At 69.5% G+C, this 230,686-nt stretch carries 185 protein-coding genes, 4 pseudogenes and 1 riboswitch (2 of these 190 only partly in view); of the genes and pseudogenes, 76 read left to right on the top strand and 113 right to left on the bottom strand.

Annotation, left to right across the window (positions count from 1 at the left end; all coding sequences use genetic code 11):
• The 3 genes in view from FHR32_RS06525 to FHR32_RS06535 are tightly spaced (at most 52 nt apart) and all read left to right on the top strand, a layout consistent with a single transcriptional unit that may run on beyond the window.
• Positions 1 to 293, top strand: partial view of a DUF6286 domain-containing protein gene (locus FHR32_RS06525; RefSeq protein ID WP_184753464.1) — the 3' portion only. It extends 388 nt beyond the left edge of the window; only the last 293 of its 681 coding nucleotides appear in the window; its start codon lies beyond the left edge, outside the window; its stop codon occupies positions 291 to 293.
• 5 nt (positions 294 to 298) lie between these two features.
• The gene (locus tag FHR32_RS06530; protein ID WP_184753465.1) at positions 299 to 883 is read left to right on the top strand and encodes a hypothetical protein; all 585 of its coding nucleotides are present in this window, start codon (positions 299 to 301) and stop codon (positions 881 to 883) included.
• A gap of 52 nt (positions 884 to 935) precedes the next feature.
• Positions 936 to 1,319, top strand: coding sequence for an antibiotic biosynthesis monooxygenase family protein (locus FHR32_RS06535; RefSeq protein ID WP_312882073.1), 384 nt, complete (start codon positions 936 to 938; stop codon positions 1,317 to 1,319).
• 67 nt (positions 1,320 to 1,386) lie between these two features.
• Here FHR32_RS06535 and FHR32_RS06540 read toward each other — a convergent pair whose 3' ends face one another.
• The gene (locus tag FHR32_RS06540) at positions 1,387 to 1,626 is read right to left on the bottom strand and encodes a hypothetical protein (protein ID WP_184753466.1); all 240 of its coding nucleotides are present in this window, start codon (positions 1,624 to 1,626) and stop codon (positions 1,387 to 1,389) included.
• A gap of 125 nt (positions 1,627 to 1,751) precedes the next feature.
• Here FHR32_RS06540 and FHR32_RS06545 point away from each other — a divergent pair, with 125 nt between their 5' ends.
• A complete protein-coding gene (locus FHR32_RS06545) occupies positions 1,752 to 3,437 on the top strand; it encodes a heparinase II/III domain-containing protein (protein ID WP_184753467.1) in 1,686 nt (561 codons plus the stop codon).
• 86 nt (positions 3,438 to 3,523) lie between these two features.
• Here the strand turns inward: FHR32_RS06545 and cimA are convergent, their stop codons facing one another.
• The gene (cimA, locus tag FHR32_RS06550) at positions 3,524 to 5,101 is read right to left on the bottom strand and encodes a citramalate synthase (protein ID WP_184753468.1); all 1,578 of its coding nucleotides are present in this window, start codon (positions 5,099 to 5,101) and stop codon (positions 3,524 to 3,526) included.
• 310 nt (positions 5,102 to 5,411) lie between these two features.
• Between cimA and FHR32_RS06555 the strand changes: the two genes are divergently transcribed.
• Entirely contained in the window at positions 5,412 to 6,065 is a 654-nt protein-coding gene (locus tag FHR32_RS06555; RefSeq protein ID WP_184753469.1) for an O-methyltransferase, read from the top strand.
• Positions 6,066 to 6,203: 138 nt separating this feature from the next.
• Entirely contained in the window at positions 6,204 to 6,647 is a 444-nt protein-coding gene (locus FHR32_RS06560) for a PDDEXK family nuclease (protein ID WP_184753470.1), read from the top strand.
• 57 nt (positions 6,648 to 6,704) lie between these two features.
• Here FHR32_RS06560 and FHR32_RS06565 read toward each other — a convergent pair whose 3' ends face one another.
• Both FHR32_RS06565 and FHR32_RS06570 read right to left on the bottom strand, forming a co-directional pair.
• Positions 6,705 to 7,799, bottom strand: coding sequence for a branched-chain amino acid aminotransferase (locus FHR32_RS06565; RefSeq protein WP_184753471.1), 1,095 nt, complete (start codon positions 7,797 to 7,799; stop codon positions 6,705 to 6,707).
• A 172-nt stretch (positions 7,800 to 7,971) separates the two neighbouring features.
• Positions 7,972 to 9,018, bottom strand: coding sequence for a 3-isopropylmalate dehydrogenase (locus tag FHR32_RS06570; protein WP_184753472.1), 1,047 nt, complete (start codon positions 9,016 to 9,018; stop codon positions 7,972 to 7,974).
• 142 nt (positions 9,019 to 9,160) lie between these two features.
• Positions 9,161 to 9,392, top strand: a riboswitch (cyclic di-AMP (ydaO/yuaA leader).
• Positions 9,393 to 9,394: 2 nt separating this feature from the next.
• Here FHR32_RS06570 and FHR32_RS06575 point away from each other — a divergent pair.
• From FHR32_RS06575 to FHR32_RS06595, 5 genes are all read left to right on the top strand, one after another.
• Positions 9,395 to 10,051 carry a C40 family peptidase gene (locus FHR32_RS06575; protein ID WP_184753473.1) on the top strand — a complete coding sequence of 219 codons (657 nt, stop codon included), beginning with the start codon at positions 9,395 to 9,397 and terminating at the stop codon, positions 10,049 to 10,051.
• 211 nt (positions 10,052 to 10,262) lie between these two features.
• Positions 10,263 to 11,306 carry a sigma-70 family RNA polymerase sigma factor gene (locus tag FHR32_RS06580; RefSeq protein ID WP_184756390.1) on the top strand — a complete coding sequence of 348 codons (1,044 nt, stop codon included), beginning with the start codon at positions 10,263 to 10,265 and terminating at the stop codon, positions 11,304 to 11,306.
• A gap of 170 nt (positions 11,307 to 11,476) precedes the next feature.
• A complete protein-coding gene (locus FHR32_RS06585; protein WP_184753474.1) occupies positions 11,477 to 12,610 on the top strand; it encodes a serine hydrolase domain-containing protein in 1,134 nt (377 codons plus the stop codon).
• Positions 12,611 to 12,821: 211 nt separating this feature from the next.
• Positions 12,822 to 13,673 carry a helix-turn-helix domain-containing protein gene (locus FHR32_RS06590; RefSeq protein WP_184753475.1) on the top strand — a complete coding sequence of 284 codons (852 nt, stop codon included), beginning with the start codon at positions 12,822 to 12,824 and terminating at the stop codon, positions 13,671 to 13,673.
• A gap of 126 nt (positions 13,674 to 13,799) precedes the next feature.
• Entirely contained in the window at positions 13,800 to 14,066 is a 267-nt protein-coding gene (locus FHR32_RS06595; protein WP_184753476.1) for a hypothetical protein, read from the top strand.
• A 129-nt stretch (positions 14,067 to 14,195) separates the two neighbouring features.
• On the opposite strand, the gene FHR32_RS45785 is transcribed toward FHR32_RS06595, so the two are convergent.
• On the bottom strand, positions 14,196 to 14,318 hold the full coding sequence (locus tag FHR32_RS45785) for a hypothetical protein (RefSeq protein WP_281390841.1): 123 nt from the start codon (positions 14,316 to 14,318) through the stop codon (positions 14,196 to 14,198).
• A 311-nt stretch (positions 14,319 to 14,629) separates the two neighbouring features.
• Positions 14,630 to 16,219 (bottom strand): phosphoglycerate dehydrogenase, encoded by a 1,590-nt coding sequence (serA, locus tag FHR32_RS06600; protein WP_184753477.1) that lies wholly within the window; start codon positions 16,217 to 16,219, stop codon positions 14,630 to 14,632.
• Between the two features lie 208 nt (positions 16,220 to 16,427).
• Here serA and FHR32_RS06605 point away from each other — a divergent pair, with 208 nt between their 5' ends.
• On the top strand, positions 16,428 to 17,345 hold the full coding sequence (locus FHR32_RS06605; RefSeq protein ID WP_184753478.1) for a hypothetical protein: 918 nt from the start codon (positions 16,428 to 16,430) through the stop codon (positions 17,343 to 17,345).
• A 48-nt stretch (positions 17,346 to 17,393) separates the two neighbouring features.
• On the opposite strand, the gene FHR32_RS06610 is transcribed toward FHR32_RS06605, so the two are convergent.
• The 5 genes from FHR32_RS06610 to FHR32_RS06630 all read right to left on the bottom strand — a co-directional run bounded on the left by FHR32_RS06610 (position 17,394) and on the right by FHR32_RS06630 (position 22,132).
• Complete coding sequence (locus FHR32_RS06610; protein ID WP_184753479.1) at positions 17,394 to 17,885, bottom strand: HAD family hydrolase; 492 nt, start codon at positions 17,883 to 17,885, stop codon at positions 17,394 to 17,396.
• A 142-nt stretch (positions 17,886 to 18,027) separates the two neighbouring features.
• The gene (locus FHR32_RS06615; RefSeq protein ID WP_184753480.1) at positions 18,028 to 18,189 is read right to left on the bottom strand and encodes a hypothetical protein; all 162 of its coding nucleotides are present in this window, start codon (positions 18,187 to 18,189) and stop codon (positions 18,028 to 18,030) included.
• Between the two features lie 123 nt (positions 18,190 to 18,312).
• Positions 18,313 to 20,904, bottom strand: coding sequence for an FtsX-like permease family protein (locus FHR32_RS06620; protein ID WP_184753481.1), 2,592 nt, complete (start codon positions 20,902 to 20,904; stop codon positions 18,313 to 18,315).
• Entirely contained in the window at positions 20,901 to 21,608 is a 708-nt protein-coding gene (locus FHR32_RS06625) for an ABC transporter ATP-binding protein (protein ID WP_184753482.1), read from the bottom strand. The genes FHR32_RS06620 and FHR32_RS06625 overlap by 4 nt, the downstream gene beginning before the upstream one ends.
• Positions 21,605 to 22,132, bottom strand: coding sequence for a PadR family transcriptional regulator (locus FHR32_RS06630; RefSeq protein ID WP_184753483.1), 528 nt, complete (start codon positions 22,130 to 22,132; stop codon positions 21,605 to 21,607). The genes FHR32_RS06625 and FHR32_RS06630 overlap by 4 nt, the downstream gene beginning before the upstream one ends.
• Before the next feature lie 88 nt (positions 22,133 to 22,220).
• Here FHR32_RS06630 and FHR32_RS06635 point away from each other — a divergent pair, with 88 nt between their 5' ends.
• The 6 genes from FHR32_RS06635 (at position 22,221) to FHR32_RS06660 (ending at position 30,316) form a co-directional block, all read left to right on the top strand.
• The gene (locus tag FHR32_RS06635; protein WP_184753484.1) at positions 22,221 to 22,766 is read left to right on the top strand and encodes an FHA domain-containing protein; all 546 of its coding nucleotides are present in this window, start codon (positions 22,221 to 22,223) and stop codon (positions 22,764 to 22,766) included.
• A 221-nt stretch (positions 22,767 to 22,987) separates the two neighbouring features.
• Complete coding sequence (gene dacB, locus FHR32_RS06640) at positions 22,988 to 24,538, top strand: D-alanyl-D-alanine carboxypeptidase/D-alanyl-D-alanine endopeptidase (protein WP_184753485.1); 1,551 nt, start codon at positions 22,988 to 22,990, stop codon at positions 24,536 to 24,538.
• Between the two features lie 290 nt (positions 24,539 to 24,828).
• Positions 24,829 to 26,568, top strand: a complete 1,740-nt coding sequence (locus FHR32_RS06645) for an NAD-dependent malic enzyme (protein WP_184753486.1) — start codon at positions 24,829 to 24,831, stop codon at positions 26,566 to 26,568.
• Between the two features lie 2 nt (positions 26,569 to 26,570).
• Entirely contained in the window at positions 26,571 to 28,055 is a 1,485-nt protein-coding gene (gene fumC, locus FHR32_RS06650; protein WP_184753487.1) for a class II fumarate hydratase, read from the top strand.
• A gap of 127 nt (positions 28,056 to 28,182) precedes the next feature.
• Positions 28,183 to 29,565 (top strand): sensor histidine kinase, encoded by a 1,383-nt coding sequence (locus tag FHR32_RS06655; protein ID WP_184753488.1) that lies wholly within the window; start codon positions 28,183 to 28,185, stop codon positions 29,563 to 29,565.
• A gap of 85 nt (positions 29,566 to 29,650) precedes the next feature.
• Positions 29,651 to 30,316 (top strand): CAP domain-containing protein, encoded by a 666-nt coding sequence (locus FHR32_RS06660; protein ID WP_221465285.1) that lies wholly within the window; start codon positions 29,651 to 29,653, stop codon positions 30,314 to 30,316.
• Positions 30,317 to 30,438: 122 nt separating this feature from the next.
• Here the strand turns inward: FHR32_RS06660 and ilvC are convergent, their stop codons facing one another.
• The 5 genes from ilvC to FHR32_RS06685 all read right to left on the bottom strand — a co-directional run bounded on the left by ilvC (position 30,439) and on the right by FHR32_RS06685 (position 37,859).
• On the bottom strand, positions 30,439 to 31,428 hold the full coding sequence (gene ilvC, locus FHR32_RS06665; RefSeq protein WP_512700844.1) for a ketol-acid reductoisomerase: 990 nt from the start codon (positions 31,426 to 31,428) through the stop codon (positions 30,439 to 30,441).
• A 30-nt stretch (positions 31,429 to 31,458) separates the two neighbouring features.
• Positions 31,459 to 31,983, bottom strand: coding sequence for an acetolactate synthase small subunit (gene ilvN, locus FHR32_RS06670; protein ID WP_184753489.1), 525 nt, complete (start codon positions 31,981 to 31,983; stop codon positions 31,459 to 31,461).
• A gap of 52 nt (positions 31,984 to 32,035) precedes the next feature.
• Positions 32,036 to 33,805 carry an acetolactate synthase large subunit gene (locus FHR32_RS06675; RefSeq protein ID WP_184753490.1) on the bottom strand — a complete coding sequence of 590 codons (1,770 nt, stop codon included), beginning with the start codon at positions 33,803 to 33,805 and terminating at the stop codon, positions 32,036 to 32,038.
• Positions 33,806 to 34,022: 217 nt separating this feature from the next.
• Positions 34,023 to 36,635 (bottom strand): putative bifunctional diguanylate cyclase/phosphodiesterase, encoded by a 2,613-nt coding sequence (locus FHR32_RS06680; protein ID WP_184753491.1) that lies wholly within the window; start codon positions 36,633 to 36,635, stop codon positions 34,023 to 34,025.
• 315 nt (positions 36,636 to 36,950) lie between these two features.
• A complete protein-coding gene (locus FHR32_RS06685; protein WP_184753492.1) occupies positions 36,951 to 37,859 on the bottom strand; it encodes a 2-hydroxyacid dehydrogenase in 909 nt (302 codons plus the stop codon).
• Between the two features lie 81 nt (positions 37,860 to 37,940).
• Here FHR32_RS06685 and FHR32_RS06690 point away from each other — a divergent pair, with 81 nt between their 5' ends.
• Positions 37,941 to 39,020, top strand: a complete 1,080-nt coding sequence (locus FHR32_RS06690) for a PQQ-dependent sugar dehydrogenase (protein WP_246466019.1) — start codon at positions 37,941 to 37,943, stop codon at positions 39,018 to 39,020.
• A 376-nt stretch (positions 39,021 to 39,396) separates the two neighbouring features.
• On the opposite strand, the gene FHR32_RS06695 is transcribed toward FHR32_RS06690, so the two are convergent.
• A complete protein-coding gene (locus tag FHR32_RS06695) occupies positions 39,397 to 40,248 on the bottom strand; it encodes a glycerophosphodiester phosphodiesterase family protein (protein WP_221465286.1) in 852 nt (283 codons plus the stop codon).
• A 492-nt stretch (positions 40,249 to 40,740) separates the two neighbouring features.
• On the opposite strand from FHR32_RS06695, the pseudogene FHR32_RS06700 reads away from it, so the two are divergent.
• Positions 40,741 to 41,004, top strand: a pseudogene (locus FHR32_RS06700) (transposase); the annotation flags it as partial.
• A 181-nt stretch (positions 41,005 to 41,185) separates the two neighbouring features.
• Here the strand turns inward: FHR32_RS06700 and FHR32_RS46590 are convergent.
• The 3 genes from FHR32_RS46590 to FHR32_RS06715 all read right to left on the bottom strand — a co-directional run bounded on the left by FHR32_RS46590 (position 41,186) and on the right by FHR32_RS06715 (position 44,762).
• Positions 41,186 to 42,355, bottom strand: a complete 1,170-nt coding sequence (locus tag FHR32_RS46590; RefSeq protein WP_184753494.1) for an ATP-binding cassette domain-containing protein — start codon at positions 42,353 to 42,355, stop codon at positions 41,186 to 41,188.
• 45 nt (positions 42,356 to 42,400) lie between these two features.
• On the bottom strand, positions 42,401 to 42,880 hold the full coding sequence (locus FHR32_RS06710) for a hypothetical protein (RefSeq protein ID WP_184753495.1): 480 nt from the start codon (positions 42,878 to 42,880) through the stop codon (positions 42,401 to 42,403).
• 484 nt (positions 42,881 to 43,364) lie between these two features.
• On the bottom strand, positions 43,365 to 44,762 hold the full coding sequence (locus tag FHR32_RS06715; protein WP_184751892.1) for an IS1380 family transposase: 1,398 nt from the start codon (positions 44,760 to 44,762) through the stop codon (positions 43,365 to 43,367).
• A gap of 460 nt (positions 44,763 to 45,222) precedes the next feature.
• Between FHR32_RS06715 and FHR32_RS06720 the strand changes: the two genes are divergently transcribed.
• Complete coding sequence (locus tag FHR32_RS06720) at positions 45,223 to 45,522, top strand: hypothetical protein (protein WP_184753496.1); 300 nt, start codon at positions 45,223 to 45,225, stop codon at positions 45,520 to 45,522.
• Positions 45,523 to 46,020: 498 nt separating this feature from the next.
• Here FHR32_RS06720 and ltrA read toward each other — a convergent pair whose 3' ends face one another.
• Positions 46,021 to 47,418, bottom strand: coding sequence for a group II intron reverse transcriptase/maturase (gene ltrA, locus FHR32_RS06725; RefSeq protein ID WP_184753497.1), 1,398 nt, complete (start codon positions 47,416 to 47,418; stop codon positions 46,021 to 46,023).
• A 722-nt stretch (positions 47,419 to 48,140) separates the two neighbouring features.
• Here ltrA and FHR32_RS06730 point away from each other — a divergent pair.
• Positions 48,141 to 49,307, top strand: a complete 1,167-nt coding sequence (locus FHR32_RS06730) for an FAD binding domain-containing protein (RefSeq protein WP_184753498.1) — start codon at positions 48,141 to 48,143, stop codon at positions 49,305 to 49,307.
• A 309-nt stretch (positions 49,308 to 49,616) separates the two neighbouring features.
• Here FHR32_RS06730 and FHR32_RS06735 read toward each other — a convergent pair whose 3' ends face one another.
• The 8 genes from FHR32_RS06735 to FHR32_RS06770 form a co-directional block, all read right to left on the bottom strand.
• On the bottom strand, positions 49,617 to 50,102 hold the full coding sequence (locus tag FHR32_RS06735) for a (2Fe-2S)-binding protein (protein WP_184753499.1): 486 nt from the start codon (positions 50,100 to 50,102) through the stop codon (positions 49,617 to 49,619).
• Complete coding sequence (locus FHR32_RS06740; RefSeq protein ID WP_184753500.1) at positions 50,099 to 51,001, bottom strand: FAD binding domain-containing protein; 903 nt, start codon at positions 50,999 to 51,001, stop codon at positions 50,099 to 50,101. The genes FHR32_RS06735 and FHR32_RS06740 overlap by 4 nt, the downstream gene beginning before the upstream one ends.
• On the bottom strand, positions 50,998 to 53,313 hold the full coding sequence (locus FHR32_RS06745) for a xanthine dehydrogenase family protein molybdopterin-binding subunit (RefSeq protein WP_184753501.1): 2,316 nt from the start codon (positions 53,311 to 53,313) through the stop codon (positions 50,998 to 51,000). Before FHR32_RS06745 ends, FHR32_RS06740 begins: the two co-directional genes overlap by 4 nt.
• Positions 53,314 to 53,771: 458 nt before the next feature.
• Positions 53,772 to 54,128 (bottom strand): UBP-type zinc finger domain-containing protein, encoded by a 357-nt coding sequence (locus FHR32_RS06750; protein ID WP_184753502.1) that lies wholly within the window; start codon positions 54,126 to 54,128, stop codon positions 53,772 to 53,774.
• Positions 54,125 to 55,582 (bottom strand): ATP-binding protein, encoded by a 1,458-nt coding sequence (locus FHR32_RS45790; RefSeq protein ID WP_184753503.1) that lies wholly within the window; start codon positions 55,580 to 55,582, stop codon positions 54,125 to 54,127. The genes FHR32_RS06750 and FHR32_RS45790 overlap by 4 nt, the downstream gene beginning before the upstream one ends.
• Complete coding sequence (locus FHR32_RS06760; RefSeq protein ID WP_184753504.1) at positions 55,579 to 57,255, bottom strand: NAD(P)/FAD-dependent oxidoreductase; 1,677 nt, start codon at positions 57,253 to 57,255, stop codon at positions 55,579 to 55,581. Before FHR32_RS06760 ends, FHR32_RS45790 begins: the two co-directional genes overlap by 4 nt.
• Positions 57,256 to 57,589: 334 nt before the next feature.
• Positions 57,590 to 58,930 (bottom strand): 2-oxo acid dehydrogenase subunit E2, encoded by a 1,341-nt coding sequence (locus FHR32_RS06765; RefSeq protein WP_184753505.1) that lies wholly within the window; start codon positions 58,928 to 58,930, stop codon positions 57,590 to 57,592.
• A 3-nt stretch (positions 58,931 to 58,933) separates the two neighbouring features.
• Positions 58,934 to 61,093, bottom strand: coding sequence for an alpha-ketoacid dehydrogenase subunit alpha/beta (locus FHR32_RS06770; protein ID WP_184753506.1), 2,160 nt, complete (start codon positions 61,091 to 61,093; stop codon positions 58,934 to 58,936).
• Between the two features lie 121 nt (positions 61,094 to 61,214).
• Here FHR32_RS06770 and FHR32_RS06775 point away from each other — a divergent pair, with 121 nt between their 5' ends.
• Together FHR32_RS06775 and FHR32_RS06780 are read left to right on the top strand one after the other, a co-directional pair.
• Complete coding sequence (locus FHR32_RS06775; protein ID WP_184753507.1) at positions 61,215 to 61,700, top strand: VOC family protein; 486 nt, start codon at positions 61,215 to 61,217, stop codon at positions 61,698 to 61,700.
• Complete coding sequence (locus tag FHR32_RS06780; RefSeq protein WP_184753508.1) at positions 61,697 to 62,341, top strand: GntR family transcriptional regulator; 645 nt, start codon at positions 61,697 to 61,699, stop codon at positions 62,339 to 62,341. The genes FHR32_RS06775 and FHR32_RS06780 overlap by 4 nt, the downstream gene beginning before the upstream one ends.
• Here FHR32_RS06780 and FHR32_RS06785 read toward each other — a convergent pair.
• The 7 genes from FHR32_RS06785 to FHR32_RS06815 are packed head-to-tail and all read right to left on the bottom strand — an operon-like array spanning position 62,331 to position 70,484.
• Positions 62,331 to 63,746, bottom strand: a complete 1,416-nt coding sequence (locus FHR32_RS06785; protein WP_184753509.1) for an NAD-dependent succinate-semialdehyde dehydrogenase — start codon at positions 63,744 to 63,746, stop codon at positions 62,331 to 62,333. The genes FHR32_RS06780 and FHR32_RS06785 overlap by 11 nt on opposite strands.
• A 10-nt stretch (positions 63,747 to 63,756) precedes the next feature.
• Positions 63,757 to 64,995, bottom strand: coding sequence for a M24 family metallopeptidase (locus tag FHR32_RS46595; protein ID WP_221465288.1), 1,239 nt, complete (start codon positions 64,993 to 64,995; stop codon positions 63,757 to 63,759).
• Positions 64,992 to 65,924, bottom strand: coding sequence for an NAD(P)-dependent oxidoreductase (locus FHR32_RS06795; protein ID WP_184753510.1), 933 nt, complete (start codon positions 65,922 to 65,924; stop codon positions 64,992 to 64,994). Before FHR32_RS06795 ends, FHR32_RS46595 begins: the two co-directional genes overlap by 4 nt.
• The gene (locus FHR32_RS06800; protein ID WP_184753511.1) at positions 65,921 to 66,640 is read right to left on the bottom strand and encodes an ABC transporter ATP-binding protein; all 720 of its coding nucleotides are present in this window, start codon (positions 66,638 to 66,640) and stop codon (positions 65,921 to 65,923) included. Before FHR32_RS06800 ends, FHR32_RS06795 begins: the two co-directional genes overlap by 4 nt.
• Positions 66,641 to 68,398, bottom strand: coding sequence for a branched-chain amino acid ABC transporter ATP-binding protein/permease (locus FHR32_RS06805; protein ID WP_184753512.1), 1,758 nt, complete (start codon positions 68,396 to 68,398; stop codon positions 66,641 to 66,643).
• On the bottom strand, positions 68,395 to 69,273 hold the full coding sequence (locus FHR32_RS06810) for a branched-chain amino acid ABC transporter permease (protein WP_184753513.1): 879 nt from the start codon (positions 69,271 to 69,273) through the stop codon (positions 68,395 to 68,397). The genes FHR32_RS06805 and FHR32_RS06810 overlap by 4 nt, the downstream gene beginning before the upstream one ends.
• Positions 69,270 to 70,484: an amino acid ABC transporter substrate-binding protein gene (locus tag FHR32_RS06815; protein ID WP_184753514.1), complete on the bottom strand. Its 1,215-nt coding sequence runs from the start codon at positions 70,482 to 70,484 to the stop codon at positions 69,270 to 69,272. Before FHR32_RS06815 ends, FHR32_RS06810 begins: the two co-directional genes overlap by 4 nt.
• A 206-nt stretch (positions 70,485 to 70,690) precedes the next feature.
• Between FHR32_RS06815 and FHR32_RS06820 the strand changes: the two genes are divergently transcribed.
• The 5 genes from FHR32_RS06820 (at position 70,691) to FHR32_RS06840 (ending at position 75,387) form a co-directional block, all read left to right on the top strand.
• Complete coding sequence (locus FHR32_RS06820) at positions 70,691 to 71,743, top strand: LacI family DNA-binding transcriptional regulator (protein WP_184753515.1); 1,053 nt, start codon at positions 70,691 to 70,693, stop codon at positions 71,741 to 71,743.
• Positions 71,744 to 72,122: 379 nt separating this feature from the next.
• Positions 72,123 to 73,220 carry an LLM class flavin-dependent oxidoreductase gene (locus FHR32_RS06825; RefSeq protein ID WP_184753516.1) on the top strand — a complete coding sequence of 366 codons (1,098 nt, stop codon included), beginning with the start codon at positions 72,123 to 72,125 and terminating at the stop codon, positions 73,218 to 73,220.
• A complete protein-coding gene (locus tag FHR32_RS06830; RefSeq protein ID WP_184753517.1) occupies positions 73,217 to 73,831 on the top strand; it encodes an FMN reductase in 615 nt (204 codons plus the stop codon). The genes FHR32_RS06825 and FHR32_RS06830 overlap by 4 nt, the downstream gene beginning before the upstream one ends.
• A gap of 261 nt (positions 73,832 to 74,092) precedes the next feature.
• Positions 74,093 to 75,076 (top strand): pirin family protein, encoded by a 984-nt coding sequence (locus FHR32_RS06835; RefSeq protein WP_184753518.1) that lies wholly within the window; start codon positions 74,093 to 74,095, stop codon positions 75,074 to 75,076.
• Entirely contained in the window at positions 75,073 to 75,387 is a 315-nt protein-coding gene (locus tag FHR32_RS06840; protein ID WP_184753519.1) for a tetratricopeptide repeat protein, read from the top strand. Before FHR32_RS06835 ends, FHR32_RS06840 begins: the two co-directional genes overlap by 4 nt.
• Positions 75,388 to 75,522: 135 nt before the next feature.
• Here FHR32_RS06840 and FHR32_RS06845 read toward each other — a convergent pair whose 3' ends face one another.
• The 6 genes from FHR32_RS06845 to FHR32_RS06865 all read right to left on the bottom strand — a co-directional run bounded on the left by FHR32_RS06845 (position 75,523) and on the right by FHR32_RS06865 (position 82,126).
• The gene (locus tag FHR32_RS06845) at positions 75,523 to 76,242 is read right to left on the bottom strand and encodes an alpha/beta fold hydrolase (RefSeq protein ID WP_184753520.1); all 720 of its coding nucleotides are present in this window, start codon (positions 76,240 to 76,242) and stop codon (positions 75,523 to 75,525) included.
• 21 nt (positions 76,243 to 76,263) lie between these two features.
• A complete protein-coding gene (locus FHR32_RS06850; protein ID WP_184753521.1) occupies positions 76,264 to 77,235 on the bottom strand; it encodes an alpha/beta hydrolase in 972 nt (323 codons plus the stop codon).
• A gap of 143 nt (positions 77,236 to 77,378) precedes the next feature.
• Positions 77,379 to 78,389: an AraC-like ligand-binding domain-containing protein gene (locus tag FHR32_RS06855; protein WP_184753522.1), complete on the bottom strand. Its 1,011-nt coding sequence runs from the start codon at positions 78,387 to 78,389 to the stop codon at positions 77,379 to 77,381.
• A gap of 73 nt (positions 78,390 to 78,462) precedes the next feature.
• A complete protein-coding gene (locus tag FHR32_RS06860) occupies positions 78,463 to 79,452 on the bottom strand; it encodes an alpha/beta hydrolase (protein WP_184753523.1) in 990 nt (329 codons plus the stop codon).
• A gap of 66 nt (positions 79,453 to 79,518) precedes the next feature.
• Positions 79,519 to 79,665, bottom strand: coding sequence for a response regulator transcription factor (locus FHR32_RS47165; RefSeq protein ID WP_221465289.1), 147 nt, complete (start codon positions 79,663 to 79,665; stop codon positions 79,519 to 79,521).
• Positions 79,637 to 82,126 carry an ATP-binding protein gene (locus FHR32_RS06865; RefSeq protein ID WP_221465290.1) on the bottom strand — a complete coding sequence of 830 codons (2,490 nt, stop codon included), beginning with the start codon at positions 82,124 to 82,126 and terminating at the stop codon, positions 79,637 to 79,639. The genes FHR32_RS47165 and FHR32_RS06865 overlap by 29 nt, the downstream gene beginning before the upstream one ends.
• A 169-nt stretch (positions 82,127 to 82,295) precedes the next feature.
• On the opposite strand from FHR32_RS06865, the gene FHR32_RS06870 reads away from it, so the two are divergent.
• Positions 82,296 to 85,061, top strand: a complete 2,766-nt coding sequence (locus FHR32_RS06870; RefSeq protein ID WP_221465291.1) for a helix-turn-helix transcriptional regulator — start codon at positions 82,296 to 82,298, stop codon at positions 85,059 to 85,061.
• A gap of 288 nt (positions 85,062 to 85,349) precedes the next feature.
• Here FHR32_RS06870 and FHR32_RS06875 read toward each other — a convergent pair whose 3' ends face one another.
• Positions 85,350 to 86,534, bottom strand: a complete 1,185-nt coding sequence (locus tag FHR32_RS06875; RefSeq protein WP_184753524.1) for a low temperature requirement protein A — start codon at positions 86,532 to 86,534, stop codon at positions 85,350 to 85,352.
• 378 nt (positions 86,535 to 86,912) lie between these two features.
• Here FHR32_RS06875 and FHR32_RS45795 point away from each other — a divergent pair, with 378 nt between their 5' ends.
• Both FHR32_RS45795 and FHR32_RS06890 read left to right on the top strand, forming a co-directional pair.
• On the top strand, positions 86,913 to 87,218 hold the full coding sequence (locus FHR32_RS45795; RefSeq protein WP_221465292.1) for an alpha/beta hydrolase fold domain-containing protein: 306 nt from the start codon (positions 86,913 to 86,915) through the stop codon (positions 87,216 to 87,218).
• Positions 87,219 to 87,362: 144 nt separating this feature from the next.
• Positions 87,363 to 88,082 carry a GPR1/FUN34/YaaH family transporter gene (locus FHR32_RS06890; protein WP_184753525.1) on the top strand — a complete coding sequence of 240 codons (720 nt, stop codon included), beginning with the start codon at positions 87,363 to 87,365 and terminating at the stop codon, positions 88,080 to 88,082.
• 322 nt (positions 88,083 to 88,404) lie between these two features.
• Here the strand turns inward: FHR32_RS06890 and FHR32_RS06895 are convergent, their stop codons facing one another.
• Positions 88,405 to 89,643, bottom strand: a complete 1,239-nt coding sequence (locus FHR32_RS06895) for an IS701 family transposase (RefSeq protein ID WP_425584242.1) — start codon at positions 89,641 to 89,643, stop codon at positions 88,405 to 88,407.
• A 211-nt stretch (positions 89,644 to 89,854) separates the two neighbouring features.
• On the opposite strand from FHR32_RS06895, the gene FHR32_RS06900 reads away from it, so the two are divergent.
• Positions 89,855 to 90,214 (top strand): winged helix-turn-helix transcriptional regulator, encoded by a 360-nt coding sequence (locus tag FHR32_RS06900; protein ID WP_312882642.1) that lies wholly within the window; start codon positions 89,855 to 89,857, stop codon positions 90,212 to 90,214.
• On the opposite strand, the gene FHR32_RS06905 is transcribed toward FHR32_RS06900, so the two are convergent.
• The 6 genes from FHR32_RS06905 to FHR32_RS42875 form a co-directional block, all read right to left on the bottom strand.
• Complete coding sequence (locus FHR32_RS06905; protein ID WP_184753527.1) at positions 90,183 to 90,638, bottom strand: cupin domain-containing protein; 456 nt, start codon at positions 90,636 to 90,638, stop codon at positions 90,183 to 90,185. The genes FHR32_RS06900 and FHR32_RS06905 overlap by 32 nt on opposite strands.
• Positions 90,639 to 90,771: 133 nt before the next feature.
• Complete coding sequence (locus tag FHR32_RS06910; protein WP_184756396.1) at positions 90,772 to 91,335, bottom strand: TIGR03620 family F420-dependent LLM class oxidoreductase; 564 nt, start codon at positions 91,333 to 91,335, stop codon at positions 90,772 to 90,774.
• Between the two features lie 2 nt (positions 91,336 to 91,337).
• Positions 91,338 to 92,921, bottom strand: a complete 1,584-nt coding sequence (locus FHR32_RS06915; protein WP_184753528.1) for a site-specific integrase — start codon at positions 92,919 to 92,921, stop codon at positions 91,338 to 91,340.
• Positions 92,918 to 93,250: a helix-turn-helix domain-containing protein gene (locus FHR32_RS06920; protein WP_184753529.1), complete on the bottom strand. Its 333-nt coding sequence runs from the start codon at positions 93,248 to 93,250 to the stop codon at positions 92,918 to 92,920. The genes FHR32_RS06915 and FHR32_RS06920 overlap by 4 nt, the downstream gene beginning before the upstream one ends.
• Positions 93,247 to 93,672, bottom strand: a complete 426-nt coding sequence (locus FHR32_RS42870; RefSeq protein WP_221465293.1) for a tyrosine-type recombinase/integrase — start codon at positions 93,670 to 93,672, stop codon at positions 93,247 to 93,249. Before FHR32_RS42870 ends, FHR32_RS06920 begins: the two co-directional genes overlap by 4 nt.
• On the bottom strand, positions 93,669 to 94,238 hold the full coding sequence (locus FHR32_RS42875) for a hypothetical protein (RefSeq protein ID WP_221465294.1): 570 nt from the start codon (positions 94,236 to 94,238) through the stop codon (positions 93,669 to 93,671). The genes FHR32_RS42870 and FHR32_RS42875 overlap by 4 nt, the downstream gene beginning before the upstream one ends.
• Positions 94,239 to 94,519: 281 nt before the next feature.
• Here FHR32_RS42875 and FHR32_RS06930 point away from each other — a divergent pair, with 281 nt between their 5' ends.
• On the top strand, positions 94,520 to 94,744 hold the full coding sequence (locus tag FHR32_RS06930) for a hypothetical protein (RefSeq protein WP_184753530.1): 225 nt from the start codon (positions 94,520 to 94,522) through the stop codon (positions 94,742 to 94,744).
• A gap of 172 nt (positions 94,745 to 94,916) precedes the next feature.
• Positions 94,917 to 95,840, top strand: a complete 924-nt coding sequence (locus FHR32_RS06935; RefSeq protein WP_221465295.1) for a tyrosine-type recombinase/integrase — start codon at positions 94,917 to 94,919, stop codon at positions 95,838 to 95,840.
• Positions 95,841 to 95,924: 84 nt separating this feature from the next.
• On the opposite strand, the gene FHR32_RS06940 is transcribed toward FHR32_RS06935, so the two are convergent.
• The 7 genes and pseudogenes from FHR32_RS06940 to FHR32_RS06970 form a co-directional block, all read right to left on the bottom strand.
• Entirely contained in the window at positions 95,925 to 96,854 is a 930-nt protein-coding gene (locus FHR32_RS06940) for a CU044_5270 family protein (RefSeq protein WP_184753532.1), read from the bottom strand.
• On the bottom strand, positions 96,851 to 97,429 hold the full coding sequence (locus FHR32_RS06945; protein ID WP_184753533.1) for an RNA polymerase sigma factor: 579 nt from the start codon (positions 97,427 to 97,429) through the stop codon (positions 96,851 to 96,853). Before FHR32_RS06945 ends, FHR32_RS06940 begins: the two co-directional genes overlap by 4 nt.
• A gap of 271 nt (positions 97,430 to 97,700) precedes the next feature.
• Positions 97,701 to 98,594 (bottom strand): annotated as a pseudogene (locus FHR32_RS06950) (Tn3 family transposase); the annotation flags it as partial.
• A 20-nt stretch (positions 98,595 to 98,614) separates the two neighbouring features.
• Positions 98,615 to 99,323, bottom strand: a pseudogene (locus tag FHR32_RS06955) (transposase family protein).
• A gap of 532 nt (positions 99,324 to 99,855) precedes the next feature.
• On the bottom strand, positions 99,856 to 101,919 hold the full coding sequence (locus tag FHR32_RS06960; protein ID WP_184753534.1) for a VanW family protein: 2,064 nt from the start codon (positions 101,917 to 101,919) through the stop codon (positions 99,856 to 99,858).
• An 88-nt stretch (positions 101,920 to 102,007) separates the two neighbouring features.
• Positions 102,008 to 102,679: a response regulator gene (locus FHR32_RS06965; protein WP_184753535.1), complete on the bottom strand. Its 672-nt coding sequence runs from the start codon at positions 102,677 to 102,679 to the stop codon at positions 102,008 to 102,010.
• The gene (locus tag FHR32_RS06970; protein WP_312882092.1) at positions 102,676 to 104,307 is read right to left on the bottom strand and encodes an ATP-binding protein; all 1,632 of its coding nucleotides are present in this window, start codon (positions 104,305 to 104,307) and stop codon (positions 102,676 to 102,678) included. The genes FHR32_RS06965 and FHR32_RS06970 overlap by 4 nt, the downstream gene beginning before the upstream one ends.
• A gap of 181 nt (positions 104,308 to 104,488) precedes the next feature.
• Here FHR32_RS06970 and FHR32_RS06975 point away from each other — a divergent pair, with 181 nt between their 5' ends.
• The 3 genes from FHR32_RS06975 to FHR32_RS06985 are packed head-to-tail and all read left to right on the top strand — an operon-like array spanning position 104,489 to position 107,520.
• Positions 104,489 to 105,460 carry a Bug family tripartite tricarboxylate transporter substrate binding protein gene (locus tag FHR32_RS06975; protein ID WP_184753536.1) on the top strand — a complete coding sequence of 324 codons (972 nt, stop codon included), beginning with the start codon at positions 104,489 to 104,491 and terminating at the stop codon, positions 105,458 to 105,460.
• Entirely contained in the window at positions 105,460 to 105,996 is a 537-nt protein-coding gene (locus FHR32_RS06980; protein ID WP_184753537.1) for a tripartite tricarboxylate transporter TctB family protein, read from the top strand. The genes FHR32_RS06975 and FHR32_RS06980 overlap by 1 nt, the downstream gene beginning before the upstream one ends.
• Positions 105,997 to 107,520, top strand: coding sequence for a tripartite tricarboxylate transporter permease (locus FHR32_RS06985; RefSeq protein ID WP_184753538.1), 1,524 nt, complete (start codon positions 105,997 to 105,999; stop codon positions 107,518 to 107,520). It begins immediately after the preceding gene.
• A gap of 188 nt (positions 107,521 to 107,708) precedes the next feature.
• On the opposite strand, the gene gatB is transcribed toward FHR32_RS06985, so the two are convergent.
• From gatB to FHR32_RS07025, 8 genes are all read right to left on the bottom strand, one after another.
• On the bottom strand, positions 107,709 to 109,217 hold the full coding sequence (gatB, locus tag FHR32_RS06990; RefSeq protein WP_312882094.1) for an Asp-tRNA(Asn)/Glu-tRNA(Gln) amidotransferase subunit GatB: 1,509 nt from the start codon (positions 109,215 to 109,217) through the stop codon (positions 107,709 to 107,711).
• Positions 109,214 to 109,792 (bottom strand): hypothetical protein, encoded by a 579-nt coding sequence (locus FHR32_RS06995; protein WP_184753539.1) that lies wholly within the window; start codon positions 109,790 to 109,792, stop codon positions 109,214 to 109,216. Before FHR32_RS06995 ends, gatB begins: the two co-directional genes overlap by 4 nt.
• Positions 109,789 to 110,877 (bottom strand): AAA family ATPase, encoded by a 1,089-nt coding sequence (locus FHR32_RS07000; RefSeq protein ID WP_184753540.1) that lies wholly within the window; start codon positions 110,875 to 110,877, stop codon positions 109,789 to 109,791. Before FHR32_RS07000 ends, FHR32_RS06995 begins: the two co-directional genes overlap by 4 nt.
• 39 nt (positions 110,878 to 110,916) lie before the next feature.
• Complete coding sequence (gatA, locus tag FHR32_RS07005; protein ID WP_184753541.1) at positions 110,917 to 112,407, bottom strand: Asp-tRNA(Asn)/Glu-tRNA(Gln) amidotransferase subunit GatA; 1,491 nt, start codon at positions 112,405 to 112,407, stop codon at positions 110,917 to 110,919.
• The gene (gene gatC, locus FHR32_RS07010; protein ID WP_184753542.1) at positions 112,404 to 112,703 is read right to left on the bottom strand and encodes an Asp-tRNA(Asn)/Glu-tRNA(Gln) amidotransferase subunit GatC; all 300 of its coding nucleotides are present in this window, start codon (positions 112,701 to 112,703) and stop codon (positions 112,404 to 112,406) included. The genes gatA and gatC overlap by 4 nt, the downstream gene beginning before the upstream one ends.
• 217 nt (positions 112,704 to 112,920) lie before the next feature.
• Positions 112,921 to 115,002 (bottom strand): putative bifunctional diguanylate cyclase/phosphodiesterase, encoded by a 2,082-nt coding sequence (locus FHR32_RS07015; RefSeq protein ID WP_184753543.1) that lies wholly within the window; start codon positions 115,000 to 115,002, stop codon positions 112,921 to 112,923.
• 128 nt (positions 115,003 to 115,130) lie between these two features.
• Entirely contained in the window at positions 115,131 to 117,320 is a 2,190-nt protein-coding gene (gene ligA / locus FHR32_RS07020; protein WP_184753544.1) for an NAD-dependent DNA ligase LigA, read from the bottom strand.
• 133 nt (positions 117,321 to 117,453) lie between these two features.
• Complete coding sequence (locus FHR32_RS07025) at positions 117,454 to 118,458, bottom strand: methionine synthase (protein ID WP_184753545.1); 1,005 nt, start codon at positions 118,456 to 118,458, stop codon at positions 117,454 to 117,456.
• Between the two features lie 197 nt (positions 118,459 to 118,655).
• Between FHR32_RS07025 and mycP the strand changes: the two genes are divergently transcribed.
• The 4 genes from mycP to eccB all read left to right on the top strand — a co-directional run bounded on the left by mycP (position 118,656) and on the right by eccB (position 126,134).
• Positions 118,656 to 119,807, top strand: coding sequence for a type VII secretion-associated serine protease mycosin (gene mycP, locus FHR32_RS07030; RefSeq protein WP_184753546.1), 1,152 nt, complete (start codon positions 118,656 to 118,658; stop codon positions 119,805 to 119,807).
• Between the two features lie 194 nt (positions 119,808 to 120,001).
• On the top strand, positions 120,002 to 122,098 hold the full coding sequence (locus FHR32_RS07035) for a protein kinase domain-containing protein (protein ID WP_312882096.1): 2,097 nt from the start codon (positions 120,002 to 120,004) through the stop codon (positions 122,096 to 122,098).
• Positions 122,099 to 122,439: 341 nt separating this feature from the next.
• Entirely contained in the window at positions 122,440 to 124,545 is a 2,106-nt protein-coding gene (locus FHR32_RS07040) for a serine/threonine protein kinase (RefSeq protein ID WP_312882097.1), read from the top strand.
• Between the two features lie 143 nt (positions 124,546 to 124,688).
• Positions 124,689 to 126,134: a type VII secretion protein EccB gene (gene eccB / locus FHR32_RS07045; protein ID WP_184753549.1), complete on the top strand. Its 1,446-nt coding sequence runs from the start codon at positions 124,689 to 124,691 to the stop codon at positions 126,132 to 126,134.
• Positions 126,135 to 126,252: 118 nt separating this feature from the next.
• On the opposite strand, the gene FHR32_RS07050 is transcribed toward eccB, so the two are convergent.
• The 6 genes from FHR32_RS07050 to FHR32_RS07075 all read right to left on the bottom strand — a co-directional run bounded on the left by FHR32_RS07050 (position 126,253) and on the right by FHR32_RS07075 (position 131,026).
• The gene (locus FHR32_RS07050; RefSeq protein ID WP_184753550.1) at positions 126,253 to 126,960 is read right to left on the bottom strand and encodes a WXG100 family type VII secretion target; all 708 of its coding nucleotides are present in this window, start codon (positions 126,958 to 126,960) and stop codon (positions 126,253 to 126,255) included.
• A 33-nt stretch (positions 126,961 to 126,993) separates the two neighbouring features.
• Entirely contained in the window at positions 126,994 to 128,109 is a 1,116-nt protein-coding gene (locus FHR32_RS07055; protein WP_184753551.1) for a hypothetical protein, read from the bottom strand.
• Positions 128,110 to 128,294: 185 nt separating this feature from the next.
• Complete coding sequence (locus FHR32_RS07060; RefSeq protein ID WP_184753552.1) at positions 128,295 to 129,656, bottom strand: WXG100 family type VII secretion target; 1,362 nt, start codon at positions 129,654 to 129,656, stop codon at positions 128,295 to 128,297.
• Between the two features lie 11 nt (positions 129,657 to 129,667).
• Positions 129,668 to 130,105 (bottom strand): hypothetical protein, encoded by a 438-nt coding sequence (locus tag FHR32_RS07065; protein ID WP_184753553.1) that lies wholly within the window; start codon positions 130,103 to 130,105, stop codon positions 129,668 to 129,670.
• 198 nt (positions 130,106 to 130,303) lie between these two features.
• Complete coding sequence (locus tag FHR32_RS07070; protein ID WP_184753554.1) at positions 130,304 to 130,612, bottom strand: WXG100 family type VII secretion target; 309 nt, start codon at positions 130,610 to 130,612, stop codon at positions 130,304 to 130,306.
• Between the two features lie 33 nt (positions 130,613 to 130,645).
• The gene (locus FHR32_RS07075; RefSeq protein ID WP_184753555.1) at positions 130,646 to 131,026 is read right to left on the bottom strand and encodes a WXG100 family type VII secretion target; all 381 of its coding nucleotides are present in this window, start codon (positions 131,024 to 131,026) and stop codon (positions 130,646 to 130,648) included.
• A gap of 336 nt (positions 131,027 to 131,362) precedes the next feature.
• Here FHR32_RS07075 and FHR32_RS07080 point away from each other — a divergent pair, with 336 nt between their 5' ends.
• Both FHR32_RS07080 and FHR32_RS07085 read left to right on the top strand, forming a co-directional pair.
• Entirely contained in the window at positions 131,363 to 132,817 is a 1,455-nt protein-coding gene (locus tag FHR32_RS07080) for a hypothetical protein (protein WP_184753556.1), read from the top strand.
• A 5-nt stretch (positions 132,818 to 132,822) separates the two neighbouring features.
• A complete protein-coding gene (locus FHR32_RS07085) occupies positions 132,823 to 133,578 on the top strand; it encodes a hypothetical protein (RefSeq protein ID WP_184753557.1) in 756 nt (251 codons plus the stop codon).
• 77 nt (positions 133,579 to 133,655) lie between these two features.
• On the opposite strand, the gene FHR32_RS07090 is transcribed toward FHR32_RS07085, so the two are convergent.
• The 3 genes from FHR32_RS07090 to FHR32_RS07100 all read right to left on the bottom strand — a co-directional run bounded on the left by FHR32_RS07090 (position 133,656) and on the right by FHR32_RS07100 (position 135,420).
• Positions 133,656 to 134,102, bottom strand: coding sequence for a YbaB/EbfC family nucleoid-associated protein (locus FHR32_RS07090; RefSeq protein WP_184753558.1), 447 nt, complete (start codon positions 134,100 to 134,102; stop codon positions 133,656 to 133,658).
• A 104-nt stretch (positions 134,103 to 134,206) separates the two neighbouring features.
• Entirely contained in the window at positions 134,207 to 135,064 is an 858-nt protein-coding gene (locus FHR32_RS07095) for a hypothetical protein (RefSeq protein ID WP_184753559.1), read from the bottom strand.
• Positions 135,064 to 135,420, bottom strand: coding sequence for a hypothetical protein (locus tag FHR32_RS07100; protein WP_184753560.1), 357 nt, complete (start codon positions 135,418 to 135,420; stop codon positions 135,064 to 135,066). Before FHR32_RS07100 ends, FHR32_RS07095 begins: the two co-directional genes overlap by 1 nt.
• A gap of 123 nt (positions 135,421 to 135,543) precedes the next feature.
• Here FHR32_RS07100 and FHR32_RS07105 point away from each other — a divergent pair, with 123 nt between their 5' ends.
• Complete coding sequence (locus FHR32_RS07105; RefSeq protein WP_184753561.1) at positions 135,544 to 135,978, top strand: YbaB/EbfC family nucleoid-associated protein; 435 nt, start codon at positions 135,544 to 135,546, stop codon at positions 135,976 to 135,978.
• A gap of 39 nt (positions 135,979 to 136,017) precedes the next feature.
• Here the strand turns inward: FHR32_RS07105 and eccD are convergent, their stop codons facing one another.
• Positions 136,018 to 137,463 carry a type VII secretion integral membrane protein EccD gene (gene eccD, locus FHR32_RS07110; protein WP_184753562.1) on the bottom strand — a complete coding sequence of 482 codons (1,446 nt, stop codon included), beginning with the start codon at positions 137,461 to 137,463 and terminating at the stop codon, positions 136,018 to 136,020.
• A 147-nt stretch (positions 137,464 to 137,610) separates the two neighbouring features.
• Between eccD and eccCa the strand changes: the two genes are divergently transcribed.
• Entirely contained in the window at positions 137,611 to 141,612 is a 4,002-nt protein-coding gene (gene eccCa, locus FHR32_RS07115; protein WP_184753563.1) for a type VII secretion protein EccCa, read from the top strand.
• A gap of 93 nt (positions 141,613 to 141,705) precedes the next feature.
• Here the strand turns inward: eccCa and FHR32_RS07120 are convergent, their stop codons facing one another.
• The 5 genes from FHR32_RS07120 to FHR32_RS07140 all read right to left on the bottom strand — a co-directional run bounded on the left by FHR32_RS07120 (position 141,706) and on the right by FHR32_RS07140 (position 148,666).
• On the bottom strand, positions 141,706 to 141,852 hold the full coding sequence (locus FHR32_RS07120) for a hypothetical protein (RefSeq protein ID WP_184753564.1): 147 nt from the start codon (positions 141,850 to 141,852) through the stop codon (positions 141,706 to 141,708).
• A gap of 7 nt (positions 141,853 to 141,859) precedes the next feature.
• A complete protein-coding gene (locus tag FHR32_RS07125) occupies positions 141,860 to 147,634 on the bottom strand; it encodes a DUF8616 domain-containing protein (RefSeq protein WP_184753565.1) in 5,775 nt (1,924 codons plus the stop codon).
• A gap of 6 nt (positions 147,635 to 147,640) precedes the next feature.
• On the bottom strand, positions 147,641 to 147,964 hold the full coding sequence (locus tag FHR32_RS07130; RefSeq protein ID WP_184753566.1) for a hypothetical protein: 324 nt from the start codon (positions 147,962 to 147,964) through the stop codon (positions 147,641 to 147,643).
• Entirely contained in the window at positions 147,961 to 148,365 is a 405-nt protein-coding gene (locus FHR32_RS07135; protein WP_184753567.1) for a YbaB/EbfC family nucleoid-associated protein, read from the bottom strand. Before FHR32_RS07135 ends, FHR32_RS07130 begins: the two co-directional genes overlap by 4 nt.
• A 106-nt stretch (positions 148,366 to 148,471) precedes the next feature.
• Positions 148,472 to 148,666: a hypothetical protein gene (locus FHR32_RS07140; protein ID WP_184753568.1), complete on the bottom strand. Its 195-nt coding sequence runs from the start codon at positions 148,664 to 148,666 to the stop codon at positions 148,472 to 148,474.
• A gap of 217 nt (positions 148,667 to 148,883) precedes the next feature.
• Here FHR32_RS07140 and FHR32_RS07145 point away from each other — a divergent pair, with 217 nt between their 5' ends.
• From FHR32_RS07145 to FHR32_RS07155, 3 genes are read left to right on the top strand one after another with little or no spacing between them, the layout of a single operon-like run.
• On the top strand, positions 148,884 to 149,186 hold the full coding sequence (locus FHR32_RS07145; RefSeq protein ID WP_184753569.1) for a hypothetical protein: 303 nt from the start codon (positions 148,884 to 148,886) through the stop codon (positions 149,184 to 149,186).
• A complete protein-coding gene (locus FHR32_RS07150; RefSeq protein WP_184753570.1) occupies positions 149,183 to 150,349 on the top strand; it encodes a WXG100 family type VII secretion target in 1,167 nt (388 codons plus the stop codon). Before FHR32_RS07145 ends, FHR32_RS07150 begins: the two co-directional genes overlap by 4 nt.
• A 43-nt stretch (positions 150,350 to 150,392) precedes the next feature.
• On the top strand, positions 150,393 to 151,034 hold the full coding sequence (locus FHR32_RS07155; protein ID WP_184753571.1) for an MBL fold metallo-hydrolase: 642 nt from the start codon (positions 150,393 to 150,395) through the stop codon (positions 151,032 to 151,034).
• A 57-nt stretch (positions 151,035 to 151,091) separates the two neighbouring features.
• Here the strand turns inward: FHR32_RS07155 and mnmA are convergent, their stop codons facing one another.
• Together mnmA and FHR32_RS07165 are read right to left on the bottom strand one after the other, a co-directional pair.
• The gene (gene mnmA, locus FHR32_RS07160; RefSeq protein WP_184753572.1) at positions 151,092 to 152,162 is read right to left on the bottom strand and encodes a tRNA 2-thiouridine(34) synthase MnmA; all 1,071 of its coding nucleotides are present in this window, start codon (positions 152,160 to 152,162) and stop codon (positions 151,092 to 151,094) included.
• A gap of 137 nt (positions 152,163 to 152,299) precedes the next feature.
• Positions 152,300 to 153,463, bottom strand: a complete 1,164-nt coding sequence (locus FHR32_RS07165) for a cysteine desulfurase family protein (protein WP_184753573.1) — start codon at positions 153,461 to 153,463, stop codon at positions 152,300 to 152,302.
• A gap of 113 nt (positions 153,464 to 153,576) precedes the next feature.
• On the opposite strand from FHR32_RS07165, the gene FHR32_RS07170 reads away from it, so the two are divergent.
• From FHR32_RS07170 to FHR32_RS07180, 3 genes are all read left to right on the top strand, one after another.
• Positions 153,577 to 154,083, top strand: a complete 507-nt coding sequence (locus FHR32_RS07170; RefSeq protein WP_184753574.1) for a TetR/AcrR family transcriptional regulator — start codon at positions 153,577 to 153,579, stop codon at positions 154,081 to 154,083.
• A 111-nt stretch (positions 154,084 to 154,194) separates the two neighbouring features.
• The gene (locus FHR32_RS07175) at positions 154,195 to 155,388 is read left to right on the top strand and encodes an MFS transporter (RefSeq protein ID WP_184753575.1); all 1,194 of its coding nucleotides are present in this window, start codon (positions 154,195 to 154,197) and stop codon (positions 155,386 to 155,388) included.
• Between the two features lie 92 nt (positions 155,389 to 155,480).
• Positions 155,481 to 156,677 carry an MFS transporter gene (locus FHR32_RS07180; protein WP_184753576.1) on the top strand — a complete coding sequence of 399 codons (1,197 nt, stop codon included), beginning with the start codon at positions 155,481 to 155,483 and terminating at the stop codon, positions 156,675 to 156,677.
• Between the two features lie 140 nt (positions 156,678 to 156,817).
• Here FHR32_RS07180 and FHR32_RS07185 read toward each other — a convergent pair whose 3' ends face one another.
• The 13 genes from FHR32_RS07185 to FHR32_RS07245 form a co-directional block, all read right to left on the bottom strand.
• Positions 156,818 to 157,771 carry an electron transfer flavoprotein subunit alpha/FixB family protein gene (locus FHR32_RS07185; RefSeq protein ID WP_184753577.1) on the bottom strand — a complete coding sequence of 318 codons (954 nt, stop codon included), beginning with the start codon at positions 157,769 to 157,771 and terminating at the stop codon, positions 156,818 to 156,820.
• An 18-nt stretch (positions 157,772 to 157,789) separates the two neighbouring features.
• Positions 157,790 to 158,569, bottom strand: a complete 780-nt coding sequence (locus FHR32_RS07190) for an electron transfer flavoprotein subunit beta/FixA family protein (protein WP_184753578.1) — start codon at positions 158,567 to 158,569, stop codon at positions 157,790 to 157,792.
• A 343-nt stretch (positions 158,570 to 158,912) separates the two neighbouring features.
• Positions 158,913 to 160,238 carry a serine/threonine-protein kinase gene (locus FHR32_RS07195; RefSeq protein WP_184753579.1) on the bottom strand — a complete coding sequence of 442 codons (1,326 nt, stop codon included), beginning with the start codon at positions 160,236 to 160,238 and terminating at the stop codon, positions 158,913 to 158,915.
• A gap of 57 nt (positions 160,239 to 160,295) precedes the next feature.
• Positions 160,296 to 162,284 carry a serine/threonine-protein kinase gene (locus tag FHR32_RS07200; protein ID WP_184753580.1) on the bottom strand — a complete coding sequence of 663 codons (1,989 nt, stop codon included), beginning with the start codon at positions 162,282 to 162,284 and terminating at the stop codon, positions 160,296 to 160,298.
• Positions 162,281 to 164,272, bottom strand: coding sequence for a serine/threonine-protein kinase (locus tag FHR32_RS42880; RefSeq protein ID WP_221465298.1), 1,992 nt, complete (start codon positions 164,270 to 164,272; stop codon positions 162,281 to 162,283). The genes FHR32_RS07200 and FHR32_RS42880 overlap by 4 nt, the downstream gene beginning before the upstream one ends.
• Positions 164,273 to 164,403: 131 nt before the next feature.
• Positions 164,404 to 164,925, bottom strand: a complete 522-nt coding sequence (locus tag FHR32_RS07210) for a YbaK/EbsC family protein (RefSeq protein ID WP_184753581.1) — start codon at positions 164,923 to 164,925, stop codon at positions 164,404 to 164,406.
• 55 nt (positions 164,926 to 164,980) lie between these two features.
• The gene (locus tag FHR32_RS07215) at positions 164,981 to 166,543 is read right to left on the bottom strand and encodes a flavin monoamine oxidase family protein (protein WP_184753582.1); all 1,563 of its coding nucleotides are present in this window, start codon (positions 166,541 to 166,543) and stop codon (positions 164,981 to 164,983) included.
• Between the two features lie 6 nt (positions 166,544 to 166,549).
• Positions 166,550 to 167,392, bottom strand: coding sequence for a M55 family metallopeptidase (locus FHR32_RS07220; protein ID WP_184753583.1), 843 nt, complete (start codon positions 167,390 to 167,392; stop codon positions 166,550 to 166,552).
• Positions 167,389 to 168,612, bottom strand: coding sequence for a DUF6395 domain-containing protein (locus FHR32_RS07225; protein WP_184753584.1), 1,224 nt, complete (start codon positions 168,610 to 168,612; stop codon positions 167,389 to 167,391). Before FHR32_RS07225 ends, FHR32_RS07220 begins: the two co-directional genes overlap by 4 nt.
• Positions 168,609 to 169,004: a nucleotide exchange factor GrpE gene (locus FHR32_RS07230; protein WP_312882106.1), complete on the bottom strand. Its 396-nt coding sequence runs from the start codon at positions 169,002 to 169,004 to the stop codon at positions 168,609 to 168,611. Before FHR32_RS07230 ends, FHR32_RS07225 begins: the two co-directional genes overlap by 4 nt.
• Positions 169,005 to 169,098: 94 nt before the next feature.
• Entirely contained in the window at positions 169,099 to 169,872 is a 774-nt protein-coding gene (locus FHR32_RS07235; protein WP_184753585.1) for an enoyl-CoA hydratase/isomerase family protein, read from the bottom strand.
• Between the two features lie 48 nt (positions 169,873 to 169,920).
• Entirely contained in the window at positions 169,921 to 171,030 is a 1,110-nt protein-coding gene (locus FHR32_RS07240; RefSeq protein ID WP_312882108.1) for a glycosyltransferase family 4 protein, read from the bottom strand.
• A gap of 45 nt (positions 171,031 to 171,075) precedes the next feature.
• On the bottom strand, positions 171,076 to 173,211 hold the full coding sequence (locus tag FHR32_RS07245) for an amylo-alpha-1,6-glucosidase (RefSeq protein ID WP_184753586.1): 2,136 nt from the start codon (positions 173,209 to 173,211) through the stop codon (positions 171,076 to 171,078).
• Positions 173,212 to 173,710: 499 nt separating this feature from the next.
• On the opposite strand from FHR32_RS07245, the gene FHR32_RS07250 reads away from it, so the two are divergent.
• Complete coding sequence (locus FHR32_RS07250; protein ID WP_184753587.1) at positions 173,711 to 175,645, top strand: N-acetylmuramoyl-L-alanine amidase; 1,935 nt, start codon at positions 173,711 to 173,713, stop codon at positions 175,643 to 175,645.
• Positions 175,646 to 175,793: 148 nt separating this feature from the next.
• Here FHR32_RS07250 and glgP read toward each other — a convergent pair whose 3' ends face one another.
• Positions 175,794 to 178,376 carry an alpha-glucan family phosphorylase gene (gene glgP, locus FHR32_RS07255; protein ID WP_184753588.1) on the bottom strand — a complete coding sequence of 861 codons (2,583 nt, stop codon included), beginning with the start codon at positions 178,374 to 178,376 and terminating at the stop codon, positions 175,794 to 175,796.
• A gap of 353 nt (positions 178,377 to 178,729) precedes the next feature.
• Between glgP and FHR32_RS07260 the strand changes: the two genes are divergently transcribed.
• Genes FHR32_RS07260 through FHR32_RS07270 form a run of 3 tightly spaced genes read left to right on the top strand, consistent with a single transcriptional unit; the run spans position 178,730 to position 183,980 of the window.
• Positions 178,730 to 180,913 carry an alpha-1,4-glucan--maltose-1-phosphate maltosyltransferase gene (locus FHR32_RS07260; RefSeq protein ID WP_184753589.1) on the top strand — a complete coding sequence of 728 codons (2,184 nt, stop codon included), beginning with the start codon at positions 178,730 to 178,732 and terminating at the stop codon, positions 180,911 to 180,913.
• 45 nt (positions 180,914 to 180,958) lie between these two features.
• Positions 180,959 to 182,662 carry a maltose alpha-D-glucosyltransferase gene (gene treS, locus FHR32_RS07265; protein WP_184753590.1) on the top strand — a complete coding sequence of 568 codons (1,704 nt, stop codon included), beginning with the start codon at positions 180,959 to 180,961 and terminating at the stop codon, positions 182,660 to 182,662.
• A 4-nt stretch (positions 182,663 to 182,666) separates the two neighbouring features.
• The gene (locus FHR32_RS07270) at positions 182,667 to 183,980 is read left to right on the top strand and encodes a maltokinase N-terminal cap-like domain-containing protein (protein ID WP_184753591.1); all 1,314 of its coding nucleotides are present in this window, start codon (positions 182,667 to 182,669) and stop codon (positions 183,978 to 183,980) included.
• A 234-nt stretch (positions 183,981 to 184,214) separates the two neighbouring features.
• On the opposite strand, the gene FHR32_RS07275 is transcribed toward FHR32_RS07270, so the two are convergent.
• Positions 184,215 to 185,120 (bottom strand): helix-turn-helix domain-containing protein, encoded by a 906-nt coding sequence (locus FHR32_RS07275; RefSeq protein ID WP_184753592.1) that lies wholly within the window; start codon positions 185,118 to 185,120, stop codon positions 184,215 to 184,217.
• Positions 185,121 to 185,280: 160 nt separating this feature from the next.
• Between FHR32_RS07275 and FHR32_RS07280 the strand changes: the two genes are divergently transcribed.
• Positions 185,281 to 186,489 carry an acyltransferase family protein gene (locus FHR32_RS07280; RefSeq protein WP_184753593.1) on the top strand — a complete coding sequence of 403 codons (1,209 nt, stop codon included), beginning with the start codon at positions 185,281 to 185,283 and terminating at the stop codon, positions 186,487 to 186,489.
• 37 nt (positions 186,490 to 186,526) lie between these two features.
• Here the strand turns inward: FHR32_RS07280 and FHR32_RS07285 are convergent, their stop codons facing one another.
• Complete coding sequence (locus tag FHR32_RS07285) at positions 186,527 to 188,263, bottom strand: serine/threonine-protein kinase (protein WP_184753594.1); 1,737 nt, start codon at positions 188,261 to 188,263, stop codon at positions 186,527 to 186,529.
• 390 nt (positions 188,264 to 188,653) lie between these two features.
• Between FHR32_RS07285 and FHR32_RS07290 the strand changes: the two genes are divergently transcribed.
• The 4 genes and pseudogenes from FHR32_RS07290 to FHR32_RS42890 all read left to right on the top strand — a co-directional run bounded on the left by FHR32_RS07290 (position 188,654) and on the right by FHR32_RS42890 (position 193,273).
• A complete protein-coding gene (locus FHR32_RS07290) occupies positions 188,654 to 190,228 on the top strand; it encodes an amidohydrolase family protein (RefSeq protein WP_184753595.1) in 1,575 nt (524 codons plus the stop codon).
• A 71-nt stretch (positions 190,229 to 190,299) separates the two neighbouring features.
• Positions 190,300 to 191,373, top strand: coding sequence for a hypothetical protein (locus tag FHR32_RS44130; RefSeq protein ID WP_184753596.1), 1,074 nt, complete (start codon positions 190,300 to 190,302; stop codon positions 191,371 to 191,373).
• Positions 191,374 to 191,681: 308 nt separating this feature from the next.
• Positions 191,682 to 192,446, top strand: a pseudogene (locus FHR32_RS47170) (alpha/beta fold hydrolase); the annotation flags it as partial.
• Positions 192,447 to 192,493: 47 nt separating this feature from the next.
• Positions 192,494 to 193,273, top strand: a complete 780-nt coding sequence (locus FHR32_RS42890; RefSeq protein ID WP_221465300.1) for an alpha/beta hydrolase — start codon at positions 192,494 to 192,496, stop codon at positions 193,271 to 193,273.
• Between the two features lie 543 nt (positions 193,274 to 193,816).
• On the opposite strand, the gene FHR32_RS07305 is transcribed toward FHR32_RS42890, so the two are convergent.
• Both FHR32_RS07305 and FHR32_RS07310 read right to left on the bottom strand, forming a co-directional pair.
• Positions 193,817 to 194,449: an RloB family protein gene (locus tag FHR32_RS07305; protein WP_184753598.1), complete on the bottom strand. Its 633-nt coding sequence runs from the start codon at positions 194,447 to 194,449 to the stop codon at positions 193,817 to 193,819.
• Positions 194,409 to 195,701 carry an AAA family ATPase gene (locus tag FHR32_RS07310; protein ID WP_184753599.1) on the bottom strand — a complete coding sequence of 431 codons (1,293 nt, stop codon included), beginning with the start codon at positions 195,699 to 195,701 and terminating at the stop codon, positions 194,409 to 194,411. Before FHR32_RS07310 ends, FHR32_RS07305 begins: the two co-directional genes overlap by 41 nt.
• Before the next feature lie 345 nt (positions 195,702 to 196,046).
• On the opposite strand from FHR32_RS07310, the gene FHR32_RS07315 reads away from it, so the two are divergent.
• Positions 196,047 to 196,229, top strand: a complete 183-nt coding sequence (locus tag FHR32_RS07315) for a hypothetical protein (protein WP_184753600.1) — start codon at positions 196,047 to 196,049, stop codon at positions 196,227 to 196,229.
• 26 nt (positions 196,230 to 196,255) lie between these two features.
• Here FHR32_RS07315 and FHR32_RS07320 read toward each other — a convergent pair whose 3' ends face one another.
• The 3 genes from FHR32_RS07320 to FHR32_RS07330 all read right to left on the bottom strand — a co-directional run bounded on the left by FHR32_RS07320 (position 196,256) and on the right by FHR32_RS07330 (position 199,720).
• Positions 196,256 to 197,842, bottom strand: coding sequence for an OmpA family protein (locus tag FHR32_RS07320; RefSeq protein ID WP_184753601.1), 1,587 nt, complete (start codon positions 197,840 to 197,842; stop codon positions 196,256 to 196,258).
• A 226-nt stretch (positions 197,843 to 198,068) separates the two neighbouring features.
• Positions 198,069 to 199,010, bottom strand: a complete 942-nt coding sequence (locus tag FHR32_RS07325) for a DUF11 domain-containing protein (RefSeq protein WP_184753602.1) — start codon at positions 199,008 to 199,010, stop codon at positions 198,069 to 198,071.
• A gap of 266 nt (positions 199,011 to 199,276) precedes the next feature.
• Complete coding sequence (locus FHR32_RS07330; RefSeq protein ID WP_184753603.1) at positions 199,277 to 199,720, bottom strand: MarR family winged helix-turn-helix transcriptional regulator; 444 nt, start codon at positions 199,718 to 199,720, stop codon at positions 199,277 to 199,279.
• Between the two features lie 116 nt (positions 199,721 to 199,836).
• Between FHR32_RS07330 and FHR32_RS07335 the strand changes: the two genes are divergently transcribed.
• The 6 genes from FHR32_RS07335 (at position 199,837) to FHR32_RS07360 (ending at position 205,005) form a co-directional block, all read left to right on the top strand.
• On the top strand, positions 199,837 to 200,682 hold the full coding sequence (locus tag FHR32_RS07335) for an NAD-dependent epimerase/dehydratase family protein (protein WP_184753604.1): 846 nt from the start codon (positions 199,837 to 199,839) through the stop codon (positions 200,680 to 200,682).
• Positions 200,683 to 200,788: 106 nt separating this feature from the next.
• Positions 200,789 to 201,496, top strand: coding sequence for a DUF899 domain-containing protein (locus FHR32_RS07340; protein ID WP_184753605.1), 708 nt, complete (start codon positions 200,789 to 200,791; stop codon positions 201,494 to 201,496).
• A 53-nt stretch (positions 201,497 to 201,549) separates the two neighbouring features.
• Entirely contained in the window at positions 201,550 to 202,455 is a 906-nt protein-coding gene (locus tag FHR32_RS07345) for a sigma-70 family RNA polymerase sigma factor (RefSeq protein ID WP_184753606.1), read from the top strand.
• Between the two features lie 37 nt (positions 202,456 to 202,492).
• Positions 202,493 to 202,849 (top strand): Rossmann-fold NAD(P)-binding domain-containing protein, encoded by a 357-nt coding sequence (locus FHR32_RS45800; RefSeq protein WP_312882115.1) that lies wholly within the window; start codon positions 202,493 to 202,495, stop codon positions 202,847 to 202,849.
• A 171-nt stretch (positions 202,850 to 203,020) separates the two neighbouring features.
• Positions 203,021 to 203,692, top strand: a complete 672-nt coding sequence (locus tag FHR32_RS07355) for a Tat pathway signal sequence domain protein (protein WP_184753608.1) — start codon at positions 203,021 to 203,023, stop codon at positions 203,690 to 203,692.
• A complete protein-coding gene (locus FHR32_RS07360) occupies positions 203,689 to 205,005 on the top strand; it encodes a copper amine oxidase (protein WP_312882118.1) in 1,317 nt (438 codons plus the stop codon). The genes FHR32_RS07355 and FHR32_RS07360 overlap by 4 nt, the downstream gene beginning before the upstream one ends.
• Here FHR32_RS07360 and FHR32_RS07365 read toward each other — a convergent pair.
• The gene (locus tag FHR32_RS07365) at positions 204,983 to 205,624 is read right to left on the bottom strand and encodes a DUF4328 domain-containing protein (protein ID WP_184753610.1); all 642 of its coding nucleotides are present in this window, start codon (positions 205,622 to 205,624) and stop codon (positions 204,983 to 204,985) included. The genes FHR32_RS07360 and FHR32_RS07365 overlap by 23 nt on opposite strands.
• Before the next feature lie 225 nt (positions 205,625 to 205,849).
• On the opposite strand from FHR32_RS07365, the gene glgB reads away from it, so the two are divergent.
• The 4 genes from glgB to sppA all read left to right on the top strand — a co-directional run bounded on the left by glgB (position 205,850) and on the right by sppA (position 213,810).
• Positions 205,850 to 208,141, top strand: a complete 2,292-nt coding sequence (gene glgB / locus FHR32_RS07370) for a 1,4-alpha-glucan branching protein GlgB (RefSeq protein ID WP_246466025.1) — start codon at positions 205,850 to 205,852, stop codon at positions 208,139 to 208,141.
• 241 nt (positions 208,142 to 208,382) lie between these two features.
• Positions 208,383 to 209,978 carry a glycosyl hydrolase family 18 protein gene (locus FHR32_RS07375; protein ID WP_246466027.1) on the top strand — a complete coding sequence of 532 codons (1,596 nt, stop codon included), beginning with the start codon at positions 208,383 to 208,385 and terminating at the stop codon, positions 209,976 to 209,978.
• 151 nt (positions 209,979 to 210,129) lie between these two features.
• The gene (locus FHR32_RS07380) at positions 210,130 to 212,079 is read left to right on the top strand and encodes a S8 family peptidase (protein WP_184753611.1); all 1,950 of its coding nucleotides are present in this window, start codon (positions 210,130 to 210,132) and stop codon (positions 212,077 to 212,079) included.
• 30 nt (positions 212,080 to 212,109) lie between these two features.
• On the top strand, positions 212,110 to 213,810 hold the full coding sequence (gene sppA / locus FHR32_RS07385; RefSeq protein WP_184753612.1) for a signal peptide peptidase SppA: 1,701 nt from the start codon (positions 212,110 to 212,112) through the stop codon (positions 213,808 to 213,810).
• Positions 213,811 to 213,840: 30 nt separating this feature from the next.
• Here the strand turns inward: sppA and FHR32_RS47175 are convergent, their stop codons facing one another.
• The 7 genes from FHR32_RS47175 to FHR32_RS07420 all read right to left on the bottom strand — a co-directional run bounded on the left by FHR32_RS47175 (position 213,841) and on the right by FHR32_RS07420 (position 220,771).
• Positions 213,841 to 214,176 carry an SDR family oxidoreductase gene (locus FHR32_RS47175; protein WP_184756400.1) on the bottom strand — a complete coding sequence of 112 codons (336 nt, stop codon included), beginning with the start codon at positions 214,174 to 214,176 and terminating at the stop codon, positions 213,841 to 213,843.
• A gap of 71 nt (positions 214,177 to 214,247) precedes the next feature.
• Entirely contained in the window at positions 214,248 to 214,727 is a 480-nt protein-coding gene (locus FHR32_RS07395) for a flavin reductase family protein (protein ID WP_184753613.1), read from the bottom strand.
• Positions 214,728 to 214,825: 98 nt separating this feature from the next.
• The gene (locus FHR32_RS07400) at positions 214,826 to 217,105 is read right to left on the bottom strand and encodes a transglycosylase domain-containing protein (RefSeq protein ID WP_246466029.1); all 2,280 of its coding nucleotides are present in this window, start codon (positions 217,103 to 217,105) and stop codon (positions 214,826 to 214,828) included.
• A gap of 281 nt (positions 217,106 to 217,386) precedes the next feature.
• Positions 217,387 to 218,307 carry an ABC transporter substrate-binding protein gene (locus tag FHR32_RS07405; protein WP_184753614.1) on the bottom strand — a complete coding sequence of 307 codons (921 nt, stop codon included), beginning with the start codon at positions 218,305 to 218,307 and terminating at the stop codon, positions 217,387 to 217,389.
• Between the two features lie 37 nt (positions 218,308 to 218,344).
• Positions 218,345 to 219,016 (bottom strand): ABC transporter permease, encoded by a 672-nt coding sequence (locus tag FHR32_RS07410; RefSeq protein WP_184753615.1) that lies wholly within the window; start codon positions 219,014 to 219,016, stop codon positions 218,345 to 218,347.
• A complete protein-coding gene (locus tag FHR32_RS07415; protein ID WP_184753616.1) occupies positions 219,013 to 219,675 on the bottom strand; it encodes an ABC transporter permease in 663 nt (220 codons plus the stop codon). The genes FHR32_RS07410 and FHR32_RS07415 overlap by 4 nt, the downstream gene beginning before the upstream one ends.
• The gene (locus tag FHR32_RS07420; RefSeq protein WP_184753617.1) at positions 219,668 to 220,771 is read right to left on the bottom strand and encodes an ABC transporter ATP-binding protein; all 1,104 of its coding nucleotides are present in this window, start codon (positions 220,769 to 220,771) and stop codon (positions 219,668 to 219,670) included. The genes FHR32_RS07415 and FHR32_RS07420 overlap by 8 nt, the downstream gene beginning before the upstream one ends.
• A gap of 293 nt (positions 220,772 to 221,064) precedes the next feature.
• On the opposite strand from FHR32_RS07420, the gene FHR32_RS07425 reads away from it, so the two are divergent.
• Both FHR32_RS07425 and FHR32_RS07430 read left to right on the top strand, forming a co-directional pair.
• Complete coding sequence (locus FHR32_RS07425) at positions 221,065 to 222,681, top strand: hypothetical protein (RefSeq protein ID WP_184753618.1); 1,617 nt, start codon at positions 221,065 to 221,067, stop codon at positions 222,679 to 222,681.
• A gap of 170 nt (positions 222,682 to 222,851) precedes the next feature.
• Complete coding sequence (locus FHR32_RS07430) at positions 222,852 to 226,586, top strand: S8 family peptidase (protein ID WP_184753619.1); 3,735 nt, start codon at positions 222,852 to 222,854, stop codon at positions 226,584 to 226,586.
• Positions 226,587 to 226,792: 206 nt separating this feature from the next.
• On the opposite strand, the gene FHR32_RS07435 is transcribed toward FHR32_RS07430, so the two are convergent.
• On the bottom strand, positions 226,793 to 227,791 hold the full coding sequence (locus FHR32_RS07435) for a helix-turn-helix domain-containing protein (RefSeq protein ID WP_184753620.1): 999 nt from the start codon (positions 227,789 to 227,791) through the stop codon (positions 226,793 to 226,795).
• Positions 227,792 to 228,064: 273 nt separating this feature from the next.
• Between FHR32_RS07435 and FHR32_RS07440 the strand changes: the two genes are divergently transcribed.
• Both FHR32_RS07440 and FHR32_RS07445 read left to right on the top strand, forming a co-directional pair.
• A complete protein-coding gene (locus tag FHR32_RS07440) occupies positions 228,065 to 228,625 on the top strand; it encodes an RNA polymerase sigma factor (protein WP_184753621.1) in 561 nt (186 codons plus the stop codon).
• A complete protein-coding gene (locus FHR32_RS07445; protein WP_184753622.1) occupies positions 228,622 to 229,575 on the top strand; it encodes a hypothetical protein in 954 nt (317 codons plus the stop codon). Before FHR32_RS07440 ends, FHR32_RS07445 begins: the two co-directional genes overlap by 4 nt.
• A gap of 213 nt (positions 229,576 to 229,788) precedes the next feature.
• Here FHR32_RS07445 and FHR32_RS07450 read toward each other — a convergent pair whose 3' ends face one another.
• Positions 229,789 to 230,686, bottom strand: the 3' portion of a protein-coding gene (locus FHR32_RS07450; protein ID WP_184753623.1) for an MFS transporter. It continues 374 nt past the right edge of the window; the window shows 898 of its 1,272 coding nt (coding positions 375–1,272); its start codon lies off the right edge, out of view; it ends in the stop codon at positions 229,789 to 229,791.

Below are 230,686 nucleotides of genomic sequence, written 5' to 3' on the forward strand. Positions count from 1 at the left end.
TCGTTCCGGGGCAGCCCCGGCTCATCCCGGCCAGGACCGGCGACCCCGACCTGATCATCGGTATGCAACGCCGGGGCTTCACCCGCTCCCTGGCGCACGCCGCCCGGCAGGTGCAGGGGATCGACCGCGCCCGGGTGAGACTGCACGGCAGGACCGCGCAGGTGACGGCGGACAGTTCCCTGCGGGACACCACCGGGCTGGCCGAGGCCGTCCGGCAGGCCGTCACCGACCGGATCACCGCACTCGCTCCGGTCGACGACCATCCCGTGCGCGTGAACCTGCGAGGAAAGTGATCGCCATGGACAGGAAGACCCCGAGGGGCAACCGGCTGGGGCTGCTGATCGTGGGGCTGCTGCTGACGGTCCTCGGCTGCCTCACCATCGCCCGCGGCATGGGGGCGCTCTCACGGATCTGGGGGCCGGCCGGGCAGCCGCTCGTCAACGGTCCGGTGCGCGAGGCGTTCACCCGCTCCCCAGCGCTGTGGTGGGCGGTCGCCGGTGCCGGGATCGTGCTGGCCCTGCTCGGCCTGCGCTGGCTGCTGGTCCAGGGGCGACACTCCAAGCTGGGCGGCATGCGCCTGGCGAGCGGGCCCGGCGGGGTCACCGACGTCCGTACCGGCGGCGTGGCCGCCGCGATGGCCGCCGACGTCAGCGCGCACCCCGCGATCCTCGGCGCCAGCGCCGCGATGGTCGGGACGGACGCGCATCCGGCGGTACGGCTGCACGTGGTGGCCGACGAGACCCTCCCCATGGAGGCGATCCGCGAGCAGCTGGACGGGGTGGCCATCCCGCGCATGCGCCGGGCGCTGGAGACCGAGCACATCCCGGCCGTCGCCCAGGTGAGCCTGGAGGAACCGCCACGACATCGCAGGACCGTCGTCTGACGGAGCGTCGACCGTAGAGTGGTCGGCGGAACCAACACTTCGAGGAGACGATGTGCCTTCGGTCGTGAAGATAAATGTGCTGACGGTGTCGGCGGAGATGCGCCAGGAGCTGGAGCGCCGGTTCTCCGGGCGCGCCGGGATCGTGGAGTCGGCGGACGGGTTCGAGTGGTTCGAGCTGCTCCGCCCGGTGGACGGCACCGACCGATACCTGGTCTACACCCGCTGGCGGTCCGAGGAGGACTTCAAGCGCTGGACCGACAGCCAGGCCTTCCAGAAGGGCCACGCCCAGGCCGGCGGGCAGGCGGAGCACGGGCACGGTCACGGCCAGGCCTCCCCCGGGCAGGGGCACGGTCACGGCCAGGGGCCCGCTGCCGGCGGCGCCGAACTCTGGTCGTTCGAGGTCGTCCAGAGCACCGGCCCCGCGTCCACGTCCTGACCGTCGTCGACGGCCACAAGCATGGAGGGCAAGGCCGCACCCACCCCGTCTCCGGCCTTGTCCCCTCTCAGCGGTCCAGCGCGTTCGCCTCGATGCGGCCGGCGAGGCCGTTGCGGACGAACGTCGCGGCCAGGCTGTCCGGCTTACGCCCCGCCTGGTCCCTGAAGCACGCGATGAGCTCCTCGCCGAGCCCCAGCCGGGGGTTGCGCTCCAGCACCTCGGCCCGGAGCCGGGCGGGGAAGTCCTCCGGCCGCCGGCCGCGAGACCTTCGGCGGACCCGCCACGGCGGGCGGACGCGTCGAATCATGGTTAAACGCCGGGCGCGCATCTAGTTGCTAACGATGTGCTGAAAGAGGTCCGTCCAGCTTGACCGGTTTGATCGGATTCGGACAGCATGATCCGCCCTCTTCGTTCAGCCCGGAAGGAACTGGCGTGCGCCGCCGCACCGAAGCACTCATCCTCTCGCTCATTCTCCTCGTGACCTGCGGCGCGGCGACCGGCACGGCGGAGGCCGCGGCACGGGTCAAACGCACGGCCGAGTGTCAGGGCGACTGGTTACCGGCGACCCCGACGTCTCCGGACATCATGAACGGCGAGCTGGAGTTCCTGGGCCTCTCCCCGGTGAAGGTGGGCAAGGACGTCAACTGGCGTACCGACCCCTACCACAACCGCTCGTGGAGCATGGTGTTCCACTCCCTGCGCTGGATGGGCCGCCTGGTCGCCGACTACGAGACCACCGGGGAGGCGGCCTACCTGACCCGTGCCACCGAGATCGCCAAGGACTGGGTGACGGACAACCCCCGGCGCGGGGGCCCCAAGGCCAGCTCCTACGCCTGGCAGGAGCACCCGATCGCGCTGCGCGCCCCCGCCCTGGTCTGCCTCAGCAAGCACGTCAACGCGTCCTGGCTGTCCAGGAGCCTGGCCGAGCACGCCACGATGCTGTCCAACCCGAACCTGTACGAGAAGGGCCACAACCACGGCATCGACCAGGACATCGCGCTGCTCGGCATCGGCTGCCGGTACGGCAACAGCACGTGGTCCGGTCTCGCCGTCAAGCGGCTGACCGAGACGGTGAAACTCGACGTCGACTCCCAGGGTGTGCTCCGTGAGCAGGCCCCGCGCTATGCGATCTACGTGCACGAGCGGCTCAAGGTCGCGATCGACCGGATCGAGGAGTGCGGCCGGAAGGTGCCCGGCGAGATCACCCGGCGCTGGGAGTCGCTGGAGGACTTCATCTCCCACTCCACCCAGCCCAACGGCTTCATGGTCCCGATCGGGGACGGCGGCGCGGATGTGCGGCCGGTCGGCTACGATCACCCGAAGCAGACCGTGCGGGTGTTCGGCAACGGCTACGTCTACGGGCGCACCGCCTGGGACAAGCCCGAGTCGGCGTTCTACTCCATCCGCTTCGGTCCCGGCCTGAAGTACCACGGCCACGAGGACCACCTCGGCGTGACCTACTACGCCCAGGGCCGCGACGTCCTGGTCGACGTGGGCTTCCACTCCTACGAGAACACCGGCTACCGCCGCTGGACGATGTCCACCGAGGCGCACAACACGCCCTCCGTCGCCGGCGCCGCGTTCCGGGGCGGCACGGCCACCACGCTGAGCAGGTCCTCGATCAAGGACGACCGGCAGAGCTACCGGCTGACCGACAGGGCCTACGGCGTGCCCAGGACCCGCTCGGTGCTGGTCAACCACGGGCAGGACGTGATGGCCGTGCTGGACACGGTCCCCAAGGGTTCCAAGGTCGGCAACCTCTGGCACCTCGCCCCCGAACTGTCGGTCGTGTCCGACAGCGCCGGCCGGGTCGTGGTCAAGGACAAGACCGGCTGGAAGGCGACGCTGGTCCAGGTGTCGATGCCCTCCTGCAAGCCCGTCAGCGGGCTGAAGGTGGTCCGTGGCCGGTCGGCTCCCTACCAGGGCTGGGTCTCCCCCGCCTACCTGAAGAAGCAGCCCGCCCCCACGGTCGTCTCCCCCGCCTCCGCGGGCCCGCTGCTCACCATCGTGGTGCCCGGCACCGACAAGCCCTCGGTCTCCTGTTCCGGCGGCAAGGTGAACCTGGAGACCTCCACCGGCCCGGTCGGCTTCCGGGTCGGCGGCGCGGACCTCTCCTGACCCCTCCCTGACGGTTCGAGCGGGGTACGGCCCGGCCTTCAGGAGCCTCGCGGCGTACGGCCGGGCCGTATGCCGCGAGGACCGGATCAGCCCGCGGGGTGGCCCGCCTTGAGCAGGCCGTAGGTGACGGCCTGCTCAAGGGCCTGCCAGGAGGCCTCGATGATGTTCTCGTCGACGCCGACGGTGGCCCACTCGCCGGTCGCGTCGCTGGAGGTGAGGAGCACCCGGGTGACCGCGTCGGTGCCGTGGGCGCCCTCCAGGATCCGCACCTTGAAGTCGATCAGCTCGACCTCCGCGAGCTCGGGGTAGAGCTTCTCCAGTCCCAGCCGGACGGCCCTGTCCAGGGCGTTGACCGGGCCGTTTCCCTCGCCGGTGGCCACGATGCGCTCGCCCTTGGCGTGCAGCTTGACGGTGGCCTCGCTGACCAGCTCGCCGTCGCGGGTGCGCTCGACGATCACCCGCCAGGACTCCACCTCGAAGTGGCGCCGGCGCTCGCCCGCAACGGTGTCGCGCAGCAGCAGTTCGAAGGAGGCGTCGGCCGCCTCGAAGGTGTGGCCCCGGGACTCCAGGTCCTTGACCCTGTCCACCAGCTCGCGCGACATCTCCGAAGACAGCTCGTAGCCCAGCTCGCGGCCCTTGAGCTCGACGGAGGCGCGGCCGGCCATGTCGGAGACGAGCATGCGCATGTCGTTGCCGACCTCGGCCGGGTCGATGTGCTGGTAGAGGTTGGGATCCACCTTGATGGCACTGGCGTGCAGCCCCGCCTTGTGCGCGAAGGCGGAGACGCCCACGTAGGGGGCGTGGGAGTTCGGGGTGACGTTGGTGACCTCGGTGATCGCGTGCGCGATCCGGGTCATGTCGGCCAGCGCCTCCCGCGGGACGAGGTCGAAGCCCCGCTTGAGCTGGAGGTTGGCCACGACGGTGAACAGGTTGGCGTTGCCGGACCGCTCGCCGTACCCGTTGGCGCAGCCCTGCACGTGGGTGGCGCCCGCCTTGACCGCGGCCAGGGTGTTGGCCACCGCGCAGCCGGTGTCGTCGTGGCAGTGGATGCCGACCCGGGCGGAGGTCTGCACGGCCGCGTGGACGACCTCGGCCAGCTCGTCGGGGAGCATGCCGCCGTTGGTGTCGCACAGGGCGATGACCGAGGCGCCCGCTTCGGCGGCGGTGCGCAGGACCTCCAGCGCGTAGGCTGGATTGGACGTGTAGCCGTCGAAGAAGTGCTCGGCGTCGAGGAAGACCCGCTGTCCCTCCGCGCGGAGGTGGGAGACCGTGTCGCGGATCATCGCGAGGTTCTCCCGGAGAGTCGTGCGGAGGGCCAGCTCCACGTGCCGGTCGTGGCTCTTGGCGACAAGGGTCACGACCGGCGCGCCGGATTCGCGCAGGGCGGCCACCAACGGGTCGTCGGCTGCCTTCACTCCGGCTCGGCGGGTCGCGCCGAACGCGGCGAGCTGCGCATGCTTCAGGTCGAGCTCTGTTTGAGCCCGTCTGAAGAACTCGGTGTCCTTCGGATTGGCGCCGGGCCAGCCACCCTCGATGAAACCGACGCCGAGGCCGTCCAGGTGGCGTGCGACGGCCAGCTTGTCCGCCACCGTGAGGTTGAGGCCCTCCTGCTGGGCACCGTCACGCAGCGTGGTGTCGTACACGTGGAAGCGGTCGTCGGCCATGTCAGTCTCCTTCGCGGGTTCGATGATTCGCCGCGCGCTCATCCGGCTCTGAGAAACAAAAAAACCCCTCACGGACGTGAGAGGTCTGCGCGCTGGCGGTGTCCCTTTTCAGCCAGCGCGCCTGCCGATAATGAGCAGACCGTAGAACATGATGCTTCGGAGTCTGCCACACGCAGACAGCATTTGACACATCGATCTCAGGATCCGAGATGTACGGCCCGCCGGCACGACGGCGGGCCGCCCCTCCCGGCCGCCGACACGGGGGCGGATTCCCGCCCCGGGCCGGCGATCGGCGAGGAGAATGGCGGGCATGAAGGCGACTTATCTCGACCCGGCCATCGGGCAGTACCTCATCGCACACACCACCCCGCCCGACAACGTCCTCGACGCGCTCGCCCTGGAGACCCGCGAGGCCACCGGCGAGAGCGCGGGCATGCAGATCTCCCCCGACCAGGGGCGGTTCCTGACCATGATCACCCAGCTCGGCCGCGCGAGGAACGTGGTGGAGGTGGGCACCTTCACCGGCTACTCCTCCATCTGCATCGCCCGGGGACTGGCCCCCGGCGGCAGGCTGAGCTGCTTCGACGTCAGCGAGGAGTGGACGGCGATCGCCCGGCGCTACTGGGAGAAGGCGGGGGTCGCCGACCGCATCGAGTTGCGGGTCGGCCCCGCCGCCGAACGCCTGAAGGAACTCCCTCCCGAGCAGACCGTGGACCTGGCGTTCATCGACGCCGACAAGATCGGCTATCCCGTCTACTACGAGGCCTTGCTGCCCCGCCTCGCCCCGGGCGGCCTGATCCTCGTCGACAACACCCTGTGGAGCGGGCGCGTCGCCGACCCCACCGCCGGCGACGACAGCACCCGGGCCATCCGCGAGTTCAACGACATGGTCATGGCCGACGGCCGGGTGACCTCACTGATCCTGCCCATCGCCGACGGGCTCACCATGATTCGAAAGCACTGACGAGAACTTCCCCGAACGCCGGGCGGGCGGGAATCTTTACGATTACTTTTAGTTGCGTGTCAAACACGTTGCGCCCACCCGCCTGGAGGGGATGACGGAGCCATGCCCAAGACTCTGCACCGTCGCGAGGCGAAGCACATGTCAGATCGAGAAGAACTCGACCAGCGCTACCAGGACGAGTGTGACCGGTGGCCGGGCCGCAAGGTCGAGATCATCAACGGTCGGATCGTGGTGAGAGAGTCGGCCACCTTCGACCACGCCAAGGTCATCTACTGGCTCCTCCTCCAACTCATCCCCTCGATGACGGAACGGGAGTGGCTGCCGGTATGGGATCTCAAACTCTTCCTCGGCGTCCAGAAAGACCGCTACAAACCCGACCACGTCGTCAAGCCGAGAAACTGCGCCGCAGCGGATGTTCCGTTGTATCTGGTGATCGACGCGTTCAAGAACCAGGTGAGATTGCTCAGCAGACCGAGCGAGACCGGCTACGCCCACGAGACCCTCGTGAAACTCGGTGACCCCCTCGATCTCCCGGCACCGTGGAATCTCACGATCGACACCGGCAAGCTGATCGAGGAGTAGGCCGTACGCACAGGGAGGCCCGGCCGGGTGGGAGGCCGGGCTTCCCTCATGTGCGGGTCAGCAGATCTTGTGGACCCAGCTGTGCGCGTCGGGGCGGGAACCATACTGGATGCCGACCAGCTCCTCGCGGATCCGGGCGGTGACGGGGCCCTGGCTGCCGTCGCCGACCGTCCAGGCGCGGTCGGCGCCCTTGACCGAGCCGACGGGGGTCACGACCGCCGCCGTGCCGCAGGCGAAGACCTCGGTGAGCTCGCCGGACTCGCAGCCCGCCTGCCACTCCTCGATCGACAGGCGTCCCTCCTCGGCGGTCAGGCCCAGGTCGGAGGCGAGGGTGAGGATCGAGTCGCGGGTGATGCCGGGCAGGAGCGTGCCGGTGAGGGCCGGGGTGAGCAGGCGGTCGCCGTAGACGAAGAACAGGTTCATCCCGCCCATCTCCTCGACGTAGCGGTGCTCGCCCGCGTCGAGCCAGACCACCTGGTCGCAGCCCTGCTCGACGGCCTGGCGCTGGGCCACGAAGGCGGCCGCGTAGTTGCCGCCGCACTTGGCGAAGCCGGTGCCACCGGGCGCGGCCCGGGTGTATTCGGTGGACAGCCAGACCGAGACGGCGTTGCCCCCTCCGAAGTAGGCGGCCGCCGGGGAGGCGATCACCATGTAGCGGTAGTTCCTGGAGGGGTAGTTGACCCCCAGCGCGGGCTGCGTAGCGATCATGAAGGGGCGGAGATAGAGGCTGTGGCCCGGGGTGGTGGGGACCCACTCGCGATCGGTCTGGACGAGGAGCTCCAGCGACTCGACGAACGTCTCCTCAGGCAGCTCCGGCATGGCCATCCGCGCCGCCGACAGGTTGAAGCGGGCGGCGTTGGCGTACGGCCGGAAGGACGCGATCGCGCCGCTCTCCTGGCGGTAGGCCTTCAGACCCTCGAAGAACTCCTGGGCGTAGTGGAAGACCGCGGTCGCCGGGTCCAGGGTCAGCGGGCCGTACGGCATGAGCCGTGCGTCGCGCCAGCCCTCACCTTCGGTGTAGTCGATCGAGATCATGTGATCGGTGAAGGTCTGCCCGAATCCGGGGCTCGCCAATACCTGCTCGCGCTCGGCTGCGGTGCGCGCGTGGTCGGAGAGCTGCACGTCGAAGCTGAGCTTCTGAGCGGTGGTCATGACGGAGATCCTTCTCTTTGTGGCGGTCTGCCCTTGGGTCCATTCTGCAATGGACCGGGTAACGGGAAACTACTGCATTGATGTCGCATACCGGCAGTGCCGGGACAGACGAAGACGCGCCTGGCGGCTCGTGAGCCGCCAGGCGCGTCTGAGGTGAAAGAAGGCGGCTCTCTCAGCCGGCTACTCGGGCGGTGATGTCGTCGCCGATCTCGTGGGTGGTCCGCCCGGCCCAGCCGGCCAGCCGCTCGACCAGGTCCTCGGCCACCGCCTGCTCGACCCGGGCGGCCTCGCCGGACAGACCGAGGTGGTCCAGGAGCATGGCGACGGACAGGATGGTCGCGGTCGGGTCGGCCTTGCCCTGGCCCGCGATGTCGGGGGCGCTGCCGTGGACGGGCTCGAACATGCTCGGCGCGGTGCGGTCGGGGTTGACGTTGCCGCTGGCCGCCAGGCCGATGCCCCCGGCGATGGCGGCGCCGATGTCGGTGAGGATGTCGCCGAACAGGTTGTCGGTGACGATCACGTCGAACCGCTCCGGCTGGCTGACGAAGAACATCGAGGCCGCGTCGACGTGGCAGTAGTCGGTCTCGACGTCGGGATACTCCAGGCTGACCCGGTCGAATGTGCGGGCCCAGAGGTCACCGGCGTAGGCGAGCACGTTGGTCTTGTGGACCAGCGTCAGCTTCCTGCGCGTCCTGCCGAGCGCCTTGTCGAAGGCGTAGCGGACGACCCGCTCGACGCCGAACGCGGTGTTCACCGACTCCTGGGTGGCGATCTCGTGCGGCGTGCCCCGGCGCAGCACGCCGCCGGCCCCGGCATACGGTCCCTCGGTGCCCTCGCGGACGACGATCATGTCGACGTCCTCGGGGCGGGCCTTGCCCAGCGGGGACTCGACCCCGGGGAAGAGCTTGACCGGGCGGAGATTGACGTAGTGGTCGAGCTCGAAGCGGATCTTGAGCAGCAGGTCGCGCTCCAGGATGCCGGGGGGCACGCTGGGGTCGCCGATCGCGCCGAGCAGGATCGCGTCGTATCCCCGCAGCTCGTCCAGGACCGTCTCGGAAAGGATCTCACCGGTCTTGTGGTAGCGCTTGGCGCCAAGATCGTAAGTGGTGGTCTCCACCTTCGCGCCGACCGCTTCGAGGACCTTCAGACCCTCGGTGACGACCTCGACTCCGATCCCGTCTCCGGGGATGACTGCCAGGCGAATGTTACGCGCGTCCATGCAGGCACCTTACCGGCCCGTCTCGGTAATCGAACACTGATCTCACCCATCGGACGTTTCGCACCCCTGGACACCCCTGATCGTTTTGTCCAGTTTTGTGCAGTCTTGACCCTTTCGTGAAGTTTCGTTATGGTCCTCTGCATTCGAACCGATGCCTAATCCGTGCAGGCCGTTCCCCCTTTTCGGCCTGAGCGGAGCCGGGGAACCACTTCCGGGATCCACGGCCGTCCAGGACGTTTCGCTCCGTCAGTCGGAGCCATGTCCCGGGCCGCCTGCACGGGATCCCTTGGGGCGAATCAGCGCTTCTCGCGCCGTAGGGCGGCCTCCACGCCCGAGCCCGACAGCTAACCCGGCCGGCCTTATGGAAGGAACCATCTTGTCCGGCAAGATCTATCCCCGCGTCCTGCCCCTGCTCGTCGCCGGCGCCGCCGTGCTCGCGACCCCCTCCCTCGCCCTGGCGGACACCCCCACCCCCTCTCCCACCCCCACTCCCCCCGCCGCCGAAGCCCCGGCTCCCACCTCCCCCACGCCCGCCGCCGAGGTCCCGACGCTCACCGGCCCCAAGCTGAAGGCGGCCCTCGCCGCCAAGGCTCCGGTACCCGCCTGGAAGAAGGCCGTGAAGTGGGCCATGTCCAAGCGCGGCACGCCGTACGTCTGGGGCGGCACCGGCAACGGCGGCTTCGACTGCTCCGGCCTGATGCTCCGCGCCTACGGTGCCGCCGGGATCAAGCTGCCCCGCGTGACCTACGACCAGTACGCGGAGTTCCACAAGAAGGTCGCCTGGAAGGACCTCAGGCCCGGTGACCTGATCTTCTTCCACGGCCTCGGCCATGTCGGCATGATCAGCAGGCCCGGCTACATGGTCCACGCCCCGCAGACCGGGGACGTGGTCAAGGAGGAGAAGCTCACCTCCTGGCGCCGCAGCAGCTTCGCCGGCGCCGTCCGCCCCGACCGCAAGGGTGTCAAGCTCTCCATCGAGCAGGCCAAGCTCGCCGCCGCCCCCGCTCCCACGATGCTCCAGGCCACCTCCTGAGCAGCTGAGGTGCCGCGGGCCGGCCCGGCCCGCGGCACCTGCCCCGGCCCTGGCGCCGGCGCCAGGGTGTCCTGGCGTCTCATCCCCCTCTCGTCGGGCCCTTCTCCCCGGGACGCGCTGTCGGCCGGTCGCGATAGCTTTTCCGCCTGTCCACGGTCGCGACGGCCGCCGGCCACGGCGGGCGGACCGGCACACGAGGGGAAGGGTGATCATGGTCAGTGCGGAGACCCCACCGATCAGGGGCGAGGAGGACTCGCTCGCGGCCACGGCGCGGACGGCCGATGAGTCGTCGTTCACCGAACTCGTCGAACACCACCGGCATGAGCTGCGGGTGCACTGCTACCGGATGCTCGGCTCGTTCGAGGAGTCGGAGGATCTGGTGCAGGAGACGTTCCTGCGCGCGTGGCGCGGACGGGAGGGCTTTCAGGGCCGATCCACGTTCCGCGCGTGGCTGTACCGGATCGCGACGAACGCCTGTCTCGACTTCCTCGACCGCTTCCCCCGCCACCCGCGACCGCGCCAGGAGCCGATGATGGCCGATCCGGCCATGGCCGTGCCCCCGGCCGAGGTCTCGTGGCTGCAGCCCTACCCCGACCGGCTGCTGGATCCGATCACCCCGGACGACGCAGGACCGGCCACCGCGCTGATCGCCAAGGAGACGATCGAGCTGGCGTTCCTGGCCGCCATCCAGCATCTGCCGCCCAGGCAGCGGGCGGTGCTGATCCTGCGCGACGTGCTCGGCTGGTCGGCACCGGAGACCGCGGCGCTGCTGGAGGTGAGCGTCGCCTCGGTCAAGAGCACGCTGCAGCGGGCCCGGCCGGTGATGAGGGAGCACCTGCCCCCGCGCCGGCTGGAGTGGGCGCCGTCGGCCGACCCCAGCGGTGCCGAACGCGCGCTGCTTCAGCGCTACATCGACGCCGTCGAGCAGGCCGATCCCTCCATCCTGGCCGCGCTGCTCCGCGAGGACGCCTGGCAGACGATGCCGCCGGCGCCGATCTGGCTGGCAGGGCGCGAGGCGATCGTCGCGGCCTGGACACCCGCCATGATCGGTCCAGAGGCATGGGGCGACTGGCGGCTCCTGCCCACTTGGGCGAACCGGCAGCCTGCGGCCGCGGCCTACCTCCGGCGGCCGGGAGAGCCCGCCTACCTGCCTTCCTGGCTCGCGGTTCTGCGGGTCGAGGGCGACCTGGTGGCGGAGATCACGACCTACGGTCACGGGCTGTTCCCGGCGTTCGGCCTGCCGCCCGCGCTGTGACGGACGGCGGCGATTCCTTTCCCGCGGCTCCGCCGTCTCAATGGTGAGCACCTGACGGGCTGCGACGGCGCGACGGACACGTCCGGCGCTCCCGCGGCCCGGTGCTCCGACCATCGAGGAGCCGTCCGGGCCGCGCCGCCCGGCGATCCGCCTTCGGGAAGGAAACCCCTGTGAGCGATCTGCAGAAGCACGTCCAGGAAGCCGTTGACCAGCTGGTCGAGTCCGGAGCCGAGAGGGGCGTGCAGGTCGCCGTGTACCGGCACGGTGAGCTGGCCGTCGACGCCGTGGCGGGCGTGGCCGACCCGGGGACCGGGCGTCCGGTCACCTCCGGCACCCCGTTCTACAGCACCTCGACCGGCAAGGGGGTGACCGCGACCGTGGTGCACGTGCTCGCCGAGCGCGGCGCCCTGAGCTACGACACCCCGATCGCCGAGCTGTGGCCGGAGTTCGGCGCCCACGGCAAGGAGGCCGCGACCGTGCGGCACGCCCTGACCCACTCGACCGGCGTGCCGGGCCTGCCCGTCGACGTCACGCCGGAGGACTTCCGCGACTGGGACCGGATGTGCGCGCTGATCGCCGACGCCGCCCCCTGGTGGGAGCCGGGCACCAGAACCGGCTACCACGCGCAGACGTTCGGGTGGATCATCGGTGAGATCGTCCGCCGGGCCACCGGCAGGCCCATCTCGCAGATCCTCCGCGAGGAGGTGGCCGGCCCCCTGGGGGTCGCCGACGAGCTCTTCTTCGGCGTCCCGGAATCCGAACTGGGCAGACTGGCCCGGCTGGAGGACGCGCCGAGCGACGTCGAGATGTCCCCCGAGATGCTCGCGGAGATCCCCTTCTTCAGGGTCGTCCACGGTTACACGGCTGGTCCCCTGGCGGTGCTTCCCGACGCGGCCTTCGGCAACCGGGCGGACATGCTCACCACCGACATCCCGGCGGGAGGCACCATGTCCGCCCGTGCCGTGGCCCGGATGTACGCCGCGCTGCTGGGCGAGGTGGACGGCGTGCGGCTGGTCTCCCCGGAACGGCTGCGCGAGATCACCGCCGTGGCGGTCACCGGTGTCGACGAGCTCTTCGGGGGCCCGGTCACCCGGGCGTTGGGATACGACGTCAGCCTCCCCTGGCCGACCGCGGAGCACTCTCCGGCCGGATTCGGGATGTCGGGCAGTGGCGGAACCGCCGCATACGCCGACACCGCGACCGGGACGACCTTCGCGCTGACCAAGAACATCTCCTCCGCCGGTGACTTCAGCACCGTCGAACGGATCGGCGGGATCGTCGCGGAGGCGGTCTCCGGCGGCTGACCGGCGGCGGCATGGCGCGGGCCCGGGTCCGCGCCATGCCGCCGGTCCCGTCATGGATGCGTCGCGGACCGTGGTGGAAAGGCCTCGGAGGCGGGTCGTTGCGTCACGCCGCCAGTCGATATGGCGCAATGATTCGCAACATACTGAGATATTTCACAACTTCGGGCGTACTGTCGCAGCCAACACCCTCCGACAGCGACGGAGTGGCTCGATGGCAACCTCCACACGCATCGACGAGGCAAAAGGCATCCTCGCGGCGCGCCTGCGCGCGCTCCGCTCGGACGCCGGCCTGACCGGGCGGGCACTGGCCGCGCGGACCGGCATGGACCACACGAAGATATCCAAGATCGAGAACGCCGTTCAGATGCCGAACCAGACCGACATCCGGGCGTGGTGCAAGGCGTGCAGCGCCGATGAGCAGGTGGTCGACCTGATCGCGGCGGCCCAGAACATCGACGCCATGTACACGGAGTGGCGACGTCTGGAGGAGACGGGACTCGGGCGCGTGCAGCGTTCGTTCCAGCCCCTGTACGAGAAGACCCGCCGGTTCCGCGTGTGGCAGCACTCCGCGATCCCCGGCCTGCTCCAGACCTCCGGGTACGCGCGGGGACATCTACGGACCGTCATCGACTTCCGGAACATCCCGGACGACATCGACGCCGCGGTGGCCGCGCGGCTACGGCAGCAGGGCGTGCTGCGCGACGGCACCAAGCGGTTCGCGTTCATCGTCGGTGAGCAGGCGCTCCGCACACCGCTGGTCGGGCCGGCGGAGATGGCCGCCCAGCTGGACCGGCTCACCGAACTGACGGACGGCGTCGCGAACCTGTCATTCGGCATCATTCCGGCAAGGGCGAAGCCGTCGATGATGCCGCCGGAGAACTTCTGGATCTACGATGCCGCCCGGGTGCGCGTCGACACGGTGCCCGGCCAGATCCAGCACAAGGCGCCTTCGGACGTCGCCGTATACGAGAAGGCGTTCGAGGCGCTGCACACCGTCGCGGTGTACGGCCAGGCCGCCCGCGAGGTGCTGCGGACCGTGACGGGCGAGTTTCGCGCAACATAACGCAACATCGTTGCTGCGGGCACACCGGCTATCTAACGTCGCTAGTGTGCCCTCGCTCCCCTTTTCCCTGACGGATCCGTCCCAGGACGGGATCACCCGAGACGGCCCACCGGATCCCGGTCCCCCATGACTGCCGGGTATGACACCGAGAAGATAGAAGCGGCCGCCAAGGTCCAGGCGGACGCGCCGGGCTGGCTTGTCATGTGGCGGCCGTGGCGGCGGTGCTTCACCGCGTTCGAATGCCGCGACCCGCGACGGGTCCGGATCGTCGAAGCCGGGACCGCCGACGAACTACGCGATCTCATGCAGCACGTCGAAGTCGAACTCTGGCAGACCCTGTCTCCGGCCGAGTCGCCCCCCACGTGCGACCTGCCGCTGAGGTCTGCCAGGTAACAGCCCTGTGGCCCCGGGGCGAGGACTCGTTCTCGGAGGGGTGCTTTTCAGGGAGAGGGGAGCCTCCCGGGGCCACAGGTGCCACCACCGTCCCGCCGGGTCACGGGCGGGAAGCCCCCCTCCTGAGGGTCATCGGGTGGGAACGCCCCCGTTGTCGCGGCGGTCCAGAGCGGTCTGGAGGGCGTCGGCGGCCTCGTCCTCGGTCTCTTCGGGACGGTTCCAGGGATACATGTCGTACATGGCGATTCTCATCTCGGTCGCATGCGAGCAGGGAGATGGCCCGGACTCCGGTCGGAGCCCGACCGGGCCTGGATGTCGCGGATCCGGGTCGCGGACCGGCGACGAGGCGCGGAACCGGCGAGCGCCGTAACACCGCGGCGGGCCGCCGGCCTGTCCTGTCAGACCCCGCCGCGGCAGGTAATGAGTACGAGAACCTGGCGCATTTCCCACCACGGTACCCGCTCACGGACATACGGTCTCGCCCACCGTACGTATTTCTCACATGCTGAGATGCCGTACGGCTGCCGCCCCAGCCTGCGGGCGGCAGCCGTACGGAGCGGGACCTAGTCGGCCAGGTCGACCGAGCGGCCGCTGTCGGCGCCGATCTCGGCGCCGATCTGGTCGATCACGTTGGCCGGGATGCCGGTGTCGACGGTCAGCGCGATGAGGGCCTTGCCGCCCTTGGCGTCGCGGGCCACCTGCATCGAGGCGATGTTGATGCTGTGGTCGCCGAGGATGCGGCCGACGACGCCGACGATGCCGGGGCGGTCGGTGTAGGTGAAGAACGACAGGTGGTCGGTCGGCTCGATCTCCATCTGGTAGCCGTTGACCTCGACGATCTTCGTGATCTGGCGCGGGCCCGACAGGGTGCCGGAGACCGAGACCGTACGGCCGTCGGCGAGGACACCGCGGACGGTGACGACGTTTCGCCAGTCGGGGCTGTCGGAGCTGGTGACCAGCTCGACGGTCACGCCGCGGTCCTTGGCCAGGAGCGGGGCGTTGACATAGGTGACGGAGTCCTCGACCACGTCGGTGAAAATGCCCTTGAGCGCGGCCAGCTCCAGCACGCGGACGTCCTGGGAGGCGATCTCGCCGCGGACCTCGACGTCGAGCCTGGTGGCGACCTCGCCGGCGAGTGCGGTGAAGACCCGGCCGAGCTTCTCGGCCAGCGGCAGGCCGGGCTTGACCTCCTCGGCGACGGCGCCGCCCTGGACGTTGACCGCGTCCGGCACGAACTCGCCGGCGAGGGCGAGCTTCACGCTCCGCGCGACCTGGGTGCCGGCCTTCTCCTGGGCCTCGTGGGTGGAGGCGCCCAGGTGCGGGGTGACGACGACCTGGTCCAGCTCGAACAGCGGGCTGTCGGTGACGGGCTCCTTGGGGAAGACGTCGATGCCGGCGCCGGCGACGCGGCCTTCCTTGATCGCCGAGTAGAGCGCGTTCTCGTCGATGATGCCGCCGCGGGCGACGTTGATCAGGCGCACCGACGGCTTGACCGTGTGGAGCTCCCTGTCGCCGATGAGCCCGATGGTCTCTTTGGACTTGGGCAGGTGAACGGTGATGAAGTCGGCCTCACGCAGGGCCTCCTCCAGCGACACCAGGCGGACGCCCATCTGCGCGGCGCGGGCCGGCTGCAGGTAGGGGTCGTAGGCGATCAGCTCGACGCCGAACGGCTGCAGGCGCTGGGCGACCAGCTGCCCGATCTTGCCGAGGCCGAGGATGGCGACGACCTTCTCGTCGAGCTCGACGCCGGTGTACTTCGAGCGCTTCCACTCGCCGCCCTTGAGCGCGGAGTGCGCCTGGGCGACGTTGCGCGCGGAGGCGAGGATCAGCGCGACGGTGTGCTCGGCGGCGCTGGTGATGTTGGAGGTGGGCGCGTTGACGACCATGACGCCGGCCTTGGTGGCGGCCTCCACGTCCACGTTGTCCAGGCCGACGCCGGCGCGGGCGACGACCCGGAGCTTCGGCGCGGCGGCGATGGCCTCGGCGTCCACCTGCGTGGCGCTGCGCACGATGAGCGCGTCCACATCGGCGAGAGCGGGCAGGAACTGGGCGCGGTCGGCGCCATCGGCGTGGCGGACTTCGAAGTCCGCGCCCAGGACCGCGAGACCGGCTTCGGAGAGTTCCTCTGCGACCAGTACGACGGGCTTGTTCACAGGCTGGATCCTTTGAGACGTGGAGGCTGCTGCACGGACCTCACGTAGTCTATCGGCGCTTGTGAACGCGTTCACGAGTGTCCCGCGATCCGAGACGGTTACCCGCCCCAGTCACATTTCATACGTAGAAAATTCAACTTGGTATTGATCCGGAGAAAACTTCACGATTACCCTCATAAGCCGTGGTCCCCTACCTATCGTTCCTCATATGAGCATCGGGAACCCCGCTCTCGGCGACGCGCTCGCGCAGCATGACGGCCCGCACCGGCTGCTGGCGGCACTTGCCGACTGGGGACTCCTGGTTGCCGTGCGACCGGATCGCTCCGTCGTGCTGGGCACGACGCAGAGCGGTGATCGGGTGCTGCTCGGATACACCTCGGCGAGCACCTACGCACGGCACCGTGGCAGCCACTCGTTGTCGGCCTGCGACGCCGACACCATCCTCGACATCCAGCGCGTCACCGGTGTGCGGGAAATCGTGATCGACGCCGCGGGCCCGGCGGCCGCCGCCGTGCCCATCGAGGATCTCCAGCGCTATCTGCGCTCGACCCGCACCGGCCCCACGCCGGCGCTGTCGAGCACGACTCCGACGGCGTACGCGACCGGGGCCATGGCCACGGTCTCGCGCTCCCCGGCCCCCCCGGTGGCGCGTCCCCCGGCTCCCCCCGTGGCGCGCCCCCCGAGGACCCCGGACCCGGCCCCGGTGGCTCGGCGGAACTCGGTGCCGGCGGCGCCCGCCCAGCCGTGGATCCCCTCGCCCCGGCCCCATCTGTCGGGGCCGATGCAGATGGTGGACCCCGGCTACCGGCGGTGCGAGCACCCGATCCTGCCCGCGCTGCGCGTCGCGATCTCGCACCTGCTCGCCGACTACCCGCTCGTCCACCACGTGTGGATCTCCGAGTCCCGGACCTCCTCCGGCGCCCCGGGCATCATGCTGCACGTCAAGGTGCACATGTCGGCGGCCGAGGACGTGGTCAGGGACATCCACCGCGGGGTGCGCGCCCGGCTGCCGCAGCTCGCCTCCAGCGAGGCGCCGATCCTGATGGCCCGGGTCGCCGACGCGCACAGCGAGCAGCGGATGGTCGAGCTGGGCGCCCACGTGGTCTGTGCCGACGTCACCGACTGAGGACATCACCGGCCCGGGGTCGTCGTCCGCCGGACGACGACCCCGGGCTTATTTGATCAAGGTGTTCGCGACGACGATGGCCAGGCCCAGCAGCATGTCGACGCACCCCACCTTCCAGGCGGCCGGCCAGGAGCCGCCGGAGGCCCTGGTGGCCCATATCCCCCAGCCGAACAGCGTGACCGCGTTGAACACCAGGACGACGCTGACGGCGGTGTACGGATTCCACCACCCCGCGTGGGCCACGAGGAGCACGCCCGCGGTCGGCAGGGTGGCCGCCACCAGCGGCCACTCGGTCAGCACCGAGCGCGCCGCGTGAACAAGGGGCTTGTCGCCGGTCACGGTGTGGTGGGCGAGCGCGTGCGCGTACCCGTGGGCGACGGCCGCCACCAGCCCGGAGATCAGCACCCACAACGCGTCGTATCCGGGATTGGCAGGGGCCTGGTCCAGGGCGGCTGCCAAGCTGCTGGCCAGAACGGTGCCGTAGACGGCGCCGAACAGCAGCCTCTCGGACGGCTCGCGCCGCCGGATCCGGCCCAGCATGCCCGAGCGCCTGGGGGATCTGAGATGTTCGGTGCTGTCGGCCATCGTCTCGCTAGCTGCCGTGAACTGGGACACCACCACACCTACCAGCTCTCCCGCCCGGCCCGGCGTACCCTCGCCGTCGCCCGGCCGGAAGCTTCGCCTACCCCATCCGGCGGGTCAGCGTGGTCCTGGTCCTGGCGAACGCCATCGCGATCAGTGCCGCCGCCAACGGCAGGCCGATCCCACGGCTGAGCGCGCTGCGCGCCCTGGCTCGCCCGATTCCGCGCCGGGAGATGCGCAGCGCTGCGAGGAGGGCGCTCATCGGACGCTCTCCGGGGTGGAGGTGGAACCAGAGGTGGGCAGGTCGAAACTCATTGTTGTGTCTCCTGCGTTCGGGGAGGCTGCCGGCGGGCTCACCGCTTCCTCGCGGGGCCGTGAACCGAGATCAGGTGCGGCGGCGGGTGAGCAGCACTTTCGTCCGGACGCACAGCGCCGCCATCAGCGCCGCAAGCAGAGGCAGGCCGACCAGCACACTCGCCAGCGCGAGCCACGGCACGTCGACCTCGGAGGCGAACGAGCCGACCGGCCCACTGTTCACCCACACTCCCTCGACCCGACCTCCGGAGAACATGCTGAGGTAGCCCACCACGCCGAAGACCAGCCCGATGAGCATCCCTCCCGCCACACCCAGACCGGAGACGAACGCGGCCTGACCCGCGACGAGGAGACGCTGGACGCGGCCCGTCGCCCCCACAGCCGCCAGAGTGGCCCTGTCGGGGCGGCCCTCCGCCGCGGCCAGCCCGGTCGCGGCGAACGTTCCTCCGAGAACCAGGACGGCCGCACCGAGGGCGAGGGCGAGCAGCATCGTGGCGCTGCCGTCCTGGAAACCCCGCTCGGTCCTGACATAGGCCGAGCGGCTGAGGGTCCGCACGGCGGCGTCCAGCCGCGTCTCCTGCTCCGGCGTCACACGCGGCGCGGCCGGATCGGCGATGAGAGTGTCGTACCCGACGGTGAGGCCAAGCCTGGCCGCCAGCGAGACGGGCAGTATCGCGCTCACCAGCGGCTCACCCTGAGGGCGCCGGACGACGGCGGGCACCGAGTGCGAGGTGCGCTTCTGCAGCTCGGCCGTGAAGACAAGCATCCCGTCGCGCAGCACCCGCGGGTCGAACACGACCGCCTTGCCGGCCGCGAGGGCGGCCTCCGCAGCGGGGTCGGGGCCGCGCAGGAAATAGCGGGCCAGGTCGGCCCCGCCCACGAGCGGCTCCCGGAACCACGCGAAGGGTGTCGGGCAATCTCTCGTGCAGCCGGGTTGAACCACGATATTGACATGCGAGAAGCCGGGCTTGGCGAGCTCTCCCGCCTCGATCAGCGGCACTCCTGGCAGGGCGGAGGCGGTGGCTCGTTTGATCTCGCGCCAGATCGCGGGGTTAGACCCGTTGGAGGTCACGACCGTGCTCCCCATCAGATACTGAGGCTCATACCTCGTCCCCCTCTGAGCGCTCTGACTGGAAATCACCACCGCCACGCCGGCGAAGACCGCGGTCGCGGCGAGCACCGCGGCCACGGCGGGGGCCGTGCGGCCCCGGTTACGCGCGGCGTCCCTGACTGCCATCCGGAACGGCAGCGGCAGCCGCGTCGCCAGGCGCGCGGCGGCGCCGACCAGCCACGGCGTCAGCAGGACCAGCCCGAGTTGCCCGAGCACCGCGCCCGCCAGCAGGCTGACCTGGTACAGCCCGAAGCCCATACCCCACCTCGGCAGGACGGGGCCGATGACGATGATCGCTATCGCTCCCGACAGCAGCACCAGGCCCAGCACCGGCAGGCCCCGGCGTTCCCTGGCCCGGCCCCGGCGACCGGCCAGCACCTCCGCCACGTCCGCCCTCGATGCCTGGACCGCAGGGACGACCGCCGCGAGCAGGGCGCTCACCACCCCCAGGAGCACGACGATCGCGATCCGGCCGACGGGCACCTCGAAGGGGCCGTGCAGGGCGAGCGGCGTGACGGCCGCGCCGATCCCGATCCCGCCCGCGGCTCCGAGCAGGGAGGCCGCGAACCCGAGGGTGAGTCCGTCGGCGAGGACGACGCCGCGCAGGTGGCGGGGCGAACCGCCCTGCGCGGCGATCAGCGCGAGCTCGCGCCGGCGGCGCCGGATGCCGACGGCGAACGCCGGTCCGGCCAGAAGGACGACCTCCAGCCCGATGATGACGGCGCCCAGGGCCACCATCATGATGTCGGAACCGCCCACCGTCCCTTGGGGGACGGGGTCCTCCGGGCCGTTCCCCGAGGGGGGAGCATCGACCACCTCTCGCGAGAGGACCGCGACGCCGTGCCGGTTCATCTCGCGAACCCGCTGCCAGGAGACGGGGGCGGGAGTATCGATGAGCCAGTTCGTGCTGACCTTCCTGCTCCCGTCGAACACGGTTCCCGGAAGCGCGACGATCTCCGGACGTCCGGGATCGCGCTGGGGCTCGACGACGCCGACCACGGTGACGGCGGCGCCCGTACCACTCACCGTGACGGTGCTTCCCTCCCGCAGCTCCGCGCCGGGACTCGCCGCGACCTCCCCCGCGGCCCGCGGCAGGCGCCCGGACAGGAGCTTGTACATGCCCTTGGTGATCGGGTCGCGCAGGTCGATCTCCCGGAAGTCGTGCTCCCGGTAGCCCTTCGCCCCCTGGTAACCGGTCCAGGCGAGGCGCAAAGGGACAGCCCGGCTGCCCGGTCCGAAGAGGGTGAGGACCTCCTGCTCCGTCAGATTCCTGTACTGGACACCACGGCCTCTCGCGTCGATCCGGATAGACCCGTTGGCGCTCTGCCTCACCGGTTTGCTGGAGGCCCTCTCCTGGACGTGGGCGTCGGCCGCGCCGATGTTCCAGTCCAGCCCCTCCCTGGTGGTGACGTCCCCGGTGGCCTGCCATGTCACGCCGACAGTGAGCAGGAGCACCGGCAGACCGATCATGACCATGATGAGCGCGCTGCGCGCTCTGGCCTGCCCGATCCCCCGGCGAGAGATCCGAAGCGCGGCGAGGAGAGCGTTCATCGGGCGCTCTCCAGGGGGACGGCGGTGGAGTCGGCGATCTCGCCGTCGCGCAGGAAGACCACCCGGTCGGCCCAGGCGGCGTAGCGGGGTTCGTGGGTGACGAGCAGCACGGTGGCCCCCGCGTCGCAGCGGGCGCGCAGGAGCTGGAGGACGTCGTCGCCGGTCGGGGTGTCGAGGGCGCCGGTGGGCTCGTCGGCCAGGATCAGCCGCCGCTCCCCGACCAGGGCGCGGGCGATCGCGACCCGCTGGCGCTGGCCGCCGGAGATCTCGTCGGGGAAGCGGCCGGCGACGTCGGCCAGGCCGATCTCGCCGAGGGCGTCCATCGCCTCGCGGCGCGCCTGCCCCGTCCTGACGCCGTCCAGCTCGCGCGGGAGCATGACGTTCTCCGCGGCGGTCAGCGAGGGGATCAGGTTGAGGTCCTGGAAGACGTAGCCGACGTGGCGGCGGCGGAGCCCGGCGAGTTCCCCCGCCGACATGCCCGACAGCGGTGTGCCCTCCACCACGACCTCACCCGAGGTGGGCCGGTCCAGCCCGCCGGCGAGGTTGAGCAGGGTGGACTTGCCCGACCCCGAAGGGCCCATCACCGCGACCAGCTCTCCGGCGGCGACGTCCAGGCTCACCTCCCGCAGTGCCGGTACGGCCTGCGGCCCGTCTCCGTGCACGCGGCTCACGTCCGCGAGCCGTACGACCGGATCGAAACTCATCGTTGCTTCTCCTGCGTCTGGGGGGAGGCCGTGAGCACGGCCTCGCAGTGGTCGAGCCAGCGCTGTTCGGCCTCGGCCTGGAAGATCATCGAGTCGAGCACCAGCCGTTGCGCGGGGCCGTCCGTGTTCGCCCGCTTGGCGCGGGTCAGCTCCTGCAGCGTGCGCATGGTCGTGGTGCGCTGGGCCTGGATGACGGGCCGCACGTCCGCGGACGCGGTGACCGCCAGCGCGAGCTTGATGACCAGTTCGTCCCGGGGCCGGTCGGCCTGGGCGACGGGGGTGCGAAACCATCGCTCCAACTCGGCCCGACCGGCCTCGGTGATCGTGTAGACGACCCGGCCCTGCTCGTCCTGCTCGCCCGGGGCCACCAGGCCGTCACGTTCCAGGCGGGAGAGCGTCGTGTAGACCTGGCCGATGTTGAGCGGCCAGGTCGCCCCTGTGGACGCCTCGAACTCGGCCCGTAACTGGTAGCCGTAGCGGGGCCCCTGACTCAGCAGAGCGAGAAGCCCTTGTCGGATCGCCATGGATACTGAGTATGCATACGCAGTATGCTCTCGGCAAGAGATCCGCATATTCTGGACAGGTTCTGCCCCGGGGGCAGATACTCGGGGGATGAGCTCGCCCCCTCCCCCGTCCCGCGCGTCCGATGGGGACCGCGATCGTGCGATCAACGAGCTCCGCGACCGCGCCGTGGAGGGCCGGCTCTCGCATGACACGTTCCTCGGCCGCGTCGACATGGCGCTGCGCGCGCGCAGCCAGGGCGAGCTCGACGACCTGATCGCCGATCTGCCGCCCCGGGGCCGGTTCCGCCGCGTGGTGACCGAGATCGTCTCCTCGGCCTCCGACTTCACCAAACGGGTGGAGTCCGCCTGGCGGCGTCCCCGGCTGCCCCGGCTCGCCCTGCCCGGGGACAGCCGGACCCGCTACGTGGTCGGCCGCGGTTCGGCCTGCGACCTGGTCCTGGCCGACCTGACCGTGTCACGGGTGCACGCCGAGCTCCGGCGCGACGAGGACGGGTGGATCGTCGTCGACCTCGGCTCGCTCAACGGCACCCGGCTGAACGACTGGCGCCTGGTCGGACCGGCGAAGGTCCGTCCGGGTGACGTCCTCTCCTTCGGAGACTGCATGTTCCTGGTGATCACTGCCCAGCTGATCTGAGCGTCTCGGCGGTCAGGGTGTAGCGCATCGTCAGCAGCACGCCCCCGATGACCAGGCCCATGAGCCGGCAGCCGGCGGGAGCGGGCTCCGATGTGACCATGCGCATATCAATCGCAGCAAGCGACCGCTCGGCAGGCCCGAAAGATACGAATATTTCCGTATTGTCGCCAAGCCTGCGATTCCTCATGATCTCCGCAGACACCTAGGCACAGGGAGAAACCGTGCGGCCCTCGCGACGAACCACCATCTCTGTAACCGCCCTCCTCCTCGCCGGTCTCGCCTGGGGCTCGGCCCCGGCGAGCGCGCTCGAACCCACCTCCGGCGTCACCGACCTGGTCAAGGACATCGACCAGATCCTCAGCGACGCCCGGCTGGCCCCCGGCCGGACGGGAGTGGTGGTCAAGAGCGCCACCTCCGGCGAGAAGCTCTACGCCCAGGATCCGGACAAGATCCTCACCCCCGCCTCCAACGCCAAGCTGGTGACCTCGGCAGCCGCGGTCGACGCCCTCGGCCTGGACTACCGCTTCACCACGAGCGTGCTGTCCACCGGCCGGCGCGCCGGCTCGGTCCTCACCGGGAACCTGTACCTGCGGGGCACCGGAGACCCGACCATGCTCGGCGCCGACTACGACGCGCTGGCCGCCCGGGTGGCCGCCACCGGGGTCAAGGTGGTCACGGGCAAGCTCGTCGCCGACGACACCTGGTTCGACTCGGTGCCCCTGGGCACCGACTGGGCCTGGGACGACGAGCCGTACTACTACTCGGCGCAGATCTCCGCGCTGACCGCCTCGCCCGACACCGACTACGACGCCGGGACCGCCATCGTCTCGGTCGCCCCAGGTGACGCCCCGGGCAAGCCCGTCACGGTCTCCACCACCCCGGAGACCACCTATCTGAAGATCGACAACCGGGCGACGACCGGGGCCGAGACCAATGTGACGATCGAGCGGCAGCACAGCACCAACACCGTGCTGATCACCGGTACCGTCGCGGAGAAGTACGACGACTGGGTCACCGTCGACGACCCCACCGGATACGCCGCCTCACTCTTCCGCAAGGCCCTGTCCAAGCACGGCGTGCGGGTGCTGGGATCCACGGGCCGCGAGGCCACCCCGGCGGGGGCGGCCACCGTGGCCTCGCACGAGTCGATGCCGCTGAGCGAGCTGCTCATCCCGTTCATGAAGCTCAGCAACAACATGCACGCCGAGATCCTGACCAAGGCGATCGGACGCAAGGTCTCCGGAGCGGGGACCTGGAGCGCCGGGCTCGCCGCCGTCACCTCCTTCGGCAAGGCCAACGGCATGCCGACGCTGCGCATGCGGGACGGCTCCGGCCTGTCCCGGGTGGACGGCCTCACCCCTGACGGCATCACGGGCCTGCTGATCGCGCTGCGTTCCAAGCCCTGGTTCTCCACCTGGTACGGCTCGCTGCCGATCGCCGGAGAGCCCGACCGGATGGTGGGCGGCACGCTGCGGAGCCGGATGCGCGGCACCCCCGCCGCCGGGAACGTCCACGGCAAGACCGGATCGCTGACCGGCGTCACCTCCCTGTCCGGCTACGTGACCAGCGCGGACAACGAGCCCCTGGTCTTCTCCGTGATGCTCAACCAGTTCCTGTCCGGCTCCCCCAAGGACATCGAGGACAAGATCGCCATCCGTCTCGCCCAGTTCAGCCGGACCGCACCGGCCGACGTCGCGAACGTCCAGCTCCGCCAGGTCCAGCAGGACTCCGCCGACGTCGAGTGCTCCTGGCTGAAGCCCGCCCAGTGCTGAACCGCTGAATCCCTCCCCGCCGCCATGCGGCGGGGAGCCGGGAGTGGTCCCAGCCAACCCCGGGACCACTCCGATTTAGTTCGGCCCGCGGGACGGGCTGTCTCAACTCCCGGCACGCCGGTTACCGAACGACAAAAATCGGCGTATCCGAGTAAATGCATCTTTTTCACCCCTTTGGCGTGCGCAGATCGCGTAGTGGGGAGGCCCTGCGGGGACGGACCGTCTTCTGATCTTCTGAGAAGCGGTCCGCGCGGCACGTGAACTGTGCCATGAGATGCCAGGAGATGGAGATGGCGACGAAATCCGACAAGAGCGAACGGTCGAAGAGCCCCCACCGCGACTTTACGGAGAACCCCGCCGGGGGCTACGTCACCGCGTTGCGCGGTCTGGAAATACTGAACAACTCACTGCTGAACAAGGGAGCGGCGTTCAATGGGCAGGAGCGGACGGAACTGGGCCTGGAGGGACTGATCCCACCGGCGGTCGAGACACTCGGCGAACAGGCGCGCCGCGCCTACACCCAGTACCGCGCACAACCGACCGACCTGCTCAAGAACGTCTACCTGTCAGCGCTGCAGGACCGCAACGAAGTGCTCTTCTACCGGCTCCTGGCCGATCACCTGCGGGAGATGCTGCCGATCGTGTATGACCCGACGGTCGCGCAGGCGATCAAGACCTACAGCCACGAGTACCGCCGGCCTCGGGGCGCATACCTGTCCGTCGACGACGTGGACGGCATCGAGCAGGCTTTCCGGAACCTCGGGCTGGGGCCCGACGACGTCGACCTGATCGTCGCCTCCGACGCGGAGGAGATCCTGGGCATCGGGGACTGGGGAGTGGGCGGCGGCGCCGGCATCGCCGCCGGCAAGCTGGCCGTCTATACCGCCGCCGCCGGGATCGATCCCGCCCGGGTCATCCCCGTCGCCCTTGATGTCGGCACAGACAACGAGGGGTTGCTCAACGACCCCCTCTACGTCGGCAACCGGCACACGCGGGTGCGCGGAGGGCGCTACGACGACTTCATCGACGCCTACGTCTCGACGGCCACCCGCCTGTTCCCCAACGCGATGCTGCACTGGGAGGACTTCGGCCCGTCCAATGCCCGGCGCATCCTGGAGAAGTACACCGGCCAGATCCCCACCTTCAACGACGACATGCAGGGCACCGGCGCGATCGTGCTCGCGGCGATGATGGGCGCCGCCCGCGTTTCCGGTACGCCGATGCGTGACCAGCGGATCGTCATCTTCGGCGCCGGTACGGCCGGCATCGGGATCGCCGACCAGTTGCGTGACGCGATGGTCCGCGACGGCCTGGACCGCCAGACGGCCACGCGCCGGATCTGGCCGGTCGACAAGCAGGGCCTGCTGATCGACGACATGTCGGACCTGCGCGACTTCCAGGTTCCCTATGCCCGGCCGGCCGCAGAGGTCGCCGACTGGAGCGGAGAGGGGGACGAGATCGACCTCGGCGAGGTCGTCGACCGCGTCAAGCCGACCATGCTGCTCGGCACCTCCACCATGCACGGCGCCTTCACCGAGAAGATCGTTCGGGCGATGGCCGCCGGTGTCGACCGGCCGATCATCTTCCCCATCTCCAACCCGACCGAACGGATCGAGGCGATGCCGGCCGACCTGATCCGGTGGACCGACGGCCGTGCCCTGATCGCCACCGGCATTCCGGTCGCGCCCATCACTCACAACGGTGTCACCTACGCCATCGCCCAGGCCAACAACGCCCTGCTGTACCCGGGGCTGGGGCTGGGCGCGGTCGTGTCACGAGCCCGGCGGGTCAGCGACGGCATGCTCCAGGCCGCCGCCGAGGCGGTCGGCGGCCTGGTGGATGTCTCGGCCCCGGGCGCGTCGCTGCTGCCCCAGGTGGACAACCTCAGAGAGGTCTCGGCCACGGTCGCGGTCGCGGTCGCCGAGCAGGCGGCCAAGGAGAACCTGGCCCGCGTCGACCTGAAGGAGACCATCCAGCAGGTCCAGGACGCGATGTGGCAACCTGAGTACCGGCCGGTCCGGGGGGCATGACAATGGCCGTTCAGCACCGGGAACGCGAAGCCGCGCCGCGGATCCTGGATCTGCCGATCGGGCTGGAGGCCTCCGGCACCCGTACCGAGAGCGACTCGATCGGCGAGATCCAGGTGCCGGCCGACCACTACTGGGGCGCGCAGACCCAGCGGTCGCTGATCCACTTCGACATCGGCGACGACCGGATGCCGAAGGCCGTCTACCACGCCTACGGCTTCATCAAGAAGGCCGCGGCGATCGTCAACGGCCGGGCCGGCCGCCTGCCGCGGTGGAAGGCCGACCTGATCAGCCGGGTCGCCGACGAGGTCATCGGCGGCGACCTGAACAGCGAGTTCCCGCTGTATGTCTGGCAGACCGGATCCGGCACGCAGTCAAATATGAACGTCAACGAAGTGATCTCCAACCGGGCACTCCAGCTCATCGGCGGCCGGCTCGGCAGCAAGGACCCCGTACATCCCAACGACCACGTGAACATGGGGCAGTCGTCCAACGACACGTTCGTCACCGCCATGCACATCGCCGCGGTGCAGGCGATCGACAGCCGGTTGCTGCCGTCGCTGAAGCGGCTGCGCGACGCCACCGCGGACAAGAGCCGCGAGTGGGAGCACGTGGTCAAGATCGGCCGCACCCACCTGGAGGACGCCACCCCGCTGACCGTCGGCCAGGAGTGGTCGGGCTACCTCGCCCAACTCCAGGACGCCACCGATCATCTGGAGCACACCCTCACCGGGCTGTACCGGCTGGCGATCGGCGGCACGGCGGTCGGCACCGGACTGAACGCGCCACCGGGGTTCGGGGACGAGGTCGCCGGTGAGATCGCCGATCTCACCGGGCAGCCCTTCGTCAGTGCGCCCAACAAGTTCGCCGCCCAGGCCTCGTGCGACGCGCTGGTCCGTGTCTCGGCGGCGGTGCGCACCCTGGCGGTGTCGCTGTTCAAGTTCGCCAACGACATGCGCTGGCTGGGGTCGGGGCCCCGCACCGGCCTGCACGAGCTGATCCTGCCGTCCAACGAACCGGGGTCCTCGATCATGCCGGGCAAGGTCAATCCGACCCAGGCGGAGGCGATGCTGATGGTCGCCATCCAGGTGGTCGGCAACGACAGCGCGGTATCGATGGCAGGCGCGGAGGGCAACTTCGAGCTCAACGCCTTCCGCCCGGTCATCATCAACAACGTCCTGCACTCGGTGCGGATCCTGTCGGACGTGATGGACCATTTCCGCATCTACCTCATCGAGGGCGCCCGGCTCGACACCACCAGGCTGAAGGACGACGTCGACCGGTCCATCATGATGGTGACCGCGCTCAGCCCTGTCATCGGCTACGACAAGGCCTCGCGGATCGCCCACCGCGCGCTGGATGAGGACCTCACGCTCAAGGAGGCCGCTCTCAAGTCCGGCGTCAGCCAGGCCCTCTACGACAAGGTCGTCGACCCCGAACGCCTCACCCAGCCCGGCGTGGCCGTCTCAGGTGACGGCGCCGAGCACTGAAGCGGCACGCCTGCCGTGGCCAGTGATGTCGTGGATGATCTGGTGCGCGTCACGCGATCGAACGGCTGGGAGAGGGTCACAGCCGGGACGTCGCGACGTGAACGTCTAGATGTGTCGTTAGGTAATCATGAGGTTTGCGGATAGATGGTCAGTCAGAACCCGCCTGACGCTGTTCACCAGCGCGGCGGTGGGGGCGCTCTGCCTCGCGTTCTCCATCGCCCTGTTGTTGACCATGCGCCAGATGGCCACTCAGGACCTCACTGAAGAGGTGACCGCGACGGGAGAGCTGACCGCTTACTACGTCGATCGCGGAGAGATCGACAACACGCTCCCCCCCATTCCGAACAACCTGATCCGCCCCATCCAAGTAGTTGATCCTCAAGGAAGGGTGGTTGCGGCGACCAGCGATTTCCAGAACAAGCCGGCCATGACCCATTTTGCTCCACGGCCGCCGCACCGAGTGGCCAGCACCGTCGTCTGTGATTCCGTCTTCGGGCCGGGCCGTTGCGACATCGTGGTCGCGCAGCAGGCGTACCACAACGGCGACTGGACTGTTTACACCGCCGCGCCGACACTCCCCTTCTATGTTTATCCGGCCTTGGCGGCCTTCTTGATCGCGGGAACGGTCGTCTTCACGATCGCCGTGGCCTACGGCGCGCGGCGCATCATCACCACCTCGCTCAAGCCCGTGGACGAGATCCGGGCACAGCTCGATGAAATCCACAGCACCGACCTGGGCCGTCGCGTCCCGGTTCCCACGCCCAATGATGAGATTTGCAAGCTGGCCCAGAGCACCAACTTCACCCTGGACCGGTTGGAAGGTGCGCTGGAGCAACAGCGCCGGTTCAGCTCCGACGCCTCTCATGAGCTGCGTACCCCCATCACGGCCATCCGCGCGCAGGTGGAGGACGCGCTCATGGCGCCGGAGGACACCGACATACCCACGCTGTGCCATGCCGTGCTGCCGAGCCTGGATCGTCTGCAGTCGCTCGCATCGGACCTGCTGGCCCTCACCCACCTCGACGCCGGCTCGTCGGGTGAGCCCCAGCGCCTCGATCTGAGTGAACTCGTCGCCGCAGAGCTGGACAACCGTCGTCCGACCAAGAAGATCATCCGTAACCTGGCGCCCGAGGTGATCGTCAAGGGTGACCGGTCCCGGCTGAGCCAACTGATCACTGAGCTGGTCGATAACGCAGAGCGCCACGCCTCATCCACCATCACGCTTACCGTACGGCGGCAAGACAGCCACTCGGCGCACAGCGCGCGGTTCCCCGCCGGTGCCGCGGTGTTGGAAGTGCTCGACGACGGCGGGGGGATCCCCCAGGACCAGCGCGCGGCGATCTTCCAGCGGTTTGCCCGGCTCGACACCGCCCGCAGCAGGCACGCCGGAGGCATCGGCCTCGGCCTTCCCCTCGCCCAGCAGATCGCCAAGAACCACGGTGGCACGCTGACCATTCAAGACAGTGACCGTGGCGCACAGTTCGTCGTCCGCCTTCCGCTCTCCACGTAGCCCTCTTGACCCCCCGGCTTCGGCGGTCCCAGACGCCCCTGGAGTCCCTCTGGTTTACCTGGAACCCAAAATTAATGTCCGAAATTTGCTGACAAAGAGCATCTGTCCCCGATGCGACGTGTACGCGACCGCTCCCTACGTCACATCCGCAGGAAAGATCCAGGCATCCGCCGCCCGGCTCGGCTGTAAGGACACCGCCCTGGTCCGCGTCCGGATCAAGCGCGCCGAGGCCGGTCCCGATCCGGTCGTCAGGAGCGGGGCCAAGAGGGGGAACAACGGGCGGGTCACCGTCACGCTGCGGTGTACCCCCGGCGTCTACTACACGGTCGTCACCGACTACCGCGGCCACTCCGGCACGTCCAAGGCGGCTCGGCTGTCCTGCGCCCCGGCGGGAACCCCCTCCCCCACACCCACCGCCACACCCACCGCGGCCCCCACCACGACGGCCACCCCCACGCCGACCCCCACCGCGACGGCCAAGCCCACGGCGCCTCCGCCCGCCGGCACGGTCGGCACCGCCGACGAGAACGAGGTCCTGCGGCTGGTCAACGTGGAGCGGGCGAAGGGCGGGTGCCAGCCGCTCAAGCACGACGCGCAGCTCCGCAAGGCCGCCTACGACCACTCGGCCGACATGGCGGCCCAGAACTACTTCAGCCACACCTCCCAGGACGGCCGCAGCTTCATGGACCGCATCCGGGGAGCCGGCTTCACCGGCGGATCGGGCTGGGCGGAGAACATCGCCGCCAGGTAGGCCCCCTCCCCCGATGACAGCGGGGAGAACGGCGACGCCCCCACGACGGATGACCGTCGCGGGGGCGTCGCCGTACGAGGCGGCCCGTCGCCCCGGGAGCCATCCCGGGGGCGGGCTCGCCGCTACTTGAGCCAGCTCATCATCGGGCGCAGCTTGGCACCGGTCTTCTCGATCGGGTGCTTGGCCAGCTCCTCGCGGTAGGCGGTGAACTTCTTCTGACCGCTGTCGAACTCGTCCACGAGCTCCTTGGCGAACTCGCCGGACTGGATCTCGGCGAGGATGCGCTGCATCTCCTTCTTGGTCTCCTGCGTCACGACGCGCGGACCACGGGAGTAGCCGCCGTACTCGGCGGTGTCGGAGACCGACCAGTACATCTTGGAGATGCCGCCCTCGTACATCAGGTCGACGATCAGCTTCATCTCGTGAAGGCACTCGAAGTAGGCGACCTCGGGCTGGTAACCGGCCTCGACCAGGGTCTCGAAGCCGACCTTGATCAGCTCGGACACGCCGCCGCAGAGAACGGCCTGCTCGCCGAAGAGGTCCGTCTCGGTCTCCTCGGTGAAGGTCGTCTTCAGCGCGCCGGCGCGGGTGCCGCCGATGCCCTTGGCATAGGACAGCGCGAGGTCCCAGGCCGTGCCACTGGCGTCCTTCTCGACGGCGACGAGACACGGCACGCCGCGGCCCGCGGTGTACTGGCGGCGGACGAGGTGACCGGGGCCCTTCGGAGCGACCATGGCCACGTCCACGCCCTCGGGGGCTTCGATGAGGCCGTAGCGGATGTTGAGGCCGTGGCCGAAGAAGAGGGCGTCACCCTCGACGAGGTTCGGGGCCACATGCTCGGCGTAGAGGTGACGCTGGATGTGGTCCGGCGCCAGGATCATCGTCAGGTCGGCCTCTTCGACGGCCTCGGCGGGGGTGACCACCCGCAGACCGTCGGCCTCGGCCTTCTCGCGGCTCTTGGAGCCCTCGGGCAGACCGACCCGGACGTCCACGCCGGAGTCACGCAGGGACAGGGCGTGGGCGTGCCCCTGGCTGCCGTATCCCAGAACGGCCACATGCCGGCCCTGGATGATCGACAGGTCGGCCTGGTCGTCGTAGAAGATCTCAGTCACTTGCTTAACCTTTCAGGTTTCTCTTACGGCTTACGCAGTCCGGTCCAGGGCCCGGAGAGAACGGTCGGTGATGGAACGGGCACCGCGGCCGATGGCCACCATGCCCGACTGGACCAGCTCCTTGATGCCGAACGGCTCCAGGAGCTTGATGAAGGCCTGTAGCTTGTCGGGCGTCCCGGTGACCTCTATGGTCACCGCGTCAGGAGCGACGTCAACGCAGCGCGCGCGGAAGAGGTTGACCAGTTCCAGCACGCTGGAGCGGTTGTCGGCGTCGGCACGCACCTTGATCAGAGTGAGCTCGCGCTGCACGGCCTGCGCCGGGTCGAGCTCCACGATCTTGAGTACGTTGACCAGTTTGTTGAGCTGCTTGGTGACCTGCTCAAGGGGCAGCTCCTCGACGTTGACCACGATGGTCATCCGCGAGATGTCCTCGTGCTCGGTCGGCCCGACCGCCAGCGAGTCGATGTTGAACCCCCGGCGGCTGAACAGCGACGCGACGCGCGCGAGCACGCCGGGCTTGTTCTCCACCAGCACGGAGAGCGTGTGCCTGCTCATGCCTTCCTCCTCGCCTGGCGGCCGTGCTCGCCCGCCCACCCGCTTCGATCACTCACAGCTGGTCCTCGCCGTCCCAGACCGGCGCCATGTCGCGCGCGAACTTGATTTCGTCGTTGCTGGTCCCGGCCGCGACCATCGGCCAGACCATGGCGTCCTGATGGACCACGAAGTCGATCACGACGGGCACGTCGTTGATCTCCATCGCCTTCTTGATGGTCGCGTCCACGTCCTCGGGGCGCTCGCACCGCAGGCCGACGCAGCCGTACGCCTCGGCCAGCTTCACGAAGTCCGGGATCCGGCGGACCGTCTGCAGGTCGGTGTTGGAGTAACGCTGGTTGTAGAACAGCGTCTGCCACTGCCGGACCATGCCGAGGTTGCCGTTGTTGATGATGGCGACCTTGATCGGCACACCCTCGATGGTGCAGGTGGCGAGCTCCTGGTTGGTCATCTGGAAGCAGCCGTCGCCGTCGATGGCCCAGACCGTGGTGTCGGGGCGGCCCATCTTGGCGCCCATGGCGGCCGGGAGCGCGAAGCCCATCGTGCCGGCCCCGCCGGAGTTGATGAAGCTGCCGGGGTTCTCGTAGCCGATGAACTGGGCGGCCCACATCTGGTGCTGGCCGACGCCCGCGGTGTAGACGGCGTCCGGCCCGACGATCGCGCTCAGCCGCTCCATGACGTACTGGGGGGCGAGGGAGCCGTCCTCGAACTCGTCGTAGCCCAGCGGGTAGGTCGTCCGGTAGGCGTCGAGCTGGGTCCACCACTCGCTGTAGTCGCCCTTGCGGTCCTCGTTGCGCACCGCGGTGATCAGCTCGGAGATGACCTCCTTGCAGTCGCCCACGATCGGGACGTCGGCCTGCCGGTTCTTGGAGATCTCCGCCGGGTCGATGTCGGCATGGACGATCTTGGCGTGCGGGGCGAAGGTGGACAGCTGCCCGGTGACGCGGTCGTCGAACCGGACGCCGAGACCGATGATCAGATCGGCGCGCTGCAACGCCCCGACCGCCGGCACCGAGCCGTGCATGCCCGGCATACCCAGGTGCTGGCGGTGGCTGTCGGGGAAGGTGCCGCGCGCCATCAGCGTGGTGACCACGGGGATGCCGGTCAGCTCGGCGAACTCCAGCAGCTCCGCCGCGGCCCCGGCCTTGTGCACGCCTCCGCCGACGTAGAGCACGGGCCGCCTGGCCTCGGCGATCAGCTTGGCCGCCTCCCGGATCTGCTTGGAGTGCGGCCGGGTCACCGGACGGTAGCCCGGCAGCTGCATGACGACCGGCCACTGGAAGGTCATCTTCGCCTGGAGCGCGTCCTTGGCGATGTCGACCAGCACCGGCCCCGGACGCCCGGTCGAGGCGATGTGGAAGGCCTCCACGATCGTCCTGGGGATGTCGTTCGGATCGGTGACCAGGAAGTTGTGCTTCGTGATCGGCATGGTGATGCCGGAGATGTCGGCTTCCTGGAACGCGTCGGTGCCGATGGCGTCGCTGGTCACCTGGCCGGTGATAGCGACGATCGGGACCGAGTCCATGTAGGCGTCGGCGATCGGGGTGACCAGGTTGGTCGCGCCCGGACCGCTGGTGGCCATGCAGACCCCGACCCTGCCTGTGGCCTGCGCGTAGCCCTGGGCCGCGTGCCCGGCGCCCTGCTCGTGCCGTACGAGCACGTGCCGGACCTTGGCCGAGTCGTAAAGAGGATCGTAGGCGGGGAGGATCGCACCGCCCGGGATCCCGAACACCGTGTCGACCCCGACGTGCTCCAGCGCTCTCACGAGGGCCTGGGCACCTGTCATCTGTTCGGTCATCGGCTCGTTCCTTGTGTGGCTCAGCATGTTTGGCGGCATAAAAAATGCCCCATTCCGCCAGGGAGGGCGGATCTGGGGCGGCGCGCAGGTCGTAGTGCTTCGCTATCGGCCTGCGCGCCGGCGAAGTACTACGAGAATCCCACTGTTATGCATGACTCCACCATGGCCGACAGACCGTGTCCGCGTCAAATTCATGGGACAGGTGTCTCAAAATCCGAGACGGCAGCCAGGATCACGGACTTTTTCAGACACCACTGTGCAGATCGGAGAGGCTGGTGCGCATGAGAGAGTCGACCCCGCGAGCGGCCATCGGCCGCGCCACGAGAAACCCCTGACCTCGGGTGCAGCCCATCTCGCGCAGCAGTTCGAGCTGCTCCGGGCGCTCGATGCCCTCGGCGACCACGACCAGCCCCAGGTCGTGGCCGAGCCGCACGATCGTGCGGGTCAGCAACGTGAGCGTCTCGTCGCGGCCGAGCCCGGACACGAACGACGGATCAATCTTGATCATGTCCACCGGGAGCTGCCGCAGGAACGCCAGCGAGGCGTAGCCGGTGCCGAAGTCGTCGATCGCCAGCCGTACTCCGAGCCTGCGCAGCTCCGAGAGCCGCGTGATGGTCTCGTCGGCGTCCTCGACGAGCATCTCCTCGATGACCTCAAGGGTCAGCGCGCTGGGCGGCAGGCCGCTCTCGGTGAGCGCCGACTCGACGGTCTCCACGAAGCGCGGCGCCATGATCTGCCGGGCCGACAGGTTGAGCGACAGCCCGATGTCCCAGGAGGACGCGCGCCACGCGGCCACCTCCCGGCAGGACTCACGCAGGATCCACTCACTCAGCGGGACGATCAGACCGGTGTCCTCGGCTGGGCCGAGGAACTGCTCGGGCGGTACGAACGCGCTCCCCCGCCACCAGCGCACCAGCGCCTCGACGGCGGTGACGCGCGAGGTGGCCAGATCCACCACCGGCTGGTACTCGATGGCGAACTGGTTCTCCAGCAGGGCCCGTTGCAGGTCCGCGGCGAGCTCCAGGCGGCGGACCACGTCGGCGTGCATGTGCGCGGCGAACACCTCGACCCGCCGTCCCCCGAGGTCCTTCGCCCTGGCCATCGCCACGTCCGCGTTACGGATCAGATCCGCGGAGGACACGTCGTCCTCGGCGAAGGCCACCCCGACGCTCGCGGTCAGCGCGATGTCGCGGTCGGCCACCCGGAACGGCTCGGACGAGACCGTACGGACCAGCCACTCGGCCAGGTCCACCGCCGTCTGGGCGTCCACCCCGGCCTCCAGCAGCACCGCGAACTCGTCGCCACCCCAGCGGGCCAGGGTGTCGTCGGCCCGTACGGCGGCGCGGAGCCTGCGGGCGGCCTGGCCGAGCAGGTAGTCACCGCTGGCGTGACCGACCGAGTCGTTGACCGCGGTGAAGCCGTCGAGGTCCAGGAACACCACGACGGCGCTGCTCGCGCCGGGACGGGCCAGCACCTCGCGGGTGCGCTCCTCGAAGTAGGCCCGGTTGGGCAGGCCGGTGATGCCGTCGTGGAAGGTCAGGTGGGCGACCTGGTTGCGCAGTGCCTCCTGGTCGCTGACGTCGCGGGTGGTGACCAGGAGAAGTTCTTCCCCGCGCGCGTGGCGGGTGGCGACCGACTCGGTGGGCCGCCAGGTGCCGTCGGACGCCCGGACCCGGCAGGCGATCATGCAGGTGCCGGGCACCTCGGCCGGCGCCTCGTCCGGGCTCATCGCACGGAGCGCCACCTGGATGCCCGGCGCGTCCTCGGGATGGATGTAGTCGAAGATCGTTCCGCCGACCAGCTCGTCGGGACGGTACCCGTACGTGATCTCGACGCCCTCGCCGATCTCCCGCACCACACCGTCGTAGTCACACAGGAAGACCACGTCACCGGTGCTCTCCGCCAGATCCTGCAACTGCCGCTCGCCGAGGTCCACCAGGCGCCGCATCCGGCCCGACTCCATCAGCATCACGAACAGGCGGACCACGAGGACGCCGACGACCGAGGCCGAGACGAGCGCCAGGGCGGCGACCGGTCCCTGCACCTTGCCGCCGATCACCCGGAAGAGCACGACGGCGGTGGCCACGACGACGAGGATCAGCGGCACGGCCGCGATCAGCGAGGAGGCGGCGTGGCCGACGGACGGCTCCCCCTCTTCACCGGGGTCCTGTGAGCGTGCCGTACGTGACCACCACGGGACCGCCGCGAGCGCCAGGAAGGCCAGCGGGGCCGGCCACATCCCGATCAGTGACGGCGTGTCACCGCCGCTCACCCGGGCCAGCGCGGTGACCGTCTCGGCCACCGTGATGGCGGCCAGCACGGCCAGCGCCGCCAGGCCCGTCGGCCAGGCGGACCGCCGGACGGGCACCACCGCCGGGCCTATGGCGCACGCAAGGATCAGGCAGAGCAGCGGAGGGACGATGGTGACCGCGAAGGTGCCCGCGTCGTCGGCCTGACGATAGGCCGGCCCGAGCAGGAGAACCCAGCCGATCACGAAGATCGAGGCGGCGCACACGTACGAGTCGGCGAGATCACGCAGCAGCGCCCGCCTCCGGGCGGGCCGGGTGGCCGACAGGCCGGTGCCCACGGTGAGCATCGCCGTACCGACGAGAACCACCAGGTCGGCAAAGGTCACCACGAAGGGCGTGCCGTCCGCGAGCGGCCGCACACCGACCCCGACCAACCAGGTGATCGAGCCACCCGCCAGCCAGCGCCAGGCCGGCGCCCTGCGCCGGTCGACCCCCCGCAGGAGCGCGGCGAACAGCGACACCGCTGCGAGCGCGGCGGCGATGATGCCCGCCACCACGCCGACGATCGCGGCCGAGGCACCGCCGAGGAGAGCGGCAACGAGCCCCACCGCGCCTGTCCCAGCCGCGACGGTCAGCGGTACCCTGGGGTCACGCCAGCGGATCAATGTCGTCTGCCCATCAGTCTCGGTTCGTCTCGCTTCCGCGAAGGCACACGGCCAGTCTCTGCTCTCCAACCGGTGCCGGTGGTGACAACGCCGTAGTCGTCACCGATCTGATAACCACGCGAGCGATCAAGGTGGCAGAATTCACCGTACGTACTCCAGGTCACGAGGCAGCCACGTTCGGGATTCCTTTCCTGGTCAGTACGGATTACGGCGAGTAAAGACCTGGTCAGCGACGGTTCCGCCCAGCGCGGACGGCGATCAGTATGATCCGGTGATCACGTTTTTGAGCGGTTCGCCTGCCAGGTGACGCAGGAGCTGGGAGCGGAGAAGCCGCAGCATGCGCCGCCCGGACGCCGGAGTGCTGCCCGCCACGTGCGGGGTGATGAACACCCCCGGCGCCGTCCACAGCGGATGCCCCGAGGGCAGCGGCTCAGGGTCGGTGACGTCGAGCGCCGCCAGGATCCGGCCCCTGCTCAACTCGGCGACGAGCGCACCGGTGTCCACCACCCCGCCTCTGGCCGCGTTCACCAGCACGGCACCGTCCTTCATCGCCGACAGGAAACCCGCGTCCACCAGCCCGGCGGTCGCGGGGGTGGACGGGACCAGCAGCACCACCACATCCGCCCGGGGCAGCAGCTCCGGCAGCTCGTCCTGGCCGTGCACGTCTCCCCGCGCGGTCCTCGCCACCCGGATGACGTCCACCTCGAAACCGTCCAGCCGCCGTTCCAGCGCCTCGCCGATCGAGCCGTAGCCGACGATCAGCACCGTGGAGTCGGCCAGCACGCCCGTGTGGCGGTAGGCCCACTCGCCCTCCCGTTGCGCGGCGGCGAACCCCGGAAACTCCCTGAGCACGGCGATCATGGCCCCCACCGCCCACTCCGCGGTTCCCGCGTCGTGCACACCCCGCGCGTTGCACAGCACCACGCCCTCCGGGAGGTGCGGCCGGTAGGCGTCCACCCCCGCGGTGACGGTCTGCAGCAGCCGGAGCCGGGACATCCGGCCGAGCAGTTCCGGGGTCCGTGCCACCGGCATCAGCGGCGGGATCCAGACCTCGACCTCCTCCGCCCCGTCAGGGGCCGGTCCCGTGCCGTCGTAGACGACGCACTCCACATCGGGTAGGTCACTCAGGACGTCGACAGCGGCTTTGGAGGGGACCCAGATCTTCATGGCGACATTATCCAAGGGATCGTCCGGGAACCTCCCTGCCGGCGGAACGGTATGCACGGAGAAGGAGATTCCATGATCCAGATGACACGACTGACATCCGTTTTCGTAGTGGCGCTTCTGGCGGCGGGATGCTCGGCGGCGGCGCCCGCCGAGATGGCACAGGCCCCTGCCTCCACGCCCACATCCACAAGCGCCGCCGCTCCGCTCGGCGAGCCACGCACCCTGGTGAAGAACCTGGCCGTGCCCTGGGGCATCGCGTTCCTGCCCGGCGGCGACGCCCTGGTGACCGAACGCGACACCGCCAGGCTGCTGCGGGTCACGGCTGCGGGGAAGATCACCGAGGTCGGCACGGTCGACGGCGTACGGCCCGACGGCGAGGGCGGCCTGCTGGGCGTGGCCGTCTCTCCCGTCTTCACCGAGGACCACTACGTCTTCCTGTACTTCACCTCAGCCCAGGACAACCGGATCGTGCGCTACCGCTACGACCGGGGGCTGACCAACGCCACCGTGCTCCTTGACCGCATCCCCAAGGGCCCGATCCACAACGGCGGCCGCCTGGCCTTCGGCCCCGACGGGTACCTCTACGCCAGCACCGGCGAGACCGGCGACCGCGCCCTGGCCCAGGACCTCGGCTCCATGGCCGGCAAGATCCTCCGCATGACCGTCGACGGCAAGCCCGCCCCCGGCAACCCGTTCGCGAACATGCTCTGGAGCTACGGCCACCGCAACGTCCAGGGCATGGCCTGGGACCCGTCGGGACGCATGTACGCCAGCGAGTTCGGGTCCAGCTCGTTCGACGAGATCAACCTCATCAGAAAGGGCGGTAATTACGGCTGGCCCGAAGTCGAGGGCACCGGCGACGACTCACGCTTCATCAACCCGATCGTCACCTGGAGCACCGACCAGGCCTCTCCCTCCGGCATGGCCTACGCCGACGGCTCCCTCTGGGTCGGCGCGCTGCAGGGAAGAAAACTCTGGCAGGTCCCTCTCGCCTCCGACGGCACCGCCGGAAAGCCCGTCGCCAGGTTCGACGGCCGGTACGGCAGGATCCGCGCGGTCGCCACCGCCCGCGACGGCTCCCTGTGGTTCGGCACCAGCAACAAGGACGGCCGCGGTTCTCCCTTCCCCGACGACGACCGCATTTTCACCGTGACCCCGTAGCTCGCGCTGCGGGTGTTCGTGCTGGGGTTTTTCGCTGTTCGCGCTGCGGTGGGCAGGTGTTCCGGCCGGCCGTCGCAGTTGCCGTCCGGTGTTTCAGGCCTCCGGCCTGGCGGGCGCGGTGGTTGCGCTTTTTTATACGCCGGCCGGAACACCTGCCCACCTCCGCGCCAGACCGCTCCGCCGTACGGCGTGCGGACCGTAGCCGCTCCCTTCCGGGCCGCCCAGCGGGCTCGCTGACGCTGAAGCGATCCGTACGGGAGCCGTTCAGGGTTGGTCGCCGTAGCTGACGCGTTCCTCTCCGGCCAGTGCAGAGCCGAGCACCGTGGAAACACCGGGATGTCCCTCGGGGAGGGATCTCAGGGCTGGGCGTCGTTCCCTACCCGCACTTCCCTGTCAGCCATTTGCGGTAGTCGTTGGTGTACGTCGTGGCCACTCGCTTAGGCCCCTGGTTGAGAACCTGCTGCCACTTGGAGACGTTCCCCGTCCACGCGGGGGGCGGCTCTTCCCACTCGACGGCGTCTGTCCATGTGGGTCTGTTGCGGAGCACGGCTGAGAGGCCTTGGGCGTTGACACGATTCTGGAGTTCGGTCCAGATGGCGGTGTCGTGCGAGTAGATCATGATTTCCTGGGATCCGTACCTTTCCTTGATCGGGCTGAGAATCTCCGACCAGGCGCGGGATTTGATCGCAGGATCACTGTTGAACAGGGACTGTTTGGCCTCCGGCTTCACCTCAAGGAGGGCGATCATGTTCTTGGACTTCATGGAGTCCAGCCATTCCCGGAGCGTGTAAACGGTCTCGCCGACATACACACCCCGGTTGATGTGCCGACCCTGAAGCTTGTCACCGCCCGTGGCCCACCAGATCTCGGTGATGGGTCTTTTCACCCCGTCCAGACCCCAGGTCGAGGTGTTGTGCCACATCACCGCCTTGGTGCCGTCCCTGGTGAGCTGCACGTCGGCCTCCACCCCGGCCGCGCCCCAGTTCTTCTGCTGCTGGATGCCGGTCGGGTGGTTGGGCTGCCGGATCTTGTCCCGATTCCACGTGTCCGAGCCCTTGGCCCCGCTGGGATAGCCGCCATGGCCGAAGATCTGGGGACAGGCCGGCAGAGCAGCAGCGGGCGAGGCGGGAACGAGAGCCGCGAGCACGCCGACGACGAGTGCGCCGAGCGAGCCCTGAACGAAGAACCGCCGGGAACCGCCGGTAGACGCGATAACGGAGGTCGTCACAGGCTGCAGCCTTTCGATCTTCGAAACTTGGATCACCCTCCCACAAGGACATCAATGCGGACAAGAGTCTCCGTGACCTCCGACTCCGGCGAACCGGCCACGGCGAGCAGGCCGGCAGGATCCGCCGCTACGTCGCCCGGCGCAACCGCAACATCGACAACCCGCGACTACACCGGATTGTCAACAGGGCGGAGATGGCCTGATTAGGACGCCCAGCATCGACCTCACGGACTCATACGCGTTCTGCCGCCCACGCGGCTTCGGGGAAACGTGCCGTCCGGCACGACACCTGGGCAGCGCGTTTCCGGAGGGGGCAGACGTTGTCTGATGCGGCGGCAGTTCGGAGATTCGGGGAGCGCAGCCCTGCTCCGTGTCTTCTTAGAGCGCCCGGCAATAGGGATGGCGGTTCGCCTGCGGGTCGAGATGAGATGCGAACAGGCACGGACAGGGTGATCATGGAGTTCTCTACGCTCAGTGATCATCGAGGTGCCCGTGCCTGCCGTGCCATCATGCCTACTGGAACCCGTCTGGGTCGAATTCCACGCCGTGATCGGCGGGGACCGCCCCGAATTCCACCCAGATCACCCGCTGGGCTGCCATCGACGCCGGATCCCCGACCGCGTGGTTTTCGAGCACGTCATCGATGCCCTGGTCCATGGATCGGGATACGAACGGATCGCGACGGCAGCCTGCCCGGATCGGACGATCAGACGCCGTCTCAGACAATGGGCGCACGCGGGGGTGGCCGAGCGAGTGCGGGGTTGAGGAACAGCGGAACAGCCATTGGCGGTACGCCGCTGCGTCGCAGGTCGCGGAAGGCCATGCAGGGCGTCGGGGCGGTGTGTCCCAGGGCCGCGCCCTCGCGTCAGCGGGCCCTGAACGCCTGCCCCTTTCGCATTCGACCAACTCACCGCCACAACGAGAAACAAGATCTTTCTCACCGCCAACGGCTGTTCCGCTGTTCCTCAACCCCGATCACCAGCAGGCCGGCGTCGCGGTGGATCGCCCGGGCGCCGGCGATGCGTTGCCATTGTCCGGAGGACAAGGCTTGGCCTCCCCACCATTCGCGGGCCAGCAGCGTGCCCAGGCCGCTGCGCAGCACTTCGATCACCGCGTCGGCGCCGCTGGCGGCCGCGGCGCGATGGATGGCCTCGTCCATATCGAACTGAGGCTGGCCGAGTTGGATGTTCTCCCGGGCGGTCATCGGCCACCTCGCGAATTCCTGTGGGACGACCGCGCACTGCTTCCACAGGGCATGCGGGTCCAGATCACGAGTGCTGACGCCATCCCAGGTGACCACGCCAGAGGCGGGCAAGTTGAGCCCGGACAGCAGTTTCATGAGCGTGGTCTTGCCGGAGCCGTTCTCGCCCACCACGGCGACGATCTCGCCTTGCCGGACCTCGAAGTCCACCTCGTGCAAAGTGTCGCTGTCGGCTTCGGGGTAGCGGTAGGTGACCTGGTGCAGCGCCACATGCCGAGGGTGGTCCGGCACGATGGTGCCGCGATCCAGGCGTTGCCCGGCCGCCTCCTGGACGAACGCTTCCCAGTCGTCAAGGTAGCGGCCGGTGCGCATCAGCTCTGAGCCGTATCCGACGATGCCGTACAGTCCGCCGGAGGCCGAGCGCAGCGCGAAGACCAGGGTGCCGGCGGCTGCGGCGCTGATGGTCGCGGTGCCGAGCAGCACCATCACCCCGGCCCACATCAGGGCCGAGGCCAGGCCACTGACAGCGGACCCCACGACGTTGATCCTGACGCGTTGCCAAGCGGCCTGGTCGTTGACCCGGTCCACTCGCACGCCGCTGGCCCGGTACTTGTCCAGCATGTACGGCGCGAAGGTGTCGGTGCGGATCTGGTCGGCCTGCTCCTTGTGGGTCAGGTGCCAGCGCAGCATACTCAGCATCCGCCGCTCATGAAATGTTTTCAATATCGCCAGGTAGGCGACCCGCTCACCCGCGATGGATGCCAGCGCCTGCGGAACCGCGGTCAGCAGGAGCAACGGCAGCAGGATCGGCGCCAGCGCGGTGATGACCACGGCCGCGGCGACCAACGTGGCCAGGGAGGCCACCAGGTTCTGCGACTGGCCGATCATGTCCTGGCTGACCTCCACGCCCCGGTCGGCCTTGTCGCAGCGATCATTGAACCCGGGGTGATCCTAGGCGGCCATCTCCGCGTTCGTGGCCGCCTCCAGCATGCGGTATTCCGCCTCCCTGGCGATCCGCGGGCCCAGCCGGCGGGACAGTCCCTGGATGGCGATGCCCAGGACCGCGCGAAGGCCGGCCGCTCCGGCCAGGACCGCGATCGAGGGCAGGGCCGTGCGTAGCTGCGCGGGGTCGTGAGCGGATTGGATCAGCGCACTGAGCGCCGCGGTCGTGGCGAGCAGGCCGAGCGCTTCCAGCAGGCCGGAGATCACCTGGCAGGCCAGCAGGACGATCACCGCGCGCCGGTCCACGGCCCAGGCCAGGGCGTAGGAGCGGCGGACCAGGTGCGGTAGACGTCGGCTCAATCGCCTCCAGGTGAGGTGATCCACCCATTCGGTGTTGTCCCCGCCGTTGAAGTTGAACGTCAGCTCTTCGCTGTGCTGCTGCTGTTGGGGGGCGGTGTCGGTGACGGTGACGGCCGTCTCGTCAGCCACGTCGGCAGCTCCTGTTTCGGGGGTGGAGGAGGGTGTATCTGCGGGCCGGACACGCGGTGGCCGCGCCGGCGAGGGCCTCCTCATCGGATAGGAGAAAAAGGGCGAGGTCGGTGTGTCTTGCCCTGTGGGGTGCGCGGTTCGGCAGCGTGGTGGTGCGGAGTTCCGTTACGGTTCCGCAGGTTTGCATGGCCGCATCACCTCTCATTGCAGCAACGATCAGTTCTCGCATGTGCGCTGTGCGTAACGTCTCAGCCTGAATCCACCGAGCGTCTTTGAATGATCGTTTCTAAGTTCGATTCCTCCATGAGGGCCGTTTCTCTCGGTGTTCGGCAGGTGGAGTCCTGTTTTCGGGCGTGATGGGGCCGCCGCTGGCGGGTTCTGCGGCTTGTCCGGGTCATGCGGTTCGGGGCGGTCGGTAGCGGTGTCGCCGGTGGCTGGGTAGGCCGTCAAGGTGCTGGCGGGGTGGTGCCTGTGAGATGGGATATCAAGCGGCTCGGGCGAGCGGTGGCGAGCGAAGCGCGTCGAAGAGGTTCATCCAGGCGGGCTGCCAGGGCCAGTGGCCGGGCAGGTGGAGGGTGATATGGCCGCGCCCGTGCCGGGCGAGGCGGGCGGGTACGGCGATGAGGTGGCGGCGCAGAGTGGCTCCACGTGCTCGTGCGCAGCGGGCTCCGGACAGGCAACCGGCGGCGCGGAGCAGGTTGTGGCTGATCGTGGCCAGTGCCAGCCAGGCGGCGTTGGCCGCGAAATTACCGGAGGGCAGGTGAGCCAGCGGCCCGGAGATCAGATCGGCGAAGATCTGCTCGATGATCGCGTGATCACGATGCTGTCCTTCGGCCTGGATCAGCTCATACGGAGTGTCGGTGAACACGGCGTGGTAGCGATAGCACGGGTGGTGGCCGGGGTCGGTCTGCTCACCCAGTCGTTTGACCCGGCGCACGATCAGGCGGGCGGTTACGGCCTGCCCCTTCTTGGAGGTGAACGCGGTGTAGCGGGTCTCGGCGACCTCGGCATCGGAGATCCACTGCCCGGATTCCTCGTCCAAGATGGCGTTGGGGTAGCTGATCGGGGTCCAGGCGCCCTGGGGGATCGCGGCGATCGCCGCCTTGATTTTGGGGTCCATCTTCGCGGTGAAGGAGAACCGGACATCGGCTCGCCGGCAGGCGCCGATGACCTTGGCGCTGTAGTAGGCCGCATCGCCTCGGCAGAGCAGGATGCCGGTGGCTCCGGCCTCCCGGGCCGTATTGATCGACTCGGTCACGAAGGTGTCTGCGCCGCGGGCGGAGTTGGCGGTGCCGCCGCGCAACCGACTGGCGGTGATGACCGGGGCGGCCAGTGGGGTGGACAGGGCCGAGGCGAGCACGTTGAGACCGCGGACCCGCAGGCTCTTGCCTTGAATCTTGGTGTGCCCGAACCCGGCGCCCTGTTTGGTCGGCCCGTAAATCCGTTTTTGCATCGAGTCCAGATCGAGGAACGCCAGCACGTCCACGCCGGGCAGCAGCGGTGTGTGCGCGGCCAGACGGGCCAGCAGGCGGCGGCCGACCTTCCCGATCTGCCGCACGTTGCCCCACGTCAGACAGCGCAGAAACGACCCGAGCGTGGAGGGGGCGCGGATCCCGGCAAACAACTTATCCATCCCGCCGTGGCGCAGCACGTCCAGATCATCGATGCTGTCGGCCCCGGCGATCATCCCGGCCACGATCGAGCCGATTTTCAGCGGGGCATTCACCCCGAGTCGGTCGGCGATGGTCACGTGCTCCTGAGCCAGACCGGCCAGGTCACAGCGCTCGGCCAGGCGCATCACCGGCAGCAGGCCTGCGTAGGCGACCGTGTGCTGGTCATCGAAGATCGCATGGGTGTGGGCGGGAGCGTGAGACAATCGCACTTACGACGTGCCCTCTTGATTCGGCGGCTGGAAGCGTAGAGAACTCCCATCCTGCCAGGTCAGAGGGCATCGTCATGTCTACGGTCCAGCCCTCACCTGATAACGCTCGGTGGATTCAGGCTCAGGCTAGACGTGCAGGGATTATTTTTGTCCAGGATTGGCCGCAAGATTTGCCGGACACGGCAGCATGCGGCGGAAGTTCTGTCTAGAGCCGCCGAATTCGGTCTAATTGAATTCCATAAAATGGCGGCCGTAAATGCGGTGAGGGGCCTGCTGCGCGGGCGAGGAGCCGCCGCCGGGTTCGATCCTGGCTCACGGGCGGGAGGGAAGACGAGCCCCTGGGGGGCCGGCGGCGCTTCGCTGGAAGGTACTCAGACACGCACAGCCCGTTTCCTCACAGTGCTCGCTATCTGAATCTGATTGCGCTACCTTGTCGATCACTAGTGATAGGAGGGGCAGGATGGCACAACCACACAAGGGGGAGCGGGCCGTCACGACGTTCCGCACGGTCCCGGACTTGAAGACCCGCATGGTGGATGAGTCCAAAGCCGCTGGCTCCCCTGACCTCACCGCCTACCTGGTCGAGCTGTTGTCCGCACTGCACCCTGACCCGGAGCTCCACCCCGAAGCGGCCAAGGCCGCCAAGCCGGTGGTGAAGGCCCTGCTGGCTGCCGCTCGCGACATGCGGGCCGAGGATCTGCGGGCCGCGCGAAACCAGCTCGAGCTTCCGTCACTGTCCAAGGACCACGCTGCGGCGTAGCCGCCTGTAAGGAGACGTAAACCCGCCGGGGACGGCGGACAACTGCATACGACCAAAGGAAAAGGCCCCCGCGCCTAATGCTTGCCGGCTTCCGGCGCGAGGACCTTCTTAGGTAGACATCCGGCCCGACGCGGATCGGCCGAGGCTTTTTCGTGCCGTGCCGGTGTCCAGAGGTCTGGGGACCATGTTAGACGATGGATCTCCGGGCGGGGAAGTCGCGCGCGAAATCGGCGTGTCCTACTCTGCCCGGCTTGCTACCGGACGCGCCGTCGACAAATCGACGTTGGCCGGGATATACGGGGTTGAGGAACAGCGGAACAGCCGTTGGCGGTAGGGTCGGGAGCTGGCGCGGTGGTGATCATGGTTGACGGTAGGGCCCAGGGCCTGTCTTCCGCCGGTTTCCCGGTCGGCTGTGCTCTCCCTGGTGTCCGTGATCAGGTCACTCCGTTTCCAGCTCCCGCCGCATCGAACTGGGCGTGCGGTTCTCCCGCACCCAGCTCACCGACGCCGTTCACCGCCGGTATTCAGCTTCTCCCGCCAGGGCTTGCCGGCCCTGGGCGGGACGACGATTCCAGACAGCTTGATCAGACCGCACTGGTCCGGCGAGCGGCAGGCGACCACGTCGATGCCGAAGCGCCGTCCGCGTTTGTGTCGCTTCCCGATAAAGATCGCCAGCCGATGAGTCGCGTAGTGCCTGATCTTGCCGATGCGGATCGTGGAGTGGCCGTACTCGAAGTACGTCGCCCACCCGCGCAGGAAGGCGTTCACCTCCTGCACGACCGCCTCGACCGACATCCACAGCCGCGACCGGTGGGTGAGGTCCCGGATCCGGTCACGGGCGTGGATCATCGCCTTATCTGCAGGCCGGCGAGCTAGGAACACCACACCTCTGCTTCCAGTGGTTCCGCGCCTCCCCCGAGAGCGCACCATCCGATGGTGGAAGCCCAGGAAGTCAAAACCAGGGCCTCCTTCCTCCAGGTGGATGATGGCCGTCTTGGCCTCCTTCGGCTCCAGGCCGAGTTCGGCCGGCAGCTCCCGCAGCCGCGCGAGCGCGGCCTCGGCCTGCTGCCGGGATCTGCACATCACCAGCAGATCGTCGACGAACCGGATGATCACACCGTGCTCGCGTCCGTCCCATGTCCGGTCGATCCGGTGCAGGTAGACGTTGCAGAGCAGCGGCGAGATCGGACCGCCCTGGGCGGCTCCGGTCACCTCACGCCGGACCTGTCCGTCCTGCATGACACCGGCTCGCAGGATCCGCCGGATCAGCTTCAAGACCGCCTGGTCGCAGACGTGTTCCTCGATCGCTTGCATCAACCGATCTTGCGGAATCGCCGAAAAGCAGTTGGCGATGTCCGTCTCGACCACCCACCGGCGGCCCCGCCAAGCCTCATCGATGACGACTTGAAGCGCGTCGTGAGTCGCGCGTTTCGGGCGGAACCCGAAGCTGCACGGCAGGAAGTCCGCTTCGAAGACCGGCTCAAGCACGATCTTCAACGCGGCCTGCACGACCCGGTCCCGAACCGTCGAGATCGACAGCGGCCGGTACTCCTCCGCCCGTCCGGGCTTGGGGATCAGTACCCCACGCGCGGGCAGCGGTCGGTATCGGCCTTCTTGCAGTTCGGCGGCCGGCTCGTCCACGAGGCGGACTGCCTCGCACTCGTGTTCGATCTGGTCCAAAGTGGTCCGGTCGATGCCGGGTGCACCATTGTCGGCGCGCACCGCGACCCACCCACGCCACAGGACGTCCCTGCGGGAGACCTTGTCCATGAGCGCGTGAAACCGTCGTCCGGGATCGGCCTTGGCCGTCCGGTAGAGCGTGTGCTGCAGGGCACGCACCTTGTCCAAGGAAGCCTTCACCAGGGCGGTGGGACCAGCCGAAACCTCGGCACTCACCGGGCACCTCCATCTGCCCCGGCATCATCTGGGGCGTCTGCATCAGCACGCGTCGACGAAGCAGGGGCCCTTCCCTCACCGCCGGTTATGCTGTCCGATCGGCTCAAGCGGTACTACGGCCCCCTCCGACGCCCACCCGGCCAGCCATCCACTTCCCGAGGTCATCGGTTATAGGACGCCACGCTCCGATGACACATATCCGCAGGTCATCGGGCCGGGGAGGGCCTCCCCAGTTCCCGCCGCCACTATCGATACGTTCCGTGCCCCATACGCCGGGGAGTTCATGACGTCTGCGCTTCCAGGCTCTTGGCCGCTTCCATGGCCTTCACCCCGATTTCGAGGGGCTCGGCTCTCCCTTGTCCCACCCCGAAGGGCGGCTGAGTAACGACGCCGCAGGCTTCGCTTCATGCTACGGACCGCATCCTCGCTCCCCCTCTTACAGGGCCTATGACGCTGGGCTTCGACCCCGCCCGTTTCCAGACGAAACCGCCAGCCTGCTACCGGGCCTCCTGGCAGCTACCCGGACCGGACTCCCACCGGCAAGCGACGACGAGCTTACGAACAACAAGATCAGCCGCTACGTCACGGCTTCACCTCCTGCTCTGCTGGGCGCACGGAAAACGCTCAGTTTTCGTCTCTAGCCGCGCTGAATTAAGGGGAATGCAGGGACGAGCGAGTATAGAAAAGAACTGCCGGATTTTGCGGGCAGGGAAGGGTATCCAATGCGTCCGAGGGAAGCGTTCAAGGCTTTGATCATAGGTGGGTCTGTCGGGGGTCTGGCAGCGGCTCATGAGTTGCGGGCGGTCGGTGCGGAAACTGTCGTGTACGAGCGGTCGGCGGGCAGGATGCAGGCCCGTGGCGCTGGGATCGTCATGCAGCCGGAGGTGGAGGCGCTGTTGGCCGGCCTGGGCATGTCCGCGGAGTCGGTGAGTGTCGAACTGCGTGAGCGCCAGCAGCTTCACATCCACGGCAGTCCCGACCGGTATGAGGCCCCGCAGTTGATGACGGCCTGGGACACTCTCTACCGGGCGTTGCGGGAACCCCTCGCCGGGGTCTGTTACCGCTTGGACAGTGCCCTTAGGCGGGTTCAGGTGGAAGGTTCTGACGTCACGGCCGAGTTCGCTGACGGCTACACGGCTCAGGGCAATTTCCTGGTGGGCGCGGACGGGATCGGCTCGGCCACGCGGCGGCTGCTCGATCCCGCCGCGCGTCCCGCGTACGCCGGGTATGTGGCCTGGCGAGGGCTGGAACCGGAGTCGGCCCTGCCCGGTGGCCTTCTGGACCTGCTGGCGGGCCGGTTCACGTTCTTCGGCGCGGACGGCCTGCAGATGCTGTGCTACCTGGTCCCTGGTCCCGGCGGTGAGCTGGCTGTGGGCTCCAGGCGGGTCAACTGGGTGTGGTACACAAACGTGCTCGAGCGTGACATTCCACGGCTGCTTGCGAGCCGGTCCGGAAGGCGGTTCACGACCTTCCTGCCGCCTGGGGAGATGCGTCCGGACGTCGTCGCGGAGGTTATTGCCACGGCGGAGGCATCACTTCCGCCGCCGTTCGCGGAGCTCGTGCGCCACGGTGAGGTCTTCATGCAGCCTGTCTTCGACCTTCGTCCGTTTCGGATGGTCGCCGACCATGCGGCTCTCATCGGCGACGCCGCCGGAACGGTCCGGCCGCACACCGCCTCCGGGACCTCCAAGGCCTTCGGTGACGCGGCCGGCCTCGCCGCGGCCATGCACGGATGGACACCCGGTCAAGACCTTCCCGCCCGGCGGCTGGCGGACTGGGAAGAGCAGCGACTAATTCACCTGGTGAGGCTGTCGGAGATGGGGATCAACCTGGCTGAGCGGTCAGCACTCGGGACGGCCACCGGCCGCCAGTTCTTCGCCTCCGCCTGAGGGGTCCGCGTGGGTGGGGCGCGGCGGCAGGCCGGCTGCTTGCGCTTCGAACATCCGCTCAGGACCGCCACCCGTGCCCTCACCGCCCGAGCCGGGCGCGGGCGCAGTCGCCCCGGTACACGAAGCAGATCCGCAAAGCCGGTAGTTCCCCATGACGCCGTCGAGGATCACACAGGCCACGCGGTCGTCGTCTCGACCTGGTTGCCGAGCAGGTTGACCAGGTAGTGGCATTCCCACTCAGGGCGGGCAGCTGCAGCGGGTGCATGAGGACGGCCTGCGGCCGCTGCCCGGCGGGAGATGACCTGCCCATCACCGCCTCCGAAGCGCGGCCGACTCGGCCGCGGCGCGCATGATCGCCCGCCGGATGGGTTCATAGCCGGTGCACCGGCAGATGTTGGACTCGACCAGGCCGTGTACCCGTTCCGGATCGTCGCCGATCGTGGGGTCGGCCTCCAGGGCGCCTGCCGCCACCATCAAAAAGCCCGGTGTGCAGAAACCGCACTGCAGGGCGTGCTCGGCGGAGAAGGCCCGTTGAAGCGGATGCGGCTCGCCGTCAGGCCCCGCCAAGCCTTCAACGGTGCGTACTGACCTGCCATCGCACTGTACGGCAAGCATGAGGCATGAACGTACGGCCTTGCCGTCCACCAGCACTGTGCAGGCCCCGCAGACGCCGTGTTCGCAACCGAGGTGTGTACCCGTCAGCCGGCAGTTCTCGCGCAGTACATCGGCCAAGATGCGTCGCGGCTCGACATCCAGCGGGTAGTCGTCGCCGTTGACCGTAAGTGTGATCTTCACTGAAGGACTCCCTCCGCCGCTTGTCGCAGCGTTCGGCCGACCAGGACGGCGATGACTTGCCGCCGGTATTCCGGGTCGGCGTATGGCTCGGCGAGAGGAGCGGCGTCCTGATCGGCGGCGATCCGGCCGGCGCGGACGAATGGGTGACCGCCGGGCAGCCGGTTGCCGACCGCCGGGACGGTGATCTCGCAGCCGATCAGGACCTGTTCGGCGGCGTGGGCCCGAATCGGCCGGTCGGCGCAGTTGACCAGGCCGATCCTCGCGTCGCTGATCAGTCCGTCGTGCACGGTGAGCGTGGCGGCAACGGCCACCTGGGCGAAGCAGAAATGCGTCCGCCGATGCTCGATGAAGCCGACCCCGGTGTCGTCTGCGGGCAGCGGGAACCGCACCGAGGTGATGAGTTCATCTCGTGCGCGCGCGGTCTGGAGAGGGCCGCGGAAGTAGTCACGGGCCGCGATCTCGCGGGCGCCGCCGGTACTGCGTACCTCGATCGCGGCGTCGAGCGCGAGGGCGATCGCGCACCACTCCGATGCCGGATGCGCCCAGGCGAGGCTGCCCACCATCGTGCCGCAGGCGCGGATGGGCGGGTGGGCGATGTTGACGGCGGCGAGCGCGAACAGCCTGCCGAGCGGACCCGGCACGGCCTGCGGGGACTCGAAGACGCCGTGGCGGACAAGCGCGCCGATCTCGACCGTGCCGTCGTTCACGCTCAGGCGGTCGAGCTCGGCGACACGGTTGATGTCGACCACCAGGTCGGGGCGGATCCGCTGCAGGTGCATCTCCAGGATCAGGCTCTGGCCGCCGGCGAGGACGCGGACGTCGTGCCGGGTGGCGCCGAGGGCGTTCAGGGCCTCGTCCACGGTACGAGGTGCGACGTAGTCGAAGGCTGCGGGTTTCAACGGGCCCCCTCGTACTTCGCGGCGCGCGCCGCGCGCCACACGACGTCCGGGGTCAGCGGCATCTGCAGCAGGCCGGGGTCGGCGATCTGGAGCGCGTCGGCCACGGCGTTGACGATCGCCGCGGGTGTGCCGATGCAGCCCGACTCACCCGCTCCCTTGGCGCCCAGCGGCGTACTCGGGCTCGGGGTGCAGGTCTCCTTGACCTCGATGGGCGGGACCTCGGTTGCGGTCGGCAGAAGGTAGTCCAGCAGGCCGCCCGCCAGCAGCGGCACACTGTCGTCTCCGTAGGGGATGCCCTCGTACAGGGCCTGGCCGATCCCCTGGACGGCCGAACCGAATGCCTGCCCGCGTACTACCGCCGGGTTGAGCACGACTCCGCAGTCGTCCACGGCGACCAGTCGTAGCACGCGGACGGTGCCGAGTTCCGGATCGACCTCGGCGACGGCGGCGTGGGCGCCGAACGGAAAGCCCATGCCCGACTCGAACCGGTCGTCGACGCTGAGCGGTCCGGTGGCCTTCACCAGTTCCGCCAGGTCCATGGCGGCCGAGCCGTCCCGGACGTGGCGGACCGAGCCGTCGGACCACTCCACCTCCTCGACCGGCGTCCCCCACAAGTCCGCGGCCCGCTCGCGTGCCTGGTCGATGAGCAGGGCGGAGGCGTGGCACAGGGCCGCCCCGTCGACCTGCGCCGAACGACTGGCGAAGGAACCCAGGCCCTCGGGCTGTGCGTCGGTGTCTCCCTCGATCAGCCGTACCCGGCTCTCGTCGACGCCGAGGGTCGCGGCGACCAGCGCGGGAAAGGTTGTCTCATGGCTCTGCCCGCTAGGTGCCGCGCCGCACCGGGCGGTGATCGTGCCGTCCTCGTGCGCTTCGATGCCGGCGAAGTCGTGTAGTCCCCCCGGTTCTCCGCCGGAGCGTTCCACGTAGCAGGACAGGCCGATGCCCAGCGGCAGGGCGTGCGGGTCATGCCTGCGGCGTGTCTGCTCGGCCCGCCACGTGTCGTAGCCGATGGTCTCCAACGCCACGTCGAGGGCGGCGGCGTAGTTCCCGCTGTCGTAGCACCGGCCGGTGGGAGTCTGGTACGGGAAGCCTTCGGCCGGGATGAAGTTGCGTCGCCGCAACTCCGCCGGGTCCAGCCCGAGTCGGCGGGCCAACAGGTCCATCGACCGCTCCAACGCGATCGTCGCCTCCGGCCGGCCGGCACCGCGATACGGGTAGGTCACCATCGTGTTGGTCAGCACCGAGCGCACGGAGGCGTGAACCCGCGGTGTGGTGTACGGCCCGGTGGCCATCCAGGCCGTCTGCATGGGCAGGCCCACCCCGAGATGAGGGTAGGCGCCCACGTCGGCGTCGATCTGCAGTTCGTAGGCGAGCAGGTGCTCGTCGGCGTCGGCGGCGAGCCGGACCTGCTGGTCCTGGCCCCGCCCGCGGGTTGCGGCCGTCATGGACTCCAGACGGTCCTCGATCCAGCGCACGGGCCGCCCTAGCATCACCGCCAGGTAGACCACCGTGACGAACTCCGGAAACGCCGCGCTCTTGGAACCGAACGCGCCGCCGGTATCAGGCACCACCACGCGGATCCGGTCGACCGGCAGTCCCAGCAGCGCCGCCAGTTCTCGCCGCAGCCGGTGAGGCATCTGATGCCCCGACCACACTGTCAACCGCCCGTCCTGTTCGGGGACGGCGAGGATCGTCCGGCACTCCATCGGCGTCGGCATCAGGAGTTGCTGGCGGTAGCGGGCCTCGACGACGGCGGCCGCCTCCTGCCATACCGTCTCATCGATCGGTGTCCCGGTCTCTCCCCGGAACGCGGTGTTGCTCAGCCCGTCGAACAGCAGAACCGAGTCGGCGGCGGCGGCGGAGGGCGTCACCACGGTCGGCAGCGGATCGATCCGGACGGCGACCTCGGCGGCTCCGTCCTCGGCCCGGTAGCGGTCCTCTCCCACGACAACCGCGACGGCCTCTCCCGCATACCGCACACGGTCCTTCGCCAACGCCGGCCATTCACGTCCGGCGACCGCCTCAGCGGTGGACAGCTTCGCGAGCAGCGTATGAGGCACCGGCGGCAGATCCTGCAGGCGCGCGGCAGCGTGCGCACACGCGGGTAGCCCGGACAGATCCGCCGCCGACCACGCCCCGGCCACTCCCGGCACCTCTCGGGCGGCTGCGCAGTCCACGTCGCGTACGACACCGTGCGCGATCCTGCTTCTGACAAAGACCGCATCCAGGCAACCCGGCACCGCCATATCCGCGACGAACCGGCCACGGCCGGTTAGCAGCCGCCGGTCCTCGCGCCTGGCCCACTGCTCCAAGGCGATCCCCCAACACCGACTCGATCGGTCAAGCCCGTAGCGCTCCCTACTGGCATTCCACAGCCAAGCCCGTTCAACCCTTCACGCTCGGGGAAACTCACTCAGCACACGGCAGATCGGCCAGCACAGCGTGGGAACGCCGCGCTCATCATCCAGACCGCGCTGCAGCTCGGGCTCCCCACGCGGGCGGCCGTGATCGCCGTCGCCACCGCCCTGCAGGAATCCGGGCTGCGCAACCTCCCCCACGGCCACCTGGACTCCCTCGGGCTGTTCCAGCAGCGCCCCTCACAAGGCTGGGGCACCCGCGAGCAGATCCTCGACCCCACCTACGCCGCGCGCAGGTTGTACAAGCGGCTCACCGCCGTACGCGCGCCAGCATCCGCTCCGTCGAACTCTCGTGCACCTTCGCGCTTCCACCCGCCTCCCCAGGGCACCGCGGGCCGGGCGCAGCAGCTCGGTCACCCGCCACCCAGGCGTTCGGCCCAGTCGGCGGGTACCCGCCCGGCGGGCCCGGGGACGGGCTGGTCGACGGGGCGGCTCTCCGGCGGCGCCAACGCGGGCCCGGACTCGTGGAACTTCGAGGTGGTGTAGTCCCAGAACCACTCCTCGCCCGGTTCGAAACTGCGGATCACCGGGTGTCCCGTCTCCCTGGCGTGCGCCGTGGCGTGCTTGGACGGCGAGTCGTCGCAGCAACCTATGTGGCCGCAGAGGGCGCAACGCCGCAGGTGCACCCACCATCCGCCAGTCGCGTCGCACTCGACGCAGCCAGTGCCGCTCGGCGGAACGGCGAGGTCGATCACTTGCTCAAGGCTCATGACAACTCCTCAGGAGTGTTGAGGTCGGCGGGAGACAGCGGGAGGCGGACCTGGAAACGGGTATCGCCGGGCACGGACTCGACCCGCAGGTCACCGCCGTGCCGGCCGACGACGATGCGCCAGGAGATGTCCAGGCCCAGCCCGGTGCCCTCGCCGACGGGTTTGGTCGTGAAGAAAGGGTCGAAGATGCGGTCGCGGATCTCAGGAGGCACGCCGGGGCCGGTGTCGCCGATCTCGACCAGCAGGCGGTCGCCGTCCCGTGCGGTGCGGACGATCAGCGTGCCGTCGGCGTCCGTGCCGCCCATGGCGGAGAGCGCGTTGTCGACGAGGTTGGTCCACACCTGGTTGAGCTCGCGGGGGCACGACGGAATCTCGGGCAGCGTGCGGTCGTAGTCCTTGACCACGCTGACGCGCGCCCCGATCTTCTGCGAGAGCATGACCAGCGTGCTGTCGAGCAGGTCGTGTACGTCGGTGTGCTGGTATGGCGCGCGGTCGAGTTGCGCGTAGTGCTTCGCCGCGTCGACCAGGGCGGAGATGCGGGTGGTCGAGTCCTCGATCTCGTCGAGGAGGAGTTCGGTCTCGACGGTGCAGTTCAGCCAGCGCACGGCCGCGGCGAGCGCGTCCGGGGGCACGGCCGCGGCGATCCGGTCCAGCCAGGGGGTGTCGAGACCGGCCTGCACGAACGTGGGCGCGAGCTGCCATCCGTCGGCGATGCCGTGTTCGTCCAGCCAGTCTGTCAGGACGTCCTCCCGGTCCGAGGCCTCCAGCGGGCTGAGGGCGGGGGCCCGTGCGGCGAGTTCGGCGGTGTCTTCCTGAATCCTGGTCAGCGCGTCGACACTGTCCCGCCGGATCGGGCCGGCCGCGATGTCGCCGAGCCCGTGGCGCATTCCGGCCACCCGCTCCCGGAGTTCGGCGGTGGCCCGCACCGCGGCGGCGGCCGGGTTGTTGAGCTCGTGCGTGAGCCCGGCCGCCAGCGACCCGAGGGCCAGCAGGCGCTCGCGCTGGCCGATCGCCTGCTGGGTGTTCTTGGTCCCGAAGAACAGCCCCTCCAGCAGATGGACGGCCATCGGGAACCAGTCGCGCATGATCTCCGCGAAGGTCTCCGCAGGCAGGACGAAGAACCGGGAGGGCTCGGTGACCCGCATCGAGTTGTTGTAGACCTGTGGCACCTGGTCGCCCAGGTACGCCTGGAAGGCCCCGGCGTACACGCCGCGCGTGGAGGTGCGGTTGACGTCCACGTCTTCGCCGCCGACGCGGCGTGAGAGCACCACCGTGCCCTCGAAGAGGACGTACAGGTACGCGGCCGAGTCGCCCTCCCGGTAGACCGTGCCCAGGTCGGACCACTCCGCCCGGCCATCCCGGCACAGCCGGGCGAGCTGGTCGTCGGAGAGCTTCTCAAAAAGGAACAGGGAGCGCAGCTCTTCCTCGTCGCAGTGTGTCCCGGGCCGGGTCATGACTGCTCCAGATAGCGGTGCACGAGCATGACGGCCATGGCCCCCTCGCCGACCGCGGAGGCGACCCGTTTGGCGGACTCGGCCCGCACGTCGCCCGCCGCGAACACGCCCGGCACGCTGGTCTCCAGGTGGTATGGCGGCCGGTCCAGCGTCCATCCGGCGGGCGGGCGCCCGTCCGGCGACAGGTCGGGGCCGGTCAGGACGGACCCGTGCGGGTCCCTGAGCACCGTGCCGTCCAGCCAGTCGGTCAACGGCGCGGCCCCGATGAACACGAACATCCACTGGGCCTCCACGATCTCGGTCTCTCCGCTCACCGTGTTGCGCAGCGTCAGCTTCTCCAGATGCTCCGTACCGTGGACGGCCTCCACGACGGTGTCGGTGCGCACCGAGATCACCGGGGACTCCATGACCCGCTGGAGAAGGTAGTGCGACATCGAGGCGGCCGGCGATGACCCGCGCACCACCAAGGTGACGGACTTGGCACCCCGGGCAAGGAACATCGCGGCCTGGCCGGCCGAGTTCGCCCCGCCAGCGATGTACACGTCCTGACCCTGGCACGCGGGAGCCTCGGTCAGGGCTGATCCGTAGTACACCCCGCGCCCGGTCAACTCGGTGACGCCCGGCACGTCCAGCTGCCGATACGACACGCCCGTCGCCAGGATCACGCAGTGCGCGGAGACCTCGGAACCGTCCGAGAACCGGAGTACGCGTGCCGCGCCCCGCACCTCCAGCGCGGTGACCTGGCGCGCCGTCAGCAACTCGGCCCCGAACTTCACCGCCTGACGCCGCGCCCGGTCGGTGAGCTGTGCCCCGGAGACGCCGTCGGGGAAACCGAGGTAGTTCTCGATGCGCGAGCTCTGACCTGCCTGACCGCCGATCGCCTCGCGCTCGACCAGGACCGTCCGCAGCCCTTCGGAGGCCCCATACACGGCCGAGCCCAGGCCGGCCGGTCCGCCGCCGACGATGACGAGGTCGTAGAAGTCGGCCGCCGGAGTCGTCGACAGCCCCACCCGGCCCGCCAGTTCACGCTCCTCGGGCTCCACGAGCGCGGTGCCGTCCGGGGTGACCACCAGCGGCAGCCGAAGCCCGTCCTGGCCCGCGGCGTGGAGCAGGCGCCGGCCTTCCGGTTCGTCGGACGAGTACCAGCGGTAGGGAACCTGGTTGCGGGCCAGGAACTCCCGGATCTGCGAGGAGCGTGCCGACCAGCGGTGACCGACCACTTTGGTGGTGGGCGTCTCCTTGCCGTCGGTGACCCGCCAGGACTCCAGCAGGTCGTCCACCACCGGATAGAGCTTCTCCTCCGGCGGGGCCCACGGCTTGAGCAGGTAGTGGTCGAGGTCGACGACGTTGATGGCGTCGATCGCGGCGCCGGTGTCGGCATAGGCGGTGAGCAGCACGCGCCGGGCGCCGGGGAACAGGTCGAGGGCCTGCTCCAGGAACTCGACGCCGTTCATCCGCGGCATGCGGTAGTCGGCCAGGAGCACCGCGACGTGGCTGCCCCGCAATTTCAGCTCGCGCAGAGCCTCCAGCGCCGACTCACCGGACTCGGCGCGGACCACGCGGTACCGGTCGCCGTAGCGGCGGCGCAGGTCACGGGCGACGGCGCGGGACACCGCCGGGTCGTCGTCCACGGTCAGGATGACCGTACGCGCTGCGTCGACGGCCTCCGCCATGTTTCACCTCCGGGACTTGTCAGCTCACGGTACGGCCCGCGCCGCGGACCACGTGGCCGACCTCGTTCGGTTGGTGGAGCGCGACAGCGCGCGAGGCACTGTCGACCCCGACCACGTCGTACCCACCCACTTCCGCCGGGCACCACGATCCACTCCCCCGGCGCCCCCCGACGGCATCCACGACGGCAAGTCTCGCCACACTACAGCGCGACGCGATCACACCTGGCCTGGCAGCGCACGACCGCCAGCCCCTGCGCGCACAGCGGGGCTGCGGATCAGAGTTGGGCGCCTTCCTCGGCGCACGGTCCACTGTGGTCCCACAGGCGGCGGGACGTCATGCCAGGATCTGGACGGGGTTCTCGACCAGAGCGAGGAAGGTCCGCATCCACTCCGCCGCCACCACTCCGTCGACCGGGCGGTGGTCCACCGAGAGGGTCACCCGCATCGTCGTCCCGACCTTTAATTCGCCGTCCTCGACGACCGGCTCCTGGCGCGCGGCGCCGACGGCGAGGATCGCGGCGTGGGGCGGGTTGATGATCGCGGCGAACTCCTCGGTGCCGTACATGCCGAGGTTCGTCACCGTGAGCGTGCCGCCTTCCAGCTCGTCCTGGCGCAGCCTGCCCGTCTTGGCGCGGTCGGCGTAGTCCTTGACCGTCGCGGTGACCGCGGTGACCGTCATCCGGTCCGCGCCCCTCAGCACGGGCGTCACCAGGCCCTGCGGGGTCGCGACGGCCATCGCCAGGTCGACCGAGGTGAACTGTCTGATGGCGTCCTGGGTCCAGATCACGTTCATCGCGGGGACCAGCGTGTGCGCTCGTGCGGCGGCCTTGAGTACCAGGTCGTTGACGGAGATCTTCGTGGTGCCGCCATCGTTGAGCTGCCGCCGCAGGTCGAGCAGCTTGTCGACGCGGGCCGTACCACGCAGGTAGAAGTGCGGCGCCGTCCGCTTGCTCTCGGCGAGCCGGGCGGCGATGGCCCTGCGGATCCGCGAGTGTGGCGTGTCGGTGTGCGTTCTGTCAGCCACGACGACCGCCGGCGCGAGCGCGGGCCCGTGTGCGCGCACCGCAACGTTGGTGGGTGCCGGGGTTGGCGAGGGGATTGTCGCTGCCTCGCGGTCGGCCGCCTCCGCTGCCTTGCGGGCCGCGGCCGCCTCCACGTCCTTACGGACGACTCTGCCGTTCGGCCCGCTTCCGGGAATCTCCTCAACCGGGATTCCGGCCTGCCTGGCCAGCCGACGCGCCAGTGGGCTGGCGAAGATCCGCGGTCCCGCGGCATGCCCGCCGGAACGGGCGGTGCCCCCGGTGTCAGGACCGCCGGCGGCCTGCTCGGCCGTGCGAGCCGCGTCCGGCGCCTCGCGTCGTTCCGGGTCCTTGACCGCCTCCGCGGCGGCCACGCCCATGTCGGCGAGGAGGGCGTCGAGGTTGTCCACTTTTTCACCGGGGTCGCCGATCACCGCGATGGGATCCCCGACCTCCACCGCGGCGCCCTCCGGCACCAGGGTCTTCACGATGACGCCGTCCGCCTCGGCCTCCACGTCCACCACGGCCTTCTCGGTCTCGATGGTGGCGATCACGTCGCTCGCCGCGAACGGGCTGTTCTCCGTGACGGACCAGCCCTGGAGGACCGCCTCCGCCGCGTTGGCCGCCACCTCGGGCATGCGCAGGATTCTGGCCATCGGTCACTTCCCCACGATCTCGGCGAGCTTGGCGGCCACTTCCTCGCTCCTGGCGATGGCCGCCCTTTCCAGGACCTTGCTGATGCTGGACGAGGCCTCGCCGCCCGTGAGGCGCTGCACAGGCTGGTCCAGCCAGTCGAAGTAGCGCCGCTGGATCTCGTCGGCGAGCCAGCCGCCATAGGAGGTGCCGAGCGGGCCCTGCTCGGCGATGAGAACGTTGTTGGTCTTCTTGACACTGGTGCCGATGGTGTCCCAGTCGAGGCTGGCCCTGTCCAGCCAACGCAGGTCGATCACCTCGGCGTCCACGTCACCCAGTGCCTCCAGGACATGCCGGGTCATCGCCAGATAGGTGAGAATCGTGAGCTTCGACCCGGCGTGGACGACGGCCGCCTTGCCGACCGGGAGGCAATAGTCGAGATCTCCCTCGGGGCCGGGGCCTGTCGTGCCGTAGAGATCCACGTGCTCCAGCACGACGACCGGGTCCTGGCAGCGCAGCGCGCTGTTCATCAGCCCCACGTAGTCGTACGGTGTCGAAGGGGCGACGATCCGCCACCCGGGCGCGGTGGCGAAGATTCCGGCCGGGTCCATCGAGTGCTGCGAGCCGTACCCGGTGCCCATGGCGACCTTGCTGCGCAGCACGAACGGCACCGCGCCGGTGCCGCCGAACATGTGCCTGGCTTTGCCGATCTGGTTGAAGAGCTGGTCGGCCGCCACCCACATGAAGTCGGCGTACATGAACTCGACCACCGGCTTGAACCGGCCGTCCATGGCGATGCCGCCGCCGAGGCCGGCGAAGGCGTTCTCGCTGATCGGCGTGCCGAGGACACGGTCGGGGTGCGCCTCCTTGAGCCCGCGGGTGGCGCCGTTGGTGCCGCCGTTGAGCCGGTGCACGTCCTCACCCATGACGACGACGGCGGGGTCGGTCTCCATCCTGCGCGCCATGACGGCGGCCACGGCGTCGATGAACTTCTGCTCGTTGAGGGTGCCGGTGCAGGTGAAGCGTGCGTCGGCGAACTCGCTGAGGTCCCCCCGGACGCCGACGTCCGCGAAGGCTGGATCGGGCCACTCCGCGGGCTTGATGCGGCGCTGCCCCGGTTTGCCGCCGGGCAGCGGCTCCAGGAGCACGTCGCCGAGGTCGGCCATGAGCTCACGGGCCCGCCCAGTCGTCGCGGAGATCTCCTCGGCGGTCATGATGCCCCGCCGCACCATGTGTCCGGAGAGCTGCTTGATCGGGTCGCGGGCGCGCCACCGCCGCTCCTCCTCCTTGCTCCGGTAGCCGAACGCGCTGCCGGGGAAGGGGCCGTTCTGGTGGAAATATCGGTAGACATCCGCCTCGATGACAGCAGGACCGCCGCCGGAGCGCAGGTGGGCCAGGGCCTCGCGCATGGTGAGGTAGACGGCCAGCGGGTCCATGCCGTCGACCTTCCAGCTCGCGATGCCGAAGCCGGGCCCCCGCGCCGACAACCGCGGCTCGCCAGTGGCCTCTTCGACGCTGGTCGAGACGGCGTAGCGGTTGTTCTCAACGAAGAAGCAGATGGGCAGCCGCCAGGCGGCGGCGAGGTTGAACGTCTCCAGCGTGGAGCCGATGTTGACCGCGCCGTCGCCGAAGTACGTCACGGCCACCGCGTCGGTGCCGGCCTGCCGGTGCGCCCACGCGGACCCGGCGGCCAGCGGCACGCCACCGCCAACGATTGCGTTGGTGCCGATCGCTCCGGCCTCGATCCACTGCAGGTGCATGGATCCGCCGCGGCCGTGGCTGAAGCCGCGGTCCAGGCCGCAGATCTCGGCCAGGCTCTTCAGCAGGACGGCACGCACCTCGTCGGAGAACGGCCGCCGGGGGTCGATCCCCTTCGGCTCGACATGCCCGAGCACCTTGGCCAGGAACTGGTGGTGCCCCCGGTGTGAGCCGTTGACGGTGTCCTGGCTGGTGAGGGGAAGGATGGAACCGACGGCCCCGCCCTCCTGACCGATGCTGGAGTGCGCCGGCCCGTGGACCAGCCCCGCCTTGGCCAGGTCGAGCACATACTCCTCGAATGTCCTGATCAGGACCAGCTGGCTGAACATGGCGGTGAGCAGGGACGGGGCGGCGGCGTCCCAATCGGATTCGGTGGCGACGACCTCCACCCACGGCGCCGCAGGTTCGAGCCGGTGCTGCTCTGTCATGAGCCTCTCCATGCAATCGATTGCATTAGCGAGAGCTTTACACACAATGGATCCAAAAACTAGGGTAGGCGGCGTAATGATCGCCCAACCGAGGCGGTTTGGATCCAATCTGGAGGACGAGATGCTTCCCGGACTGGCCAGGCTCGACCACATCGGGTTCACGGTGCCCGATCTCCAAGAGGCCAGGGCGTTCCTCGTGGACGTCCTCGGCTGCGAGTACATGTACACGCTCGGGCCGTTCCGCCACGACGACGGCGACTGGATGGCCGAGCACCTCAACGTGCACCCTCGCGCGGTGATGCGCGAGCTGCACTTCTTCAGGTGCGGCGGCCAAGCGGTCTTCGAGGTGTTTGAATACTCCGCCCCCGACCAGGCGACGGCCGTGCCGAGGAACAGCGACGTCGGCGGCCACCACCTCGCGCTGTACGTGGACGACCTCGACGAGGCGGTCGCGTACCTGAAGGCCAGGGGCGTCACGGTTCTCGGCGAGCCGACGGCGAGCAAGGGGCCGAGCGAGGGACAGCGCTGGGTCTACTTCCTGGCGCCGTGGGGCATGCAGTTCGAGCTGGTGTCCTACCCGGGTGGCAAGGCGTTCGACCGGACATGAGGATGCCGGAGAGCGAGCGCGTGGCCGACCACTTGCGGGCGGCGATCCTCAGCGGCGAGATCGCCCCTGGCGGCAGGATCCGGCAGGAGGAGGTCGCCGAGCGGTCGGGAGCCAGCCGCCTGCCGGTGCGCGAGGCGCTGCGCATGCTGGAGGCCGAGGGCCTGGTCGAGCACGAGAGCAACAAGGGCGCCAGGGTACCGAGGCTCGGCGGGCACGAGGTCGACGTGATCTACCAGATGCGCGAGCGGCTGGAGCCGCTCGCGCTCGCCGAGAGCATGCCGCACCTGACCGAGGAGGACCTGCTGCGGCTGGAACGAATCCAGGAGCGGATCGAGCGGGGCCCGGACGTGGAGGGGTTCCTGGCCCTCGACAGGGAGTTCCACCTGCTGACCTACAGCCGCTGCCCGATCGTCCAGCTCTCCTCGATGGTGGTGCGGCTGTGGAACTCCACGCAGCACTACCGCCGCGCGTACATGCGCCTGACCGGTCCGGGGAGGCGATGGGTGGTGGACGCCGAGCACCGGCTGATCATCGATGCGCTCGCCAGGCGGGATGCCGTGGACGCCGAGCGGCACCTGAGCGGCCACATCCGCAGGACCCGCGTCGAGCTGTCCAGGCATCCCGAGCTGTTCACCAGCTGACGGCGACGTACTTGGCCTCCAGGTAGTCCAGCATGCCCTCGTGGCCGCCCTCCCGGCCCAAGCCGCTCTGCTTCACCCCGCCGAACGGCGCGGCCGGGTCGCTGACCAGCCCGCGGTTGAGCCCGATCATCCCGGACTCGATCCGCTCGCTGACCCGCAGGCCGCGTGCCAGGTCGCCGGTGTAGACGTAGGCGACCAGGCCGTACTCGGTGTCGTTGGCCAGCCGTACCGCGTCGTCCTCGCCGTCGAAGACGACGATCGGCGCGACGGGTCCGAAGATCTCCTCGCGCAGGATCGGCGCCTCGGGCTGAACGTTCACCAGCACGGTGGGGTCGTAGAAGAAGCCGGCCCGGTCGGGACGCTCCCCGCCGATGATCGCCTTCGCTCCGCCGGAGACCGCGCCGCGCACCAGGCTGTCGACCTTGTCCACGGCCTCCAGGTTCACCAGCGGGCCCACCTGCGTGGTTTCCTCGGTGCCGGGGCCGACCACCAGGTTCGACATCCGTTCGGCCAGCCGCCTGCTGAACTCCTCGGCCACCGGCGCCTCGACGTAGAACCGGTTGGCGGCGGTGCACGCCTCGCCTGCGTTGCGCATCTTCGCCACCATCGCGCCCTCGACCGCGGCGTCGAGGTCGGCGTCGGCGAACACGACGAACGGCGCGTTGCCGCCCAGCTCCATCGAGGTGTTGACCACCTGGTCGGCGGCCTCGCGCAGCAGCAGCCGCCCCACCTCGGTGGAGCCGGTGAAGGAGAGCTTGCGCACGCGCGGGTCGTGCAGCATCGCCGAGACGACCGCGCCGGAGCGCCGTGCGGGCAGCACGTTGACCACCCCGGCGGGCACGCCCGCCTCGTGCAGGAGCTCGGCCATGGCCAGCGCGGTGAGCGGGGTGTCGCTGGCCGGTTTGAGCAGCATCGTGCACCCGGCGGCCAGGGCCGGGCCGATCTTCCTGGTCGCCATGGCTGCGGGGAAGTTCCATGGCGTGACCAGCACGCACACGCCGACCGGCTGATACTGCACGAGGATCCGGTTGGCGCCCGAGGGCGCGGTGGTCAGCGACCCGGCGCCCCTGACGGCCTCCTCGGAATACCAACGGAAGAACTCCGCCGCGTACGCCACCTCGCCCCGGGCGTCCGGCATCGCCTTGCCGTTCTCCAGCGAGATCAGCCTGGCCAGCTCCTCGGCCCGCTCGGTCATCAGCTCGAACGCCCTGCGCAGGATCTCCGCCCGCGCGCGCGGCGGAGTGGCGGCCCAGGGTGCGGCCGCTCGCGATGCGGCGTCCACGGCGCTGATCGCGTCCGCCACGGTGCCGTCCGCGACCGAGGCGATGACCTCGCCCGTGGCCGGGTTCAGCACGTCGAAGCGACCCCCGTCGCTCGCCTCGGCCACATTGCCGTCGATGAACATGGCACGCCTTTCAGTAGGGGTTGGCGACGACCAGGTCCTGGGCCGGGAAGAGGGTGAGCAGGCGGGCGCCGTCCTCGGTGACGACGACCTCCTCCTCGATCCTGGCCGCGGAGAACCCGTCGCTCGCCGGGCAGTAGGTCTCCAGCGCGAACACCATCCCCGGCTGGAGCTCGATCGGCTCCCGCATGCTGTTGAGCCGGGAGATGATCGGCCGCTCATGCAGCCCGAGCCCGAGCCCGTGGCCGAACTGCAGCCCGAAGGCCGCCATCTCATTGTCGAACCCGAACTCGGTGGCCTCGGGCCAGACGGCGGCCACCTGGTCGGTGCCCACGCCAGGCTTGATCATGGCGATGGACGCGTCCATCCACTCGCGCGCTCTGGCGTACGCCTCGCGCTGGCTCGGCGTCGCGCTGCCCACGGCGAACGTGCGGTAGTAGCAGGTCCGGTAGCCGTTGTAGGAGTGGATGATGTCGAAGAACGCCTGGTCGCCGGGGCGGATCAGGCGGTCGGAGAAGTTGTGCGGGTGCGGGTTGCACCGTTCGCCGCTGACCGCGTTGACCGCCTCGACCTGGTCGGAGCCCATCTCGTAGAGCCGCTTGGCGGCCAGGGCGACGATGTCGTTTTCCCTGATCCCCGGCTTGAGCGCCTCGACGATGTCCTGGTAGACGCCGTCGACCATGGCGGCGGCCTGCGTGAGCAGCATGATCTCGTCGGCGGACTTGATCTGCCGGGCGTCCAGCATGAACTGCTGGGCGTCCACGACACGAAGGCCCTGGCGTTCCATCTCGAACAGGAACGGCGGCTCGACCAGGTCCACGCCGACCGGCTCGCCCGCCACTCCCGCGTCCTCCAGCAGGCCCTTGATCTGGCGGACAGCCTCTTCCATCAGCCCGGCACTCGGCGCGATCGCGCCGCGCAGGCCGAGCATGCCCGCGCGGCAGTCGGCCGGATCGAGCCACGGGCTGTGTAGCTGGTGGTGCCGCGCGGCGGAGCCGAAGTCCCACAGCATCGGCGAGCCGCCCCTGGTGAGCAGGGCGTACCTGGTCATCTTGTCGCCGAGCGCGCCGCCGATCCAGGTCTGGGTGGTGTAGCGGATGTTGTAGAAGTCGAAGAGCAGGAACGCGCCGCATTCGCTGGCCTCCAGTGCCGCCTTGGCCCTGGCCAGCCGGTACGCGCGCAGCCGGTCGAAGTTCACCCGCTCCTCGTAGTCGACGCCCATGTGCCCGGGCGCGGGCAGCGGAGTGGTCACGAGCGGACCAGCCCGTCGTCGACGGTGACGTTCTCGGGTTCGAGCTTCAACCCCGACGCCTCCGCCTGCAGGTCGAGCAGGACGGCGAAGTCCTCGTCCACCCGGCCGCTGCCGACGCACGTCCGCACGAGGTCCGCCGCCGACTCCGTGACCGGCATGGGCACGCCGAGCCGGTGCGCCGCGGCCAGCCCCAGGTCGAAGTCCTTGAGCAGCAGGACGGGCGTGAACGTCGGGGTGTAGTCGAGGTTCACGAACGCGGGCGTCTTGTAGCGGGTGAAGACCGAGCCCATGACGCTGTTGTTGAGGAAGTCGAGGAAGGCGTGGCGCGGCACCCCGCCCTTCTCGGCCAGCACGGTGATCTCGGCCAGGCACTGAGTGACCACGCCGAGCATCAGGTTGTGCGCGATCTTCACCAGACGAGCCGTCTCGCCCTCGCCGACGTACGTCACCGACCTGCCGATGAGCTTCAGCAGGGGAGCCACCTGGTCATAGGTCTCTCGGGGCCCCGAGGCGACCAGGCTCAGCCCGCCGGACTCGACGACCTTGGCGTTCCCGCTGACGGGAGCCGCCAGGAAGCCGACGTGGTGCCGCTCGCACAGGTCCCGCATCGTCTCCGACGACTCGGGAGAGACCGTGGAGCAGTCGACGACGACGCCGGGGAGCCGGTCCGCCCCGTCCAGGAGCGCGCGCAGCACCTCCTCCAGGTCGGCGGAGGTGGAGACCATGGTGAACACCACATCCCTGTCACGCAGGTCCGCGATCGTCTCGCACACCTCCGCGCCGTGCTTCTTGAGCGGCTCGGCCTTGGCCGCGGTACGGTTCCAGGCGGTCAGGTCCATACCCGCCTTGGCGAGCCGCCCCGCCATCGCCAGGCCCATGCGGCCGGTGCCGATCCAGCCGATCCTCGTGTCGGTCATGCGCTTGGTCATGTGGTCGGTTCCTTTCCGAGATAGAGAGATGCGATCTCCGGATGGTTCTTGATCTCGGCGGCGGTGCCGGTCAGGCGGACCCTGCCGCCCTCCATCACCACGCCGTGCGTGGCAAGGCCGAGGCCCAGCCGTACGTTCTGCTCGACCAGCAGCACGGTGACGCCGTCGCGGTTTAGCTCGTTGATCAGGTCGGCGACACCCGCCAGGCTGCGCGGGTCGAGTCCCAGGGACGGCTCGTCCAGCAGGATCATCCCGGGGTCGAGCATGAGGCAGCGGGCGATCTCCACCATCCGCCGCTGGCCGCCGCTGAGGTTGCCCGCGCTGTCGTTCGCCCGCTCCGCCACCAGCGGGACCCGCGCCCTGACCAAGTCCAGCCGCTCGCGCAGCAGCTTTCGGTCGCGGCGGATCAGGTAGCCGCCCATCAGCACGTTCTCCTGCACCGACATGGCGGGGAACAGCGCGTGAGACTGCGGCACCTGGGTGATGCCGCGGCGCAGGATCTCCTCGGCGCTGCGGCCGGCGATCGGCCCGCCGTCCACGGTGATCTCGCCCTCGGTGGGCGTGAGCAGCCCGCTGATGACGCGCAGGACGGTCGACTTGCCCGCGCCGTTGGGCCCGACGATGCAGGTGATGGTCTGCCTGGCACACTCCAGGTCGACCCCGTGCAGGACGCGGCCGCCGCCGTACCCCGCGACGACTCTCTTCATCGTGAGCATCTACACCACCGCCTCTCCCAGGTAGGCGTCCAGGACCAGCGGGTCCTGCCTGATGATCTCCGGCGGTCCCTCGGCGAGCGCGGCGCCGCGCGAGAACACGATGACCGGGTCGCACAGGTCGAGCACGAGCGGGATGTTGTGCTCGACGACGAGGAACGTCACGCCGCGCGCGTTCACCTCGCGGATCACCTCGGTGAGCCGGTCGAGCAGGCTGGGGTTCACCCCGCCCGCCGGCTCGTCCAGCAGGATCAGCCGGGGCTCCAGCATCAGCACCTGAGCCAGCTCCACCAGCTTCTGCTGTCCGTACGACAGCGCCCCCGCGGGCTGGTGCGCCATCCGGCCGAGGCCGACGAGGTCGAGCAGTTCGCGGGCGCGCTCCGCCTCGTGCCCCTTCACCGCGCCGGACAGCATCGTCCGCCAGCGCGCGTCGGGCAGCGGGGCGACCACGTTCTCCTGGACCGTCATATTCTTGAACAGCCGGGTCACCTGGTAGGTGCGGCCCAGCCCGAGGTGGCCTCTTGTCCAGGGCGGCAGGGTGTCGATGCGCTGCCCGTCGAACCGGATCTCGCCGGAGTCGGCGGTCAGGCCGCCGCTGATCAGGTTGAACAGCGTCGTCTTGCCCGACCCGTTGGGCCCGATCAGTGCGGTGATGGACCCCTCCCGTACGGTCAGGTCCGCGTTGTCGACGGCGGTAAGGCCGCCGAACCGCTTGCTCACCCCGCGGACCTCCAGCAGGGGCTTACCCGGCTCCCTGCGGACGGGTTCGACGATCGTGGCCGCTGCCCTGCTCAGCGCGCCCTCCTGATCGGTGTACTGCACGGCCACCGGATGGCGTCGCCGCCACCAGTCCTGGACGGTCGGCAGGATGCCGCGTGGCAGGAAGAGCACCACGATCACCAGCGCCAGCCCGAACATCAGCACCCGCGCCTGCGTACCGCCGCCGTACACCGTGGCCGCCTCGCTCAGCAGCTGAACGAGGAAGGCGCCCACCACCGGCCCGTACAGCGTGCCCCGGCCGCCGGCGAGCGCGGCCAGCACGATGGTCACGCTGCCGAGGATCGCGAACGACCCGGCCGGATTGATGAACGTCAGGTAATAGGCGTAGACGCCACCGGCGACGCCGATGAAGAACGCGCTCGCCGCGTACGCCGTGACCTTGGACCTGGTGGTGTTGACGCCGATCGAGGCCGCCTTGCCCTCGTCTTCGCGGATCGCGACCAGCCCGGTCCCGAACTTGGTCCGCCGGAGCCAGCCGCTGAACGCGACCGTCACCACCAGCAGGCCGAGGAACAGGTAGTAGAAGGGGATGTTCTGGTAGTCGCGGCTCCAGAACGGCAGCTCAAGCGTGATCCCGTCGGACCCCTGGGTGAGGCTCCCGGCGTTCGTCACCAGGACCTGCGCGGCCAGCAGCATCGCGATCGTGATGATCACGAAGACGTGCCCCCTGGTCCTGAGCACCACCGAGCCGATCAGCAGCGCGATGACCACGGCCGTCACTCCGCCGAGTGGCGCGACCAGCAGCGGGTTGACGCCCCAGCGCGTGGCCAGGATGCCCACCGTGTACGAGCCGAGGCCGAGGAACATGCTGTGGCCCAGCGAGATGTATCCGGCGTACCCGGAGATGATGTTCCAGCCCGACGCCTGAATGGCGAGCAGGAACGCGAGCAGCAGGACCGCCTGCGGGTACGGCTGCCACGGGTTGACCACCGGGTAGAGCAGCAGCCCGGCCAGGCAGACGGCCACCACGACGCGCCTCATGCCGCGTCCTCGCGAAGCCTGGCTCCGAGCAGTCCCTGCGGGCGGATCAGCAGCACGATCATGATCACCAGGTAGAAGACCAGCGTCGACCAGTTCAGCGAGCCGTACGTGGCGGTCAGCGTCTCTGCCAGGCCCAGCACCACCGCGCCGACCAGCGCCCCGGGCAGGCTGCCCATCCCGCCGAGCACCACGATCCCCAGCAGTCTGGAGATCCACTCGTAGTGCGAAGCGGGAAAGAAGGGATACAGCACCGACAGGATGGAGCCGCCCACCCCGGTCGTCGCGGTGCCGAGTGCGAACGCGAGCGCGGCGGTGCCCGACGCGCCCACCCCGACCAGGGCGGCACCCGCCGGGTTCTGCGTGGCGGCCCTGATCGCCCTGCCGGTCCAGGTCCTGGTCAGCACCGCGTACAGGGCGCAGAGCACGAGCATGGCCGCCAGGAAGCCGAACACCTGGGCCTTGGGCAGCGAGACGGCTCCGACCTTGAAGGACTCCTCGAAGTAGGACGGCGTTGCCGATCGGTACTTGTTACCCGAGACGATGCTCAGCAGGCCCTCGATCACCAGCGCGAGCCCGAACGTCAGCAGCACCGACGTCGACGGCGACGCGTCACGGATACGCGAGATCAGCAGGCGGTGCACCGCCCAGCCCAGGGCGGCCATGAGCGGCGTGGTGAGCAGCGCCACGAGGATCGGATCCAGGCCGGTCTCCCGCCACAGCCACCATGTGACCATCGCCACCAGCACCAGGAACGCGCCCTGTGCGATGTTGACGATCCGCATGACGCCGAAGATGAGCGTGAGCCCCGAGGCCATCAGCGCGTACACGCCGCCGATCAGCAGGCCGAGCGTGATCGCCTGCAGCAGCTGGGTCATCGCGCCGCCTTCCAGCCAGGCTTGGGGTTGACGACGTTGGTCGTCGTCGCCAGCGCCGGCGGCGCGATCACCTCGACCTTGCCCGACTGCCACTGAGCGAGCATGAACGAGCCCTTCGGCTCGCCGTTCGGCTCCCAGCTCAGCGGACCCAGGATGGTCTCCACCGTGTTCGCGTGCAGCCAGTCACGGATCTTGTCCTGGTCGACGGCGCCGACCTTCTCGGTCGCGGTCTGCAGTACCTGCGCGGCGGCGAACGCGTCGGCCGCGTCCTCGCTCGGCGGGCCGCCGTAGGTCTTGCGATAGGCGGCGGCGAACTCGGCGTTGTGCGGGGTCGCCGCCTTCTCGTTCCAGCTCACCGTGTACAGGACGCCCTCGGTATTGGCCTCGCCCACGCCCTCGCTGTACTGGCCGGCGTTGCTGGGCGCGGTGGTCTGGAACAGCATCTTCGGCGAGTAGCCGAGCTGCTTGAGCGAGCGCACCAGGCCCACGCCGTCCTCGAAGACCGCGCCCTGCGCGATCAGGTCCGGCTTCGCGGCGGCCAGCGTTCCGGCCAGGGTCTGGAAGTTGGTGGTGTCGCCCGGATAGACCGAGGTGTGGACGGTGCGCACGCCCAGCGCTTCGAGTTGGGTGCGCAGCGAGTCGATGACCGGCTTGGAGAACGGGTCGTCCTGGCTGGGATACGCCGCCGTCTTCGGCCGCTGGGCCGTCGGCAGCGAGCCGATCCAGGACGCCACGACGTCCGCCTGGTGCCCGCCCGCGGCCGGCTGGGCGAAGAACAGGTATTTGAAACCGCGCTGGAACATCTTGGCGGAGCCGCCCGCCGGTTCGATGAAGACCATCTGGTTCTTCTCCGCCACCGCGGAGGCCGGGTAGTTGAGCAGCGAGGAGAACGTGCCGAGCACGAGGTCGACCCGGTCTTGTGTGATCAGCTTGGTGTAGTCGGCGACCACGGTGTCCTGGTTGCTGGCGTCGTCCACGATCTTCAGCTGCACCTTGCGGCCCAGCACGCCACCCTTGGCGTTGACCTGGTCGCGCCACACCTCGTAGCCACGCTTGGCCTCGCCGCCAGGCTGGGCGAAGTCTCCGCTCAGCGGGAGGGAGACACCGATGACGATGTCACCTCCCCGCGTTGCCGACGGCGGTTGCCCGCAGGCTGCCAGCGTCGCGATCGCCACCCCGGCCAGCGCACTGGCGGCTCGGCTGCGCTTCATGTGTCCTCCTCCTTACGCAATCTCTCCTACGCAATCGATTGCGCTATGGTGCAGCATGGATTTCTCAAAGCACAGTGTCAATAGCAGAGTGAGTTATGCAATCGAGTGCGATAGGATAGGGATCACCGGCGCCAGGCCCGAACCAGATCCCCGGTACGCTGAGCTACCGAGGCCTGCACGCGACGATCAGAAGGAGAGCCCGGTCGATGAGCTCCAACCGGCCTTCCCCCGCGCAGCCGCCGACTCTCCGCGACGTCGCCGAGGCCGCCGGAGTCCACCCCGCCACAGTGTCGCGGGCGCTGAATCCCAAGACCCGCACCCAGGTCGGCGCCGAGACCGTGCGGCGGGTGCAGCGGGTGGCCAAGGCGCTGGGATACCAGCCGAACCCGATCGCGCGCAGCCTGAAGACCTCCAGGTCGAACACCATCGGGCTGATCATCCCCGACCTCACCAACCCGCTGTTCCCGCCGATCGTCCGCGGCATCGAGAGCGTGCTCGAACCGGGCGGCTACAGCTCCCTGATCGTCAATACCGACAACGACCCCGAGCGCGAGCGGGTCAAGATCGAGTCCCTGCGCTCACGCCAGGTGGAGGGGCTCATCGTCGCCACCGCCAGGCTCGACCATCCGCTCCTCGTCGAGCTGCACGAGCAGGGCGTTCGCATGGTGCTGGTCAACCGCAGGGTCGAGGACCTGGAGATCCCGTACGTCACGGCCGATGACGTCACCGGGGTGACGCTGGCCGTCGAACGCCTGGCCAGGCTGGGGCACACCCGCATCGCCCACCTCTCCGGACCGCAGACCACCTCGACCGGAGTGGCCAGAGCGCGGGCCTTCCGCCACGCCGTACGCGACCAGGGTCTGGAGGACGATCCGTCGCTCATCGCAGAGTGCGCGCACTGGAGCGAGGCCGACGGCGCCCACGCGCTGCGCCTGCTGCTCGACAGGGGGGCACAATTCACGGCGGTCGTCGCGGGCAACGACCTCATCGCACTGGGCTGCTACGACGTGTTCGCCGAGCGCGGCATCTCGTGCCCGGAGGACATGAGCGTGGTGGGCTTCAACGACATGCCCTTCCTGGACAAGCTCCGCCCGGCGCTGACCTCCGTCCGCATACCACACCACGACATCGGCGTGGAGGCGGCGCACACGCTGCTCGAGTGCATCGAGGAGCCCGCGCGGCCCCCGCGCTCGCTGCTGCTTCCCGTGTCCCTGGTGGTCCGCGACTCCACGGCGCGCGCGAACGAGCGCCGGCTTTGAGCGGAGGGCGAGCACCGCGTCGGTGACTGATCGTCAATTGTCGCGACCCGGCGAGATTCTCCGGACCAGGCTTGTCACAATGCTCGGCGTCCCCCGCCTTGCGTTCGAAGTTGCGTAGTTGCACCCCAAGGGTCGCGTGTTCGCCCAGCACGCACACTGTTTGTCGCGCAGGGACCAGCCATAGAACGGGTCCGCGTCGTCGGTCGTCGAACCCTTGGGCATCCGGCGCGGCGGAAGTGTGTCGTCGCGTTCCGCCTCGCGGTGACAGGGGCGAGATGAGGACACTTGGGGGGCAGGTTTTGTGCACGCACAGTCATAACGGTCACGCGAGTGACGCCTATCGTTCCCGGACACGACTGCCTTAAGAAGAGGGACCGCCATGCAGTTCGGGATCTGCACGGTCGGCGATGTGACGACCGATCCGACCACCGGCAGGACGCCGAGCGAGCACGAGCGCATCAAGGCGATGGTGGCGATCGCGCTCAAGGCGGAGGAGGTGGGCCTGGACGTGTTCGCGACCGGCGAGCACCACAACCCGCCCTTCGTGCCGTCGTCGCCGACCACCATGCTCGGCTACATCGCGGCGCGCACCGAGCGGCTCATCCTCTCGACCGCCACGACACTGATCACCACCAACGACCCCGTGAAGATCGCCGAGGACTACGCGATGTTGCAACACCTGGCCGACGGGCGCGTCGATTTGATGCTGGGCCGGGGCAACACCGGACCGGTCTACCCCTGGTTCGGCCAGGACATCCGCATGGGCATCCCGCTTGCCGTCGAGAACTACGCGCTGCTGCACCGGCTGTGGCGCCAGGACGTCGTGGACTGGGAGGGCCGCTTCCGCACCCCGCTGCAAGGCTTCACCTCGACGCCCCGGCCGCTCGACGGCGTCCCGCCGTTCGTCTGGCACGGCTCGATCCGGAGCCCGGAGATCGCCGAGCAGGCCGCCTACCACGGCGACGGGTTCTTCGCCAACAACATCTTCTGGCCCAAGGAGCACTTCCAGCGCCTGATCGCGCACTACCGCGAGCGCTACGCCCACTACGGCCACGGCACCCCCGAGCAGGCCATCGTCGGGCTTGGCGGCCAGGTGTTCATGCGCAAGAACTCCCAGGACGCCGTACGGGAGTTCCGGCCCTACTTCGACAACGCCCCCGTGTACGGGCATGGCCCCTCGCTCGAGGAATTCATGGACCAGACCCCGCTCACAGTGGGCAGCCCCCAGCAGGTCATCGACAGGACCCTGACCTTCCGGGAGCACTTCGGCGACTACCAGCGTCAGCTCTTCCTCATGGACCACGCCGGGCTTCCGCTGAAGACCGTGCTTGAACAACTCGACATCCTCGGAGAGCAGGTCGTGCCCGTCCTGCGCGCCGAGTTCGCGAAAGGCCGCCCATCGGACGTACCAGACGCCCCCACCTACGCCTCGCTGATCGCTGCCGCACCCTCTGCAAATGGAGTGACGGCCGCATGAAGCTCGTCGCCGTGGCCGCAGGGCTGAGCACACCGTCCTCCACACGTCTGCTCGCGGACCGTCTCGCAGAGGCGGCCCGCTCTGAACTCGCCGATCAGGGCCACGACGTGGAGATCCAGGTCATCGAGCTGCGGGAACTGGCTGTCGCCATCGCCAACAACCTCGTGACCGGCTTCCCGCCGCGACAGCTGGCCGCCGCGATCGACGCGGTCACGCGCGCCGACGGCCTGATCACCGTGACCCCGGTGTTCACCGCCTCATACAGCGGGCTGTTCAAATCCTTCTTCGACCTCATCGACCCGGACGCCCTCGCCGGCAAGCCGGTCCTCGTGGCGGCGACAGGAGGCACGGCCCGCCACTCACTCGTCCTGGAGCACGCCCTGCGCCCGCTCTTCACCTACATGCGCGCCGTCGTCGTCCCCACCGCCGTGTACGCGGCGTCCGAGGACTGGGGATCCGGCGGCGACAAGTACGCGGAGGGCCTGCCCGCGCGTATACGGCGAGCAGGCCGGGAGATGGCCGCCCTGATGGCCACCCGCCCAGCCGGCGCGACCTCCCACGACGACGACACCTCGTTCGAACGGCAGCTCTCCGACCTGCGCTTCGACTGAACCGCGGATGTCTCGTCACGTACGTCCGACCGGTACAAAGGGTGCCCGTCAGGCTCAAACGATGCCGACCGCGGTCGCTGCCGACGCGGCGACCAGCGGCCGGACGGCGGCGGTGGCGTGGTCGAACCGGGCCGATGACGTGCCACCGCGCTCACCCACCTGCCACGCGTGTACGGCACCCGGCAGTGCGTGGAATTTCTCTCACGCCAGAACTGTTCCGCAAACTGACTGTTTAACTTTCAACCAAGTTTGGAGGAGGCCATGCCCGCCATCACCGCCAACACGCTGACGCTGCCCCGCGTGGTCGTGCCCGATTCCGCCGCGGCCGTCCAGCGCCCGGTCCGGTCGGTGACCACCGCGCCCAGCGACTTTGAGGGGGAGGGCTTCCCCGTGCGGCGTGCGTTCGCCGGGGTCTCCTTCGCCGACCTGGACCCCTTCATCCACATGGACCAGATGGGCGAGGTGGAGTACGCGCCCGGCGAGCCCAAGGGCACGTCCTGGCACCCGCACCGCGGCTTCGAGACCGTCACCTACATCATCGACGGGATCTTCGACCACCAGGACTCCAACGGCGGCGGCGGCACGATCACAGACGGCGACACCCAGTGGATGACTGCCGGCTCCGGGCTGCTGCACATCGAGAAGCCGCCGGAGCACCTGGTGGTGTCCGGCGGGCTGTTCCACGGGATCCAGCTGTGGGTCAACCTGCCGCGGGCGCACAAGTTCCACCCGCCGCGCTACCAGGACATCCGCGGCGGCGAGGCCAAGCTGCTCGCCTCGGCCGACGGCGGCGCGCTGCTGCGGGTGATCGCCGGCGAGCTGGACGGTCATCAGGGGCCCGGGATCACGTTCACCCCGATCACGATGGTGCACGCCACCGTCAGCCCGGGCGCGACGCTGAACGTGCCGTGGAACCCCGGCTTCAACGCGCTGGCCTACGTGCTGGCAGGCCAGGGCTCGGTGGGTGCCGACCACGCGCCGATCCGCAAGGGGCAGCTGGCCGTCTTCGGACCCGGCGGCGCGCTTACGCTGGCCGCGAACCCGCGCCAGCCGCAGGCCGAGCCGAACCTGGAGGCGCTGCTGCTCGGCGGGCAGCCGATCCGCGAGCCCGTCGTGCATTACGGGCCCTTCGTGATGAACACACGCGCCGAAATCCTGCAGGCGATGGAGGACTACCAGGCCGGACGCCTGGGCGTCGTCCCCGCCGAGCGGATGCCGCACACCGACAGAGAGGAGCGGCCATGACCGCGACCCTGGCCGAGGAGTTCGCCCGCGGCCGGATGTTCTTCGAACTCAACGACTACATCGGCGCCGCCCGCATCCTGGCACCGGTGGTCGCCGCCGAGCCGGGCAACGTGGAGGCCCGCCTGCTGCTGGCCCGCGCCTACTACCACTCCGCCCAGTTGCGCGGAGCCGAGGCGGAACTGCGTGCTGTCATCGAGCGTGCCCCCACAGAGGAGTACGCCCACCTGCTGCTGGGCCGTACCCTCCAGCGGGCCAACCGGCACGCGGAGGCGGAGACCTACCTCCGGTTGCACGCCGCCATGACCGGGTGATCGATGGCGCCCCTGGCCGGCGCGGCCGGCCAGGGGCGCTCATGCGAGAAAGTCATCCGCAGGTCACGAGGCGGCTGTCCTCTGTGAGTGCCCGGCGGTCGGGGAGTCGTCCGCGCGGCCGTCCGCGCCGCCGGGTCAACTCATCGCGCGTACCGCTTCGAGGATCAGGTCGGCGACCTCCTTCGGCCGGGAGACGGCGACCGCGTGCGACGCGCCCTCGACCTCGACGACGGTGGCCCCGGCCCGCTTCGCGGCGAAGCGCTCCACGTCCGGGTTGATCGCGTTGTCCGCGCCGGCCACCAGTGCCCAGGACGGCTTGAGCTTCCATGCGGCGGCGGAGGCCGTCTCCTCGAAGGCCGCGGCGGCGAGCGGGCGCTGCGCCGCCGCGAGGACCTTCGTGACCTCCGCGGGCACGTCGGCGGCGAAAACTGACGGGAAGGCCTCCTCGGCGATGGTGACCTCGACAGCGGGATCGCCGCCCGCGATGGGATACGTCCATTGCTTGAGGTTGCTCACCAGCGGTGAGGCGGGGAAGCTTCCCTGCAGCTCGCCGAGGCTCTCGCCCTCTTCGAGGGCGTAGGCGGCCACGTAGACGAGGGCGACGACGTTGTCGGTGGCGCCGGCCACGGTGATGACCGCACCGCCGTACGAGTGGCCGACCAGCACGACCGGACCGTTGATCTGGGAGGCGATGGAGGCGACGTACGCGGCGTCGGCCGCCAGGCCGCGGAGCGGGTTCGGCGGCGCGATCACGGGGATGCCGTCGCTCTGCAGTTCCGCGATCACCCCGGACCATCCGGCCGCGTCGGCGAACGCGCCGTGGACGAGAACGACTGTGGGGGTGGAGGTGGTCATGTCTGTGTCGTCTCCTCGGACTCAGGCGGGGTGCAGGGCGGTGCGCAGGGTCTGTACGGCGAGCGTGATCGCGCCCTGGGCGACTTGAGTGGAGCGCAGCGCGTTGAGCATCACGAAGTCGTGGATGATGCCCAGGAACCGCACCGCGGTGACCGGCACACCCGCCTGACGGAGCTTGCCGGCATAGGCCTCGCCCTCATCGCGCAGCACGCCGGCCTCACCGGTGATGACCAGGGCCGGCGGCAGACCCTGCAACTGCTGGATAGTGGCGCGCAGCGGGGACGCGGTGATCTGCGCCCGCTCGAAAGGATCGGTGGTGTACTGGTCCCAAAACCACTGCATCCCATCGCGGCGCAGGAAGTAGCCGGTGGCGAACTGGTGGTAGGAGCCGGTGTCGAAGCTCGCGTCGGTAACCGGATAGAACAACACCTGCTGAACCAGCGCGATGCCACCCCGCTCCTTGGCCATCAGCGTCAGCGCGGCCGCCATGTTGCCCCCGACCGAGTCACCCGCCACGGCCAGCCGCGCACCGTCCAGGCTCTTGGAAGCGCCTTGCTCCACGACCCACTTCGCGACCGCGAAATTCTGCTCGATGGCCACCGGGTAGCGCGCCTCAGGCGACAGGTCGTACTCGGGGAACACGACCGCGGCATTCACACCGACAGCCAGCTCGCGCACCAGGCGGTCGTGGGTATGAGCGTTGCCGAACACCCACCCCGCGCCATGGATGTAGACAATCACCGGAAGAACTCCGGTGACTCCGGCGGGCCGGACGATACGCGCCCGGACGCTCCCCGTGGGACCGCCTACGACCGTGATCCACTCCTCGTCCACTGCGAGCTTGGCGATCTCCCCAGACTGGACCTTGTCCACGGCCTTGCGCCCCTCCGCCGGAGGCAGGTCGAAAAGGTACGGCGGGTCGGCGGTCGCCTCGACAAAGGACTGGGCCTCCGGCTCGAGCACCGGCTGGATCGGCGCGAGGGCATCGGACATTCGAATCTCCTGGAATTCGTCGGGTACGCCGGTCGATCCGGCAAACGAACCGGATAGTTGTTCTGGGCACTCCGGCGGCGCTGATCTTCACAGTAGAAGCGCTGTGCGCACGGAAGTTGGCCACAAACGCACGTCTGGCGTCCTCACAGCGCACGGAAGCCGTCCCGACCTGCCCAGCGGCCGCCGACATGACGAACCCGTGCTCTGAACCGGGCGGGACTGGTGAAACCCCAGCGCCGCGCGACCTGGCCCAGGCTGACGGATCGCGGTGCCTGCGCGGCGAGTTCCCTTCGGCATTCCTGCAGGCGCAGCTCGCGGATCCACTGGCACAAGGTGGTGTCTTCGGCCTCGAACAGCCGGTGCAGGTAACGGACGGAGATGCCGTGGACATCGGCGATGACCTGGGGGGTCAGGCCGGGGTCCGACAGGTGCCAGCGGACGAAGTTCTTGATCCTCAGCAGCAGGACACCGTCGGCACCCGGCAGTTCGGCGGGATCCTCGCCCAGTTGGGCTGCCGCGGTGACCGCCACCAGGTCGATGACGGACTCGGCCAGTCGCTCGGCCATCGGCGTCGCGTACGCCTCGGAGGTGTCCGCCAGCCGCTCCAGCAGCGGCGCGAGCAGGGCGCGGAGACCGCCGCTCGGGCGCACTGCCCGCGCGGTGAGCTGGTGCAGGTCGGCCTCCGACCGCGCGAGCAGGCCTCGCGGAACCGCGAAGATCTTCAGTCGGAAGCGTTCCGGAAAGGTGGTGCGGAAGGGCCGGACGGTCTCGAAGAACCCGATGTCTCCGGCCCGCAACTCGGTGGTGCGGCCGTCCTGTTCGACCTGGGCCCGACCGGTGCTCTGGAGGGTCACGAAGACGTGCCGCCCGTCGCCACGGGCGATGAAACGCGGCGCCCTGTGGACGCGGCCCGGGTCGCATTCCACCGTGGTGATCTGAAGGTCCCCGAGGTGGTCGGTGCGCATGGCCGCGTCATAGGTGCTGCCTTCAGTGGCGATGTCCATCCCTACCAGGGTCGCGAGCACGGCGTCGTGCCAGAAGTCCATGCTCTCGCGCGGCGGAACCGAGCGGGTGGTCAGCACCCGGGCTCGCGGACTCGCGGAGGCGGTCGGGGGCCGGTGTCTCTCCTCGATGGAGCCGATGACCGTTGGCATGCTGCCACCATGCCGTGGCGGTGCCGGCCGGTGCATCAGTCAGCCGACTGATGCACCGGCCGTACCGCGCCTGTCAGCGCAGGCGGGCACGCAGGAAGGAGCAGCCGTGCCGTACCGCTGCCCGAGTGGGTGTGCTGTCGCGCAGGGCGTGCAGCGCCACGAAGTCGTGGATCGTCCCGAGGAACCGCACAGCGGACACCTCGACACCGGCCGCACACAGGCGTCTCGCGTACTGCTCTCCCTCGTCACGGGCCACGTCGGCCTCGGCGGTGACGACCAGCGCCGGCGGCAGCCCCACCAGATCCTCCGTCCGCGCACACAGCGGCGACGCGGTGGGCTCGGCCCGCAGGGCGGGGTCGGCGACGTACTGCGCCCAGTAAGCGCGCAGCGCCCGACGCGTGAGCAGGTATCCGGTGGCGAACTGCCGTTGCGAGGGGCTGTCGCAGCGGGAATCGGTGAGCGGGTAGTAGAGCAGCTGGGCGCTGATGCGCGGCCCGCGTCTGGACTTCGCCAGCATGGTCACGGCTGCGGCCAGCGTGGCCTCGGCGCAGTCGCCCGCCACGGCCAACCGGCGCGCGTCCAGACCGAGTCCGTCGGCCCGGGAAACCGCCCAGGCCAGCAGGGCGTAGCACTCCTCCAGCGCCACCGGATAGCGGGCCTCGGGGGTGCGACTGTACTCGGGGACGACGGCGCACACGCCCGCCCCGGTGACGAGCTCGCTGATGAGGCCGGCGTGGGTCTGCGCGTCGCCGAGCATCCACCGCCCGCCGTGGACGTACAGGAGGGTGGGGAGCGGTCCGGTCGCACCGGCCGGGCGGAAGGTCCAGAAACCGAGCAGCCTGGAAGGGCCGACAGGCGCCACGCGGAAGGCCGCGTCCACGTCAAAGTCCTCGATCCGGTCCACCTGGGTTTCCCGCAGCGCCTGCCGCCCCGCGTCAGGGCCGAGGTCGTCGAGGGACGGAGGCGCGGCAGACGCGGTGACGAGTCGCTGCACCACGGGGTCGAGGAGGACCGCTGCATGGGAGTCACCGCCCGCTCGGTCCCAGGAGGCTCCCGCCGTCACGCACTCTCCTCTGGCTGGGCCGCGCCGCTCGTCAGCAGGCCCGCATGGAGCCGGCCTGTCCCCACCTCACGTGTCCTGAAGGAGGTCACTCAGTTGTTGGCGGCGGCTGATGCCGAGCTTGGGGTAGACGTGGTACAGGTGCGAGCCTACGGTTCGCGGCGAGAGGAAGAGCTGTTCACCGATCTCACGATTCGAAAGGCCGCGTGCGGCCATCTGGACGATCTGCAGCTGCTGTGCCGTCAACTGCTCCAGCGGGCCTCCGGCTTTGGGGGTGGGTGCCGCTCCGCTGGCGCGCAGTTCGCGGCGGGCGGCTGCCGCGAGGGCGCCGGCGCCGAGGCGTTCGGCGGTTTCCAGCGCCGTGGTCAGTTGCTGACGCGCCTCGAGTGTCCGGCGGCATCGGCGCAGCCACACGGCGTAGTTGAGGCGGACGTGCGCGCTCCCACGGCCACCGGTCGGCCTCGTGGTTGACCAGTGCGAGCTGGAAGTGCTGCTCGGCGTCGTCGTCCGGGTCGACCAGGGCGGTGGCATGGTGCAGGAGCAGCGTCATCCTGGTGCTCGGGCGCTCCCCTTGATCCGCCCGGACTCGCGCCAGAATCGGCACGACCTCCTTCGACCGGCCGGTCCGTTGGGCTACGGCTGCGAGTTCGGCGATGCTCCGGGGCGACAGGAAGGGGTGCAGCGGCGATCCGTCAGCGGTGAACAGCTCGCGCAGGTGCCGCCAGCCTCCGTCCCAATCCCCGAGCGCCATGAACGCGAGTCCTCGGGCGCGCAGCAGACGTGCGTGCGTGGCCCGGTTCTCGTCCAGGCTGACGGCGCGCCAGATCGAGGGGGTGAGCCAGGGCTCCGGCGGGACAGCTCCGCGTAGCGCCAGCACGGTGAGGGCCTGCGCTTCCAGATCCGCCTGGAGGCGCGGCAGGCGCAGCACCGCGGCCTCGGCCCTGGCCTCCCGGATCAGAGGCTCGGCCTGGGTGAACCGCCCGGTGTTCACGAGGGTGTCCAGGAGGGCGAGGACCGGCCAGGCACGGATGCCGAAGGCACGAGAGGCCCGCAGATGCGCGTCGGCCTTGCGAAGCTCGCCCAGGTACACGTCCGCCTCGTCCGCGAGGTAGGCCGCCAAGGCGACCGCCACCCGGCAGGCCAGAGCGTCCGGGGCGTCCAGCGGCGCACTGCGCGGGCGACCGAGGCTCGCCAGCAGGTGAGTGGCGTCCTGCGGCCGGACCACCGCGGTGACCAGCGTGTCCAACGCCTTCTGCGCGTTCGGCGTGTCCAGGCGGCCCAGCAGCCCGGTCACCGGGAGCCGACGCCGGTCGGTACGTCTGGCCTCTCGGGCACGGTCGAGCAGTGTGGGCAGGGCCGCCGTGTGCTCCGGCAGACCGGACTGGACAGCGATGCCCGCAGCCAGGGCCGCCAACGCGAGCGCGACCGGTCGGCCGACCGCGGGAAAGTGCTCCGAGACGTTCGCCAGGACGTCGAATGCCTCCTGCTGGGAGGATTCCAGGGACAGGGCCGAGGCCAGGGCTCCGGCCGCGACACAGCCGAGTTCCGGATCGGTTGAGTCCTGGACGAACCGACCGTACAGGTCCCGAACCCAGTCGGGGTCTCCCACCGCATGCGCTGCCACCAGGGCCTCGGCCAGCCTGCGGGCGCGTTCCCGCCGCTGCGGGCTCAGCCGGGCCGTCTGTTCCAGGGCGCGCGCGGCACCCACGGCATCCCCGCGCCTCCACGCGGAGTCCTCGAGTTCGGCGGCCACGGGTTCGCTGGTTCCCAAGGTGGCGGCAGCCAGGTGACGGGCCCTGACCTCCGGCTGCGTGGCGGCTGCGGCGAGGCCCAGATGCGCCCGGTGCCGCTCGCCCGCCGGATGCCGCAAGAACGCGGCCGACCTCGCCAGCGGGTGCCTGAAGACGAGGCGGTCCTCGACCAGCGAGACCAGGCCGGCCGCCTCCGCTGGAGCCCACACCGCCAGGTCGTCGGTGCCCAGGGCTGCCATGAGGGCGGTGACGGTCTCGCCGGGCCCTGCGGCCGCTGCGTACAGCAAGGCCCGTCCTGTCTCGGGGGGAAGCGCGTCGAGTCGTGCCCCGAACACATGCGTCGTGGGCGGGCGCTGCGCCGGTCCGACGCCGGAAAGTCCCGCTCGGGCGGGCGTAGGCGCACGGCGGCTCAGTTCCACCAGGGCCAGGGGGTTTCCCGCGGCTTCCTCCAGGATCTCCAGCCTGCGCCTGCCCGTGGGCGCCGCGGGCTGCCGGTCCAGCAGCGCCGCGGCCGACGGGACGCTCAGTGGGCCCAGATGCAGGCTTTCCATGTCAGGGGGCAGACCGGGCAGGGGCGCGTCACCGCGTACGGCGCTCAGCACCTGCCCGTGTACGGCGGGCAGGGCGGGCAACTCCTCCAGGACCGGCGCCAGCAGCTGCCGCAGCAGGCAGGCGCGGGCGTGCCGCCGGTCCGCGGCCCAGCCTCGCGCCGACAGCACGAGCATGCCGTTGCCGGTGGCCGGTTCGCGGGCGTGGCGCAGCAACGTCGTCCGCCCGATCCCCTCCTCCCCGAGGAGCAGCAGCGCCTGGGGACTGCCGGGCGTCCGCGTCACGCACTCCAGGATCCTCTCGATCTCGCCGTCTCGACCGAGAGGAGGCGACTTCACCGTACGGCTGGCCGCTTCCTGGGGTGGACGGACCGTCATGCACCTACCCCGGATCATGGTTGTGGGCCGGTTTCCCTAGCCAGGCCATAATCGGAGAGACAAGGTCGCGGCGCTTCTGTCACATGACCAGTCGTGCGCCGTTCCAGTCGGGCCACCGGTGGCAGGCCGTGCGGCGGCTGGCAGGATTCCCAGCGTCATGATCGCCGGCTTGAGGAGAACGACCGAGATGCACCCCGCCGATCCGGGCATTCTGGGCAGAGCTGCCGAGCTGTCCCGCATCGAGGGCCTGCTCGGGGCGGTGGACGGCACCGGCCCGCAGGTGCTGGTGCTGACCGGAGAGGCGGGAGCGGGCAAGAGCACCCTCGTCGGCTGGACGGCCGAGCAGGGCCTGGCCCGCGGCCTGCGGACCCTCCGTGTGCGCGGAAGCGAGGCTGAAGCCGGGCTGGGGCTCTCGGGTATCCACCAGCTCCTGCACCCGCTGCTTCCCGGTGACGCGCTGCCCGTCAACCAGCGGAAGGCCCTCGACCGCGCCTTCGGGATGGCGGCGGCGCAGGACGACATGACCCTCGACCAGCTGTCCTTGTGCATGAGCGTGCTCACCCTCATCAGCGACGCCGCCTCACGCCAGCCGCTGCTCCTGCTGGTGGACGATGCTCAATGGCTCGACCTCGGCTCGGTGGACGTGCTGGGCTTCCTCGCCCGGCGTCTGGAGGGCAAGCCGACTGTGATGCTGCTCGCCGCGCGTGAGGAGGCCGTGCCGGCTCGCTTCGACCGGGACTTCCCGCATGTCGCTGTCGGCCCGCTGGACCGGGCAGAGGCAGGGGTGCTCCTGGACGCCCAGCCGAACCCACCCCGTGGCAGGGCCCGTACCCAGATCCTCCAGCAGGCTGCCGGCAACCCGCTGGCCCTGATCGAGCTGTCCCGAGCCATCGCCCGAGGCCGGACCGGCACGAGTCAGGACGGCGGTGCCGCCCTTCCGCTCACCACGCGCCTGGAGAACCTCTTCGCCGCCGACCTCCCCGGCCTGCCCGCGCCCACGCGCGAGGTGCTGCTCCTGGTCGCCGCCGCGGGAACGGGGCAACTGGCCGACCTCCTACGGGCCGCCCCGTCGTTGGACGCCGTCCAGGCGCTGGCGCCCGCGGAGGGCGTCGGCCTGGTGCGGGTCGAGGACGGCCAGGTGCTGTTTCGCCATCCGCTGGTCCGCTCGGCGGTCTACCAAGCGGCTTCCTTCTCTGATCGTCGGCAGGCACACCTCGCCCTGGCTTCCGCCCTCACCGGGGAGCCGGACCGCCGCGCCTGGCACCTGGCCGCTGCGGCGACAAGACAGGACGCCGAGGTCGCCGACGCCTTGGCAGAGAGCGCCGACCGCGCCCATGCCCGAGGCGGGTACGCGGCTGCCGCGGCGGCGCTGGAGCGCGCCGCGGAATTGCCCCCGGCATCGGAGCTGCGCGCCCGGCGCCTGCTGTCGGCCGCACGGGCGGCCATGTTCGCCGGCCACCCGCAGTGGGTCGGCGAGATCAGCGGGCGCGTCGGCGACCTGACCGAGGATCCACGGCTGCGCGCCGAAGCCTCTCTCCTGGCCGGGTGGGCCCTGGGGGTCACGCTCCGCCACGAGGAGGCGCTGGCGCTGCTGCTCGGCGTGGCCGAAGCCACCGCCGCCTCGGCTCCGGACCTGGCGCTCAGCACCCTGGCTACCGCCGCGACGTCCGTCTACAACTCCGGAGCGCCGTTCTACCGCGCGCAACTGCGGCGGATCAACGCTCTGATCGGCGAAGCCCACGATCCCGCCGCCTTCGCCTGGTCCCAGGCGGTCATCGATCCGCATCACCAACGGACGAGGCTGGTGGGGCTCCTGGAGAAGGGGCTGGCCGCCATGTCGCAGGAGTCGCTGGGGAACATGACGGCGCTCGGCGGCACGACCTGGATCCTGGACGAGACCGGGCAGGCCATTCGCATTCTCGAGCAGACCATGGATGTCATACGGCGCGCCGGCGGCGCGGGCGCGAACGCAACCGTCACTCAGGCGCTCGCCCTCGCCTTGTTCGAGAGCGGTTCATGGACGGCGGCCCAGTCCGCGGCGGAGGAGGCATTCTGGATGGCCACGGAAGCGGGAGCCGACAACGTCACCGTGGGCTCCCGCATCCTCCAGGCCACGCTGCGCGCTCTGCAGGGCGACCATGCGGCCGCGCGGACGCGGGCATTGGAAGCCGTGCGGGGCGTAGACCTGCGCAAATCCCTGAGCCTTCAGGTCCGGCACCGTCACGCCGTGGGCATGGCCGCGTTCGTCGCCGGAGAGCACGCCGATGCTTACGAGCAGCTGCGCGCGACCTTCACCCGCGACTTCCGCCCCGCGCCCGTCCACTACCACGCCTCGGTCTACTACCTGGGCGACCTGGCCGCCGCGGCAGTCCGCGCCGGGCGGCCGGACGACGCGCGCACGGTGGTCGACGCCGTCGGGCACAGCCTGGGACCCGACAGGTCCCCCCGGCTGGCCGCCGTCCTCCACCGGGCTGCGGCCCTGCTGAGCGATACCCAGGACGCCGAGGACCACTTCCACGCCGCCCTCGCGGTCTCCGCCGTCGACTGCTGGCCTTTCGAGAAGGCACTCACGCAACTCGACTTCGGTGAGTGGCTGCGCCGACGGCGCCGCAGCACCGAGGCGCGCCCGCACCTCAGCGCGGCGCTGGAGTGCTTCCAGCGGCTCGATGCCCGGCCCTGGATCGATCGCACAGCCGCGGAACTGCGGGCGGCAGGAGCCCCGGCGGCAGCGGCGAGGCCCGCCAGCGAGCTCACCGCGCAGGAACAGCAGATCGCCGAACTGGCCGCTCAGGGCCTGACCAACCGCGACATCGCGGCTCGGCTCTACCTATCGCCCCGGACCGTCGGCTACCACCTGCACAAGATCTTCCCCAAGCTCGGCATCCGCGCCAGGGCCCAACTCCGCGACGCCCTCTCGCACGATCCGCCGCAGTGACAGGGTGCCGGCCAACGCAGGTACGTGGAGTGTGTCCGCGCGGCCGTCGGCTGATCGGCCCCGCCGCTTGGTCACCCGGAGTTTGACGATGCGCCGCTCGAGGCGCTGCGCGGTTCGTGAGGGGGCGTGGTGTGCCGGCGCCCACAAGAATGACACGAGCGCCTCCACCGTGCCGACCTCCTCGTTGGTAGGAGGGCTACAACCGCGCCGCTCGACGAGAGCCCGGACTGCCGTCGGTCTTTCGGGGTTCGGCCACTTCACGGCTCGCCGGAGCTCGGGGATCACACGCTATGACGACGCATTCCCACGCGGGCCCCGAACCGCACCGGTCGCGATCGTAACGGCGACCAACAGCACGCAGACAGCCGCGATCGCCGCGACCAAGGCGGCCACACCGATCCATGGTGTCGCGAGTGGCAGCGACAAGATGGCGGTGACGCAGGCCATGACCGCGACGGGATGGGTGATCGGCTCTGCGACGACAAGCGCGTTCACCGCCCAGAGCAGGGTGAGGAACACACCGACCGGGATGGCGACCGCGTAGCCGAGTGCCAACGATGGTGCATGAACCTCGTGCCCACTCTGCTCCACACCCACTTCAAGCCCGGCGCCCAAGGCCGCCAAGGCCGCGAAGATGCCGTAGTGGCCGTATCCCCACAGGTACGACCGATGACGGCGGTCACTGAGACCTTCCCCGGCCTCCACAAGGAAGTAGAGCCACCAAAGAGCGAACAGCAGGACGAGGCCGGAGACGGAGATGACGACGAAGGGGCCGCTGATCTGGCCCGTTTCGAGCGCTCCTGCAACTCCCCTGCTCGCGGCCAGGACACTCTCACCGAGCAGAATGATCGTGAACAGACCGTAGCGCTCGGCGATGTGGTGCGGGTGCCAGTTCGTGCGCCTGAGCCGTTCCGCCCACCGTGGCACCGCCAGTTCCAAGACGACCAGGCAGATGAAGGACGGCAGCCCGAAGGACGTGTGCAGGACACCCGTCTCCTGCAGGACGAGGCGAAGTAGCCATCCCACCTGCACGAGGCTGATGCCGGCGGCGTAACGCAGCGCGGTGCGGCGGCTCACCGGATCTTCCAGACCGGCTCGCAGCCATTGGGCCACCAACGCCATCCTCATGATGAGGTAGCCCAGCGTGACGACACCGTAGTCGGAGTGACGGGCCGCCGCAGGCACACCGGAGGCCAGGACCAGCACGCCGGCCATCTGCACCATGGTCAGCAGCCGGTAGGCGACATCGTCGGTGTCGTAGGACGAGGCGAACCACGTGAAGTTCATCCACGCCCACCAGATCGCGAAGAACACCTGGAGGAAGGGGACCAATCCGGTGAGGCCATGACCGCCGGCGATGGCGTGCGCGAACTGGGCGGTGGCGCTGGCGACCGCGACCACGAAGGTGAGGTCGAACAGGAGCTCGAGCTGGCTGGAGACACGGTGCGGCTCGTCGGTGGGGCGAGCGCTCATCCGGACTCGGATCCGGATCGTGGTGCCGGTTAGTGGCAAGGTTTCGCTCCTGTCGCTCCGGGAGTCCGGTCCGCCTGAAAGACAGGACAGCAATCTATGACAGTGCGGTGCCAAGACCGCTTGTCACCAGACTGCACTGCCGTATTCGTGGTGGTCGGCGGACCGGCCCCTCGGGTCTGCACGCCGCTGCCGGGGCTTCACCTCGACGCCGCGCCCGCTGGACGGGGTCCCGCCGTTCGTGTGGCGCGACCCAAAGCGAGAACTCCACCGCCATCGACCTGTGCTACGAGGATCACGGAACCGGGCAGCCGGTCGTCCTCACCCACGGGTTCCCGCTCGACGGACACTCCTGGGAACGGCAGACTGCCGCGCTGCTCGATGCGGGCTACCGCGACGAGGTGGTCCGCGACAGCTGGAACGTCGCGACGGGCGGCGGCTTCTTCGCCGCCAGTGCACCGCGATCGGCACGCTGGTCGAGCACACCACCCGGTACACGATGCTGCTGTGTTGGAGCTGGCCGGGCTGCCTGCAGCGCTGATCATCACCTCCGAGGCCGACGTGCTGCGCGACGAGGGCGAGGCGTACGCCAACAGGCTGCGCGCCGCGGGAGTGCCGGTGACCGCCGTGCGTTACCTGAGCATCATCCACGACTTCGTCAAGCTCAACGCACTGCGCGAGACGTAGGGCGCCGACTCGGCGATCGAGCTGGCCATCGGCACGCTACGCCGGGCCCTGGCCACGAGCTGAGACAGGGCCCGCGGACCCATCCATCACGACTCGGCCCGCGTGGGGCGACGTCCGCCTCACGCGAGCCAGGGAGACCTCGCTATGAACACTCCTGACCCCCAGCCCGCCGGCGAGCAGGCCTCACCCGGCGGCCGCTACCACGAACCGGACCTGCGTCGCATGACGCGCATCAACCTGCGGCCGATCGCCTCTCCGATGCCGTTGGGCTTCTACTCGGTGGCCATCGCGTCGGTGATGATCGCCAGCCTTCAGCTGGGCCTGTTCCCGCCCGGTGCCCACCGCGCGATCGCCATGACCATCCTGCCGGCGTTCGTGCTGCAGCTCGTGGTGGCGGTCTTCGCCTTCGGTGCCCGCGATGTGATCGCGGCCACCCTGATGGCCTGCTTCTCCGGCATGTGGCTGGCCAGTTCTCTGGTGCTCGCCCTCGATTCTCCGTCCGGCACTTCCGTGCTCGGCGTACTGAACCTGGTCTTCACCCTGTTCGCCGCCCTGATGGCGAGCCTGGCCAAACCCAAGCGGGCTCTGTGGCTGGTGCTGTGCACGGCCGTGCCTCGCTTCGCCGTCAGCGCGGCCGCCAACCTGACCGGGACACCGTGGGTGGCCACGGTCTCCGGCGTACTTGGCCTGCTGCTGGCCGCCGTGGCGCTGTACGCCGCCTTCGCTCTGATGCTGGAAGACATGCGCGGCCAGGAAGTGCTGCCGATCGGCCGTTCCGGCCCCGCGCACCATGCCGTCGAGGGCGACCTGACGGTCCAACTGCGCAACCTCGAACGCCAGGCAGGCGTGCGGCGCACCCTATGACGCACCCGGCTGCGCCCGGATTTCGTGACTTGTGAAAGAGAGAGCCATGACCACGATGCCGGTCGGCGAATGGTGGACGCTCGGGGGCGGCGGCTCGTGCCAGAGCTGAACGACTCTCACCGGTACTACATTCGGAGATCTTGAGGTAGGGGGTCGCCTCGCCGGCGGTAGTGGCTGATCAGCGCGCGTGTTTGGTGGATCTGGCGGAAGGCGGACCAGGCCAGGACGTGGTCGATGGCCGCGGCTGCGGCTGCGGGCAGGAGCAGACGGGCCAGGACGCGGCGGATCTCAGCGAGGGAAGGCCGGATCAGCCGGGACGAAATCAGCTGGTCTTCTCCCGGGGCGGATGGTCTTTTCCCCAGTCGTTCGGTTGGTCGATGGCGCAGGCAGCGGTGGCGTCGGCGGCGGTGTCGTCAGGTAGACGGGCGCGGGTCACGGCCAAGAAGGCCGGCGCGAGCATGGCGGTGGTGACGTGCCGGTGCCAGGGCGTCCACTTGCGGACCTGGTACTGGGTCAGGCCGAGCAGGTCCTTTCCCTGTTCGTTGTTCTCCTCGATCTTCCAGCGCATCCCCGCGGCGTTGATCAGTTCGGTGACGGCGGTGCCGGTCGGGGCGTGGGCCAAGAAGAATTCCATCTCGCCCGGATCGCTGATACTGCGGCGGATCAGCACGGTATGGGCCAAGCCCGGGGCCGGGAGCTGGTCTTTGACGCTCACCGCCACAGCCGCCCAGTCATAGAAGCGTCTGCCCTTGGTGCCGTCTGCGCAGGAGCGGCGCTCCCACAGTGCGGGCGTGCCGCAGGCCAGCAGCCGGTCCAGCACGTGTCCGAGCGGCTCGCCCCCGCCCCGCACGGCGATCAGCGGCAGATCGACCGGGACGGCCATCACGTAGGCGATCTCTTGTTCGTGGCAGAAGGCGCGCAAGCCCGGGTCGCGGCCGTAACCGGAGTCGGCGGCGAAGTAGCGGAACGGGGTGCCGGCGGCCAGTTCCTCGGTGAGCATGTCGATCACCTGGTGCGGCTTGGTGCGGAAGCCGACCTGTTCGGGCACGCCCGCCTCCTTGCGCCGGCCGGCCTCATCGGCCCATCTCTCGGGCAGGTACAGGCGCCGGTTGATGAACGCGTGCCCCACCGCGGAGGCGTAGGTCAGCATCGGCATGACCTGGCAGTTCTCCACCTGACCACTCGCGCCGCAATACTGTGGCGCCACGCCGACGGACTTGTCGCCTTTCTTGATCGCTTGGGTGTCGTCGGCGATCAGCACTCCGTCGGGGCGGCCCAGATGCTCCACCACGTAGGTGCGAACCTCATCGCGCAGGGTGTCGGCGTCCCACTTGGCGCCGTTCAGCAGCCATTCCAGCCGGTAAGCCTTTCGATGACCGACGTGATCGGCCAGCTGCCAGGAGTTCTTGCGCGGCACGTCGGCCAGCAGGGCCCGCACCAGGTCGGCGAAGGACTGCCGGGGTTCTGGCCGGGTGAACAGCGGCCCGGCGATCCGCTCGGTCAACGCCGACAGCTCCGCATCCCAGGACACGACAAGATCGTAGGTGAATGAACAGGTCACGCACAGATAATGGACGAACTACACCCCGTCACGAGGCTCATCCTCAAGATCTCTGAATGTAGTACCGGTAGTAACGGCGCAGGAAACAACGGATATGCAGGTCAGCGGTCCGTTTTTCAGGCTGTGCTCGAAGCCCTTTACGGGGGCTTCGACCTGCATATCCGTCGAAAATTTCCCCAGTACTACCGGGACCCCCTGCCGGGCCCGGGAAATCCTCGACCGGGTTGGAGACAAGTGGTCGCTGCCCGTGATATCCCTGCTCGGCACGGAGACCAAACGATTCACCGAGCTACGGCGTGACATCGGCGGCATAAGCCATCGCATGCTGACCGTCACCCTGCGAGAATTGGAGCGCGACGGAATTATCACGCGCACCATCTATGCGGTCATGCCGCCACGCGTGGAGTACACGCTCACCCCGATGGGACACGCCTTGCTCGACGCGGTCGGCAATCTCGTCACCTGGGCCGAGGTCCACCTTGAGGAGATCGACGCGGCCCGCACCGTCTATGACGCGCAAGCCGAGCGGGCGAGCGCTCTCACGCGCCCGGCGACTCGCGGAAGTCAATGAGGTACGGCGGAGGCGGTGGCTCGTTCTCCGTGCCGGGCGCCGGGCTGCGCTCCAGGAGCTGCGTACCGACTACATGACCGGCGAATACCGCGTGCAACTTGACCCGGCCCCCCGACTTGTTGCGAAATCCGTGCGCGACGCCGGGCGGCACCAAAATGACGGCGCCCGGGCCCACCGGTTGCCATTCTCCGTCATAGTAGGCTTCCACTTCACCCTCGTCGATGATCAGCACTTCCTCGTTGGTGTGCACGTGGATCGGGATGACTTCCCCCGAGGCCAAGTGCTCGAAATTCAGCACCAATCCCTTCACGTAAGCGCCGTCCGGGCGGACCGGATCGAGCACCAGTGAATATCGGGAGCCCGGCTTGTAGTTATGCGGGTCCGCAGGAAAGGGGACATAGTCCAATTGACTGATGATGGTCATGGCACCAGCATGCACCTCTCCACGCCACCTGCCCATATCGCACTTTTTCCTTACCTGGTAATCGTGAGGTAACCATCGCTCACAGACTCAGACCTCTTCTCCGTCCCAGCGAACTTGGGGCGTACCCGCAGAACTATCCGAGGGCGGCGGCGAGGCGGCGCCACTGCTGCCGTGGAAAGGCGTTCGGGTCCGCGGTGAGCACCTGAATGCGGATGTGATCGGCGCCAGCGGCGCGGTGCTCGTCCAGCCTGCGTCTGATCGCCGCTTCGTCTCCCCATGCGATCACGGCGTCGAACAGACGATCGCTCACCAACGCCAGGTCCTCGGGCGAGAAGCCGAGACGCAACAGGTTGTTGGCGTAGTTGGGCAGGGCGAGATACCGCCGCAGCCAGTCGGTGCCGATCTCACGCGCCGCGTCCGCCCCCGCACACAAGATCACCGTCTGCTCCGGAGGCACGAGGGGCTCCTCCCCCAGGGCCTCACGTGCACGCCAGGTGTGCTCCGGGGTGACAGGGTAGGGATGGACTCCGCACGCCCGCTTCGCCGCAAGATCCAGCATCTTCGGGCCGAGCGCGGCCAACACCCGGCGCTCAGCGGGCACCGGCGGGTCCGCTTGGTCAAGGCCGTCAAGGAGGCCTCCGAGACTGGCAAGAGTCGGTGATCGAGTAGTCGGTGTTCTGCTCGTCGAAGTGGCGATTGTTACTTACTGTGGTCGCCGGGGGCGTACTTGCTCCAGGGAGATCCGGCTTCGGCGGCGGTGCCGGTCGTGGTGGTGTGGTGATAGCCGAGCATGACCGCGATCACCGGGGCGGGGGCTTGCAGGACGAGTTGTCGGAGTGTCGCGCTGCGGGCCGCGAGCGTGGGGATCCCTGCCTCGCGAAGGGCGTCGCGGACGCCGCCGACGCTGGCTGGCTGTCCGGCCCGCTGACCAGGAAACAACCAGGCACTGCTGGGATTTGTGCTGTTGATCTGCCTGGGGAGCTGCTTGAGGTAGCCCCGCAGGAGCGCGGCGAAAGGATCGGGGACGGTGACAGGCGGATCGCCGAGCCGGAGGAGCATCTCGGTGTCATTCTCGGTGAGGTCGTCGGTGGTGAGGCGGATCAGACGGCTGACAGGCTGGGCATAGAGCAGCACGATCAGGCCCGCGACGCGGACGAAGAGCGGCGCGCGGTCACCGGTTAGCAGGACGCGGATCAGCTCCAGCCTGCGATGCTGGGTGATCGGGGCCGGGTTGGTCACCTTCCCCGTAGGCAGCGTGAGCTTGGAGGTTCTCCCGGTCTCGGCGCACCAGCGCAGGAAATCCAGAGAGGGCCGACGGGTGGCGGTGCTCTCGGCGAACCAGGCGTCCACGTCGGCCTGGCCGAGCTTGCCGAGGGACCGGCCGCGACCATCGAGCCAGGTCAGCAGTGCAGCGGCCTGGGAGACCTGCTGCTTGGCGTGGTCATTGGCGCTGGGGACGAGACGGCGTTTAGCGGCCCGGCGCCGCATGCGGTTCAAAACGTGCCAGGTCGCGAAGTGGCCGACCAGCCGGGCATGCACCGGCTCGGCGAGGTTGTCGAGATAGCGTGGCAGCCAGCGTTCGAACAGCGCCAGCTGTTTGTCCAGCGGCGGTAGTACCCCGTGGTGCACCAGCAGATCTCGCAGGTGGTCGACGGTGCGTACCGGCTCCAGGGAGTTGAGAGCTTCATGGGTAAGGCCAATGCGTCCGGTGGCCAGCCCTTCGAGGAGGTCACGGACCTGCCCGGTCAGCCATTCCAGAACCGTTCCCGGTTCTGTCGCAGCGCACAGACCATCGAACAAGGGCTTCAGGGGTGGACTGACCTGGCCGTTGCCGTCATCCAGCACCAGACAGAGAGCATCTGCCAGGGTGCAGCGTTGACAGAGGCCTGCGGGCAAAGGCCCCTCCTCTTCTCCGCAGCGGGTGCAGAAGCGCCGGGCCATGCCCGCGCACTCCCGGCAGATCCCCTGGTTCTTGCTGTACTTGCTGCGGGCGCTCTTGGCAGCGTCCACACTGCCTGCGAGTAAGCGTCGTACTTGTTCGTGGGACAGGTCGCACTGCTCAGCGATCCGGCGTAAGCCCCAGCCCTGGGCCGAGGCGTCGGTCATTGCCTGGACGCGCGCACTATCGAGTGACGCGTTCAGCTCGTGTCGAAGTTCGGTGAGCAGTCGCAGGCGGGCAGCCGGGGATCGTCCGATGATCTCGTCGATGAAGTGGTCGACGGCTCCGCGAAGGACGGCGACCTGTGGATCACCGGCCACGCCGGGCTGCGTGTCTGTGGTCATTCGGGTCGGACGCGGGCGCGCTTGGGCCGAATGATCGCGGCCAGGTCGACGTCACCGCCGGCAGCCGAGGTGGCGGTGCGCCGCCTGGTGGTGTTCTCGGCCTTGGTGACGATCAGTTCGGCCGGGGTGCACTCGAAGATGTCACAGAGCGCGGCCAGCACGGGCATCGACAACCGTTCAGGGGTCTGGGTGACCAGACGCCAGACCTGGACCGACGACAGACGGATCCCGCGGTCGACAAGCAACGGCGCCAGGTCGGTGGCGTTGAACATGCCGTGGGTGGCCATCATCTCCCGCAGCCGCCACTGGTAGCTGACCTGCCGTTTCATCGCATGCTCCTCGCGGGCCGCAGGGCGGCATCGATCGTGGTGTCCAGCACCCGGCGCAGTGTCCGCGTGCGGAAGTCGGACGAGACGCAGGTGTAAATAGAGGTCGTGCTAGCGTGCTCGTGGCCCACTTGATCTTGAACAAAACGGGCGTCGAATCCATCTTCTATGAGGTGGGTGACGTAGGAGCGGCGAAATGAGTGGAAGTCCAGCCCGGCGTCCAGGCCGAGCGCGTCGCGGTAGGTGGCGAGCCGGGTGTTCATCTGGGAGAACCCGATTCGAGGGCCGCGCTCAGAAGGCCACAAGGCCCCGGCATCGGCGGTGGTGAACAGCGGCCGCACCTCGGTCTCCCATTGTTCGACGGTTTCGGCGATCCAGTCCCAGACGGTCAGCACGCTGCGGCGTTTGGGCGGCGAACCCTTCATAGCCTTGCCAAAGCGGACGTAGCAGACGCCGTACTCGCCGAACTCCGGCCCCGCCCGCGGACCTGGGTCACCTGCTCATCGGCGTGATCGAAGAGCGCTTGCAGTTCGTCCAGGGTGAAGGCCCGCTTGGACGGGTCGCCCTCGTACTCCTGGGCGTGCACCGCGGAGTTCCACTCGTGGACGACCTGAACCGGGTGGGTACCGAACCGGGTCTCGCACTGCTCGGCCCAGCCGTAGGCTGGGTCGGTGACGTACTGACAAAACGAGCGGACCGACCCGGAGTAGTTGCGCAGCGTCGACTGCTTCACCTTCCGCACCGCCCGAAGGTCACCGCACCACTCATCCACCGCCTGCGCGGTCCACTCCCACGGGAACGCGTCCGCGTGCCCGGCGAAGCCTCTCACCGTCGCCTCTCGACCCTCAATCGTCGAGAACGCCAAGTTGCGGGCCAGTTGCTGATTCCGCCACCCGTCCAGCATCGCCTCGAAGACCTGCTCCTCGGGACGCAACAGCGGTAACCCGCCCACCAGCTGCAACCGGGCAGTCCCCGGAGCCTCACCACGCATGTCTCAGTCACCCTCCGCCACTTACATCAGACGAAGAGATCTTTCATTAGATGTAATCGCTTGCGCAAGTCCCCAGGTAGGAAGGGGTAGAGACCGGCCATGCTGGCGCCTCGATAGAGTGCAGTCTTCTCGTACTGGCCGGCCCACGTCTCACGTCAACCAGCAGGGACCGGACCACCACCCCTCGTAATGCACACTGATCTGTATTTCATTTGTTGAAATAGCGGTCGCTCGTAGGACAGGAACGGTGAGTCCGGGTTACCGTCACATCCGTTGACACTGTGCGCGATGATGGTGCGGTGGTCTCCGCCGGCGTGTACGGCGGGAGGGCGTGTGACCAGCCGATCTATCTACGGGAGAGCAGTTCGATGGCGTTGCCGACGATGACTCCAGAGCGGCGGGCGAACGCTTTGGTGAAGTCGGGCAAGACGAGCGTGGCCGAGGTGTTCGGTCGTAGCGGCGAGGACATGGGGTCTGAGGAACATCGGAACCGGATCGTGCGCTAAGCCCTCTCAGAGCAGGTCAGCGCTGTACAGCTTCTCCCCGGACCCCTTTGAGAGCAGCTAGCCGCAGATACTCCATGATTATCTGCGATAGCGTCGATGCCGTCCTGGAGGAATGCCTCCGCCGGGTGGGGGCCAGACCTCATGGTTATCTGCGATAGAGCGGGGAGGCGTCGTGGGAGTGGTCCGCAAGATCGGTGTCGAGCGGTCGGTCCCGGCGCTCAAGGACGCGATTGAGGGATTTCTCGCCGGGGTGTCCAATCCCAACACGGCGCGGGCCTACGCCACGGCGTTGCGTGCTCTGACCGAGAGGTTCGGTTCCTACACCCCTATGACCGTGTTCGAGGGGGAAGCCGCGGCTGATCGAGTCGCCGCCTGGTTCATCGAGCGGTGGGGATCGGCCTCGGCTGCCACGGTCAACGCCCGGCTCAACGCGTTGGCCTCAGCTGTCGGCTGGTGGCGGGATCAGGGCTGGATCATCGAGGACCCGTTGCGCCGGCTCAAGCGTCGGCCGGTCGAGGCCGACCGCACCCGTTCCCTGGATCGCGGCGAGGTCGCCGAATTGCTCGGCCGGGAGGGGATCGCGCTACGTGAGCGAACGTTGTGGCGGCTGCTGTACGAGTCCGCAGCGCGGTCTTCGGAAGCTCTGGGCCTGGATGTCGATGAGCTGGACTTGCGCAACCGGCGGGCCCGAGTACGGCGCAAGGGTGGCGCGGTCGACGTCATCGTCTGGCGCACCGGCACCGCCCGGCTGCTACCCCGTCTGCTGGACGGGCGCCGGAGCGGGCCGGTGTTCACCACCGACCGGCGTGCCCGGGTGGAACTGCCGCCGGCCGACGTCGACGCGGGCAGCGGGAAGGCGCGGCTGTCCTACCGCCGGGCGGCCGAGCTGTTCGAGACCGCCACCGGCGGCTGGACACTGCACCAACTCCGGCACTCGGCGCTGACCCACGCGGCCGAGGACGGCGCCAACACCTCCACCCTGCTGGCCTACTCCGGGCACACCTCGGTCGCCTCACTGGCCCGCTACGCCCGAGTTTCCGGCGAAGCACTCGCACGCTGGCAATCGGGACGTGATCCCGCCGCCCGCAGGCGCTGAGGAAAACGATGGAGGCCAGAGAGCGTTCATCCCCCTCGTATCCTCCTCGGATAACGATCGGCCTGCCGTCCGGTGAGCGCAGGCTCAGACGCAGCCGCCCGGCTTCAGGGACTTGGACCAGGCCGGGAGTACGTCGGTGATCTGCGGACGGGTTATGGACCAGAGTTCACGCCCTCGCCCCGGCACGAGTTCCTGGCCGCCCAGGAGGACGTAGGAGGTCTTGTCGAAGATGAAGGATTCGCGGCCCCGGTTGTCCACCCGGGTCACGGCGATGCCCGATTTGCCAGTGGCGTCCTTGAGCTCTTCCGTCTCGATGCCCGGCAGGGTCGCGGCGAGCTTGAAGATGGCCGCCTGCTGTTTGGGCGGGATCGGCCTGCTGAGGACGCCGACGACGCCGCGCCAGATCTGGGTCGCGGCGTCCTTGTTGAGGACCATCTCGTTACCGCGTTCGGCCAGCTTGTGCCGGAGCTGCTCCTGGTCGGTCGGCCACCCACGGAGGTCGGCGTAGGCGGGGCCGCCGCGGCCGGGGCACCGGGTCAGGAGTTCCTTGTACTCGCGGTCCTGGGGGTGGGACTTCGACGGCTTGTGCCACCACAGTTCTGGGCGGGAGCCGTCGACGGACTCCCAGACCTCACCCGTGATGTGGCGCGGACCGACGTTGGGAACCCCGTTCTCGCTGTGCGACTCCGCGATCCGCTCGTAGTGGAGGTACTGGTCGTCGCGGGGTTCCGGCCACGGGGTGGCGGTCGCGGCCTCGGCCGCCAGCCTCAGGACCTCGGCGGCGCTCACGGGAGCGGAGGGGTTGAACGTCTGGACGGCGATCACTCCTGCGGTCATCGCCGCGACCAGGCCGCCTGCCAGCATCAGACGCCGCAGGCCGGCCGCCCGGGGCCGCCGCTTCGTGCGGGCCTCGGCCAGGAGGGCGGTACGGGCGGGGGCGAGGCGGTCCGCCGTGGGGTGCGCCTTGTCGGCGAACAGGTCGCGGAGTTCGGTCAGGTCGGTTAGTTCGTTCATGAGGTCTGCTCCGTCGTGGGGTCGGTGCTGCCGAGGGCGTCGCGGACGATGGCCCGCGCGCGGTTGAGGCGGGAACGGACTGTTCCGATCGGGATGGACAGGGCGTTGGCGACCCCCTCGTAGGTGAGGTCGGCCCAGGCCACGAGCAAGAGGACGTCGCGGTCGCGGGCCTTCAATGAGGCGAGCGCCTGGGCGAGAGGGCGGCGTACGGCATGCGCGCTCGCCCGCTCAAGAGCTTGTTCCGCGGCGTCGTCGGCGTCGGGAAGCACGCCCATTTTCGAGTACGCCTTATAGCGGTGTATCTCGGCGCGCTGATGCCGGCGGATGAAGTTGGTCGCGAAGCCGTACAACCAGGGGAGGGCCTCCGGACGGGCGGTGTCATAGTCGCGGCGCTGCCTGAACGCGGCGAGGAACGTCTCGGAGACGACGTCGTCGGCCGTGTCGTCGCCGAGCCGGCGGGCCACATAACGGTGGATGTGCCCTGCGTGCCTGTCGAACAGCAAGGCGAAATCCTCGGGATCTCGCCACGACCGTTCGATCAGGGCGGCGTCAGACAGGGTCGTACTGAGCGGCATGGGGGTGGGCCTTCTTAAGGAAGTAGTGTCGTCCGTCTTTCACACAAGTCAGGAAACGAGTTCACGGGACGCTGCCGACCGCCCGGCAGGCTCGGGTGAAGGCCAAGAGCGCGCGCCAAGATCCGCCGCCGCGGCCAGGCGCGGGAGAACTTCGTGCTGGAGACCGTCTACTGGGTGCCGACCGTCGCCGGCCGGTGATCGGGAGGAGTGTCGCCGCCGCCGAGACGCCGTTCTGACTGGGTGTGGGGCCTACTGGTGGGGCCCCGGTACCTCAACCGCCGACACCCTGGTCAGGATGGGTGTCGGCGGACTCACCCAATGGTCGCGAACCTCCGGGTAGTTCGGGCAGGGCGAAGGAGTAGCGGCCCAGCATGTTCACGTGGGCGTGGATGAAGGGTGAAAGGCGGGCAACGTCTTCATCGCGCACGGTGAAGCCCTGGACGCGCAGCTTGGTCAGGGCGGCGTCCATGTAGCGGGTGTTGAACAGCACCACGGCGTTGAGGACCAGGCCGAGCGCGCCGAGCTGGTCCTCCATACCTTCTTGGTAGCGCTGGTAAAGGTGGCCGCGTTTGCCGTGGAAGATCCGCCGGGCCAGTGCGTGACGGCCTTCCTGCAGGTTGGACTGGGCCTTGATCTCGTGCCGGTAGGTCGGCTCATCGGCCATCCGCAGGATATGCAGGGTTTTGGGGATGCGCCCGTAGTGGGCGATCGCGTCGCCCAGCGGGGTGGGCCGGCCGTCGCGAGAGAGCATCCGGATGACGTCGTGGGCGCGGACCGCGCCGGTGTGAATGGAGGCGATGATGCGGCAGATGTCGTCCCAATGGCGCTCGACCTTGTCCAGGGCGATGCGTCCGCGCGCGATGTGCTGCAAGGGCCCGTAGTCGGCGCGCGGGTCGATGCGCCACAGTTTCTGGTCGGGCAGGTCCGCCGGCTGCGGGGCGTAGGAAAACCCGGCCAAGGTGAGGAGGCCGTAGACGATGTCGCTGTAGCCGGCGGTGTCGGTGACGATCATCTCGGGGCGTTTGCCTCCGTCGCGGTCATACAGCACGTCCAGCACGTACAACGAGTCACGCGGGGTGCCCGCCACGACCATCCCGCCCAGTCCAGAGGCCTGGTCATTCAGCATATTCAGCCAGGTCGCGCCGCGGCCCCGGCCGAAGTACTTAGAGTGCCCGGCAATAGGGATCACTTCAGTCGCTTGGTCGTCGGGCGGATGTCCCAGCGATAACGCTTGCGGGCGCGTTGGATGAGCTGACGTACGGCGACGAATGCGGCGGCCAGGTACAGGTAGAAGTCCACGATCTGGCCGTCGCGGTCGGTGCAGCGGCGGGCCCTCCCGTACCCGTTCATCCAGGAGTTCGTTCGCTCGACCACCCAGCGCTTACCGACCTGGATCGGCGCGGGCACGCCCTTGCGGGAGATCTCACCGGTAACCCCGGCTCTTCCAGTACGGCACGGCTCGGCGCGTTGTCATAGGCCGTGTCCAGATGCGCGATCACGCCGTCCGGCATGGCTTTGACCTGTGTCAACGCCGCGTCCAGGGTGGGGCCCAGGAGCGGGGGGTCATGCCGGTTGGCCGGGGCGGAGACGATGCCCAGCGGGATGCCGCCGCCCTCGGTGGCGGTGGAGCGCTTCAGCCCGCCACCCCCGCGTGCGCCCATTGTCTGAGACGGCGTCTGATCGTCCGATCCGAGCAGGCTGCCGTCGCGATCCGTTCGTATCCCGATCCATGGACCAGGGCATCGATGACGTGCTCGAACACCACGCGGTCGGGGATCCGGCGTCGATGGCAGCCCAGCGGGTGATCTGGGTGGAATTCGGGGCGGTCCCCGCCGATCACGGCGTGGAATTCGACCCAGACGGGTTCCAGTAGGGATGATGGCACGGCAGGCACGGGCACCTCGGTGATCACTGAGCGTAGAGAACTCCATGATCACCCCGTCCGTGCCTGTTCGCATCTCACCTCGACCCGCAGGCGAACCGCCATCCCTATTGCCGGGCGCTCTTACTGAGGGACATCCCGGTGTTTCCACGGTGCTCGGCCCTGAGGTGGTGGGAGAGGGAGGCTTCAGCGGCGGCGACCGACCCTGAACGGCCACGGCGCGGATCGCTTCAGCGTCAGCGAGCCCGCTGGGCGGCCCGGAAGGGAGCGGCTACGGTCCGCACGCCGTACGGCGGAGCGGTCTGGCGCGGAGGTGGGCAGGTGTTCCGGCCGGCGTATAAAAAACCGCAACCGTCGCGCCCGCCAGGCCGGAGGCCTGAAACACCGGACGGCAACTGCGACGGCCGGCCGGAACACCTGCCCACCGCAGCGCGAACAACGAAAACCCCGAAACACCCACAGCGCGAACCGAGAAACCCGAAACACCCACAGCGCGAACACCGAAACCCCGGAACACCCGCGGCGCGAACAGCCAAGGCAGGAGTCACTCGTTCTGGGCGGGACCCGACGTGGAGGTGCACGTGAGATTGGTCTCGGGCTTGTAGACGGTCTTCTTCGTCTCCCGCTTGACCTCCTTGCCCTCCTGCTTGAAGACCCGGGTCACGTCGATCGTGAACCCCTGCTGGCCGACCATCGGAAGACAGGAGGGACCGGTGCCGGTGGCGTTCCGGAACGGGGTGAAGTCATAGCGCTGGGAGGAGAGCGACTCGATGTCGTAGCGCTTGGTGCTCCAGAAGGCGACCGTGACCGAGGTGGCCGTGGAGGAGGTCTTCACCAGCACGCCGTACTTGGAGTCGTTCTTCCAGCGGAAATCCGGCCCGGGCCAGGAGACCGTGGATTCGCGGCCGGCCGGGTAGCGCGAGATGTAGAACTCGTGCGCCACGTGCTGGACATCCTCAAGGCCGCCGAAGAAGACCGCGTTGTACATGGTGGTGACGAACTGGGAGATGCCGCCGCCCACCGAGTCAACCAACCGCCCGCCTTCGATCATGGGGGCCGGGACGAAGCCACGGGCCGCGTCGCGCTGGCCGATCACGCCGTTGAGGGAGAAGGTCTCGCCGGGCTTGACCAGATATCCGTCGAGGAGTTTGGCGATCGTGCGGATGTTGGTCACCCGGGATACGCAGCATGCGTACGGAGTGGTGAACTCGCTGATCTTCTCCTCGATGCCGAGCTTGCGCGCCTCGGCGTCGGAGACGCGGGGGTTGACGTTCGTGAGAACGACCGGGATCGTCCTGCTGCCGCCCTTGGTGACCATCCGGGTCACGGCGTCGGCGAGCTTTTCGTCGTTGATGCCCTTGCCGCTGCGGCCGGGGACCAGCTCCGGCGTGGTGCCGACGATCCGGAAGGTGGGCTCCTGGGGGGCCTGAGCGGGGTCGACGAGCTTGTTCTCCACGGCTGCGACGGCGTTCTTGGCGTCGAACACCGGGACCATGCTGCCGGCGCTTTCGGCCTTGAAGGACAGGTGGGCGGCCAGGGTATCCACCGGTAGCTGGGCCTGCCTGCCGGAGGAGGTCAGAGTGACCGGACCGGACAGAGCCTTGCCGGCGTCGGCGGCGGCCTTCTCGACCGCCCCCTCCGTCGCCTTGGGCTTGATCACCGAAACCGGCAGCTCGACCTCGCCGCCGGCGCCCAGGAAGGCTTTCCTGATGGCTCCGGCCGCGGCCTCCCGCTCCAGTTCGTGACCGTCGCGAGGGGTCACCACGACCGGCTTGGTGCCCTTGAAGGTGACCTCGCCCTCGCGTACCTTGAGGTCGATCTTCTTCGCGAGGGCCGTGACAGCGCTGTCCATGTGCTCGGGGTCGACGGAGACCTGAGGGGCCAACTCGGTGGTGCCGGTCAGCGCCCGCCAGACGTCCATCGGGCCGGGGAAGCCGCTGGACGCCTGGCCGATGGTGGCGACGATGTCGAACTCCAGCCCGGCGTTCTCGGGGTCGAGGGAGTATTTCCTGCCCGCGGCCAGGAGGGTCATCTCCTCGCCGACCTTGCCCTGCAGCCGGTCCCTGAGCTTGTCCGCCGCCTCGGTCGCGGTCAGCCCGCCGATGTCGACGCCGTGGACCCGGGTGCCGGGCAGCATCTTGCCGGACATGATGATCGCGGGCACGGCATAGGCCAGGCCGGCCAGCAACAGCAGGACGACGACGGCGAGGAGGGATCTGCGTCCCCTGCGACGGGGGGGCTCCGTGAAATGGGGCGACTCGGGCTGCTGGGGGCCGCCGGACGCCGTCTCGTCATGCTGCCGCAAGGAGCGCTCGGGCGGGGCGGCCATCTGCCAGGGCTGGGGTGGGGGGGCCACAGGCGGCAGCCCGGGGGCGCCTTGGAGGGAACCGGCGGGCCGGCCGAATCCGGAGGGCGCCGCGGGCTGGCCGGCCCCGGAGGGACCGAAGATGTCAGGCGAGACACCGGGAGGGAGCCGCGAGCCGCCCTTGGGCTGCTCACCGGGGAGAACGCTGGGATCGCGGGCGCCCGGCCGGACCGGGCGCGAGGGGAGTGGAACCGCCGCGAACGGGTCCGTCGGTGGGTCTATCGACGCTCCGGCGTTCCGCACGGCCTCCGTCTCCTCCTGCTCCGCAGTTTTTTACCTTCGTTAACCCTAGACCACATTCGTCAGTCAAGACCCGAAAAGCAGTAACGAATCAGCCTGTCCACCGGTAACGGTGTTCGGGTCGCCCGGCGGTGCCGTACCTCGGCCGGAGTTCGGCCTGGCCTGTCGCGCACAGGTACTCGAGGTAGCGGCGGGCGCTGACCCGGGAGAGGCCGGTGAGCGCCGCCGCCTCGGCGGCCGACAGGTCGGTGCCGGTCTCCCTGAGCGCGTCCGCGACCAGGCCACAGGTGGTGGACGACAGTCCCTTGGGGAGCGGCGGCGGCCCTCCTTTGGCCGTGCCGAAGAACCGGTCCACCTGGTCCTGGCCGACCGTGGAGCCGATCGCGGCAAGCTGCCTGCGGGTGTCGGCGTACTGTTCCAGGCGTTCGGTCAGCGCTCCGGCGGTGAACGGTTTGATCAGGTAGTTCACCGCGCCGCCGCGCATGGCCGCGCGGACCGTGGCGACGTCCCGAGCGGCGGTGATCACCAGGACGTCCACCGGGTGGGAGACGCCTCTGAGCGTCATGAGCACCTCAAGGCCCGACATGTCCGGCAGGTAGATGTCGAGAAGCACCAGGTCGGGCCGGTGCTCGGCCACCGACGCGACCGCCGCTCTCCCGGTGTGGGCCGCGTTGACCACGGTGAATCCGGGCACCCGCGCCACGTAACCGCTGTGGATCCGGGCCACCATGAAATCGTCGTCCACGACGAGCACGCGGATCACTGCGGCCTCCCCATGGGAGGCGGCTCTTCCGTTCTGCCGCCCGGCCTGACGTCGTCCCGCCGGGGCAGCAGGGCCGTGAAGACGGCGCCGTCCGCGTTGTGCACCCGCACCCAGCCGCCCCGGCGCGAGCACGTCTGGCGGGTCAGGGCCAGACCGAGGCCGCGCGGACCAGCGTGAGCGATCTTGGTGGTGAAACCCTCGCGGAACACCTCCTCGGCCAGACCGGGGGTGATCCCGGGGCCGGAGTCACCGACCCGGACGTGCAGGCCGTCGGTCTCGGTGCGGACCGAGACCTCGACCACTCCCCCGATCCCCTCCAGCGCGTCGAGGGCGTTGGCCACCAGGTTGCCGACCACCAGCACGGCGTCACGGGGGTCGCCGAGCACGCCCTCCTCCACCCGGGCGTCCTCGGCGAGCACCAGGGACGCGCCCCGCTCGGCCGCCTCTGCGGACTTGGCCAGCAGCAGCGCGGCCAGCGTCGGGTCGGCGACCTTCTCCCGGATGCCGGACGCGTGCCTGCCGTAGGCCTCGGAGGTCTGGGTGATGTAGTTGACGGCGGTCTCGTGCTCGCCGAGCTCCAGCAGCCCGACCACGGTGTGCATCCGGTTGGCGAACTCGTGTGCCTGGGCGCGCAGCGCGTCGGTCGTGCTGCTGGCCCGGTCGAGTTCGCGCGCGAGTTCGACCAGCTCGGTGCGGTCGCGCAGGGTGACCACCCAGCCGCTCTGCTGCTCGCGGACCGCCACCGGGGTGCGGTTGAGCACCAGCACGCGGTCGCGGTGGAGAACCACCCGGTCGTCACCCGGGTCGGCACCGTCCAGCACGTCCCGCATCCGTTCCGACAGGGGCATCTCGCGCAGACCCCGGCCGACGTCGTGGACGGACAGTCCGAGCAGGTCGCGGGCCGCGTCGTTGACCAGCGTCACCCTGCCCTGCAGGTCAAGGGCGAGCACCCCCTCCTTCACCCCGCGCAGCACCCCCTCCCGCTGTTCGAGCAGGGCCGCGATCTCCCGGGGCTCCAGTCCGAAGGTCTGGTGGCGGACCCGCCGGGCGATCAGCCCGGTGGCCGCGGATCCGGCGAGCAGTACGGCGAGCACGGTCCACAGCAGCGGTGGCAGTGCCGAGCCGAGCTCGTCGGCGACGGTGTCCTGGAGCACGCCGACCGAGGCCAGGCCGATGACCTGACCGGAGGGGTCGAAGATCGGGGCCTTGCCGCGGACGGAACGGCCGAGGGTGCCGGTCTGGATGCCGGTCCAGGTGTGGCCGCTGGTCAGGATCTCCGAGCCGTCGGTGGACAGCCGCTTGCCGATCAGAGCCGTGTTGGGGTGGGCGTAACGGATCTGTTCCCGGTTGGCGATCACCACGTAGTCGGCACCGGTGGCCGCCTGTACTCCCGCCGCGATCGGCTGCAGGCTCTGCTCGGGATGGACCCGGGCGAAGGCCTCCCTGACCTGGGGCAGCCCGGCGACGGACTCGGCGATCGCCAGCGCGCGCTGCTGGTACTGCCGGTCGAGCTGACTGCGGGTGTGTTCCATCCAGACGCCCGCCGTACCGCCCACCGCGAGAACCACGATCACCGTCTGCAACACGAACAGCTGGGTGCCGAGGGAGGCGTTGAGTATGCGTCGCACGAATGAACTCCCTGCTCAGGGTGCCTATGAAAGCAGCCGGAGGTAACGGCGGGGTCGCGATGGCCGCGACCGACGTGACCAATACGACCGATACGACGGCAACCTCGCAAAGGATCGACACTGTCGCCTGCGGCACCCACCATCCTCACCACGCTTTTCTTTACGTTGTTTGGAGTTGACCATGCGTCTTCGGAGACTCGCCGCCCTGGCGGCCCTGTCCCTCGCCGCCCTCACCGCGTGCGGCTCAGGCTCGGGCTCGGGCTCGGGCGTCGGCACGCTGAAAATCATGGCTCCGGCCTCGCCCGGCGGAGGCTGGGACCAGACCTCCCGTACGGCGGAGCAGGCCTTCAAGTCGGCCGACCCGTCCCGCAAGGTGGAGGTCTACAACGTCCCCGGCGCCGGTGGAACCATCGGCCTGGCCCAGCTCGCCGGGGAGAAGGGCAACGGCAACCTGCTGATGACCATGGGTCTGGTGATGGTCGGCGCGGTGGAGCAGAACAAGTCGAAGGTCACGCTGACCGAGACCACGCCCGTCGCGAAGCTCACCGAGGAGTACGAGATCGCCGTGGTCCCGGCGGCCTCGCCGTACAAGACACTGGCCGATCTGGTGGCGGCGTGGAAGGCCGACCCGGCGAAGATCGCGATCGCGGGCGGGTCGGCCGGAGGCACCGACCACATCGTGGCGGGTCTGATGGCCAAGGCCGCCGGGATCGATCCCAAGCAGGTCAACTACATCGCCCACTCGGGTGGCGGTGAGGCGCTCAACGCGCTGCTGGGCAACAAGGTCGCGCTGGGGATCTCCGGTATCGGCGAGTTCGCCGAGCACGTGAAGTCCGGCAAGCTCCGGGCTCTCGGCGTGAGTTCGCCCGCCCGGGTCGACAGCGTGGACGCGCCCACCCTGAAGGAGGGCGGTCTGGACGTCGAGCTGGCCAACTGGCGCGGGTTCGTGGCCCCGCCCGGGCTGGACGACGCCGCCAAGAAGAACCTGACCGACCTGGTCACCAAGATGCACGACTCGCAGGCGTGGAAGGACGCGGTGGCCAAGAACGGCTGGATCGACTCCTTCCAGACCGGCCAGCAGTTCGCCGACTACCTCGCGGCCGAGCAGGCCAAGGTCAAGACCATCATCGCGGAAATGGGACTCGTCTCCTGATGGACTCCACCGAAGAGCCGACCGGCGCCACCGACGGTGGCGCCGGTCCGGCGTACTCATGGCGGCGGCCGGAGCTCGCCCTGGCGCTGCTCGTCCTCGGACTGGGCGTGTTCGTGATCGTGGGGACCGCCGACGTCCGCGCCGCTGGCTCCGCGCTGGGGCTGGGTCCCCGGTTCTTCCCGGTCATCGTCGGCTCCGCGCTGCTGCTGATCGGGCTGTTCTATGTGATCGACGTGGTCCGGGGCGGCCACGGTGAGCCCGAGGAGAGCGAGGACGTCGACGCCGGCGCACGCGCGGACTGGCGGACGGTCGCGCTGGTCAGCGTGATCTTCCTGGCCTTCGCCGGACTGCTGGACCTGCTCGGCTGGATCATCGCGGGCGCGCTGCTCTTCTTCGGCCTCTCGCTGGTACTCGGGGCCACCCGGCGCCTGCACGCGGGGGTGATCGCGATCGTGCTGTCCACCGTCACCTATCTGGCGTTCGTCAAGGGGCTGGGCGTGACGCTGCCCGCGGGACTGCTGTCGGGGGTGATCTAGATGGAGTCGTTCCAGCTCCTGATGGAGGGGTTCGCGACCGCGCTGACCCCGGTCAACCTGCTCTACGCACTGGTCGGCGTCACCCTCGGCACGCTGGTCGGCGTGCTGCCCGGCATCGGCCCGGCCATGACCGTGGCGCTGCTGCTGCCGATCACCTTCACCGTCCCCCCGGCCAGCGCGTTCATCATGTTCGCCGGGATCTACTACGGCGGCATGTACGGCGGGTCGACCACCTCGATCCTGCTCAACACGCCCGGTGAGAGCTCCTCGATGATCACCGCGCTGGAGGGCAACCAGATGGCCAAGCGGGGGCGTGCCGCCCAGGCACTGGCCACCGCCGCGATCGGTTCCTTCATTGCGGGCACGATCGCCACCGGGCTGCTCGTCGTCGCGGCCCCCCTGGTGGTGAACTTCGCGATCTCGTTCGGCCCCGAGGACTACTTCGCGCTGGCCATCCTGGCCTTCACCGCGGTGTCGTCGGTGCTGTCGCGCTCGGTCGTGCGCGGGCTGGCCTCACTGGGACTCGGCCTGGTCATCGGGTTGATCGGCATCGACCAGCAGACGGGACAGGCTCGGCTGACCCTGGGCATTCCGCAGCTGCTCGACGGCATCGACATCGTGATCGTCGCGGTCGGCCTGTTCGCGCTGGGCGAGGTGCTCTACGTGGCCTCCCGGCTGCGGCACGGCACGCCGGAGGTCATCCCCGTCGGCCGGGCCTTCCTCGGCCGCTCCGACTGGTCGCGGTCCTGGCGGCCCTGGCTGCGCGGCACCGCGCTCGGCTTCCCGTTCGGGGCGCTGCCGGGCGGCGGCGCGGAGATCCCCACCTTCCTGTCGTACTCGATCGAGAAGCGCCTGGCCCGGGGAGTGGCCCGCGAGGAGTACGGCAAGGGCGCCATCGAGGGCGTCGCCGGTCCCGAGGCCGCCAACAACGCCTCGGCCGCGGGCACCCTCGTCCCGCTGCTCACTCTGGGCCTGCCCACGTCGGCGACCGCCGCGATCCTGCTGGCGGCCTTCCAGCAGTACGGCCTGCAGCCCGGCCCGCAGCTGTTCGACCACAACCCGGCGCTGGTCTGGGGCATGGTCGCCTCGCTGTTCGTCGGCAACACCATGCTGCTGGTGCTCAACCTGCCGCTGGCCCCGCTCTGGGCGCGGGTGCTGAACATCCCCCGCCCCTACCTCTACGCGGGCATCGTGCTGTTCGCCGCCCTGGGCGTCTATGCGCTCAACTCCTCCTGGGTGGAGCTGGTCATCCTCTACATCCTGGGCATGCTGGGCTTCGCGATGCGCCGCTTCGGACTTCCGGTGGCGCCGGCCGTGATCGGCATGATCCTGGGCCCGATGGCCGAGATCCAGCTCCGCCGGGCCCTGGCGATCGGCGCGGGCGACGTGACCGTGCTGGTGCGGAGCCCGATCGCGGCGGCGCTGCTGGCGGTCGCCCTCCTGGTGCTGCTGGCCCCGGCGGTCGGGAAGCTGCTCACGCGTCGGTCGCGTGCCACCACGTCAGGACGGGAGTCCGGGGAATAGCCGTGTTCTCCGATTATGTACGAGCCGCCGGGGCTCGACGATCTCGTGGGAGCCGTCTGACGGAGGACGCCGGGCGGAGGATCTCGGGTCTGCCCACGGGTGGCCGCCGGCGGATCGCGCAGGCGCCCGGCTGGGATATCCCAGCCGGGCGTCCGGCCAAGCTCCTGGCCGTCGTCGGCCTCCGCGACCTATTCGGAGACGCCGAGCTTCTCCAGCAGCAGCTCACGCGCCCGGCCGGCGTCGGCCTTGCCGCGGCTGGCCTTCATGACACCGCCGACGAGAGCGCCGACTGCGGCGATCTTGCCGCTGCGGACCTTGTCGGCCGCCGCGGCGTTCTCGGCCAGAACCTGGTCGATGATCGCCGTCAGCTCACCCTCGTCGTTGACGATCTGCAGGCCGCGTGCGGCCACCACCTCGTCCGGGGAGCCCTCGCCGTTCAGCACGCCCTCCAGCACCTGGCGGGCCAGCTTGTCGTTCAGCGCTCCCCCGGCGACCATCGCGCACACCCGGGCGATCTGGTCCGGGGTGATCCGCAGTTCGCTGAGCGGGACCGCGGCCTCGTTGGCCCGGCGGGCCAGCTCGCCCATCCACCACTTGCGGGCGTCCGCGGGCGGGGCCCCGGCGGCGACGGTCGCCTCGACCAGGCCGATGGCGTCGGCGTTGTGCATGGCCTCCATGTCGAGGCCGGAGACGCCCCACTCCTGCTGGAGCCGCTTGCGCCGTACGCTCGGCAGCTCCGGCAGGGTCTCCTTGAGAGAGGCCACCCACGCGGTGTCGGGGGCGATCGGCACCAGGTCGGGCTCGGGGAAGTAGCGGTAGTCCTGCGCCTCCTCCTTGGACCGGCCCGACGTGGTGGTGCCGGTGTTCTCGTGGAAGTGGCGGGTCTCCTGGAGGATCCGGCCGCCACCCGCGAGGATCGCGGCCTGGCGCTCGATCTCGCCGCGGACCGAGCGCTCGACACTGCGCAGCGAGTTGACGTTCTTGGTCTCGGTACGGGTGCCCCACTCGGAGGAACCACGCGGCATGAGGGAGACGTTCACGTCGAAACGCATGGACCCCTCCTCCATGCGCACATCCGAGACGCCGAGGCCGCGCATGACCTCGCGCAGCTCGGTGCCGTAGGCACGGGCGATCTCGGGAGCGAGCCGGTCGGTGCCGGGGATCGGCTTGGTGACGATCTCCACCAGCGGGATGCCCGCGCGGTTGTAGTCGACGATCGAGTAGTCGGCGCCGTGGATCCGGCCGGTCGCCCCGCCCACGTGGGTGGACTTACCGGTGTCCTCCTCCAGGTGGACCCGCTCGATCTCGATCCGCACCGTCCTGCCCTCCACCTCGACGTCGAGGTAGCCGTCGGAGCAGAGCGGCTCGTCGTACTGGCTGATCTGGTAGTTCTTCGGCATGTCCGGATAGAAGTAGTTCTTCCGGGCGAAGCGGCACCACTCGGCGATCGAGCAGTTGAGCGCCAGGCCGATGCGGATCGTCGACTCGATCGCCGCGGCGTTGGCCGTCGGCAGCGCGCCGGGCAGGGCCAGGCAGACCGGGCAGACGTGGGTGTTCGGCGGAGCGCCGAACGTCGTCGGGCAGCCGCAGAACATCTTCGACGCCGTGCCCAGCTCGACATGCGTCTCCAGGCCAAGCACCGGCTCGAAGCGCTCCAGCGCCTCGTCGTACGGCATGAGCGTATGGGTGGTGCTCACAGGTAACCAAGTCCCTTCAATGCGTTCCTCGTCTCGGCGACCCAGTCGGCGTACGCGGGCACCTGGGCCAAGATCGCGAGATCGATGTTCCGTCCTATGTATTCGAAGTAGTCGCGGATCGGTTTCCCCCGCCGCGGAACGGTGGCGGCCAGGATCCCGGCCGGGTCGGTGATCCTCTCGACGTCGCGTGGACGGGCGGGCAGCAGGCCGAGCTCGCTCCCCTCCAGACCGGCCCACACACCGCGGTCGGCGAGCAGCCAGGCCTCGGTGTCTCCCAGCCCGATGACCGGGACCAGGTAGTGCGAGTGGTAGCGGACACCGTCCGCCTTTCCGCCTACCTTGCCGCGCTCCCGCAGGTCGTCGTGGGTGAAGAGTAGATGGCAGTCCGCCGCGAGCTCCTCCAGCGCCGTGACCATGTGCTCCCGGTCGCACGAGACGACCTCCGTCGCCTCGACGTCGACCGCGTAGGGCGACATCCAGGTGAGCTCGCGGAGCTGCCGGGAGATGACGACGCCGAGGAAACCCTCGTCGGCCTCCCCCTCCGCGACCAGACCCGGGACAAGCGGACGGCTCATGCCGCGGCGCCCAGATATTTGCGGACCTGCCGGGGCGAGACGAACGTGCCCGGCTCACCGTCCGGCATGACGGGCTTGGCGACGGTCACCCGTGAGACCCGGTCGTTGTCGGGGTCGACCCGGACCGCGGTGTCCAGGAAGGTCAGCGCGTCGGGATCGGTCTGGTAGATCTCGGCGACCACCACCGGGGAGTGGCTGGTGAGGATCACCTGCCGGAACGGCCTCGCGCCGCCCGGCTCGACGACGCGCTGCCGGATCCGGCGGAGCAGCTCGCCGAGGCTGGCCGGGTGCACGCTGTTCTCGATCTCCTCCACCAGGAGGGTGCCGGGATGGTCCGGATCGTGCAGGGCGGCGAGCAGCCCGAGGGTCCGCAGGGTCCCGTCCGACAGCAGCGCGGCCGGCACCTTCCCCTGACCGTCGACGACCAGCTCGAAGGAGCATTCCTCACGGTCGACGCGGGGCAGCAGCGCGACCACGTCGGGAAGCACGCCGGCGAGGTCGACCATGAGGTCGGCCAGCGCGGCCGATCCCGCCATCCGCCCGAGCACCGCGGCGAGGTTGGCACCGTCCGCCGCGAGCGGGCCGCGGTCGGCCGGGGAGCACCGGCGGCGCATGGCCACCGGCGACGGGACGTGGCGGCGCCACGACTGGACCGTACGGCGAGGCGTGATCTCCGGCTCCGGATCCTCGACGATGAGCTCCAGCAGCTCCTCCGGGAGTCGGTGGGCCATATGGCTGATGACGGACCCGCTGGACCTGGGGATCCTGAGCACCATCTCCGCGCCCACGTCGAACCGGATCGGCAGCAGCGCGCCGGGCTCCGGCGAGATCAGGGCCTCCACCGAGACGACGAACCCGGGAATGGGCGCCCCTCGCGCCACCCGGTGGAACTGCTCCCCCGGCAGGCCCCTGCGCGCGTCGAGCAGGCCGCCGGAACCGGCGATCTCGTCGGCGACGAACGTGAGGGCGTCGAACAGGTTCGACTTGCCGCTCGCGTTGGGACCGACCAGCACGAGGAAGGGCGGCACGTCGAGGTCGAAGTTCAAGAAGGACTTGAACCCGTCGATCTCGATCCGAGTGATCATGCCGCCTTTCCCCCCTGTCGCCCTGTCGCCTCGAAGCCCTTAAAGCGCCGGGGCCTTGGACAGCAGGCTGCCGCCCCAGCGCCCTTCGAGGGCCTTCTCCACCGCGGCGCCGACCCGGTAGCAGCGGTCGTCGCCGAGCACCGGGGCCATGACCTGCAGGCCGACCGGCAGGCCGTCCTCGTCGGCCAGGCCGATCGGCACCGAGATGGCCGCGTTGCCCGCCAGGTTGGTCGGGATGGTGCACAGGTCGGCGAGATACATCGCCATCGGGTCGTCGGCGCGCTCGCCGATCGGGAACGCCGTGGTCGGCGTGGTCGGCGAGATGAGCACGTCCACCTGGTGGAAGGCCGCCTCGAAGTCACGCGCGATCAGTGTGCGGACCTTCTGCGCCTGGCCGTAGTAGGCGTCGTAGTAGCCGCTGGACAGCGCGTAGGTGCCGAGGATGATGCGCCGCTTGACCTCGGGGCCGAAACCGGCCGCCCGGGTCAGCGCCATGACCTCCTCGGCGCTCCGCGTGCCGTCGTCGCCGACGCGCAGGCCGTACCGCATGGCGTCGAAGCGGGCCAGGTTGGACGAGGCCTCCGACGGGGCGATCAGGTAGTAGGCCGGGAGGGCCGTGGTGAACGACGGGCAGGAGACCTCGACGACCTTCGCGCCCAGCGACTCCAGCAGCTCGACGGTCTCGTGGAAGCGGGCGAGCACGCCGGCCTGGTATCCCTCGCCGCCGAACTCCTTGACCACGCCGATGCGCAGCCCGGCCACGTCACCGTTGCGCGCCGCCTCGACGACCGAGGGCACCGGGGCGTCGATGGAGGTCGAGTCCATGGCGTCGTGGCCGGAGAACGCCTCGTGCAGGAGCGCCGCGTCCATGACGTTGCGGGCGAAGGGCCCGGGCGTGTCGAGGGAGCTCGCGAAGGCGATCACGCCGTAGCGGGACGAGCCGCCGTAGGTCGGCTTCATGCCGACGATGCCGGTGACGGCCGCGGGCTGGCGGATGGAGCCACCGGTGTCGGTGCCGGTGGACAGCGGGGCCTCGTAGGCCGCGACCGCGGCGGACGAGCCGCCGGAGGATCCGCCCGGGATCTTGCTCAGGTCCCACGGGTTGCGGGTGGGGCCGTAGGCCGAGTTCTCCGTGGAGGAGCCCATCGCGAACTCGTCGAGGTTGGTCTTGCCGAGGATCACCAGCCCGGCCTCGCGCAGGCGGCGGGTCACGGTGGCGTCGTACGGCGGGCGATAACCCTCAAGGATCTTGGATCCGGCCGTGGTCGGCATGTCGACGGTGGTGAAGACGTCCTTGTGCGCGATCGGCACGCCGGCCAGCGGGCCGAGGTCCTCTCCCGCGGCCCTGCGGGCGTCGACGGCCCGGGCCTGCTCGAGGGTCGTCTCCGCGTCGACGTGCAGGAAGGCGTTGACCTGCGGTTCGACGGCGGCGATCCGGGCGAGGTGGGCCTGGGCGACCTCCACGGCCGAGACCTCACCGCTCGCGATCAGCGCGCCCAGCTCGGCGGCGGACGTGTGGATGAGGCTCATGCTTCCTCCCCGAGGATGCGCGGAACACGGAAGCGGCCGTCCTCGACCGCCGGGGCGCCCGACAGCGCCGCCTCGGGCGACAGGCCGGGGCGTACCTCGTCGGGACGGTAGACGTTGGTGAGCGGGAGCGCGTGCGAGGACGGCGGGATGTCGTCGGCCGCCACCTCGGCGACGCGGGCGACCGCACCGATGATCACATCGAGCTGGGCGGCGAAGTGGTCGAGCTCCTCGTCGGCCAGCGCCAGCCGGGACAGCCGGGCGAGGTGAGCGACCTCGTCGCGGGTTATGGCGGACATGAGTCGTTGAACCCGTTTCGTGGAATGGCAATTGGACACTGTCATCTTAGGGCTCGTGACCTAACGTGCCTGACTCATTAACCGCCCGGTAACCACCCGAGGACCCACGGCGAAGAGCGAGCCGCCCGCGCCTCCGGGACATCAGGGGCGGGCGACGGGTTTCCGGGGCCGTCCGTGGGGTGGGAAAGAGCGCGGGGGCGTGTGCTCCCCACGCTCTTCAGGCTCTCTGGGAGTCGAGCACCTCGGCGGAGCTCGGGAGATGGAAGCCGGGCGTGGCCGGGGCGCGGTGTTTGCGGAGCCAGACGGTGGCGTCCGCGGCGGACATGGGCTCGGCGAACAGCCAGCCTTGGGCGAGGTCGCATCCCATGCGGGTCAGGCGGGTGGCCACCTCGGCCGACTCGACGCCTTCGGCGACCGAGCGCAGCCCCAGGGAACGGACCAGGTCCACGATGGAGCGGACGATCCGCTCGTCGTCCTTGGACTCCCCGATCCTGCGGACGAACGACGCGTCGATCTTGACCTCGGAGACCGGCAGGCGCTGCAGGCGGACCAGCGAGGAGTAGCCGGTGCCGAAGTCGTCCAGGGCGAGCGGCACACCGAGCGAGGCCAGGGCGCGGACCGCGTCCGCGGTGTAGGCCTGGTCGGTCATCAGGATGCGCTCGGTGACCTCGAGCTGGATGGCCTTGGGCGGCAGCCGGTACTGCGCGAGGCCGGCCTCCAGCCGGTCGGGAAGGGCGGAGTCGAGCAGGTCCCGGGCGGAAACGTTTACCGACACCTGCTCGTGCAGACCGGTGTGCCACCAGTGGGCCGTCTGCTCCAGGGCCGCGTCGATGACGTACTGGGTGAGATGCCGCATGAGGTACGACTGCTCGGCCATCGGCACGAACTCTCCCGGGGAGATCATCCCCCGCTCGGGGTGACGCCACCGCAGCAGCGCCTCGACCCCGCGCACCTGCCCACTGGCCAGGTCGAGCTTGGGCTGATAGTGGAGCCGGAGCTCGGAACGGTCGATGGCCCTGCGCAGGTCGCCGATGAGATTGAGCCGTTCGGGACTGTTCCGGTCCTTGTCGGCGACGTAGATCTCGACACCGGTCCGTCCCTCCTTGGCCAGGTACATCGCCACGTCGGCCCGTTGCAGCAACAGCTCGAAGTCCGGCGCGTGGTCGGGGTGGAGCGCGATGCCGATCGAGGCGTCCAGGTCGAAGGTCATCCCCTCCAGGCGGACCGGCTCGGTGAGGGCCACCCGCAGCCGCGCGGCCACCTCCCGTGCCGCGGCGGCGTCCCTGACCGAGGGCAGCAGCACCGCGAACTCGTCGCCGCCGAGCCGGGCCACCACGTCGCCCGGCCGTACGCTGTGGGTGAGCCGGTGCGCCACGATCTGCAGCAGCCGGTCACCCACCGGGTGCCCCAGCGTGTCGTTGACCTCCTTGAACCTGTCGAGATCGAGCAGCAACAGGCCGACCTGCTCGCCCATCCGCGTCTCGGCGAGCGCCTCTTCGGCGCTGAACACCAGCATCTTGCGGTTGGGCAGGCCGGTGAGGACGTCGTGCATCGCCTGATGGTCCCGGCGGAGCGACATGGTGGCGGTGAAGTAGACCGCGGCCAGCGGCGCGACGAACAGCGGAACCAGCGCCGGGGAGTGGTTCATCACCACCACGACCAGCGGGGCCATTCCGAGCAGCCCGGCGTAGACCAGGCTCTGGTGACCGATGGTGGTCCTGATCACCCGGCTGATCGACCGGCGTTCGTGCAACGCCACGGCGCCGGACACCAGCAGCCCCCGGACCACGAAGTAGGCGAGCCCGGCCAGCCCGATGGCGAGCAGGTCGGGCCCTCTGGGCACCCAGGACGCCTCCGGCGCCGGACCGCCCCCGAGCAGCACGAGCACCCCGCCGGCCGCGGTGCAGGCCAGCGTCGCCTGCGCGATGTTGAACATGACGCGGTGCCACGCCTTGCGGGTGACGACGCTGTTGACGACCATGCCGACCGCCTGCATCAACACGGCGATCGGCAGCCCGTAGTGGAGCAGCGCGGCGAAGGTGAACATCGTCGACGGGTAGGTGCCGCCCACCGTCGCCGACGACGACAGCAGCACCGGCCGCAGCTCGCCCAGCACGACGAGGATCGTCAGCATCCAGAACAGCGGGCTGTGGGCGAGGGCCACCGTCTCCGGTGGGCTGATCCGCCACTGGGCCAGGACGAGGGTGGTGAACCCGATCGTGATGACGGTGGCGAGATAGGCCCACAGGGGTGACCCGGCACGGGGCCCGGTGTCGCGTGTGTCATTTGGGTCGGCCATGAGTTACAAAACCCCCATTAGTTCACTATGGGAGAGTACGGCCTCTGGGCCACTTCGCGAAACCGGTTGCGTACGTTCCGTTACCGGTCATTTGAAACATACGCGACATCCACCCCCTTACCACCCGATTACTCTCCCTGCTTGACCACCACGTCGGCCGCCGCCTCCGGCCCCCGGGTCAGGAGCATCTGCAGGCCGCTCTCGTCGAGGACCGGCACGCCGAGCTTGGCCGCCTTGTCGAGCTTGGACCCGGCGTTCTCCCCCGCCACCACGAAGGAGGTCTTCTTCGACACCGAGCTCGCCACCTTGCCGCCCCGGCTCGTGAGGACCGCACCGGCCTCGTCACGGGTGAAGGCGGCCAGGGTGCCGGTCACCACGAAGGTGAGCCCGGCCAGGGTCTGCGGGAGCTGATCGGAGGGCGGCTCGTCCTCCATCCGGACCCCCGCGGCCTTCCACCGGTCGACGATCTCCCGGTGCCAGTCGACCTCGAACCAGTCGTGGATCGCGGCGGCCACCCGTGGACCGACCCCCTCGACGGCGGCGAGCTCCTCCTCCGAGGCGGAGGCGATCGCGTCGATCGAGCGGAACTCGGCGGCGAGGGCCCGTGCGGTGGGCGGCCCGACATGCCGGATGGAGAGCGCGACCAGGACCCGCGCGACCGGCCTGTCGTCCTTGACCTTCGCCTTCTCCAGCTCGTGGAGCATCTTCTCGGCGTTCTTGCTCAACTCGCCGCTCTGGTTGGCGAAGAAGGAGACGACCTTGGGGTCACCCGTCTCCGGGTCGATCTTGGGCAGCCCGGTGTCGGGGTCGCGGACCACCGAGCGGATCGGCAGCAGCTGCTCGGCGGTCAGGTCGAACAGATCGGCCTCGGTGCGGATGAGTGGTTCCTGCGGAGGCAGCGGCTGGGTCAGCGCGGTGGCCGCCACGTAGCCCAGTCCCTCGACGTCGAAGGCCTTGCGCCCGGCGGCGAAGAAGATCCGCTCGCGGAGCTGGGCCGGGCACGCCCTGGCGTTGGGGCAGCGCAGGTCGGCGTCGCCCTCTTTCTCGTAGGCCAGCTCGGTGCCGCACTCCGGGCAGTGCGTCGGCATCGTGAACTCCCGCTCGGTGCCGTCGCGCAGCTCCTCGACCGGCTTGAGGATCTCCGGGATCACGTCACCCGCCTTGCGCAGCACCACCATGTCACCGATCCGCACACCCTTGCGCACGACCTCCGAGGCGTTGTGCAGCGTGGCGCGCTCGACCGTGGAACCGGCCACGACGATCGGCTCCATGACGCCGTACGGCGTGACCCGGCCGGTGCGGCCGACGCCCACCTGGATGTCCAGGAGCCTGGTGTTGACCTCCTCGGGCGGGTATTTGTAGGCGATCGCCCAGCGGGGCGCCCGGCTGGTGGAGCCCAGGTTGCGCTGGAGCTCGACGCGGTCGACCTTCACCACGACACCGTCGATCTCGTAGGCCGGGTCGTGGCGGTGCTCGCGGTAGAACTCGATGAATCCGTTGATGCCCTCAAGGTCGTCGACGACCTTGTAGAGGTCACTCACCGGCAGGCCGAACTCCCGGAGCCGCTCGTAGATCTGCGACTGGGAGGGCGGCATGAGGGTGCCCTCCCATTTGCCGACTCCGTGGACGATCATCCGTAGCGGGCGCTGCGCGGTGTCCCGTGGGTCCTTCATCCGCAGCGAGCCCGCGGCCGCGTTGCGCGGGTTGGCGACCTGCTGCCTGCCGGCCTCGACCAACTGCTCGTTGAACCTCTCGAACCCCTCGACGGGCATGTAGACCTCGCCCCGGACCTCGACCAGGTCGGGCACGCCGTCACCGGTCAGGCGCTGCGGCACGTCGGCGATGGTGCGCACGTTGGCCGTCACGTCGTCGCCAACGCGACCGTCACCGCGGGTCACCCCCCGTACCAGGTGCCCCTTCTCGTAGACCAGCGCGATCGCCAGGCCGTCGATCTTCAGCTCGCACAGGTAGGGGGCCGGGTCGCGCTCGGCCAGCCGCTCGGCCCGCGCCTGCCAGGAGACGACCTCGTCGGCGTTGAACGCGTTGTCCAGGCTCTCCATCCGCTGCAGGTGCGCCACCGACGTGAAGCCGCTGGAGAGGGGCGCGCCCACCTTCTGTGTAGGCGAGTCGGGCGTGCGCAGGCTCGGGTGCTCGTCCTCCAGCCGCTGCAGCTCGCGCATCCACGCGTCGTACTGGGCGTCGCTCGCGGTGGGCGAGTCGAGCACGTAGTAACGCCAGTTGGCCTCCTCGACCCGCTCGGCCACCTCCGCGTGCCGTTCCAGCGCCGCAACCGGAACACCCTCGACCTCAGCAGCCATCGCCCAGCTCTCCCCTCGTCAATCCGACCAAGGGAAACGCTATCGCCGGGCACCGACATCCCGAGAAGTCCTTACCCGGAGGTGGGAAAGCGTCTCCCCGGGCATCGGGGTCTCCGGGGCCCGGGGAGGGCGGTCACCGGTCGGGGTCGTCTCTCAGCACGCGCGCCGCCTCCCGGGAGGCGGCCAGAGCCGCCCTGGCGTAGGCGGGCGAGGCTCCGGCCAGCCCGCAGGTGGGAGTGAGCACGACCTGCGAGGCCAGGCCGGCGGCGGGGAAGCCGAGGCGGCGCCAGAGTTCGATGGCCGGCTTGGCGGCCACGCCGGCATCGGGCAGCCGCGAGTCCACGCCGGGCACGACGCCGAGGAAGAAGGCCATCCCGGCTTCGACCGACTCGCCGATCGCGTCCTCGTCCCGGCGCCTGAGCAGGGAGGCGTCCAGCGAGACGCCTCCCGCGCCCGCGGCGCGCAGGACGCCGAAGGGCACGTCCGGAGCACAGCAGTGGACGATCGTGAACGCGCCGGCGGGCAGCACCGACCTGAGGCGCTCCGCGGCGGTCGAGGCCTCGACGGCGGCCAGCCGCCCGAAACCCGACGCGGTCGGCACCGTACCGGTGAGGACGCCCGGCAGGCCGGGCTCGTCGAGCTGCACCACGATCTCCGTGGCTCCGGGCACCCTCCGGCGCACGTCGGCGACGTGCGCGGCGAGCCCCTCGGCGAAGGAGTCCATGAGGTCGCGCACGGCTCCGGGGTCGGCGAGCGTCTTGTCGCCGTAGTGCAGCTCGACCGCCCCGGCCAGCGTCCACGGCCCGCACACCTGGATCTTGAAGGGCCCCTCGTATCCCTGGACCGCCTCCTCCAGCGCGTCGAGGTCGCGCACGAGGTGGTCGCGGGCCCGCTTCGCGTCGCGTCCCGGCCGGTCGGCGAAACGCCAGCCGGACGGCTGCACCTCCACCGGGAGCTCCACCAGCAGCGACGCGGTGCGCCCGACCATGTCGGCGCCCACTCCCCGCGCGGGCAGCTCCGGCAGGTACGGCAGCGCGGGCAGCTCGCCGAAGACGACCCTGATCGCCTCCGCGTGGTCTGTTCCCGGATGCGACCCGACACCGGTCGCCGCCGCCTCACCCCACGGATATCCACTCATGCCCGCTGCTCCCCGCCACGCTCGTCGAGACATGGGCGAGCGCCGCCGGGCCCGCTGGCCCGCCCGCCTCGCTCGTCCACGACAGCCAGCTTAGGACCGCGGACGCCGCGTCCGGCTGGACGACCTCTCCATCCCGACACAAGGGTTGATCGAGTTGAGTATGGTTTTGACCGATATTCATCCGCCTTGGGGGACGCATGATGATCGGTCGAGCGCTCGTCGCGGTGTCGATGTTGCTGGCGGTCACGGCTCCGGCGGCCCCGGCCGAGGCGGCGGAGCCCGCCAAGTGCCTACCCGAACGCGGCACCCTGACCATCGGGGAGTCGTGGGCCCAGCGGCGATTCAACCTGCCCGACGTGTGGCAGCTGACCAGGGGCGCCGGGGTGACCGTCGCCGTCATCGACAGCGGCCTGAACACCGGCCATCCCCAGCTGACGCGGGCCGGCGCGTACGAGGTCACCGGCACCGGCACCCGCGACTGCTTCGGGCACGGCACGGCGGTGGCGGGCATCATCGGCGCCGCCCCGACGAAAGGGAGCCCTTTCGTCGGGGTCGCGCCGGCGGCGAAACTGATCTCCATCAAACACACCGACGACCGCCAGGGCGATGTCGGCAGGCTGGCCCAGGCGATCGTGAAGGCCGTCGAACTCGGCGCCGACGTGATCAACGTGTCGGTCGAGGCGAGCAACGTGCCCGACCTGAACAACGCGGTCGCCTACGCGCTGTCCAAGGACGTGGTGGTGGTCGCGGCGGCGGGCAACACCACGAAGGAGGACGGCACCCCCGTCCCCTCCTATCCGGCCGCCTACCCCGGAGTCCTGTCCGTCGGCGGCGCCGGTCCCGACGGGGCCAGGGTCGACTCCTCGAACGCCACCACGCCGGTCACCGTGGTGGGCCCCGGCAAGGAGATCACCAGCACCTGGCCCTTCCGGGCCTACAAAGAGGGACTGGTGGGCACCAGTTTCGCCGCACCGTACGTGGCCGGGACCGTCGCGCTGGTCCGCTCCCGCTATCCGGAGCTGACCAACGCGGAGGTGGTGCGGCGCATCGCGCTCACCGCCGACGGCGGGTCCGGGACCGGGACCGGTGCGGGCATGGTCAACCCGCTGCTGGCGGTCTCGGCGATCCTGCCCTCGGAGACGGTCGCGCTCGCACCGCAGGAGCCCGCGCCGCTGGCGGCCGACGCGATACGGCCCGCGCCGCCGGTTGACTCCCAGAGCATCTCGATCGCCGTCTGGGTCGCGCTGCTCTCGCTGATGACGGCCGTCGTGGTCACGTTGGGTAGCGTCGCGATCCCCCTGGGACGCCGCCGCAGGTGGCGGCCGGGAACTCTGGAGAACGGGACGTGAAAGAGATGGGAAATCAGTGAACGTAGGGGCTCGTATTTGCTTTGATAGACGCAGATAAACCTATTAGTAGCTTTACCGGTAGTTGAGGTGGAAGGAATGCAATGGGGGATTTGAACCCATTACTGCCCGAAGATCCGGAACGCGTAGGCGTCCACATCCTCGTCGGGCGACTCAGCCAGGACCCTCAGCAGGCCGTGTACCTAGGTCACCTGCCCGACGAGGACACCCTCCGCGTCATCCGCGTACTCGCCCCCCGCCCTGAGGCCACCCCCCAGGCCCGCGAGCAGATCACCAACGGTCTACACGCCGCCAAACGCGTCTCCGGCGCCCACACCGCCAAACTCATCGACGTCGGCTGGTTCGACGACTCCCCCTACATCGTCCGCGAACACGTCGAAGGCCGCTCCCTGCGCGAGACGGTCACCACCGACGGCCCCCTGGACGGCGACGCCCTCGAACGCCTGGCCATCGCCACCCTCACCGCACTCACCGCCATCCACCTGGCCGGCCTCACCCACGGCGCCCTCAACCCCGACACCGTGATCCTCGGCCCCGACGGACCCCGCGTCTGCGACATCGGCCTGGGCATCACCGGCCCCGAACCCGACTACCGCGCCCCCGAATACCTGCACACCGAACTCAACCCCGGCAGCCCCCCCATCCCCGGCACCGGCACCGGCAGACCCGCCGACCTCTTCTCCTGGGCCGCCACCCTCGCCTACGCCACCACCGGACAACCCCCCTTCGACGGCCAACCCGCCCACGTCATCGAAGGCCCCGCCAACCTCACCGGAATCCCGGCAGAACTGGCCCCCCTCCTCATCGCCTGCCTCGACAAATGGCCGGCCCAACGCCCCGACGCCAAAACCGCCATGCTCCGCCTCCTCGGCGAAGAATCAGCAATCCAGATCACCGGGGACGACACGTGGCAGGGCGAGGCGCTGCCGGCCGTACCGCAGCAGCCCGTCTCCGGCCCTTCCCAGCCGTCCGCGGCATCCGGCTGGGGCGCGCCGCCGCTTCCACAGGACGCGACTCCTCCGGCACAGGCGACGTTCGTGCTGCAAGGGGCGGCCCAGTCCGCCGATCGGCCGAAGAAGAAGGGCGGCCTCTCCCTCGCACTGGCCGCCTGCGTCGGCGTGGTCGCCCTGCTGTCCGGACTCGGGCTGTGGGCCGCCGGAAGCTACTCCTCCCTCGGCGACACGCAGCGGGCGGCGGCCGGCGAGGCGGCCCCCCACGCGTCGCTGGGACTGGTCGACCAGTCCCGGCAGAACCCTGCGCGAGGGGAAGGCGACGGACAGGGCATCGGGAACGAACCGGTCGACAGGGTGACCGTGCCCTGGGGCGCCACGACCGATCCGCAGGTCCCGGATGTCGGGCCGATGCAGCTTGTCACGGAGACCCCGGAGGTCCCCGTCCCGTCGCTGACCTCGTTCGTCACGCCACCGGCGATCCCGAGCACCGTGCCCACCGTGCCGGACACCACGTCGGCGCCCACCGTGGCGCCCACCACCCAGGCGCCGGCCACCCCGGCACCGACGGCGACGGTCACCGCGACGGCGACGGCGACGATGACCGTCGAGCCGACCCCGGCGCCGACGGCCACCTCGAGCGAGTCGCCGACCCCGGACCCGGACGTGACCCCGACTCCGACGCCGACCGCGTCGGAGCCCGTCCCGTCTCCGACGCCCACGGCGGCACCGACGGTCACCGTCAAGCCGACGCCCCAGCCGTCCCACCCGACCGCCACGACCACCGCCAAGCCGACGCCGAGGCCCTCCTGGACGGCTCCCACGGCCACCGCCAAGCCGACGTCGAAGCCCTCCTCGTCGACTCCGGCGACCATCGAGCCGAGCTGGACCGCCAAACCGACGCCGGAGCCCTCCTCGTCGGCCCCGGCGACCATCGAGCCGAGCTGGACCGCCAAACCGACGCCGAAGCCCTCCTCGTCGACTCCTCCGGCCTCGCGTCCCAACCCCCACACCCCGCAGCAGGTCTGTGGCTCGGGCTACTACGTGCAGCGGTCCGCCTCCTTCAGCGGCGGAACCGTCTACCAGCTCTACAACACCTCCACCGGCTCCAACTGCGTGGTCACCATGAAGAGCACCAACGTGGGCACCGCCACCTCGGTCTTCGCCACCCTCGAAGTCCAGGGCGGCGGCAGCAAGACCGACCGCGGCAACTACGAGTACTACGCCGGACCGGTCTACCTCTCCGCCAGGGGCAAATGCGTCCGCTTCACCGGCGGCGGCTCCACCGGCAGCACCGGCGCCGACTGGGCCAACTGCGGATGACCCATCGGCCACCGGCTGAACGGAACCGGAGAGCGCCGTCGGACTGACGGCATATCCCAACGGAGGCCCCCTTCCCGTCCAGGGAGGGGGCCTCCGCCATGGTCCGGGCAGCTTGCCGGGGATGGGGCCGGGCGAGATGGAGCGGAACAGACATCCGAAACCGGCGATACGGCTGTGACATGTTTGGTTAGATAGTGCTAGATAGGCCGATGGTGATACTTGTCGGTAGTTGAGGTGGAAGGAATGCAATGGGGGATTTGAACCCATTACTGCCCGAAGATCCGGAACGCGTAGGCGTCCACATCCTCGTCGGGCGACTCAGCCAGGACCCTCAGCAGGCCGTGTACCTAGGTCACCTGCCCGACGAGGACACCCTCCGCGTCATCCGCGTACTCGCCCCCCGCCCTGAGGCCACCCCCCAGGCCCGCGAGCAGATCACCAACGGTCTACACGCCGCCAAACGCGTCTCCGGCGCCCACACCGCCAAACTCATCGACGTCGGCTGGTTCGACGACTCCCCCTACATCGTCCGCGAACACGTCGAAGGCCGCTCCCTGCGCGAGACGGTCACCACCGACGGCCCCCTGGACGGCGACGCCCTCGAACGCCTGGCCATCGCCACCCTCACCGCACTCACCGCCATCCACCTGGCCGGCCTCACCCACGGCGCCCTCAACCCCGACACCGTGATCCTCGGCCCCGACGGACCCCGCGTCTGCGACATCGGCCTGGGCATCACCGGCCCCGAACCCGACTACCGCGCCCCCGAATACCTGCACACCGAACTCAACCCCGGCAGCCCCCCCATCCCCGGCACCGGCACCGGCAGACCCGCCGACCTCTTCTCCTGGGCCGCCACCCTCGCCTACGCCACCACCGGACAACCCCCCTTCGACGGCCAACCCGCCCACGTCATCGAAGGCCCCGCCAACCTCACCGGAATCCCGGCAGAACTGGCCCCCCTCCTCATCGCCTGCCTCGACAAATGGCCGGCCCAACGCCCCGACGCCAAAACCGCCATGCTCCGCCTCCTCGGCGAAGAATCAGCAATCCAGATCACCGGGGAGAGCCGGGAGAGCCGTACGGCCGGTCCCGAGACGGGGCCGGACTCCCCGGGCGGAACCGCTCCGGCGGCCGGCACGGGAGACGACGCCGGAGCGCGGGCCGGAACCGTTCCGGGAACCGGAGCGCCACAGCCGACGGCACCGCCGGCCTGGGGAGCTCCGGCGCTGCCGGTGAACGCTCCCCCGGCGGACGCGCCCCCGGCTCCGGCAGCCGCACCGGCCGGGAACCGGCCGAAGAGCAGCCGTTTCCCCCTCGTGCTGGCCGCCTGCGTCGGTGTGTTCGCCCTCCTGTCCGGACTCGGGCTGTGGGCCGCCGGAAATTCCGCCCCCCTCGGCGACGCGCAACGGGCGGCGGCCAACGAGAAGATCACCGATGTCCTCTCAGCGCCGGCGGGGCAGCGACAGGGCGGCGGGGAGGCCCCGGCGGACGGGATGACCGCGCCCGGAGGCACCACAGCCGATCCTCAGACCCCGGATGTCAGGCCGATACAGCTGCCCACGGAGAGCCCCACGGAGAGCCCCACGGCCCCGTCGCCGGTCTCGTCCGTCGCCCTGCCGCCGATCACGGTGCCGACGTACCCGGCGACCACGGCACCGGAGGCCAAGAAGCCCGGCGACGGAACCACCCCCACATCGACCGCCAAGCCCAAGAGCGCGCCGAAGAACACGGGGAATCCCAAGTCCGGTCGGACGTCCAAGCCGACCTCCAGACCCACGTCGACGCGTGCGCCCAAGGCGGACTCGGGGCGGAAGCCCTCGCAGGCTCCCGCCCCGGCATCCACCAGAACGGCCCAGCCCACCAAGGCCGCGCAGCCCACCAGGACGGCCCAGCCGACCAAGACCGCGCAGCCCACGAAGCCGGTGCAGCCGACCAATACCGCACAACCCACGAAGCCCGCACAACCCACCGCCGCGCCGAAACCGACGCAGCCGACCAAGACCGCGCAACCCACCGCCGCGCCGAAACCGGTGCAGCCGACCAATACCGCACAACCGACGAAGGCGGCTCAACCCACCGCCGCGCCGAAACCGACGAAATCGACGCCCCCTCCCTCGCGTCCCAACCCCTACAGCCCGCAGCGGGTCTGCGGCTCGGGCTACTACGTGCAGCGGTCCGCCTCCTTCAGCGGCGGAACCGTCTACCAGCTCTACAACACCTCCACCGGCTCCAACTGCGTGGTCACCATGAAGAGCACCAACGTGGGCACCGCCACCTCGGTCTTCGCCACCCTCGAAGTCCAGGGCGGCGGCAGCAAGACCGACCGCGGCAACTACGAGTACTACGCCGGACCGGTCTACCTCTCCGCCAGGGGCAAATGCGTCCGCTTCACCGGCGGCGGCTCCACCGGCAGCACCGGCGCCGACTGGGCCAACTGCGGATGACCCAGTAGGCGGACCTGACCGGCCGGCTCAGTCCCGGCCGGTCAGGTAGCGCAACGCCACCGTTTACCACTGTCGATGATCCCGTTCCTTGATCACGCTTCTATGCTGATCGGTGACAGCGCACCTGGCGATGTGGAGGTGAGATGCAGACCCGCCGCGATCTTTACCAGGCGTACAAGCTGATGACTCAGCGTCTGGGCATGGCCCTGCTCCAGGGGGAGCCGGACCTGCCGGAGTCACCGATGCGCAGACAGAACGTGGCGATGTTCGGCGGCGTGCTCGTCGCGGTGCTGGTGGCCGCCGTCTTCGGCGTGCTGGGCCTGCTCCGTCCGGGCAATGCGACCGCGCTCACCGATCCGGGGACCGTGATCGTGGAGGAGGAGACGGGCGCGACCTTCGTCTACAGCGATCCGCAGAAGAAGATGATCCCCGTCGCCAACGTGACCTCCGCCAGGCTGCTGCTGGGCGAGCAGGAGGTGAAGGTGCGCACGGTCACCGCCGCCTCGATCGCGAAGTACACGCGCGGCGCGCTGGTGGGCATCCAGGGCGCCCCCGAGTCGCTGCCCGCCCACGACCGCCTGGTCCGCACCCCCTGGTCGGTGTGCGTCACCGAGGGCGTGGACACCAACGGCGAGCGCAGGCCGTACACCTCGCTGATCGGCGGGTTCGGCGTCGGCGGCAATCCGATCGAGCAGGGTACGGCCATGGTCGTCGCGGAAGGGGGCCAGGCCTGGCTGCTCTGGGCGGACCGGCGGATGCGCGTTCCCGCCAAGGGCGTGCGGGCGCTGACCCAGGGGCAGCCCCGCCAGGTCCCGGCCGCCTGGCTCAACGGGGTGCCCATCGGGCCTGACTTCCAGAGCCCGTCGATCCCGGGCCTCGGCGGCAGGACACGCGGACCCGACGGCAAGTGGTCCGCGGTGGGACGGGTGTTCACCGTGCCGGCGGTGACCGGCGGACCCGCGAAGTGGTACGTCCTGCTCGCCGACGGCCTGGCGGACCTCACCCCGACCCAGGCCACCCTGCTGCTGGCGGACCCCGTCATCAAGAAGGCGTACGGCCAGGCGGAGCCGCTGCCGAAGCCACTGGCTCCCGCGACCGCGAACGGGATGCGGCAGTCCGGCACGCGTCTGGACGGCAGCGGGCTGCCCACGACCATGCCGAAGATCATCCCGCCGTCGCCGACGAGCCCTCTCTGCGCCGTCTACTCCGACACGGAACGCGGCTCGACCCGGGCGGCGCTGACGGTCGGCAGCACGGCGCCCCTCCCTCAGCCGCCGAAGGGATGGTTCAACCAGAGCACCGTCGACCAGGTGACGCTCTCACCGGGCTCCGGCGCCCTGGTGGGGACGCTGCCGGGGAACGGCAGGACGGACTCCGTGACGTCGCTCTACCTGATCGGCGACCAGGGGCGGCGGCACGCCATCCTGTCCGCGAACGTGCTTCCGAGCCTCGGCTACTCGTCGGAGGACATCGCTCCGCTTCCGGCGCAGCTCGTGCACCTGATCCCCGAGGGCCCCGCGCTCGACCCCGCGGCCGCCCGCAATCCCGTCCAGGCCAACCCGTCGGCGACGGCTCCCCAGCAGCGGTAGGCACCCAGGCGGTCACCGCCTCCGCGGGCCCCGCGCCGTACGGGCACGGGGCCCGCGGGATATGCCGTCAGCCGACGCCGGGTATGACGCCGCCCGCCGGCAGTGACATCTCCGCGGCCTAAGCGATGACCTTCTTCCTCAGGCCGAACTTCTTGTCGTACTGCAGGCCTGTCTGGGTGAAGTCGGGCTCCTTCTCCGGCAGGGCCTTCATCCCCATGAACAGATGCTTCTGGTCGTACTGGAAGCCGTTGACCACCGCGAGGATGGCCCCGGCGCCGCCGACGAGCGTCATCTTCCTCTTGACGACGGCTTTGACGACAGTGTCGATCCTGTCGAGGACGGGGTTGATCATAAGATTCACCGCCGTCCTTAACTGAGGGAAGGGGGCGCTGATGACGTAGGCCGTCGCCATCGCGCTCATCGCCGCGGCCACGACGACGGCGAAATCGGCGCCCGCGTGATAGGCGAGCGCCGTCTGGTCAAGTGTGTCGGCTGCGCCCTTGCGACATTTCTGGTTCTCGTCCAGCGCCGCGATGAAGGCGTCCGCCACGATGCTGAAGGCCTCGTAGGCTTCGCCTTCCCAGTGCTTGTCCGCCTTGATCTGATTCTTCAGACGGGTTATCTCGTCTCTGAGAGATGCGAGATTGACCTCGGTGCCGCTCTCTCGCCATTCCTGCGCGCATTTCTTCATGCTGCCCGGGTTGGACACCATCAGGCCGAGCGCCGCGGCGATGGCCAACGCCTTCCGGCGCTTGAGGATCAGTGCGGCGGCGGCCGTCGTCGCCACCGCCCCCGTGTATTTCCAGACGTCGACTTCATACTCCACGACGATTCCCCTCCGCCCTGCCGCTCCGCCGCGTCACTGCTCCTGGCCGATCACGGGAGGCGCCACGTCGATGTCGGCGTCCCAGTCGCTCTCGTCTCCGGTCAGTAGGGAGGATGTCTCCTTGTCCTCACCGGGGTTGCCACCGGCGCCTCCTCCCATCGGGGGCATCATGGGCGGGAACATCGAGCCGCCGCTCATGCCGGCTGCTCGCGGGCCGGCCGGAGGGGAGGAGCCTCCACCGCCTCCCGCTCCGCCGGGGAGGGTGGCGCCACCGGAGGTTGTACCGGCTCCCGTCTGACTCCCCTGATTCCCCGACCACGTTCCGGGGTCCGGAACCTTCGTCTGAGGCGTCGTCAGGCTGTTCGGATCGTAACCGGCCAGGTCGGTCTGCCTCGGGTCCTTGTTGGCGAGGTTGCCCAGGTCCGGTTTGGACAGCTTGTCGTTGACACCGCCCGGATCCAGGTTCGAGGTGTTCGGGATGTTCGGATTGGGGGAGTTCGCCAGATCGTCCTTCACATCCGGCACATCCGGCATTCTCGGCACGTCTGGCCCGGTGTGGTTCAGATCGGGCAGCGTCCTGTTCCCCAGACCGGAATCGGGCAGCTTGCCACCGTCGAGACCCGAACCCGATGGCATGTTCCCCAGACCGGAGCCGGGCAGCTTGCCACCGTCGAGACCCGAACCCGATGGCATGTTCCCCAGACCGGAGCCGGGCAGCTTGCCACCGTCGAGACCCGAACCCGATGGCATGCCCCCCGGATCGGAACCGGGCAGCTCCTTTGCTCCAGCACCAGGCTTGGCCGGATCAGAGTCTTTATCGTCATCGTCGGATTTGGTTTTTTTCCGCCCTGTGTCTTCGGCGATCGAACTCTTCTCGTCAGCCGTCTTGTAAGCCATGTCCGCCTGCGCCAGGGCCGTCTTCCATGAAGACAACGCGGTCGCAGCGGCATCGAGGGCGTCGGCCGACCCCGCGCAGGTGTTCTCATGGGCGAGGTCCAACCCGATGCCAACAACCCCGCAGTAAGGCCACTGCAACCCGTTATTTCGAGTTTTATTCGCTTTCTCTTTGACGCCTGGGACGTACTCGCCGACGGAACTCCCCAGGGTCTTCACCTTCCCTTCGGTGAAGACCACCTCTGGAGCGGTCATGCCGCGACTCCCCGACCGGCTGAGTTACCTGATGTCTCGCCCATCCCACCCCTCCGTTTCACGCCTCCGGGATGGATTCCCGGATCTCCGAGGCATGATCACATCGTCGGCACAGGCCGATCGGACTCTGCCCCCGCAATACCGGCTACCCCGGCCAACCAGGACAGAGGCGGCATCGCGGGAGACTAACAGAGCAGTGGAGGGGTGCCTCCCTGGCCGCCGCCCCAGACGTTATGAATCTCCTCAAGCCCGGGACCGCGCGGGCGGTCTTCCTGCTTCTCACCGGTCGCGCCACCCATACCGGGCATGAAGGGTGCCATCGACGCGCCGTTGCTCATCACGCCCCGCGACAGCACCGGAGAGGTCGCTCCTCCCGCCCCCGACCCCGCTCCGGGAAAACCGGTGCCCGCTCCGGGCCCGCCCAGCACCGGCGAGACGTTCGGAACGCTGGTCGTGATGTGCGGAAGATTGGTCGTCGGCCCGACCGTGTTGGGCGGCGACACAAGATTCGTCGGCGGCCGCTGGGTGGCGCTCGCCGTCTCGGTGCTCCGCGGATCGTGTCTCTCGTCCCCGCCGATCACCGGCGACACGGTGCCGTCACCGTCCTTGCCGGTGCCGCCGTCCGAACCCGGACCACCGGACCCCTGGCCACCGGAACCGTCCGCACCGGGGCCGTTCGCCCCCGGGTCGGTCGAGCCGGGGCCGTTCGCTCCCGGGCCGTTCGCGCCGGAACCGTCCTGACCTGGACCGCTGGACCCCACCGGGTCACCGGACCCCGGACCATTCGCCCCTGAACCGACGGAACCCGGACCGTTCGCACCCGAGCTGTCCGAGCCCGTACCACCCGTTCCGCCACCCCCGGAGGAACCCGACCCACCCGACCCACCGGATCCTCCCGGCCGGGAGGAGGACCCGCCCCCGCCTGTGCCCTGCGACCCGGACCCGGGTGAGCCGTCCTTGTACGCCGGGCCCCCGCCGTAGTCGACGTTCTTGTACTCGGACGTGCCACCCGGCAGCGACACGGTCGGCAGCTCGTACGACACGTAAAGGGGGACCTGGATGGTGTAGAGCTCGACGATCTTCTCGTTCAGCTCGCGCATCACCTTGCGCGCCGTCTTGGTGTCCTTCGATTCCGTCGCCGTGCCGGGGAGCTCGATGAGGCCGATGTCGGGAGCGAGCCCGGCAGTCTTCGCCCTGGCCTCGGGAAGGTAGGTCTCGCCGTACAGCCGGAGAGCAGTGGACATCATCTCCATCTTGGAGGACAGCTCGGTTCCGGTGGCGTGCAGCAGCTGCATCGCCTTCTGGACCTCGACGGCGGCGTCCCCGCCCCATACCTGCGCGAGCTCCTTGGCGACCCTCTGGATGGCGCCGCAGGCGAGATCGACCGTCGACGCCGCGTGCCCGTAGGCGAACCCCGCGTCGTTGACGGCGGTGGGCGCGGTGTCGTTCAACCACTTCTGGATCTGGCTCCTCGATGCGACGACATCGCCCGCTTCGGGGACTGCGGCACCGGACCGGATCAGCAGGAACTTCGCTTCGCTACCCACAACGACCTTCCCTACGCCTTCGTGCTGTTCCCGCCGTCGTTCGCATGCTCGGCTCCGCCGTATTCGTCGGCGCTCAGCCGGATCGCCTTGACGACCTCTTCCAACCGGGTGGCGAACAGGTCGTACACGATCCCAAGAGCCCTGCCCCCGTTCTCACCGTCGGAGGCACCCACGGTCTGAACCAACGCGCTCGCCGCCGGCCAGGCTCCCAGCTCCGCCTCGGTCAGCAGGGAGTCCCCCTGAAGGCCCTCCTTGGACCCGGTGGTGTAGCCCTCCCAGTAAGCGGGGCCCTTCATGGCCCCGATGTACTCCTCCAACTCACTCGCGAGCGCCCTCATCCTGGTGGGGCTGAACTGGGAGACGGCAGCCCCTCCATCCAATCCGGGCCAGCGCGGGTCGACCGGAAGAGGCTCCGCCTCTCCGGACTCCATGGCGTCCTTGCTGGTCATGTTCCTCCTTCGGCGGGAAAGCGGACCACGGGTCGGTCGGACGTTCCGGATATGAAAGATCTCGGTCACCGTGTCCCGCACGGTGACCGAGAGCAAGACAACCATTCAGCGACCACGTCAGCCGGCCCGGATGGCCCTGTCTCTCGTCTCGCCCTCGTGGAACGACAGCCGAGACAGAAGGATGGCTCCCGAACGAGATCAGTTGACGATCCACAGGTTCTTGTTCTTCGCCTCAGCCAGCTCGTAGTTCTCCTTGGCGATACCGATCGCGACGGCAGCCTGCTGGAGTTGGACGACCATCGTCGCCTCGATGTTGTCCCATCGCTTTTTGTGCTCCGCGAAGAACTCCACCGCGTCGCCCTCCCAGGCACCTGCGAAGTCGTTCGTGATTTGCGTCATGAGCGTATCGGTGGTCGTGTCGAGTTCCTTGACGATGCCGACGAGGCGCTCCTTGGCGGCATCCATACTCAGGAAATTGATTCTTGCTCTGTCTTCTGCTGCGCTCACTGCTGCCTCCGTGATCGACGTGAGTGGATTTGGCTATCGGCCGGTGCCGTTGATGAGCGAGTCGATGCTGCGCTGACCGTCCCCGACGTCGTTTCGCGCACCGTCCACGCTTCCCTCACCAAGGTTGAGGTTGTGCGAGTCTGCCTCGGCGGCGCTGTACACGTTCGCGTTGATGTTCAGCTTGTCGTACATTTCCTCCATGGACTGGAGCACCTTCGTGAACTGGGTGTCCCATTCCCGCATCACACTCGCGAATTTGCTTCCGGCGCCACTCTCCCAGCCGCCTCCCGACGAGGTCAGCTCCGCCACGGCCGTCGCGGTGCCCTGCTGCAGCCCCTTGATGTGCCGAGCGGCTGCTTCGACATGCGATGCCGCCTTCGTCAGTTGGGATGGAGTTGCGGTGTAAAACGACACTTGGTCTCCTTAGCGAGATAGGGCCGCACATTGCATCGCGCCAGCCACGCGGGGAGCCCGCCTGGACAGACGGGACTACGGCCGCGAACATCATCAAATGGCATGTTAGCGATCTACCGCCTCATAGATAACATGCATATATATCACGGATATGTAACGCTTTGCCCCCTCCAAAGGAAACGCCCAGGCCAGAGGCCCGCTCCTAGGTGGCGGGCACTACGGCACGAGAGCCCTGACTGATGCACCGACCGTAGAGATTTCTACCTTTCTGTACGGCCTGGCACGGTTGAGCTACTGTTGACGATCATTTGGAGGGCCGCGGGGTGGAGGCTGGGCTTGGCTGGCAATCTGGACATCGACAAGCTGCTCAATTGGGGCAATACCTCCTCCGAGCTCCCCACCGTCGGCCCAGTGGAGATCCAGCGGCCCGACGTCAGCGCATCCGGAGCCGCTTCCTCCTTCACCGGGACAACCGAGGCGGCCGTGTTCTCCACCCCTCAGGGAGACCAGGCGGTCGACGTCTTCGGCACGCAGTCCGGGGCGTCCGACCCTCCTGACGACGCGTCCCAATCGCGTTCCGCCGACGCTGGAGACCTCCCGGACGACGGGGCCAAGCAGGAGGTCATCACCGATCCGTACGCTGCGGACCAGAACGGCCCGCGCGGCGAGGCGCAAGGATCGGATGACGGACAGAGCCTGGACGACGACGCGCGGGACTCGGACGGCGTGCATGAGGTGGGCGGCTCCGATGGGCCGGAAGACCTCGAACCCGGCCAGGTCGAGCCCAGCGAACCGGGTGACGCGGACAGCCCGGACAACCCGGCCGATGAGATCTACCCTGACGATCCGAACGGCGACGTGACCGAGGACCCGAACCCTCCTGCCGAGGACGGCTCGGGCGACTCCGACGGATCCGACGGTTCCGGGGATTCCAACGGCTCCGGCGACTCGGATGACCCGACCACACCCGAGACTCCGGGCGACTCGGGCGATCCCGCAGACCCCACGGACCCCACAGACTCGACGGACCCCACAGACTCCGGCAATCCGACAGACCCCACAAACCCCACAGACCCCACAGACTCGACGGACCCGGATAACCCTGCAGACCCCACGGACTCGACGGACCCCACAGACTCCGGCAATCCGACAGACCCCACAAACCCCACAGACTCGACGGACCCGGATAACCCTGCAGACCCCACGGACTCGACGGACCCGGAGATACCGGACTCTCAGCTCCCGGATCCGTCCACAGGCGCAGGTGGGGCAGGCGACGGCATGCCTGCCGGCTCAAGCGATCCGACGGTGCCGAATCCGTCAGGGGCTCCGTCCGGCGGCGGCGGTGGTACCCCGTCTCTGACTGAAGAGCAGAAGAAGGCGGCGGCCAAAAAGCTGAAGGACGAGAAGGCCGCGGCGGCCAAAAGGGCGAAGGAAGCCGCCAAAAATAATCAGGAGCAAATATTTGCAAGTGGCGGCGTAAGTGGCGGCTGGCGCAACTCGAGTGCCACATTGCTGGATAACCTCAAAAATAAGGTTGGTTCCGTCGCCAGCGACGACGGACAACTCAGCCAAACCCATGACAGAGCCCAAGGACTCGATGTGGGGTTTCCCGGATTCGGCCTGCTCGGCATGGGACTCAAGTCTGCGCACCGCACCGCCGGTGAAAACCTGGCGGAATACATCGCCGCGGCAAAGGTTCAGTTGGGCGAAAAGTGGGCCGGCCAGTTTAGCGGAGGAGCCGAGGTCTTCCGGACGGCCGAAGCAAAAAGCACCCTCAAAGAGAGCTGACAGAGATGACCGCACTCCCTTACCACGGAGGCACCACCCTCTACATCGGCGCCATAGCAGCGTGTGTCGGCGCCTCGGCGCTACCCTCCGTGCCGCCCAACTTCGTGTTCACCAATGCTGCCAGAGCGTCAGCAATGATGATCGGTGTCATGTTCTCCAGCGCGAGCGACATGGCGGGGACCAAGGACGTATGGAAAACAATCGCCAAAGAACTCGGCGACGCGCACATCGACCTCAACGCCATCACTTCGTTCATAGATCCGAGCAAATGGGAGAAGATGGGCAAGGAGGAGTTCGACGCCGCGTCCAAGAAATTCTACGCAGAGATAGAAAAAACAAAAGACTGCTGCGACAACCTCGGTGATGCCCTCGGCCACGCGGCGCTGATTTCTTTCATCACGGCAGTATTGGTCTCGGTTGGAGCCAGCATTCTCTTGAAGGTTGCAATAGCAAAAACAGCTGCCACCGGGGCGGGCCCGATCGCCAAAGCAATCGCCGAATCGATCGCAACGACATTTGGCACGACCTTTAAGAATTCATTGACGAAAACGGTGAAAAACAAGAGCAAAGCCTTGCTTATGATCGGCGGCATCGTCGGAGGTGGCGTGATGCTTCTACAGATGCTGACGTCGTTTCTACAGCAGCCGTTCTCCCAGGCGGCGACACCCATGGACATGAACTCCACGCCCATGTTCGAGCAGGTCTTCATCGAAGGACTGCCGCAGTCGTCGAGTACGGAAAAGTCCGACAAGGAACCCTAATCAGGTTAGACGCATCTTTCGATACTTCACGCCCGACCGACCGGCCGGATGCTCGCAGGCGCGGCATCCCTGGCGGTCTACAGGTCCATGCGGCGACGGATGCGGTCGAGCTCGCCCATCACGTCCTCGAACGTCCGGTTGTAGGCGGCCTCCGCGTCCTTGATCTGGTTGATCGCCGCTTCCGGGTCGTTGATATAGGCCATCGGGTTGTCCTCTTCACCGAACACCTCACCCATGGCCTCGCTGACCTGCTTCTGCAGATCCTCAGTGGCGGCGGCGATGACCACCTTGATCTTCTCGGCGAGCTCGCTCGCGCTCAGCCGCAACGCCTTCGGGTGGAGCACGAGCTCACGGATCCCCCCGGCCGCGTACTCAACGGTGACCAGACCATCGTCGTCCGACGCGTGGCCGACGAGCGTCTCCATGCTCTTCTGGAGCTCTTCCATCCGGGCGAACTGACCATCCGCCCCGTTCAGCAGCTTCTCAATGTCAATGTTCGCGAAATCGCCGAACCCAGCCGTCATCGACCGTTCTCCCTCACATGGACACTGCCGGCCCACGAGTAACAACCGGCCACTTCCGGAGCAGGCTAACCGCACCGCCCGTTTCCCCGCAATCCAGGCACCGGCTACGGTTTCGGCCCGTCAACCTTGGGCGCGATCCAGTCGAAATCCCGGTAGTCCTTCGGGAGCCGGCCCGGGGCGGGAGGCTGCTGGTACGACGGATACTCGCCGGAGTCGATGGTCGCCTGCTTGAAGTCCACCTTCGCGTCGCCGTCCGGCATGATGTAGCCGAACTGGTGGTCCTTCTTCAGCATGGTGGACATGACGTCGCCGGCCGCCTTCAGAGCCGATCCCAGCGTCAGGGTCAGGACGGCGACCGTCCCGTTGGCCGCGGTCGTGACGAACTTCTCCAGCAGCATCCCCCAGAACCTGGTCTGCGGCAGTGCCTGCATGCGCTTGGCGAAAACCAGCAGGGTGGCCGTGGTGACGGCCAGGCTCGCGAGCTTCAGCCAGTAGCTCCGGTAGCCCGCGGCCACCTCGTCGAGCATGCCCCCGATGTCGCCGAAGATGCCGCGCAGGACGCCGATCTCCCGGTGGAAGAGCCAGATGACCCGCTCGAACTCCTGCTGGTCCATCGCGATCCAGTTGGTCCGCGACGTGGCGACGAGCTGCGGAAGAAGCTGCTTGATCCCGTCGTCCAGGCGGCCGGCGATGCCGTGCTTCCAGTTGCTCGCCGCCTGCGCCATACCGGGTTCGTTGACGATCGCCGTACCCGCGATGAAGATCGCTGGAGCGAGGTACACCGACCACCTGCCGGCCTTCTTCAGCGCTTTCAGCACCTTCGGGCCGATCGGCTCCGGTATGTGGGGAGGCGGCCCGAAGCCCGCCGGCGGCAGTGGCGCGGACCGGGCCACGTACGGATTCGGCCCCATATAGGGCTGCGGCATTCCGACGTTGGGAAGATGCCCGTAGTAACCCGACATCAGCGATACCTGACGATGCTGCGGTCCTCGGCGGTCCGCCAGTTGCGCTCCGCGACGGCGAGCGCCTGGCACCAGCCGTCGACGGCCTTCTCGGCATCGCCGAGCAGCGCGTCCCCCTGCCGGCACATGCCCTCATAGGCGCCACTCATGATCATCCCACCGAGGACCCCGAACCCCGGAGAGTCGACGTGAACCGTGCCGATCAGGCTCCGGACGAAGACCACCGCCTCCTTGAGCTCGTTCTCGACCCGGCTGCGCGTGTGGGAGATCGTCGTCGACGTGACGTGGATCTCCTGGCCGGCGGAGCCGGTCTGCCCGGCGAGCGAGGAGGCGATGACGGCACCGTTTCTGTCCATGGTCCGATCCTCGCCGACAGCCCGCCCGGACCCGGCCCCCACCAGGGTAACTTCATGATCATTTAACCGGACGGACAGCCGACGCTGGCTGCCGGTTAACCCACGGCGAGTGGCCTGGCATACATGGAATCCAATGATCCAGAGTTCCGCCTCGACGACCTCGACCATGTCGTGCGGGACAGCGAGCGGTCCCTGCGCGACCTCACCGCGGCGATGGCCGGACTCGGTGAGATCACCGGGTCGGGTGAGAGCCGCAGCGGCCTGGTCTCGGCACGGGTCGGCGCCGACGGCCGCGTGACAGGTGTGACGATCGCCTCCCGGGGGATGCGGCTGGACAGCGACGCCCTGTCCAGGGAGGTGGTGGAGGCGGTGCAGGCCGCGCAGGACGCCCACGGACGTCAGGCGCGGGAGCTGGCGGCACCCCCGCTCGGCGGGGAGGACGCGATCCAGACGGTCCAGCGTGAGTTCGAGGGCCTCCAGCAGTCCTTCGCCGCGGAGATGGGCGAGCGGATCGCCAGGTGGGAGCGGATGAAGGACCGCGACCACTGGGAGCGGTGACGCCTGCCGCGCCTCATCCGGCCTCCCGCCCGCCGTACCTCATCCCGCCAGGCCGCGCACCCAGGAGTAGACGTCCAGCACGCCGAGGGCGAGCGGGAACAGCGAGACGATCAACAACAGCTCGATGATGTCCCCGGCACGGCCCCAGAACGGCGACGGCTTACCCGACTGCAGCCACAGGCCCATGCTCACGGAGATCACCGCGACGCACAGGAGCCCCATCAGCACGGCGATCGCAATGGCGCCTCCCGCCCCGGCGGCCTGCGAGATCGCGAACATGGCGAGACCGGCGAGACCGGCGATCGTCAGCCAGAGCCGCTGGCCGAACCCCTGGAAGACGCGGATGCGCAGTATGAGGACCAGCGACAGCGCCAGCGCGTTGGCCAGGGCGACCCAGTCGGCGTCCATCAGGAGATACACCTCGGCCACCAGGGCCACCAGCGCGATCCCCACGACCATCCCGGTCGAGTAGGCCCGTGCGTGACCGGTGCGCTCCTTGAGGTCGGCGCCGTCGATCTGCTGGTTGTCGTTGCGCAGTTCCTCGGCGCTGGTCGGCATGGCGGGCATCTGCACGCCGGCGAGCCGGAACGACAGCACCGGGATCAGCGAGCTGAACGCCAGCATGATCGACAGGGCCACCGCCGCCACTCCCGCGGGGGAGGCCCCGGACACCATCACGACGGCGGCGCTCACCGCTCCGACCATCGAGGCGATGGCGGAACCGAGGAAAATCGGCACGCCGTCGGCGATCGCGATCATGCCGATGGTGGACACGAGGCCGACGGAGGCGAACGCGGCGAGCATGTGCGCCGAGCCGAGCCCGGACAGGCTCCCGGTGCCCATCGGTGCGAGCAGTCCGGCCAGGAAGCCGTACGGCAGCGCCGCGTAGCCGACCATCGCACCCGCCGACGAGTCGCCCACCACCCGGGACATCGCGGTGCCCCCGATGCTCAGGAGGAGGGCGAACACCCCGGCGACCACGGCGGACACCGTCCACGGCGGTCCCGCCAGCACCAGGGCGGCCACCCCGGTGACGAGGAGCGCGGCCCCGGCGCCCACCCCGACCAGGCGGGTGTGCTGCGAGTCCCATCTGCCGGGACCCTCCTTGACGCCCGTGGCGACCACGTCGGCCACGTCGTCGTACAGGGCCGGGGGCAGTTCGGCCTCACGTGGCCGTAGATAGAGCACCTCGCCGTCGAGGACCCCCAGGGCTCCCAGGCTCTGGCCGAGGTCGAGCGGGGTGCCGCCGAGCCGCTGGAGCACCCATCCCGGACCCGACGCCGACTCCCCGCCGGCCTCCCCGACCGCGCGCAGCAGTCCGGGCAGGACGTGGGGAAGTGGAATGTCCGCGGGCAGCGCCAGGTCTGCCTTCTTGTGCGGAGCCACGATCGTGACATGGCACAGCGGCGGCAGCGGCGCGGCGAACTGGGCCAGCGCACCCTGCGGCATCGGCCCCTGTGCGGGCGTTTGAGCCAGCGACCTCACAGACGTACTCCCCGTTAACCACATGCATCACGGACATCACCGACATCACGGATACGGTATCGGGGAGAGTGGGGATCACGCGCGACAGCCACAGATAAACGTTCTCTGGTAGGAAGTAGCGCAAACAACCAGGAAGGCGATTCCAGGGTGAGTATCGTCATCGTACGGCGCCCAGAGCGACGGCCACCGCCCAAGTCTCCCCGGGGCGAGATCCTGCTCGAGTCACCGCCGGAGGTCCCCGAGGTCCAGTCGCAGGGTTTCACCGCGGTGCTCACCTACCTGCCGATGCTCGCGGGCGGTGCCGCGATGGGCCTGATGTTCACCGCCAACGGGAACAGCAACCCGATCATGTACGTCTCAAGCGGCCTGTTCGCCGTGTCCATGCTGGGCATGAGCCTCGGTCAGATGGGCCGGCAGTCCGGCGAGCGCAAGCAGCGGCTGAACGGCCTGCGCCGCGACTACTTCCGCTATCTCTCCCAGGTCCGCAAGAAGGTACGGCGGGCGGCGACACAGCAGCGCGAGGCGCTGGAGTGGAGCGGCCCCGCCCCCGACTCACTCTGGTGGGTCGCCATGAGCCAGCGCCTGTGGGAGCGGAGGGCCCGCGACGAGGACTTCGGCACCGTACGGCTCGGCACCGGCGTCCAGAAGCTCGCCATCCAGCTGATCCCTCCGGACTCCAAGCCGGTGGAGGACCTGGACGCCCTGACGTCCGGCGCGCTGCGGAGGTTCGTCCGGGCGCACTCGACGGTGGCCGGACTGCCGGTGGCCGTGGCCCTGCACTCCTTCGCGCGGATCAATCTGACGGGCGACCCGGTGGCCGTGCGCGAACTCGTGCGCGCGATGATCGCCCAGATGACGGTGTTCCACTCCCCGGACGACATGCGGATCATGGTGTGCGCGAACAAGGAGTGGATGACCCAGTGGGACTGGGTCAAGTGGCTTCCCCACGCGCTGCACCCGGAGGCGACCGACGCCGCCGGCCCGGTGCGGCTGATGGCCGAGAATCTCGGCCAGCTCGACGAACTGCTCGGCCCGGAGCTGAAGGAGCGCGCACGGTTCCGGCCCGGCGCCTCCGCCGACGCGCTGCCGTACCACGTGCTGATCGTCGATGGCGGGCACGTGCCGCACGACTCCCAGCTCGGCATGGACGCCATCCAGGGCGTCACCGTGATCGACCTGTCCGGAGCGGCGGGGCCGATCGAGGAGAAGAACACGCTGCGGCTGGACATCCAGCCGGACGGCTTCTTCATGATCAAGATCGACCACACCGGCAAGCAGAGCTCGACCCGCCTGGGCGAGCCCGACAAGCTGGACTTCCTGCGGGTCGAGGGCCTGGCCCGGCAACTCGCCCCCCTGCGCGCCTCGACCGCGAAGGGAGGGGAGGCGCAGGACGTCCTGGCGGTGAACACCTCCCTGACCGACCTGCTCGGCGTCGGCGACCCGGGGCGCCTTGACCCGGCGGTGACCTGGCGGCCCAGGGCAGGGCGTAACCGGCTCCGGGTGCCGATCGGTCTCGGTGTGGACGGCCGCCTGGTCGAACTCGACATCAAGGAGTCGGCGCAGGGCGGCATGGGGCCGCACGGCCTGGTCATCGGCGCCACGGGATCCGGCAAGAGCGAGCTGCTGCGGACCCTGGTGCTCGGTCTGGCGATCACCCACTCGTCGGAGATCCTGAACTTCGTCCTGGTCGATTTCAAGGGTGGCGCCACCTTCCTCGGCCTCGACACCCTGTCCCACGTCTCGGCGGTCATCACCAACCTCGAAGACGAGCTGCCTCTCGTCGACCGCATGTACGACGCCCTGCACGGGGAGATGGTCCGCCGCCAGGAGCTGCTCCGCTCCGCCGGCAACTACGCCTCCCTGCGCGACTACGAGCGCGCCCGCGAGCAGGGTGTCGACCTGCAGCCGATGCCCACGCTGTTCGTCGTGATCGACGAGTTCAGCGAGCTGCTCTCGGCCAAACCCGAGTTCATCGAGCTGTTCGTGATGATCGGACGGCTCGGCCGCTCGCTCGGCGTCCACCTTCTGCTGGCCTCCCAGCGCCTGGAGGAAGGGCGGCTGCGCGGCCTGGACACCCACCTGTCCTACCGCGTCGGCCTGCGCACCTTCTCCGCGATGGAGAGCCGGGTCGTGCTCGGCGTCGCCGACGCCTACGAGCTGCCGTCCGCCCCGGGCAACGGCTATCTCAAGTTCGAGACCACCGGGATGACCCGGTTCAAGGCCGCCTACGTGTCCGGCGCCTACCAGGCGGACCCCCTCAGTGCGGCGGCGGCGGGCGGGCAGGGTCCGCTCCGGCAGGTCGTGGAGTACGGTCCGGAGTTCTCCCCGGTCCCCATCGTGGAGGAGCCCAAGAAGGAACTGACGGCGGCACCGGACGCGCCGGCCGACCGGGGGGCGCTCAGCATGCTGGACGTCGTGGTCGGCCGGTTGAACGACCAGGGGCCGCCCGCCCATCGGATCTGGCTGCCCCCGCTGGGCGACTCCCCGACCCTCGCCCACCTGCTTCCGGCGCTGTCGGCGACGCCCGAGTTCGGCCTGAGCACGACCGGATGGGTGGGCCGGGGACAGCTGCACGCCGTCGTGGGCATCATCGACAGACCGTTCGAGCAGCGGAGCGACCCGTTCTGGCTGGACCTGTCGGGGGCGACCGGTCACATCGGCGTCGCCGGGGGGACGCAGAGCGGCAAGAGCACGGTGCTCCGCACGCTGATCACCAGCATCGCGCTCACGCACACCCCACGCGAGGTGCAGTTCTACTGCCTGGACTTCGGCGGCGGCTCCCTCGCCTCGCTGGAGGGGCTGCCCCATGTGGGCGGGGTCGCGAGCCGCCTCGACGGCGATCGCGTCCGCCGTACGGTCGCCGAGATCGCCACCCTGCTCCAGCAGCGGGAGCGCGACTTCACCGAGCAGGGCATCGACTCGATCGTCGCCTACCGGCAGCAGGTCGCCGACGGGACGATCGAGGGCGACCGGTTCGGTGACGTCTTCCTGGTGGTCGACGGCTGGCTGACCGTGCGACAGGAGTTCGACACGATCGAACCCGTCATCACCGATCTGGCCGCACGGGGTCTCGGCTACGGCATCCACGTCGTGGCGGCCACCAACAAGTGGTCGGAGTTCCGTCCCGGCATCCGTGACCTCTTCGGCAACCGGGTGGAGCTGAAACTCGGGGACGCCTACGAGTCGGAGGTCAACCGCAAGGCGTCGCTGGCCGTGCCCGAAGGCGTTCCGGGCCGGGGACTCACCAGGGAGGGGCTGCACTTCCTGGGGGCTCTCCCCCGGATCGACGGCGTCCAGAAGGCCGACGACCTGTCCGCCGCTGTGCGCACGCTCGTCCACGCCGTCCGGGAAGCCTGGCAGGGGCCCCCCGCCCCCGCCGTACGGCTGCTGCCGTCCGTGCTGCCCGCCGAGAGCCTGCCCGACGCGTCGCAGAGCGGGCCGAACCGGATCCCGATCGGCATCGACGAGGCCAACCTGGCGCCCGTCCTGCTCGACTTCGATGTCGACCCGCACTTCATCGTGGTGGGCGACACCGAGAGCGGGAAGTCCAACATGCTGCGCCTCATCACCGAGGGTCTGGTCGCCCGGCACACGCCGCAGGAGGCCATGATGATCGTGATCGACTACCGGCGGTCGCTACTGGACTCCGCCGCCACCGAACACCGCATCGGCTACGCCGCCTCCAGCGCGGCGGCGACCGACCTGATCAAGGACGTGCGCAGCGCGCTGCTCAAACGGCTGCCTCCGGCGGATCTCACACCCGACCAGCTACGGGCCAGGAACTGGTGGCAGGGCTCGGACCTGTACATCGTCGTCGACGACTACGACCTGGTGGCGACCTCGTCGAACCCGCTCCAGCCGCTGGCGGAGCTGCTGCCGCAGGCCCGCGACATCGGTCTGCACCTCGTCATGTCACGCGCCATGGGCGGCGTCGGCCGGGCCATGTTCGACTCGGTCATCCAGAAGGTCAAGGACATGGCCAGCCCCGCCATGATCCTGTCCGGCAACAAGGACGAGGGCTTCGTGTTCGGCAACGTGCGCCCTCAGCCGTTCCCGCCGGGCCGGGGCATCTACGTCGACAGGAAGTACGGCGCGCGCCTGGTGCAGACCGCCCTCATGCCGCCTCCGTCACCTCCGGAGGCCGGCTGACGACCTCACGCCGGTCCTCCCGTCTCCTGACCGGAGGACCGGCGGAGCTCATCGAGCGCGTGCCGGGCGCAGACCGCCTTCATGTCCGGCCCGTCACCCCGGCGGGATCAGACGTTTCTCACCGTGCCAGCCCTTGTCGACCCCGAATTTGAGCAACAGTTCCTTGCCGTCCCACATCATCCGGCCCAGGCCGGCTGAGCGGCCCACGGGTGCCCGGTCGAGCCTGATCACTTGAGTCATGCGCGGATTAGTAGGCGTTGTCTGGCCTTTCTGTCGTCCTCGGCCCACCTGCCGGGCGGCCTTCGGAACCGTCGGCGTCATGGAGCGGAGTCGCCTGTCCCCCATCGGCCCAGGAGTGGATTCGATCCCAAACGTGCGCGGGAACCGGGCTGTCGGGCAGGAATATGCGGAACTGGCCGCGCCCGAACAGGGCATACGGGGCGTTCACCCAATTATTGGCGAACCTGTCGCCACGCGCGGCGACCAACGTGAGCGAATCCGCAGCGATCACCACCCGGCCGGTCCGGTCCGCCACCCCCTGCGCGAAAGGCGCAACGCCCCGGCCCGTTTCGCAGCCACCGAGGAAGATCACATCGTCCGGCCGCAGGCCGGGTTCGTTCAGCAGCAGATGGGCGGCCTCCTGGGCTGTGAGCCGCTTCGTGCCGATGTAAATGCCGTCCGGATTTCCATGGGAGAACACCGTGAACGCTCCCTCGACCGGGAGCGCGGCACGAGACGCATCGGCGTTCTTCATGTCGTGCCTGTTGTTGGGATCTCGATACCACACACCTGAGCGGATCTCTTCTCGATGCTCGTCGAAATGCCGGAGGAGCTCTCCGGTGAGTTCTGGCCGGGCAGGAGTCCCCGCGCTCTCGGAGGGAGTGGGAGAGACCTGCTGTCCTTCATGGACCTGGAGCAGGAAGTAGCTCTTCACCCTGGAGGACGACTCCTGGACCGCGAGCACCTTGAACCGTGAGCCCGCGTCGAACATCGCATGGTGCGGTTTTCCAGATATATCCCCAACGGGGGCATACACGCCCCGGATGGTCAGTTGTGCGCTCCTCGGCGCGTCTGGCAGGAAACGGGGATCGTCGACCCCGTCGAGAAGGCCCCCGAAAGTGAACTCCGCTCCGGGCGTGAGATCACCGGGGATCCAGTCCAGCGGCACGCGCACCTGAACGTGCCCCTCACGGTGCGGCAACCTCGCCAGGTCGGCGTTCGCCAGATCGACGTAGGCCTGTGCCCGCGCGGCGTCACCGAGGTCACCAGACCTTCCGATCAGCGCATCGTGGAGCTGCCGGAGATCGCCGCCGACCAGCAGTCCGGAGAGCGCCGCTCTGGGATCGTGCGACCGCCAGCCCGCCGACTCCGTGGCCCGTACACCGTCCCCGCCGGACCCGGCACGGCCCTCCAGGTCCCGCAGGACGGGTTGGTCCCCCTCGGCATGCCGTGCGATGTGGTCGAACCTGTCCATGAGCCCGTCATGCCAGTCCAGCCACCCCCTGCGTTCGAACTCGGGCCGCAGCGCCTCCAGCCGCGCCGACACCGCGGCGACGTCCGCCGGGCTCAGCACGTTCTGGTTGAACGTGAAATGAGTGAGCTTCCCGGTCCAGTCGGAGTAGCGCGGGGTGACGAACTTCTGGAGGAGCAACTTGCTCCACGCGGGGGCGAACTTCGCGTCGACCTCAAGCCGGTGCACGCCGTCGGCGTCTACTGCCACATGGTGCCAGGAGAAGCCCTCTCCCAGGGTCAGCACGCTACACAGGGAACGTGTCATCCGGTCAGCGACGGGCTCGCGCCAGACAAGCGGCTTCAGCCTCTCGTCCGTCGTCGGGGAGTGGCGGTCGGAGTAGACGACCGTCTCGCTCGCGCGAAAGAGTCCGCCGTCCGTGTCACCGACGGACCGGGGCGGAAGGGCCATCAGCTCGTGAGAGTCAGCGTGACGAGCAAGGTTGTACTCCACGCGGAGGGCCTTTTTCCCGTCGTTGAAGGTGACGAGCTCCTGCACCTGCCCGTGCTCGTTCACGACCGGCTCGGAACGGCGGATCCCCGTCGCGACGCTCTTGCGCAGGGCGTTGTTGCCGTAATCCTGGTAGAGAGCGTCACCGACGCGGTGAACCGGGATCTCCTTCAGGCCGAGCGCCTGCCGGACCAGCGCCGCCGCCTCGGCCGCGTCCGCGTCCCGGCCGGTGAAACGGATCGCGGACACGCCGTCCCCGAACATGACGATCTCCACCCGTGTGTCGACGGTCTCGATGACGCGGGATTCACGGATGCCGGTGTTCACGCTCCGCTCCAGCCCCCCGGCGTGGTCCGCGTGCGACGTTGCGGGGTCGGGTCGCACCGGTGCGTCACCGACCGCCGGCACATCACGCCCGCCCGGCGCTCCGCGCGCCGGATCCGCATCCGGATACGCGAAGGACGAGGTGTCCGCGCGAACGATCGGCGGATCCGGATGGGCGACGGGCACTCCCCGGGGCACGTCACTCTCGACGGGCTTTCCATGGTCACCGAGAACGGCGGGGCGCAGGGGCTCCACCGCATCCGCCCCGGCACGGTGGGACGTGGGCGGGCCCATCCGCTCCGCGAGAGCGGTGGCATCGGGAGAATCACTCCGGTTGATCAACCCGTCGATGCGATCCACACCTGGGCGCGCGGCCGGAGCGCCGTCCGGTACGGCATGCGCCGGGCTGTCAGGCACCACCTGCGGCAGGCGGGGCGGCACGTCGTGGTATCCACGCACCGTCCCCTGGGCCTGTGGGAGCTCACTCAGCGCCGCGGCCGGCTCGTCTCTCGTGCGGATCCCTGGGCCGCCCTCATGGCCAAAAGGATTCGGCCACCCGCCGGCGACCAGGGACTTGACCCGCTCCCAGAGCCCACCGGGAATCGGATTGTCGGGCAGGAATATCCGCAGCCCACCTCGCTCGCTCAGGAAGCCGCGCCCGCCTTCGGAATCGATGGGAGTCATGTCGCCGTACTCGTTGACCTCCATCAGGGACTCGGCGGCGACCACCATATGTCCGGTCTCCCGCGCCAGCTCCAGCGCGAAGGGAACCTCTCCCTGGCCGATACGGCAGTTGCCCAGGAAGATCACATCGTCCGGTCGCAGGCGGGGTTCGTTCAGCAGCAGCACCGCAAGCTCACGGGCCGTGAGCTGCGTGTCGCCGATGAAGATCCCATCGGGGTTTCCGTGACCGTCGACGTAGAAGGAACCGTCCATCACGGGCACGGCGTACGCGCTCTCGGCGATGGCCATGTCGGCCTCGTGGCCCGGGTCGCAATACCACACCCCCGCGTCGGTCTCTTCCCGGTGCTCTTCGAAGTGCCGGAGAAGCTCCCCGGTCAGCTCCGAGCGGGCCCCCGCACGCCCGCCCTCCCGCACGAGGGGAGCCACATCCCCCCCTTCGGGGATGTGGAGGAGGAAATAGTTCTTGACTCCGTAGGAGGACTCGTGGACCGCGAGCACCTTGAACCGCGAGTCCGCGCCGAACATCACATGGTGCGGCTTGCCGGATACGCCGTCGATCAGTGCGTGCTCGCCACGGATGGTCAGCTGCACACTCCGCGGCGCGTCCGGCAGGAAACGGGAATCGTCGACCCCGTCGAGGAGCCCCCTGAAGGCCAACTCCCGGCCGGGGACGAGGTCGGCGGGAATCCAGTCCGCAGGCACCCGCGCCTGAACGGTCCCCTCACCGTGCGGCTGCCGGGCCAAGGCGGCGTCGGCCAACTCCGCGTACGCCTGTGCCCTCGCGATGTCTCCGGAATCGGCGGCCCGCCCGGCCGCCACCTCGTTCAGCTCCCGGAGGTTGTCGCCCTGCAGCACATGGGCGAGTGCCTCATGGGGCTCCTTCGCAGCGGGGCCGTGCGACCACCCCAGCGGATCGGCGCGATGTTCCACGGTGTGCCCATCGGCCTCCTCGTGCCGGATGAGACCGTCCAGGTTTCCCAGAGCCGGCCGGTCGCCGTCGGCATTCCGTGCGACGAACCCGAACCGGTCCGTGAGATCGTCGTACCAGTCCAGCCACCCCCTACGTTCGAACTCCGGCCGCAGCGCCCCCAGCCGCGCCGAGACGGCGGCGACATCCGCCTCGTCCAGCGCGTTGAGCCCGAGTACGAGGTCGACCAGATCGGCCTGGGAGGAGATGTCCCGGTCGAGGAGGCTGATGAAATGGTAGGTGAGCGTCTCCTCCCAGGCGTCGGCGAAGTCCCGGCCGATCCTGAGCGTGGGCTGGCCCAACTCATCCGTCCCCGCGCCGTGCCGGTGGAAGCTTTCGCCGAGAGTCAGCAGGTCGTACAGGGAGCGATTCACTGATGTGGTAAGCGGCTCGCTCCACACCAGCGGCCTCAGCGCCTCGTGCTCTGCCCACCTGACGCGATTCTCGTAGACAACGGTCTCGCTCGCGCGGTAGATACCGGCATCGGCGTCAGCGACGGTACGGGGCGGCAGGGCCTTCAACTCGTGGTCGTCCGCGTCGGCGATTTTCTCGTACTCCCGGCGGAACGCCTGCGCGCCGTCGTTGAAGGTGACGAGTTCCCTCCTGTCACCGCCTTCGAGGTCGATCAGCTGGAAGTCGCGGATCCCCGTCGCGACGCTCCTGCGCAGAGCGTTGTTCCCGTAGTCCTGATAGACAAAGTCACCCGCTCGGTGGACGACGGGCCCGTCCAGGCCGAGCGTCTGCCGGACCAGTGCCGCCGCCTCGGCCGCGTCCGCGTCCCGGCCGGTGAAACGGATCGCGGACACGCCGTCCCCGAACGTGACGATCTCCAGCCGGGTGGCCCCGCCCTCGACGGTCCGGGAATGGCGGAGGCCGCTGTCCACGCTCCTGCCCAGCCACCCACCGGCATCGGGGGGACGAGGTGGAGGGTTCTGCGACGCAGGCTCGCCACCGGCCAACACGACGTCATGCGCGTCCGACACCCCGCGCTCCAGGTCCGGATGCGTGGAGGGCGAGGCGTCCGCGAGGACAGCCGGCCTGTCGGGCACCGCCTGGGCCAGGCTGGTGACCGAATCGGAGCGTGCGTGGCCGGGAACCCGGCCGGCGCTGCCGTGGCCACCCGGGCCACCGCCCGTGTCCGGACCGCTTCCCCCGCCCGGCCCCCCGCCGACGTCCGGGCCCCGGCCGGTGGGGGTCATCCCCGCCCAGTGCGCGTCGGCGGCCCCGAACACACCCGCCGTGGTCCCCTTCAGCACCATCTCCCAGTCGAACTGGCCACTGAGCCCAAGAGTCACCGCCGTGGCCGCCCCGTTGGCCACGCCCGACTGGGCCATCATCCCCGCCATCGACCGGGTGGCGGTCGCCAGCCACTTCTCGGCCGCCGTCATCTCCCCCCGGGCCAAGCCCGCCTGCAGCCCGCTGGTCGACAGCCGCGACAACCCACCGGACAGGCCGGTCAGGAAGACTCCGGTCAGCGCCCCGGTCCCCACCGAGGTCAGGAACTGGTTCCAGTCGATGGCGTCGCGCCGCGACTGGGAGGCCTGCACCCCCAGATCCATGCCTCCGACCAAGGTGCCGAACAGGCCGATGTTGAACAGCAGCCGGGTCGCGATCTGCCGGATCGTCAACCGGGTCAGCTGCGCCCGCGCCCCGATCAGCCCCAGTGTCAACCCGCCCGACACGAACGCCGCTCTCGCCAGCCAGACGATCTGGAGGAGCAGGAACCAGACCGACACCTCGATCATCCGCTTGGTGTACTCGACCTGGACTCCCGCGCCGTTGAGCTCCAGCGCCGCAGCGACCAGACTGTCGACCAGTTCGGCCTGTCTGTCTCCCGACACCAGCCGCACGTGCTCGGCGAACGCCTTGAGCGCCTCCCCGTCCCAGTCCGCCGGACCATCCGGTGACTCCCCCGGTCTGCGGCCCCCGGAGGCCGGGTCGCCCTCCGCCACCTGCCGCGCCGTCGCCGCACACGCGTCGGCGAGCCGGAAGCACTTCGATTCGTCGCCCTCCGGCCAGTCCATCCCCACGACCCAGCCGGCCATCGGCTTGAACCAGTCGGGAACGATGAACCCGTCGAACCCCACAGGCGATCACACGCCGGACGGAGAGGAAGGGAGAGTGCCCGCCTGGTCGGCCGCCTCGTACACCGCGGCGCTGACCCCCAGCCGCTTCCGGACGCCGCCGATCTCCTGGATGTAGGCGTCGAAGGCGTCGAATATCCTCTCCCTGATGCGCGGGAGGTTCTTCTCCAGCTCCGCGCCGTACTGGTCGTCCCCCAGGGGACGCCCCTCTCTCAGGAACGCCTCACCCAGTGAGGTGTACGCCTCCCGGAGGAAGTCGCGCTCGTCACCGTAGTCCTGGGCTCTGCGGCGCAGTCCCGCCCACTCCGCGTAATAGCCGTCGGACACCGTCACCGGCGGCCCTCCGACTCCCTGGACGGCAGATTCACCGACTGCGGCAGGAACGACTCGAAGCTCGCGCCCTCCCCGAACAGTTCCTCGTACGGCAGGCCGTCCGGCACGAACGGAGCCATCAACTCCTGTGTCCGGGCCGACACCTCGCCCGTCGCCACACCGATCTGCTCCATGATCGACCGTGAGAGCTCCGACGACGACAGCTTCCGGTAGACGCGCGGATCGAGCTCGATGTTCTGGACTTGGCCGCGCGGCCCCACCGTCACGGTCACCATCCCGTCATCCGAGCGGGCGGTCACCGTCAGTTCGTTCAGCTTGCCGTACGTCTCTCGGAGTTGCGCCGCCTGCCGGTTGTACTCGTCGGCCAGCTCGTCGATGGCCATCCGAAACTCATCGCTCACCGCAGTCACCCCTCATAAACCGCGCAAACCTGAACGCCACAGAGATATCAGTGAACCCAGAGATATCAGCTGTTACCAACCAAAGCGAGTAAAAAGGGCAAAGCGGTCAGGGGTTATGCGTCTTGTCGGGGTCGGCGGTCTCACGACGCATCTGATCGAGGATCGCGAACTCCTCGGGCGTGAGATCGGCCGCGACGCTCAACGTCCCCTCCGATGTCTCCAGCACGATGGGCGGCCTCGACGTGCCGGGGCCGGAGACGACCGTGAAGGCGGGCGGAACCGGGTCCACGTCTTCGCTCATGTCGGATCCTCGAAACTAGGGAACGGACCGTACACCGTCCCATTCTGCCGGGTGGCGGACGACGACGGCCACCGAGGACCGCAGGTCCGGATTCCGCTCTGATCGACGCGCCGACCAGACTCTCCTGCCACGGCCTCCCCCAGAAGATCTCTGTCCACTATCATCGGCTTTCATCGGCTTTCATCGGCTTTGCGCCAGGCCGAAAGGGGGCAGCTGGGTGGCGGGTACAGATATCCACTTCGACGCGCTTGAGCAGTGCCGCACGACCACGAAGAAGCTGGCCGGGAAGTACGGCGACCTCGCCGACACGTACCCTGCCACGTCGGCCGACTCCTCCATCTTCGGAAGGCTGACGGACTCCAGCGCGCTGGCCAGTGCCATCGACACGATCGAGAAGATGGTCGACGATGAGCTGGGCCAGGTCAAGAACAAGCTCGAAGGCGTCGAGCGCGCGCTGGACACCGTGCAGGAGAACGTCCGCGGTGCCAACAAGGCCTCCAGCGGGGAGGACGGTTCATGACCGACAGGGGCGGCGACAGGGAGCCGATCACTCCCACCGTTCCGGGCAGCTCGGAACTGCTCAACATCGCCATGAAGGTCAACGGCGACAAAACGTCGATCACGGCGATCGCCACCCGGTGGCGGTCCGCGGCGGGCAAGGTGAACGAACACGCCCGCGAGCTCGGTGGCGCGGTGAACGCGGTGGACGGCGCCTGGCAGGGCGAGTCGGCAGACGCGTTCGACACTTATATGCGTAAGTACGGCAAGGCCGGTGACGCGTTGCACGATGCGCTGTCACACTGCGCGACCTCTCTCGACACCGCCGCCGGAAAGCTCGGCACCGCCGAGACCAAGGTGAACAACCTCGTCGGCAACCTCGTCACCCAGTGGAACACCTACTGCGCCAACAACCCCAAGAAGACGGAAGCGGAGCTCGCACCGGGGATCAAGGGGGCGGTCGACCAGGCCGTCAGCGATGCCCGCGTCCATCTCGCCGACGCCGACGAGGCCGTCTCCACGGCGGCGACCGATCTCAAGAAGCACCTGGACGAGCGGTCGATCACCTTCAAGGACATTCCCGCGCCCGGTGACGAGAAGTTCGTCCCGGCGCCCGGACGCACCGTCGACTGGCAGAAGACCCCCCAGCCCGATCCGGGACGGACCACGCTCGCCGGTGCGAACGGCGGTGGCTCCGGCGGGTACAGCCCCGAGGGAGGCGGATACGGCGGATACGGTTCCACCACCTCGTCGGGTGGGACCGTCCCCCAGCCGAAGGAGAAGATCGTGGAGTGGATCAAGGAGGCACTCACGATCATCAAATCGGATGAAATGGCGGATGTCCTCCGAAAAAGAGGGATCGACGTCAGCGATCTGGACCCGAACGACCCGAAGGACATCGAGCGGATCTGGACGATCATCTATTACGAGTCCGGCGGGGATCCCAACGCCCAGAACAACTGGGACATCAACGCACGCAACGGCGTCCCGTCCCAGGGGCTGATGCAGACGATCCCGCCCGTGTTCCAGGCGAATGCCCTTCCCGGCTACAACGGGATCAAGGAACCGGTCGACAACATCATCGCCGGTGTCCTGTACACCTACAAACGCTACGGATCCCTCGCCCAACATCCCGGAATCGATTCCCTGGAGAATGTCCCCGGGGGCACGTACAAGCCGTACTGACGGCCGGACGGGATCGGCCAAGACGCCCCGGTAGGCTGTGGTGATGGAACTCACCAAGTTCGGCCACGCATGCGTCCGCCTGGAGAAGAGCGGCTCGGTCCTGGTCATCGACCCGGGCTCCTTCAGCGAGGAGTCCGCGCTCGACGGAGCGCAGGCCGTCCTCATCACCCACGAGCACTTCGACCACGTGGATGCCGACCGGCTGCGCAGGGCCGCCGAGGCCAACCCGGCACTGGAGATCTGGACCAACGAGGCCGTGGCCGCCACGCTGGCCGACGTCCCGGCGAAGATCCAGGTCGTACGGCACGGCGACACCTTCGACACGGCGGGGTTCGGGGTGAGGACCGTCGGCGAGTGGCACGCCCCCAACCACCCGGACATGCCGATCGTGCGCAACGTCGGTTTCCTGGTGGACGAGGAGGTCTTCTACCCGGGTGACGCGCTCACCCCGCCCGGGGTCGAGGTCCCCACCCTCCTGGTGCCGACCAACGCGCCGTGGCTGAAGGCGTACGAGATGGTGGAATACCTGCGCCAGATCCGGCCGGCCAGGGCCTTCTCCACCCATGACGGCCTGCTCAACGACATCGGTCTCGGCCTGATCGACTCGTGGCTGGGCATGGAGGCGGACAAGCAGAAGGCCGAGATGCGCCGGCTGAAGCCGGGCGAGTCGGTCATGCTGCCCTGAGAGCCGCCCCCGGGCAACCGCGCCGTTCCTGCCCGGGGCGGCACCGCCGCAGCCGGGTCACGCCGCCGTGGCGATGGTGGCCGAGCCGATCACGGTGTCGCCCAGATAGAGCACGGCCGCCTGACCTGCCGCCACCCCGGTGGCGGGGGCGTCCAGCGTGAGGTGGACCTCGTCGCCGGAGAGCTGGGCGCGGCAGCCGTACACCTCGCCGTGGGCACGGAGTTGGACCGTGCAGGCCAGCGGCTCGCGCGGCTCGGCGGCCGGGCCGTTCCAGACCGGCCGGGTGGCCACGATCGTGGTGACCTCCAGGGCCGAGCGGGGGCCGACCGTGACCGTGTTGGAGACGGGCTCGATGGACAGCACGTATCGGGGGCGGCCGTCGGCGGCCGGGCGGTCGATGTGCAGGCCCTTACGCTGGCCGACGGTGAAGCCGTAGGCGCCCTCGTGCGCGCCGACGACCGCGCCCGACTCGTCCACGATCGGGCCCTCGGTCGCGCCGAGGCGGTCGGCCAGGAAGCCGCGGGTGTCGCCGTCGGCGATGAAGCAGATGTCGTGGCTGTCGGGCTTGTCGGCCACCATGAGCCCGCGCCGCGCGGCCTCCTCGCGGACCTGCGCCTTGGTGGAGTCGCCCAGCGGGAAGATCGCGTGACTGAGCTGCTGCCTGGTCAGCACGCCGAGCACGTAGGACTGGTCCTTGCCCGCGTCGGGGCTGCGGCTCAGCACGCCGTCGGCGATCCGCGCGTGGTGCCCGGTGGCCACCGCGTCGAAGCCCAGCGCGAGGGCCCGGTCGAGGACCGCCTCGAACTTGATCTTCTCGTTGCAGCGCAGGCAGGGGTTGGGCGTGCGGCCCGCTGCGTACTCGCTGACGAAGTCCTCGACGACGTCGCGGTGGAACCGTTCGGCCATGTCCCAGATGTAGAAGGGGATGCCGATCACGTCGGCGGCCCTGCGGGCGTCTCGCGAGTCCTCGATCGTGCAGCACCCTCGGGCGCCGGTCCGGTACGACTGGGGATTGGCCGAGAGCGCCAGATGCACGCCGGTGACGTCATGACCCGCCTCGGCGATGCGGGCGGCCGCCACGGCGGAGTCGACGCCGCCGGACATGGCGGCAAGCACACGGAGTCTCATAACCCCTTGAGCCTACCCGCGTCGGCGGACGTCCGTCGTGCGGGAGATCCGGTGGCCGTGCGGTCCGCGCCGCGCCTCCGCTGACGGCCTTTCCCGGCACAGGGGATCCGGCACCGGAGGGGGCCGATGTCAGGGGATCAGCTCAGCCCCGCACGGCGGGCCCGCTCGACGACGAGGGCGATGACGCCGACCAGCCGGTCGACGTCGGCCGCGGTCGAGGTGTGGCCGAGGGTGAAGCGGAGCGAGCCCCGCGCCCGGACCGCGTCGGCGCCCATGGCGAGCAGGACGTGGGAGGGCTGGGCCACCCCCGCCGAGCACGCCGAGCCCGTGGAGCACTCCACCCCCTTGGCGTCCAGGAGCATGAGCAGCGCGTCGCCCTCGCAGCCGGGGAAGGAGAAGTGCGCGTTGCCGGGGAGCCGGTTCACCGGGTCACCGTTGAGGATCACGTCGGGCACCGCCTGCCGGACCCTGCGGATCAGGTCGTCGCGGAGGGCGGTCAGGCGGACCGCCGTCTCGGCCTGGCGGGTCACCGCGGTGCTCACCGCCGCCGCGAATCCGGCGATCGCCGGGGCGTCGAGCGTGCCCGAGCGCACGTCGCGCTCCTGGCCTCCGCCGTGCAGCACCGGCACCGGGTCCACGCCCCGGCCGAGCAGCAGCGCGCCGACGCCCATCGGGCCGCCGACCTTGTGCCCGGAGATCGTCATCGCGTCGACGCCGGAGCCGGCGAACCCCACGGGGAGCTGGCCGATGGCCTGGACGGCGTCGGTGTGGAAGGGGATGCCGTGATCGCGGGCGATTCCGGCGAGAACCCGGATCGGCTGGACGGTGCCGACCTCGTTGTTGGCCCACATCACGCTGACCAGCGCGACGCTGTCCGGGTCGCGCTCGATGGCGGCGCGGAGCGTCTGCGGGTGCACCCTGCCGAACTCGTCGACGCCGAGGAGCTCGACGGTCGCCCCCTGGCGCTCCCCCAGCCAGTGCGCCGGGTCCAGCGCGCCGTGGTGCTCCACCGCGCTGATCAGGATCCGGCTCGCGCCCTTGGCCCGGCGGGCCCAGTAGAGGCCCTTGATGGCCAGGTTGTCGGCCTCGGTGCCGCCGGAGGTGAAGACCACCTCGCTGGGCCGGGCGTCGAGCGCGTCCGCGATCGTCTCCCGCGACTCCTCCACGACCCGGCGGGTACGGCGGCCCGCCGTGTGCAGCGACGACGCGTTGCCGACCCTGCCGAGGTGGGCTGTCATCACCTCGACGGCCTCGGGAAGCATCGGCGTGGTCGCCGCGTGATCGAGATAGGCGGACTCCACGACCGCACTCCCCTCCCAGCTCTGTTCTGCCTTCCAGGCAAGCGTATCCGTGGTCTTGAGGAACACCGTCACAGGTTTGACTACTAAACCGTCCAGACGGTACAGTAGCCGGCATGAGACGGGAAGAGCTGTTGGACGCGGCAGAGGATCTGCTCTGCGACCAGGGCTCCGCCGCACTCACACTGGCAGCCGTCGCCGAACGCGCCGGATGCAGCAAGGGCGGCCTTCTCTACCATTTCGGCACCAAGGAAGCCCTGATCAAAGGCATGGTCGAGCGGCTGATCGAGGACTTCGACCAGCTCATCGCCATCCAGGGTCACGACACCTACACCAAGAACTACCTGGCCGCCACGTTCGCCGCCGTGCAGAGCGGCAGGCTGCGACGCTGGGCGGTGGTCACCGGAGCGTCCGGCAACCTCTATCTGCTCGCCCCGCTGCGCACGGCGATGGCGCGCTGGCACCGGGAGGGTCTCGACATCGAGCCCGACCCCGCGGCCGCACAGATCGTCCGGCTCGCGTGCGAGGGGTTGTGGGACGTGGCCAGCCATGATCCCGATCTCTACGACGACGAGCACTACGCCGAGTTGAAGCAGCGTCTGCTGGACCTGCTGCCCGCCTAGCCGGGATCACTCTTTCGCACTCATTGGTGGTCGCTTCCGCTTTACGGAAGCGACCGGTCTGTGTGTGCCCATTTTCACGTCACCAGAAACATCTTTGAAGGGATTTCAGGCATGACCCGCAACCTGAGGACGGCCCGCACCGGTGCGGTCCTCACCTTCCTGCTCGCCGGACTCATGTGTGGATCGATGACCGTGCGCATCCCCGCGCTGTCCGACAAACTCGGCCTGTCCGAGGGGTCGGTCGGCGTCACCCTCCTCGTGTGGGGCCTGGGAGCGCTGATCACCATGCAGTCGATGCGCGGCATGATGACGCGCTTCGGCAGCCGGAGCATCCTGCGGGTCGGCGCTCCTCTCTGCGCGGCCGCCCTGGCCCTGCTGGCATTCGCACCGACGTTCCCGACACTGCTGGTCGCCGCCGGTCTCTTCGGCATGGCGTTCGGCGCGGTGGACATCGCGATGAACGCGCAGGGCTCGACGGTCGAGCGCGCCTACGGCCGCCCGCTGATGAACGGCATGCACGCGGGCTGGTGCGTGGGCGCGATCTCCGCGGGCCTGCTGGGCACCGCGGCCATCGCGGCGGGACTGTCGTTCACCGCCCATCTGACCTTGATCGCCCTGCTCTCCCTTCCCCTGTTGATCGTCATCAGCCGCACCTACCTGCCGGACCCGGCCGTCGCCGAGGGTCACGAGACGGGTGCCCGGCGCAGGCGGATGCCCCCGGTCGTCTACCTGCTCGGCGTGATCGCGTTCTGCGCGTTCATGGTCGAGGGCACGGTCGCCGACTGGAACGGGCTCTACCTGCGTAACGTCCTCGGCGCTCCCGAGGCCGTGGCCGCGCTGGGGTATCCGATCTTCGAGGCGGGCATGTTGCTCGGCCGGCTCACCGGCGACCGCGTCCGGGCCCGCTTCGGCGCCCGCGGCATGATCATCGCCTCCGGTCTGGCCACCGCCGCCACCTTCTCCGTGGTCATCACGGCCTCGACGTCCCTGGTCGCCATCTCCGCCATGCTCTTCGTGGGCGTCGCGGTGGCCACGGTCTCCCCGATGGCGATGTCCCTGGCGGGCGGCGCGGTCGACAACCCGGGCCCGGCCATCGCCCAGACCGGTGCGATGGGTTACGCCGGACTGCTGCTCGGCCCGGTGATCATCGGCTTCCTGTCGGACATGGCCACGCTCGGGACGGCACTCGGCATCACCGTCGTGCTCGGAGTCCTGATCGCGCTGGTCGCCCGGTTCCTCCCCCGGCGCGGCACGGCCTCCGTCCCGGCCGAGACTCCGGGGCGCGAGTTCACCATGGCCGCCTGACCCGCCGTCCGCGCCGCCTGGCCCCAGGTGATCACATCTTACTATTCAAGACAATATGGCTCAATAAATGAGACTTACCCTATGTTGTCGTCATGAGAACCCCCAACCGCTGGGCCATGCTGAGCCTGGGCATGGCCGCACAGGGCTCGGGCTGCGTGTTCATGTACGGGCTGCCCTTCCTCCTCCCCGCCCTGCAGGCGGAGAGGGGCCTGAGCCTGGCGCAGGCGGGGATCCTCGTGGGCGCGCCCAGCGCCGGGATGCTCTTCACGCTCATCGCCTGGGGCTGGGTCGCGGACCGCTACGGCGAACGGCTGGCCATGACCACCGGCTTGGCCCTGGCGACGGTCTTCCTGACACTGGCCGCGCTGTCCGGCACGCCCGCCGTACTGGCGGTCATGCTGGCGCTCGCGGGAGCCGCCGGCGCGTCGGCGAACGCGGCCAGCGGACGGGTCGTCCTGGGCTGGTTCCCCAAGGAGAGACGCGGCGTCGCCATGGGCTGGCGGCAGACCGCCCAGCCGCTCGGGGTCGCCGTGGCCGGGGCCGTCATCCCACCCTCCGTCCATCTGTGGGGGGTGCGGGGCGCACTGCTGGTCATGGCCGCCATCACCCTGGTCACCACCGTGTCGGTCGGACTCCTGGTCGTCGACCCGCCGAGAGGCGACAAGGCCGCGGGTGAGCGCACGGCCTCGCCGTACCGTGCCCCGGCTCTGTGGCGGATCCACGGCGCGAGCATGCTGCTGGTCGTGCCCCAGTTCGTGACGGCCGGGTTCGCCCTCACCTACCTGGTCTCGGCACGCCACTGGGAGGTGGCCTCGGCCGCCCAGCTCGTCGCGGCGGCCCAGTTCGGCGGTGCGGCCGGGCGGCTGCTGTGCGGCAGATGGTCGGACCGGGTGGGCAGCAGGGTCCGGCCGATGCGCCGGCTCGCCCTGGTCAACGGCACGGTGATGGCCCTGCTGGCGACGGCCGCGCAGGTCGGCGCCGCCGCCGCCACGCCGCTGCTGATCGCGGCGCTGATCATCTCCATGAGCGGCAACGGCCTGGCCTTCACCGCGGTCTCCGAGCTGGCCGGGTCATCCTGGGCCGGCCGGGCGATGGGCGTCCAGAACACCGCCCAGAACCTCGTCTCCGCCGCCACTCCCGGGGCGGTCGGCGCCCTCATCACCGGCACGGGCTTCGCCACGGCGTTCGGGCTGGCCGGCGCCCTGGCGCTCGCCGCCGCCCTCGCCACCCCGGGGCAGGCGGAGAGCGCACCCGAGATACCCGCGCCACGGGCCACGGCCGGCCGCTGAAACGCCCGGCCGCCGGAACACGCCACGGCCGGCCGCTGAAAGACCTGACCGTCGGAGCACGCCACGGCCGGTCGCCGGAAACACCCGGCCATCGAAAACGGCGCCGCACGTCACGTGCGGCGCCGTCTCCCTCTGCGTGCCTACTTGCGCTTGACGACCTCGTCGGTCAACTGCGGGACGACCTGGTGGAGGTCACCCACGACACCGAAGTCGGCGAGCTCGAAGATCGGCGCCTCGGGGTCCTTGTTGATCGCGATGATCGTCTTGGCGGTCTGCATGCCGGCCCGGTGCTGGATGGCACCGGAGATGCCCGCCGCGATGTAGAGCTGCGGCGACACGGTCTTGCCGGTCTGGCCGACCTGGAACTGGTGCGGGTACCAGCCGGCGTCGGTGGCGGCGCGGGAGGCGCCGACCGCCGCGCCCAGCGAGTCGGCGAGCTTCTCGATGATCGAGAAGTTCTCCGCCGAGCCCACACCACGGCCACCGGAGACCACGATGGCGGCCTCGGTGAGCTCGGGGCGGGCGCCCTTCTCCTCCTTGACGCGCTCCACGACCCTGGCGCTCTTGGCGGCCTCGGAGACGGTCACGGAGACCTGCTCCTCGGCGCCGGCGCCGACGGCGGCCTCGACCGGCGTCGCGTTGGGGCGGACCGCGACGATCGGGGTGCCCTTGGTCACGCGCGACTGGACGTTGACGCCACCACCGAAGATCGACTGGTCGGCGATCAGGCCGTCCTGGAGGCCCACGACATCGGTGAGCACACCGGAGTCGATCTTGATGGCCAGCCGGCCCGCGATCTCCTTCGCCTCGGCCGTCGCGGCGACGAGCACCGCGGCCGGGGACTTCTCGGAGACGAGCTGGGCCAGCAGCTCCGCCTTGGGAGCGACGACGTAGTCGTTGATGTCGGCCGAGTCGGCCAGGTAGATCGTCTCCGCGCCGTACTCGGCCAGCCTGGCCTTGGCGTCGGGAGAGTAGCCCGGCCCCGCCCACACGGCCGACGGCGTGCCCAGCTTGCGGGCGAGCGTCAGCAGTTCCAGCGTGACCTTCTTGACCTGGCCTTCGACGTGCTCGACCAGAACGAGAATCTCAGACATATCAGCTAACCCCCGTTCTCAGACGAACTTCTTCGACGCGAGGTAGTCGGCGGTCTTCACGCCGCCGTCGCCCTCGTCCTTGACGACCGTGCCGGCCGCGCGCGGCGGGGCGACGGCGAAGTCGGCGACCTCACTCCAGGAGTTGGCCAGGCCGACCTGTGCGGCGTCGATCTCGGCGTCGGCGACGCCGAGCTTCTCGACCGGCTTCTTCTTGGCCGCCATGATGCCCTTGAAGGAGGGGTAGCGCGGGTCGTTGATCTTCTCGACCACGGAGACGACGGCGGGCAGAGTGGCCTCCACCCTGTCGTAGCCGTAGTCGGTGACGCGCTGGATCGCGATGGACGACCCGTTCACCTCGACCTTGTTGGCGAAGGTGAGCTGCGGAACGCCCAGGCGCTCGGCGAGCATGGCGGCGAGGACGCCGGTGCGGGCGTCGGTCGACTCGGAGCCGAGCACGACCAGATCGAAACCGATCTTCTTGAGCGTCTGCGCCAGGGCGTAGGAGGTGCCCAGCGCGTCGGAGCCGTGCAGCGCGTCGTCCACCAGGTGGACCGCCTTGTCAGCGCCCATGGCCAGGGCCTTGCGGATGGTGTCACTGGCCTTGTCGGGACCCATGGTGAGGACGGTCACCTCACCGCCGTGGGCCTCCTTCAGGCGCAGCGCCTCCTCGACCGCGTATTCACACAGCTCGTTGATGACGCCGTCGGCGGCATCGCGGTCGAGCGTCTTGTCATCGGACCTCAGCTTGCGCTCGGTCGCCGTGTCGGGGACCTGCTTCACGCAGACGACGATGTTCATGGCCGGTGGCCGACCTCCCGTGTTCGCGTGCGCCACCGCGTCGCTGCGGTTGGCGCCGGATGCTCGGTACGCACACGCGGGGCACGTGCACGTGATGCCAAGACTGCCAGGTGCCCGAGGGCGGTATGACAGCGGGTGGCCTGGTCGGGACGTACCCGCCCTGGCCCTCCGACATCATGTTACCCAGCGGTAGCTTAGGTGCAAACCACCAGGCTGTACGGCTTGCCCGGACGGCGGAGGGTCTGCCCGCCCAGTCACCCTCCCACCATACCGAACTATATTCCGGAATCTGCGCATGAAGACCCCGTCCTCGGCGGGCCACCCCGGGGGCGCCGGTGGAGCCTCAACTTGCTATCAGGATCGCCACCAGGACGGAGACGACGGTGCCGAGGGCCAGCGCGAGAGTGAGGGTGCTGAAGAACGCGCCGAGCGCGGCCCAGAGCGCGATGGCGCCGGCGGCGCTGCCCAGATCGACGATCATACGCGGGCGGTTCCGGCGGGCGAACAGCGCGATCGCCGCGTCGATGAGCGTCACCAGGCCGTAGACGGTGAGCAGGAGCAGCGACACCTCCGGGAGCGGCTCCCTGGCCGTCGCGGCCATCAGGGAGACGAGCAGGCCGGTGCCGATGACCCAGCGGCGGTGCAGGACCACCCGGCGGCGCTCGCGGAACTCCTCGGCCGAGAGCCTGCCGGAGACCGGGCGCCGACCGCGACGCCACTCGCGGGTGGTGAGCTCCTGCACGGCGCCCGCCGACCCGCCCGCCTCGTGCAGGGCGACGTCCTGGACCTCGGCCGGCTCCCGCCCCCCGACGGACTCGTGGACCCTGGTGGCGACCGGGGAGGACCGGGGCCGCGGGATCGCCGCGCGGACAGCCGGGCCCGCGGCGCCCAGACGGTCCAGAAGCTCGCCTGCGACGGGCCGGACGGCCGGCTCCCGCCGCAGGCACTCCTGGAGCACCGGTTCCAGCCAGCCGGGCACGCCCTCCAGATCGGGGGCCTGGTGGACGACGCGGTAACCCACCGCCGAGGCCGGGCCCGTGCCGAACGGGTGCCGGCCGGTGGCCGCGTAGGCCAGCGTGGCGCCGAACGAGAAGAGGTCGGTCTCCGCTCCCGAACCGGTGCCCTCGATCACCTCGGGTGCCAGATACCCCGGCGTGCCGAGGATCACCCCGGACACGGTGACCGAGACGGAGTCGAGCGCGCAGGCGATACCGAAGTCGATCACGACCGGTTCGCCGTCGGTCAGGATCACGTTGGCGGGCTTCAGGTCCCGGTGCACGACCCCGGCGGCGTGGACGGCCACCAGGGCCTCGGCCAGGCCGCGCGCCAGCCGTACGAGATCGTCGCCCTCGACCGGCCCGTCCCCGGCGACCACCGCGCTGAGCGGGCGGCCCTGCACGTAGCGGGTGACCAAGTAGGGGCGGGCGCCCTCCAGCGAGGCGTCCAGGACCTCCGCGACGTGCGGGCCCTCGACCCGCCGCATGGTCTCCACCTCGCGGGCCAGCCGGGCGAGGGCCGTCGCGTCGGCCGCGACCTGTGGGTGCAGGATCTTGACCGCCACCGTGTGCCCCTCGGGGTCCAGCGCGAGGTGGACCTCGCCGAACCCGCCCGTGCCGAGCGTCGACAGCAGGCGGTACGGGCCGAGGCGCTCACCGTCCGGCGCTCCCATGCGACTCCCTCCGGCGTGTCCCCTCATCGTGCCCTAGAGGAGCCGATCGCGCACCGGTCACTGTCCGAAGGTGAGGAACCCGAGACCGAGACTCGTCATCAGGTCCTTGACGAGACCGCCGACGAGGTCGAGGACGCCCATCGTGCCGTTCTCCACCTGGAGCTGCCACTGCCTGTGGAGCTGCTTCACCACGTCGCTCGGCTGGTCCCAGGGCGCGAAGGACGCGTCCGCGCCCAGCACCGCCACCACCGAGAAGAACGCCAGCGTGCCCAGGATGATCGTGGTCACCATGGCCGCCCCGGGGCTGCGGATCACGCCGGTCAGCACACGGGAGACGGCCTTTCGCGGCTTGCCGCCGCCGGGCAGCACGAACAGCCCGGCCACGAACCCGCCCGCCGCGTAGGCGGCGGCCTGGTCGGTGCCCATCTTCCCGACGTAGGTCAGCGCGCCCCACACGCACATGCCGAACATCGCGGCGAGCGGGGCCGTGAGCAGCGTCGCGAGCATCGCCTTGACGAGCGCCCACGGGGTGCCGAGCACCGCCAGCAGCGGATCGGTGGCGCTGTTGCCCCGCACCGAGCGGCGCTGGGCCAGATCCCCGAAGAGGTATTCGCCGACCCGCAGGCAGGCCACCGCGACCAGCGCGAACGCGCTGACCATGACCGGCAGCACGCAGGCCAGCGCGACGAGGATCGTCAGCAGCAGCAGCGCGGCCAGCGGATGGCCGGTGCGGTAGCGCGGACGGTCCTGCGGCGGAGTGCGCGGGAGGTCCTGTGGCGGGGTGTGGGGCCGGGGCTGGACGGCCGGCGGGGCGTACGGCCGGGCCTGGCCGGTCGGCGGCGGCGGCGGGTAGCCGGCGACCCGCTGGTCGGCGTAAGGCGGCGGGGGTGCGCCCCTCGACTGCTGCGCCGAGGGCGGGGCCGGGATGTACGGCGGCGGCGGGGTGGCCGGGACGTACGGCGGCGGGGTCGTCCCCGTGGGGCGGGGCGACTCGGCGCGCGGCCTGCGCTCCCGCCGCTCCGGCTTGGCGTACTCCACCGGGGTCAGCAGGTCGGAGTAGCTTCCGTCCTGCGGCAGCGCCCGGGTGCCGTTCGGCGTGGACGGAGAGGGTGACGGGGGCGGGGCCTGCCCGTCCAGGAGCTTGGTGCCGTCCGTGTTGAGCACCTTGGTGCCGTCGGTGTTGAGCACCTTGGTGCCGCCGTCGAGGACGGTGGTGGGCGGTGTCTCCTGGAAGGCCGTCGCCGAGGGGTCGAGGGCACGCGCCATCCGGTACAGCGCCTGCGCGTCCGGCCGGGCGGCGGGATCCACCGCCAGGGCCTGGCGGAGCCAGCCGCGCAGCCAGGCCGGGGCCAGGTCGATGTTGGCCCGCCCCTCCATGATGTTGAAGCAGACGACCTCGAAGCTGCCCGTGCCGAACGGCGGCTTGCCCGTCGCCCCGAAGAAGACCGTCGAGGCCAGCGCGTGCACGTCGGCCGCCTGGGTGATCTCGGTATCCCGGATGATCTCCGGAGCGAGGTAGCCGGGTGTGCCGACGAACATGCCGGTCTGGGTCAGGCGGGTGGCGTTCACCAGGTGCGCGATACCGAAGTCGATGACCAGCGGCTCACCGTTGACGATCATCACGTTGGACGGCTTGAAGTCGCGGTGGATGACGTCGGCGGCGTGAATCGCCACGAGCGCCGCGCACATGCCCTGGGCGATCTTGATCACCTCGTCGGGCGCGAGCGGCCCGTCGGTGAGGACCGTCTCCTCCAGCGTGCGGCCCTGGGCGAAGCGGGTCACCACGTAGGGCTGCTTGCCGGACAGTTCGGCGTCGAGGACCTCGGCCACCTGCGGGCTGCGCACCCGCCGCATGGTCTCCACCTCGCGGGTGAGCCGGTCGCGGGCCTTGAGGTCGGCGGCCACGTGCGGGTGCAGAACCTTGACCGCCACCTCCCGCCCGTGCTCGTCGAGCCCCAGGTGGACGACCCCCATGCCACCTTCGCCGATCTTTCTGAGCAGGCGGTATGGTCCCAGCCGCTCAGGCGCCTGCGTGTCCCCCGTCATCGCGCCGCCTTCCGTAGATCCGTCAGTTCCGTCACCACCGTCCCGACATCGACCGGCGCCCAGAGCGCCTGCCGTGCCCCACCCCTCACGGTGCCGATCGCAAGAAAGATCATGAGCACGGCCACCGCGCCCAGCAGCGCGGCCATGATCATGGCCGCGCTGCGCGAGGGCAGCAGTGATGCCAGCGTACGTCGCATCTGGCGGCTGGGGCCCTCCACTCCGGGCCCGGCGCAGACCGTCCAGAGCGCGACCGCCGCGCCCCAGCTCAGCGCGTTGGCGGCGGGCATCCTCACGACGATCACGGTGAGCAGCAGCGTCACCGGCAGGCCGAGGATCAGCGCGTACGGCACGAGCGCGATGGTGATGCCCACCGATTTCAGGAGCGCGGCCGGCTGGCCGAGCACCCGGACCACGTCGGCGGCGGCCGCACCCGCCGCGCGGCGGGTGTTGAGCCTGGGCTGGGCGATGTCGGCGGCGCGGAGCAGGACCGCGACCGGGATCGCCACGACGGCGACGGCGATCGGCATCACGACGGCCGTAACCGTCATGACGATCAGCATCATCGTGCTCGCTACGCCGTACGCCTTGGAACGCTGCAACGTGTGCCCCGGCCGCTGGCCGGGGTGCGGAGCCGCGGGCGTCTGCGAATGAGGCGGCTGCGGGTGGGCGTACGGGTAGGGCGGCGGTGCGGGCCGGACGTGGGGTGTCTGCTCGAACAGGGCCTGCTGCTGCAGGTATGGGGGCGGGGCCTGGACGGGCGGAGGGAGGGTGTTTCGGACGTAATCCTGCAGGTCCTGCGGGCGGACCCGCTGGGTGGGGATGTCTCCGTCGGGCACCGGAGCCGGGGACTCCTGCCAGGCCGGAGTCCCGGGCCTGAACTGGTCGCCGGTGGAGAACCGGCGTCCCCTGGCGGGGATGTCCTCGGGGCTGAGCATGCCGGTGGGCAGGTCGCGTGAGTCCTGGTGGGCCACGGCCTGGCGCAGCTCCTCGGCCGTCACCCTGCGGGTGGGCGACGGGTCGGGGGGCTGCTCGCCGAGCAGGGAGACGTATTCGCGCGGCTGCGCCGCCGGGGCCGGGAGCCACGGCGGGGACTGCGGCGGGTTGCCCGGGCGGGAGGCCACCGGGGTCGGCACGTCGCCGGGGTCGCCGAAGTGCGCGACCGTGCTGATCTCGTCGGGCGCCCGGGACCGGCCCGGATGGGGCAGCAGGCGCTCCACCTGCGCGGCCAGCTCGGTGGCCTTGGGCCGCCTGGCCGGGTCGCGCTGCAACGCGGCCCGCAGCACCGGCTGGAGCGCCTGCGGGACGGCGTCCACGTCCGCCTTGCCCGCGGTGATGTTGTAGAAGATCATTTCCAGCGTGCCCTTGCCGAAGGGCGGCTGGCCGGTGGCCGCGAAGAGTAGCGTGCCCGCCCAGGCGTGCACGTCCACCTCGGGGCCCGCCTCGTGGCCCTCGATGATCTCCGGGGCGAGGTAGCCGGGCGTGCCGATGAACATGCCGGTCTGGGTGAGCCGGGTGGCGTCCACGGCCTGCGCGATGCCGAAGTCGATGAGGACGGGCTTGCCGTCCAGGATGAGGACGTTGCCCGGTTTGAGGTCGCGGTGGATCACGCCCACGGAGTGCACCGCGGCGAGGGCCGTCGCCACCCCGTGCGCGACCTTCAGCAGCGCGGGCAGCTCCATCGGGCCGTCCTGCTTGATCAGCTCGTCCAGCGGCCGGCCGGGGACGTATCGGGTCACGATGTAGGGCCGGTGACCGGTCACGTCGGCGTCGAGCACCTCGGCGATGTGGTCGCTGCGGACCCGCCGCATGGTCTCCACCTCGCGCGAGAGCCGCCGGCGCGCGACGTCGTCGCCGGCCACCTCGGCGCGGAGGACCTTCACGGCCACCTGCCGCCCCTGTGGGTCGACCGCGAGGTGGACGACGCCCATGCCGCCCTCACCGAGCCGCCGGAGCAGTCGGTAGGGGCCCAGTCGGTCGTCCTGATTCATGGCATGAAGAACCATACCGGCTTAAACACCGCCCATGAGATGAACCATCAGGCCATAGTCTTCGATTGAACAACGTCTGCCAGAGCTCAACGGTTTCCCAAAGGCAGGCAACACTCAATCTCTTTTCGGCGTCAGTTCGCCAGGCGGAGCACCTCGGCGGTTTTCAGGCCGGCGAGCACCGCACCCGGAATCGCCAACTTGGAGTGCCGGACGCCACTGCCGATCACGACCTCCGGGTGGGCCGCCACGGCCTCGTCCACGAGCACCGGCCACCCTTCGGGCAGCCCCAGCGGAGTGATCCCGCCGTACTCCATCCCGGTCAGACCGACCGCCTCCTCCTGCGGCGCGAAGGAGATCTTGCGTGCGTCCAGACGCCGCCGGACCACTCCGTTGACGTCCGCCCTCGTCGTGGCGAGCACCACACAGGCCGCGTGGCGGACCTCCCCGCCCCGTTTGGCCGCCACGATCACGCAGTTGGCCGATTCCCCCAGGCTCACACCGTAGCGCTCGCAGAACGCCGCCGTGTCCGCCAGCGTGGGGTCGATCTCCGCGACCTCGACCCCGTCGAGTCCCGCGACCGCCCGCGCCACCGGCTCCGCCAGCAGGTCCAGCCGTGTGGCCGCCCCGACCCAGTCCAGTGTCCCGATCGCCATCGTCGTCCCCCTCCGTTCATCTGCTCTGAGAGAGCGTACGGCCCGGGCGGCGAGCTCAGGACGGCGTCTGGAGAACCCGGCTGTGGAGTTCGGTGACGGCCTTCCTGGCCGACTCCATGGCTCCGGCCTGCCAGGCGATCAGATGGGTGAGCCAGTCACCCGCGAAGTAGACCCGGCCGGCCGGGCGCTGCAGAAGGGTGAAGGCGCCCTGGCGGGAGGGCCAGGCGACCCAGCCGCCCTCGATGTGCGGCCGGCGCTGCCAGGCCATCGAGACGCTGGAGCGGAGCTCGCTGCGGTATTTCTCGCCGTGGATCTTCTTGCCCTCGGTGAGCGCGCGGTTCAGGCGCTCGCGGTGGGACAGCGCGCCGTACGTCACGGCGTCGTCCCCGGTGTTGTAATAGCCGACGACCAGGCCGCTCCTCGCGTGGTAGCCGTAGGAGGGGTACCAGATGTGGGTGATGTCCAGGTCGGTCTCGGTGATCCCGCCGTAGATGCGGTCGTCGATCTCCCACCACCGCCTGCGATACTCCAGGCCGATCTTGCCCGCGGCGATCGGGACGGGGGTGCGGAGCGCGGCGGTGACCGGGGCGCCCAGGTTGTGCGGGATGCGGGCGAGCAGGTGGGGCGGGAGGGCGGCGACGCAGTAGTCGGCGCGGAGCGTACCGCCCCGGTGGGCCACCTCGACGCCGTCGGGCAGGTTTTTGATGCCGGTGACCGGGGTGCCCGTCTTGATCCGGTCGCGGCCGACCTCCCGCGCCAGTGCGGTCACGATCGCGTCCATGCCGCCCACCGGCTGGAACATGGGCATGGCCTGCTCGTAGCCGAAGTCCATGGTGAGCGCCCTGCCGGTGCCGGCGGCGAGCACGTCGGTCAGGGAGGGGAGCGTGCCGGCGGGGACGCCGCCGGTGACCCCGGGGTAGGTCTCGAAACCCCGGCGGGTGGAGCCCCGGTAGGTCAGGTCGGGTCCGAGGTCACCGAAGTCCCGCAGGAACTCGGCGAGCCGGTCACGGTCGTCCTTGGTCAGCCGCCGGTCCAGCGCGCCGGTGTGAGCCGCCTTGGCCAGCAGTTCCGCGATGTAGCCGTAGGCGTCGGCCCGGGCCGTCCGTGCCCGCGCCGGGGCGGTCATGCCGGCCGTGTAGACGTAGGCCGAGGCGTTGTTGTTGACGAACGCCTCGATGGGCACGCCCAGCTCTCGGCAGTAGTCCAGGGTGACCATCCACTGCGCGATCCGTCCCGGACCGGCGTTGAAGTAGGTCCCCTCCTCGAACTCCGCCGTCTGGGTCTGCCCGTCCGTCTCGGTCAGCCGGTCCCCGGCGCGCACTGTGAGGTTCCTGCCGCCCACCCGGTCGGCGGCCTCCAGGACCGTGCAGTCGTATCCCGCCTTGCCCAGCTCGTAGGCGCAGGTCAGACCGGCGACCCCCGCTCCGAGGATCACCACCTTGGCCGCGCCCCGGCCGCGCAGGGAGAAGTCGGAGGGCTGCGGGGGGACGAAGGCCTTCTCCTGGGAGTCGGGGGCCAGGCCGAGCGCCCCCATGGCCGCGAACATGGCCCCGGCGCCGCCGGCCGCGCCCACGCCGACCAGCAGCGCCCTGCGCGTCATCACGGTGGAGTCGGTCATCGCGCGTCAGCCGTACCCGTGGCTGCCGCAGGCGATCTGGCCGCCGATGGTGGCGAAGATGCCCATGACCGCCATGATCTGGGAGAAGTCGTCGGTGACGAACTCGGTGTGGCGGGGACCGGCCGACCGCACACCGGGGATGAGCGCACAGCCGGCGGCGATCGCGGTGGAGTTCCACTCGACGCCGAGGGTGAACGGCGGCTCGGGGACGCAGGGACGGAAGTCGGCGATCCGGTTGAGCGCGCGGGTGGTGGCCTCCCGGATGCGGGCCTGGGCGACGGCGGGCGGCAGGAGCTCGGCGGAGAACCTGTCGACGCCCGACTTGACCGCGACGGTCTCGACGTCGCCGAGGAGCTCGCGGGCCTCCTCGCAGACCGCCTCGTCCCCGGTCACCAGGGCCACCGGCACGCCGAGCGACCCCGCGAACGACGCCACCAGGCGGGTCTCGCCGCAGACCTCCCCGTTGAGGTAGAGGTTCTGGATCTCCTTGCCCATCCAGGTGTGGTTGAGGACGCCGTGCTGGACCCCGGCCCGCGCGTGGTATCCGGCGAAGCAGGCCGCCCCGTGGGTCCGGTCGAGGCCCTGCCCCATCCGCAGCGGCTTGCCCGGCCCCCGGATCAGCGTGGCCCGCTCGTCGAGCAGATCGATCCTGAGGTTCTTGGTCGAGCCGTGGGCGTCGTTGACGCGTACGGCCTCGGCTCCGGCGTCGAAGGCTCCCTGGATGACGGCGTTGGCGTCCGCGGTCATCAGCTCGCAGCCGCGCTCGTAGCCCCGGCCTCCGGCCTGCATCTCCTCCGGGTCGGTCAGACCCGTGACGCCCTCCATGTCCACCGAGACGTATACCTTCACGACATCCCCCAGGTCTCGACGCGGCGTGCCTCGTCGTCGCTCATGAAACCGATCTCCGCCGCGACGAAGTCACGGACCTGTTTGCGCCACGGCTCGGGGATCTCCTCGATCGCGGGCGGGTAACAGCGGTCCAGCCAGGCCGTCGACGCCTCGGTCGCGCGCAGGAACGCCGCGGCCCTGCCGAAGACCGTGTCCTCGATGCCGGGTACCCGCGCGCAGCCGTACTCGATCATCTCCTGACCACCGTACGGCGGAGGCTCCTGCCACTTGCGCGCGACCGGGCGGCCCGGAGCGACCGTGGTGCGCAGCGGGCGGCGTTCGACGGCGGCCTGGATGAGCTCCTTGTAGAGACACTTGCCGCAGGTGCCGCAGGGGCCGTTGACACCGCGCAGGCACCAGCGGACCTGCTCGCGCAGGACGGACTCCAGGGCGAGGCGCATGGTGACGGCCTCACTGACCCCGCCGACCGGGAGCACGATGTGCACTCCGGCCGCGGCGAAGACCTGTCCCCAGGCGCCGTGCGGGGACCACATCGGGTTGTCGGGGGTGTGGCGGAGCAGGTAGCGGTCGCCGCCCAGCCAGCGCGAGCCCAGCTCGTAGCCGAAGGCGAGGCCGCCCAGGTCGAGCTCGTCGGCCAGGAGCAGCGCCCCGGCGGCCACCGCGTGGTGCTCGGGGTAGCCGGGCCGGGGCTCGGCGAGCGTGAACTCCAGGTCGGACCGGACGACGGTGAGCTCGCGGCCGGTCTTCTCCGCCAGCGAGGCCAGCACGTCGGCGCGGTAGTGGGTCCAGCGGTTCGGCACGCGCGGGTGGGAGACCCGCTGGAAATGCACGAACGGCGCGTCGGGCAGCATCGCGGCCACGGCCGCGGAGTCGGCGCCGCCGCTGTAGGAGATCGCCAGCCTGCTGCCGGAACGCGCCGTCGCTCCGACGGGCCCCGCCTCGATCCCCCAGCCCGACTGGAGGGCCGTGGCGAGCTCGGCGGAGATCGGGCGGTCGAAGACGACCGCGCGCCTGGTCCACGGCGCGACGACGGTCCACGCGGCGAGCGCCGCCAGATCGGGGTGGACGGCGCGCGGCGCGCGCGGCAGTTCGACCCGGAAGGAGTTCGTGGCCAGTTTCAGGGGCTGGCCGTCGGCGCAGAAGCCGGTGATGGCGTCCTCGGCGTCCAGCCGGAAGGTGAGATGCCGCACAGCGCCGTCGGCCGTCCAGGCGACCCTCACGCGACGCTCCCCGAGGAGGGCTCCAGGCTCGCCGGCGCCGTACCGGCAGACGTCATGCCCGTGGGAGGAACGCCTCCGGGGAGGCGTTCCACGGCCTGCCAGAGCAGGACCTCGTTCTGGAGAACCCCGTCCAGCGCGACCGCCGTCTCCCGGGCCAGCCGGTGGGCGTCGTCCCAGCGCTCCGCCCGCTCCTGGCCGACACCGGCCTTCGCCACCTGCCCTCGGAGCCGGTCGACCTCGGCCCGCAGCGCGGTCACCTCCCGGCCCAGTGTCCGGACCTCCCAGAGCGCATCCCTGATGTCCTGCCGGTGGTCGGCAAGGGAGATGTACCGGGAGTCGAACCACCCCCGCACCGCCCGCCGTAGCCGGGCGGGCACCAGCGCACGCTTCACCAACCGAACCATAATCCGGCACGATACCGGCAAACCTTGATCTACCCGGGCGGTCCTATCACAGATTGATGTCGACGCCCCTCCGGGACGCGCGTCAGCGGCCGGTGAACGTGGCCTGGGCCTTCTCCGCGAAAGCGCGCATGCCGATCCCGGCGTCGTCGGTGGCGAACAGGGCCGAGAACTGGAGACGCTCGATCTCCAGACCGCTGGCCAGATCCACCTCGAGGCCGCGGTCGACGGCCTGCTTGGCGGCGCGCAGGGCCAGCGCGGGGCCGCCGACGAACCTGGCGGCGTAGGAGAGCGCCTCGCTGTAGACGTCGGCGTCGGGGACGACCTTGTCGACCAGCCCGATCTCCAGCGCCTCGGCGGCGGGGACGTGGCGACCGGTGAAGATGAGGTCCTTGGCCCTGGCCGGGCCGACCAGCCGGGGCAGCCGCTGGGTGCCGCCCGCTCCGGGGATGATGCCGAGCAGGATCTCCGGCTGGCCGAGCTTGGCCGACTCGCCGGCGATCCGGATGTCGGCGCAGAGCGCGAGCTCGCAGCCGCCGCCCAGCGCGTAGCCGGTCACGGCGGCGATGACCGGCTTGCCGATCCGCGCGACGGCGGTGAAACAGTCCTGCAGCACCCCGGAGTGCACCGACATGTCCGCATAGGACATGCCGGCCATCTCCTTGATGTCGGCCCCCGCCGCGAAGACCCGCTCTCCGCCGTAGAGGACCACGGCGTGGACACCGGCGTCGGCGTCCACCTGCCGGGCGCACTCCGCGATCTCTTCCTGCACCTGACGGTTGAGGGCGTTCATCTTCGGCCGGTCCAGCCTGATCGTCGCGATCCCCTTGGCTGTCTCCACCCGCACGAACTCACCCATGACCATCCCTCCGCCGGAAACGCCGTCCCCCCAAACATAGGGCGCACGTCAGTTGACGGGCAGTACCAGGTCCCTGGTTTCCCCGGGAGGCTCGACGAGGCCCCCGGTCAGCCGGAGGTAGATCCGCTCGTACTTCTCGCTCATCGCGTCGACGCCGAACCGGCGGGCGACATGGGAGCGGCACGCGTGCGGGTCGAGCATGTCCGCCGCCTCGATGGCCTCGGGGAGCTCCTCCGCGTGGCTGCGGACGAACCCGGTGATCCCGTCCGCGACGACCTCGGGCACGGCTCCCCGGTCGAGCGCGACCACGGGTGTCCCGCAGGCCATGGCCTCGATCATCACCATGCCGAACGGCTCCTCCCACAGGATCGGGAAGACCAGGCAGCGGGCCGCCGCGAGCAGCTCGCGTTTGCGGGAGGCGTCGGCCTCGCCGATGTACTCGGCGTGGGCACCGAGCCGTGGCCGGACGTGCTCCTCGAAGTAGTCGTGCTCCACCTGCTCGGTGAGCTTTCCGGCGAGCAGGATCCGCCGCCCGGCCGCCTGGGCGGCGTCGATGGCCAGGTGGGCGCCCTTGTCCTCGTTGAAGCGGCCGAGCCACAGGACCCAGTCGTCCTTGTGCTCCCGGAAGGGGAAGGACTGTGCCTCGACGGCGTTGTGGACGACTCCGGCCCAGTTCAGGTCCGGGGCGAGCCGCCGCTGCGCCGCGGAGATGCCGACCATCGACACCGTCTCGGAGAGCACCCGGTAGTACGCGCCGTACTCGCCGTCCACCTCGCCGTGGCAGGTGATCAGGGTGGGCACGCGCCGCGTGGCCGCGGTCAGCGGTCCGGCCAGCGAATGGTCGTGGACGATGTCTGCGTCGAGGTCCGCGATGATGTCCTGCGCCATGGCCGCGTGCAGCACCTCGGGCAGCGCCTCGCCGATGCGCTCGGAGGGTGCCGGATCGTAGGTGCACAGGAAACGTGCCGGAGTCCCCGGCTTGCCCGCCCCGATCAGGGTGATGTCGTGCCCGCGCCGCGACAGCCCGGCGACGAGCCCGGCCAGCATCGCCTCGATGCCCCCGTAACCCACGGGTGGCACGTCGTACCAGGGAGGCGCGATCATCACGATGCGCATCCCGCCGCCGCGCCACCCTTGAAGTTCTGATGTGGAGATCACACCCACCTCGCTTCCGGGCCTCGCGGCCCTCAGGAAACCTCTGGATTAATCGATCAGGGGGTCAGGGGAGGTTTCGCAGTGGGCCGACATGGGTGGGCGCGGCTCGTTACGCAGGGTTATGCCCTCGGGCAGCCCGGTGACGGACACCTTGCCGTCCTTGACGTCGATCGTGATCCGGGAGTCGGCGAAGGAGAGCGCCGTGATCCGTATGTCGTCCAGCCCGACGGGAGCCAGCCAGACCTGGCCGTAGGGCACCCACGGGTCGAAGCGGAGCAGGTTGCGGACCAGATGGATGGGGGTCGCGGCGGCCCAGGCCTGCGGGGAGCAGGAGGTGGGATACGGCACCGGCATGGGGAACTGGGCCCGGTCGAACCCGCAGAACAGCTCCGGCAGCCGCGTGCCGAAGGCCTCGGCCGCGTCCAGCAGGCCGTAGGCGATCCGCTGCGCCTCCTCGGCGAAGCCGTAGCGGATCAGGCCGGCGACGACGATGGAGTTGTCGTGCGGCCAGACCGAGCCGTTGTGGTAGCTCATCGGGTTGTAGGCGCCCATGCCGGCGGACAGGGTGCGCACGCCGTACCCGGTGAACATCTCCGGAGACAGCAGGTGCTCGGCGACGGAGGCCGCCCTGTCCTTCTCGACGATTCCGGTCCACAGGCAGTGCCCCATGTTGGAGGCCAGACTGTCGATGGGGCGTCCTCTGCCGTCGAGCCCGATGGCGTAGTAACCCCGGTCCGGCAGCCAGAACCTCTCGTTGAACGCCTCCCGGATCCGGGTCGCGCGACCGATCCAGTGGTTCTCCAGACCCTGGTCGCCGGCTTCGTGGGCGAAGTGGGCACGCGCGTTGTAGGCGGCGTAGACGTAGCCCTGGACCTCGGCCAGGGCGATGGGCGGGCGGGCCAGGGTGCCGTCGGCGAAGTTGATGCCGTCGAAGGAGTCCTTCCAGCCCTGGTTGACCAGGCCGTGGTCGGTCTTGCGGCGGTAGAAGAGGAAGGGGTCCGCCGATCTGGTGATCCAGTCGAGGGCGTCGTCGGCGTGCGGCAGGATCTCCTCGACCTCTTTCGGGTGCAGGCCCCACCGGCGCAGCTCACCCAGGAGCATCACGAACAGCGGGGTGGAGTCGACCGAACCGTAGTAGGCGAGGCCACCATGCGGCGAGGTGCCGGCCTGCACCCCGAAGCGGAGCTCGTGCAGGATCTTGCCCGGCTCCTCCTCGGTGAGCGGATCGTCGGTCCTGCCCTGCAACCGGGCCAGGCGCCGCAGGGTGCCGAGCGCCAGCGACTGGTCCAGGGGGAGCGCCATCCAGGACGCCAGCAGCGAGTCGCGGCCGAACAGGGTCATGAACCACGGCGCTCCCGCGGCGATGCTGGGCGGTTCGTCGGGCCGGTCGGGCTCGAACAGCCGCAGCGCCCCGAGGTCCTCCCTGGAGCGGCGCAGGATCTGGGCCAGTGCCCGGTTGGAGGTGCTGACGGTCGGGCTGTGACGCCGCCAGTCGGCGCGGCGCCGGACGGGCTCGGCGTGCTCCAGCGGGTGGTGGGTGGAGAACCAGGTGGGTGTCTCCTCCCCCTCCAGGACCGGGTTGACCTGCAGGGTGACGGTCCAGTCGGCCCGGGCGGGGACGACGATCCGGAAGACGAGCATGCCGGGGACGGCGAACGGCGCCGGGTCGGCCAGCACTCTGGTCCCCCGCGACCGGGTGACGGAGAAGATCATTAATCCCGACCTGTCGGGCGTCACCTCCACGTCGGTCACGTGGTGGACCCGGCCGCCCTTCACCTCGAACAGGTCGGCCATGTCGGAGCCGACGTGTATGTCGAGCACGCATCCGGCCGGTTCGTCGGACAGGTTGCGCAGGGTCAGGTCCTCACGGAGACCCGCGCCGACGTAGCGGTCCCTGATCACCAGCAGGGTGCTCTCCGCCCGCCCCGGCCGGGGAGCCGCCCGGCCGACGAACGTCGCGTGGTAGGGCTCGCCCGCGAGCACCGCGAGCGATTCGACCGGAGCCTCGTCCACCCGGAGCTCCCAGCGCGACAGCAACCGGGTGTCGGCGTGGAAGATCCCCTGTGCCCCGCCCTGCACGATGTCGCCGTTGGACGCGCACACGCAGAAGGAGCCGTCCTCGACCAAGGTCACCGTGGTGTCGCCCAGGGTTCCGGGCTGGCCTTCGAAAGTCCACCCGTTCAATGCGCTTCTCCCGGTGTGAGTGAGTGCCCCTGTAGGACTTCCCCCTCACGCAGAAGAGGAACGGCACATCAGCCGTTCACCGAAACGTTTTGCCTGATCAAGATGGTTATCACGCTATCTCGCGCCAAGAAGGAGATAAGGGCGTCCACGTCTTTCTCACTCGGCGGGCCCGTCGGCAGGGATGGTTCCGGGGGAAGTGACAGCGAGGTGGGGACGAGTGGACCGCCGCCGGGGCGATGGGAACACTCAGGCCGCTGGACCCCATGCCAGATGATTACCCTCTGTTTTCGACAGGACGCTGTCGGCAACCGCCCCTCCTGGTATGCCTGACGCTCACCAGGACGGGTCCGGCGTCTCCCCGCGAGAGTTCAACCCCGCCCACCCCGCATGGTGAAGGAATTCTTCTCCAACTGTCACAAAAATGAAGAAACTTATTGACATTGCGATCTTAACTTCGCAGTCTGACTTGCACCGGATCCCCCAGCCGAGGAGCACCCCCATGCAACGATCCACGCCGCTCCGGATGACGGTCGCCGCCGTCATGGCCGTCGGCGGCCTCGCCTTCATACAGCCGGCGTCGGCCCAGGCGGCCCCCGACGACCGGCAGGCGGCCTTCACCACGGCGGCCAAGACCTACGAGGTGCCCGAAAGCGTCCTGCTCGGCGTGTCCTACCTGGAGTCCCGTTGGAACGCCAACGCGGGCCTGCCGAGCAACTCCGCCGGGTTCGGCCCCATGCACCTCACCGACGCCGCCGCGCTCAACACGGCGCCCGCCACCGACCATCACGGCCAGGGCGAGGAGGACCCCCGCGGCGACGACAGCCGCCCCCTCACGCTGCGCGAGCACCTGGTGGCCCCCGCCGCGATACCCACCTCGCTCAGGACGCTGGAGAAGGCCGCCGAACTCACCGGCGCGAGCCGCGAGGAGCTGCGCGGCGACCCAGCCGTCAACATCCGCGGCGGCGCCGCCCTGCTGGCCGACTACCAGAAGCAGCTCGGCGCGCCGCTCAGCGCCGACCCCGCCGAGTGGTACGGCGCGGTGGCCCGCTACTCGGGCGCCGACGAGGCCGAAGCGGCGAAGTTCTTCGCCGACGAGGTCTACGCCACGATCGAGGCCGGCGTCGAGCGGGTCACCGACGACGGGCAGAAGGTCGGGCTGAAGGCGGTGCCCGGCCTGAAGAAGGTCGAGAAGTGGCTGGAGAAGCTCAAGCTGCGCTGGCCCCACCGCGACGGCGTCGAGTGCCCGCTCACGATCTCGTGCGAGTGGGTCCCGGCGCCCTACCAGGCCCTGCCGGACGACGACTACGGAAACCACGACCTGTCCGACCGGCCGCGGAACCAGAAGGTCGACTACATCGTCATCCACGACATGGAGGGCTATTTCGACCCCTCCCTCAGGCTGGTCCAGGACCCCACCTACGTGAGCTGGCACTACTCGGTGCGGTCCAACGACGGCCACATCGCCCAGCATGTCAAGACCAAGGACGTCGCCTGGCAGGCGGGCAACTGGTACGTCAACGCCAAGTCCATCGGCATCGAGCACGAGGGCTTCCTCGGCGAGGGCGCGGCCTGGTACACCGAGGCGATGTATCGCACCTCGGCGAAGCTGGTGCGCTACCTGGCCCTGCGGTACGGGGTCCCGCTGGACCGCGCGCACATCATCGGCCACGACAACGTGCCCGGCACGCTGCCGACCACCGTCAAGCAGATGCACGAGGACCCGGGCCCCTTCTGGGACTGGGCGCACTACTTCGACCTGCTCGGCAGGCCGCTGCACGGCTCCGGCGGGCCGAAGGCGGAATCGGTCATGATCCTGCCCGACTTCGACAAGAACCAGCCGTACTACTACGGCTGCGACCGCAAGAACCCGTCGGCCGACTGCGTGCCGCAGGGCTCGTCGTCGGTCTGGCTGCGCACCGAGCCGCGCGAGGACGCCCCGCTGGTCAAGGACATCGGCAAGCACCCGACCGGCGACTCGCTCTACAGCGTCTTCGACCACAGCGCCCGCGCCAACACCGGCCAGCGCTACGCTCTGGCCGACCGCCAGGGCGACTGGACGGCGATCTGGTATCTCGGTCAGAAGGCCTGGTTCCACAACCCGGCCGCCCAGCCCACCGCGGTCCCCTCCCGGGGTCTGGTGGTGACGCCCAAGCCGGGGCTCGCAAGCGTCCCGGTGTACGGCAGGGCGTATCCGGAGGCGGAGGCCTACCCGGCGAGCGTGCCGTACCAGACGATCACCCCGCTGCAGTACACGTTCGCCGCAGGCCAGCGCTACACCCTCGGCCTCGCCGCCCAGGGTGAGTTCTACCGGGCCGTGACCTTCGACGCGTCCCAGCATGTGATGGTCCGCGGGAAGCTGAAGTACTACCAGATCCAGTTCGGCCACCGCGTGATGTTCGTCAAGGCCGACGACGTCGTGGTGTCCGTCGCCTGATCCCGGGACGGCCCGCGGCGGCCGGGGGAGCCGGGCGTGAGTCCCGCTCCCCCGGCCCGCTCGCGCGTGACCGGCTCCCCGCGGGTCTCCCCGGGTCCCCGGCCGGCCTTCCCCCGGCCGGGGTTCCTCACCTGCCCGGTCGCCCGCCTCAGCGCAGAGTGCCGTTGGTCATGCCGGCGGGCTCCTCCGGGACGGCGATCATGCCGAGCTCGGAGGGTGTCGCCATGAGGGGATGGTCCGGGACGACCCGGACGGTGTAGCCGAAGGCTCCGGTGCGGTCCAGCGGAATGGTGCCGCCGAAGACCGCCTTGCCGTCGTCGCCGACCGCCTCCAGGGCGAGATCCGCATACGCCGGGCCGACCAGCTCGTCGTGCAGCCCGACCAGGCCGTAGGCGGCCTGGACCCGGATGTCTCCGGGCTCCAACTCGCCCAGGGCGATGGTGGCCCGCAGCTCCAGCGCCGCCCCCACCTCGGGGGTGTCCGCCAGGTTGGAGGCCTCCACGTGCTCGACCCGGACCCCCGGCCACGCCTGGGAGACCTTCAGCTTCCACGCGGCGAAGCTCTTGGCCGGTTCGTAGCCGTCGGCCAGCAGGGCCCGTGCGGACCCCGCCGCCGGGGCGTAGAGGCCGACCACGTAGTCGCGGAGCATCCGGCCGGCGAGGACCTTGGGGCCGAGGGAGGTCAGGGTGTGCCGGACCATCTCCAGCCAGCGCAGCGGCAGACCGTCGGAGGCGCGGTCGTAGAACCGGTCGGCCACCTCGTGGTCGATCAGGTCGTAGAGCGCGCCGGCCTCCAGCTCGTCACGGCGGTCGGGGTCGGTGACGCCGTCGGCGGTGGGGATGGCCCAGCCGTTGGTGCCGTCGTACCACTCGTCCCACCAGCCGTCGCGGATCGACAGGTTGAGCCCGCCGTTCAGCGCGGCCTTCATCCCGGACGTGCCACACGCCTCCAGGGGGCGCAGCGGGTTGTTCATCCACACGTCACAGCCCTGGACGAGGAGCTGGCCCAGGGCCATGTCGTAGTCGGGCAGGAAGACGATGCGGTGCCGGACGTCCTCCGCGTCGGCGAACTTCACGATCTGCTGGATGAGCTTCTTGCCGCCCTCATCGGCCGGGTGCGCCTTGCCCGCGATCACGATCTGCACCGGCTTGTCCGGGTCGAGCAGCAGCTCGCGGAGCCGGTCGGGGTTGGACAGCATCAGGGTGAGCCGCTTGTAGGAGGGGACCCGGCGGGCGAACCCGATGGTCAGCACGTTCGGGTCGAGGGCGTCGTCGATCCAGGTGAGCTCGGCCCGGGAGGCACCCCGGTCGAGCCAGGAACGGCGCAGTCGCTCGCGGGCTCCCCCGACCAGCCGGGCGCGCAACCGCCCGCGGATCTCCCAGATGTCGGCGTCGGAGATCTTGTTGACGCCCTCCCAGCCCTGGGCCCGCTCGACCAGCGTGGGCAGCTCCCGGCCGGCCAGCTCCATGATCTCGCGGCCGACCCAGGTGGGCGCGTGCACGCCGTTGGTGATCGAGCCGATCGGGACCTCGTCGACGTCGAAGCCCGGCCACAGGCCCTGGAACATCTCCCGGCTGACCTCGCCGTGCAGCTCCGAGACGCCGTTGACCCGCTGGGCCAGCCGCATTCCCATGGCGGCCATGTTGAACTTGCCCGGCTCGTCCTCGGCGCCGAGCGCCAGGATGCGGTCCACCGGGACCGTCGGCCACGCGTTGTCGCCGCCGAACTGGCGGGCGATCATGTCGCTCGGGAAGCGGTCGATGCCGGCGGGGACGGGCGTGTGGGTGGTGAAGACCGTGCCGGCGCGGACCGCCTCCAGCGCCTCGTCGAAGGAGAGCCTGCTCTCGGTGAGTTCGCGGATGCGCTCCAGTCCCAGGAAGCCCGCGTGTCCCTCGTTGGTGTGGAACACCTCGGGCTCGGGGTGGCCGCTGACCCGGGAGTATGCGCGGATGGCGCGGACGCCGCCGACGCCGAGCAGCAGCTCCTGCATCAGCCGGTGGTCGGTGCCCCCGCCGTACAGGCGGTCGGTGACGTCGCGGGCGCCGTTGTCGTTCTCGGCCACGTCGGAGTCGAGCAGCAGCAGCGGGACCCGGCCCACCTGGGCCACCCAGACCTGGGCGTGCAGCGTGCGGTGTTCGGGCAGGGTGATGCCGACGCGCACCGGCGTGCCGTCCTCCTCCTTGAGGAGGGTCAGCGGCAGGCCGCCGGGATCGAGGGACGGGTAGTGCTCCAGCTGCCAGCCCTCCGGCGAGAGGGACTGGGTGAAGTAGCCGTGCCGGTACAGCAGGCCGACCGCCAGGATCGGCACGCCGAGATCGCTGGCCGTCTTGAGGTGGTCGCCGGCGAGGATGCCCAGGCCGCCGGAGTACTGCGGCAGAGCGGCGGCGATGCCGTACTCGGGCGAGAAGTAGGCGACGGCCCGTGGGGCGTCGGGGATGGTCTGATACCACCGCGGCGCGGTCATGTACTCACGGAGGTCGTCCGCCGCGTCGGCGACCCGTCGCAGGAATCGGCGGTCGGCGGCCAGCTCGCGCAGACGTCCCGCGTCGACCGCGCCGAGGAGGGCGACGGGGTCGTGGCCTACACGCTCCCAGACGACCGGGTCGACCTCGGCGAAGAGGTCGAGTGTCTCGGGATGCCACGACCAGCGAAGATTGTGCACAAGCTCGCCGAGGGAGGCCAGCTCCGGAGGAAGGACGGTGCGGACGGTGAACCTGCGGATTGCTCTCACGCTGCCAGACCCTAGTTACTCAGCGCCACGAGGGCGACCCCAACACTCACGCGTCTCCCCCTCACCGCTATCAATCACCTCCAAACACATCAAAGTCAGGTTGGTCACGTCCCAGTGCAACGCGCCGGGAGGAAGAGGTCCCGCATTCTTCCCCCGACAGGCATGAAGATGGACTATTGGGGCAACGCATCTATGGACCGCAACGCCCTGCTCCCCGGACCCGGCCGTCCGCGAGGGGTGGCAGGACGCCGACCCGTCCCCGGGGCCGGTGACGGGGTGTTTGAAAACGCGAAGATCTTTTCTGCCGACTTTTCCCGGCGGTACCGGGCGTGCCGTCGCTACCTTGAGACGCGATGATCGGACGAATCCCAATCCAGGACATCCAGCCCACGGTCGACTGCGGGCGCCGCCCCGCCAAGGCCGCCGCGGGCGAGACCTTCGAGATCTCCGCCACCGTGTTCCGGGAGGGACACGACGCGGTGGCCGCCGGAGCCGTTCTCATCGGTCCCGACGGCGTGCGCGGCCCGCTGCTGCGCATGCACGAGCTTGCCCCGGGCACCGACCGCTGGGGCGTCGAGGTGACGCTGCCCACCGAGGGCGACTGGCACTTCCGCGTCGAGGCGTGGAGCGACCCCATGGCCACCTGGCTCCACGACGCGGGCATCAAGATCCCACGTGACATGGACGCCGAGCTCATGTGCGAGGAGGGCGCCCGGCTCTTCGAACGCGCCGCCAGAGCCGTACGGCCCGCGGACTGCGGGAGTGTGGCCCGCAGGCCCGTCGCCAGGACCGGGGCCGCGGACGGCAAGGCGGTGAAGGGCAGGAGCGCGAAGGCGGCGAAGGCTCCGGGGAAGGCCGCCCGCGGCGTGACCCTGAGCGCCGAGACGGCGGTGCTGGAGGCGGCCGCGGACGTTCACGTCTGCGGGCACCGGGCCGCGTTCCTGGCGGTGGCGGCCAAGCTGCGCGACGGGGACCTCGACCCACGCGCCCGGTTCTCGGTGGCCCAGCTCCCGGACACGGCGGAGCTGCTGCGCGCGCACCCGCTCCGCGACCTGGTGACGAAATCGTCCAGGCGCACGGTCAGGGTCGACCGGCGCAGGGCGCTGTTCGGATCCTGGTACGAGTTCTTCCCGCGCTCCGAGGGGGCGATCGTCGAACATGACACTGCCCCCAAGTCCGGAAATTTCACGACTGCCGCGAAGCGGCTGCCCGCGGTCGCCAAAATGGGCTTCGACGTCGTCTACCTGCCGCCGATCCACCCGATCGGACACAGCTTCCGCAAGGGCCGCAACAACACCCTGACGCCCGAGTCCTACGACCCCGGCTCTCCCTGGGCGATCGGCTCCGAGGAGGGCGGCCACGACGCCATCCACCCCGACCTCGGCACCTTCGAGGACTTCGACGCCTTCGTGGCCAGGACCCGCGAACTCGGCATGGAGGTCGCCCTCGACCTGGCCCTGCAGTGCGCGCCCGACCATCCGTGGGTCAAGGAGCACCCGGAGTGGTTCAACATCCGCGCCGACGGCTCCATCGCCTACGCGGAGAACCCGCCGAAGAAGTATCAGGACATCTACCCACTGAACTTCGACAAGGATCCGGAGGGCATCTACGCCGAGGTCAAGCGGGTGGTGCGGCTCTGGATGGACCACGGCGTACGGATCTTCCGGGTGGACAACCCGCACACCAAACCGGTGGCCTTCTGGGAGCGGCTGCTGGCCGACATCAACTCCACCGACCCGGACGTGCTGTTCCTGGCCGAGGCCTTCACCCGCCCGGCGATGATGCAGGCGCTGGCCAGGGTCGGCTTCCACCAGTCCTACACTTACTTCACCTGGAAGAACTCCAGGCAGGAGGTCGAGGACTACCTCGGTGAACTCTCCGGCGAGACATCGCACTTCCTGCGGCCGAACGTATTCGTCAATACTCCGGACATTCTTCATGAATACCTACAGCACGGGGGAGTCTCAGCATTTCGGATCAGAGCGGTCCTTGCGGCGATGGCGATGCCGACCTGGGGCGTATATGCCGGATACGAGCTTGCGGAGAATGTTCCAGTTCGACCCGGTAGTGAAGAATACCTAGATAGCGAGAAATATCAGTATAAGCCTCGCGATTGGGCTGAGGCCGAACGTGAGGGCCTTAGCCTGGCTCCCTTCATCACGCAACTTAATTTGTTGCGAAGAGCACACCCGGCGCTCCAGGAACTGCGTAACCTACGGTTCCATAGCGTCGACCATCCGGATGTGGTCTGCTTCTCCAAGCGGCTGCCCGGCGCCCATGACACGGCCACACGACGGCACGGCCTGGGCGACGTGGTTCTGACGGTCGTGAATCTTGACCCACACAACACCCATGAGGCCACGGTGTCCCTGGACATGCCGGCCCTCGGTCTCGACTGGCGTGCCGAGTTCGTCGTTGACGACGAACTGTCGGGCGAGTCGTATCGCTGGCGGCAGGACAACTACGTGCGCCTCGATCCCCATATCCACCCAGCACACATCTTCACTTTGCGTGCCGCGACGGCGAACCAGCGGTGAGCCGGCCGGGTGCGCGATACCGGCAGAACAGCGGGGAGTCCACTGGTGAGTCAGCTACCTGAGCCCATTCCGAACACCTTCGACGAGGAGAAGCCGCGCGACCCGTACTGGTTCAAGCGCGCCGTTTTCTACGAGGTGCTCATCCGGGGATTCGCCGATTCCAACGGGGACGGCACCGGAGACATCCGCGGTCTCATCAACCGGCTGGACTATCTCCAGTGGCTGGGGGTGGACTGCCTCTGGCTGCTCCCCCTGTACGAATCCCCGCTCCGCGACGGCGGTTACGACATCGCGGACTTCATGAAAATCCTTCCCGAGTTCGGGGATCTCGGGGATTTCGTGAAATTGGTGGATGAAGCCCACAAGCGGGGCATGCGTGTCATCGCCGACCTGGTGATGAACCACACCAGCGACCAGCATCCCTGGTTCCAGGCCTCCCGCCACGACCCCGAGGGTCCGTTCGGCGATTTCTACGTCTGGAGCGACTCCGACGAGACGTACCAGGACGCCCGGGTCATCTTCATCGACACCGAGACGTCCAACTGGTCCCACGACCCGGTGCGGGGCCAGTACTACTGGCACAGGTTCTTCTCCCACCAGCCGGACCTCAACTATGAGAACCCGGACGTCCAGGACGCGATGCTGGAGGTGCTGCGGTTCTGGCTGGACCTCGGCATCGACGGGTTCCGGATGGACGCCATCCCCTACCTGTTCGAGCAGGACGGCACCAACTGCGAGAACCTGCCCAGGACGCACGAATACCTCAAGCGGGTCAGGGCCGAGGTCGACCGCCTCTACCCCGACCGGGTGCTGCTGGCCGAGGCCAACCAGTGGCCCGCCGACGTCGTGGAGTATTTCGGCGACCCGGCGGCCGGCGGCGACGAGTGCCACATGGCGTTCCACTTCCCGCTGATGCCGCGCATCTTCATGGCCGTCAGGCGGGAGTCGCGCTACCCGATCTCGGAGATCATGGCCCAGACTCCGAAGATCCCCGAGAACTGCCAGTGGGGCATCTTCCTGCGCAACCACGACGAGCTCACGCTCGAGATGGTGACCGACGACGAGCGCGACTACATGTACTCCGAGTACGCCAAGGACCCCCGGATGCGGGCCAACGTCGGCATCCGGCGGCGGCTGGCGCCGCTGCTGGAGAACGACCGCAACCAGATCGAGCTGTTCACCGCGCTGCTGCTCTCCCTGCCCGGTTCTCCCGTCCTCTACTACGGCGACGAGATCGGGATGGGCGACAACATCTGGCTGGGCGACCGCGACGGCGTCCGCACCCCGATGCAGTGGAGCCCCGACCGCAACGCCGGGTTCTCCGACTGCGATCCCGGCCGGCTGTATCTCCCCGTCATCATGGACCCGATCTACGGCTACCAGGCGATCAACGTCGAGGCCCAGCAGAAGAGCTCCGGCTCGCTGCTGCACTGGACCAAGCGCATGATCGACATCCGCAAGCGGCATCCGGTCTTCGGCCTGGGGGCGTTCACCGAGCTGAACTCCTCCAACCCGAGCGTCCTCGCCTACGTGCGTGAGCTGGGCGACGACCGCATCCTGTGCGTGAACAACCTCTCGCGGTTCCCGCAACCGGTGGAGCTCGACCTGCGCCGGTTCGAGGGCTCGGTGCCCGTCGAAACCATGGGTGGAGTTCCTTTCCCGCCGATTGGCGAACTTCCGTATCTTTTGACGCTTCCTGGGCATGGGTTCTACTGGTTCACCCTGCCACCCGCAAACCAGGAGGCGTAAAGCCGTGTTGACGGAGCTCCTTACCGGCTGGATCACCCATCAGCGATGGTTCGCCGGTAAGGGGCGGCCGATAGACGAGCTCGTCGTCGACTCCGACGTCGAGCTCACCCACGGCCTCCGTCATCTGATCATCTCGGTCCGTCAGGCCGGGACACGCGACCGCTACCAGCTCCTGCTCGGCACCGGCGGAGACACCTCCGGCCGCTACAGCCACGCCCGGATCGGCGACGGCTGCTACGACGCCGCCTACGACCCCGACCTCACCGCCACCCTGCTCACCGGTATGGCCGAGGGCCGCGACCTCGGCCCGCTGCGCTTCCGCCACCTGGAGGGGGTGGAGATCGACACCTCCCTGCGCAGCCTGGTGCTCGGCGCGGAGCAGTCCAACACCTCCCTGGTGTACGGCGAGACCTACATCTGCAAGATGTTCCGCCGCCTGATCCCCGGGCTCAACCCCGAGCTGGAGATCGTCACCGCCCTGGCCCGGAACGGCTCCCACCACATCGCGCAGCCGTACAGCTGGATCGAGGCCGAGCTCGACGGCGAGCCCACCACGCTGGCGATGACCCAGGAGTTCCTCGCCACCGCCAACGACGGCTGGGCCCTGGCCCTGGCCAGCGTCCGCGACCTGTACGCCTCGCTCGACCCCTCGGCCTCCGACGCGGGCGGCGACTTCAGCTCCGAGGCCTACCGGCTCGGCGTGGCCACCGCCGAGGTCCACCACGAACTGGCCGCCGCGTTCCCCACCGACGTGATGGAGACGCAGGAGGTCAAGCAGATGATCGAGGACCACCGCCGCCGCCTGGCCGGCGCGGTCCACGAGGTGCCCGAGCTCGCCGAGCACGCCCGGGTGGCCCAGGAGGCCTACCAGCGGGTCGCCGACGTGATCTCCGAGATCCCCGTCCAGCGCGTCCACGGCGACTACCACCTCGGCCAGGTGATGCGCACGACCGGCGACTGGGTCGTCCTGGACTTCGAGGGCGAGCCCGGCCAGCCCCTCGCCGAGCGCCGCGCCCTGTCCTCGCCGCTGCGGGACGTGGCCGGCATGCTGCGCTCGTTCGACTACGCCGCCCGCCATCTGCTGGCCGGCCACCCCGACGCCGAGCAGTTGCGCCCCCGCGCCATCGAGTGGGCCGAGCTCAACCGTTCCTCCTTCCTGGCCGGCTACTCCGCCGGCGGCGGCCGCCTGCACGCCGAGGACGCCGTCCTGCTCCGCGCCCTGGAGCTGGTGAAGGCCGTCTACGAGGTCACCTACGAGGCCCGTAACCGCCCCACCTGGCTCCCCATCCCGCTGGCCGCCTTCCAGATGGGGCGCTAGGCCTGCCGCCCGAGAACCGGGTGAGACACGCGGATCTCCGCGATCGGCCGCCTCTCCGCGGCCCCGGCGACCCCGACCTGCATCAACCCGCCCGCTCTGTTCACCGGCCACGCCCAGTCCGGGTACGCGTTCGACGCGCTGGCCGGCACCGCGGACGTCCTCGGTGCCCCAGAGGGCATCGCGGTCCTGTGCCGCGGCACGGATCGCTGAGCAGGCGACGGAAGACGCCTCCCGTCAGTGTGCGCGGAGCGCCGCGATGAACCACTCGAACGCCGGGACGCGGGGCGGGAACGACGGCCGGCCGTTGATGACCCCCATCAGCTGCCAGTACCTCTCCACCTGCCGGTCGGTGAACGTCTCCAACTGGTCGGCCAGCCGTACGCGCTCCTCCGCGGGGGTGTCGGCGGCGACGATCCGGTCCAGGACGGCCCTGCCCTCGGCGGAGTCCGGGGCGATCCCCGCCGCCACCGCGCCGCCGGCGTGCTCCAGGACCGGCGCGGGGTCGTACGGCTGCGGCTGCTCGCCGGCCTCGGCCCCCGTCACCGCCATCTGCCGCACCCGCCGCCGGAACGACTCGTCGGCGACGAGCTCGGCGAGCTCCACCCAGGCGTCCACCTGCTCGGCGGTCGGATCGGCCGGCAGCTCCGCCGGCATCTGGCGCATCGCCCGCGCGATGCCGGCCCCCGGCGCGTCGGCGTCGAGATCGGCGAAGGCCTGGTCGACGAAGTCGTCGATGACGCGCTGCCGCTCCTGTGCGGACAGCAGGGAGAGCTTGTGCATGAGTCTCATCTCCTCGGTGGTGCTTCCTCGTTGGGCGACCGACCGCAGCACCGCCCGCCGTAGCTGGAGGACGCGGATCTCCGCGTCCAGGGCGTCGGCATGCGCCCTGGCGATGTCGGCGACGGTGCCCTGCCTGCGCAGGACCCGCCGGACCGTGTCCAGGTCCAGTCCCAGCTCGCGGAGTGTCCGCACCAGGTCCAGGCGCGCCACCGCCTCGGCGTCGTAGAGCCGGTAACCACCGGCCGAGCGGCGCGTCGGCGGAGCGACGCCGGCGTCGGACCAGAAACGGATGGTCCGCACCGGCAGGCCGGTACGGCGGGCGAGCTGTCCGATGGTGAACAGCTCGGTGCGGTCGTTCACGAGGCCAGCCTCAACCTTCCAGCCACTGGAGACTCCACTCTTTTTCGCGCGGAGTTCAACTATCCAACGATTTCCCCATAGCGCCCGGCATCGGACAGGCCCGAGACTGGTCCCGTTGCGTACGACGGCAGCGGAGAAGGCCAGACGCGGCGGAGGCGGGATGACGACCGAGCGCACCGGACCACCCAAGGCGGCACGGCGTCCCGAACTGGACGCGATCCGCACCCTTGTGGTCGTCGGGCTGGTGTTCTTCCACTCGGCGCTGGTGTTCGACACGCGCGACGACTACTACGTCAAGAACGCCGACACCACCGACGTGACCACGGTCCTCGCCGGTATCGGCGTGGTGTGGGCGATGCCGATGCTCTTCCTCATCGCCGGCCTGGGCTCGTGGCATTCGCTGCGCAGGCGTGGCCCCGCCAGGTTCGCGGTGGAGCGGCTGCTGCGGCTCGGCGTGCCGCTGGTGTTCGCGATCCTCACGATCATCCCGGTGCCGCAGTGGCTGCGCCTGCGGGCCGACCCCGGCTACCACGAGCCGTATCTGCGGTTCCTGCCCCGGTTCTTCGACGTGCACCTGGATCTGTCCGACTTCCCCTTCGTCCTGCGGGGCAGGTATTTCGAGGCCGGGCACCTGTGGTTCGTGGTGCTGCTGCTGGCGTTCTCGCTCCTGCTGGCACCGCTGATCCGCTGGTTCCCCCGCGACCGCGGCCGCCGGATCCGCGACCACCTGGCCGCGGCGGCACAGCGGCGCGGCGCGATACTGCTGCCGGCCGTCCCGGTCGCGGTGGTCAGCGCGCTGATGGGCCTGGAGGAGGCGTTCGCCGCGTGGAGCCGCTGGGCGTATCTGCTGTTCTTCCTGTACGGGTTCGTGCTCGCCGCAGACGAGCGGTTCCGGACCGCGATGCGCCGCGACGCGGTGCCGGCCGCCGTGCTCGGTGCCGTCCTCTTCCTGGTCGGCATGCCGGGGTTCCTGGTCGTGGGCAACGTCTTCGGCGGCGACCCCTTCACGGACATGACCCCGCTCGCGATCGGCGCCCGAATACTGTACGGCGCGACGGGGTGGTGCTGGCTGGTCGCGATCCTGGGACTTCTCGACCGCCGTCGCCCGGCACCGGCCGCCGTACAGGAATCGCCGGGTGGCCTGGGCCGACGGCTGTACGGCTATCTGGCCACCGCCGCGCTGCCGCTGTACGTCCTGCACCAGCCGATCGTCGTCGCGGTCGCGTACGGCGTGGTCGGCTGGGGCGCGCCTATCGTGGCCAAGTACGTCGTGATCGTCGCGATCTCGCTCACCCTGACCGTGGCCGCGTACGACCTGCTGGTGCGGCGCACGCGGTTGACCCGGTCCCTGTTCGGGATGCGCGGGTAGGCGCACCGGCATGCGGGGATCGGGCGTGGGCGAGGCATCACCGCGGGGACGGCGGAGGACCGGGCAGGCCGAGTTTCCACAGGCGCAGCGTGCCGTCGGAGCCGCCGGAGACGGCGACGACCTCGCCGTCCACCCGCCCCAGCGCCACCGACGTGACAGCCCCGCTGTGGCCGGTCAGGGGCCGGCCCAGCTGCCTGCCCCTCACCAGGTCCCAGACCCGCACCGTACCGTCGGAACCACCCGAGACCGCGACGGCCTCACCACCCAACTCCCCCAGCGCCACCGACGTGACAGTGTCGAGACGGCCGGTCAGGGACGTGCCGATCTGCTTCCGTGTCATCAGATCCCGCATCCACACCGTGCCGTCATAGCCGACGGAGACAACAATGGCCTCACCGTCCGCCTGCCCCAGCGCCACCGACCAGACGGCGTCACCCTGGCCGGTCAGAGATGCGCCCACCTGCCTGCCCGCCGCCAGGTCCCACACCCGCACCGTGCCATCGGAACCACCCGAGACCGCGACGGCCTCACCACCCAGCACCCCCAGCGCCACCGACCAGACGGTGTCGAAGTGGCCGGTCAGGGACCGGCCGATCTGCCTGCCCGCCGCCAGATCCCACACCCGCACCGTGCCATCGGAACCACCCGAGACCGCGACGGCCTCACCACCCAGCACCCCCAGCGCCACCGACGTGACGGCGGCGCCATGGCCGGTCAGCGGCCGGCCCAGAGCGCTCCCGGCAGAGGTCGTGGATTCTGTGGGGTCAGGGGCTGCGAGGTGGGTGCCGTCCGGCCCGCTCAGCCAGGAGGGGACGGCCACGCCGACCCCGGCGGCGGCCAACGCGATCAGACCACCGAGCAGCACACGACGCCGCCGGCCAGAGGTGACCCCCGACACCGAACCGACCGGCACACTCACCCCCACCGACCCACCCGGCACCAAGCCCGGCAGAACGGAAAGACCAGGCCGATAGTCATGGGTGAGATGACGCAACACCACAGCGGCACCGGGCCGCTCACCCGGACGTTTGTCCAGACACGCCGCCAGCAACGGACGCAACTCCTCCGCCACCCCGTCCAGATCGGGCTCACCCACCACGATGGCATGCATCACCGCGGGCAGGGACGGCCCGCGGAAAGCCGGATGACCCGTCGCGGCGAACACCATCGTGGCCGCCCACCCGAACACATCGGCCGCCGGCCCGGCCGGCCGGCGCTCGAACCGCTCAGGCGCCATGTACGCCGGGGTACCCACCGGACCCGAACGCGTACTCACCTGCTCCAGCACCCGCGAGATCCCGAAATCGATGACCACCGGACCCTCCGGGCCCAAGATGACATTGCCGGGCTTGACATCGTGATGGACGACCCCGGCCCGATGGATCGCGGCCAGCGAGGTCAACGTGGCCACCGCCAGACGGTGCAGACCACTGCCGGCACGCGGACCGTCCCGGGCCACCAACGCGTCCAGCGCGATCCCGGGGATGTATTCACTGACAATGTAGGGACGACCGCGAAACACCCCCATGTCCAGCACCCGCGCGGTGCAGAAGGGCGCGATCCGGCGGGCGATCTCGGCCTCGCGCAGCAGCCGCCGGCCCGCACCGGGATCGGCCGCCGTCCGGGCGTGCAGCACCTTGATCGCCACCGGTGTGCCGGTCGGGGTACGGGCGCGATAGACGATGCCCTGACCGCCCTCACCCAGCACCCCGATCAGCAGGTGATCACCGATCCGCTCGGGATCTCCCGGCTCCAGCGGGCGGCGACCCGGCAACGCCCACCTCTTCCCCTTTTATGGAAACCCGGTCATGGAAACCCGGTCATGGAAACCTCGGCGATCGCGGTGTGAACCACGACGATAGATGACCCCCACAAGAAAGCGGAAGACTTTCAGATTTCAGACCCTTCCGGCAAAGTCGACCCAGACCGCAATAACCGACCTTCAACGAATTGAATGCCATTCCCCGTCATGACGCTGTCAATTCTTCCTCCACCGGCGCGTCGCCTCCCGGCCCGCCGCTTATCCCGTCAGCCGCACCAGGAGGACGGACCGGCATTTGTGGCGACACACGTTCCCAGAGCCGCCCACAACCATCGATGACATAGAGAAACGTATCGACTACGCTACGTGACCATACGTAAAGATCATGCTTGGCTGGCGAGCATGATACTGAACAGGGGTTTCATCGCGATCGGGATAGCGGTCGCGATCGCCGGAGGGATGGCGGGCGCGGGGTCCGCCAACGACGGTGCCACATGGAAAACCGTCCCACAAGTTGTCGCGCAGGGTACGGTTCCGCAGGTTGAGGCGTATCTCGACGGCATCCGCCGCGAGCCGGGCCGGCTCCGGGAGTTCATATCCGACCTACCCAAGGGCACCGACCTTCACGCGCACCTGTCGGGTGCCGTGCCCACCGAGTTTCTGCTCCACTCCGCCGAGCGTGACGGCCTGTGCATCGACATCACGTCCTTCACCGCGTCGGCGGCGCCGTGCAACACCGGCCAGCGGCCGGCTCGCGACGCGACCACCGACGCGCACTTCGCCGACGAGATCCTGCGGGCGTGGTCGATGCGGGGGTTCACCCCGGGGACCGAATCGGGCCATGACCACTTCTTCGCGGCGTTCGGCAAGTTCGGGGCCGCGAGCTCCCACAAGGGAGAGATGCTGGCCGCGTTCGCCTCGCAGGCGGCGGCCCAGCACGAGTTCGCCCTGGAGGTCATGCTGTCCCGCCAGTCGACAGCGGTCCAGGAGCTCGTCAAGAAGGTCGGGGCCGGCACCGACCTGGCGCGGCTGCACAGCCGGCTGCTCGCCGACGGCGCGATGGCCAAGATCGTCAAGGCGGCGCGCGCCGACGCCGACGCCGACATCGCCCAGATGCGCACCGGTCTCCGCTGCGGCCGTACGGGCTCCGACCCCGGCTGCGAGCTGCCGCTCCGTTTCCTCCTGCAGGTCACCCGCACTGCCGCACCCGAGGTCGTCTTCGGCCAGATGGTGCTGGGATTCGAGCTGGCCAAGGCCGACAAGCGCTATGTCGGCGTCAACCTCGTCGCCCCGGAGGACGACCCGGTCGCACTGCGCGACTACCGCCTCCAGATGCGCATGCTCGGCTATCTTCACAGCCTCTACTTCAAGAACCCCAAGGCCCACATCACCCTGCACGCCGGCGAGCTCGCCCCCGGCCTTGCTCCGGCCGCGGACCTGCGGTTCCACATCCGTGACGCCGTGGAGACCGGCCACGCCGAACGCATCGGGCACGGTGTCGACGTCAGCGGCGAGGACGACCCAGAGGGCCTGCTGACCGAACTGGCCCGCAAGCACGTCCTCATCGAGATCGCCCTCACCAGCAACTGTCAGATCCTCAAAGTGTGCGGCGCCCAGCACCCGTTCGCGGCGTACCGCAGGGCCGGCGTGCCCGTCGCCCTCGTCACCGACGACGCGGGCATCGAACACACCGACATGACCAGCGAGTACATCCGGGCGGTCACGGACTACGGGCTGCACTACACCGAGCTGAGGACCCTGGCCCGGACCGCGCTCGACCACAGTTTCCTGCAGGGCCGCAGCCTCTGGCGGGCACCCGACGACCACACGCCGGCGACGGAGTGCGCGGGCTCGCCGCTCGGCGGCGCCAAACCCGCCACGGCCTGCCGCGCGCTGTTGAAGGGGAGCGCGAAGGCCAGAGCCGAATGGAAGCAGGAGGCCGCCTTCACCGCCTTCGAGGACCGCTACGACGGGTGACGGGTGACGGCATCCTGCGCCCCTGCCCGCCTGGTGCGGAGCCCCGGCGGAAGGGGTGGCAGGATGCCGGGATGGAAGCGATCGGGCGCGCCGCAGGCGACGTGGCGGGGGTCCGACTCTTCGGACCCGCCGACCTGGGCGGCAGCCCGCGTAGCACCGTTCTGCGCTGCCGGACCGCCAGAGGCGGCAGCGTGGTCGTCAAGGCGTTCGGCACCGGCCCGGAGGCACTGCGCGGCTTCGCGGCCGAGGCCGCCGGGCTCTCCCTGCGGTTGGCGGGTCCTGAGCTGCTGGGTGTGGACGCCTCGATCCCGCTACTGGTGATGACGGATCTCGGGAACGCGCCGACGCTGGCGGACGTGCTCCTCGGAGACGATCCGGAGGCCGCCAGAGAGGGGCTGCTGGCCTGGGCCCACGGGCTCGGACGGCTGGCCGCCGAATCGGTGCACCGGCGCGCCGACCTCGCACGGTTGTGGACCACGTACGGCAGGGGCCTGCCGTCCTGGGAGGAGGAGCCGTGGATCACGCAGGACGCGGCCGCCCTGCTCATGCTGCTCTCCGGGGCCGGAATCGCGGTGCCGCCGGGGCTGGCCGGGGAGCTGACGCTGATCGGGGCGGTGGGTGAGGACGGATACCCGGCCTTCACCCCGGGTGACACCTGCCCCGACAACAACCTGCTCACCCCGGACGGCCTGCGACTGCTCGACTTCGAATCCGCGTGTTACCAGTCGGTCTTCCTGACGGCCGCGTACTGCCGGATGCCCTTCTCCACCTGCTGGTGCGTCTTCACCCTGCCGGCCGGACTGGCGGAGGAGATCGAGCAGACCTACCGCGCGGAGGTCGCCGCGGTATACCCCGCGCTGGCCGAGGACGCGGTGTGGCAGGCCGGGATCCGCCGGGCGATCGCCGTATGGACGGTGAATGCGACGGTGGCGCTGCTGCCCCGCACGGCGGAGGGGGACCGGCCGCTGCACCCGACCCGGCGGCCGGTGCAGACGATGCGTCAACTGCTGAGGCACCGCTGGGAGATGGCGAGCACGCTGGAGGAGTTCCCGGCGTTCGCGGAGACCATGCGCCTGCTGCTGCGGAAGACGGCCGGAGAGTGGCAGGTAGCCGCGCTGCCGGGGTATCCCGCCTTCGGCGGCTGAGGGACCGGCTGACCGGTTCGGAACAGGCTGATATCGGCGCGTCCGCCCCGGCCTCCCATCTTCCGGACTCTCGAATACCAATATCGGTACCGTTTGATCGCTATGATCATTTTGGTCTACAGGTATCACGATTTTTGGCCTTATCGCCCGGTAGCGACCAGCGAAGCACATCCTCTGGAAGAGCATGCATGCGAGACGGGTCCAGGCGGCCCCACGACCGGCGACGCGGCACTCGCCCCACCGGCGAGCGGCACCGGCAGCGGGTGAAGCCGTTTCTGTACGTTCCTGATCTGCTACCGCCCCTTCGCATGCGACACGTGGCGGTGAAAGGAACACATGAAGAGACGGTTATTCACTGTCGCGCTCGCGGGACTCGCGCTGACGACCTCGCTCGTGCAGCCGGTCCTCGCGGAGCCGCCCCCGCTGAGCCGGCTGTCGCGCAGGCCGCGGCATCAGGATGGCACCCTTCCACGCCGATCCAGTGGGCGGAGTGCGGCACCACCCATAAGGGCGAGTGCGCGACCCTGAAGGTGCCGATCGACTGGAAGAAGCCGAGCGGGCCGACCCTTGACCTGCCGGTCGGCCGGCTCAAGGCGCTGGACCCGGCCAAACGGATCGGTGTGCTGGTCGTCCACCCGGGCGGTCCCGGCGGCTCGGGAATCAACCCGTTCATCCTCAACCGCGCCATCCCGGACAGCGACCCCATCCGGCAGTACTTCGACCTCGTCAGTCTGGACCCGCGTGGCGTCGGCCGCAGCACCCAGGCGGTGTGCAGCGAGGACCTGGTCGACCGTGCACCGGCCACCTATCCGGCCGGCGAGGCTGAGTACCAGGCGCTCCTGCAGTTCAACGCGGACCTGTCGAAGGACTGCCGTGAGCAGACCGGCCCGCTGTTCGACCATGTGGACACCACCAGCGCGGCCCGCGACATCGACGCGATCCGGGTGGCACTCGGCGAACGCAAGATCAGCTTCTTCGCGATCTCCTACGGCACGCAGGTCGGCCAGCAGTACGCCGAACTGTTCCCGGGGAACATCCGTGCGATGGCGGTCGACTCCAACATGGACCACAGCATCACCAGGGCACGCCCTCGACGCCCGCGCCCACCACCAAGGCCGAAGTGGTCAACAACCCCTATCCCGTCATCTGGTGTTCCGACTGGAAGTGGAACGTCAAGAGCTTCTCCCAGCTCGACCGATACCGGCGGCGGCTTGAAACGATCGCCCCGCACACGAAGCTCTCGCCGTTCTGGTCCGACGTGGCGAGCTGTCTCAACTGGCAGGGTCCCGTGTCCAACCCGCAGCACCGGCTCAGGATCAGCGGCAACCCGCCCATCCTGGTGGCGACGGCCCGCTACGACGTCGGCACCCCGGCGGCGTGGAACCACGCGGCCGCGCAGCAGATCCCGCAGTCGATCGTGCTCGAGTACGAGGGCGTCGGGCACGGCCAGTTCCGCAACAGCGTCTGCGCCCACGACAAGATCGTGAAGTACCTGATCGAGCTCAAGATGCCGCCGCCCGGCACCCGCTGCGCCCCCCGAGTACCCGACGCAACCGCCCGCCCAGACGGACTCGACAAGAGACCAGCCGCTCACCCGGACCGGCCGTCCCGTTCACGCCCGCTGACCCCCACAACCCCGCAACACCCTCGGCAGCGCCCGCACCCTGCGGGCGCTGCCCCTTTTTGCGCAGGGCTGCCGGTGGCCGTCACCCGGTTCGGCCACCGGCTGCTACCTGCGATCTCTCGCGATCAGGCGAGTCGTGCGGGGCCCTGCGGGAAGTCCCTGCTGGTGGTGATCCCGTGGGCGGCAAGCTCCACGACGAGCCGGCCCGGCTTGTCGGGCGTGATCATCGGTATGATCCTCCGGCCCAGATCGATGACGAGCGCGGCCTTCTTCTGAGGTCGGCTGGAGTCCAGGTGGAGCCAGTGCACGAGGTCGCTGGAACCCCAGATCCGCCAACTGCCGTTCGGCAGTGACACCCAGCGCACCTCCCGGATGTCGGAGAGCGGGATCCGCTTGGCGGACCCCCGCGGGAAGTAGTAGCGGTTGATGATCAGCTCTGTATCGGTACATACCACCAGGCCGTCGTCGTACACGACAGGATCATAAGCAGCGCCGGGACGACGGCGACAGTGCTGCGCATGATGTTCGGCATCGTCGGCGGAACGCTCTGCGCGGCGCACCTGCCCAAGGCCACGCTACCGGTGATCCCGGACGGCGAACTATCCGAGGGCAGCCCCCACGCGGAAGTAAACCGTGTCCGGGCTCCCGGGAAGCTCCGCGATCACGAAGCCGCCGAGGATTCCCGTCGTCATCCCCCTCCCCGACCGCCCCGGCAAAACCGTCTGGGCCCGCCGGCGTCTCCCCTGCTGAAACCCCAGCCCGCCCGGTGAGCGTCCGGGTGCGGACGGGCCCGCCGTCATGGCAGGAGCCTGCCTGTCTTCAGGCGCACGAAGGGTCGGGGTCGGCCTGTTTCGAATCTGCCTGGAGAACCGCCATCAGCTGCCAGACGTTGGACGAGGGGTTCTTCAACTGCTCTTTGCCGTCGGGGTCGAGCCTTCGGGCCCTGTCACATGCGGCGTCGACCCCGTCGACGAAGTCGGAGAACCGGGTGTTTCTCTCGCTCCAGGAGGGGAAGATCTTCTTCAGCTTCTTCTTGGCGGCGTCGGCCGACTGGAATGGTCTCGCATAGTCGGTGCGATGCAGGATCAGCCAGAGCTCGAAGCACGGTGTGGACAGGGCAAGGTTGACCTTGCCGTTACCCTTCCTCGCTTCGCTCCGCATGGCGGCCGTGAGCGTCGAGTCCAACTCGGTGTCCTGAACGCACCAGACCGCGTCGTACTCGTCTGACACCCGGCTGACGGCATAGCGTATCGCGGCAAGGTGATCCCCCTTGGCGATGTCTACCTCGATCTGAGGGCCTCGGCGTGAACGCATACCGGAGAAATAACCCTTCTCGGTGGGCCCCTCGCACACGATCAGAAAGCTGGAACGTTCCTCCTTTGTGCCATATCCCCTCCACGTGAGGGAGGTTTCAGTGTTGACCCTCGTAGGCTTTTTCGTCTGGGGGGACATCGCCTGCCTCTCCACGCGCCGACAGCGCGGCAGCGAAAATCTCGTCATTGATGATCGGAACGGCACCGTAACGGCCGGCCAGATATCTCCGCTCCCGGTGCTCATCTTGACGCGGCTTGAATTCCGACAAGGGAAACAGCTCCGTCACACCGCACTCATCTTTCTCGGTGAACCAGATGTGATCACGATGGAGCACCTCCTCACCCTGGATCCGGCCGAGCAGTGTGGCGTCGTGGCTGCTGAAGATGAGCTGCGCTCCCAGGGGATTGGTGGCGGGATCGCGGAACAGCTTGATCAGCTGGGCCGAGAGAAACGGGTGCAGACTCGAATCCAACTCGTCCACGAGAAGAGGAGCGCCCCGATCGAGGGACTGGAAGACCGCCGGGCCCAGCTCGTAAAGAGCACGGGTCCCGAGAGACTGGTCTCTCAGTCCCAGGGCGAACGTTCCGCTCTCTCCCCTGTGATTGAAAAGGATGTCCTTACGCCGTTGCAGCTGATATCCCTCAGCTCCTCCCACGCGAGCGGACCGCTCGGCGAACTCCGCGTCGGTCTCCTCGATAATCTCGGCGGACTCGATCCCGGTGTCCGCGGCCTGCAGCAATGACGTCAGCCGGTCGAGATAACCGGAGCGGTCGAGGTAACCAGCGGAGAAGGGACGGGGGGGATAGCGCATCGTCATGGGTCCGCGGCCGAGGAGGCCCACGAACCAGTCATAGACCGCCCGGACTATGGCCTGCCGCGACCTCGCCGCGACGGACAGGAAGAGCACGTTCGGCTCTGTGATCTCCTGAACCTGTTCCATGGAGCCGGAAGAACTGTTTCCCGAATACGTGTCCGCCTGTCGGCGAAAAATCACATGTTTCTGATTCCATGGATAAAAATACATCCACTCTTCGATCACCCGTGTGTCGTCAACCGAGAAACCATATGTGTATCTGTCGCCTTCTAGAAGAAGGTCGACAACATACGTCGACGGAGCTTTGCGTTTATCGGGGTCCAAGGCGAAGGACTCGCGCCGGATTCCAGTGCCCGGCTCGCTCTCCCGAAAAGAGCCGCGCACCAGATTGCGCATGTAGATCAGAGCATCGATGACGTTGGTCTTGCCGGAGGCGTTGGGGCCGAAGATCCCGATTACGGGAACGCCTCTCTGGTCAGATTCAGCCGAACCATCGACGCCTGGACCAGGGACCAGCAACAATTGCTGTTCATTGCGGAGTGAACGATGATTCGCCACACGGAAACTCAGCAGCATCGGCGCGCCGACCTCCTTTCCACGAGGGGTTCACCCCCGCTCATGCGGAAGAACCGCGCGGACGAACACGAGCAACTGTACGGGAAAGGCCGCCCGGTTGTCCCTCAGGGAAGCTCGAAGACTCTTCCCATACGCATGCCCAACCGTAGGATCACACTCTGCAATTTCCGTATCACCAAATGCCGGTGGCAACCTGTGAACACAACAAAAAAAGAGGACTTAAATGGACATAGGCGACATAACTTAAGTTAGTGGATCAGAAAGCCCAGCTTCCCTTTCCCCAGGGCGTTCTCGCCCGACCACCTTTGTAACTTCAAAATTCCCCCCGAGGCCAGAGCGAGGGCCATGACCACGCCGAACCAGCCACCGTTGCTCCGGGGTCTCATCCATATCCCCGAGGAGATGGGCGACAGCGATTTCGTGCTCAAGCTCGCCGAGCGGACTCTGGCCGCCTGGCTGGCGGACTTCCACGGAGCCACCGCAGCGCCGAGCCGGCCCCAGCGCTTCTCCGTGTCCGGCGGCGCGTAGGCGTCGGATCGCCCCAGGGTGTCGTCCTACCGAACGGGGACGCGCAGCGGGGGATACTCGGCGATCTTGACCTGGGTCTCCGATACGCCGGCGGGGAGAGCGAAGAGGCTCCAGAACTCCTTCGTCTGACCGGGGGCGAACTTTCCCGCGCTCAGGCGGACGCCCGCCATCCCGCTACAGGCGCAGTAGGTGTCGGTTCCGTCGTCGGTCTGCGCCAGGATCCTGCCCGGCAGGTACAGCCGCCGGGTGGCGACGTCCGTCAACCGCACGTTGCTGGCCGCGTGATATTTGTACGACAGCCATTCGGCCGACCAGTTCAGCTCGTGGTTCCAGGCTTCCTCGTCGCCGTCGTTGGTGACCTCGTAGGTGAGGACGCCCAGATCGCCGGGGAGCCGCCGCAGGCCGGCCGCCTGCAGGGTGAACGGCTGCCCGTCGTATTTCGCGCGTGACGTGGGGCCGTTCCCGTCCGGCGCCGGGTCCGCCTCGGGAGTGGACGGGGGCCGCGTCTCGGCGGGCTGCGGCCTGGCGAACGTCACGGTGACGCGCCGGTTCCGCCGCCGCCCCTCCTCGTCGTCGTTGCTGTACAGCGGCCGGCGGGAGCCGTACCCCTTGGCCTGGAAACGCACCCCCTGCCTGGTCAGCAGGCCGGACAGGGCACGCTGTACGGCCTGGGCCCGGCGCTGGGAGAGCGGGTCGTTGATGGCGTCGGTGCCCGAGGAGTCGGCATGCCCCTCGACCGTGACCGTGGCGCCCTCGGAGGCGTCGACCAGCTTGGCCGTACGCGCGAGCACGGCCCTGGCCCTCGACGTCAGGTCGGCCTTGTTCAGTGCGAACAGCACGTCGGAGGAGAGGTTGACGCGCAGGTCCCTGCCGTCGTCGGTGGTCTCCTCCGATCTGTCGGGCGACTCCGACGGCGTCACGATCCGGTGGCTGATCATGGTGACCGGCTGGGCGTCGGGGTCGGGGATGTCCTGGCCGGGCAGCGGCGCGACGGGCTCGTCGCTGATCGGCACATCGACCATGGGCGGGCCGAGCGGGGTGACGACGGTGGTGGTGGCCGGGTTCCCCGAAGGGGCGGGGAGGACGGCGTAGACGGGGAGCGACTCACCGGGTTCGACGAAGTAGCCGAGGTCGTCCCGCTTCTGGTCACTGCACAGGCACGGGCCGTCGGCCGGCTTGTACGGCAGCAGCCAGCGGCGTGCGGCCGCGTCCAGCACGCCGATGCCCGAGGCCCAGCGGATCTCGCCGAGCGGGCGGGTGTTGTCCCCGAGCTCCCCCGTCCAGGAGAAGTGCTTGTCCGTACCGGTGTTGGAGAGCCTGAGCTGGACCACGAGGTGCTTGCCCGCGACCCGGTTCAGCCCGACCACGTCGACTTTGAAGGCCGGGGTGAGGGTGCTCCGGGTGCTCGCCAGCGCGGGACGGGTGTCGGCTCCGGTGCCGGTCGGCGAGGAGGAGGCAGCGGGCGTCTCAGGTGCCGTGGGGCGCGAGGTGGGCGCGGCCTCGGACTGGCGTTCCTCACCGCCTCCGCCCTGCTGGACACCCGTCAGACCGCATGACGTCAACATGGCCGTCACCACTGTCATGGTCACAAGCGACGCCGGCTTCCTTGCCATCACCATCTCCTCGTCCGAAAGGCGTAGGGGAGGCATCAGGCTAGTGAGCCGACATTCAGGATCGGCATAGCGGCCTTCGCGGGCCCCTCCGGCCGGCTCCGTGGAGCGGTTCTCCGGCCCACGGCGACGTCATTCATCCGTGCGTTCACGGACTCCGTCCGGTCGTTGACACTTCACCGTGGCCCCCGGCACGGCGGGCGCGCCGGGGGCCATGCTCACGCGCGGGTCAGCAGCGGACGAGCAGGCCGGTGATGGCGGAGCAGGTCGCGGAGGCGGTGTCGTTGGAAGACCGGGGGTCGGCCGGGGTGCTGTCGAGACGGGCGGCCGTGACGGTGAGGTGGTTGCTGATGGTGAGCAGCTGGGTGTGCAGGCCCAGCGATCTGGTCACGGAACCGCCGGCGGGGAGGGCGCCGAGGTCACAGGTTGCGGTGCGGGCCGAGGTGTTGACGGCGCAGCCCGGGGCGCTCGGCTGGGCGAAACCCTTCGGGTAGGTGAAACGCAGGCGTGCCGCGGTCGCGGTGGCGGGGCCCTGGTTGGTGACGGTGGCGGTGAAGGTGGCGTAGAGGACGCCCAGGTTCTTGGGTGAGGCGTCCAGCGAGACGGCGAGGTCGGCCGCGGGCGGGATGGCGTTGATCGTCAGGTCGCCGAGGTCGGTGGTGACGGGACCGTCGTCGAAGTTCTCGGTCAGGGTGGCGTGCAGGGGCACCGAACCGGATGCGGTGTCCTTGAAGGGGAGGTAGACCACGGTGCGGTTGGTGTCGCCCGGGTCGAAGGAGCGCCAGTCGACCGTGATCGTGCGGGTCGCGTTGTCGCCGGTGACGCCCTGCGTGTGGCCCTCCACGTCCGGCGACCACCAGGAGAGGCCGCCCACGTTGAGGCTGCTGTCGGCCTCGGGGGCCAAGGTGATGGTCAGCGGGGCCGATCCGACCGCGCGGCCGGAGGTGTTGGTGTAGGTGAGGTCCAGCAGGGCCTCGGCGCCGGGGTTGACGGTCCTGGGCGCGGTGAGCGTGATGTGTCCGGGCTGCCCGATGGTGATCGTGGTGGCGTCGTCGGCGGCGGCGGGCGCCGGACCCGCCAGGCCGGCGGCGGCCAGGAGCGCCAGCAGGACGCCCACCACCGTGGATGTCCGGCGCGTACGGCCTGGTGCGGCGCTTGTCGTCGAGGACACGTCTTCTCCTTGGTTCGGCGGGGAACAGCCCGATGGCCGCCGTGTGCGGAACCCCGCCGCCCCCGTCCGGCGCGGGGCCGAAACAGACGGGTTGAATCGCTCCGTACACGATGACACGCAGAGTGTGACGAATCTTCGTGAAACAGGTGGTGGTTTTGGCATTTCAGATGAGATCGGCATGATTTCGCTTCAGCCGGAGAGGTCCGCCGACCCGCCGACCCACCGATCAGCCGTTCGGCCGTTCAGCCGTTCAGCCGTTCAGCCGTTCAGCCGTCTTCCGGCTTCAGGCGAGCCGAGAGCCGGCGCAGCACCCGCAGGTCGGCCTGGGACAGCTCCGACAGGGCGGCGGGCGGGCGGTGGAGCTGCCGGAGCACCCGCGCCCGGAGGTCCTCACCGTGACCGCTCAGGACCACGACCTTGACGCGGCGGTCGGTCGGATGGGCCTGACGCTCGACGTAGCCGTGCTTCTCCAGCCGGTCGACGATCCAGGTGACGGTGGAGGCGTCGCAGCGCCACATGTCGGCCAGCGCGCGCATCGGCTCACCCTGACCGGGGACCAGCCGCATGAGGGCCTTGAGGTCGCCCGGGCTGACGCCGAGCTCGGCGACGGACTCCAGGTTGCGCTCGTGCTCGGCCAGAAAGAAGTCGTACAGGGCTTCCCAGATCTCGGACCTGAGCCCTCCGTCCTGCTCAGGGTCACGTTGTTCCATGGCGACCATGGTATGTCCGTCGCATGGATCTGAATATTGGATGAATGATAAGGTTGGATTCCTCAAAGCATCTGCTAGCGTTGTGACCCACAGCACATCGAGCACGAGGAGCCCCCATGACCGTTCTTGTCACCGGTGCGACCGGCCGCGTCGGCAGCCGGTCCGTCCCCCGGCTGCTCCAGCAGGCCGGAGCCGTCCGCGTGCTGGTCCGCGACGCCACACGGGCGGAGCCGCTCGCCAGGCTCGGCGCCGAGGTCGTCGTCGGCGACCTGCGTGACAGCGGCGACCTCGACGGCGCCCTCAAGGGCGTCGACGCGGTCGTCCACCTCGGCGCGGCCTTCCGCGGCGTCTCCGACGAGGAGGCGATCGCCGTCAACCACACCGCCACCGTCGATCTGGCGGCCGCCGCCCTGCGGGCCGGCGTCACCCGGTTCGTCTACACCAGCACCAACCTCGTCTACGGCCCCGGCCATGGCCGACCGGCCGCCGAGTCCGTCGAGCTCGCCACCCCCGGCTGGGCATATCCCACCAGCAAGGCCGACGCGGAGAGAGCGCTCCTGGAAATGCACCGGACCGAGGGGCTGCCCCTGCGCATCGCCCGCCTGGCCTTCGTCTACGGCGACGGCGACCCGCACCTCGCCGAGTCGCTGCACTGGGCACGCGACTGGGCGGCGCACAAGCGCCTGCACATGGTCCACCACGCCGACGTCGCCCAGGCGCTGGTCCGGCTCATCTCGGCGCGGGGCGTGGACGGCGAGACGTTCAACGTGGCCGACGACGCGCCCGTCACCGCGCTGGAGCTGTGCGACCTCAACGGCGAGCCGATCCCCGCGGAGGCGGCGAGCCGGGCGCTCGACGACCCGTGGGAGGGCATCGTCGATCCCTCCAAGATCCGCCGCGAGCTGGGCTTCCGGCCGCTGTATCCCACCGTCTACACCGCCAGGGACGCCGGCGCCCTGTGAAGGCGGGTCCCCTGTCGCCGTCATGACGATCCGGCGGAGCCGAGACCGATGACTTTTGGAAGGACGGCGGATCTATACGGGGTGACACCACACCAAGGAGAACCCGATGGATCTTCCACAGATCGTTTCGCGAGGCGAATGGCTGGCCGCCCGCAAGGAGCTGCTCGCGCAGGAGAAGGAGGCGATGCGTGCCCAGGACGCGGTGACCGCGCGCCGCCGCGAGCTGCCGATGGTCGAGATCGACAAGGAGTACGTGTTCGAGGGCCCCGAGGGGAAGGTGAGCCTGACCGACCTGTTCGAGGGGCGGCGCCAGCTCATCGTCTACCATTTCATGTGGCTCCACGACCGGCGCGAGGGCTGTCCGAGCTGCTCGCTGGTGACCGACAACATCGGCCACCTGGCGCACTTGCACGCGCTCGACACGAGCCTGGTTCTGGTGTCGCGCGCGCCGTACGACGACATCGAGCCCTTCAAGCGGCGGATGGGCTGGACCGTCCCGTGGTACTCCTCGCACGGAAGCGACTTCAACTTCGACTTCCACGTCAGCTTCGACAGCCTCGTGAAGCCGGCCGAGTACAACTACAAGGACCAGGCGACCCTGGAACGGGAGGGCCTGACCACGGCTCTGGTCCGTGACGGGCAGGACGCGCACGGGCTGAGCGTCTTCCTGCGCGATGGGGACCGGGTCTTCCACACCTACTCCACCTACGGCCGAGGCGCGGAGACCGTGGTCGGCACCTACCACTACCTCGACCTGACCCTGCTGGGCAGGCGCAGGTACATCAACCAGTTCCTCCACCATGACAAGTACTGAGCGATGACCGGCTGGATCACGACCCTCGCCTGAATCGCGTGAAAGGGGGCGCGATGGCGCGGGATGAGGATTTCGTCCGTCTCACCGACCCGTTCCGCCGGGAACTGCTGACCTACTGCTACCGGATGGTGGGCTCGGGCGGCGACGCCGAGGACCTGGTGCAGGAGACATACCTGAGCGCGTGGCGCGCCTACGACGGCTTCGAGGGCAGGTCGTCCCTGCGCACCTGGCTGTACCGGATCGCCACCAGGGCGTGCCTGAAGGCGATCGAGCGCGACGGCCGCCGGCCGCTGCCCTCGGGGCTGGGCGCGCCGGGCGACGACCCCGACGCGCCCCTGGCTCCGACGATGCCCGAGGTGCCGTGGCTGCAGCCCCTGCCCGATCCGGCCACGGTGGTGGAGTCGCAGCAGAGCATGCGACTGGCCTTCGTGGCCGCCCTGCAATACCTGCCCGCCAGGCAGCGCGCCGTGCTGATCCTGCGCGACGTACTGACCTGGCGGGCGCGCGAGGTGGCCGACCTGCTCGAGACCTCGACCGCCGCGGTCAACAGCGCGCTGCAGCGGGCCAGGGCACAGTTGGCGGGGGCCTCGCTGGAGGAGGAGAAGCTGGCCGAGCCGGCGGACCCGTTCCAGCGGGACGTGCTCGACCGCTACACGGCCGCCTTCGAGAACGCCGACATCGAGGCGTTGATGAAGGTCGTGACGGAGGACGCCGCCTGGGAGATGCCGCCGTATCCGACCTGGTTCGTCGGGCGGGAGCACATCCGCCGCCATCTGGCGCCCCGCCTGGACGCCGTCTTCACGGCGCTGCCCGTCAGAGCCAACGGGCAGCCGGCCGTCGCCCTCTACCGGGACGGCCGGCCGCACGCCATCCAGGTGCTCACGGTCACTACCGAGGGCATCACCCGGATCATCACCTTCCATGACCATCCAGGCCTTTTCCGGTCGTTCGGCCTCTGAAAAACCGGTGCCGATAAGGTCGGGCCCATGCTGCGCTGTGCTCGACGGCTACCAGGGAGTGGCCCTCGGTCGGGCCGACTGGTCGTCGGTGGAGGTGACGCGCTTCCGGGAGCACCTCACCTCTCCGGACGACCTCGTGCGGGCGATCGGGGACTACGAGATCGTGGTGATCATGCGGGAGCGGACCCCGTTCCCGGCGTACCTGTTCGCCAGGCTGCCCAAGCTGGGGCTGCTCATCACCTCCGGGATGTGCAACGCCTCCATCGATCTTGACGCCGCCAGGGCACACGGCGTGACCGTCTGCGGCACGGGGAGCGGCTCGACCCCGTCCGCCGAGCCGACCTGGGCCTTGATTCTCGGGCTGACCCGGCATCTGGTCCCCGCACGGGTGTGAGCATCCGGTAGGCCGGCCGGGCGCCCTCCCCGGAGATGAGTCCGCCCGGCGCGGGAGAGTCCTTCTCCGCCGCGACGGAACCCGTCACGGATTACGCCGTTCGAACTGACCGGAGGCCGTGTCGCGATTACAATGCGCGAGCATAGGTCAACAATCGGTAAAGAGGTGCTCGTGGGGCGACGGCGGATCGTGATGGCGCTCGCGGGAGCGGGAGTGGCGGCCGCGGCGGGAGCGGCGTTCCTGCTGTCCGGCGGGCAGGGGTCGCAGGCGGCGGGGGTCGCCCCGAGGGTGCCCGCCCCGGGGGATCCGCTGACCGGTGAGGAGATCACACGGGCGACCGGCATCGCGTCGGCCACCTTGCGGGCGCACATGACCACCGGGCAGGTCGACCTGCTCTATGTCGAGCGCGACGACGACAAGGACGTCGAGCAGCGGCGGGCCGACGCCTACCTGTACGACTACGCCGCCGACAAGCTGATCGTGCGGACCGTGGACCTCGGCCAGGGCAAGGTCGTGGAGGAGACCGCGACGCGGGGCGTGCAGCCGCCGCCCTCCGCCGCGGAGGAGGTCAGGGCCGCCGAGCTGCTGCTGGCCGATCCGGCGTACGGCACGGGCGTGCGCGAGTCCTACGCCAGGGCGTCCGGCGGCGGGCGGTTGCGGTCCGCCGCCGACCTGGGTCTGCGGGGGCTGATCTTCGTCCCCGGCCAGGAGAGCGGGGGCGAGCCGTGCCGGACCCACCGGTGCGTGCGGCTGTTCGTCCGCTTCCCCGGCGCCACCTGGCTGGACACCAGCCGGATCGCCGTCGACCTGTCCGCCAAGAAGATCTACACCCTGGAGTGGTGACCGTGTTCCTGCGCCTGGCCCTCTCCTTCTCCCTGCTCTCCCTCTCTCTTTCCCCGCTCGTCGGCGCCCCCGCCGCCGCACACGCCACGCCTGCCGCGCATCCCCTGCCCGCAGCCCCGGGACAGGCCCTCGCGCCGGCGTCCGCCGCGCGTCCTCTGCCCGTCCCGCCCGCACCCACCGCACCGGCGCGCGGCGCCGTATCGACACCCACCGCCCCGGCACAGGCCGCCGCGCCGACGCAGGCTCCGCAACCTCCGTGCAGCGCGCCGTACCTGGTCGACACGGCCCTGCCGAACGGCGCGCGCTGGCAGCTCTGCTGGGAGATGCGCACCATCGAGGGGCTGACGCTCACCAAGGTCGTCTACACCCCCCGGGGCAACAGGCCGGTCAGCGTGCTGCGCAGCGCCGCGCTGGCCCAGATCCATGTGCCCTACGACAGCGGCAATCCCCGCTACCACGACATCGGGGCACTCGGCCAGTCCGCCATCCCGTTGCAGGCCGCCGACTGCCCCGGCGGCGAGCGCCGCGGGCAGTACGTCTGCGTGACGACCCGCGCACGTGGCCACGCCTATCTCAAGTCCGGCTACGACGGGCCCAACAGATCGGCGCAGGGGCGTGACCTGGTGGTGTTCGCCGCCTTCCAGGTGGGCTGGTACACCTACCTGGTCGAATGGGCCTTCTCCGACGACGGGGCGATCACTCCCCGCGTGGGTGCGACCGGCTCGCTGGCGGGGACCACCACCACGCCCGAGCACGGCTGGCCGATCGGCGTGGGGAGCACGAGCTTCGAGGAGAGCCACAGCCACAACATCTTCTGGCGTCTTGACTTCGACATCCAGGGCAAGGCGGGCGACGTCGTCGAGCAGTACGACTTCGCCGGGTCCGGTACGGCCAAGCGGAGCCTGAAACGTACGGCCTTCACCACGGAGACCAAGGCCGTCAACAGCCGGATGCGCTGGTGGCGGGTGCTGGACAAGGGGGTCCGCAACGCGGACGGACACCCCGCCTCCTGGGAGATCAACAACTCCGACAGCGCGGAGTACCGCGGCCCGGCCGGTGAGGCCTTCACCCGCGCCGACCTCTACGTCACCCAGTATCGCCCATGCGAGCGCCTGGCGACCGTCAACCCGTCGCCCGGATGCGCGACCTCCGTCGACCGTTACGTCAACGGCGAGAGGCTCACCGATCCCGTGCTCTGGGTCAACGTCGGCTTCCACCACGTCGCCCGCGACGAGGACGCCGACCCCATGCCGACCCACTGGCAGGGGTTCCGCATCACCCCCCGCGACATCACGGCCAAGAACCCTCACTGATCCACACGCGGCGGTCCTCCTGACGTCTGGTGATCCGCAGCACCACCAGGATCGCGAGGACCGCCGCGAGCAGCGTGGGGCTGAGGAGAAAGAGGTGCCACCAGCGCGTGCCGCCGGAGGAGAACCGGCCTCCCATGGCCAGGAGCGCCCCGGAGGCCAGCGGCAGCACCCAGACCCCCAGCAGCCACGACACCCACCAGGCCCAGACCAGCCACGAGCGCATCTCCCCACCGATCTGCTCGCCGCGCAGGCCACCGGGTCTGGACGACGCCCAGACGTCGTCCACGATCTGCCTGGGGAGCCACCAGTTGACGACCGGCAGGAACCAGCCCAACACGATGAAGATCCGGAACCAGCGGTGCGGGACCCGGCTCAGCGTCTCGGCGTTCGCCCGGGCCCGGAAGAGCCAGACCAGGAAGGCGACCCCTCCGACGGCGTAGGCGAGGGGCCGCAGGAAGAGCATCGCGACCGCCGGCAGGTCGCTCCAATCCAGCAGGAAGCCGTCCTCTGACATCCGCTTCAGCGCCGCGCCGATGTCAGGGCCGCCGAGCATCCAGACGGTGTCGGCGAGGGAGGTGATCCCCAGTGCGACCACCGCCCCGGTGGCGAATCCGCGCACGGGTCGCAGGGGGCGGGGTGGTGGGGGGAAGGAATGCATCGCCGTCCTCTGCGTGATCAATGGACCGGCAACAGTATTTCTGCAAGAGACAGGGGGCGACAATTCCGATTTCACCGCTCCCCTCTTCGCACTTTTTCCGACACGCATGGTGATAGCGGACAAGGGCATGGGATGGGGTGCCCGGATAGGGCAGGGTTAGGGGATACCGATCAATGGGAGTGATCCATGAACGCGCACTTGGACCTGGAGCGCCTTGCGGGTGGGGCACACCACGACCCGCACTCGATCCTCGGGGCACATTCCGGGCGGGGCGGCGTGACGGTCAGGGCGCTCCGGCCACTCGCCAAGAAGGTCCAGGTCCTCGCGGACGGCCAGGAATACGACATGAAGCATGTCGCCCACGGGGTGTTCGCGGTGACGATCCCCGGCCTGGACAAGATTCCCGACTACCGCCTGCGGGTGACCTATCCCGGAGCCGAGCCGTACGAGACGGGTGATCCCTACCGGCACTGGCCCACGCTGGGCGAGGTTGATCTGCATCTGATCGGTGAGGGACGCCACGAGCGGCTGTGGGAGGTGCTCGGCGCGCGGGTCATGCGGCACGAGGACGTGGACGGCACGGCCTTCGCCGTGTGGGCGCCCAACGCGCGCGGCATCCGGGTGATCGGCGACTTCAACCATTGGGACGGCACCGCCTACCCCATGCGTTCACTCGGCAGCTCCGGAGTCTGGGAGCTCTTCATCCCCGGCCTGGGCGCGGGCGACCGCTACAAGTTCCAGGTCCTCGGCGCGGACGGGGTCTGGCGGGCGAAGGCCGATCCCATGGCCCGGCGGACCGAGGTCCCGCCCGCGACCGCGTCGGTGATCGAGCACTCCTCCTACGGCTGGCAGGACGACGTGTGGATGCGGGGGCGCGCGGACCACAGCGCGCCGGAACGGCCGATGAGCACCTACGAGGTGCATCTGGGCTCGTGGCGGCCGGGACTGTCCTACCTGGAGCTGGCAGACCAGCTGGTCGACTACGTGGTGGACATGGGGTTCACGCACGTGGAGCTCATGCCGGTGGCCGAGCATCCGTTCGGCGGTTCCTGGGGCTACCAGGTCACGTCCTACTACGCGCCGACGGCCCGGTTCGGCAGCCCGGACGAGTTCCGTCACCTGGTGGACCGGCTCCACGGGGCGGGCATCGGCGTGGTGGTCGACTGGGTGCCCGCGCACTTCCCGATGGACGACTGGGCACTGGCCAGGTTCGACGGGACGCCGCTGTACGAGCATGCCGACCCGGCGCGGGGCGAGCATCCCGAGTGGGGCACCTACATCTTCGACTTCGGCCGCAGGGAGGTGCGCAACTTCCTGGTCGCCAACGCGACGTACTGGCTGCGCGAGTTCCACATCGACGGGCTGCGGGTGGACGCGGTCGCCTCGATGCTCTACCTCGACTACTCCCGGCGCGAGGGCGAGTGGACGCCCAACGAGTACGGCGGGCGGGAGAACCTCGACGCGGTGGCGTTCCTGAAGGAGATGAACGCGGTCGCCTACCGGGACCAGCCGGGGATCGTCACGGTCGCCGAGGAGTCGACCGCCTGGCCGGGTGTCTCCCGGCCGGTGCACCTGGGCGGGCTGGGCTTCGGGTTCAAGTGGAACATGGGCTGGATGCACGACACCCTGGCATATCTCAAGCACGAGCCGATCTTCCGGCAGTACCACCACCACCAGATGACGTTCTCCCTGATGTACGCCTACTCGGAGAACTTCGTGCTGCCGCTGTCGCACGACGAGGTGGTGCACGGCAAGGGGTCGCTGCTCGGCAAGATGCCGGGGGACGAGTGGCAGCGGTTCGCGAACCTGCGGGCGCTGTTCGCCTTCATGTGGGCCCACCCCGGCAAGCAGTTGCTGTTCATGGGCGGGGAGTTCGGCCAGGGCTCGGAGTGGTCGGAGGAGCGCGGGCTCGACTGGTGGGTGCTCGACTTCGACGGGCACAAGGGGGTCCAGCGGCTGGTCCGCGATCTCAACCGGGTCTACCGGGAGACTCCGGCGCTGTGGAGTCTCGACGCCTCCCCCGAGGGTTTCCGCTGGATCGACGCCGACGACGCGGCGGGCAACGTGTTCTCCTTTCTCCGGCGCGCCCAGGACGGCTCGGCCATGGCCTGCGTGGTCAACTTCTCCGGTGCGCCGCACGAGGACTACCACCTCGGCCTCCCCTTCGGGGGTCCGTGGGATGAGGCGATCAACACCGACGCCTACGACTACGCGGGCAGCGGCGTGGGCAACCTCGGCACCGTGGAGGCGGTGGAGGAACCCCATCACGGCCTGCCGTACTCCGCCCGTCTGCGCGTCCCGCCCCTGGGCGCCGTCTGGCTCCGGCACGCCGGCGACAACGTCGTGGAGGTGCCCGTCACGGAGGTGGCCGCCGTGGAGGCGGAGGCGGAGCAGATCCTGGAGGAGGCGGCCAGCGGGGAGACCGGGGACGGAGCTCCGGCTGAAGCGGCGAAGGAAGTCACGAGGAAATCGGACTGACCTGAGCGCGTACGCCAACCGGGAGAAATACGTTTTCCACCTGATTTCCACCCGTCCGGGCCGGTCACGCACTGCGTGACCGGCCCGTTCCATGTCCGGCGGGTGTATGACGGGCATCCGGCGATTCGCTGGGGGCCGACAGAGCATTGACCAGCCGGGAACGAGAACCTACTCTTTAGAAATTAATAGGAAACTTTCCTATGAATACGGGGGCTAGGCACTCTTTGACCTGGAGCGACCCTTGCGACGAATCACCATCGGCTCCCTGATCGCAGCCGCAGCGCTGCTCGTCCCCCTGGGGATGAGCAGCGCCACAGCCGCCACTCCGGCCACCGCCACCTACGCCACCGCCTCCGACTGGGGCTCGGGCTTCGAGGGCAAGGTCACCGTGAAAGCGGGGACGAGCGCCCTGACAAGCTGGAAGGTCGAGTTCGATCTCCCCTCCGGCATCTCGATCCCCTCCGCGTGGGACGCCGACCTCACCAGGAGCGGCAGCCACTACACCTTCGTCAACAAGTCCTGGAACGGAGCGGTGGCGGCGGGAGCCTCCGTCAGCTTCGGGTTCAACGGCGCGCCCGGCGGGCTGACCGGGGTGCTGAACTGCACGCTCAACGGCGCCGCCTGCAACGGCAGCGGGAACCCCGACCCGACACCCACGCCGACCCCGACGGTCACCCCCACCCCCACCCCGACGCCGACCGTCACCCCGACCGGCGGTCCCTCGGGTAAGAAGGTCGTCGGCTACTTCACCGAGTGGGGCGTCTACGGCCGCAACTACCACGTGAAGAACCTGATCACGAGCGGCTCGGCGGCGAAGCTGACACACATCCTGTACGCCTTCGGCAACACCGCGGGCGGCAGGTGCGCGATCGGCGACTCCTACGCCGACTACGACAAGGCCTACACCGCCGACCAGAGCGTCGACGGCGTGGCCGACACCTGGGACCAGCCGCTGCGCGGCAACTTCAACCAGCTCCGCAAGCTGAAGAAGGCCTACCCGAACCTCAGGGTGATCTGGTCCTTCGGCGGCTGGACCTGGTCGGGCGGCTTCACCCAGGCCGCGGCCAACCCCGCCGCGTTCGCCGACTCCTGCTACAACCTGGTGGAGGACCCGCGCTGGGCCGACGTCTTCGACGGCATCGACGTCGACTGGGAGTACCCCAACGCCTGCGGTCTCACCTGTGACAGCAGCGGCCCGAACGCGTTCAAGAACGTGATCTCGGCACTGCGCTCCAAGTTCGGCGCCAACGCCCTGGTCACCGCGGCGATCACCGCCGACGGCTCCAGCGGCGGCAAGATCGACGTCGCCGACTACGCCGGTGCGGCCTCGAACCTCAACTGGTTCATGCCTATGACCTACGACTTCTTCGGCGCCTGGGACGCCAAGGGCCCGACCGCTCCGCACTCACCCCTCACCTCCTACACCGGCATCCCCAAGGACGGCTTCAACTCCGACGCCGCGATCCAGAAGCTGAAGTCCAAGGGCGTCCCCGCGAGCAAGCTGCTCCTCGGCATCGGCTTCTACGGCCGAGGCTGGGCCGGCGTGACGCAGGCGGCTCCGGGTGGCACCGCCACCGGCGCGGCCCAGGGCACCTACGAGGCCGGTATCGAGGACTACAAGGTCCTCAAGACCAAGTGCCCGGCCACCGGCACCGTCGGCGGCGCCGCCTACGGCTTCTGCAACGGCCAGTGGTGGAGCTACGACACCCCGGCCACCATCGCCGGCAAGATGACCTACGCCAAGAACCAGGGGCTGGGCGGCGCGTTCTTCTGGGAGACCAGCGGCGACACCGCCAACGGTGACCTCATCAGTGCGATCGCCAACGGCCTCAACTAACATTTCGATCACTCGGCCCTCCGTGTGCGTCACGCCGCGGAGGGTCGAGCCGTTTCCGAAAAGATCCTCATAATCCGGATCAAGGTATTCTCTCGGAACAAAAGGCTGCTTAGACTCCGAATCGCCCGTTTAATCCCCCCCCGGAGGACGTGTGCGACTTCGAGCCCTCGTGGCCCTGGCGATCGTGCTCACTGTCGCCCCTGGCGTTCCCGCGTTCGCCGAGAACCCGCCCGCATCTCCTCCGGCTGCCACCGAGGCTCCTCCGGCACCCGTGACGCCGCCGCCGGCGCCCACCGAGACACCGGCACCGGTGCCCAAGCTGGAGCCCGGGCTCGCCGCCGACGGCGACGGGGCCCGCGTCATCGTCGAGGTGACCGCCCCCGCGGAGGCCGCACCGGTCGCGGGCGCGGCGCGGGAACTGCCCGGCGCCGAGGTCGTCCTCCAGCCGCCGGACACCTCGTTCATCGTGGTCGACGGCACGGGCGAGTCCCTGGCCGCGCTGGCCGCCGACCCCCGGGTGGTGGCGGTCCGCCGGGACCGGGCCTACTCCCCCACCTCGCTGGCCTCGAGCCTGAAGCTGATCGGAGCCGACCAGGCCCAGGCGGAGGGGACCACCGGCGAAGGCAGGATGATCGCGGTCATCGACACCGGGATCGACCGGAACCACCCCGCGCTGAACGGCAAGGTCGTCGAGGAGGCCTGTTTCTCCGCGACGGACGACGGCGCGAGGTCCCTCTGTCCCGGCGGGCGCACCGCGCAGACCGGGCAGGGCTCGGCTGACGCGACGACCTCCGCGTGCGTGGACGGCGCCGTCAACCTGTGCGACCACGGCACCCATGTGGCGGGGATCGCCCACGCCGTCGCGCCCGGCGCGGAGATCGCGGCCATCCAGGTGTTCAGCCGCATCGACGACTGCGGGGAAGGGGGAGCCTGCCTGAGCGCCTACGAGTCGACGATCCTGCTCGCCCTCGACCACGTCGCCAGGCTGAAGGACACCCACCCCGGCCTGGTCGCGGTGAACCTGAGCCTCGGTGGGGGCCTCTACGAGGGTGCGTGCGACGGCGAACCCGAGATCGGGCCGATGAAGGAGAAGATCGAAGCCCTCCGCGCCAAGGGTGTGGTGACCGTCGCCGCCGCCGGGAACGAGGGCGTGACCGGCGCCGGAGCCCCCGGATGCGTCTCCGGGGCGGTGACCGTGGGCGCGACGGATGACGACGACCGCATCCCCGAGTGGTCCAACCACGGCTCCGTGCTCGACCTCTTCGCCCCCGGCGTCGAGATCGACTCGTCGGTGCCGGGCGGAGCGACGGCGGTCTACAACGGGACCTCGATGTCGACCCCGCACGTCACGGGCGCGCTGGCGGCGCTGGCCCAGAAGTCCCCCGGCGACACCCCGGACGCGCTCGTCGGCAAGCTCACGGCGGCGGGCCGCCCCATCGTCTACGACGGCGTGACCACCCCCCGGCTGGACCTGTACGGCGCGCTCACCGGCCGCGCCCCCGCACCTCCCGTCACCCAGGATCCCGGTCCGGACGACCCCGTCCCGGACCCCGACCCGAGCTCCGGCCCGTCGCCGGAACCCGATCCGGCGGACACTCCGGCACCGGCCGACCCCACTCCGGTCCCCCTGCCGACGGTGACGGTCACGGTGACCGTCACCGCCACGCCCGCCGTTGCGCCGGCCGTCTGCACCCGGGGTACGGCGAAGAAGACACTGACCGCGGCCCAGTGGGCCGTGGAGATGACCCGGGACAAGGGAGAGCTCACGGACGAGACGCTCGGCTGTTACCTGCGCCTGGTCGCGAAGGCCAGCGAGGTCTTCCCGGAGCTGACGCGCGCCACCACACCCGGCACGGCCTACCGGGTGCTGCGGCCCGCCGCGAAGACCAAGATCACTGGGAAGGTCAAGCTGGAAAGCGAACTGCTTGCCGCCTGGCTGAACTGGGCACACGGCGGAGTCAACTTCACCGCCAAGACCAACGAATCGACCACCGTCAGGCAGGCCCTCGCCTCGGCGGAGCGGCAGCGGCTCCAAGGAACATACTCCTCCAAATACTCCACGATGCTGAAAAAACATGTGAACTCGCGACGTATCGCGTAAGCACTGGATGGGTCGCTTAGGGTGATACCCATGGACGCGACCAAGGTGATCATCGACGGCGTCGACCGGTTCCGGCAGCGGCGCACCGCCCCGCTGGTCCTTGAGCTCGACCTCACCGAGGGCCTGACCGAGGGCCCTCCGGCCGATCCGCTCAGCGCGCTGTTGTCCATGCGCAAGACGAGCCTGACCGACGTGCTGTCCGCGCTGAAGCGCGCCCGCACCGACCCCCGGGTCAAGGCGCTGATCGTCAAGATCGGCACCCGGCCGCTGGGGCTGGCGATGGTGCAGGAGCTGCGCCAGGCCGTGGTCCACCTCCGAGCCGCCGGCAAGCTCACGGTCGTGTTCGCCGAGACGTTCGGCGAGTTCGCCACGGGAACCATCCCCTACTACCTGGGCAGCGCCTTCGAACGCGTCTACCTCCAGCCGTCCGGCGACGTCGGGCTGACCGGTGTGGCGATGGAGCAGCGTTTCCTGCGCGGCGCGCTCGGCAAACTCGGCATCGAGCCCCAGATGGGCCAGCGGCACGAGTACAAGACCGCGGCCAACACCTTCACCCAGGATCACATGACCGACGCCCACCGCGAGTCGATGGGCCGGATCACCGAGTCGGTCACCGAGCAGGTCGTGGCAGGTGTCGCCGAGGGCCGCGGGCTGGAGCCGGCCCGGGTCCGCGAGCTCGTCGACCAGGGCCCGTTCATCGGCGCCGAGGCCGTCGAGGCGGGGCTGGTGGACCGGCTGGCCTACCGCGACGAGGTCTACGACGAGGTCAAGCGGGCCGTCGGCGACGACGCGCTCCTGCTCTACGTGGGCCGCTACGGCAAGGGACCGATCGCGAAGAAGCTCCCGCGCCCCGGTGAGCAGACCGTCGCGCTGGTCCACGGCCACGGTGCGATCCGGCTCGGCCGCAGCGGGCGCAGCCCGCTGGGCGGTGGCAGCTCGATGGGTTCCGACACCGTCTGCGCCGCCCTGCGCGCCGCGCGCCGCGACGAGCACGTGAAGGCCGTCGTCTTCCGGGTGGACAGTCCCGGCGGTTCCTACGTGGCCTCCGACGCCATCTGGCGCGAGGTCGTGCTCACCCGCAAGGCGGGCAAACCGGTCGTGGTCTCGATGGGCGACCTGGCCGCCTCCGGCGGCTACATGGTCTCGATGGCGGCGGACGCGATCGTCGCCCAACCCGGCACGCTCACCGGTTCCATCGGCGTCTTCGGCGGCAAGGCGGTCATCGGCGGGCTGCTGGAGAAGATCGGCGTGACCTCCGAGACGGTCGGCGAGGGCGCCAACTCCGCGATGTTCTCCCCCACGAACGCCTTCTCCGCGGCACAGTGGACACGGATCAACGCCTGGCTCGACCGGGTCTACGACGACTTCGTGAACAAGGTGGCCGAGGGCCGCGGCCTGACCCGGGAACGCGCCCACGAGCTGGCGAAGGGCCGGGTCTGGACCGGCGCCGACGCCCACGAGGGCGGGCTCGTCGACGAGCTGGGCGGCCTGGAGGATGCCCTCGCCCTGGCCCGGCGGAAGGCCGGACTCCCCGCCGACTCCCCGGTCCGCGTCTATCCCAGGCTGAACCCTCTGGAGCGGCTGCGGCCGCCGGAGTCCAGTGAGGACAGGACCGCCGCCCTGGCCCAGGTCCGCCTGGAGGCATGGGGTCCGCTCGCCCACCTCGCCACCGAGCTCGGCCTGCCGTCCTACGGCCCGCTCATGCTCCCCGGCTCCTGGACGATCCGCTAGGAGATCCCAGCGACGACGCACGGGAAACGGTTACAGGGTCAGCGGTACCCGTACGGAGGTCATGATCGGCCCGGGTACGACGCAGTTGACGCGTGCCGCAGGGCCGTACTCGACTGCGAGCTGCCGGGTGAGAGCCGTCAGGCCGCCTTTGGCCGCCGCGTAGGCGGGATGCCCGGGGAGACCGACGAGAGCGTGTACCGATGAGGTGATTACCCTGGCGTCGCCACTCCGAGCAAGATCGGGTAGCAGCCGGCGGGCGGCCGATGCTCCCGAGGAAGGCCGGAGAGGCCAGCGCGGCGGCGTAGTTGTCCAGCCCGGCGTAAATTCCCTGGCGATGCCTCCAGACCTGCAGGATCCGACCGACAGGGGACTTTAATAGTATTTTATTAAAAATACAAGGATGAACCCGTCTTGTTACGTTGCGTTGAACGGGCAGGTCAGCCGACCGGGCGGTACCGTCCGCGGAGCCGTACGAGCGGGAGGACTCCCGGGGTGACGTAGCTCACGTCCAGCACGCGGGCGATGTAGAGGGTGTGGTCCCCGGCCGGGACGACCTGGGTCGTCTCGGCCTCCAGGGCGGTCACGCCGCCGTCCACGACGAGCGCCTCGCTCAGCCCCCCTCGGTGGTGCGGCGTGCCCGCGAGGAGCAGCCGGGCACCGGGCCGGCCGGCGGTGGCGAACCGGCTGGCGATCGCCTTCTGCCCGGCGGACAGCACGCTGGCGGCCCAGCGGTCGCGGCGCAGCAGCAGCTCGTTGAGGTAGCCGGTGTTCTCCAGGCTCACCATCACCAGCCGGGGGTCGAGCGAGATGGAGGTGAAGGTGCCGACCGTCGCCCCCACGTCGTCGCGCTCGTCCTTCACGGTGATGACCGTCACGGCGGTCGGCACCTGCGCCATGGCCTCGATGAACTCGTTCATGTCGCCATCCTTCCGGAATCCGGGAGGTGGTCGGCTCCCGGTGGCGGCGGACGCCGCCGGGACGGTCGCGGAGTCCGTCCCGGCGGGCCCGCCTCGCGTCACCCCCCGTTCCGGCCGTTCCCGTGCCCCCGGCCGTTCCCGTGACCCCGGTCGTTCCAGCGGTTCCAGCGGTCCTGGTTGTTCACGTCGCGCGGGCCGTTCCCGGGGTCGTTCCGGCTGTCGGGGACCTGCCGCTCAGGGGCGCAGTTCTGGCCGCAGCCGCCGAACCGGGCGGCGTCGATCGGGTGGAAGGGGGTGGCCTTGACGCCCTTCAGCGCCGCCAGCATGGTGTCCTTCCAGATCGGGCCGGGGAGGCTGGCGCCGGCGACGATGCTGTAGCCCGTGCCGCCGATGGTGACCCCGGTGAGCTTGTGATCCGTCGAGCCGCGGGGGTCGCCGATGCTGACCGCGCCGGCCAGGTCGGGGGTGAATCCGGCGAACCATGCGGTGGAGTACCCGTCCGTGGTGCCGGTCTTGCCCGCCGCGTCGCGGCCGATGCCGCCCACGCCGCGCATGGTGCCCTTGGTGAACACTCCGGACAGGATGTCCGCTGTGGCGTCGGCGACCTCGGGGTCCAGCTCCTGGCGGCACTGCGGCGTGTAACGGGTCACCTTGCCGTTGCGGTCGGTGATCTGGGTGATGGCCATCGGCGCGCAGTACTTACCGCGCGCGCCGATGGCGGCGTAGGCGTTGGCCACCGTCACCGGGTCCATCTCGTTGATGCCGAGGGTGAAGGTCTCGTACTCCTGCAGCGCCTGCCCGTCGGCCCGCTTGATGCCCAGCGACTTGGCGGTCTGCACCGTGTCGCACAGCCCCACGCGCTGCTCCAGGGCGACGAAGAAGGTGTTGACCGACCCCCAGGTGCCGGTCTGCAGCGTCTTGAACCCGGGCGAGCCCTCGTCGTTGGTGACGGTGTGCTCCGGGGCGCCGATGTTCTCACCCTTGCAGTTCTTGAACGCCGCGTAGCCCGGGGCGCGGTAGCCGGCACCGGTGGTGATCCCGTCGCTGATCTTCATGCCCTTCTTCAACGCGGTGATCAGGGTGAAGGTCTTGAACGTCGAGCCCGCCTGAAATCCTGTCCCGCCGCCGTGCGCCACGTCGGCCACCACGTTGTAGGACATCTCGTTCCTGGCCTTGCTCTGGCCGTACTTCCGGCTGGCCGCCATCGCCTTGATCGCGCCGGTGCCGGGCTGCACGAGCGCCTCGGAGGCCATCGCGTTGTCGGAGGCGTACACCCGCTTCCTGATCGCCGCGTCGGCCGCGGCCTGCATCTTCGGGTCCAGCGTCGTCTTGATCGTCAGCCCGCCGCGGTTGAGGAACTGCAGACGGCTCCGCTCCGTCTTGCCGAAGCTCGGGTTGTTGAGGATCTCGCTCCGCACGTACATGCAGAAGTAGGGGTACTTGCTGGCCTCGCACCCGCCCGGCAGCGGCGTGCCCTTGTAGCCCAGCTTCTCCTTCTTGGCCTTCGCGGCCTCCTGCGGCGTGATCTTCTTGAGCTGCGCCATCCGGTCGAGCACCAGGTTGCGCCGCTCCAGCAGCCGCTGCTGAGACTTCTTGCCGGCCTCGGGGTTGGTGCTGTTGGGAGACTGCACGGCCGCCGCCAGGGTCGCCGCCTGCGACAGGGTGAGCTTGGACGCCGGCACCCCGAAGAACCGCTTGGCCGCCGCCTCGACCCCGTTGGCCCTCGCCCCGAAGAAGGCGATGTTCAGGTATTTCTCCAGGATCTGGTCCTTGGAGTACTTCTGCTCGACCGCCATCGCGTAACGCAGCTCGTTGAGCTTGCGCGCGTAGGTGGCCTCCAGGACCTTGTTCTTCTCCTTCACGGTGACCGCCGTGTTGAGAAGCACCTGCTTGACGTACTGCTGGGTGATACTGGAGCCGCCCTGGCTCACCCCGCCCGAGGAGAGGTTCTTGGCCAGGGCCCGCACGGTCCCCTCGAGGTCGATGGCGCCGTGCTCGTAGAAGCGGTAGTCCTCGATCGAGATGATCGCCGACTTCATCACCGGGGCGACCTCGCTGAGCGGCACGACCTCGCGGTACACGTCCCAGAACTGGGCGATCTGATGACCCGCGGCGTCCAGGACCGTCGTCTTCTCCGCCAGCGGAGGCTCCTTGAGATCCACCGGCTTGAGGTTCAGCTCGTCCGACGCTGAGACGATCACCGCTCCGGCACCGCCCACGGCCGGTATCGCGAGAGCGCCGACCAGCGCTCCCGCGGCCACCGCCGCTCCGGCGAGCCGTGCGACCTTCCGGCCGGTCGATGTGCCGGCTCCGGTGTCGCGCGACCGGCGACCGGCACCCTTGGCGTCAGCGAGCATCCGCTCGACGGGCGCACGCATACAGTCCCCCCCATTACCCCTTTATGACTTGTCTTTAACCTATAGGTGGATGAGAGGGGTCTGCCATGAACTTCTCCGGTCACCGGTGATGTAGACAGCAGGCGGCCGCACAACGGCGTTGTGGCGCGAGGGTCCCGCCCATCTGATCCGCGACCGTGGAGCGCCGTCGGGGAACACGCCACCGGCCCCAGGCGGGCGAGAAGGACCGGCTCGGCGTCTTAACGCGGTACGGCCCGCACACGGAGTCCGTGCGCGGGCCGCGGGTGACGGGACCGGAGGAGCTAGGCCAGACCGTTCTTGGTCAGCCAGTCCTTGGCGACCACGGCGGCGTCGTCCTTGTCGACCGCGATGCGCTTCATCATGTCGACGAGGCCGGGGGTGTCGAGCTTGGCGGAGACCGCGTCCAGCGTGGTCTTCGCGGTGTCGCTCAGACCGGCCTTGTTGGCCAGCGGCACGACGTTCTCGGAACCGAAGGCGTTCTTGGTGTCCTGGAGCGACACCAGGCCGTTGAGGATGATCTTGGGGTCAGTGGTGAAGACGTTGCCGACCTGGACGGTGCCGTCCTTGATGGCGTCGGCGGTGGCGTCGCCGGTCTTCTTCCACTCCTTGAACTCCAGGCCGTAGGTGTCCTTGAAGTTCTTCTCCTGGCGGGACTGGAACTCCGGCGGCCCTCCCACGGCGTAGCCCTTGGAGACCTTCACCAGGTCCTCGATCGTGGCGAGGCCGTCCTTGGCGGCCGTCTCCTTGGTGACGGTCAGCGAGTTGTTGTCCTCGGCCGCGGCCGGCTCCAGGACCTCCAGCTCGGCCGGGAGCTTCTCCTTGAGCCCGGCGACGATCTCCTCCTTGGTCTTCGCCGTGGTCGTCTTGTCGACGAAGGCGAGGAGCGAGCCGGCATACTCCGGCAGGACCGTCAGGCCGCCGCTCTTGACCTGGTCGTAGAGGATCTCGCGGCTGCCGATGTTGAGCTTCTTCTCAACCTGGACGCCCTTGGCCTCCAGGGCCTGGGCGTAGATCTCGGCGAGCAGGACGTTCTCCGGGAAGTTCGCCGACCCGACGACGACCTTCCCCCCGGGGGCCGCGGCCGCGCCCGAATCCGCCGGGCTCGCGGACGCGCTGGTGAGCGGGTCGCCGCCGCCACCGCACGCGGTAAGAGTGAGCGCTGCGGACAGGAGGATCGCCGCAGTGCTGAAGAGGCGCTTCATCGTGCTTTCCCTTCCAAAACGGGGGGCAATGGGGAGATTAGTGTATGGGCTGGCGCTGTCTCACCCCCGGTGAGACCGAGAAGCGCTCCACCAGACCGAAGCCCAGCTGAACGACCAGGGCCAGCAGCGCCACCAGGACGGCCCCTCCGAACGTGCGCGGGAAGTCCTTGGTCGCGAGACCATCGATGACGTAACGCCCGAAACCACCCAACCCAACATAGGCGGCCACCGCCGCGGTGGAGACCACCTGGATCGCGGCGATCCGCAGGCCGAGCAGGATGAGCGGCAGCGCGACCGGCACCAGCACCCTGCCGAGGACTTGGCCGCCGCGCAGGCCCATGCCGTACGCGGCGGCCCGCAGGTCGGGGTCCACCCCCCGGATGCCCTCGTAGGTGTTGACCAGGATGGGCGGTATGGCGAGCGCCACCAGCGGGATCAGCACCGGGATGATGGTGCCGACGCCCATCAGCAGCACGATGAGCACGAGCAGGCCCAGCGTCGGAAGGGCGCGGGCGGCGTTGGCGCTCAGCACCACGAACAGCGCGCCCTTGCCTGTGTGGCCGATCCACAGTCCCAGGGGCAACGCGATCAGCATGGCGAGCAGCAGCGAGAGCACGGAGAACTCCAGGTGCTCCAGCAGCCGGGTGGGGATGCCGTCCGGGCCGGACCAGTTGGCGGGGTCGCCGAAGAAGTCAATCAGCCAGTTCACGCGGACCTCCTTGCCCGCGACCACGGGGTGAGCAGCCGCTGCGCCAGGACGAGCAGCAGGTCGGCGATCGCCGCCAGCACCACGACCAGCACGATGCCCACGATGATCGGGGTGTAGAACTGCCGCTGCCAGCCGTCGATGAACAGGTAGCCCAGCCCGCCCCTGCCGACCAGCGCGCCCACGCTGACCAGGCTGATGCTGGAGACCGCGGCCACCCTGAGCCCGGCCAGCACGACCGGGACCGCGATCGGCAGCTCCACCTGGAGCAGCCTGCGCAGCGGAGTGAAGCCCATGGCCACCGCGGACTGGCGCACGTGGTCGGGGACCGAGCCGAGCCCGTCCACGACGGCCGGGATCAGGACCGCCATGGCGTAGAAGGTGAGCGGGATCATGACGGTCGCCCGGGTGCCGACACCGGTGATCGGGAGAAGCACGATGAAGACGGCCAGCGAGGGCAGCGAGTAGATCACGTTCATGACGCCGATGGTCGGCTGGTAGAGCCAGCGCCAGCGGACACCGGCCAGCCCCAGCGGGAGCGCGACGAGCAGCCCGATGACGACCGGCACCAGCGCCATGACGACGTGGTCCGCCAGCAGACCCTGGATGGAGGGCCAGTTGCGCCCGATCCAGTCCCAGCGGACCAGGGGTTCCTCATGCACCGACGCCTCCGGCGACCTTGCCCAGCGCCTCGTCCAGCGCCTCGCGGGTGGCGACGCCCACGACCCTGTCGTCGCCGTCCACCGCGATCGCGCTCCCGGAGGGCGACAGCAGCGCCGCGTCCAGCGCGGTGCGCAGCGAGTCGCGGCCCCTGACGAACGTCCCGTACGGCGCGAGCGGCGCGTCCGCCGGCGTGCCGGACTCCGGCAGGTCCGCCACGGCCGCCCAGCCCAGCGGCCGGCCGTCATCGTCGACCACGGCCAGCCATGCCTCGGCGGTCCCGCGCACCGAGGAGACCTCGGCGGAGGCGGGCACGGTCAGGTCGGTGCGCAGCCGCAGCCCCTCGTCGGAGACGAACGACAGCCGCCGGATGCCCCGGTCGCGGCCGAGGAACTCGCGGACGAAGTCGTCGGCGGGCCGGGTCAGCAGCGTCGGGGGGTCGGCGAGCTGCGCCAGGTGCCCGCCGACGCGCAGCACGGCCACCCGGTCGCCGAGCTTGATGGCCTCGTCGATGTCGTGGGTGACGAACACGATGGTCTTGTTGAGCTCGGCCTGCAGCCGGAGCAGCTCCTCCTGCAGGCTGGTGCGCACGATCGGGTCCACCGCGCTGAACGGCTCGTCCATCAGCAGCACCGGCGGGTCGGCCGCCAGGGCGCGGGCCACACCGACACGCTGCTGCTGGCCGCCGGAGAGCTGGAAGGGGTAGCGGTCGGCCATCTTGAGGTCGAGGCCGACGCGTTCCAGCAGCTCCATCGCCCGGTCGCGGGCCTTCTTCTTGTCCCAGCCGAGCAGGTAGGGCACCGTCGCCACGTTGTCGACGATCTTGCGGTGCGGGAAGAGCCCCGCCTGCTGGATGACGTAGCCGATGCCCCTGCGCAGCGTCGGCGGGTCGATGGTCTTCACGTCCACGCCGTCGAGGAGGATCTGACCCTCCGTCGCGTCGATCATCCTGTTGATCATCCGGAGGGACGTCGTCTTGCCGCACCCCGAAGGGCCGACGAACACGGTTATCTCGCCCGTGGGCGCCTCAAGGCTGAGCTTGTCGACGGCGACGGTCCCGTCGGCGTAACGCTTGGTGACACCGTCAAATTTGATCATGTGCAACCTCTTGCTTCCCGGCAGGGCCGCGACTGCCGGCCGCAACTGCCCCATGATTCAGCACGGGCCACCCTATTGCCGACTTTCCCGATCTGTCTTCCCGCCTTCGGCTGAGGCGCTCCAGCCAAGCGCAACATCTATCGAATGGACATTTAATCCTGCGGAGAACCTCAACAGTTCGGCATGATTACCCATATCGTGGGGATTGACACCTCCAGCATCACCCGTATCACCCGGCCCTGCGGCCCCCGTCCTTCACCACGCTCGCCCGAACTCCCAGAGGAACCGGTCTCGTGCCCCAACCGCTCCTCGGTCAGCGCACGCGCGGCGAACTGATCGCCGAGCTCTACGACCGTCACGCCGCCGGACTGTTCGCGTACTGTCACGACCAACTCGGTGACTCCGGATCCGCCTCGGCCGCGCTGGCGGCCGTCCTCGACGCCGTCCCCGACGTGGAGCCCCCGCGCGCCGCGCTCTACGCGTCCGCGCGTCGTGAGATCTACCTGCGGGACGTCGTCTACGCCCCACCCGCCGCCGGCACCGACCCGGTCGCCGTCTTCGTCGAGCGAGTGCTGCGCGACCTGCGCCCGCACCAGCGCGAGGTGCTGTATCTGTCCGGCGTGTGCGAGATGGACACCTCCGAGCTGTCCTGGGTGCTCGACGTGGCGGCCGACACCGCCGACGAACTGACCGTGAGCGCCTGCCGCCGCTTCGCCCAGTCGCTGAACCTGGCCCTGGCCTCGGCCCTGGTGCCGGATCATCTGGCCGACGTGTTCGGCGCCCTCCCCGTCGCCCCGGTCCGTGACGTGCTCATCCGCGCTCCCTGGGCCGTCCCGCCCGCGGCGTTGCGCGCCGCCGCGCTGAGATCCCAGCCCGGTACGGCCGCCGCCCCGCCCACCCTCGCACTGCGGGTCAAGCCGCTGTGGCCGACGACCCCGGCATGGCCGCTGCCACTCCCCGAGACCGCCGTCGACGATGAGTCCTCCCCTTCGGACGGCTTTCCCGACCCCTTCTCCTTCCGGGATCTTCCCGCCCCCTTCGCCGCCCGCGACCCCGAGGCGGTCTCCGCGCACGAGGCCACCACCGAGCCGATGCCCAAGCTCAGGGACACGGTCCTGACGGCCATGGACGACGTGCTCTCCCGTCCCCGGCGGCCGAGGCTTCAGCGGCCGCGACCGCGTGGCGCGGCGCCTCTGCCGGCCCCGGCTCCGTCCGCGTCTCCCCTGTCCGCCCCGCTCCCCGCCGACGTGCTCGACGACCTTCCGTCGGAGAACCTGTTCCGCCCCCTCACCCCCGAGGCGCGGGCCGCCCGGCTCCACACGGACAGGCTGGTCGCCTCCGCGCCCCGCGCGGAAGCGGTCCCCGACGCGTTCCGGGACCGGTCCGCCGAGACGGCGACCGACCCGACGGCCTCTGAGGAGGCTGCTCAGGCAGATCCCCCGCTGCCCGGGTGGCCCCTGCGGGTGGAGGAGCTGGACGCCCAGGCCCGCACCGAGCAGGCCCCGGCACCGGAATGGCCCGAAGCCGAGCCGGCGCCGTCCCCGGAGCGACCCGCGACCGACCGGATACCGTCCCCGGAATGGCCGGACGTCGACTGGGCACCGTATGCGAAGCAGCCCAGGGACGACACGAGACGGCCCAAGCACGCCGCCCCGTGGTCGCCCGAGCCCGAGGCCGAGGCCGAACCTGAGACCGAGGCGAGCGCGCCGGACGGGACCGGGACCACCGAACCGGAGGCGGGCACCGGGACGGCGCAGGCCGCACGCCGGGAACGGGCAGGCGGGCGGGCACGTCACAAGCACCGGCCGGCCCGCGAGGGCAGGCACTACGACTGGATGTGGGAGCTGGTCGGCTTCCTCGTCTGCGTGGCGATCGCGATGCTCGTCTTCTTCCTGATGCCGACCAGGTGACGGCACGGCACCCGTTCACCGGTGGTCCTCGCCCTCGCCGTCCCGACTGCATCTCGTTGTCATATTGGCGACATGTCGTGTTTTGGGCAGGCCGGAACCCGTGACGTGAGGGAGTCCCGTCACCCACTCTCGTGATCGGCAGTACCGAATCACGGAAGGTCGCCCCCCTCATGCACTGGCTTGCCCGTCTCACCGCCACCGGAGCGGTGTTCTCCCTCCTCGCCCTGCCGGCGTTGCCGGCCGGGGCCGGGGCCGCTCCCGCCCCACCCGCGGCCCCCGCCCTCCACCGGGTCACCCTGATCACCGGGGACGTGGTGACCGTCCGTCAGGCCGCGGCCGGCAAGTGGGCCGTCACGGTCGATCCCGCCAAGGGCCGGGAGAAGATGGCGTTCACCACCCACGAGATCGACGGGAAGCTGCAGGTGCTCCCCGGCGACATGGCCCCGTACCTGGCCGGAAACCTGGTCGACAAGGCACTCTTCTCGGTCAGCGACCTGATCGAGCAGGGATACGACGACGCGAGCAGCCCCGCACTGCCGCTGCTGCTCGCCTATGACAAGGACGCCGGCACGGGCGCGCGGACGACGGCCGCCCTGCCCGGCGCCAGGCCGGGGACCGAACTGAAGAGCATCGGCGCGCGGGCGGTGGGCGCCGACAAGGGTGAGCTGGCCGCCTTCTGGAAGGCCGTCGAAGAGACGCCCTCGGCCCGCTCCACCAAGCCCCGGCTCGCCCCCGGAATCAGGAAGATCTGGCTGGACGCCAAGGTCACAGCGGACCTGGAGCGCAGCGTTCCGCAGATCGGCGCGCCCGACGCCTGGAAGAGCGGGTTCGACGGCGAGGGCGTCAAGGTCGCCGTCCTGGACACCGGCGCCGATGAGAACCATCCCGACCTCGCCGGAAAGATCGCCGACAGGCACAACTTCACCGCCGACCCCTCGACCCAGGACGGTCACGGGCACGGCACCCACGTCGCCTCCACCATCGCGGGCCTCGGAGCGGCCTCCGACGGCCGTCGCAAGGGCGTGGCCCCCGGCGCCCAGCTGATCGTCGGCAAGGTGCTGGACAACGACGGCTCGGGCCTGTACTCGCAGATCATCGAGGGAATGGAGTGGGCCGCGACGTCCGGCGCCGACGTCGTCAACATGAGCCTCGGCGGTGAGGCGACGGACGGCGCCGACCCCGTCAGCATCGCCCTGAACACACTGACCGAGCAGACCGGCACCCTCTTCGTCGTCGCGGCCGGCAACGCGGGAGAGGAGTACTCCGTCGGCACCCCCGGCGCCGCGACGTCGGCGCTGACCGTCGGCGCGGTCGGCGCCGACGAGGCGCTCGCCCCCTTCTCCAGCCGTGGCCCGCGCCTCGACGGAGGCGCCAAACCGGACATCACCGCCCCGGGAGTGGCGATCGTGGCCGCGCGGGCCGAGGGCACCTCGATGGGCGCACCCGCCGACGAGCGCTACACCGCCGCGTCCGGGACCTCGATGGCGACCCCCCACGTGGCCGGCGCCGCCGCGATCCTCAAGCAGCGGCACCCGGACTGGAAGGCCTCGAAGCTCAAGGACGCCCTGATCTCGACCGCCAGGACGGCGCGGGACCTGACCGTCTACGAGCAGGGCGGCGGGCGGGTGGACGTCGCGCGTGCCGTACGGCAGGACGTCACGGCCACCGGCGTGCTCGACCTGGGCACCCACCAGGACGGCGGCTCCACGGACCTCTCCGGGACCGTCGCCTACACCAACTCCGCCCAGACACCCGTCTCCCTGACCCTGACCGCCACCCTGAACAACCTGGACGGCGACGCCCCCGCGCAGGACGCGCTCACCCTGGGGTCGGCGTCGGTCACCGTCGGCGCCGGCGCCACGGTCACGGTCCCGGTGAGCGCCGACCCGGCGAAGCTGGCGTACGGCCGGCACTCCGGTCACCTCACCGCAGTCACCGCGGACGGCTCGGTCTCCCTGCAGACCACGCTGGCGCTCACCAAGAGTCCCCGTACCCGCAAGGTGCACATCAGCGCCATCGGCAAGGACGGCAAGCCCTCGAGCATGAGCAACATCTTCATGTTCGGCCCCGGCCGGCAGGACAACCTCCTCACCTACATCATGCCGTGGGAGGCCGAGGAGGGGAAAACCTTCGAAATCCCCGAGGGCGCCTACTTCGCGCAGGGCCACTTCGGCGAGGAGCGGTCGGGCTCGCACATCATCGACATCAAGATCGACGTCCCCGAGTTCCAGGTGAACGACGACGTGGAGCTGGTGTTCGACGCGCGGAAGACACGGCCGATCGTGATCAGGACGCCGCAGCCGGTGGTCCAGGACGGCATCTCCACGTTCTCCAGCTACCGCGACACCGGATCCCGGAAGATCTCCTCGTCGTTCATGAACTTCCCCTCGGTCGAAGAGCTGCACGTGGCCGAGACGCAGCCGGTCCGCCGGGGCACCTTCGAGTTCACCTCTCGCTGGCAGTACGGCGCGCCGAGACTGTCCTCACGGGTGAACGGCTTCACGGGGCCGCTGGACCTCGTCCCGGCGGGGAGGTCACCGGAGCTGAACGGCAGGTATCGCTGGGAGCTCGTCAACGGCGGTCACGGCGCCCCCGAGGAGCTCGGCGGTCTCGACCTGCGCGGCCGGGCGGTCATCCTGTCGACCGTCTCGGACGGCGACCCCCGATGGGACGAGATGATCGCCGCCGCCGCCGAGGCGGGCGCCGTGGCCGCCGTCATCGTGCAGGCCGCCGACGACCCCCCGTGGCAGTACTGGTCGCCGGTCATGGACAGGCACGCGATCCCGGCCGCCACGATCTCCTACGAGCAGGGACAGAAACTGCTCAAGAGAGTCCACGAGGGTCGGGCCGTCCTCGACGTGACCGCAAACATGGCCACCCCCTACATCTACGACATCTCACAGGTCTCCAAGGGCCGGATCCCGGAGCAGATCGTCTACGAGGTCAACGCCTCCAACCTGGCCCGCGTGGACACCGGCTACCACGAGACCGGCGGCTTCGGCTGGGCCAAGGAGCAGCGGTTCGCCTGGCGGCCGTGGCAGGTCTTCGCCAACGAGGGACAGCGGTGGGTCCGCACGGGGTCCGAGCGCGTCGAGTACGTCACCTCGGGCGACACCGAGTGGGAGCACGTGGCGCAGCACATGTTCACCTGGGAGACGATGCTCCCGCTCTCCCCCGGGCTCACCGGCGGGCTGCGCAGCTACGCCGCAGGCCAGAAAGTCGGCGAGCGGTGGTTCGGCCCCGTCGTGCGGCCGGCGGTTCCGCCGGGCAGGCCGGAGTTCACCCCGACCCGGACGGGGGACACGCTGAAGCTCGACATCCCCGAGTTCGTCGACGCCGCCGGGCACTACGGCTACGCGTTCACCTCCGACGAGGAAGACACGGTCTCCGCCCGCTTCTACCGTGACGGCGCGCTCGTCGAGGAGCCACGGCAGGCCGTGGGGAACTTCCCTGCCGTTCCCGGGAAGGCCACGTACCGGATGGAGCTGTCCACCAAACGCTCGTCGGAGGAGTGGACGTACGCCACCGAGACCAGCACGGCATGGACGTTCGGCTCCGCCCGTCCGAAGTCCGGCTCCGAACCGCTGCCGCTGCTCGGCGTCGACTACACCGTGCCCGCCGACCTGAACGGCCGGGTTCGCCGGACGCTGCCGGTCCCGCTGGACTTCAGCGTGCGGAGCACCGCGCCCGGCCTCGCCCTGCGACAGGTCACGGCCGAGCTCTCCTACGACGACGGAAAGAGCTGGAAGCGCCTGGTGCTGCTGCCCCGCGGCAGGGACCGCTACTCCACCCTGGTCTCCCACCAGGCGAGCAGGGGACAGTACGTCTCGCTGCGGGTCACCGCGAAGGACGCCGCCGGGAACGCGGTCGAGCAGACCGTGCTCCGCGCCTACGGCGTGAAGTAGAGGCAGGATGCTCCGGGGGCCGGTGCGGCGAGCCGTACCGGCCCCTCCCCCGGGCCGCCGCTCACGGACCGCCCCCGCCAGTGCGGTGTCCACATGCCTTCACCGGGTTCGGAGCCTTCCGAGACGCCGGTACGGCGAGCGGAGACACCGACCCGATCGGCGTCGGTCAACGGCGCATGACCCGGTGAACGGCGGCGGTCGTCCCACTAGAGCCAGCGTTCCCGGGCGGCGTGCCAGGCGAGCTGCATCCTGGTCTGCACGCCGGCGAGTTCCATGATGTGCGAGAGGCGCCGCTGCACGGTCCGCTGGCTGAGCCCGAGCTGGCTGGCGATCGACTTGTCCGGCACCCCGGCGACCAGCAGCGACAGCAGGTACAGGTCGTCGGAGTTCAGCGGGCAGGGATGGGTTCCCTCGGTGAGGGCGCCGTCCTCGGCGATCCGCAGCGGCGTCGCCCGGTCCCAGTAGCTCTCGAACAGCGCGATCAGCACCTCCAGCAGCTCGCCGCCCCGTATCAACGCGGCCGTCGGCTCCGACATCCCGGCATGCCGTACCAGCGGCATCAGGCCGATCTCCCGGTCCACGACCATCAGCCGGACCGGCAGCCGGGGCAGGGCTCGGGCGTTCTCTCCCAGCTTGACGCCGTAGGCCACGTTGGCCTGCATCCCCGGCTCCTCCAGCAGGCCGCGCTCGTAGATCACCCGATAGACCGCCCCGCGGCGCAGCGCGTCCAGTTCCGCGTCGTTCTCGGTCGCGTGCATCACGATCGCGCGTCCCCGGCAGAAACAGAGGACCTCCTCGCGGGCGTTCTTCTGCAGGTGTTCGAGCTGCTCGCGCATCGCGATCCGGTTGGGGAGCACCTCGACGAGCCGGTCGGCGTCGCGGCGGCGGGCGTTGCCCCGGTACTCCTCGGCCAGTTGCTCCACCGTGCGCCGCGCCCAGTCGAGCGACTGCTGCTGGCGCAGCAGCCGGGCGCCCAGCACGATGTCGGGGGCCGCCGCGGTGAAGCGCCGCTCCGCCGGGGCGGCCGTCTCCCCGGAGGCCGTCCGGACCAGGCCTCTGGCCTCCATGGACCGCAGCACCGTCTCGACCGCTCCGGTGTCGAGGTCCAGCTCCGCGACGAGATCGGCGACGCCCGCCTCGGCCGCCGTCACCAGGAACCGGTAGACGCGTTCCTCCAGCGGATCAAGCCCGACCGTTTCCAGCATCTCGCAATAATGCCATCCGAAAAACGCATAACGGATACCCCTCCCCTCACCATGCCGAGGTCGCCGTGGCGAGGAGAGGGGCATCCGAGGCCCGTTCAGACGGCCCACCACCGGCTGGCTCGGCACCGCGGACTCGGCCACGTCCCACCGGCGAGACCGGAGCAAGGGATATTTCTATAAGTTTCTCGGATTCAGGCGAAATGATCCCGGCATCTTCGACATGGACGGGTGCACACGACCCCATCACCGAGGAGGCCACCGTGGGAACCGCCCATGGGTGACGACCGAAGAATCCTGTTCGAGAGGGTCTATCTCGATACTTATGGACAGATCCTCGGCTACGCGATGCGCCGCTGCGACTCTCCGGAGGACGCGGCGGACGTGGTGGCCGAGACGTTCGAGATCGCGTGGCGGAAGGTCGAGGACCTGCCGTCCGGCGAACAGGCCAGGCTCTGGCTGTACGGCGTGGCACGCAACGTCCTCGCCAACCATCGCCGGGGCCGGCTCCGCCGTCACACCCACCAGACGGCGCTGCGCGAGGACATCGCCGATCGCTACGCCCGGACGCCCTCGCCCGAAGAACACGTGGAACTCGGCGCGATAGGCCGCGTTTTCCGTGAGCTGTCCGACGACGATCGCGAGCTGCTGTCGCTCGTCGTCTGGGAGGGCCTGGACGCCGGGGAGATCGCACGCGTCCTGGGCGGCTCCCGCAACGCCGTACGCATCCGGCTGCACCGTGCCCGCAGGCGCTTCTCGCGCGGGCTTGCGGCGGCGGGCGTCGAATCCATTCCGATGGGCCGGGACATGCGGCTCACGACGGGGAGGTCACTGTGAGAAACGTCCATGAGCCGCTGCACCGGCTGGCCCGGGTCCACGACGGTGAACTGACCGATCAGGCGTCCGCCGCGGGGGCGCAGGCGCTGCTCGCCTCGATCGTCTCCGGCCCCGGCGCGACCACCACCGCTGTCACCGCACCGGCGCCGCGGCGGCTGCGGATGCCGCGTCTGGCGGTCGGGGCGCTCGCGGCCGGCGTGCTCGTCGCCGGTGTCATCGTCGGCCCCGGTGTGCTCGGCAGCGGAAGCGCCACGAGCTACGCGAACTCCGCCATCGCCATCGAACGGGACGGGGACCAGTACGTCGCGCGCATCAAGGACCCGTTCGCCGACCATGAGAGGTACACCGAGGCGTTCCACGCGGTCGGCCTGAACGTCGACCTGCGCTCGGTGCCCGTCTCGCCGGGCTCGGTGGGAAAGATCCTGGGAATGATGATCACGGGCAAGGACGCGCTCGACCCCGCACCCGACCCCTCCGGTCCCCGGTCCGACGGCGTTCTCCTCTCGGCGGGGACGGTCCCCGAAAACTGCCACCCCGGACGGGACAGCGGTTGCGTCATGGTGATGCGCGTCCCCGCCGCCTTCACCGGCGACGTCAACGTCAGGCTGGGACGCCAGGCGCGGCCGGAAGAGGAGTACGCGAACTTCGACCTGGCCATGGCCCCCGGTGAGATGTTCGACGGGGTCCGGCTGAGAGACGGCCGCCCGGTGCGCGACGTCCTGACCGAGGCGCGCAGGCGTGATCTGACCACGGTGTTCAGCCTCATCAAGGTGGATGAGAAGACGGGTGGCCTGTCCTTCGAACCGCTCCCCGCCGACCGGGTCAAGGCCGGCTGGACCGTCTGGAACGCCTGGCAGGTGAAGGCGGGCGTGATCCGGTTGCTCGTCACGCCCGAACGGCTGCCCGAGAACCCCTTCCACAACGGGAGCGCGCCACCGCCCGCCTCCTGACCATCCTCGCGGGTACGGCCGGTCACTGACGGTGCTTACTTCCAGATCCGGTTGAGAACCACATCAACTCCGGAGCGGCATCCAGTATCCCCGGCAACGTCTCGCGCTCGTCGGCCTTGTGGAGTCCTCGGTTCATGCATGTCGACGGCAAGGGGAAGTTGGCGTCCTCGGCGGCACCGATGACGCATACCACCGGGGCCACGGCCGGCCTGTTCAATCTGCCGCGGCCGAGGCCGGGGTACGGCGCCGGGTGCCTGCCCACAGCAGGAGCGCGAGACAGCTGATCGCGGCGCCCAGCGCGCACACGGCACCCCAGCCGGCCACCGCGTAGAGGGCGGTCGAGGCGATGGCTCCAAGGGCGCTGCCGAGCGAGTAGAAGACCATGTAGCCGCCGATCAGTCGGCTGCCCGCGTCCGGGCGAAGTGTGTAGATCAGGCTCTGGTTGGTGACGTGGACCGCCTGCACGGCGAGGTCGAGGACGATCACGCCGACCGCCAGTGCCCATAGTGACTGTCGGGCGAAGGTCAGGGGCAGCCACGAGGCGACGAGCAGGGCCAGGCCGATGCCGGTGGTCCGCTGGGAGAGCCCGCGATCGTTTAGGCGGCCGGCTGCGGTCGCAGCCAGGGCGCCCGCGGCTCCCACCAGTCCGAACGCGCCGATTGCCGTGTGGGACAGAGACAGCGGAGGCGCGCTCAGCGGCAGCGCGACACAGCTCCACAGGGTGCTGAAGGCGGCGAAGATGAGCAGGGCGAGCAGGGCACGGAGCCGAAGGAGGCGCTCCTGTGCGAACAGGGTGAGCGTGGAGCGCAAGAGCTGTCCGTAGTTCATGGACGGTGCAGCGGTGTCGCGGGGCGGCAGGACATGGTGCAGTGCCAGGGCGAGCGCGCAGGTGAGGGCCACCGAGGTGAGGTAGACGGAGCGCCAGCCGGCGAGGTCGGCCAGGAGGCCGGATACGGTGCGGGCAAGCAGGATGCCGGTGACCACACCGCTGGTCACGAGGCCGACGACGCGTCCGCGTTGCGCCGGTGGGGCGAGCGAAGCAGCGAAGGCCACCAACGTCTGGGTCACCACCGCGAGGAGTCCCACAGCGGCCATACCCGCAAGCAGGAGC

It is taken from the genome of Streptosporangium album (assembly GCF_014203795.1).
Lineage (GTDB): Bacteria > Actinomycetota > Actinomycetes > Streptosporangiales > Streptosporangiaceae > Streptosporangium > Streptosporangium album.

Coding starts and splice junctions, on each gene's coding strand:
- FHR32_RS06530 (WP_184753465.1), top strand. CDS start 299: ATGGACAGGAAGACCCCGAGGGGCAACCGGCTGGGGCTGCTGATCGTG.
- FHR32_RS06540 (WP_184753466.1), bottom strand. CDS start 1,626: ATGATTCGACGCGTCCGCCCGCCGTGGCGGGTCCGCCGAAGGTCTCGC.
- cimA (WP_184753468.1), bottom strand. CDS start 5,101: ATGGCCGACGACCGCTTCCACGTGTACGACACCACGCTGCGTGACGGT.
- FHR32_RS06555 (WP_184753469.1), top strand. CDS start 5,412: ATGAAGGCGACTTATCTCGACCCGGCCATCGGGCAGTACCTCATCGCA.
- FHR32_RS06560 (WP_184753470.1), top strand. CDS start 6,204: ATGTCAGATCGAGAAGAACTCGACCAGCGCTACCAGGACGAGTGTGAC.
- FHR32_RS06565 (WP_184753471.1), bottom strand. CDS start 7,799: ATGACCACCGCTCAGAAGCTCAGCTTCGACGTGCAGCTCTCCGACCAC.
- FHR32_RS06570 (WP_184753472.1), bottom strand. CDS start 9,018: ATGGACGCGCGTAACATTCGCCTGGCAGTCATCCCCGGAGACGGGATC.
- FHR32_RS06580 (WP_184756390.1), top strand. CDS start 10,263: ATGGTCAGTGCGGAGACCCCACCGATCAGGGGCGAGGAGGACTCGCTC.
- FHR32_RS06590 (WP_184753475.1), top strand. CDS start 12,822: ATGGCAACCTCCACACGCATCGACGAGGCAAAAGGCATCCTCGCGGCG.
- FHR32_RS06595 (WP_184753476.1), top strand. CDS start 13,800: ATGACTGCCGGGTATGACACCGAGAAGATAGAAGCGGCCGCCAAGGTC.
- FHR32_RS45785 (WP_281390841.1), bottom strand. CDS start 14,318: ATGAGAATCGCCATGTACGACATGTATCCCTGGAACCGTCCCGAAGAG.
- FHR32_RS06605 (WP_184753478.1), top strand. CDS start 16,428: ATGAGCATCGGGAACCCCGCTCTCGGCGACGCGCTCGCGCAGCATGAC.
- FHR32_RS06610 (WP_184753479.1), bottom strand. CDS start 17,885: ATGCTGGGCCGGATCCGGCGGCGCGAGCCGTCCGAGAGGCTGCTGTTC.
- FHR32_RS06615 (WP_184753480.1), bottom strand. CDS start 18,189: ATGAGCGCCCTCCTCGCAGCGCTGCGCATCTCCCGGCGCGGAATCGGG.
- FHR32_RS06620 (WP_184753481.1), bottom strand. CDS start 20,904: ATGAACGCTCTCCTCGCCGCGCTTCGGATCTCTCGCCGGGGGATCGGG.
- FHR32_RS06625 (WP_184753482.1), bottom strand. CDS start 21,608: ATGAGTTTCGATCCGGTCGTACGGCTCGCGGACGTGAGCCGCGTGCAC.
- FHR32_RS06630 (WP_184753483.1), bottom strand. CDS start 22,132: ATGGCGATCCGACAAGGGCTTCTCGCTCTGCTGAGTCAGGGGCCCCGC.
- FHR32_RS06635 (WP_184753484.1), top strand. CDS start 22,221: ATGAGCTCGCCCCCTCCCCCGTCCCGCGCGTCCGATGGGGACCGCGAT.
- FHR32_RS06645 (WP_184753486.1), top strand. CDS start 24,829: ATGGCGACGAAATCCGACAAGAGCGAACGGTCGAAGAGCCCCCACCGC.
- fumC (WP_184753487.1), top strand. CDS start 26,571: ATGGCCGTTCAGCACCGGGAACGCGAAGCCGCGCCGCGGATCCTGGAT.
- FHR32_RS06655 (WP_184753488.1), top strand. CDS start 28,183: ATGAGGTTTGCGGATAGATGGTCAGTCAGAACCCGCCTGACGCTGTTC.
- ilvN (WP_184753489.1), bottom strand. CDS start 31,983: ATGAGCAGGCACACGCTCTCCGTGCTGGTGGAGAACAAGCCCGGCGTG.
- FHR32_RS06675 (WP_184753490.1), bottom strand. CDS start 33,805: ATGCTGAGCCACACAAGGAACGAGCCGATGACCGAACAGATGACAGGT.
- FHR32_RS06685 (WP_184753492.1), bottom strand. CDS start 37,859: ATGAAGATCTGGGTCCCCTCCAAAGCCGCTGTCGACGTCCTGAGTGAC.
- FHR32_RS06690 (WP_246466019.1), top strand. CDS start 37,941: ATGACACGACTGACATCCGTTTTCGTAGTGGCGCTTCTGGCGGCGGGA.
- FHR32_RS06720 (WP_184753496.1), top strand. CDS start 45,223: ATGGCACAACCACACAAGGGGGAGCGGGCCGTCACGACGTTCCGCACG.
- FHR32_RS06730 (WP_184753498.1), top strand. CDS start 48,141: ATGCGTCCGAGGGAAGCGTTCAAGGCTTTGATCATAGGTGGGTCTGTC.
- FHR32_RS06750 (WP_184753502.1), bottom strand. CDS start 54,128: ATGAGCCTTGAGCAAGTGATCGACCTCGCCGTTCCGCCGAGCGGCACT.
- FHR32_RS45790 (WP_184753503.1), bottom strand. CDS start 55,582: ATGACCCGGCCCGGGACACACTGCGACGAGGAAGAGCTGCGCTCCCTG.
- FHR32_RS06760 (WP_184753504.1), bottom strand. CDS start 57,255: ATGGCGGAGGCCGTCGACGCAGCGCGTACGGTCATCCTGACCGTGGAC.
- FHR32_RS06765 (WP_184753505.1), bottom strand. CDS start 58,930: ATGGCCAGAATCCTGCGCATGCCCGAGGTGGCGGCCAACGCGGCGGAG.
- FHR32_RS06770 (WP_184753506.1), bottom strand. CDS start 61,093: ATGACAGAGCAGCACCGGCTCGAACCTGCGGCGCCGTGGGTGGAGGTC.
- FHR32_RS06775 (WP_184753507.1), top strand. CDS start 61,215: ATGCTTCCCGGACTGGCCAGGCTCGACCACATCGGGTTCACGGTGCCC.
- FHR32_RS06780 (WP_184753508.1), top strand. CDS start 61,697: ATGAGGATGCCGGAGAGCGAGCGCGTGGCCGACCACTTGCGGGCGGCG.
- FHR32_RS06785 (WP_184753509.1), bottom strand. CDS start 63,746: ATGTTCATCGACGGCAATGTGGCCGAGGCGAGCGACGGGGGTCGCTTC.
- FHR32_RS06795 (WP_184753510.1), bottom strand. CDS start 65,924: ATGACCAAGCGCATGACCGACACGAGGATCGGCTGGATCGGCACCGGC.
- FHR32_RS06800 (WP_184753511.1), bottom strand. CDS start 66,640: ATGCTCACGATGAAGAGAGTCGTCGCGGGGTACGGCGGCGGCCGCGTC.
- FHR32_RS06805 (WP_184753512.1), bottom strand. CDS start 68,398: ATGAGGCGCGTCGTGGTGGCCGTCTGCCTGGCCGGGCTGCTGCTCTAC.
- FHR32_RS06810 (WP_184753513.1), bottom strand. CDS start 69,273: ATGACCCAGCTGCTGCAGGCGATCACGCTCGGCCTGCTGATCGGCGGC.
- FHR32_RS06815 (WP_184753514.1), bottom strand. CDS start 70,484: ATGAAGCGCAGCCGAGCCGCCAGTGCGCTGGCCGGGGTGGCGATCGCG.
- FHR32_RS06820 (WP_184753515.1), top strand. CDS start 70,691: ATGAGCTCCAACCGGCCTTCCCCCGCGCAGCCGCCGACTCTCCGCGAC.
- FHR32_RS06825 (WP_184753516.1), top strand. CDS start 72,123: ATGCAGTTCGGGATCTGCACGGTCGGCGATGTGACGACCGATCCGACC.
- FHR32_RS06830 (WP_184753517.1), top strand. CDS start 73,217: ATGAAGCTCGTCGCCGTGGCCGCAGGGCTGAGCACACCGTCCTCCACA.
- FHR32_RS06835 (WP_184753518.1), top strand. CDS start 74,093: ATGCCCGCCATCACCGCCAACACGCTGACGCTGCCCCGCGTGGTCGTG.
- FHR32_RS06840 (WP_184753519.1), top strand. CDS start 75,073: ATGACCGCGACCCTGGCCGAGGAGTTCGCCCGCGGCCGGATGTTCTTC.
- FHR32_RS06845 (WP_184753520.1), bottom strand. CDS start 76,242: ATGACCACCTCCACCCCCACAGTCGTTCTCGTCCACGGCGCGTTCGCC.
- FHR32_RS06850 (WP_184753521.1), bottom strand. CDS start 77,235: ATGTCCGATGCCCTCGCGCCGATCCAGCCGGTGCTCGAGCCGGAGGCC.
- FHR32_RS06855 (WP_184753522.1), bottom strand. CDS start 78,389: ATGCCAACGGTCATCGGCTCCATCGAGGAGAGACACCGGCCCCCGACC.
- FHR32_RS47165 (WP_221465289.1), bottom strand. CDS start 79,665: ATGGCCGCACGCGGCCTTTCGAATCGTGAGATCGGTGAACAGCTCTTC.
- FHR32_RS06865 (WP_221465290.1), bottom strand. CDS start 82,126: ATGACGGTCCGTCCACCCCAGGAAGCGGCCAGCCGTACGGTGAAGTCG.
- FHR32_RS06875 (WP_184753524.1), bottom strand. CDS start 86,534: ATGAGCGCTCGCCCCACCGACGAGCCGCACCGTGTCTCCAGCCAGCTC.
- FHR32_RS45795 (WP_221465292.1), top strand. CDS start 86,913: ATGCGGGCTACCGCGACGAGGTGGTCCGCGACAGCTGGAACGTCGCGA.
- FHR32_RS06890 (WP_184753525.1), top strand. CDS start 87,363: ATGAACACTCCTGACCCCCAGCCCGCCGGCGAGCAGGCCTCACCCGGC.
- FHR32_RS06905 (WP_184753527.1), bottom strand. CDS start 90,638: ATGACCATCATCAGTCAATTGGACTATGTCCCCTTTCCTGCGGACCCG.
- FHR32_RS06915 (WP_184753528.1), bottom strand. CDS start 92,921: ATGACCACAGACACGCAGCCCGGCGTGGCCGGTGATCCACAGGTCGCC.
- FHR32_RS06920 (WP_184753529.1), bottom strand. CDS start 93,250: ATGAAACGGCAGGTCAGCTACCAGTGGCGGCTGCGGGAGATGATGGCC.
- FHR32_RS42870 (WP_221465293.1), bottom strand. CDS start 93,672: ATGAAGGGTTCGCCGCCCAAACGCCGCAGCGTGCTGACCGTCTGGGAC.
- FHR32_RS42875 (WP_221465294.1), bottom strand. CDS start 94,238: ATGCGTGGTGAGGCTCCGGGGACTGCCCGGTTGCAGCTGGTGGGCGGG.
- FHR32_RS06940 (WP_184753532.1), bottom strand. CDS start 96,854: ATGAACGAACTAACCGACCTGACCGAACTCCGCGACCTGTTCGCCGAC.
- FHR32_RS06945 (WP_184753533.1), bottom strand. CDS start 97,429: ATGCCGCTCAGTACGACCCTGTCTGACGCCGCCCTGATCGAACGGTCG.
- FHR32_RS06975 (WP_184753536.1), top strand. CDS start 104,489: ATGCGTCTTCGGAGACTCGCCGCCCTGGCGGCCCTGTCCCTCGCCGCC.
- FHR32_RS06980 (WP_184753537.1), top strand. CDS start 105,460: ATGGACTCCACCGAAGAGCCGACCGGCGCCACCGACGGTGGCGCCGGT.
- FHR32_RS06985 (WP_184753538.1), top strand. CDS start 105,997: ATGGAGTCGTTCCAGCTCCTGATGGAGGGGTTCGCGACCGCGCTGACC.
- FHR32_RS06995 (WP_184753539.1), bottom strand. CDS start 109,792: ATGAGCCGTCCGCTTGTCCCGGGTCTGGTCGCGGAGGGGGAGGCCGAC.
- FHR32_RS07000 (WP_184753540.1), bottom strand. CDS start 110,877: ATGATCACTCGGATCGAGATCGACGGGTTCAAGTCCTTCTTGAACTTC.
- gatA (WP_184753541.1), bottom strand. CDS start 112,407: ATGAGCCTCATCCACACGTCCGCCGCCGAGCTGGGCGCGCTGATCGCG.
- gatC (WP_184753542.1), bottom strand. CDS start 112,703: ATGTCCGCCATAACCCGCGACGAGGTCGCTCACCTCGCCCGGCTGTCC.
- FHR32_RS07015 (WP_184753543.1), bottom strand. CDS start 115,002: ATGGCCGACCCAAATGACACACGCGACACCGGGCCCCGTGCCGGGTCA.
- ligA (WP_184753544.1), bottom strand. CDS start 117,320: ATGGCTGCTGAGGTCGAGGGTGTTCCGGTTGCGGCGCTGGAACGGCAC.
- FHR32_RS07025 (WP_184753545.1), bottom strand. CDS start 118,458: ATGAGTGGATATCCGTGGGGTGAGGCGGCGGCGACCGGTGTCGGGTCG.
- mycP (WP_184753546.1), top strand. CDS start 118,656: ATGATGATCGGTCGAGCGCTCGTCGCGGTGTCGATGTTGCTGGCGGTC.
- eccB (WP_184753549.1), top strand. CDS start 124,689: ATGCAGACCCGCCGCGATCTTTACCAGGCGTACAAGCTGATGACTCAG.
- FHR32_RS07055 (WP_184753551.1), bottom strand. CDS start 128,109: ATGACCGCTCCAGAGGTGGTCTTCACCGAAGGGAAGGTGAAGACCCTG.
- FHR32_RS07065 (WP_184753553.1), bottom strand. CDS start 130,105: ATGACCAGCAAGGACGCCATGGAGTCCGGAGAGGCGGAGCCTCTTCCG.
- FHR32_RS07085 (WP_184753557.1), top strand. CDS start 132,823: ATGACCGCACTCCCTTACCACGGAGGCACCACCCTCTACATCGGCGCC.
- FHR32_RS07090 (WP_184753558.1), bottom strand. CDS start 134,102: ATGACGGCTGGGTTCGGCGATTTCGCGAACATTGACATTGAGAAGCTG.
- FHR32_RS07095 (WP_184753559.1), bottom strand. CDS start 135,064: ATGTCGGGTTACTACGGGCATCTTCCCAACGTCGGAATGCCGCAGCCC.
- FHR32_RS07100 (WP_184753560.1), bottom strand. CDS start 135,420: ATGGACAGAAACGGTGCCGTCATCGCCTCCTCGCTCGCCGGGCAGACC.
- FHR32_RS07105 (WP_184753561.1), top strand. CDS start 135,544: ATGGAATCCAATGATCCAGAGTTCCGCCTCGACGACCTCGACCATGTC.
- FHR32_RS07120 (WP_184753564.1), bottom strand. CDS start 141,852: ATGACTCAAGTGATCAGGCTCGACCGGGCACCCGTGGGCCGCTCAGCC.
- FHR32_RS07140 (WP_184753568.1), bottom strand. CDS start 148,666: ATGAGCGAAGACGTGGACCCGGTTCCGCCCGCCTTCACGGTCGTCTCC.
- FHR32_RS07150 (WP_184753570.1), top strand. CDS start 149,183: ATGACCGACAGGGGCGGCGACAGGGAGCCGATCACTCCCACCGTTCCG.
- FHR32_RS07155 (WP_184753571.1), top strand. CDS start 150,393: ATGGAACTCACCAAGTTCGGCCACGCATGCGTCCGCCTGGAGAAGAGC.
- mnmA (WP_184753572.1), bottom strand. CDS start 152,162: ATGAGACTCCGTGTGCTTGCCGCCATGTCCGGCGGCGTCGACTCCGCC.
- FHR32_RS07170 (WP_184753574.1), top strand. CDS start 153,577: ATGAGACGGGAAGAGCTGTTGGACGCGGCAGAGGATCTGCTCTGCGAC.
- FHR32_RS07175 (WP_184753575.1), top strand. CDS start 154,195: ATGACCCGCAACCTGAGGACGGCCCGCACCGGTGCGGTCCTCACCTTC.
- FHR32_RS07180 (WP_184753576.1), top strand. CDS start 155,481: ATGAGAACCCCCAACCGCTGGGCCATGCTGAGCCTGGGCATGGCCGCA.
- FHR32_RS07185 (WP_184753577.1), bottom strand. CDS start 157,771: ATGTCTGAGATTCTCGTTCTGGTCGAGCACGTCGAAGGCCAGGTCAAG.
- FHR32_RS07190 (WP_184753578.1), bottom strand. CDS start 158,569: ATGAACATCGTCGTCTGCGTGAAGCAGGTCCCCGACACGGCGACCGAG.
- FHR32_RS07195 (WP_184753579.1), bottom strand. CDS start 160,238: ATGGGAGCGCCGGACGGTGAGCGCCTCGGCCCGTACCGCCTGCTGTCG.
- FHR32_RS07200 (WP_184753580.1), bottom strand. CDS start 162,284: ATGACGGGGGACACGCAGGCGCCTGAGCGGCTGGGACCATACCGCCTG.
- FHR32_RS42880 (WP_221465298.1), bottom strand. CDS start 164,272: ATGAATCAGGACGACCGACTGGGCCCCTACCGACTGCTCCGGCGGCTC.
- FHR32_RS07210 (WP_184753581.1), bottom strand. CDS start 164,925: ATGGCGATCGGGACACTGGACTGGGTCGGGGCGGCCACACGGCTGGAC.
- FHR32_RS07215 (WP_184753582.1), bottom strand. CDS start 166,543: ATGACCGACTCCACCGTGATGACGCGCAGGGCGCTGCTGGTCGGCGTG.
- FHR32_RS07235 (WP_184753585.1), bottom strand. CDS start 169,872: ATGGGTGAGTTCGTGCGGGTGGAGACAGCCAAGGGGATCGCGACGATC.
- FHR32_RS07250 (WP_184753587.1), top strand. CDS start 173,711: ATGCAACGATCCACGCCGCTCCGGATGACGGTCGCCGCCGTCATGGCC.
- FHR32_RS07260 (WP_184753589.1), top strand. CDS start 178,730: ATGATCGGACGAATCCCAATCCAGGACATCCAGCCCACGGTCGACTGC.
- FHR32_RS07280 (WP_184753593.1), top strand. CDS start 185,281: ATGACGACCGAGCGCACCGGACCACCCAAGGCGGCACGGCGTCCCGAA.
- FHR32_RS07290 (WP_184753595.1), top strand. CDS start 188,654: ATGATACTGAACAGGGGTTTCATCGCGATCGGGATAGCGGTCGCGATC.
- FHR32_RS44130 (WP_184753596.1), top strand. CDS start 190,300: ATGGAAGCGATCGGGCGCGCCGCAGGCGACGTGGCGGGGGTCCGACTC.
- FHR32_RS07305 (WP_184753598.1), bottom strand. CDS start 194,449: ATGTCCCCCCAGACGAAAAAGCCTACGAGGGTCAACACTGAAACCTCC.
- FHR32_RS07310 (WP_184753599.1), bottom strand. CDS start 195,701: ATGCTGCTGAGTTTCCGTGTGGCGAATCATCGTTCACTCCGCAATGAA.
- FHR32_RS07315 (WP_184753600.1), top strand. CDS start 196,047: ATGACCACGCCGAACCAGCCACCGTTGCTCCGGGGTCTCATCCATATC.
- FHR32_RS07320 (WP_184753601.1), bottom strand. CDS start 197,842: ATGGCAAGGAAGCCGGCGTCGCTTGTGACCATGACAGTGGTGACGGCC.
- FHR32_RS07330 (WP_184753603.1), bottom strand. CDS start 199,720: ATGGAACAACGTGACCCTGAGCAGGACGGAGGGCTCAGGTCCGAGATC.
- FHR32_RS07335 (WP_184753604.1), top strand. CDS start 199,837: ATGACCGTTCTTGTCACCGGTGCGACCGGCCGCGTCGGCAGCCGGTCC.
- FHR32_RS07340 (WP_184753605.1), top strand. CDS start 200,789: ATGGATCTTCCACAGATCGTTTCGCGAGGCGAATGGCTGGCCGCCCGC.
- FHR32_RS07345 (WP_184753606.1), top strand. CDS start 201,550: ATGGCGCGGGATGAGGATTTCGTCCGTCTCACCGACCCGTTCCGCCGG.
- glgB (WP_246466025.1), top strand. CDS start 205,850: ATGAACGCGCACTTGGACCTGGAGCGCCTTGCGGGTGGGGCACACCAC.
- sppA (WP_184753612.1), top strand. CDS start 212,110: ATGGACGCGACCAAGGTGATCATCGACGGCGTCGACCGGTTCCGGCAG.
- FHR32_RS07395 (WP_184753613.1), bottom strand. CDS start 214,727: ATGAACGAGTTCATCGAGGCCATGGCGCAGGTGCCGACCGCCGTGACG.
- FHR32_RS07400 (WP_246466029.1), bottom strand. CDS start 217,105: ATGCGTGCGCCCGTCGAGCGGATGCTCGCTGACGCCAAGGGTGCCGGT.
- FHR32_RS07405 (WP_184753614.1), bottom strand. CDS start 218,307: ATGAAGCGCCTCTTCAGCACTGCGGCGATCCTCCTGTCCGCAGCGCTC.
- FHR32_RS07420 (WP_184753617.1), bottom strand. CDS start 220,771: ATGATCAAATTTGACGGTGTCACCAAGCGTTACGCCGACGGGACCGTC.
- FHR32_RS07430 (WP_184753619.1), top strand. CDS start 222,852: ATGCACTGGCTTGCCCGTCTCACCGCCACCGGAGCGGTGTTCTCCCTC.
- FHR32_RS07435 (WP_184753620.1), bottom strand. CDS start 227,791: ATGCTGGAAACGGTCGGGCTTGATCCGCTGGAGGAACGCGTCTACCGG.
- FHR32_RS07440 (WP_184753621.1), top strand. CDS start 228,065: ATGGGTGACGACCGAAGAATCCTGTTCGAGAGGGTCTATCTCGATACT.